Source organism: Paraburkholderia dipogonis (assembly GCF_042680985.1).
GTDB lineage: Bacteria > Pseudomonadota > Gammaproteobacteria > Burkholderiales > Burkholderiaceae > Paraburkholderia > Paraburkholderia phytofirmans.
Window position 1 is genome coordinate 229,207 of the sequence record NZ_JBHUFR010000010.1, and the last position, 218,994, is coordinate 448,200.

Consider the following 218,994-nt stretch of genomic DNA (forward strand, 5'->3'; position numbering starts at 1 on the left):
GAGCGGACAGGCCAGCACTTCTGCCGCGTTCGAAGGCAAACGGCCATGCGCCAGAGCAAAATGCGGCGCGGCGACCACCACCATCTCGTCGTCGAACAGTTTCTGTTGCGCGACGTCCGGCCAATGCCCCTGCCCCATGCGGATGCCGACGTCGCTCGCGCCCAGGCGGAAATCCTCGACCTGCAAACTCGTCTGCAAGCGAATCCGGTAGTACGGATGCGCCGCGCGAAAGCTGCCGAGACGCGGCACGAGCCAATGCTGCGCGAACGAGGGCAAGGTGGTGATGACCAGTTCTCTTTCGTGCGGGCGCGCCTGCGCGCGGCGCGTCGCATGGGTGATGTCGCGCAACGCCATGCGGATGTCGAGCGCGTAAAGCCGTCCTTCCTCGGTCAGCCTCAGCCCGCGCGCCTCGCGCATGAACAGCGCGACGCCCATCGAATCTTCCAGCACCTTGATCTGCTGGCTCACCGCCGAGTGCGTGACATGCAACTCCCGCGCGGCCTGCGTCACGCCGCCCAAACGGGCGACGGCCTCGAAGCAGCGCAGCGCGGTCAAAGGCGGGATCGGTTTCATGTAAGAAATTCTGACGTAAGTCGTCGTTATTTGTCGCTTTTTTTGCGCTGCGGAGATGCTTAATCTATCGGTTCGATGCGCCGCGACCTAAGCCGGAAGCGAAGCCGCGCGGCCACGAAGCGCTCGGGCGCGCCATGATAGATGTTCTAACGGGAATAAGATGAAACTGATCGGAATGCTGGATTCGCCCTACGTACGACGGGTCGCCATCTGCCTCAAATTGCTGAAGCTCGAATTCGAGCACGAGTCGATTTCGGTGTTCAGCACCTACGAGCAGTTCGCGCGAATCAACCCTGTCGTCAAGGCACCCACGCTGATCGCCGACAACGGCCAGACCGTGATGGACTCAACGGTGATCCTCCAGTACCTGGCTACGCTCGTCGGGCCGAACCAGCGGCTTTTTCCGACGCCTCCTGACGCCGCCTTGCGCGCCGCCCGCCTCACGGGCCTTGCGCTCGCCGCGTGCGAGAAGACCGTGCAGATCGTCTACGAACGCAATCTGCGTCCGGTGGACAAGCAACATGAGCCGTGGGTCGATCGCGTGAGTACGCAATTGTTCGCCGCTTACGCCGAGCTCGAACGCGAGCTCGCGGCGGCCGCGCCGCCGATCGAAGCCAAGCAGTTCGACGCGGCCGACGTCACCGTGGCGGTCGCCTGGCACTTCACGCAGATGATGCTGCCGGGAACGGTCAGCAAAACGGAGCATCCGGTCCTGCAGTCGTTCTCCGAACTGGCGGAAGCTCTGCCGGTTTTCCTGAGCACGCCGGCAGAGTGAGCGCCGCGGTGCGAGCGGCTCAAACCGTCGCCAGTTCGCGCCCTATGCCACCTTGCAGCAACTCGGAGATCGCGTCCGTCGATAACGGCTTCGCGAAGTAGAACCCCTGCATCTCGTCGCACGCGCGCTCTTTCAGGAAGTCGAGTTGCGCGGACGTCTCCACGCCTTCGGCGATCACCTGCAACTTCAGCGAATGCGCAAGCGCGATGATCGCCGAGGTGATCGTCTCGTCGTCGCCGGACACGCCGATGTCGGACACGAACGAGCGGTCGATCTTCAGCCGATCAACCGGGAAGCGCTTCAGATAGCTGAGACTCGAATAGCCGGTGCCGAAGTCGTCGATGGCGAGGCCGATGCCGAGCGCGTGCAGTTCGTTGAGCATCGACACCGCTTCTTCGGCGTTGCGCATGATGGTGCTTTCGGTCAGTTCGAGTTCGAGGTATTGCGGCTCGAGACCGGTCTCGGCCAGCACCTGCATGACCAGCTTGGCGATGTCGCGCTGCTGGAACACGCGCGCCGACAGATTCACCGACACGCGCGCCGGCGGCAAGCCTTCGTCCTGCCACGCCTTGTTCTGGCGGCACGCCTCGCGCAGCACCCATTCCGAAAGCGGCCCGATCAGCCCGCTTTCCTCCGCGACCGGAATGAACGACGACGGCGGCACCAGTCCGACTTCCGGATCGCGCCAGCGCACCAGCGCCTCGGTGCCGACGATCTGGCCGCTCTCGATATCCACTTGCGGCTGGTAGTGCAGCAGGAATTCGTTGTCGCGCAACGCGCGACGCAAACGCCGTTCGAGATTCAGGCGCGCGCCCGCGCTCGCGTTCATCTCCGGCTGATAGAACTGGAACGTGTTGCGGCCCATGTCCTTCGCGCGATACATCGCGAGGTCGGCCTTCTTCATCAGCGTCTCGGCGTCTTCGCCGTCTTGCGGGAACAGGCTCGCGCCCATGCTGCAACCCACGTACAGCTCGGTGCCGTCGAGCCAGACCGGCTCGGAGATCGACGCGCGCACGCGCTCCATCCACGCGATCAGCGACTGTTCATCGACGGTGTCGGTCATCACGATCACGAACTCGTCGCCGCCGTGGCGCGCCACCGTATCGCTCGTTCGCGTGCAGCGCGCGAGGCGCTCGGCGACCACGCTGAGCAGCCGGTCGCCGACGCTGTGGCCAAGGCTGTCGTTGACGTTCTTGAAGCCGTCGAGATCCATGAACACGACCGCGACGCCCTTGTGATGCCGTTGCGCCACGATCAACGCATGTTGCAGGCGATCGCGCAGCAGATTGCGGTTCGGCAGGCGCGTGAGGCTGTCGTAGTTGGCCTGGTATTCGAGCTGTTCCTGATAGCGCATCAGATCGGTCACGTCGTTGATCACGCCGATGTGATGCGTGATCATGCCGTCCTGATTCGGCACCGGCGCGATAAAGAGCTGATTCCAGAATAGCGCGCCGTCCTTGCGATAGTTGCGCACCACCGCGCTGACTTCGCGATTCGCCGCGAGCGCCTGGCGGATCAGCGCGACGCCCTCCTGGTCGCGGTCGTCGCGTTGCAGTACGCGGCAATCGTGGCCGATCACCTCGGCGGCGTCGTAACCGGTGATGCGCATGAACGCCGGATTCACATATTCGATCAGATTGCCGTTAGGCGACGGCGCGGTGATCAGAATCGCGTTGACGCTGGCGTCGAGCGCGCGGCTTTGCAGGCGCAACGCAAGATCGGCGCGCTTGCGCTCGGTAATGTCCGTGTAGGAACCGAGCACGCCGATCACGCGGCCGTCGCCGTCGGTGAACGGCAGCTTGCTCGTGACGGTGGTGCGGTGCACGCCGTCGATCACCAGATCGACTTCGAAGTTCATCTTCGGCACGCCGGTGCTCACCACTTCCTTGTCGTGGTCGTTCAGCAGCGTCGAGAAGTCGCGCCACGGCATGTCGGCGTCGCTCTTGCCCACCACCTGCTCCGGATACGCGAGCCCGGCATCGCGCGCAAACGCCATGTTGCAGCCGAGGTAGCGCGACTCCTTGTCCTTCCAGAAAATGCGCTGCGGAATATTGTCGATCACCGCTTCGAGCATCTGGTTCGAACGCTGTGCTTCGGCTTCGGCGTTGATCTGGTCGGTGACGTCGTCGGCGAGCACGAAGAACGCGGCGCGGCCCATGAAGTTCAGCGCGTGGTACGAAATGTCGGCGCTGATCGTCGAGCCGTCCTTGCGCCGGTGATGCCAGATACCCGCCATGGTGCGGCCGTGCTGGCCCGCGTCGCTGCGCTGCATGTGCGATTCGAGGCGCGAGACTTCGCCGTTCGGGCGGATCGCGCGAATCGTCATGCCGAGAAATTCGCTTTCGGTGTAACCGTATTGCTGGATCGCGGCCGCGTTGACGGCGAGAAAGCGCAACGTCTCGCGATCGAAGATATACATCGGCACCGGATGCTCGTCGAACAGGCCGCGAAAGCGTTCGTCGTGGCGGCCGAGCGCGCGCACGCTGCGCAGCTTCTCGCGCGCGCTGTTTTCGCGGGCGCCGAACGTGAAGATCAGCAGCACGCTGCCGCCCAGCATGGTCACGATCAGCAGGAACATCGCCCGCTGCGATTCGCTCGCCGACGCGGCGAGCGACGCCTGCAAGGCCTGGTTCTCCGCGCCGCGCAGTGCGGCGAGGCCCGCTTCGACGCGATCGAGACCAAGCCCGAGATGGGTGTAGGTCGAGGCCGCCCATGCGCGCGAGGCGTCCGGCCCGGCAACGGCGCTCCTGAGCAGCGCGTCGTCGATGTCGTGTTGCAACGCGTGGCTGTCCGCGCTCAGCTTCGAGAGCGCGTCGAGCATGGCGGGTTCGCCGGCCAGTTCATTGCGCAGGTCGCGCTCCAGACCCGCGAGCGTCGTCGCCATCGCAGCGGCCGCGCTGGCAGGCGCCGACTCGCCCGACGCCTCGAAGCGGCCGAGCGCGGCCAGACCGCCGTCGAGCGCCGTGTGGTAGGCGTCGAGATGCTGGCGCACGCTCGTCGAACGCAGCATGCGCGCGTCGGCGTCGCGTTGGCCGCAGATCTGCGCATAGGCGACGAACGCGTTCGCGCCGATCGCCGCGGCAACGACCGCCAGATTGATCAGCAGCCGCTTCGATAGAAAAGGAGTCATGGGTTCCGAACGTCAATCGTTCTGCGGGCGGGAGCGCGCGGTCGCGGCCGATGCGTCGGGCCGCACCGATACGAGTCTCTTTACGCGCCAACCCATGGATAACGGCAGAGTTCGGAACAGATTGAGGGTGGTGAGTGAAAAAAACCTGGCGGGCACGCCTGGCAGGCAATGTTGCCCCGGCGCGTACCTGCCGGCGGCACTAGCCGGTCACGTGCGCGGCGGCGCCCAATCGGCTAGATCTAGCCAGCCGTGCCGAACTCCTTCATGGCCGGGACGAAGTCGTGGTTCGCCTCCGGCTTGCGCGACAGCTTGGCGAGCACATAGCGCTTGAACGGCGCCAGTTCGGCCCACTGGGCGACGCCCGGCGCGGCGAGACCGGCCAGTTGGGCCTGATGCGAGATACCCTCCGGCACGCTGTCCGTGCGGCGCCAGGCCGGCGCTTCCTCGGGCGTGAACCACTCAGGCTCGATGTTCGCGTGGGTGCGCAGCATTTCGAACAGGGCATGATCGAAATTCGGCTCGATTTCCGCGTCTTCCTCGACCGGGAAACGCGCCAGCAGCTTGCGGTCTTCGAGCGGCAGCGTTTGCCATTGATCGAGCGAGATGCGCAGCCCGAACCGGTCGAGATTGAAGCGCACCGACATCGGGATGTAGGTGAAATTCTCCGAAGACTCGACCTCGAAGTTGAACAGAAGCGGTGCTTCGTTGAGTCCCATGACTATGTCCCTCCCGGATGGCGGCAACACGCAAGCCCAGCTTGGGGTATTTTAGAACCTTATTCGCGCGACGGCGGCATGGCTGGCGGCAACCCGCCGGTCCGTCAACCGCTCGCGCGCGCGGCATCGCAAAGGAGTGAACTAGCTTGAACGAACTGGAAACAGCCGGGCAGCCGGGCGCCGTGGAGCGCCAGGTGCACCGGCATCGCGGCGCGGCGGTCGAAACCGTGATCGACCACGTGGGTCAGGAATGGCCGGTCGCGCTCGTCTTCAACGGCATTTCGCATGCGGTGATGATGTGCACCCCGCGCGATCTGGAAGCGTTCGCGGTCGGATTCGCGATTTCGGAAGGGATCGTGGCGCGTGGCAGCGACATCCAGGACATCGAGGTCGAACTGCATGACGACGGCGAATTGCCGCATGCCGAAGTGCAGTTGCAGGTGGTGCAACAGGCCTTCGTCGCGCTGAAGGAGAAGCGCCGCGCGCTCGCCGGGCGCACCGGCTGCGGTGTGTGCGGCATCGAAAGCATCGATTTGCTGGATCTGCAGCCGGAGCGTGTGGCGGATACCGGCTTTCTGCAACGCCTCGCGCCGGACGCGATTGCGCGCGCCGCCCGCGATTTGCCCGAGCATCAGGCGTTGACGCGGCTGACCGGCGGTCTGCATGCCGCCGCGTGGTGCGACGCCCAAGGCGCGATCCGCTACGCGTTCGAGGACGTCGGCCGCCACAATGCGCTCGACAAGCTGATCGGTCAGCTGGTGCTCGACCGTGTGGATACCAAAGAGGGTTTCGTGTTTCTGTCGAGCCGCGCCAGCTACGAGCTGGTGCGCAAGGCCGCGCGCGTCGACGTGCCGATGGTCGCCACGATCTCGGCGCCGTCATCGCTGGCGATTACGATTGCGCGCAAGGCGGGCGTGCGGCTGGTGAGCTTCTGCCGCGAGAAAAGCTACGTCGACTACGATACCTTGCAGCCGACGCAGCCTTGAGCAGCCAACGCGCCTGAATGTTCAAGCAGGCGAACGTCCTGACGCGCTGAAACTTGAAGCTTGAAGTGGCGAGCTGTGGATTTCCCTTCGACACCAGGGCGCCCGCACTCCGGAAGTACTCGCAGTACCCCGCACGCCACTCAATCGAACTGCCGGAAGTCCGGCTTGCGCTTCTCGAAGAACGCCTTGAACGCCTCGCGCGCTTCGGGCGCGAGCAGCATCTTGCCAAAATGCACGGCTTCTTCGGACATCTGCGTTTGCAACTCCTGGTGGCTCGCGCGCTTCATCAAACTCTTCGTCACGCGCAACGACGAAGCAGGCAACGCAGCCAGCTTCGCGGCTTGCGAAGCAGCGAACGCATCGACTTCGGCGGCGGGCAGCACGCGATTCACGAAGCCCATGCGCTGCGCCTCGGCGGCGTCGAACGCTTCGCCGAGCAGCAGTTTCTCCGCCGCCGCCTGATAGCCGGCCGCGCGCTGCAACAGCAGGCTCGACGCCGCTTCCGGACACAATCCGAGTTGCGTGAACGGCAGGGAGAAGCTCGCGGTATCGGCCGCGTAGACCAGGTCGCAATGCAGCAGCAGGGTCGTGCCGATGCCGACCGCCGCGCCCGCCACCGACGCCACCACCGGCTTCTCCGCCGAGCTGATCGCGCGCAGGAACTGGAACACCGGCGCGTGTTCGCCCATGGGCGGCGTCTTCATGAAATCTTCGAGATCGTTTCCGGCGCTGAAAATGCCCGCGCTGCCGCGAATCAGAATCGCGCGCACGGCGGCGTCGCCTTGCGCTTCGACCAGCGCGTCGGCCATCGTCTGATACATGGCGGCCGTAATCGCGTTTTTCTTGTCGGGCCGGTTGAAGGCAATCGTCAGCACGCCGTCGGCGCGCTCGACCAGAATATCCATCGTCATCTCCTCGTTTCCTCTGCTTGCTGCTGAGAATGTAAAAACGGTTCGCGAGCCGGATGGCGTGCGAACCGTTCCGCGGCCCTCAACGCGTACGCGCGAGGACCGAAGCGAACCTCCGGGTGAACCTGGTCACAGGCGCTCTATGATGCCCGCCGCGCCCATACCCGTGCCGACGCACATCGTCACCATGCCGTATTTGTAGTTACGGCGGCGCAAGCCATGCACCACGGTCGACGCACGAATCGCGCCCGTCGCGCCAAGCGGATGGCCGAGGGCGATCGCGCCGCCGAGCGGGTTGATCTTCGCCGGATCGAGGCCGAGGTCCTGAATCACCGCCAGCGATTGCGCGGCGAACGCTTCGTTAAGCTCGATCCAGTCGAGATCGTCGATCTTCAGGCCGGCGGCCTTCAGCGCGGCCGGAATCGCTTCCTTCGGACCGATGCCCATGATTTCCGGCGGCACGCCGCGCACGGCGAAGCTGACGAAACGCGCGAGCGGCGTGAGGTTGAATTCCTTCAGCATCTTTTCCGACACCACGATCAGCGCGCCCGCGCCGTCCGACGTCTGCGAGCTATTGCCCGCCGTCACCGAACCCTTGTTCGCGAACACCGCGCGCAGCTTGGCGAGACCTTCGAGCGAGGTTTCCGCGCGCGGACCTTCGTCGAGCGACACTTCGCGGGTCTTCACACGGACTTCGCCAGTGGCGAGATCGGGGAAACGCTCGGTGATTGTGTACGCAGCGATTTCGTCGTTGAACTCGCCGGCTTGCTGCGCGGCGATGGCGCGGCGGTGCGATTCCACCGAGAACGCGTCCTGCGCTTCGCGGCTGATCTTCCAGCGCTCGGCGACTTTCTCCGCCGTCAGGCCCATGCCGTAGGCGATGCCGATGTCTTCATTGCGATCGAAGATATGCGGCGACATGGACGGCTTGTTGCCCATCATCGGCACCATGCTCATCGATTCGCAGCCGCCCGCGATCATCGCGTCCGACTCGCCGACGCGGATGCGGTCGGCGGCCATGGCGAGCGCGGTCAGGCCGGATGCGCAGAAGCGGTTCACCGTCACGCCGCCGACGCTATTCGGCAGGCCGGCCAGCAGCGCGCCCATGCGCGCGACGTTCAGCCCTTGTTCCGCTTCCGGAATCGCACAGCCGATGATCGCGTCTTCGATCACCTTGGTGTCGAGGCCGGGCACTTGTGCCACGGCCGACTTGATCGCGTGCACCAGCAGTTCGTCCGGGCGGGTGTTCTTGAACATCCCGCGCGGCGCCTTGCCGATCGGCGTACGGCTCGCGGCGACGATGTATGCGTCTTGCAATTGCTTTGCCATTTGAAGCTCCTTTGTCGACCCGAGTTAGCGCTTTAGCGCTTACTCGGGTCCCATGCAGTCCTATCGCGGTCGATCAGAGCTGGCGCTTCAACGCTCACTCCGATCCCATGCACGTAGTGCGGTCCGCCCGTCGCTTAGTTGCGCACCGGCTTGCCGGTTTGCAGCATGCCCATGATCCGTTCCTGCGTCTTTTGCGTGCCGAGCAGATCGACGAACGCGCGACGCTCGAGTTGCAGCAGCCATTCCTCATCGACCAGACTGCCCGCTTCCACGTCACCGCCGCACACCGCTTCCGCGATACGGCTCGCGATCAGGAAATCGTGCTCGCTGATGAAACGGCCATCGCGCATGTTGACGAGCGATGCCTTGATGGTCGCGATCGCCGAACGCCCGGCCACCGGCACTTGCGTAACCCGCAGCGGCGGACGATAACCCGCCGACGACAGCGCACGCGCTTCCTTCTTCGCAACGTCGAGCAGTTCGAACACGTTGAAGACGATCGTGTCCGACGGCTTCAGGTAGCCCATCGCGCGAGCATCGAGCGCGGAGGCCGAGACCTTCGCCATCGCCGCGTTTTCAAACGACTTCTGCACGAACTTCAGCAGATCGTTGGTCGCGCCCACTTGCGTCGCCGCTTCCGCCGCGCGCAACGCCGCTTCCTTCAGGCCGCCGCCCGCGGGCACGAGACCCACGCCGACTTCCACCAGACCGAAATAGCTTTCGATATGCGCGACGCGCTTCGCGCTGTGCAACGCCAGTTCGCAACCGCCACCAAGCGCGATGCCCGACACCGCCGAGATAACCGGCACGCTCGCGTACTTCACGCGCAGCATGCCTTGCTGGAATATCTTCACGAACGGCTCGATGCCCTTCGCACCGCCCATCATGAACGCCGGCATTGCTTCTTCGAGGTTGGCGCCCGCGGAGAACGGACCGCCCGGCGTACCGAGTTTCAGCGACGTGGGTTGCCACACCACCAGACCCTTGTAGTCCTTCTCGGCCAATTCGATCGCCTGCGTCAGACCGTCGATCACCGACGGTCCGATCGTGTTCATCTTGCTCTTGAATGACACGATCAGCACATCGTTCTCACCGGCGCGGTCGTCCACCCATGCGCGCACGGCGTCGGTTTCGAACAGCGTCTTGCCGTAAGTCTTCGGATCAGCCCTGGTTTCGCCGACCAGCGGCGCACGGAACACCTGCTTGTCATAGACCGACAGCGACGAGCGCGGCACGAACGTCTTCGAAGCCGGCGCCCACGAACCTTCGTTCGTATGCACGCCGCCTTGCTCGGCCACCGGCCCTTCCAGCACCCACGACGGCAGCGGCACGTTCGAGAGCGCCTTACCCCCCGCGATATCTTCCTGCACCCACTCGGCGACCTGCTTCCACCCGGCCGTCTGCCAGCCTTCGAACGGGCCTTCGTTCCAGCCGAAACCCCAACGGATCGCCAGATCGACGTCGCGCGCGTTGTCGGCGATGGATTCCAGATGCACGCCGATGTAGTGATACACGTCGCGGAAAATCGCCCACAGGAACTGAGCCTGCGGATGCTGCGACTCGCGAAGCAGCTTCAGACGCTCCGCCGGCGGCCGCTTCAAAATGCGGCCGACCAGTTCGTCCGCTTTCGCGCCGCCGTCGACGTACTCGCCGGTCTTCGGGTCGAGCACCTTGATCGCCTTGCCTTCCTTCTTGTAGAAGCCGCCGCCGGTCTTCTGACCCAGCGCGCCCTTCTTCACGAGTTCAGCAAGCACGGCCGGCGTTTCGTAGACCGGGAAGAACGGGTCGTCCTTCAGCGTGTCCTGCATCGTCTTAATGACGTGCGCCATCGTGTCGAGACCGACCACATCGGCGGTGCGGAACGTGGCCGACTTCGCACGGCCCAGACGCGCGCCGGTCAGGTCGTCCACTTCGTCGAAACGCAGGCCGAATTTCGCGGCTTCGGTCACGACGGCGAGAATCGAGAAAATCCCCACCCGGTTAGCGATGAAGTTCGGCGTGTCTTTCGCGCGCACGACGCCCTTGCCGACCACGCTCGTCAGGAACGACTCGAGTTGATCGAGGATTTCCGGACGCGTGGTCGCGGTCGGAATCAGTTCGACCAGATGCATGTAGCGCGGCGGATTGAAGAAGTGCACGCCGCAGAAGCGCGCCTTCAGCTCATCCGAGAAACCCTCCGACAGCGCCGTGATCGAAAGACCCGACGTGTTGGTCGCGAAAATCGCGTTCGGCGCGAGATGCGGCGCGACCTTCTTGTACAGGTCGTGCTTCCAGTCCATGCGTTCGGCAATGGCTTCGACCACGAGGTCGCATTCGGCGAGCTTCTCGATGTCGTCGTCGTAGTTCGCGGGCTGGATGTATTGCGCGTCGTCCTTCACGCCGAACGGCGCCGGCGACAGCTTCTTCAGGTTCTCGATCGCCTTCAGCGCGATCGCGTTCTTCGGGCCTTCCTTGGCGGGCAAGTCGAACAGCAGCACGGGCACCTTGGCGTTGATCAGGTGCGCGGCGATCTGCGCGCCCATCACGCCGGCGCCGAGCACGGCTACCTTGCGAATGATCAGATTGCTCACGTCGTTCCTCCGGGGAGTTATGCGATGTCGCGAAGCCTCATGGGACGCTTCGCGATGTGTGGCTGACGGCAAGCGCCGCGGGTTTCGGCACGCGCGACGCCTGCGTTGATGTTTGCCTTGGGCCTAGGCTTAGAACAGCGCTTCTTCGACTTCCATCAGCGACTTCGAACCTGCGCGTGCCTGACGGATCGTCATGGCCGTTTCCGGCAGCAGCTTCGCAAAGTAGAAGCGCGCCGTGGCGAGCTTGGCCTTGTAGAACGGATCGCCCGAAGCTTCCTTATCCAGCGCGACGCGTGCCATGCGGGCCCAGAAGTACGAGAACACCAGATGGCCGACGGTACGCAGATACGGCACGGCGGCGGCGCCGACTTCATCCGGGTTCTGCATGGCTTTCATGCCGATTTCCATCGTCAGCTTCTGCACCTTTTCGCCGATGTCGGCGAGCGGGTTGATGAACTCCTGCATTTCCGGCTTCACGCCTTCGGCTTCGACGAAATCGGACACCAGCTTGCCGAACTTCTTCATCTTCGCGCCCATGTCGCCGAGAATCTTGCGGCCGAGCAGATCGAGCGCCTGAATCGCGTTGGTGCCTTCGTAGATCATGTTGATGCGCGCATCGCGCACGTACTGCTCCATGCCCCACTCGGCGATGAAACCGTGGCCGCCGTAGATCTGCATGGCGTGGTTGGTGCTCTCGAACGCGTTGTCCGACAGGAATGCCTTCAGGATCGGCGTGAGCAATGCGACGAGGTCGGCGGCTTCCTTGCGCACCGATTCGTCCGCGTGCGACAGTTCCTTGTCGATATGCAGCGCGGACCAGTACGAGAACGCGCGCGCGGCTTCGGCGTAGGCCTTCTGCGTGAGCAGCATGCGGCGCACGTCCGGATGCACGATGATCGGGTCGGCCGCCTTTTCGGGCGCTTTCGGGCCGGTTAGCGAACGCATCTGCAGACGCTCTTTCGCGTACGTCAGCGAGTTCTGGTAACCGATTTCCGTGAGGCCCAGGCTCTGCATGCCGACACCCAGACGCGCGGCGTTCATCATCACGAACATCGCGTTCAAGCCTTTGTTCGGCTCGCCGACGAGCCAACCCTTGGCGTTGTCGAGATTGATCACGCAGGTTGCGTTGCCGTGAATGCCCATCTTGTGTTCGATGGAGCCGCACTTCACGCCGTTGCGCTCGCCCGGTTCACCCGCTTCGTTCGGTACGAACTTCGGCACGATGAAGAGCGAAATGCCCTTGGTGCCGTTCGGTGCGCCCGGCAGACGCGCGAGCACCAGGTGAACGATGTTCTCCGCGAGATCGTGTTCGCCGCTGGAGATGAAAATCTTCGTGCCGCTGATCGCGTACGAGCCGTCACTGTTCGGTTCGGCCTTGGTGCGCAGAATGCCGAGGTCGGTGCCGCAATGCGGCTCGGTCAGACACATCGTGCCGGTCCAGACACCGGCGACCAGCTTCGGCAGATAGCGCTGTTGCAACTCCGGCGTGCCGTGCGCGTGCAGACATTCGTACGCGCCGTGCGAGAGGCCTGGGTACATGGTCCACGCCTGATTCGCCGAGTTCAGCATTTCATACAGCGCGTTGTTGACGAATGCGGGCAGGCCCTGGCCGCCGTATTCCGGATCGCAGCCCAAAGCAGGCCAGCCGGCTTCGACGTATTGCGCGTAGGCTTCCTTGAAGCCTTTCGGCGTGGTCACGACGCCGTCGCCGACGTACGTGCAGCCTTCCTGGTCGCCGCTGTGATTGAGCGGGAACAGCACTTCGGAGCAGAACTTGCCGGCTTCTTCGAGTACCGCATTGATCGTGTCGGCATCGAGATCCGCGTGCTTCGGCATCTGCTTGATTTCGGCTTCGACGTTAAGCAGTTCGTGCAACACGAATTGCATGTCGCGCAGCGGCGCGGCGTACTGTCCCATGACTCTCTCCCAAGTTTGACAAGAAGCCAGGCCGTTAGCTGAGTCCGTGGATCGGAACTTTCTGCGCCGCTGAATCCGCCTGATTGGCGGCGACGCTGCTAACGGCTTTCGCTTTGATACGAAACAATCAATTTTTCCAGCGCGGCCCACGTGAGACGCACCGCATCCGGCAAGTGCAGGAAGCGCGCGTCGTGATGCAGACCGAGCGTGAAGCTGTACAGTTCGAACAGCATCAGTTGCGGATCGGTGTCGGCACGCAGATGCCCTTCTTCCATTGCCTGCGAAATCGCACGCGTGAGCGCGGCACGCCAGACCGTCACGCTTGACACTAGTTGCTCACGCACCGGGTTATCCGCGCGATCGTCGTATTCGACGGCGCCGCTGATGTAGATGCAGCCGGTGGTGACTTCCTGAATGCGTTTCTCGATCCAGCGGGAAATCATCGCGCGCAAGCGCGGCAATCCACGAGGCTCGCGCAGGCTCGGGAAAAACACCTCGTCTTCGAAACGACGGTGATATTCGCGCACGACTTCGACCTGCAAATCCTCGCGCGACCCGAAATGCGCGAACACCCCGCTTTTGCTCATTTGCATGCGCTCGGCGAGCAGCCCGATCGTCAGACCTTCCAGTCCGTCGCGGCTTGCCAGGTCAAGTGCTGCTTCGAGAATTGCGGCTCGCGTCTGTTCGCCTTTTCGCATAGCTTTTTACCGTTCTAATGTGACCGAAAGAAAATCGAACGGCCGTACTATTATTGAGTGCTGCCGTCCGCGAAACAAGGACTTTATTAGAAACCGGTTTCTAACCTAGTTTCAATTCTGCGGCATCCGTCAATCAGAGGAATGAGATTTTTTAGAGGCGTTTGCCTGAAGTTTGCCTTGGAGTGGGCCGCTCGTCTAAGTGCACGGTTTCTCTGATTTACGTAGCCGGCCGACATGATGCAGCAAGTGGGTCCGAATGCAGAAGCGTTTGGCGTATCGCGGGTATTCCGACACCACTCGCAAAGGCGCGCATTGCCGGTCGGAGCTTGTGCCGAACGTTCTTCGAGATGCAGACCTGCTGCGGCGCTGCGGCCCGTGGTGGCGCACCGCTAAGGCTTGCTCGGTCGGAGTAGGCAGGAAGAAAGAAACCCTCGCCGGACGCGTTCTCGTGCGCCGGAAAAGTTTGCGTAAGCGTCGCGGCACGGTGCGCCGGCACCTCGCTATGATCGGCACATCGCGACGGGAGGGAAAGACGCAATCCGGGATATCACGGGCTGTCGTCACGGCCACACACTTGACGCCAGCATCCCGCGCAACGGTCGAGAGTCAGGCTCGGTTTGCCGATTGCCGCCGCACGATGCGATGTCGAAGTAGCGACGGAAATCACCAGACCAGAGTTGTCGATCAATGCCGCGGTTCCGCGAAGTCGGTGATTTCGTCTGTCCAATCAATTAGTCCGCACTCGGGTGGCGGCGTCAAAAGCAAAGCGGCCCAAGCATTGCGCTTGAACCGCCTCGTGCCTGGCAGGCGTTAGCGTTGTTCGCACCCGCATCGGCGCGAGTCAGTCGTACCCACCCACCGTCAGCAGCTTCATCACGGCCCGATAGGTCGTGTAGGCGAGCCAGTTGAGTGCGCGCTCACCGGCCGGCCGGGCGTCGTAGCGCGCCTCGTCGATGCGGCGCGCGTCCTTGAAGGCGACGAGAATTGCCTCGCGCAGCGCGTCGATCGACGGGTCGTTCACCAGCACCACGTTGGCTTCGTTGTTGAGCATCAGGCTCAGCGCGTCGAGGTTCGACGAGCCGACTGTCGCCCACTTCGAATCCACCACCGCGACCTTGCCGTGCAGCAGCGTCTTCTCGTACTCGGCGATCTGCACGCCGGCCCTGAGCAACGCGCGATACAAAAATGGCACCGCGTAATCGAGCGCCCTGAATTCCTTGCGCCCGATAATCAGCTTCACCACGACGCCGCGCCGCGCCGCGAACACCAGTGCGCGCCGCAGCTTGCGCCCCGGCATGAAATACGGATTGGCGAGCAGCACTTCGTTGCGCGCCTGGCCGATCGCAGCCAGATACGCCTTCTCGATAGCGCGCCGGTTGATCAGGTTGTCGCGCGCGACGAACGCCACGCACGGCTGGCCGCCCGCCCACAACTCCTCGTTACGGCGCCGGCGGCGACGGCGCAAACTGCCGAGCGAGGCCGTGGTCTTCGGCCCGAGATCCGGCTGCATCGACTCGATCGGCCGATGCCCGAGCCGGATCCGCCGCCATTGCACCTCAAACGCCTGGCGGATATCGGCCACCACCGGTCCGTGCAATTCGACCGCGAAGTCCCAGCGCCGGAACGGCAGCTTCTCGCCATTGTTCTCGTAGTCGTCGACGATGTTGATGCCGCCGCAGTATGCGAACTGATCGTCGATCACCGCCAGTTTGCGGTGCGTGCGCGAAAAGCCAAAGCGGCCGAACAGATGCGGATTGTAGATGCGATGATCGATGCCGGCAGCGGGCCACTCGTTGAACAGCGGCAGACGCGCGGTGCCGATGCCGTCGGTAATCACGCGCACCCTCACGCCGCGCGCGGCGGCGCGCAATAGCGCCGCGCTCACCGCCTTCCCGGCGTTGTCATGGCAGAAGATGTAAGTTTCGAGCACCACGTCGCTCTGCGCGGCATCGACACGCGCGATCAGGGCGCTGAAGAACTCGTCGCCGGAACGCAGTAGCTTGACGTCGTTGCCGCTGGTGAAGCGGTAACGCTGCCAGTAGCGGCGGCCGAGCAGCGATTGCCGAAGTCGCGCGAAACGGCGCGCGCCGCCGACGCTCACCGGCCACGCTCCGTGGGATGCCCAATGTCAGCACGCCCACTGAGCCGCTTTTGCAGCCTCTTAGGCAACTGCAGGATCGCATCGGCATTCGACGACGAAAAGCAGCGCGACGCAGCCTCGTCATACGGCAGCCACAGAAACGCGGTGTGCTCGCGCGGCGCCAGCGTGACCTCGACTTGCTCGGGCACCTGCAGGCTGAACCAATGCTCGGTGTTATGGATCACGCCTTCGGCATAGCGATAGCGGAACTCCGGGTAAATCTCGTATTCGATCGAATATTGCCAGTCGAACAACGCGCTGTGCGGCACTTGCGCGCCGCCCACCACAATGCCGGTCTCTTCGGCGACTTCGCGCGTTGCCGTCTCGACGAGCGGCTCATCGAGCCGGTCTTTGGAGCCCGTGACCGATTGCCAGAAACCGGCGTGATCGGCGCGCTCGATCAGCAGCACGTCGAGCGCGGGTGTATGGATGACAACGAGTACGGATTGCGGAATCTTCGGCGGTTTCGGCATGGCGTGAAAACTGGGCGCAGCGCTTGCGCGGTACATGTCGGAATTGAGTCCAATGAGCGGTCGAAGCCGTTGCATCGACTGTAACGCAAAAAACGAAAAAGGCGCATCACACGAAGTGATCACGCCTTTTTCGGTTGCTCATGCTGTCGTTTTGCAGACAGCACTGACTGGACTCAAGCCATTACACCTTCGGTTCCGGCTGACGCAGACGGATATGCAATTCGCGCAACTGACGCTCGTCGACTTCGCTCGGTGCCTGCGTGAGCAGACACTGCGCGCGTTGGGTCTTCGGGAACGCGATCACGTCGCGGATCGAGTCGGCGCCGGCCATCATCGTGACGATGCGGTCCAGACCGAACGCGATACCGCCGTGCGGCGGCGCGCCGTATTGCAGCGCGTCGAGCAGGAAGCCGAACTTGGCTTGCGCTTCTTCCGCGTTGATCTTCAGCGCGCGGAACACCTTGCTCTGCACTTCTTCACGGTGAATCCGCACCGAACCGCCGCCGATTTCCCAGCCGTTCAGCACCATGTCGTAGGCCTTCGCGAGGCAACGCGCCGGATCCGTTTCCAGATACTCGAGGTGCTCGTCTTTCGGGCTCGTGAACGGGTGATGCGCGGCGACGTAGCGGTTATCTTCCTCGTCGTATTCGAACATCGGGAAGTCGACCACCCACAACGGCTTCCAGCCGGTCTCGACGAGACCATTGGCCTTGCCGAATTCCGAATGACCGATCTTCAGACGCAGTGCGCCGAGGCTGTCGTTCACCACCTTCGCGCGATCCGCCGCGAAGAAGATGATGTCGCCGTCTTGCGCGCCGGTGCGCTCGATGATCGCCTTGACCGCTTCGTCATGCAGGTTCTTGACGATCGGGCTTTGCAGACCGTCACGGCCCTTCGCGACTTCGTTGACCTTGATCCACGCGAGGCCCTTCGCGCCGTAGATGCGCACGAATTCCGTGTAGCTGTCGATATCGCCACGCGAAAGCTCGCCGCCCTTCGGCACGCGAATGGCCGCGACACGGCCGTCTTTCGTGTTGGCCGGCGTGCTGAACACCTTGAAGTCGACGTCGCGGACCGCGTCCGTGAGGTCGGTGAATTCGAGCTTCACGCGCAGGTCCGGCTTGTCCGAACCGAAACGGCGCATGGCTTCCGAATACAGCATGACCGGGAATTTTTCGTCCAGCGCAACGCCGATCGTTTCCTTGAAGACGTGACGGATCATGTCTTCGAACAGGTCACGAATTTCCTGTTCCGACAGGAACGAGGTTTCGCAGTCGATCTGCGTGAATTCCGGCTGACGGTCGGCGCGCAGGTCTTCGTCGCGGAAGCACTTGACGATCTGGTAGTAGCGATCGAAGTTCGCCACCATCAGCAGTTGCTTGAACAGCTGCGGCGATTGCGGCAGCGCGAAGAACTGGCCCGGGTTCGTACGCGACGGCACCAGGTAGTCGCGCGCGCCTTCCGGCGTGCTCTTGGTGAGCATCGGCGTTTCGATGTCGATGAAGCCCAGCGAGTCGAGGTACTTGCGCGCCTCGATCGCGACGCGGTAACGCAGACGCAGGTTGTGTTGCATCTGCGGACGGCGCAGGTCCAGCACGCGATGCGTGAGACGGGTGGTTTCCGACAGGTTGTCGTCGTCGAGCTGGAACGGCGGCGTGATCGACGGGTTCAGCACGATCAGTTCGTGGCACAGCACTTCGATCTTGCCGCTCTTGAGCGCGGCGTTCGTGGTGCCTTCCGGACGGCCGCGAACCACACCCTTGATCTGCAGGCAGAACTCGTTGCGCACGCCTTCGGCGGCCTTGAACATCTCCGCGCGGTCCGGGTCGCACACGACCTGGACGAGCCCTTCGCGATCGCGCAGGTCGATGAAGATGACGCCGCCATGGTCGCGGCGGCGACTCACCCAGCCGCACAGCGAGACGGATTGGCCCAGCAGTTCTTCGGTCACCAGACCGCAGTATTGAGATCTCATCGACATGATGTTTGTCTTTCGTTTTGCATTGGTTGAACGGCGCGTGGCATGAAAACGCTACGTGCCGCGTTACAGCGGAGGCTCGACTGTCGTGCGGCGCACCGGCGCCGGCGGCGCGGACGGCGCCACGACGCCCATCGAGACGATGTACTTGAGCGCGGCGTCGACCGTCATGTCGAGCTCGATCACTTCGCTCTTGGGCACCATCAGGAAGAAGCCGGAGGTTGGATTCGGCGTAGTCGGCACATACACGCTGACGTGATCTTCTTTCAGGTGGTTGATGACGTCGCCGCCCGGAATGCCGGTCAGAAACGCAATCGTATAGGAGCCGCGGCGCGGGTACTCGATCAGGAGCGCCTTGCGAAACGCGTTGCCGCTGCTCGACAGCAGGGTATCGGACACCTGCTTGACGCTGGTGTAGATCGGGCCGACCACCGGAATGTGAGCGACCACGACTTCCCACCACTTCACGAGCTTCTGCCCAATGAAGTTCTGCGTCAACAGCCCAACGACAAAGATGAAGGCGAGCGTGAGCACTGCGCCGAGGCCGGGCAGGCGAAAGCCGAACAGGCGCTCCGGCTGCCACGCGCGCGGCAGCAGAAGCAGCGTCTGGTCCATCGTGCCGATGATCAGACCGAGCACCCACAGTGTGATGGCCAGAGGCACCAGCACCAGCAGGCCAGTCGCGAACACCGATTTGAGCGTCGTTTTTTTCGTCGTCATGTGTACCGCCAGAAAGCCGCGCGGACCGAAGCCCAAGGCGCGGCGTGTGCGCCGCCCGGGAGGGCGGCAGTCCTACTAGGTGCTGCCGGAACCACTCGAACTCGCCGAAGCGGCTGGTGCGGCAGCAGGCGCGGACGGCGTCGCAGCCGTGCTGCTGGCCGGCGCCGCGTCGGATTGCGTGGCGCCGTTATTGGCGCTCGCGTTCTCGCCGGAGGCGCCATTCGAGGCGCCGTTGGCGTCGGGCTTGGCCGGCGCGCTCGCGCCGGCGTTGCCGCCGCGAAAGTCGGTCACGTACCAGCCGGAGCCCTTCAACTGGAAGCCGGCGGCCGTGACCTGCTTGCGAAATGTGTCTTTCCCGCACTCAGGACACTGCGTCAATTGCGGGTCGCTGATCTTCTGAAGCACGTCCTTCCCGAAGCCGCATGATTCGCAACGATAAGCGTAGATCGGCATGATCTTTTTCCCTACTGAAATCTAGTAAACGCTTGCAAAGCCTTGAATTATAGCCGCAAACGATATCCCGCCCCCGGATTTTGGGGACAAGCGCCCGACGCAGCCGCCGTCGCGTTAAGTGGGGGCGGCGGTAGTCGAATCAAGTGCGGCGGGCGTCGCCGTCAAGCGCTGCAGTCGCGCGGTCAAACGCGGCGACGCCAGGTTAGCCAGCGCTCACGTCCCGCGAAGACGGCAATCGAGTCGTGCACGGCTTCGTCTTCGATCAGTTCGAAGTACGGCTTGAGCAGCGCGTCGAGTTCCGCGCGCTCGATGCCGAACGGCGGCCCTTTCGGCGTCGCGCCGATAAAAAAGAAGCCTGCGAGCAACGCGCCGCCGGGCAGCAGGTCGGCCATTCGTCGCGCATAGTCCGCGCGGCGCGCGAGCGGCAGCGCGCAAAAGAACGCGCGCTCGTAAATCCAGGCGGGCGCGAAAGGCGGTTCGTATGTGAAAAAATCCGCCTGCTCCACCAGATTCGCATGCTGTGCGCCCAGTTGCTCATGCGCCGCCGCAACCGCAGCCGGCGAAAAGTCGATCGCCCGGACCGGGTAGCCCCGCCCGGCCAGCCAGACCGCTTCGTGCGCGCTGCCGCAGCCTGGAATCAGCACGGCGGCGCCGGCATGGCGCGCGGCGAACGACTCAAACGCGGACGGCACGGCCGCCTGATCCCAGGGCATGAAGCCGCGCTTGAAACGCTCGTCCCAGAACTCGGGCGAATTGGGATCGCGGCTCTCGAAGTCGGGCGCGGAAGGTTGGGTCGGGTCGCTCATCAGTTACCTCGCAGGGATCGCAGTCAACCGCCGTAAGCAAGCGCCAGAAACGCCCGCGCCAGCACCGCGCCGACGCCGACCGCCACACCGAACAGCAGCAAGCCTTGCAACAGCCGGTTGGTGCGCTTCTGCTCGAGCAGAATCTGGCGAATCATGTCGTCGTTCGCGCCGCGTTTGTTGTCGTGACGCTCGGCCAGCACGTGATGAATCAGGCGCGGCAACTGCGGCAGCGTCTTGCTCCACTGCGGCGCCTCGATTTTCAGACGCTCGTACCAGCCGCGCACGCCGATCTGTTCGTTCATCCAGCGTTCGAGGTAAGGCTTGGCCGTCTTCCACAGATCCAGTTCGGGATCGAGCGAACGGCCGAGCCCTTCAACGTTCAGCATGGTCTTTTGGAGCAGCACCAGTTGCGGCTGGATCTCGACATTGAAGCGGCGCGAGGTCGAGAACAGGCGCATCAGAACCTGGCCGAGCGAAATATCTTTCAGCGCGCGATCGAAATACGGCTCGCAGACTGCACGAATGGCGCTCTCGAGTTCCTCCACGCGGGTAGTCGGCGGCACCCAGCCCGACTCCAGATGCAGCGTGGCGACGCGATGGTAATCGCGCTTGAAGAACGCGAGGAAGTTCTGCGCGAGGTAGTTCTTATCGAAGTCCGACAGCGCGCCGATAATGCCGAAGTCGAGCGCGATATAGCGGCCGAAGTGCGCCGGATCGAGACTCACCTGAATGTTGCCCGGGTGCATGTCGGCGTGGAAAAAGCCGTCGCGGAATACCTGGGTAAAGAAGATTTCGACGCCTTCGCGCGCCAGCTTCGGAATGTCCACGCCGGCGGCGCGCAGCGTCTCCACCTGGCTGATCGGCACGCCGACCATGCGCTCCATGACGAGCACCGTGGGCGTGCAGAACTCCCAGTACATCTCCGGCACCAGCAGCAGATCGAGCCCGGCGAAGTTGCGCCGCAGCTGGCTGCCGTTGGCCGCCTCGCGCATGAGGTCGAGTTCGTCGTGCAGGTACTTGTCGAATTCGGCGACCACCTCGCGCGGCTTCAGACGCTTTCCGTCGGCCCACAGGCGCTCGGCCCACACGGCGATGTCGCGCAGCAACGCCAGGTCGGAATCGATCACGGGCAGCATGTTCGGGCGCAGCACCTTCACGGCCACCGCCTTGCCGGCGTGCTGCCCGGCCTTCACCGTGGCGAAGTGCACCTGCGCGATCGAGGCGCTCGCCACCGGCACCCGCTCGAAGTCGTCGAACAGCACGTCGACCGGCGCGCCGAGCGCATTTTCCACCAGCCTGATCGCCACCGCCGATTCGAACGGCGGCACCTGATCCTGGAGCTTGGCGAGTTCGTCGGCGATATCGACTGGCAGCAGATCGCGCCGCGTCGACAAAACCTGCCCGAACTTGACGAAGATCGGTCCGAGGCTTTCCAGCGCGAGCCGCAGGCGCACGCCCGGCGGCGCGTCAAATTTGCGGCCGATCGTGGTGATGCGCAGCAGCAGACGCACGCGCCGGTCGTTGACGCGGCTAAGCATCATCTCATCGAGACCGAAGCGGATAACCGTAAAGAAAATCTTGAGGAAACGCAGAAAACGCATAGTTGTGCCCGGTGACTAGCGCGTGCCGCGCGACGTGGCGGCGCCGCCCGGCGCATGAGCGCCGCGGGCTTCGACCTTCTGTTCAAGACGCTCGAGGCGTTTTTCCACGCGCGCCAATGCGTCGCGCGCGCGGGCCAGTTCGACGTTGAAGTCCTCCAGCGCGGCACGGCGCACCAGTTGCGGATTCTCGTCGAGCAGATATTCGGCGGCCGTGTCGAGCAGATTGCGGCCGGTCCGCTGCACGTGTTCGCCAACCGTGCGTACGACCGACGCCACCCTATAGGCCGGGCCGTCGCCGATGAACTTGGCCAGGTCTTCTTCCGGCTCCCAGCGCAGATGTTCGGCGAGCTTGGCGATCACGGTGGCGAATTCGGCGTCGCCTTCGATCTTCACATGCTTCATCACCGCCGCCTGGCCGCCTTGCACGAAAGCGGGCAGCGCGTCGGACGGCACGGAAATGGTGACGTCGAACTGCTGCGCCTCGGTGGCGGCGACCGCGCTCAGATAGCCGTCCGGCTGCACCAGCAGCATCAGCACGACCGGCGGACAGGACAGTCTCGCGGTCTTGCCCGCGTAGGGCGCGAGGCGCTCACGAGCCCACGATTCGCGGGCGAGCAGATGATTGACAGCAGCAGCGAAGGGCTTGGCGGCGAGGGTCATTGAAAGTGGCAAGAAAAAACCCGCGCGAGCGAGGTGCCCGCGCGGGTTCCTATTGTAACGTCCGTTCGCTTCGCGGCCTGCTATGCCGAACGGCCAACGTACGGTGCGAATTCAGAAGGCGCTGCTGTGTTGCGCGGCCCCTGTCGCACCGCCCGCCTCAGTGCTGCGCCACCTGCTGGATGCCGGCCAGCAGCCAGCCTTCGCCGGGACGGTTCGCCTTGGACAGGTTCCAGACTTCGACGAACGGCTCCGCCGCCGCGCCCGGCGCCTCGCGAATCAAGCCCGAGAAGCGGACGCTGGCGAAATATTCGTTCGCGCGCTCCTCCACGCCCAGCAGTTCGGCGTTGAGTTGCACCACGTCCGTCTGATTCGTCTCGGCGCCGCGCGAAGACAGATCGACCTTCACCTCGGCGAACATCTCCGGCGTGGTGAATTCGCGGATGTCTTCGGTGTTGCCGACGTCCCATGCGGCTTGCAGACGCACGAAGTAGACCTTGGCGTTGCGCAGGAACGCCTCCGAGTCGAAGCCGGCCGGCACCACGGGCGCGGCGTTGATGGTCGGCGTGTTCAGCGGGTTGCCTTGCGGTTCGAGATACGAGCCGGTGGGCGGCGCGCTATAACGCGGTTCCTGCGAGTAGCCCGTGCCGCCCGAGTTGAGCGACGGCGAACTGCCCGCGTACGCCGGTTGCGCCGAGTCACGCTTGCGGCCCATGAAGCGGCGGATCAGCCAGATGCCGATCATGGCGATGATCGCGATCACGATGATATTGGCCATGGCGCCGGCGAACGCGCCGCCCAGACCAAAGTGCGACAGCAACGCAGCGATGCCGAGACCGGCCGCCAGACCGGCGATCGGCCCGAGCCAGCGCGACCGGTTAGGCTGCGCGGCGGGCGTCGGCGCGGGCGCCGGAGCCGGTTGCGCGCGCTGCTGCATGGCCTGATTGCTTTGGGAGGGTTGCGACGGCGCGGACTGCTGCGTGACGCTATTCGCCTGACGGCCGATGCTGCGGCCACCGCCCATGCGGCGAGCTTCCGCATCGAGCGAAGCGAGCGAGCCGGCCATGATCAGACCGACCACCGCGATCAGTCCGATTCTTCTCACCAGCGACCGCCCAACCTTACGGGGAGATAACACACCTGAATCGGACATTTTCGTACTTTCCTTTAAAAATCGATGGGTTAGGGACGCTAGTATTTGGTCCCCACATGTAAAGCTACCACGCCAGCTGACAAATTGTAATATTTGACGCCGTCCAGGCCCGCTTGTTCCATCATTGTTTTCAAAGTTTCCTGGTCCGGATGCATCCGGATCGATTCCGCGAGGTATTGATAGCTCTCGGCATCTTTCGCAAAGCGTTCGCCCAACCACGGCAACACCTTAAAAGAATAGACGTCGTAGACCTTCTTGAGCGGATCCCACACCTTTGAAAATTCCAGCACCAGCAGACGCCCCGCCGGTTTCAGCACGCGCCGCATTTCCGCCAGCGCCACATCTTTGTGCGTCATGTTGCGCAAGCCGAATGCCACCGTGACCACGTCGAAGTAGTTGTCCGGAAAGGGGATTTTCTCGGCGTCGCAAAGCAGCGCCGGCGTGATCACGCCCTTGTCCAGCAGACGGTCGCGGCCCACGCGCAGCATCGATTCGTTGATGTCGGTGTGCCAGACTTCACCGGTATCGCCCGCCTGCCTGGCGAACGCCTTCGACAGATCGCCCGTGCCACCCGCAATGTCGAGCACCTTGTAGCCCGGCCGCACGTTGGCCTGGGCGATCGTGAACATCTTCCACGCGCGGTGCAACCCGCCCGACATCAGGTCGTTCATCAAGTCGTAGTTGGCGGCAACCGAGTGGAACACGCCCGCCACCTTCTGCGCCTTGTCCTGTTCGTCGACCGATTGAAAGCCGAAGTGGGTTTTGCTCATCGCGCTCGTCCTTTCGCGTATTCTGAAATGTTGCGCCGCATCAGCGCGGCGTTCGGGGCGAATCGTATCAGTGACAGTGCCCGTGCGCAGCGCCGGCTTGAACCATCGGCGTATCGCGGTCGACGCCGACCGCCTGAAGTTTGGCGAGATAGTCGCGCCAGAGTTCATCCTGGCGCACGGCCATGTCGTGCAGCAGGTCCCACGAATAAATGCCGGTGGCGTGTCCATCCGAGAAAGTCGGCTGCAGCGCGTAGTTGCCGACGCCTTCGATCATCGTGATCGTTACTTCGCGTTTGCCCGTCTGCAACGTTTCCTGGCCGGGCCCGTGGCCCATCACTTCCGCCGATGGCGAATACACGCGCAGCAGTTCGAACGGCAGTCGATAAGATTCGCCGTTTGCGTACTGCAATTCGAGCACACGCGATTTGGAATGCACGACCACGCCGGTCGGCACCGGAGTATTGGGAGTCAGTCCACTCATGTTGACCTCATAGAGAACGCCGCCTCAATTCTTCTTGCCCATCGCGGGCCTGGCGCGGATGCGCCGGGTTCGCGAGATTCAAGCTCAAGCCAGCGCCTGTTCGATTTCCTGCCGCAACGCTTCGCGCAGCAAGGTGGCTTGCGCGCGGCGCGACGACAGCATGGCTTCGGACACCGTGCGCTGGCGCGGCGCCCAGATGGGCAAAGGGAAATGAGCGTCGTTCGAAAAACGCGGAATCACATGCCAGTGCACGTGCGGTACCTGGTTGCCGAGGCTCGCCAGGTTGACCTTGGCCGGGACTAGGATGCGCCGGATCGCGCGCTCGACCGCGTACACGGCCTTCATCACGCGATCGCGGTCGTGTCCGTCGAGGTCGGAAAACTCGGCCACATGCTCGTTCCAGATGACCCGGCAGAAGCCCGGGTAATCGTGTTCATCGGCGAGGACAACACGCAAGGTGTCGTCGTGCCACAGCACATCGCCGCCATCTTCACGGCAAAAAACGCAATCCATCGTCGTCCTCAGGCAAAAATCGTCAGTCGTGCCATTAAACCAGCACGCGCTCGATTCCGCCATTGTTCGCACGCTGCACGTAGTCGACCATCCAGTCTTCACCGAGCACGTGACGTGCCATCTCGACGACGATGTAGTCCGCCTCGATGCTCGCGTCTTCGTTGTAGCGCGACAAACCTTGCAGGCAAGACGGGCAGCTCGTGAGGATCTTCACGTCGGTCGCGCCCTTCGGCTGCGGGCCGTCACCGGCCTTGAGCACCGACCCTTCAAGCGCACCCGCCGAACCGGCCGATGCGTTGGCCGGGTTGATGCCGTTCGCGCCCGCTTCGGCCACCAAAGGAATGCCACGCAGCTTCGCCGCGCCCTTGCGGATTTCCTCTTCCTTGCGGAAGCGGACTTGCGTCGAAATATCCGGACGCGTGACCGCGAGTGTGCCGGATTCGCCACAGCAGCGATCGTTCTTCTCGATCTTGTAGCCGTCTTTCTCCGAGCCCATCAACTGATTGACGAGCTTGACCGGGTCCATCGTCTTGATCGGCGTGTGGCAAGGGTCGTGGTACATGTAGCGCACGCCGTTCACGCCGTCGAGCTTCATGCCTTTCTCCAGCAGAAACTCGTGGATGTCGATGATCCGGCAGCCCGGGAAGATCTTCTCGAATTCGTAACCGGCGAGCTGGTCGTAGCACGTGCCGCACGACACCACCACGGTTTTGATGTCGAGGTAGTTCAGCGTATTGGCGACGCGATGGAACAGCACGCGGTTATCCGTGACGATCTGCTCGGCTTTGTCGAACTGGCCGGAACCGCGCTGCGGATAGCCGCAGCACAGATAGCCCGGCGGAAGCACGGTCTGCACGCCCGCTTCCCACAGCATGGCCTGCGTGGCGAGACCGACCTGCGAAAAGAGGCGCTCAGAGCCGCAGCCCGGGAAGTAGAACACCGCTTCCGTGTCGGCGGTGGTCGTCTTCGGATTGCGGATGATCGGGACGATCTTGTTGTCCTCGATATCCAGCAAAGCGCGCGCGGTTTTCTTCGGCAGATTGCCCGGCATCTTCTTGTTCATGAAGTGGATCACCTGCTGCGTGACCGGCGGTTTGCCGACGGTCGCCGGCGGGTGTGCCGTCTGCTTCTTCGTGAACTTCTTCAGCACTTCATTGCCGAGACGCTGCGCCTTGTAGCCGACGCCCATCATCGCAGTGCGCGCAAGATTGATGGTCTGCGGATTGGTGGCGTTAAGGAAGAACATGCCGGCCGCGTTGCCCGGATTGAACTTCTTCTTGCCCATCTTGCGCAACAGGTTGCGCATGTTCATGGTCACGTCGCCGAAGTCGATCTTCACCGGGCACGGCGTCACGCATTTGTGACAGACGGTGCAGTGATCCGCGACGTCGTTGAATTCGTCCCAATGCTTGATCGACACGCCGCGGCGCGTCTGCTCTTCGTACAGGAACGCCTCCACCAGCAGCGAGGTGGCGAGAATCTTGTTGCGCGGGCTGTACAGCAGGTTCGCGCGCGGCACGTGAGTCGCGCACACCGGCTTACACTTGCCGCAGCGCAAGCAATCCTTGATGGACTCGGAAATCGCGCCGATGTCGCTCTGCTGCATGATCAGCGATTCATAACCCATCAGCCCGAACGACGGCGTGTAGGCATTGCGCAGATCGGCGCCTTCGAGCAGCTTGCCCGCGTTGAAGCGGCCATGCGGATCGACGCGCTGCTTGTACGCGCGGAATTCGGCGATTTCGTCGTCGGTCAGGAATTCGAGCTTGGTGATGCCGATGCCGTGCTCGCCGGAAATCACGCCGTCGAGCGAACGCGCCAGCTTCATGATGCGCGCGACCGCCGTGTGGGCGTCCTGCAGCATCTCGTAATTGTCGGAGTTGACCGGCAGGTTGGTGTGGACGTTGCCGTCGCCCGCGTGCATGTGCAGCGCGACGAACACGCGGCCACGCAGCACCTGCTTGTGGATCGCCTGGGCTTCGTCGAGGATCGGCTTGAACTCGCCGCCGTTGAAAATCTGCCGCAGTTCGGCGCGGATTTCCTGCTTCCACGACACGCGGATCGTGCGGTCCTGCGTGACGTGAAATACGTTGGCGTCGGGCTGCGCGTCCACGCGGTCGGCGAATTTTTCCGCCATCGCTTCGTAGCCGAGGCCGACCAGATAGTGCTGCGCTTCACGCAGCGAGAGATCGAGCTTGTCGCGCAGGAATTCCCAGCGCGTGCGCACGCGCTTGAGCAGGTCGAGCGCCTGTTGCACGCGGTCTTCGAGCAACTCGGCGCTCGGGATTTCGTTGGCGTCGTCGCTCTTGCCGAGCGGCAGCTTGCCGCCCTTGAAGAACGCTTCGAGCGCGTCGACCAGTTGCAGTTTGTTCTTGATCGACAGCTCGATGTTGATGCGCTCAATCCCGTCCGTGTACTCGCCCATGCGGTCGAGCGGAATCACCACGTCTTCGTTGATCTTGAACGCGTTGGTGTGCTTGGCGATCGCCGCCGTGCGGCTGCGGTCGAGCCAGAAACGCTTGCGCGCCTCGGCATTGACCGCGACGAAGCCTTCGCCGCTCTTGCCGTTGGCCATGCGCACCACTTCGGACGTGGCTTGCGCGACTGCATCCGCGTCGTCGCCGACGATATCGCCGATCAGCACCATCTTCGGAAACGCGTTGCGCTTGCTCTTGGTCGCGTAGCCGACTGCGCGCAAATAGCGCTCGTCCAGATGCTCGAGGCCGGCGAGAATGGCGCCGCCCTGCTTCGACGTTTCGAACAGGTAATCCTTGATTTCGACGATGCTCGGAATCGCGTCGCGCGCCTGGCCGAAGAATTCTAGGCAGACGGTGCGCGTGTGCGCCGGCATCTTGTGCAGCACCCAGCGCGCCGACGTGATGAGCCCGTCGCAGCCTTCTTTCTGCACGCCCGGCAGACCGGCGAGGAATTTGTCCGTGACGTCCTTGCCGAGGCCTTCCTTGCGGAACACGCGACCCTTGATGTCGAGCGCTTCCGTGCGCATGAGCTTTTCGCCCGGCGCGTAGTTGCCGTCGAACCAGTCGAGCCGGAAACGCGCGACTTCGATGTCGTGAATCTTGCCCATGTTGTGGTCGAGACGCGTGACTTCGAGCCAGTTGCCTTCCGGATCGACCATGCGCCACCAGGCCAGATTGTCGAGCGCCGTGCCCCACAACACGGCCTTCTTGCCGCCCGCGTTCATCGCGACGTTACCGCCCACGCAGGAAGCGTCGAGCGAGGTCGGATCGACGGCGAACACGAAACCGGCCTGCTCCGCCGCTTCGGTCACGCGGCGCGTGACCACGCCCGCGCCCGAGAAAATGGTCGCGACTTTGCGATCGACGCCCGGCAATTCGGTCATTTCAACCGCGCCGAGCTGTTCGAGCTTCTCCGTGTTGATAACGGCCGAGAACGGCGTGAGCGGCACCGCGCCGCCCGTGTAGCCCGTGCCGCCTCCGCGCGGAATCACGGTCAGACCGAGCTCGAAACACGCCTTGATCATGCCGGCGATCTCGGCTTCGGTATCCGGGGTGAGCACCACGAACGGGTATTCGACGCGCCAGTCGGTCGCGTCCGTCACGTGCGAGACGCGCGACAAACCGTCGAACTTGATGTTGTCTTTTTCCGTGACCTTGCCCAGCACCTTGGTCGCGCGCTTGCGCAGATCGTAAGTTTTCTGGAACTCGCTGGCGAATTCGTCGACGGCGCGGCGCGCGGCCTGCACCAGCGTTTCGACACGCGCGGCGCGGTCGACGCCCGCTTCATCCCCGTGTTCGGTCAGATCGGCGCGACGGCGCTTCTCGATTTCGCTCAAACGGTGATGCAGCGCCTCGATCAGCATCGCCCGGCGTTTCGGGTTGTCGAGCAGGTCGTCCTGCAGATACGGATTGCGGCGTACCACCCAGATATCGCCGAGCACTTCGTACAGCATGCGTGCCGAGCGGCCGGTGCGGCGTTCCGCGCGCAACTCTGCCAGCACGGCCCAAGCTTCGTCGCCGAGCAGGCGGATGACGATTTCGCGATCGGAAAACGACGTGTAGTTGTAGGGAATTTCGCGCAAACGCGCTTCTGGATCGGCAGCCACCGTAGCGGCGGCTCCGTGCGGATCGAAAACTTGAGGTGCGTTCATGTTTGGACGACTCGGTAGGTCAACCGGGCGAGCTCATCGATGAGGCGTCGGCTGACGGCGCGCGTGGCGCGCAATGCTGGAAATCTTCTAGGGGAGCGAAGCTCGACCGACGGCCAAACCCACACCGGTCGCTTCGCGGCGCTCAGATATAGCTACACGATCGTGCGTGGCGGACGTGACGCTCTGCCGCGGGACAACACTCACGCGGGGCGGGCATCAAGTGGGCGATCCGAGGCTGCCAGTGCATCTTCCGATCCTTATTCCAAAATGGAATTCTACCGCATGATCCCGCCGCGCGTTGACGGCTGAAGTCGGAACAGCGGCGGGGATTTGGGCACTTTCGTGGCGAATCGTAAGGTGGCGCCTTCATGCCGAAATGACCAACCGAACGGTCGGGCGGCGCCGTAAGGCCCTGCTTCAGTGCTTATGCCGAGGGCCTGAGCCTCCACCGTTGGCGCTATCATTGACCCTTTCCCGTCTCATCGAGCGCTCCGCGCCACCCGCATGGCTTCCCACGACTACCTGAAAAAAACCCTCACCGCACGCGTCTACGACGTGGCCCGCGAGACCGAACTCGAACGCGCGCCGAATCTGTCGGCACGTCTGCGCAATCCGGTGTATCTGAAGCGCGAGGACAACCAGCCGGTGTTCTCGTTCAAGGTGCGCGGCGCGTACAACAAGATGGCCCATATTCCTGCTGAAGCGTTGGAACGTGGCGTGATTACGGCGTCGGCGGGTAATCATGCGCAGGGCGTGGCCTTGTCGGCGGCGCGTATGGGCGTGAAGGCCATCATCGTGGTGCCGGTCACGACTCCGCAAGTGAAGGTCGACGCGGTGCGCGCGCACGGCGGCCCGACCGTCGAAGTGGTGCAGTTCGGCGAGTCGTATAGCGATGCTTACGGTCACGCGGTAAAGCTGCAGGAAGAGCGCGGCCTGACCTTCGTGCATCCGTTCGACGATCCGTATGTGATCGCCGGCCAGGGTACGGTCGCGATGGAGATTCTCAGCCAGCACCAGGGGCCGATTCACGCGATCTTCGTGCCGATCGGCGGCGGTGGACTGGCGGCGGGCGTGGCTGCGTACGTGAAATCGGTGCGCCCCGAGATCAAGGTGATCGGCGTGCAGACCGACGATTCGTGCGCGATGGCGGCATCACTGAAAGCCGGCGAGCGGGTCACGTTGAACGAGGTCGGTCTGTTCTCGGACGGCACGGCGGTGAAGCTCGTCGGCGAAGAAACCTTCCGCCTGTGCAGCGAATATCTCGACGACGTGCTGCTCGTGAACACCGACGCGCTCTGCGCCGCGATCAAGGATGTCTTCCAGGACACCCGCAGCGTGCTGGAGCCCGCGGGCTCTCTGGCCGTGGCCGGCGCCAAGCAGTATGCCGAGCGCGAAGGCATCGAGAACCAGACGCTGATCGCGATCACGTCGGGCGCGAACATGAACTTCGACCGCATGCGCTTCGTGGCCGAGCGCGCCGAAGTCGGCGAAGCGCGCGAAGCGGTGTTCGCCGTGACGATCCCCGAAGAGCGCGGCAGTTTCCGGCGCTTCTGCGAACTGGTCGGCACACGCAGCGTCACCGAATTCAACTACCGTATTGCGGATGCGAACTCCGCCCATATTTTCGTGGGCGTGCAGATCAGGAATCGCAGCGAGTCCGCGCAGATCGCGGGCGCGTTTGAAGCGCACGGCTTCGCCGCTGTCGATCTCACGTTCGACGAACTCTCCAAGCAGCACATCCGCTACATGGTCGGCGGGCGCTCGCCGTTGGCACACGACGAACGTCTGTTCCGCTTCGAGTTTCCCGAGCGGCCGGGCGCGCTGATGAAATTCCTCTCGTCGATGGCGCCGAACTGGAATATCAGCCTGTTCCACTATCGCAACCAGGGCGCGGACTACAGCTCGATTCTGGTCGGCATCCAGGTGCCGGACAGCGAGAACGCGGCGTTCAACAAGTTTCTTGCCACGCTCGGCTATCCGAACTGGGAAGAGACGCAGAATCCGGTGTATCGACTGTTCCTCGCTTGATTAGCTTGATTAGCTTGATTACTCAGGACTGAAACGCGCAGATGGCTCTTTCGCTCGTCGACAAACTGGTGGTGGCAATCTCGTCGCGCGCGCTGTTCGACTTCGAGGAAGAGAACCGCGTGTACGAGGAAGGCGATCTGCAAGCCTATGAAGCGTTGCAGCGCGACCGCCTGACCGTGCCCGCCAAACCGGGCGTGGCGTTTCCGCTGATCCGCAAGCTGCTGGCCTTGAACACCGGCGGCCATCGCGTCGAAGTGGTGATCCTCTCGCGCAGCGATCCGATCAGCGGACTGCGCGCGTTCCATTCGTGCCGCGAGCACGGGCTCGCCATCGAGCGCGGCGTGTTCACGCGTGGACGCGCGCCGTTCGGCTATCTGAAGCCCTTGAACGCGTCGCTGTTTCTGTCCGCGAATCAGCAGGACGTGCGCGACGCGCTGGCCGCCGGATTTCCCGCCGCGCGCGTCTTGCCGGAATCGGCGAAAATGGCGAGCAAGTATCCGGACGAAATCCGCATCGCCTTCGACGGCGATGCCGTGCTGTTTTCCGACGAAGCCGAGCGCGTGTTCCAGAAGGATGGCCTGCGCGCCTTTGTCGGCCACGAGATTCACAACAAGGATCTGCCGCTCGCGGACGGTCCATTGAAGCCGTTGCTCGAAGCGCTGCACCGGCTGCAAAAACTCGCGGACGAAGCCGCGCCCATGCATATTCGTACGGCATTGGTCACGGCGCGTTCGGCGCCCGCGCACGAACGCGCGATCCGCACCTTGATGGCGTGGAACATCGAAATCGACGAAGCGATGTTCCTCGGCGGCCTCGACAAGAGCGCATTTTTGCGCGAGTTCGAGCCGGACTTTTTCTTCGACGACCAAATTGGCCACTGCGAATCGGCCCGCGTCGTGACGGCGACGGGGCACGTGCTGAGTGGCATCGTGAACGCATCATGACACCCGAACAATCACCGCTGGGTAAGGCCTCCGCTTACACCGAACAATACGACGCGTCGCTGCTGTTTCCGATCGCGCGAAAAAATGCGCGCGAGGCGATCGGCATCGGCGCGCAATTGCCGTTCTTCGGCACGGACATCTGGAATGCGTATGAGTTGTCGTGGCTGAATGCGCGCGGCAAGCCGCAGATCGCGGTGGCCACGTTCTTCGTGCCGGCGGATTCGCCGAATATCGTCGAATCGAAGTCGTTCAAGCTGTATCTCGGCTCGTTCGCGCAGACCGCGTTCGAGTCGACTGAAGCAGTTCGCGACATCATCAAACGCGATGTGTCCGCGTCGTGCGGCGCAAGCGTGTCCGTTCATCTGGCCGCGCCGTATGAGTTCGGCAAATTGCAGATGGAAGAGTTTGAAGGTTTGTCGCTGGATCGGCTGGATCTGGATACGGATGTTTATCATCCCGATGCCTCATTGCTGACGGCTGCGCTTGATGAAGCGCCCGTCGAGGAAACGTTGGTCTCCAACCTGCTGAAGTCGAATTGCCCGGTCACGGGGCAGCCGGATTGGGGCAGCGTGCAGATTCACTACGTCGGCCCGCAGATCGATCACGCAGGCTTGCTGCGCTACATCATCTCGTATCGGAATCACACCGGTTTTCACGAGCAGTGTGTCGAGAAGATTTTTCTCGATGTGCTGAAGGCATGCAAGCCGGTGAAGCTCGCCGTGTATGCGCGTTACACGCGACGCGGTGGGTTGGACATCAATCCGTTCCGCACGAATTACAACTTGCCGATGCCCGACAATATGCGGTTGGCGCGGCAATAATCAGCGGGTTGTTCGCCGCGGCAATATGATCGCGAATCTGCGGCGAACGAAACCGGCTAAATCTTCATTCAGGGTTAAGCCGTGGGCTTCTTATAAGCCACACAATCCACTTCAACCCGGCAATCGATCACCATCGAAGAAACGACACACGCGCGCGCCGGCGGATTTTCGCCGAAGTACTCGCGGAACACCTTGTTGAACGACGCGAAGTCACGCGGATCATCCAGCCACACGCCGCAGCGGACCACATGTTCCGCGCCATAGCCGGCTTCCTTCAGGATCGCGAACACGTTCTGAATCGCCTTATGCGATTGCTCGACGATGCCGCCGTTGATCACTTCGCCGTTTTCCATCGGCGTCTGTCCGGACACGAACAACCAGCCGTCCGCTTCGACTGCGCGCGCAAACGGCATGTGCTGACCGCCCGTTCCCTTCCCGCCTTCAACACCATATCGCTTCATCATCACACTCCTTAAAAAGTCCGGCGCGCGTTCAGCAGAATCGCCGAGCGCGCCGCAATCGATCACTCAATTAATCAATCGGTCGAAAAAACAATCAGAACGCGCCGTGCGCATCGCCCTTCGACGCCGCGCCGCGCGCCACGAAGTGACCCGCGCGTTCGCCCGTCACTTCACCATTGCGATACGTCAACACGCCGTTCACCCACACCGCGTCGATGCCGTCGGCGGCTTGTTGCGGGTTCTCGAACGTCGCCACGTCGCGCACCTTGGCCGGGTCGAATAAAACCAGATCGGCGTGGTAACCGATATGCACCTCGCCACGCTGCGTGAGTCCATAGCGACGCGCCGACAAACTGGTCATCTTGCGCACCGCTTCTTCGAGCGGCAGCAAGCCCGCGTCGCGCGCATAGTGGCCGAGCACGCGCGGAAACGCGCCCCACAAGCGCGGATGCGGCAGCGGATCGTTCGGCAATCCATCCGAGCCGACCATGGTCGCGGGATGCGAAAGAATGCGCCGCACGTCGTCTTCGGACATGTTGTGATACACCGCGCCCGCCGGTTGCAGGCGCTTGCCGGCTTCCTGCTGCGAAACGCCCCACTCCGCCGCAATCTCTTTCACGAGCTTGCCCGCCATCTCCGGATGCGGCTCCGACCACGTGATCGTGATGTCGATATCGCCCGTCACCTGCTTTACATCGAGCGTCGACGAACTGCGGTTGTACGGATAGCAATCGCAACCGATCGGCTGCAGGCGGCTCGCGCCTTCGAGCGACTTCAGCACTTCTTCGCTGCGTCCCCAGTTCGACGGACCCGCGCATTTCAGATGCGAAATCACCACCGGCACGTGCGCGTGACGGCCCACGCGGTACGCCTCGTCCATGGCGTCGAGAATTGCGTCGAATTCGGTGCGCATGTGCGTGGTGTACAACGCGCCGGCCGCGGCGAGCGGTTCGGCCAGCGCCATCACTTCTTCGGTCGGCGCCGAGAATGCCGAGCCGTATGCGAGACCGGAGCTCAGACCCAACGCACCGTTGGCCAACGCTTCTTCGAGTTGCGCGCGCATGCCGTCGATTTCCTGCGGCGTCGCCGCGCGGTCGAGCCGGTCCATCTGGTTGCTGCGCAACGCCGTATGGCCGATCAGCGCGCCGACATTTACCGCCGGCCGCGCCGCGTTCACCGCTTCGACATACGCGGCGAAGGTCGGATACTGGAATGCGTCGCGCTCGCCGAGCAGATTCATCGGATCAGGCGGGTCGCCTTTGAGCGCAACCGGCGACGCGCTGATGCCGCAATTGCCCACGATCACCGTCGTCACGCCTTGCGTGATCTTCGGCAGCATTTGCGGCGAGCGGATCACGTGCGTGTCGTCGTGCGTGTGAACGTCGATGAAACCCGGCGCCAACGCGCGGCCTTCGGCCTCGATCACTTCTTCGGCGAGCCAGTTCGACAGATTGCCGATCGCGACGATGCGGCCGTCGCGAACCGCGACATCGCGTTCGACGGGCGGCGCGCCCGTGCCGTCATACAGTTGCGCGCCGACGATCAGCGTATCGGCGGCTTCGGGATGCGAGTGCATGGATCAGTCTCCTAACGGTTGTCGATCACCGCCGCCGCGGTGCGTGTCGAGTGCATGCTTCATGCGGCGCAGCAATTCGCGGCTCTCGTCACCCTGACTGACGGCAAGTTCGGTGACGAGCACATCGAGCGCCATCATCATCGCGTAACGCGATGACGACGGCTTGTAAATGAAATCGGTCTCAAAGGCGACGATCGGAATCACCCAATCGGCGAGCCGCGCGAGCGGCGAAGCCGGCGCGGTCAGCGCGATCACGGTCGCTCCATAGCTGCGCGCGATCTTGCAGTTCTCGACCATCTCCGGCACGCGCCCGGTAGTAGAGAGCGCGATCACCACGCATTCGCGCGACACGGTGCTGGCCACCATGCGTTGCAGCAGGCCGTCCTGATAGGTCGCGACAGGCCGGCCGAGGCGCACGAGCCGGAAGCGCATCTCGTCGGCGAGCGCGGTCGAGCCGCCGCCCATGCCGAACACGTAGATCATGCGCGCGCCGCGCAAGGCGGCGGCCGCAACGCCCAGCGGCGCCTGACGCAGCAATTGGTGGTTATGCGCCAACGCTGTCTGCAATTCATCGAACACGCGAGTCGCGATCGGCTCGGGCGCGTCGCTCTGGCCGCCGGCCTGCAGGAAGCGCTGACCCACGGCGGCGGCCTGCGCGAGCCGCAGTTTCAACTCACGCACGTCGCGGCAGCCCACCGCCTTGGCAAAGCGCGTCACGGTCGCGACGCTCACGCCGGCCTGCTGTGCAAGCGCGCCGATGCTGGCGCGCGAGGCGCCCGTCAGGTCGTCGAGAATCAGCGCGGCGACCTTGCGTTCGGCCGAGCGCAGTTCCGGCGCGCATTCGGCAATGCGCGCGACGATGTCGAAAGCCAGCGGTTCGGCGGTTAGATTCATTGCGGACTGTGGGAGGCTACGCAAAGGCCGAGCAGGGCCTCAACCTCGCGCCTTGGCTCAAGCCGTGGTACTAAATAACATTTCTCCATGCATCGTACTTTCGGTAACATGGTAAAGTCAACTTTGATTCAATTTAACTGGACGATGGAGCAAGGAGACATGAAAGTTACAAACTATCAGGGCGCAACGATTGATCCTCATAGCAAGGGCTTGGGCATGGTTCCGGGCACCAGCATTCAACTCACGGATGCCAAGCGCCTCGAGTGGAACCTGCTGAACGAAGACGTGAGCCTGCCGGCCGCCGTGCTGTACGCGGACCGGGTGGAGCACAACCTCAAGTGGATGCAGGCATTCGTCGCGGAATACGGCGTCAAACTCGCGCCGCACGGCAAGACGACAATGGCGCCGCAACTGTTTCGCCGTCAGCTCGAAAACGGCGCGTGGGGCATCACGCTCGCCACCGCGCATCAGGTGCGCGCGGCTTATCACGGCGGCGTCTCGCGTATTCTCATGGCCAACCAGCTGGTCGGCCGTCACAACATGATGATGGTCGCCGAGTTGCTGAGCGATCCGGATTTCGAATTCTTCTGTCTCGTCGATTCGGTCGAAGGCGTCGAGCAGTTGGGCGAGTTTTTCAAGTCGGTGAACAAGCAGTTGCAGGTGCTGCTCGAACTCGGCGTGCCGGGCGGCCGCACTGGCGTGCGCGACGCAGCGCAGCGCAATGCCGTGCTCGATGCAATTGCACGTTATCCCGACACGCTGAAGCTCGCCGGCGTCGAACTGTATGAAGGCGTGCTCAAGGAGGAACACGAAGTGCGCGAGTTCCTGCAAAGCGCGGTTGCGGTTACGCGCGAACTCGTCGAGCAGGGCCGTTTTGCGCGTACGCCGGCGGTGTTGTCAGGCGCTGGCTCGGCCTGGTACGACGTGGTCGCGGAAGAATTCGTGAAGGCGTCGGAAACCGGCAAGGTCGAGGTTGTGCTGCGCCCCGGCTGCTATCTGACACACGACGTTGGCATCTATCGCAAAGCGCAGACGGACATTTTCGCGCGCAATCCGGTCGCCAAGAAAATGGGCGAAGGGCTGCTTCCCGCGCTGCAATTGTGGGCGTATGTGCAGTCGATTCCCGAGCCGGATCGCGCGATCATCGGTCTCGGCAAGCGCGATTCCGCGTTTGACGCCGGCATGCCGGAACCGGCGCGCCACCATCGTCCGGGCAACGAAGCCCCGCGCGATATCGCTGCAGGTGAAGGCTGGGAGATTTTTGGTTTGATGGATCAGCATGCGTATCTGCGGATTCCGGCAGGCGCTGACCTGAAAGTGGGCGACATGATTGCGTTCGACATCTCGCATCCGTGTCTTACGTTCGACAAGTGGCGTCAGGTGTTGGTGGTCGATCCGGCTTATCGCGTCACGGAAGTGATCGAAACGTTCTTCTGATGTGGCTGCTCGCGAAGGGCGCGTTCTCAGGCAACGAGACGCGCCTTTCGTGGTGTCGCGGAGCGCGTGATTTTTCGCGCCGCCGCGCCGAACCAATATGTTTAATCGCGCCGTCCTTCTGGTAAATCAAGGCGTACGTGGTGCTTCACTCCCCACTGTCTCGAGCGTCTGAGCGGCAGCCTCGCCTGGCCCCGCTGCATTCGCCGTCGCCGCGACTTCGACGATCCTCGCCTCGAGCATCTTCAACGCACCCGACAGCGCGTTCAGCGCCTCGTCCGGCAGCACGGCGATCGTGTCGTGCAAAAACGCATTGCGGCGCGGCAAGCTGGCTTGAGTCGCCGACTGCCCCGCTTCCGTCAGGCGCACATTGGTCACGCGGTTGTCGCGCGTGTCCATGCTGCGAGCAATCCAGCCCAAACCTTCCAGCGTTTTCAGCTGCCGGGTCAGCGCGCCCGGATCGACGCGCAGGCGCTCCACCAGCCGCTTCTGCGACGACTCGCCGCCCTGGTCGTGCAGCGCGAGCAGAATGCGCCAGCGCGGCAATGGATGGCCGACATGCGCCTCGAAAGCCGACATGAACGCCCGATATGTGCGGCCGAATTGCTGCATGACGGCGACGCGGTCCTGTTCTTCCATGATCTGTCAGTAAAACGGTAAGTCTAAAAAATCAGTCCGCGTGAATCACGGGCTCGAGCTTGCGTTGGAGCTTGATCGGCGGCACCCTGCGGCTCTGCCACACCGACACCACGGCGATGATCGCCGCCATGGCAAGCCCCAGATGAATCGCTGAGACGAGCGCTTCGCGCGCGGTCTCGAGCAGCATCGCGCCGTTATGGCCCGCGTGCGTCAGCTGACTGAGCAAAGTAGTTTGCGCGTCGCGATTGATGAGGATTTGCGGGTCGCCGAGGTCCGCGAACCATTGCGACGCGTGATCGTTGTCCAGCGCGCTGCGCACGCCGCTCGCGTACATATGGCTGACCAGCGTGCCGGTCAGCGCCGTGCCGATCATGCCGCCGATCATCCGCAACGACTGCAGCAGCGCAGTTGCAATACCGAGGTGTTCGCGGCCGGCGGTTTGCTGCGCGAAGATCGTCAGGTTCGGCATGACGAAACCGAGTCCCAATCCGCCGACGATCATGAACGACATCAAAAGCCACTGCGGCATGGCGCGCGTTGCAACGACCACGCCGAGGCACGCGAGCGCGAGCAGCGTAAAGCCGATATACAGCATCAGATTCGGATTGCGCACGCGCGAGACGATGCGCCCGTTGGCGATGCTGCCGATCGTGATGAACACGACCAGCGGCGTGATGACGAGACCCGCTTCTTTCGGCGACATGCCGAAGCCGCCCTGGAACAGCAACGGTGCATAGAACAGCAACGAGAACATCGAAAAGCCGCCCAGCACGGCGAGCGTGAAGAGCGCGGCGAGGCTGCGGTTGCGGAACATGTCGACCGGCAGGATCGCCGTCGGGCAACGCTTTTCCCATTGCCACAACGCGTAAGCCGACGCGACGCTCAGCACCAGCAACGCGGTCGCGCCCAAGGTCACGCCATGCTTCGGCAGCAACTCGACGAACAGCTGCAGCGAACCGAGCGCCACGGCGATCAGCACGGCACCGGGCCAATCGAGGCGCATCTTGCCTTCGTGTTCGACATGACGCAGATGCGGCAGGAAGCGCCACACAAAAAACAGCGACAACAGGCCGACCGGCAGATTCACATAGAAAACCGAGCGCCAGCCGTAATACTGCGTGAGGAACCCGCCGAGCGACGGCCCCACCGCGTTCGCAATGCCGAACGCCGAGCTCATCAGCACTTGCCAGCGCAGACGCACGACCGAGTCGGGAAACAGATCGGGAATGCACGCAAACGCGGTGCCGACCAGCATGCCGCCGCCGATGCCTTGCAGGCCGCGCGCGAGCACGAGAAACAGCATGTTGTTGGCCATGCCGCACAACACCGAAGCCGCGGTGAACACGACGATCGACGCAATCACGAACGGCTTGCGCCCGTAATAATCGCCGAGCCGGCCGAAAATCGGCACGGTGATCACCGAGGTCAGCAGATACGACGTGGCGACCCACGCGTACAACTCGAAACCCTTGAGTTCAGCGACGATCGTGGGCAGCGCGGTGCCGACCACGGTCTGGTCGAGTGCGACCAGCATTGTGACGAAGGAGATACCGAGCATCGCCAGCAGCGATTCGCGGAACGGTAGAACTTGCCCACTCGAGTGGTGGGCCGCGGTATGGACAGCCATTTTTGATAGCGCAACAGTTGACACGTCAAACGATTGGGAATCATACCACGCCGCGACGCTCTAAGCGGGACAAGCCGCTGCGATTAGCCGCACGGCAATCGACGGAAAAACGAAATTCACATGACGCCAGGGAGGCACATGGAGCCGAGTTCGCTCGCAACACAATCGTTATCGGACGACGACCTGAGGGCGCTACGGCGCGCCAAACACGAACTGGAAAGCCCCGCGCTGGCAATGAAGCTGGCGAGCATCGTCGGCGCGCCGCTAGAGAAACTGCTCTCGCGCATGCCGGCGTTCGCCAACGAAAAAGTCACTGACGCGACGGAGTTGGCGCTACGCAAGTGCCTGGCGATCGCGCTGCGCACGCTCGGACGGCAGGACGGCGCGACGCCGCTGGTGGTGCCCGACAAGCCGAGCAACTTGCTGCACAAGTTTGCGGTGGCGACCACCGGCGCAGCCGGCGGCGCATTCGGACTGTTCGCGCTGCCCGTCGAACTCCCCGTCACGACCACGCTGATGTTCCGTTCGATCTGCGATATCGCGCGCAGCGAGGGCGAGGATCTGACGTCGATCGACACGCAGTTGCAATGTCTGACGGTGCTCGGCATGGGCGGCACGTCGAAAGCGGACGACGACGCCGACTTCGGCTACTTCATCATGCGCGGCGCGCTCGCGCAGGCGGTGTCGAAAGCGTCATCCGAAATCGCCACCAAGGGCTTCACCGCGCATGGTTCGGCAGCCTTGCTGCGCCTGCTCAACACGATCGCCGCACGTTTCTCCGTGCAGGTCAGCGAGCAGATCGCCGCAAAGTCGATTCCAGCGATCGGCGCGGTGCTCGGCGCGATGGTCAATACGGTGTTCATCGACCACTTCCAGCAAGTCGCGCACGGTCACTTCACCGTGCGTCGGCTGGAACGGCAATACGGCCAGGCGACGGTCGAGGCCGCCTATCAGACGATCGACATCGCGCTCGACGGCTGAGCGGCGCGACTCGTCACGCGCCGCACGAAGGCGGCGGCGCGATCGAGCGCGCGATTTGCCTCGGGGATGAACGGCGCGAAGATCGGCCAGACGTGCGGCATCTTGTTCCACACTTCGAGTTCGCAGTCGACGCCGGCCGCACGCGCGTTGTCGGCCACGCGCCGCGAGTCGTCGAGCAACACTTCCGTGCTGCCTGCCATGATGAAGAGCGGCGGCAAGCCGTGCAGGTCCGCATAGACCGGCGACGCGTAGGGATGCGTGGCTGGCGTGTCGGCGAGATAGATCTTCCCCGCGCGCTCGATCGCGGAGCCGCTGAACATGGGATCGAGATTGTCGTTGGTGCGGATGCTGGCGCCGGTCGCGGCCAGATCGGTCCACGGCGAGAACAGCAGGCCGCCTGCGGGCATGGGGTCGCCCGCGTCGCGCAGCGCCACCAGCGTGGCGAGCGCAAGACCACCGCCCGCCGAATCGCCCGCGATTACGATCGACTCCGGCGCGATGCCGTTGGCGATCAACTGACGGTAGGCCGCGGTCGCGTCGTCGAGCGCCGCCGGGAAACGATGCTCGGGCGCGAGACGGTAGTCGAGGGAAAAAACCGGTGCATCGGCGCGCGCCGCCAGACCGAACACGATCGAGCGATGGCTGCGCGGTGAACAGAAGTAGTAGCCGCCGCCGTGACAATACAGCACGGTCGGTCCGGCGTTTGCCGCTGGCACGCGGTCGGCGCGCTCGATCCACTCGCCGCGCAACGGTGCATCGTTCTGACTGTAAAGCTCACGCAGCCGCCAGCCGCCCGGTACTCGCGGCGACCAGGCGCGCCTGGCGGTCAGCGCGCGCGCCCTTTCGACATCGATGCGCGGCTTGAGGGTTTCCGGTCGAAACTGCCGGCGCAGAAACCAGCACGCGAGTGCGCTTTGCCAACTCATCGGGACACGCTCCTTCGATTGTGTCCTGTCATGTTACGTGCGTTCGCGGCTGCGTCGGTGGATAGCGGCTTCTAATCTTGAAAGCGCCCGCAGCGCCGAGTAAGGCTTTCCGCTCGCCTAGTTCGCCGGCAAAACCTGCCCGCGAATTTCCCCCATCGGGTTCTGCGCGGTATGAACGTTGAAGTACCATTGACCCGCCATCAGATCCGTCACCTGCTGCTCGGTCAGCGCCGCCGAGCCTTTGATCGGGCTGGCGAGCGCGCCCTTGTCGATCGGCACCTGAACCTTGGCGTTTTGTCCCACCGGCGCGGGTCCGTGGAAATGCGCGGCGGTTGCCGGGCCGCTCAAGCCTTCATAGGTGACCGTCCATTGCAGGGATTTCGTCGACGTGTCGAAGGTGGCGTCCAACATGCCGTGCCCGTGGCTCACGCGAGGCGGCACTTCACTGGAAGGCTCGAGATCCGCCTTCAGTGCCACCGTATCCGCGAAGGCGACGCCCGACGCCAACGCCCACAACACCACTGCAAGATTCAATTTTCCAAGCGCAATCATGGTCTTCTCCGGACTTGATGCACCGCCGCACCGACACTCGGCCGCGCGCGAAGCCACCACATACTAGTGCAAATCCGTCAAATCTGTTTGTGCTGGAGCGCGCGTGGCATCGCGCGTTTTTATAGTCAGACTTCGTTTAGGCAGTCGCCTTCAGCTGCGCTGAAAAGCGCGGCGAGTTTGTAGGTGTCCGTAGTGATTCCTTGGGCGCTTTAGACACACATACGTGCACGAAATATTGATCCGAACGCGTCCGGGTGACGTTTTAAGCGATTTCCTCAAACAGTTAATTGCGGATTTTGTAATGAATGAATCGCAATATCCCGGTTATGCTTCTGCCTGCGAGAAGTGACTCCTTCATCGAGGGAAGTCTCCAAATCTTTAACGCGGCTTCGGCCGCGTTTTTTTTCGTCTGTTTGGCCTGCTTGGCGTCTTTGTCGCACCCTGATCCACAGAGGCGCTAGCGCTTCGAACCGATCACATTCGCGGGAACGGTAGCCTATACGAGCAAGGCGGCCTGCTGTTCGATTCCGTCGAGCATGGCATTGCACTTGTCGATTAACAGCATCCCGTCGTCGCGCACACGTTCCGGCGGTTCGACGGTGATTTCACGCCGATAGTCTTCAAGTGCCTCGAGCAGCGGCGGATATTGCAGGACGCTCGCCGCCCCCGCCACGCGATGGAGCCACTCGCGCACACGTTCCACCTCGATACGTTCGGACTCCACGCGCTCGAGCAACGGCGACAACGACTGCACGTCCTCGCGCACGGACGACACGAACGAGTCGAGCAAAGCCTTGACGGTCGATTCGCTGCCCCACAGTTGAGTCATGTGCGCGAGGTCGACCGGCACGAACGGTTGCGCGCCGCCACGCACATCCGGCACGGCAACCGCCGGCGTGCTGACTGCTTCCGAAGGCGCGGCTTGCCACGCGCTGTCAGTGCCGAACCAACGGCTCAGATAATCACGCAGCGTGGCGAGCCGGGTCGGCTTCACGAGGCTATCGTCCATGCCCGCGTCGCGGCACAGATTCAGGTCTTCGGGCGCGGTGTTTGCCGTGATACCCAGAATGGGCAGGCGATAAGCGGCGTCCTGCTCACTTTCACGAATACGGCGCGTGAGTTCGTAACCGGATACGTTCGGCATGTGGCAATCCGTGATCAGACAGCCGTAACTCGTCTGTTCCAGCGCGGCCAGCGCCTCGGCGCCATCGTTCGCTACGTCGCAGGCAAAACCGAGCAAGGCGAGCTGATGACGGATCAATTCCTGATTGACCGGATGATCTTCTGCGACGAGGATCAGCCGCCCACTGGCAATGGCCCGCTCCCGATCCGGAGGCGAAGCGCCAAGTTCCGGCGTGCGCGCCATGCCCGCCGATCGGAGCCCCGCCGACGGCAGCCCCGTCATCGCAGCGGCGCATGCGGCGCCGAGGCCGCGCCACGAAATGGGATTGATGCTGACGCGCACGTTGTCGTCGAGAATGCGGTAACCCGTCGGCTTCGGCTTCTCGGTCAGACAGATGAATCGAGTGCGCGGCCGGATGTCCGCCGGCAAGATCACATCTTCATTCACGAACAGTAGATCGATTTCGGCGAGTGCAGCGCGATCGTGCAATTCCGGCGCATCAGGCACAACGTGGCGCAGCTTGAGTCCAAGCGCCTCACCAAAGTGCATCAGCGCCTGCGCGATGCGCGCGTCGCCGCATGCCACGAGTCCGCGTTTGCCGCGCAAGCCGTTGACCGAATAGCGCTCGGTCTCGACAGGCATGGCGAGCCGCACGGTCATGCGCGTGCCGCTACCCGGTTCGCTGCGCAACGTGAGCGAGCCGTTCATGAGATCGATCAGCTTGCGGCAGATCGTCAAACCGAGGCCCGTGCCGCCGAAACGGCGTGTGGTGGACGATTCCGCCTGCACGAACGGCTCGAACAGCTTGGCCTGCACTTCAGGCGCGATGCCGATGCCGGTGTCCTCGACAACCATTTCGAGCGTCTGAATGCCGTCGTCTTGCGCGACGACCGACACACACACGTCAACCTCGCCCTGCGGCGTGAATTTGATGGCATTGCCTAGCAGGTTGAAGAGAATCTGCCGCAGTCGGACACTGTCGCCGCGCAGGGTGGCGGCGACGTCGGGCCCGATATCCACGCGCACTTTCAGGCCCTTTTCATGGGCGCGGCCAGCCAGCAGACCGACAGCGTTGTCCACCAGTTCACGTATGTCGATGGATTCGGCCTCGATGGTCAGCCGCCCCGCTTCGATTTTCGAATAGTCGAGCAGGTCGTCGAGAATCTGCAGCAGCGCGCCCGCCGACTCATGGATCATACCCAGCATTTCGCCCTGGTCCGCGTTGAGCGGCGTGCGCTCGAGCACTTCCACGAGCCCGAGCACGCCGTTCATCGGCGTGCGGATTTCATGGCTCATCATGGCGAAGAAATCGTCTTTGGCACGCGAGGCCGCTTCGGCCAGGTCGCGCGCTCGCGCAAGCTCGTCGGAGCGCGCGTGCTCCACGCTGGCGTCCACCCAGTAACCGCTCCAGACGACGCTTCCATCCGATTCGCGGCGCGGTACCAGTTCGGTTCGCGCCCATTTGATGTCCTGATCGCCGGCGAAACGGAACTCCATGTTGACCGGAGTTTCGCTGTGCGCCGAGCGCTCGAGCTCAGCCAGCACGAACGCCCTATCCTCCTCGCACACGCGTTGGAAATCCACCTGATCGCTGACGTTCTGCGAACTGCCTCGCCCACCTAGCAGATGACGCGCGTCGCCGCTGATATACGGAAACGAATACGCTCCATCCGCCGTGCGACGCAGTTGAAACACGACGGCCGGCAGTGAGCGCGTCACGTCGAAGAGGCGCCGCTCGGTTTCGCGCGCACGCATTTCGGCGCGCCGGATATCGGTGATATCGACCATCGTGCCGAGCACGCAAGCCGGTTGCCCGTCACTGCCGCGACAGATCTGGATCCAGAAAAGGCCATGCCGCACGTTGCCCGCGCCGCGCTCGAACTGCAACTCCACCTGCGCAGTCTCGCCGCCGCTCAGCATCTCGCGGGTGATCTCCTCCAGGATACGGCTATTGGCTTCGCCCCACGTTTGCACCTGCGAGCTGGTTCGTCCGACGATCGCCTCGCGGCTCAATCCGCAGGCTTGCTCATAGGCTTCGTTGACTGCGAGATAACGGCCGTCGAGATCCTTGGCGACGAGCGGATAGGGCACCGTCTTCATCAAGGTTTCCTGGAAGTTCAGTTGCAGTTCCAGTTCCCGCTCCGTTTTCTTGCGCAGCCGGACTTCACGCTGCAGCAGCAGATAGGCACGCAGGGTGATCAGCAGCACGACGCAGACGCCGATCAGCACCGGCAGCAGACGCACCGCGGTCACGCTCCATGTACCTGCCGCCGGTGCATTGCCCGTGACCCACTTTTGCCGGATGCGCTGCTTTTCCGCCGGCGGCATGGCCAGCAATGCACGGTCGATCAACCCAGCGAGTGGGCTCAGGTCCGGGCGTACGGCAAAGTCGAGCGCGTCGGAATCGCCAACCGTGCCAAGGATTTTGAGGACGCCGCCGTACTGTTGCTTGAGCAGGATATCGGCGGCGGCCACGTTGCCCACCAGAACGTCCGCCTCGCCGGACTCAACCATCTTGAGCGCGTCGTCGAGACTGGGCGCGACCACGACGTGGTCCGCCGGAATTCGCTGGAATGCCAGCGTGAGCGACCCGGCGACATGCGACGAAACGACAATGCGGCGCGATGCGAAATCGTTCAGCGAGCGAGCCGCCGGTTCGTCCTCGCGCCCGACGAGCACCAGTGGGTAGCTCTCGTACGCGCTGGTGTGCCGCGCCTTCGTAAGGCGTGGATCGTGACTCGAAGCAGTGGCGAGGATCGCGAGTTCACCGCGCTGAAATGATTTGATCGCGGCGGGCCAGTCAGCCGTGCTGGCGCGATTGAACACGACGCCGAGCGTGCGGCTCAGATACGTCAGATAGTCGGCGGCAATGCCCGCGGGCCGGCCGGAACCGTCGACGTAACTGAAGGGTGCCCAGCTGTTATCGAACCCAACCTGCAACGGCGGCAGCGAATGAAGCCATGCCTGCTCTTGCGGCGTCAGCGCGAGACGCGGCGTGGCGGGCACAGGCTTCGCGTCGAAGTTGCCGGATAGCCAGCGCATGCGGATCGCCGCCTCGTCGGCCGGGTTCATCGACGCGAGCGCCCGATCGAGCTGGTCTCGCAACGCATTCTGGTTCCGAGGCACAGCGAAGCGCAAATTGGAAGTTTTGGTGTTCTCCTCGAAGGCCACTCGCAAGCCACGAAACTCGTCGGTGGACAATGCATATTGCACGGCAGCCGTGAAGCCGAGATAAACGTCGGCGTCGCCCCGGATCACGGCGGCGAGTGCGTCGCGCGTTGCAGGAAACGTGATGATCTGGGCGTGCGGGAAGCGCTCCCGCGTCACACGCTCGCTCGCAAAACCTTTTTCTAGCGCGATGCGCGCTCCCGCCAACTGGGCGGAATTCCCGTAACTGTTACTGTCCCGGCGCACCACGACCGACGAGGAAGAGCGGAAATAAGGCGCGGTAAAACTCAGGCACCGCTCGCGCTCGGGAGTGCGGGCAAGGCTCGTCAGCAGATCGACTTGTCCGGCGCAGGCCGCGGCAAGCAGTTGCGACAGGTCCGGGAACGCCTTGGCTTCGATCACCACGTTCGGCCCGACAATGGCGCGCAGATAGTCGGCGCTCATACCGGTGAGTTGACCGTCTTGCAGTGCGTCGAACGGCAGCCAGCTGTTAGCGAGAACGCCGACGGTCAGTTTCGCGGGAAAATTGGCGACAGCCTGAGTGTTCGAGCGATTGTCGAACGATTGGGCAACGGCTGTTGTTTGCGCGCCGACCAAAGAGAGCCATGCGAACAGACACAGCGAGATGCGTGCAAGCACACGCCTCATTGCAACGCCCAGCACGAAATTGACAGCAGACACGATGATGGCACCGGGCAACACTCAGGCAACTTCGCCGCGCCCGTCGGCGAGCGTTGCGGCAGCGAGGTCTGCCTTGCCGTGCACAAACGAGAAGAGCGCCCCGGCCATGACACCGCCCGACAGAGGCGCGGCCCAGAACAGCCAAAGCTGGTCCAGCGCCCAGTCGCCGACGAACAGCGCCTGGGCCGTGGAGCGGGCGGGATTGACCGAGCCGTTGGTCACCGGAATCGACACCAGATACACCAGCACCAGGCAGGCGCCCACGACCAGCGGCGCGATCGGCGCCATGTCTCGCCTGTGGGCGATCAACAAGCTTGCCATGACGAAACCGAAGGCCAGCACGAACTCGACGGCCACCACCGAATGCAGTTGATAGTCCGCAGGAGAATGGTCGCCGAAGCCGTTTGCCGCGAACTCGCTCGCGGCCAGATCGAACCCTGGACGCCCGCCGGCCACGTAAAGCAGTAGCGCGGCGGCAACGATCGCACCGAGAATCTGCGACGCAATATAGGGGAGCAGATCCCTGACCGGAAAACGTTGCGCGACCGTGAAGCCTACGGTGACAGCGGGATTGAAATGACCGCCGGACACGCCGCCGAAGCAATAGGTGGCCGTAGCGTGGGCGAGGCCGAATGCCAGCGCGACTTCCAGCACACCGCCCGCCTGCTGGATCGCACCGACGTTCAACACGATGCTGCCGCAGCCGACGAACACCAACCACGCCGTTCCGATACCCTCGAACAACAACCGCTTACCTAACGCATCCATGCCGCCTCCTGGTTCTGTCCGCCAGGCAGACGGTGTCGCACGATTACCGTCACAATCTGCCTGTATTCTCACGGCCCGGGCATCGGTCAGCTTGACGAAACGACTGCTTCATCAGGTGAACACGGAATAAAGCCGCAGTGAATTGAGAACTATGAGACGGCAACGTCCCGCAACCAATCAGAACACTCCTAAATTCTTGGTTCTCCAAAATTATTTGCTAACGGCGCAATGCAATATTCCCGCCGGATATCAGATCAAATCAGGTCAATCCAATCTGCCGCGCATAATCGATCAAGTCGGCTTCCGTTTCCAGACCAAGCTTGCGCATCGCGCTACGTTTTTGCGTACTGATGGTCTTGCCGCTGCGCTGCAGTCGCACCGCGATCTCATGGACGGCAAGACCTTGCACATAAAGCTGGAATACTTCCCACTCGCGTGCGCTCAGCATGCCGGCGCGCAGCTGCGGCGGCGCGTCGGCCGCATCAATCGCGACCCGCGCGTGTTCCGACAGATAGACGCGCCCGGCAAAAGCGGCCTCGATCGCATCGATCAATGCGGTGACAGTCTCGCGTTTATCGACGATTCCGCCCACGCCGATATGCAGAAGTCCGGATAGCATGTGCGCATGGCAGATCATGGTGAGGACCACGACGCAAGGATGCGACTGGCCCCGCAGCAGGCGGCGCAAAAACGACACCGCGTTGCTGCCGCCGTGAATGCCCGGCATGCTGATATCGGAAACGACGACGTCGCACGCGCGGTCGTCGAGCAACTCCGCCAGCCCGTGCGTGTCGGCTGCTTCGCCGACACATTCGATGTGCGGCGCGGCTTGCAGCACGCGCTTGACGCCGACGCGAACGCAGTCGTGATCGTCTGCGATGATGACGCGGATCTTCTGTCTCATTTTCTGTTGTCTTATCGATTGGCACGCCCTGCACGCGGTGTGCTTCCCCGGGCGGTGCCAATACATCTTCTATTCGTCGCGCGGCGGCGCGACACGTCAGTGACTTACCGCCGGCTCATCGCCGCTTCGGGATGCGCTCCTCGGGAATCACGCCGTACTCGACCGCGAACCGAAACAGTTCCGCGTCGCTGCGCAGGGCGAGCTTGCGCATGGCAGTGCACTTCTGCGCGCTGATCGTTTTGACGCTGCGCTCCAAACGCACGGCGATCTCAGTCACGCCGTACCCCGACGCATACTGGGTAAACACTTCGAGTTCGCGGCGCGAGAGAATCTTCCGGACATAGTCGAGCCGCTGGATCGCCGTTGCGTCCGCGATCAATGCGCGAACCGCGGGCCCGACATAGTACTCGCGCGCCAACGCCGTGATGACGGCGACGTGAATCAGGTCGATCCGGTCGCGCTTGCTCACCAGTCCCTCGACGCCGAGCGAAATCACCTTTTGAAGTTCGGCCGCCTCGGTTTCCATGGTGAGCACGACGAGCGCGATGTCCGGGTACCGCGTCTTGAATTGCCTGACGGCTTCCAGTCCGCTGCCATCCGAACCGCCCGGCATGTAGAGGTCCATGAGCACAAGGTCGCATGAACGGCGATCGATTTCCGCGAAGAGTTCGGTGGCGTCGGCTGCACGACCGACGATTTGCATATTCGGATAGCCGTTCATCAGGTTTTCAATCGCCAACAGCACTAATGGGTGATCGTCCGCGATGATCGCGCGAACGGGTGTGCTTACCTCGGCGGTGTCGCGCATCTTTTATTTCTCCTCCGTCCCAAATTAACTGCCGCCTCTCTACGAACAAAACGGCTCTTCTCACGATCATTAAATACTTCCCCGAGAATAACCATAAGATCGCTCCGAAACAACCTCACTTAATTCACAAAATAAAATGCTTAGATATACGATTAAAAATTAAGAATTCCATAAGCACGCACGTAAGAGAAAAGACCGGGATCATTGGTGACGCCTAATTTTGCCATTGCCTCGCGTTTTTGCCGCGTGACCGTGCGGCGATCGCAACCGAGCGCAGCGGCAATGTCGGAGATCGACTGGCCACTGACCAGCAGCCTGACAACTTCGGCCTGCTTGCCCGTCAAACGCGGCGCCGGCGGTCGTTCGCACTCGCAATCCTGCGGATGCGCCAGTGCTTCGATGATGGAACGGCCGAGGTACGCGTGACCATCTCGAGCCGCCACGACCGCTTGTCGAAGCTCGTCCATCGACTCAGCTTTGCCGACCATGCTCACGGCGCCGTCCGACACAATGGCGCGAAGAATCGCGGGGTTTGTCAGAGTTGTCATCACCACGATGCGCAATTGCGGCCAGCCACTGCGGATGCGTCGCACGAGATTGAGACCGTCGTCGACGGCGAATGAATGGTCCGGCATCGAGAGATCGGTAACGAGCACATCGCAGGGCGTGCTCCGCAAGCATTCGATCAGCGAAACGGGATCCGTCGCCTGATCGACGACGGTGACGCCGGACTGCATTTCCAGCGCGGCGCGGACGCCAAGGATTACGAATGGATGATCGTCCGCTAGGATAATTCGAATACTCACCAGGATTTTCTCTCGTTTGTTGTAGGAGTGAATGCGCATACGCAGAAAAATCTTAATGACTCTGCGCCTGCTTTAACGGCCCCTCGGAGCGCATAGCGCGCCAAGGCGGCCATAAAATCACCGCTATAACCCCAAGAAAATCAGAGCGCTCTGAATCCCGCGGAGAAACTAATAGTCCATTGCGGATCTATCCGAAAAAAGCGAAACCTAAATACCCAAAATGAATATTTTTATCTTTTAAGTGGCGAGATTTCCGTGAAAACCTAATGACTCGATCATTCGCAGCGGAATTCCGCTGCGCCGTCTCGCCTAGCCACTTGAGAGACGTCGGCGCCCGCCATCGGCATTGCCAACGACAGGCGCTGCGGTTCATCGAGTTGCGTCGCAAGCGCGCGCCGCCCCCACTTTGGCTTCGCGCGCCGCGCGCGGGAGCACGGGCAACGCGACCAATGCGCAGACGCTGGTCACGGCCCACACCATCGGCCACGAACCGATCGACAACAGCGGCGGAATCGCCAGTGGCGTCAGGAACAGCGTAAGAAACACACAGGTGTTGCCGATCGCGAGCGCGGTGCCCGCACGGCTTGTCCCTGCCAGCGTGGCGAGTTCCGTGAAGGCCACGCCGTGCCATGCCGACGCGCTCACACCGCCCAGCACGACCATCACTGCGAATACCGCCGTCATCGCCGTGTGATGTACGCCGGCTAAGCCCGTCAGCAGTGCAAGCGAGGCGAACAGCACCGCGGTCAGCAGACTACAGGCGCGCATATAGGCCCGCCGGTTGCCGCGCCGGTCGGTCCAACCACCGCTCCAGACCCGCGCGATCGCAGCGCCCGTTTGCACCGCGGCCATCGTTACGCTGATCGACAGCACGCCGGCGCGGCTGAAATCGTGAAGAAACACCGTGCCGAACGTCACCACAGCGAGTTGCGGCACGCACAGCGCGCCGGCGCCGAGCGCCACGCGCCAGATGCCGATGTCGCGCAACGGCGAGACCCTGGCCGGCACGCCGCTCGCCGCAGCCGTGTCGCGGACTTCACGCGCGCCGTCCGCATCGGCATGAGAAGGTTCGTGCAACCAGCGCCACGCGAACGCCGCCGTGATCGCGCAGGCGAGTGCCAGCACGCTATAGGCGCTCGCGAAACCAAAGCGCGACGCGAGCACCGGCAGCAGCAATGCGCCCAAGCCGCCGCCCGCGGGCACCGCCGTCTGGCGGATACTCATGGCCAGGCCGCGCTCACCCTCGCGAAACCACGCCATCACCGCGCGGCCGCTCGAACCGTTGACGCTGCCGCCGAGCAGTCCAACCAGCAATAGGCCGAGCGCGAGCATCGTCACGCTCGGCACATGCGCACCGGAGGGCACGACGAACAGCGCCAGGCCGGCCAACGCGGCCGCGGTCGAAAGCAGTCCGAGCAGCAGGACGCGCCGGTCGCCCCAGCGGTCGGTCAGCAAGCCCCACGGCAATTCGCTGACCGCGATGCCGAGGCCGAGCATGCCGAGCACGAGGCCCAGCCCGTCATTGCCCAGGTGATACCCCGAGCGCAAGAAAACCGCCGTCGTCGGAATTCCCGAGAACGCGGCCGAAAAACTCGCGTTCGCGGCGAATCCGACGCCCAGCACTTTCCATCGATGACTTGCCGTTCGCCCGCCGGACAAACCCAGGCCCACAATTGTTTCGCTTCCCATGACACCCTCCGCAAAGAATCTGGGGGTATCCTACGGCTGAGGCTTCCATCGGAAAAGCCGGAATTTTAGATGACTTCCATCGGATATACCGAATCATGACCCAACGTGGATTCGACCTGACACAGTTGCGGACCTTTGTCGCCGTCGCCGAATCGGGCAGCGTTTCGGCGGGCGCGGAGCGGGTGTTCCTGTCGCAGTCCTCGGTCAGCGAGCAGCTGAAGAAACTCGAGGAGCGCGCCGGCCAGCCGCTGTTCGTGCGCAGCAAGCAGGGCGTGAGCGCCACGCCGGCCGGCAGCCGGCTGCTCGACCACGCGCGGCGCATCATCGCAATGAGCGAAGCCGCGTTCGAAGACCTGCAAGGCCGCTCGCTCGACGGCGAGTTGCGCATCGCCATCACGGACTACTACCGTCCGCACGACATCGCGCGCATTCTCAAAACGTTCTCGGAACAGCACCCGCGCCTGAAGCTGCACGTCACGGTGCTGCCGAGCGCGGTGATCGACAGCAACGCGGGCGACGATGCGTCGTTCGACATCGGACTCTCGTTGCGGCTCGTCACGGACAACGCGCGCGCCGCGGGCCGCCGCACCGGCGCGCAAAGCACGGTTGTGCGGCGCGAGAAACTGCTGTGGGTCAGCGCGGCTGATTTGGGCCCGCGACCGGCCACGCCGTATTCGCTCGTGTTGCTGCCGTCGAGCTGCCAGTTGCAGCGCTTCGTCGTGAAGCTGCTGGACGAGCACAAAGTGCCGTACGTGGTGTCGCACTCCGCTTCAGGCGTGGCCGGTTTGCAACTCGCGCTGAAGGCCGGGCTCGGCATGTCCTGCCTGAACGAATCGTCGATCGGCGGCGGCGTCGTGGCCTGTCCGGCGAGCGTGGGCTTGCCCGCGTTGCCCGCCGTCGAGTTTCATCTGTTGCCTGGGCGAATCGGCGAAACCGAACTCGTCAGCAATGCTCGCACCGCCTTGAAGGCACTTTTCAGTTGACTCCTCGATGACGGGCTCACGCCGTCTCGCCGACGCCCGTGGCTCATCATCAAACAATCACATTCGCGCGATAACGTCGGGCGGCGAGACGATTCACATTGGAAATGTTGAAAGCCCCTTAAGCGACGCCTATGATGATCAGGTGTCCCGTCGAATGAGCTTTTGTTTGCTATTGACGCTTCGACTGAATTCCTGCAACCTCGTACACGCTGCTGAACGTTTCAGGCGTTAATTCCCGCAGCCCGAAAGCCGCCGCCCACCGGCGCATTCAGGCAGATCGTTGTTTATATAAAGCAATCGCATCGCCGTAGCGAATCACCCTCGCCGTCCACAACAAGTCCGTTTCGATTTGCTGTTCTTGCAGTCGCTATACAAGAAGAATATCGACAAAAGTTGACATACGTCATCCGTCGGTTTCACAAGCGAATCCACGCGCGAATGCGTGAAAGATAATCGAGAACATAGAACGTTCCCTAATCGAGGCCTGGCGTGCATCGTCGAACTATCGGATCGTCGGTTCTGTTTTTGCTTTATCTCATATGGAGCGGCGTGGCGCTCGCCGCCGACGCGTCCGGCGCCATGCCCTCGGCTATGGACGAGCGCGTGCGCGCCTGCACCTCGTGCCATGGCGTGCAGGGCCAAGGCCTGAACAACGATTACTTTCCGCGCATTGCCGGCAAACCGGCCGACTATCTGTTCAATCAGTTGACCGCGTTCCGTGACGGCGGCCGCACCTATCCGCCCATGGGCTATCTGCTCGCCTTCCTGCCCGACGACTATCTGCGCAAGATCAGCCAGTATTTCGCCGATCTGCAGCCGCCCTATCCCAACGCCGATCAAAGCAACGTCGCGCCTGCCGTGCTCGTCGCCGGACAGCGCCTCGTCACGCAAGGCGACCCGTCCCGCAAGATACCCGCATGCGTTGCCTGCCATGGCGCGCGTATGACCGGCACGCAACCTGGCATTCCCGGCCTGCTCGGTCTGCACGCGAGTTATATCGCCGGACAGATGGGCACCTGGCGCTCGGGCACGCGGCACGCGCTCGCGCCGGACTGCATGCATTCGATCGCCGTCAAGCTGACCGACAAGGACATCACCGCGGTATCGAGCTGGCTTGCGCGCCAGCCGCGTCCTGCCGATCCGCGGCCCGCGCCGGCATCCGCGGAACGGCTGCCTCTCGCCTGCGGGAGCCAACCGCAATGAAGCCGACCTTTCGCTCTCCGGGCGTTCTTCGCACGTTGCGTGCCGCTTTGGTCACCATGGCAAAAAGCCTTAACGCGCCGGCGTCGCTCGTATCGAGCTTGCTGGTCGGCGGCCTGCTCGTGGCCGGCAGCGTCGCACTTTTGCGTGCCTGGCCTACGCCGGTGCTGATCGCCGAAGCACGCGCCGCCGAGACCAGCGCAGCATCCACGCCGGGCGCCGACACGCGGCCCGATATCGTCAAACGCGGCGAGTATCTGGCGCGCGCCGGCGACTGCGTCGCCTGCCACACCGCGCCGCGCGGCAAATTGTTCGCCGGCGGCCTCGCGATGGAAACGCCGTTCGGCACGCTGTATTCGCCGAACATTACGCCGGACGCGCAGTACGGCATCGGCACCTGGAGTCAGGACGCCTTCTTCAAGATGATGCGCACCGGCCGCACGCCGGAGGGCACGTTGATCTACCCGGCCATGCCGATCGCGCAATACACCAAGGTCACGCGTGAAGACTCGGACGCGATCTTCGCGTATCTGAAGACGGTCGCGCCAGTCCGCGAGCCGAATCACAAGCACACGCTGCGCTTCCCGTTCAACCAGCGCAAGCTGCTGTACGGCTGGCGCACGCTGTATTTCCGCGAGGGCGAGTTCCAGCCCGATCCGACGAAATCGGTCGAATGGAATCGCGGCGCGTATCTGGTCGAAGGACTCGGCCACTGCACCATGTGCCACACCAAGATCAACATGCTCGGCGGATCGTCGCAAAGCGAGCAGTTCGCGGGCGGTCTGATTCCGGTGCAGAACTGGTACGCGCCGTCGCTGACCTCGGACAAGGACGGCGGCCTGGGCGACTGGAGCATCAAGGACATCGTCGATCTGCTGCAAGCGGGCATTTCCGATCGCGGCGCCGTGTACGGCCCAATGGCCGAAGTCACGTACCACAGCCTTCAGTACATGACGGAGGAAGACGTCAAGGCAATGGCCGTTTATCTGAAGACCTTGCCGGACAAGAGCGGCCGCAAGTCCGGGCCGTCGGCGCCGACCAATACCAACGTGTTCGCGCTCGGCGAAAAAATCTACGCCGACAAATGCGCGCTCTGCCACGGCGCGAAGGGCGAAGGAAAGTTGCAGCATTACCCGCCGCTCGCGGGCAACCAGTCGATCGAAATGGACTCCGCGGTCAATCCGATCCGCATTGTGCTGAACGGCGGATTCCCGCCGGGCACGCGGCGTAATCCGGAACCATACGGCATGCCGCCGTTCGGTCAGGAACTGAACGACACCGACGCCGCCGCCGTGGTCACCTATATCCGCACTGCGTGGGGCAATCACGGCCAGCCCGTGACGTCTCGCGAGGTCAACGAGTTGCGCAACGCGCCGCTGCATTGAAGCGCTGCACTGGAGAAACTTTAGATGGAAGCGAACGATACCCGCGGCGCGCCGCCGACCGATGACGAAGTGGAACGCGTCGTCGCGGCCGGCCCGCATGGCGCAATCGCCGTGGCCGGTGTCGCCACGCTGATCGTGATGGCGATCTGGTTCGGCTTCTACTTCGTCGTGTTTCTGCCGCGCGGGGTCGTTCACTGATCATGTCGACCGATTCCAATCATCAACCGGGCGGCGGCCACGCGGTCGCCCTACGCGCAGAACGGCGCTGGGCCATCTTCGCCGTCGCATTGATCGTGCTGATGCTGGCCGTCATCGTGTTCTCCGGGCTGCATTGGGCGATGATGCCGCCCTCGCGCGTCGAGACGATCGATCCGTCGCGCCTGCAACTGTCCGGCGAATTCGTCGAAGACAACCTCGGCAGCGCGGTCGAGCCGGACGGCTCGGTGGTCGTGCGCTTCATCGCGCAGCAGTATTCGTTCACGCCGCAATGCCTGCTGGTGCCCGCCGACACGCCGATCACGATCCGCACGACCAGCGCCGACGTCGTGCACGGCCTGCTCGTCACCGACACCAACATCAACACGATGGTCGTGCCCGGTTATGTCGCCACGCTCAACACGCGTTTCGACGCGCCCGCCGATCACACCATGCCGTGCCACGAGTTCTGCGGGTTCGGTCACCAAACCATGTGGGCACACGTGAAAGTCATCGACAAAGCCGCCTTCTTCGAGCAGGCCCGACAATCCCGGAGGCTGAGCTGTGTTTCACGCTAAGCGACTCGTTCTCGCGCATTTCTGGCTTGCCTTCATTGCGTTTCTGATCGCGCTGCTGCTCGGCGCCTGGCAAATGCTGGTGCGCAGCCCGTTCCTGCCGTGGGTCGGCGACCCCGAACTCTACTATCGCTCAGTAACCGCGCACGGTTCGGTGATGGCCTACGTGATGCCGACACTGGTGTCGATGGGCTTCGGCTACGCGATCGTCGAGTTGGCTCTCGCGCAGCGTCTCGTCGGTCTCAAATGGGCGTGGGCCGCGTTCATCATGCTGGCCGTCGGCGCGGTGATGGCGATGGTGCCCGTGGCGCTTGGCCAGGCCTCGGTGCTCTACACCTTCTATCCGCCGATGATCGGCAGCCCGTTCTATTACCTCGGCGTGGTGCTGGTGGTGGTCGGTTCGTGGATCTGGGTCGCGCTGATGCATGTGAACCTGCGCATCTGGAAGCGCGCCAACCCCGGCAAACCCGTGCCGCTCGCGATGTTCGCCAACGTGGCGGGCGCGTATCTGTGGGCGTGGACCGCCGTGGGCGCGGCGCTGGAGATCCTGTTCCAGATCCTGCCGGTCGCGTTCGGACTCACCAACACGATCGACGCCGGCCTCTCACGCATTCTGTTCTCGTGGACGCTGCACGCGATCGTCTACTTCTGGCTGATTCCCGCTTATATCGCCTACTACACGCTGGTGCCGCGCGCGATCGGCGGACGGCTCTACAGCGATTCGATGGCGCGCGTGTCGTTCATCCTGTTCCTCGTCTTCGCGATGCCGATCGGCATCCACCATCTGTTCGCCGATCCGCAGGTCGGCTCCGGCTTCAAATTCCTGCACGCCGTGTTCACCGGCATGGTGTCGGTGCCGACGCTGCTCACGGTCTTCACGATCTGCGCGTCGGTCGAAATCGCCGGCAGACTGCGCGGCGGCAAAGGCGCGTTCGGCTGGCTGACCGCCTTGCCCTGGCAAAACCCGATGATGCTCGTGATCGCGTTTTCGTTCGTGATGCTGGGTCTCGGCGGCGCAGGCGGGCTGATCAACATGAGCTACCAGTTGAACTCGACCGTGCACAACACGCAGTGGGTGACCGGGCACTTCCATCTGATCTTCGGCGGCGCGATCGTCATCATGTACTTCGCGATTGCCTATGAGCTGTGGCCGCAACTGACCGGCCGCGCGATCGCGTCGGTGAAACTGGTGCGCACGCAACTGTGGCTGTGGTTCATCGGCATGATGGTGGTGACGCTGCCGTGGCATTACGTCGGCCTGCTCGGCGCGCCGCGCCGCATGGCCTATTACGATTACAACGCTCTCGGTTTGCAGTCTCAGGCGTTCTGGGTCGGCATGTCGGCGGTGGGCGGATTGATCCTCGTGGCATCCGGCGTGCTGTTTGTCTACATTCTCGTGAAGTCGCAGTTCGGGCCGCTGGTTCAGCAGCAAAGCTTCCGTTTTGCGAGCGCGGCGCAACCGGTGACCCGTGTGCCGGCGGCGCTCAATAGCTTCGGCTTGTGGGTGGCGCTGATGATCGGACTCACGGTCGTCAACTACAGTGTGCCGATCGTGCAGTTGCTCAGATTGCCGCAGACCTCCGTGCCGGCAGTCGTCGTCGGAGCGCAGCGATGAATCAGGAACGCGTCTTCAGCTTGCGCAACCCATGGTTCACGGTGAGCGTGGGCGGCACGATTGCGATTGCCGTCGTCGGGATACTGATCGGCTTTATCTGGCTGCCTTCGGCGAATAACGCGTTCGGCGACCGCGGCCTTTGGGCGACCATCTGCAGCGCTGCGGGGGCGCCGTCGAGCTGGTATGGCGGCGCCAATCTCGCCGGCCCGGCACCGAGCGATGTCGTGGTCTTGCCGCCGTTGCGGCGCGCGCGGGCCGACGCGAATTCGATCGGTCGCGGTGCGACGATCGCAACGCAAAATTGCTCGATGTGCCATGGCGTGCTCGGCACGGCGCAGGTGACCGCCCCGGCATTGGCCGGTCAATATGCCGACGTGGTCTACAAAGAGTTGCGCGACTACCAGAACGGCGTGCGCCAGAACGCGATCATGCAGCCGATCATCGCCGCGCGCAGCGATCAGGATCTGCACGATCTGGCGGCTTACTACGCGTCGCTGCCGAGAGCGCCTGCGGCGGAAACGCTGCCGACCGTAGGACCGGATGCGAACGCGGTCAAGCTCGCCATGCAAGGCGACCCGCAGCGCAATATCGCGCCTTGCGCCGCATGTCACGGACAGCTCGACCGCAAGGGCGCGGCGCCGTGGCTGGGCGGACAATCGTCGATCTATCTCGCCGCGCAGTTGCGCGCGTTTGCTTCCGGCGCGCGCCATAACGACATCAATGAACAGATGCGCAATGTGGCACGGCAAATGACGCCTGCCGAAATTGATAGCGTTGCGAAATACTATGCGGCTATGCAGTAGTAGCCGCTTTGTTCGCTCGACGTGGTTTGTCGCGACGGTTCAGCACGCCGTCGCGCAACACAACCGCCGAAACTAGGCCGCCGCGAATTCGCCCGCATCGGCCGTCTTCGGCGCAGCGGCCGAACCGCTGCTCCGCCCGGCAAACGAATCCAAAGACGCCGCACCGCCCCCTGTCTGAAACACCGACACAGCCGACGTCAATCGCCGCGCCTGCTCTTCGAGCGAACTCGCGGCAGCCGCAGCCTGTTCCACCAGCGCGGCATTCTGCTGCGTCACCTCGTCCATCTGCGCGACCGCGAGATTGACCTGATCGATGCCAGTACTCTGCTCGAGCGCGGCCGCGGCGATCTCGCCCATGATCGAACTCACGCGCGCGATCGCGTCGACGATCTCGGTCATCGTCGAGCCGGAACGCTGAACCAGCTGCGAGCCGGCCTGCACGCGAGCCGTCGATTCGTCGATCAAGCCCTTGATCTCCTTCGCTGCCGCCGCGCTACGCTGCGCGAGCGAGCGCACCTCGCTCGCCACCACCGCGAAGCCGCGTCCCTGCTCGCCGGCGCGCGCAGCCTCAACGGCGGCGTTCAGCGCCAGAATATTGGTCTGAAACGCGATCCCTTCGATCACGCCGACAATGTCGGCAATCCGCCGCGAATCGTCGACGATGCCATGCATCGTGCCCACCACCTCCTCCGTCAGATCGCCACCTTGCGCGGCCAGCGTGGATGCGCCCTGCGCAAGCGAACTCGCCTGCTTCGCGTTGTCCGCCGTCTGCTTGACCGTCGAGGTGAGCTGTTCGATGCTTGCCGCCGTTTCTTCGAGCGACGCGGCCTGTTCCTCGGTACGTTGCGACAGATCGGTGTTGCCCGCGGCAATCTCGCTCACGCCAGTGTCGATGGATTCCGTGCCTTGACGCACCGAGTTCACCGTCCCGATCAGCGACTCCTGCATCTTGCGCAGCGCGGCCGCGAGACGGCCCATTTCGTTATTGCTGGTCACGACGATCTGGCCGGTCAGGTCGCCGTTGGCGATGCGCTGAAACTGCGCGATGGTGGCATCGACCGGACGCACAATGGCACGCACCAGCACCGCGCGGCCGATCCACGAACCCAGCAGCGACGCGACCATGCCGATCGCCACCGCGACACAAATCGCATAGAACAGATCCTGCGCGTCCTGGTAGCGCTGCGCGCCGTGATCGAGTTGCAACTGTTCGAGCGTGAGCATCGCCTTTTCGTACGCGCTGTAGAGCGACGGCAGCTTGTGTGCCTGCACTTGCTGGAACGCCGTCTTGTCGCCCGCCTTGAGCGCGGCGAGAGCAGGCTCGACGCCTTCGCGCAGGAAGGTGTCACGCTTGTCCTGCATATCCTTGATCAGGCGCTGTTCATCGGCGTCCGTGCTCGCGCGGCTCACATAGTGGGCAAGACGGTCGTTGGAAGCTTTCTGGTACTGATCAAAACGCTTGAGCACGGCATTCGCGCCGTCTTGATCGTTCAGCTCGACGAGCGATGCGTACGTCGCCAGCGCGAGACGCAGGCGCAGCAACTGTCCGGCGCTGCCTTCGAGATCGGCGACGGCCGGCGTATCGACGGTGTACATCTGCTGCAGCGAAGCATTGCTCGAGCGCAGCGACAGCAAGCCGGCGGCGGCGCCGAACAGCAGCACGACGCCGAAGAATACGATCATGAGGGTGAGGCAGGTGCGAATCGACAGATTTTTCAACATCGGGGCTTGTCTCCGTTGGGCTGCCTGACCGAATGTTCAGTAAAAGCCTCGGCCACGCGTGCTGCGCCCAAGCCGAGTCGGCCAGGTCCGCAACTCTTGTCTAAATTTAAGCGAACGCCACATATAAGGACTACGGCTCAGTCACAAAAAACTTTATGGTGGATGGCGCATAGGCTTGCGATACATCAACATACAGGCGCATATGAAGGGCGATTCACGCTGCGCGTTGCGGGACTACCCGGGTTCTCGGCAAGCGGCGCTTGATGGAAAGTGGCGGGAATGTGTCTACGGAGCATGGCGATGTCGGAAATAGGCTCGGCACTGGTGGTTTTCGTTCTCCTGCTCGCCGTGACCGGAATCGGTGTGTGGGTGCGCCCCATCCTGCCCGAGGAGCACAAGGCGCACGAGACGGTGCAGCTGATCCAACTGGTGATCGGCATGCTGGTGACGTTCGCCGCGCTGGTACTGGGTTTGATGACCGCGTCCGCGAAATCCAGCTTCGACACCTCGTCGAATGATTTGCGCACCTACGCGGCCGATCTGATCGAGTTCGACACCACCCTGCGCGAGTACGGCACGGAGACCGGGCCGGCCCGGCAGTTGTTGGGCCAGTACACCGCGGCGGCGATCGCATCGACGTGGCCTGCCGAAACACCACCTGCCGGCGACTATCCGAAAGACATAGGATCGCCGGACAACTCGCAGAAACTGGAGAGCGTGCGGCTCGGCGACATGCTGACCGCCGTGGGCCAGGAGTTGCGAACGTTGCGCACGCGCGCCCCGCTACAACAGCGCGCGCTCGACGATGCACTGAAGCAATACCGCCGCGTCGTGGATGCCCGGTGGAAGCTCATCGAGGAAGCGCACAGTTCGATTTCCCGACCGTTCCTCACGACCTTGACGTTCTGGCTGGGCGTGATCTTTCTCAGCTTCGGCTTGATCGCGCCGCGCAATGCGCTGGCGCTGGTCACGATTTCGCTGGGCGCGGTGTCGATTGCTTCGGCGATCTATGTGATTGTGGATCTGGACACGCCGTTTACGGGGCCGATCGTTATCTCCAGTTCGCCGATGAGAGATGCGCTGGATCATTTGAGGCGGTGACGGCCGCGCGTAAGTCACGGGAGGAGCGTATCGAACTCCGCAATCCGCTGCCCGGGTCGACCGCGTCGACGCGCAGGTTCATGGAACGGAGGCGTGGTGGTGGCGAGGGCATCGATCTTTCGAATGCAGGTCGCGCAGCGCGCAATGCTGAAAACAAAAAATCCCCGTGAGTCAGAGACTCACGGGGATTTTTTTAGACAGGTGCGCTGACTGGAAATCAGAACGGAATATCGTCGTCCATCTCATCGAACCCGCCGCCAGCCGGCGCGCTCGGACGGCTTGCGCCGCCACCGCTACCACCGCTGCCGCCGCGCGCACCGCCGCCCGACACTGCGCGGCCACCACCACCGCCGCCGCTACGCTCTGACGGCTCACCACGGCTATAACCGCCTTCGTCGCCACCGCCGCCCATCGAACCGCCGCGGCCGCCCAGCATTTGCATCTGTTCCGCGACGATTTCCGTCGAGTAACGGTCGGTGCCGTCTTGCGCCTGCCACTTACGGGTACGGATGCGCCCTTCCAGGTACACCGACGAGCCCTTCTTCAGATATTCGGAGACGATTTCCGCGAGGCGGCCGAAGAACGACACGCGGTGCCATTCGGTCGCTTCCTTCATTTCGCCGGACGCCTTGTCCTTGTACCGATCCGTCGTTGCAAGGCGGATGTTCGCCACTGCGTCGCCGCTCGGAAGATAACGGACTTCCGGATCGGCTCCGAGATTGCCGACGAGAATGACCTTGTTCACGGATGCCATGAGTTTCTCCTGTTGATTCCGTTACGGGCGGCGCGGCAATACACGGTTTCGCGTTTCAGGGCCGGCAGGCCCGAGACCGGAACTGCGCCTCTGCCCGCCGCCGGGTGAGTTCTGGGTAAGTTCGGGATGCGCCGGTTTACGCTTTGCGCGGCGGCTGTTTCATCTTTGCGGCGATTATAAGCCAGCACAAGACGAGCCCCGAACAGGCGAAGAAGACTGCGCTCTGCCCATCCACTTTCAGCAGCCAACCGCCGACCACGCCACCCAGCGCAAGACCGATCGATTGCGTGGTGTTGTACACACCGGCCGCCGCGCCCTTGCGGGTTCCCGGCGCCAGTTTCGACACCAGCGAAGGCTGCGAAGCCTCAAGAATATTGAAGCCCAAAAAGTACACAAAAAGGATCGCCGCCACACTCAGAATCGTATGCGGAGCGACGCCCAATAACAACTGTCCGATCAGGATAAGAGCAATCGCTGAAAGCAGCACGATTTTCATTTTTCCGCGCTTCTCGGCGGCGATGATCGCGGGCACCATCATCACGAACGAAAGGCCCATGACCGGCAAGTACACTTTCCAGTGAGACGCAACGGGCAAGCCACCCGCTTCGAGAATGCGCGGCACGACGAGGAACAATGCAGTTTGCGTGGCGTGCAGCACGAGCACGCCGAAGTTCAGACGCAACAACTCGACGTTGTGCAGCACTTCGGCGAATGGCGCGCGCACATGCACCGGCTTCGGCGCATCGGGCACGATCCACAGCACTACGCCGATCGCCAGAATCGAGAAGATGCCGACGAGCGTAAACAGCCCGCTCATGCCGACCCACTGAAACACGATCGGCGCACCGACAATCGCCACCGCGAACGACACGCCGATACTCGCACCCACCATCGCCATCGCCTTGGTGCGATGTTCCTCGGAGGTCAGGTCCGCGATAAACGCGATCACCGCCGACGACACCGCGCCCATGCCCTGAATCACTCGCCCGACGATGATCCACGTCATGTCGTGCGCGCCCGCCGCGACGAAGCTGCCGAGCGCGAAGATCAGCAAACCGGTCGCAATGACCGGTTTGCGACCGACCTTGTCGGAGACCCAGCCGTAGAAGATGTACAGCATGGACTGCGTCACGCCGTACGCGCCGAGCGCGATCCCCACCAGCAGCACGTTGTCGCCACCGGGGATGGTCTTCGCGTAGATCGAGAACACCGGCATGATCATGAAGAGACCGAGCATGCGCAGCGCGAAGATGGCGGCAAGCGACACGGTCGCGCGCATTTCAGGCGCGCTCATGCGTGAGGATGTGGCTGACGGATTGGACATCGGGAGCGTTCGTTGATTGAGCTGGGCGGCACACCGCGGACGGGCACAGCGGCTGAGAGGCCACGACCGCGCGGCTTGCCGCAAGACAGCGGGCGGGCAGCGGCGCGGCGCTCGAGCCGACGGCCTTTCTGCATTCCCGCTGGCGCCTCGCGATGCCTCGCGGTTGCCTCGCAGTTGCCATGCAGTTGCCTTGTACTTGCGGAAAACGGCCCCAGTTAGAGCTCTTCCCGCGGCGCTGGACCGCTTGCCTTACAGCACGCCCCAACACCTCTTCAGGCTGTCAGGAAGCCGTAACGGCGGTCTTGAAAAGTCGTTATAGTAGCAGGTTTAGCCTCTTCCTCTTTCCGCCAGTTCATGGAATAAATCCGTGGAACAAATCCGTATTCGTGGGGCTCGCACCCACAACCTGAAGAACGTCAACCTCGATCTACCCCGTCACAAGCTCGTTGTCATCACGGGCCTTTCAGGCTCGGGCAAATCGTCGCTGGCGTTCGACACGCTTTATGCGGAAGGGCAACGGCGCTACGTCGAAAGTCTCTCCGCCTACGCACGCCAGTTCCTGCAATTGATGGAGAAACCGGACGTCGATCTGATTGAAGGTCTGTCGCCGGCAATCTCGATCGAACAGAAGGCGACCTCGCACAATCCGCGCTCCACGGTCGGCACCGTCACCGAGATTCACGACTATCTTCGGCTCCTGTTCGCACGGGTCGGCACGCCTTACTGTCCGGACCACGAAATTCCGCTGGAAGCGCAAAGCGTCTCGCAGATGGTCGACGCCGCGCTCGCGTTGCCGGAAGAAACGAAGCTCATGATCCTCGCGCCCGTCGTGGCGAACCGCAAAGGCGAACACGTCGAACTGTTCGAGGAAATGCAGGCGCAAGGCTTTATCCGTTTCCGCGTGCGTTCGGGCGGCGGCACCGCCAATGAAGGCGTCGCGAAGATCTACGAAGTCGATTCGCTGCCGAAGCTGAAGAAGAACGACAAGCACACCATCGACGTGGTCGTGGACCGCCTGAAAGTGCGCCCCGACATGAAGCAGCGTCTTGCCGAGTCGTTCGAAACGGCACTGCGTCTCGCCGACGGCCGCGCGATCGCGCTCGAAATGGACACGGACAAGGAGCATCTGTTCAGCTCGAAGTTCGCCTGCCCGATCTGCTCGTACTCGCTTCAGGAACTGGAGCCGCGCCTCTTCTCGTTCAACAATCCGATGGGCGCGTGCCCGGAGTGCGACGGCCTCGGCCAGATCACCTTCTTCGATCCGAAGCGGGTGGTCGCGCATCCGTCGCTGTCGCTCGCGGCCGGCGCGGTGAAGGGCTGGGACCGGCGCAACCAGTTTTACTTCCAGATGCTGCAGAGTCTCGCGGCGTTCTACGAATTCGACATCGACACAGCGGTCGAAGACTTGCCGGAGAAAGTCCGCAAAATCCTGCTGTTCGGTTCGGGCAAGCAGGAGATCCCGTTCTCGTACATCAACGAACGTGGCCGCACTTCGGTGCGCGAGCATGTATTCGAAGGGATCATCCCGAATCTGGAGCGGCGTTACCGCGAGACCGATTCGGTCGCGGTGCGCGAAGAACTCGCCAAGTATCAGAACAACCAGCCCTGCCCGGCCTGCGCCGGCACGCGTCTGCGCCGCGAAGCGCGCTTCGTGCGGATCGGCGCGGACGGCGACGCGCGCGGCATCTTCGAAATCAGCGGCTGGCCGTTGCGCGACGCGCTCGGCTATTTCCAGACGCTGCGCCTGCAAGGATCGAAGCGCGAGATCGCCGACAAGGTGGTCAAGGAGATCGTCGCGCGGCTGATGTTCCTGAATAACGTCGGGCTGGACTACTTGTCGCTCGAACGCAGCGCGGAAACGCTGTCCGGCGGCGAGGCACAGCGCATTCGCCTCGCCTCGCAAATCGGTTCGGGGCTGACCGGCGTGATGTACGTACTGGACGAGCCGTCCATCGGTCTGCATCAGCGCGATAACGACCGGTTGATCGCCACGCTCAAGCACCTGCGCGACCTCGGCAACTCGGTGATCGTGGTCGAGCATGACGAAGACATGATCCGCATGGCCGACTACGTGGTCGACATGGGACCGGGCGCGGGCGAACACGGCGGCATGGTGATCGCCGAAGGCACGCCCAAACAGGTGCAGGCGAACGCGGCGTCGATGACCGGGCAGTACATGTCCGGCGCGCGCAACATCGAGTTCCCGGACGAACGCAAGGAGCCCGACGATAAGCGTCTGCGGATCGTCGAAGCGTACGGCAACAATCTGCAACACGTGTCGCTGGATCTGCCGGTCGGCTTGCTGACCTGCGTGACCGGCGTGTCCGGTTCGGGCAAGTCCACGCTCATCAACGACACGCTGTACCACGCGGTCGCGCATCATCTGTACGGCTCGGCCACGGAGCCGGCGCCGTACGAATCGATCGAAGGCCTCGAGCATTTCGACAAGGTCATCAACGTCGACCAGTCGCCGATCGGCCGCACGCCGCGCTCGAACCCGGCCACCTACACGGGCCTCTTCACGCCGATCCGCGAACTGTTCGCGGGCGTGCCCGCGGCAAAGGAACGCGGCTACGAAGCCGGCCGCTTCTCGTTCAACGTGAAAGGCGGCCGCTGCGAATCCTGCCAGGGCGACGGCGTGCTGAAAGTCGAGATGCACTTTTTGCCGGACGTGTACGTGCCGTGCGACGTCTGTCACGGCAAGCGCTACAACCGCGAAACACTGGACGTGCAGTACAAAGGCAAGAACATCAGCGAAGTGCTCGACATGACGGTGGAGAACGCCTATGAGTTCTTCAAGCCGGTGCCGGTCGTCGCGCGCAAGCTGAAAACCTTGCTGGACGTCGGTCTGGGCTATATCCGGCTGGGCCAGTCGGCCACCACGCTGTCGGGCGGCGAGGCACAGCGCGTCAAACTATCTTTGGAACTGAGCAAGCGTGACACGGGTCGCACGCTATACATACTCGACGAGCCGACCACCGGTTTGCACTTTCATGACATCGCGTTGTTGCTTGAAGTGATTCATCGATTACGCGACCAGGGTAATACCGTCGTGATCATCGAGCATAATCTCGATGTAATAAAGACTGCGGACTGGGTCATCGATCTTGGTCCGGAAGGCGGGGCCGGCGGCGGGCAGATCATCGCTCAGGGCACGCCGGAGCAGGTGGCCAAGTCGAAGGCAAGTTTTACCGGCAAGTACCTGGCGCCTCTGCTGAAACGCGCGGCCAGTAAAAAGTAAGTAACGCGGCACAACTCGGTTGGAGACGGAATAAGCCATGGCCAAGCGGAATCAGGCGCGCGACGACGGGCAAGTGCAAGACCTACGCCCACGCCCGGTCAGGCTGACGAGCGACATGAGCCTGCCGAAGCTGTCGGCGGTCGAAATCGGCAGTTATATCGTGATGCTGTTCGGCATGTGGGCAGTGATCGAACTTCGGCTGCTCGGCGCGTTGCTCGCCGGGCTGCTGGTGTTCCAACTGGTTCATACGATCGCGCCGCGCATCGAGCGCCATATGTCGAGCAAGCGGGCCCGCTGGCTCGCGGTGGTGTTTCTGGCCACGGTGATCGTGGGCGCGCTGACGGGGCTAACGCTCGGCATCATCGAGCATTTCGAGAACGACGTGCCGAGCGTGCAGAAGCTGCTCGACCAGGCCATGCAGCTGATCGACCAGGCGCGCGGCCGGATTCCGCAGTTCGTCGCCAACTATCTGCCGGTCGATACCGAACAGATGAAGACCAAAGCGGCGGAGCTCATGCAGACGCACGCCAACATGCTCCAGCAAAGCGGCAAGACGGCGGCGCGCGCGTTCACGCATATCCTGATCGGCATGATCATCGGCGCGATCATCGCGGTCGGCGCGCAGAAGCATATGCAGCGGCTGCCGCTGTCCACGGCGTTCGTCGCACGCGTGACGCGTTTCGCCGATGCGTTCCGCCGCATCGTGTTCGCTCAGGTGAAGATTTCGGCGATCAACGCGGTCTTCACCGGCATCTTCCTGCTGGTGATTCTGCCGATCTTCCACGACACGCTGCCGTTGTCGAAAACGCTGGTGCTGGTCACCTTCATCGTCGGCTTGCTGCCGGTGATCGGCAATCTGATCTCGAACACGATCATCGTCGCGGTGGCGCTCTCGGTGAGCTTTCCGGCCGCGGTCATGTCGCTCGTGTTCCTGATCCTGATTCACAAGCTCGAGTACTTTTTGAACGCGCGCATCGTCGGCGGACAGATCGAAGCGCGCGCGTGGGAATTGCTGATCGCCATGCTCATCATGGAAGCCGCGTTCGGTCTTCCCGGCGTGATCGCGGCGCCGATTTTTTATGCGTATATCAAGCGGGAATTGATTTACTTACGGTTGGTTTGAGGCGGTGGCGAGCGGGCCATCAGAACAGAAACAGCGGCGCTTCGGCGCCGTTTTTCATGGGCCGCACGTTTACGGAGAACTTGCAGCCCAAGGCAACACTCCCGTAAGATGCGAACAATTCCCATTCGCAAAAGTCGTGTCGTGACACCCCTTTCGAAGTCCCGCTCCGTCGCGACGGCTCGCCCATGAGGCGCCAGCTCGTCCGACTGCACCGCTGGTTCGGTGTCGCCACAGCGCTGTTTCTGTTCGTCGCCGGCCTGACTGGCGCGATCATCGCGTGGGACCATGAGCTGGATGCGGCGTTGAACCCGTCCTTCTTCAAAGCCCGCACCGCCGGTTCGGCGCTGTCGGGCCTTGAACTCGCGCGCCGGGTGGAAGCCGCCGATTCGCGTCTTCAGGTGACCTATCTGCCGCTGGCCGCCGAGCCCGGTCATACGCTGCAAATGATGGTGCTGCCTCGGACCGACCCGGCCACGCAGAAGCCCTACCCGCTCGACTTCAATCAGATTGCCGTCGACCCCGCCACCGGCGAAGTCCAGGGACGCCGCGAATGGGGCGTCGTCTCGCTCGCACGGCTCAACCTGATCCCGTTCATCTACAAGCTGCATTACACGCTGCAACTGCCGTTTACGGGCGGCGTCGACATCGGCACGTGGGTGATGGGGATCGTCGGCATCATCTGGCTGTTCGACAGCATGATCGCGTTGTGGCTGTCGTTTCCGAGCGTCAAGGCGTGGCGCAAGTCGTTCGCGTTCCGCCTCGGGCGCGGCGGCTATACGTTCACTTTCGATTTGCACCGCTCAGGCGGCGTGTGGATCTGGGGCGTGCTGATGATCGTTGCGCTGACATCAGTGTCGATGAATCTCTCGGCGCCCGTGGTGCGCCCAATCGTGTCGCTGTTCTCGAAGCTCACGCCGGATCCGATTAACAACCCTGAAATCCTGCGCGCCCCGCAACCGGGCGACACCGTGTTGAGCCGCGAACGCATCGTGCAACTGGCCGAGCAGGCCGGCCGCGCGCAGAAACTCAGCGTCGCGCCGGGCGGCATCTACTACGCGGAATTCATCCATGCGTACGGCGTCGGTTTCTATGCGACCGGCAACGATCACGGCGATTTGGGCCTCGGCAATCCGTGGATGTATTGGGACGCGGCCACCGGCAAGCTGCTCGGCGCGCAGATTCCCGGCAAGGGCACGGCGGGCGATATCTTCGTGCAGGTGCAATTCCCGTTGCATTCGGGACGCATTCTGGGTCTCGGCGGACGGATTCTGATTAGCGCAGTCGGCATTGCGGTCGCTGCGCTGAGCGCGACGGGCCTGCTGATCTGGCTGAAGAAGCTGAACGCGCGCCGCCGTTCGGCGCAAAACGCCAATCTCGCGCGTGACGCGGGTCGGTCCGCGGCGCGCTCCTGATCGCGGGCAAACAAAAAGGCGGCGCCGGGAGTCATCCGGCCGCCGCCTTCTACCGCGCATGTCTGCTAACGACGGTTTTTAACGAAACACCACCGTCTTGCTGCCGTTCAACACGACGCGATGCTCAACGTGCCACTTCACCGCACGCGCCAGCGTCACGCACTCGACATCGCGGCCGATCGCCGTCAGCTGCTCCGGCGTCATGCTGTGGTCAACGCGTTCCACTTCCTGTTCGATGATCGGCCCTTCGTCGAGATCCGTCGTCACGTAATGCGCGGTCGCGCCGATCAGCTTCACGCCGCGGTCGAACGCCTGGTAATACGGCTTCGCACCCTTGAAGCTCGGCAGGAACGAGTGATGAATGTTGATCGCGCGGCCCGCCAGCGCTTCGCACAGTTTCGGCGACAGAATCTGCATGTAGCGCGCGAGCACGACCAGGTCGGCTTGATGCTCGTCGATCACTTCAAGCACGCGCGCTTCCTGCGCGGCCTTCGCGTCGGGCGTGGCGCCCAGCAGCGGGAAATGATGGAACGGAATGTCGTAGCTCGCGGCGAGCTGATAGAACTCCTTGTGGTTCGAGATGATCGCCGGAATCTCGATACCCAACTGGCCGGTGCGGTAGCGGAACAGCAGATCGTTCAGGCAATGGCCGATCTTCGACACCATGATCACCACGCGAGGTTTCACCGACGCGTCGTGCATCTCCCAACGCATACCGAACTGCTCAGCGAGCGTCGCGAACGACGTGCGCAGCGCCTCCAGACCCGGATCGCCGCCCACCTGCTGAAAATGCACGCGCATGAAGAACTCGCCGGTGCGGCTGTCGCCGAACTGCGCGGAGTCGAGAATATTGCTGCCACGCTCGAACAGAAAGCCCGACACGGCGTGGACGATGCCGGGCCGGTCGGCGCACGACAGTTTGAGGATAAAGCTGTGATCGGTCGACATGACCTGGGTGACTCCCTTCTTCAATGCGTGGTTTGTCCGGTGTGTGTGGCTCGATGCAGCGTGTTTCGGCATGGTCGTTGCGCGCGCACCGATGCGGCGCTCAGGCGACGAGCGGCGGCGAGAACAACGCCTCGATGCCGGCGCACGCGTCTTCATCGATCCAGCGGCGGCGCAGCAGGCAATCCAGCGTGGCCAGGCTCGCATCGACGGTCATCGCGCCCTCTTCGATCCAGCGCGCCGCTTCGTCGATACGCGCGAGCCGGTGTTCACCCACTTCGCCGTCCTGATTGCGCGGCGCGAAATCGGCCGGCAGCGCGAGGTCGTAGATAAAAATCTGTTCGGCCTGCGTGCCTTCCGGCAACGATTGCAGCACATGCGCGGTGCGGCCCGCCACGGCGCGCGCGGCGATCTCCTCGGGAATGCCGGCTTCTTCCCAGCATTCCTTGATGATCGTTTCCTCGACGCCGAAGCCCCACCCGATCCCGCCCGCCACGACATTGTCGAGCATGCCCGGGTCGGTCGCTTTGGTGTCGCTGCGGCGCGCGATCCACAATTGCGGCGCGCCATGGGGCGCCGCGCGATCTGCGTATTCTACGACGCCGTTCAGATGCACCGCGTAGGTCATCGTGCCGAAGAAGCGCGACGCCGCGCGTTCGATATACGCGAGCGGCGGCGCATCGAACGCATTGCGGATCGCGTAGGTCTCATTGCGCCAGCCGGGAATGCGGTCTTCGGCGGCGAGCGCGCCGATCACGGAACCGAGCGCGGCGCTGCGCAAATCCACGGTATTGAATGCGGGCGCCAGCGTCACGCGGGCGTCGTCGATGTCGAACACGTCGGGCCAGCGCGCGAGCAATGGCACATCGCCCGTGCGGATCCAGCCGACCTGTTCGGCGTCGATCCAGAACGGCACATGCGCCCGCGCGTCGAAGCGGCGCGCGGCGGTGATGCAAGGCAAAGTCATTTGAAGCTCCAGACGAACTGCCGGCGGAAGTCGGCCAATCCAATCAATCGCGCAACGCGACGCGAATCCCGATTGCGATGAACGTGGCGCCGGCGAGGCGATCCAGCCACACACCGACACGCGGACGGCGTTTCAGCCAACCGCCGATCATTCCCGCGCACACGCCGAACAGCGAAAACACCACCACCGTCTGCAGCATGAACAGCACGCCGAGTTCGAGCATCTGCAGCGTGACGCTCTGCATGCCGTGCGGCTGCACGAACTGCGGCAGGAACACCACGAAGAACAACGTCACCTTCGGATTCAGCAGATTACCGAGCACGCTCTGGCGAAACACCGCCATCAAGGGTTGCGGCGCGCGTTCGTGCGCGGTTGCGAGACCCTGGCTGCGCAGCGCCTTGATGCCGATCCAGATCAGATACGCGGCGCCGGCCAGTTTGATGACTTCGAAGGCGACCGGCGACGAGCGCAGCAACGCGGCCACGCCGAGCGCGGCGAGCGTCGTGTGAAACGTGATGCCGGCCGCAAAGCCGAGCGCCGCGACGAGCCCCGCCGCGCGGCCCTGCGAGATACCGCGCGCGAGCACTTGCAGATTGTCCGGGCCGGGCGCCATGGTGATGGCGACCGACGTGGCGAGAAACAGCAGGAAGTTAGGCATCGTTCTTACCTTCTTGTGACCAGAAAGAAGTTCGCAGCGGCTTATGGCTGCGAATGATCAGTGACCGTCGAAGCCAGTGACCGTATAGAGCGCGAGGCCGCCCTCACGGAGCAGCTTCGAGCCGCCGAGTTCCGGCAGATCGATGATCGCGGCGCCTTCCACCACGACCGCGCCGAGGCGCTCGAGCAGAATCTTGCCGGCCATCATCGTGCCGCCGGTGGCGATCAGATCGTCGATGATCACAATGCGGTCGCCTGGCTTGCAGGCGTCCTCATGAATCTCGACAGTCGCCGTGCCGTATTCGAGTTCATACGATTGCGCGACGCGCTTGTAGGGCAGCTTGCCCGCCTTGCGGATCGGAATGAAGCCGAGGTTCAGCTCATACGCGAGAATCGGCCCGATGATGAAACCGCGCGCATCCAGCCCGGCGATGTAGTCGAGCTTCGCGTCGATGTAACGCTGCACGAACAGATCGGTCAGAACGCGCAACGACTTCGGCTCCTGCAAAAGCGGCGTGATATCGCGAAACTGCACGCCCGGCTGCGGCCAGTCGGGCACCGTGCGAATGTGGCTTTTGATGTAATCGGCCGCATCGAGCGGCGCGCTGGCGAGCGCGTTGGACATGATGTCTCCGGATGGACCTCGACAGGTCCGATGAAAAACTAAACGGGCGGTGGCCCGGCAGGCTCACCTGGCCGCGCATGGAGCGCAAGTTTCAGGCCGCGGCGGCGCCCGCGCGCCGGTGTTTCGAGAGCCGTTCCTCGGCCTCCGCCAACTGTTCGGGCAGACCGCGCAGCACCACGATGTCGCTCGCGCGCAGCTTGGTGGACGGGTCCGGCTCGACGCCGCGAATGCCGTGCCGGCGAATCGCCGTCACTTCCACGCCGATCTCGAACAGCCCGAGATCGGCGAGCGTTCGGCCCACCGCGTCCGCGTTTTCGTCGACCGGCACAGATTGTAGCCGCACCTGTTCGTGACCGTCGTCGTCGTCCACGTCGTCGGCGCCGTGGAAGTAGCCGCGCAGCAGCGCGTAGCGTTCATCGCGCATCTCTTCCACGCGGCGTACCACGCGCCGCATCGGCACGCCCATCACCACCAGCGTGTGCGAGGCGAGCATCAGACTGCCTTCGACGATTTCCGGAATCACCTCGGTCGCGCCCGCGGCCAGCAGCTTCTCCAGATCGGCGTCATCCACGGTTCGAACGATCACCGGCAGCGTCGGCTCAAGTTCGTGGATGTTGTGCAGCACGCGCAATGCCGACGGCGTATTCGCATAAGTGATCGCAATGGTCGCCGCACGATGGATACCCGCTGCAAGCAGCGACTCGCGCCGTCCGGCATCGCCGAACACGACCGACTCACCCGCAGCCGCAGCCGCCGCGACACGATCGGGATCCAGGTCGAGCGCGACGTACGACAAACCTTCATGTTCCAGCATGCGCGCCAGATTCTGGCCGGCCCGGCCGTAGCCGCAAATGATCACGTGGCCGCTCTGTTTGAGGCTCTGCGTGGCGATGCGCGTCATTTGCAACGACTGCATCATCCATTCAGTCGACGACAGCCGCAGCACGATCCGGTCCGCGTTCTGGATCATGAACGGCGCGGCCAGCATCGACAGCAGCATAGCCGCGAGAATCGCCTGGAGCATGGTGGCGTCGACGAGATGCTTGTCGAGAATCAGATTCAGCAGCACGAAGCCGAACTCGCCCGCTTGCGCGAGGCCGATACCGGTGCGCATCGCGACGCCCGGCGACGCGCCGAACAGGCGCGAGAGGCCCGTCACCATGATCGCCTTCAGCAGAATCGGGCCGACCAGAAAGCCGAGCACGATCAGCGGATGCTCCCAGATCACGCGCGGATTGAGCAGCATGCCGGTGGTGATGAAGAACAACCCCAGCAGCACGTCGCGAAACGGCTTGATGTCCTCTTCCACCTGATGCCGGTACGGCGTTTCGGCGATCAGCATGCCGGCGATGAACGCGCCGAGCGCGAGCGACAAACCGAACTTGTCCGTGATGAACGCGCAACCGAGCGTCACCAGCAACAGATTGAGAATGAACAGTTCCTGCGAACGGCGCCGCGCCACCACGTTGAACCAGCGCGTCATGAAACGCTGGCCAACAATCAATAGCAGCGACAACGCCACGACGATCTTGATGGCCGCCACGCCGAGCGAGCTGACGAGATCTTCCGAGTTGCCGCCCAAAGCCGCGATGATAATGAGCAGCGGCACCACCGCCAGATCCTGAAACAGCAGCACGCCGAAGATATTGCGGCCATGCTCGGTCTCGATCTCGAGCCGCTCCGCCAGCATCTTGCTGACGATCGCCGTCGACGACATGGCGAGCGCGCCGCCCAGCGCCACACTTGCTTGCCAGCGGATATGCACCCAGCGCTCCAGCACGAAGCCGAGCGAGACCGCCACGGCGATCGTGCCGATCACCTGCAGCAGGCCGAGGCCGAACACGAGCCGGCGCATGGAGCGCAGCTTGGCGAGCGAAAACTCCAGCCCGATCGAAAACATCAGGAACACCACGCCAAACTCGGCGAGGTTCTGCGCGCCCGCCGAGTCGGGAATCAGACCGAACGCATGCGGACCGACGACGATGCCCACCGTCAGATAGCCGAGCATCGGCGGAAGATTCAGAAAGCGAAACACCACCACGCCCGCCACCGATGCCAGCAGCAGGAACAGCGTCATTTCGAGGGGGGAAATCATCGGCAAAAACGCATCGGCAAAGCGTCCTCGTTCGTCAGCGGAACCGCGCACGCAAAGCGCCGTGCGACAAGGTTGAGGGGCCGTTAAAGGCAGCGATAAAGACAGCGGCTCGGCACAGCAGGCCCGGCGCGGCGAACAGGCGCCTTTGCTATACTTCGCGAATGATAGCGAAAATCAATGGCGACCGGGCACTCGAGCTCGCTCGCGACGTGCTCGACATCGAAGCGGACGCCGTGCGCGCGCTTCGCGATCAACTCGACGATGGTTTCGTCGGGGCGGTCGACTTCATCCTGGGTTGCCGCGGGCGCGTTGTCGTTTCCGGCATCGGCAAATCCGGTCACGTGGCCCGCAAGCTCGCGGCCACGCTCGCCAGCACCGGCACGCCGGCGTTCTTCGTGCATCCCGCTGAAGCCAGCCACGGCGATCTCGGCATGGTCACCGCCGACGACGTGTTCCTCGCGCTGTCCAATTCCGGTGAAACCGAAGAACTCGTAGCGATCCTGCCGCTCATCAAGCGGCTCGGCGCGAAGCTGATTGCCATGACGGGCCGTCCGTCATCGAGTCTCGCACAACTGGCCGACGTGCACCTGAATTCCGGTGTGTCGAAAGAAGCCTGCCCGATGAATCTTGCGCCCACCGCCAGCACCACCGCCGCGCTCGCGCTCGGCGACGCACTCGCGGTCGCGGTGCTCGATGCCCGCGGCTTCGGGCGCGACGACTTCGCGCGCTCGCATCCGGGCGGCGCGCTCGGGCGGCGCCTGCTCACTTATGTGCGTGACGTGATGCGCACCGGCGATCAGGTGCCGAAGGTCACGCCCGAGGCCACCGTGCGCGACGCGCTGTTTCAATTGACCGCCAAGCGCATGGGCATGACCGCGATCGTCGATCACGAGGACCGCGTCGCCGGCATCTTCACCGACGGCGACTTGCGCCGCGTGCTCGAACGCGACGGCGATTTCCGCGAACTGTCGATCGCCTCGGTCATGACCGCCGGCCCGCGCACCATCGGTCCGGATCAACTCGCGGTCGAAGCCGTGGAACTGATGGAGCGCCACCGCATCAATCAGATGCTGGTCGTCGACGAAGCAGGCAAGCTGATCGGCGCACTCAACATGCACGACCTGTTCTCGAAGAAGGTGATCTGATGGCCATTGCTCCGCCCACCGCGACCGAACGCGCAAGCCGCGTCAAGCTGATGATTTTCGACGTCGACGGCGTGCTGACCGACGGCGGTCTGCTGTTCACGGCGGAAGGCGACACGATGAAGGGCTTCAACTCGATGGACGGCCACGGCATGAAGCTGTTGCGCGAGGCGGGCATCGAGACGGCGATTATTACCGGTCGCAAGTCGGGCATCGTCGCGGTACGGGCGAAGGAAATGAACGTCACGCACGTTTATCAAGGCGTGCAGGACAAACCTAAAGCGTTCGCAGACCTGTTGCAGCAAACCGGCCTGACGGCCGAAGAATGCGGCTACATGGGCGACGACTGGGTCGATCTCGCCGTGATGCTGAAGGTCGGCTTCGCGGCCGCGCCGGCCAACTCGCATCCTGAAGTGATCGCGCGCGCCCACTGGGTCAGCGAGGCACGCGGCGGTCACGGCGCGGCGCGCGAAGTCGTCGATACGCTGCTGCGCGCGCAGCACAAATACGAAGCGCTGCTCGCGGCCGCCTGTAGCGGCGAACAGCGGGGCCTCGTCGGATGAACCAGTTTCGCCTGACGTCGCTGATTCCGCTGGTCGCCATGGCTGCGCTCGCCGGTATCACGTGGTGGCTGCTGCAAGCCACCCTGCCCCGGCAGAACGAAGGCGTGGTGCGCCCCAAAGAGCACACGCCGGACTATTTCGCCGACAACTTCTCGGTTTCCGAACTCGATCAGTCGGGCTCCACGCAATACCGGCTGACCGCCCAGTCGCTGATCCATTACGAAGACGACGAGCTGAGCGACCTGGTCAAACCGGCCATGCGCGCGTTCCAGCCGGGCAAGCCGATCGTCACCGCAACCGGTGACACCGGCAAGGTGAACGGCGATGCGTCGATCGTCGATCTGTACGACAACGCGCGCATCGTGCGGGCGCCCGGCTACGGGGATCCGCAGATGCAAGCGGATTCGCAGCATTTTAGGGTGCTGGTCAACGACGATGTGATCGAGACTGAAAAGCCGGTTAAACTTCAGCGCGGCATGTCGGTGATGACTGCCAGCGGCATGAACTACAACAACGTCACCCGGGTGATGCAGCTGTTCGGCAACGTGAAAGGCAACATCGCCCCGTCCGAAGCAGGCGGCAGCTCGCCCAAGCAACCCGGGTAATCCATTCCAGGCGTGACTGCATGAACGAATCGTTCCCCCGTTTTGATACCGGCTGCTCGCGCACCCTGTCCGCGTGGCGCGCCGGGCTTGCTGCGCTCGTCGTCGCGTTGCCGCTCGCCGGCTTCGCGCCGCTCGCGCACGCCGACCGTGCCGACAAGGACAAGCCGCTGAACATCGAAGCGGACAACATGACTTACGACGACCTGAAGCAGGTCAACATCTTCACCGGCCATGTGGTCGCCACCAAAGGCACGATCGTGATCAAGGCCGACCGTGTCGAAGTGACGCAAGACCCGCAGGGCTATCAATACGCAACCGGCACCTCGAGCGGCGGCAATCTGTCGTATTTCCGCCAGAAGCGCGAGGGCCTCGACGAATATATCGAAGGCACGGCCGTCCGGATCGACTACGACGGCAAGCAGGATCTGACCACGCTCACCACCAACGCCACCGTAAAACGCCTGCAAGGCCTCTCCACGGTCGTGGACCAGGTGCACGGCAGCGTCATTACGTATGACGGCCAGAACGACTTCTATACCGCGAAGGCAGGCAAGGACGTCGCTGGCCCGGGCAACCCGACCGGCCGCGTGCGCGCCATGCTGTCGCCGCGCAATGGCGGCGCGGCGCCGCTGAACGGCGCGTCGGCCACGCTCGCGCCGTCCACGACGATCCAGGGAGCCCCGAACCAGTGAGCACGTCAGCGTCCCTCCCCAATCGCAAGCCGGCCGGCACCAGCAGTTCGCTAGTGGTGCGCAACCTGAAGAAGCGTTACGGCTCGCGCACGGTCGTCAAAGACGTGTCGCTCGACGTGAAAAGCGGTGAAGTGGTCGGCCTGCTCGGCCCCAACGGCGCGGGCAAGACCACTTCGTTCTATATGATCGTCGGCCTCGTGCCGCTCGACGCGGGCGAGATCGATCTGGACGGCAAGTCGATCAGCCTGCTGCCTATCCACAAGCGCGCTTCGCTGGGGCTGTCCTATCTGCCGCAGGAAGCTTCGGTGTTCCGCAAGCTCAGCGTCGAAGAAAACATTCGCGCGGTGCTGGAATTGCAGCACGAAGAGAACGGCAAGCGGCTCAGCAAAGACGCCATCACGAACCGCACGGAAGCCTTGCTCGACGAGTTGCAGATTGCGCACTTGCGCGAGAATCCGGCGCTGTCGCTGTCGGGCGGCGAGCGTCGCCGGGTTGAAATCGCCCGGGCGCTGGCTACCAATCCGAGCTTTATTCTGCTCGACGAACCGTTCGCGGGCGTCGACCCGATCGCCGTGCTGGAAATTCAGAAGATCGTTAAATTTCTGAAGCAGCGCAATATCGGCGTGCTGATCACCGACCACAACGTGCGTGAAACGCTCGGCATCTGCGATCACGCGTACATCATCAGCGACGGCAGCGTGCTGGCCGCCGGCGCGCCGAGCGACATCATCGAAAACGAAAGCGTGCGGCGCGTCTATCTGGGCGAGCACTTCCGCATGTAAGCGCATGAGGGATTACCGGCGGTGCCGGCGCGCACCCGTCGGCCCCTCCATGCGGCAACCGCACATCCGCATTTTTGGCCCGGGCCGTTCTGCGCCCGTCGCCGCCTAAAAGAGGCGCACGCGTAATTGCGAATGTCGCAAGGTATCGCGGTCGTGGCAAACTCTCTACAATGAATCTCAACTTGCCATGAAAGCCAGCCTCCAACTCCGCCTATCGCAGCATCTTGCGCTGACGCCGCAACTGCAGCAGTCCATCCGGCTGCTTCAGCTGTCTACGCTCGAATTGCAGCAAGAAGTCGCAATGGCGATCTCGCAGAATCCGCTCCTCGAAAACGAGGACGACTGGATCGCGAGCCCGTTGCGCGTCGCGGCCGACGGCTCGCTGATCGCGCAGGCGCCCAACTCTTCCGCGCCACCCGACCAGATGGGCGGCAATACGTCCTCCTCGTCCAGCAGCGAGCGCGCCGAGAACGGCGAACCGCAGGGCGTCGACGAATACAACGGCCTCGCAGGCGACGGCAATGGCGACGCGTCGCAATGGAATCTCGACGACTACGGCCGCTCCGGCAACGCCTCGGACGACGACGATCTGCCGCCGCTGCAAATCCATGAATCGAGCACCTCGCTGCGCGACCACCTGATGGCGCAATTGCGCGTCACCCAGGCGGGCCAGCGCGACCGGGCGCTGATCACCTTCCTGATCGAATCGCTCGACGACGACGGCTATCTGGCCGCCACGCTCGAAGAAGTGCTGGCCGATCTGCCCGAAGAGCTCGAAGTCGACGTCGACGAAATGAATGCCGCGCTTGCGCTGCTGCATAGCTTCGACCCGGCCGGGGTCGGTGCGCGCTCCGCGTCGGAATGTCTCAAGCTGCAATTGTTGCGGCTCGACGCCTCACCTACGCGCACGCTCGCGCTGGATATCGTCGCCCACCACCTGGAACTGCTTGCGGCGCGCGATTTCACGCGTCTGCGCAAGCATCTGAAGGCCAACGACGACGATCTGCGCGACGCGCACGTACTGATCCGCTCGCTCGAACCGTTCCCCGGCGCCGCCTATGGCAAGGCCGAAGCGGACTATGTCGTGCCGGACATCATGGTGCGCAAAACAGCACAGGGCTGGCAGGCCGAGCTGAATCCGGAAGTGGTGCCGAAGCTGCGTATTAACCATCTATACGCGAATATTCTGCGCAATAACCGGGGCGATCCGGGCAGTGGTTCGTTGCGCCAGCAACTGCAGGAAGCGCGCTGGCTGATCAAAAATATCCAGCAACGTTTCGAGACGATTCTGCGCGTGGCGCAGGCAATTGTGGAACGTCAGAAGAGCTTTTTTGTCCACGGCGAAATTGCCATGCGCCCCTTGGTTTTGCGGGAAATTGCTGATACGCTGGGCCTACACGAGTCAACTGTCTCGCGTGTGACAACCGGTAAATACATGCTGACCCCATTCGGGACGCTTGAATTTAAGTACTTCTTCGGATCACACGTTTCGACTGACACGGGCGGCGCGGCGTCTTCAACGGCGATTCGCGCGCTCATCAAGCAACTGATAGGAGCGGAAAACCCGAAATCTCCTCTTTCGGACAGTCGCATAGCCGAACTGCTGGCTGAACAGGGCTTCGTGGTCGCACGGCGTACCGTTGCGAAATACCGTGAAGCGCTCAAGATTCCGGCAGTCAACCTGCGCAAGTCTCTGTAGCCCGTCGCCTTCCGTGGCGGGCATTTACCGGCCGCTCCGCAGTTGGCGGACAGGCCGGCCGATGCGACCTGCCAGTAGTCAGTCACCGGGGGACGACTCAGGCAAGCCGACAGATCGACCGGACCTTCGTCATCGTGCGGACCAAGCGGCCATTAGCTTGGAGAAGCACTATGAATCTGCAGATCAGTGGACACCACCTCGAAGTAACGCCTGCGTTGCGCGAATACGTGATCACCAAACTGGATAGGGTGCTAAGACATTTCGATCAGGTCATCGACGGCAGTGTGGTCCTCTCGGTCGACAACCACAAGGAAAAGGAAAAGCGTCAAAAGGTTGAAATCAACCTGCATCTCAAGGGCAAGGACATATTTGTCGAGAGCTGTGACAGCGACCTGTACGCTGCGATCGATCTGATGATCGACAAGCTTGACCGGCAAGTCATTCGCCATAAGGATCGTCTGCAAGGCCATGCGCACGAGGCGATCAAGTATCAACCGGCGCCGCAGCTAGACGTGCCGCCGCAATAAGGGAAATCAGAGGACATTCTTCATCTCCCTTAACCAGCGAAACCGCCCGGAATCGGGCGGTTTTTTGTTTCCGGACGCCGCTTCCCGCGTGGCGTCGCAGCATCTGCCCACGCTTCAAAAGAACTCAATTCGCATTGATGGCGCGCCGCACCATCCGTGGCTACCCTGTTCTATAATGTTCCGGTTACCATCGGGGTCAGGTAAGCTCAAGCGGAAGTCGGTCGGCCGGAGTCCTGCGCTTTCGGACTCCAACGCATGTCGCCGCGAGCATCAAACGAATGGAACGCCACTCAAACGCCCCAGCGAGGAGAACCCAGGCCACGTTTTCGCCTGTCAACATGAATCGTTTAGCCAAATTTCTTCCCCTCGAGAACGTCGTCGTCGGACTATCGGTCACCAGCAAGAAACGTGTGTTCGAGCAAGCGGGCCTGATCTTCGAGAACCAGAACGGCATCGCCCGTAGCACGGTCACTGACAATCTGTTCGCGCGCGAGCGCCTCGGATCAACTGGCCTTGGTGAAGGCGTGGCGATTCCGCATGGCCGGATCAAAGGCTTGAAGCAGCCGCTCGCCGCGTTCGTCCGTCTTGCCGAACCCATCCCCTTCGAATCGCCCGACGGTCAGCCGGTCTCGCTGCTCATCTTCCTGCTCGTGCCCGAACAGGCCACTCAACAGCACCTCGAAATCCTTTCGGAAATCGCGCAGTTGCTGTCCGATCGCGAAGCCCGCGAGCGCCTGCATACGGAAGAAGACCGCGAATCATTGCATCGCCTGCTCACTCAGTGGCAACCTTGATGCATCGGCGGTTATCCGCACGCCGGTGATCCGCCCACGTGCGGATACCGTCTGACAAGGTAAGCGGCCCGCGCTAGCGCGGCCGTTGCTTTGTCCGGCAAGCGGCCAACACTGGAGTCACTGACTCATGGATACGTCCAGCATCAACGCCCAAAGCATTTTCGACGATAACGCCGCCATGCTGAAGCTCAGCTGGCTGACGGGGCATGAAGGCTGGGAGCGCGGCTTTTCTTCGGAATCGGTCGCCAATGCCACGTCGAGCGCCGACCTTGTCGGCCACTTGAACCTGATCCACCCGAACCGGATCCAGGTGCTCGGCGACGCCGAAATCGACTACTACAAGCGCCAAACCGACGAAGACCGCTCGCGCCACATGGCCGAGCTGATCGCGTTGGAACCACCGTTTCTGGTGGTGGCGGGCGGCGTCGCCGCGCCGCCGGAACTGGTCTTGCGCTGCACGCGTTCGTCCACGCCGCTATTCACCACGCCGATGTCCGCCGCCGCGGTGATCGACAGCCTGCGCCTCTACATGTCGCGCATTCTCGCGCCGCGCGCCACGCTGCACGGCGTGTTTCTCGACATCCTCGGCATGGGCGTGTTGCTCACCGGCGACTCGGGCCTCGGCAAGAGCGAACTCGGGCTGGAACTGATCAGCCGCGGCCACGGCCTCGTTGCCGACGACGCGGTGGATTTCGTGCGCCTCGGTCCCGACTTCGTCGAAGGTCGCTGCCCGCCGCTGCTGCAAAACCTGCTGGAAGTGCGCGGCCTCGGCCTGCTCGACATCAAGACGATTTTCGGTGAAACCGCGGTGCGCCGCAAAATGAAGCTCAAGCTGATCGTGCAACTGGTCCGCCGTCCCGATGGCGAATTCCAGCGCCTGCCGCTGGAAAGTCAGACCGTCGACGTGCTCGGCCTGCCGATCAGCAAGGTCACGATTCAGGTGGCGGCCGGCCGAAATCTCGCCGTGCTGGTCGAGGCCGCCGTGCGCAACACGATCCTGCAACTGCGTGGCATCGACACTCTGCGCGACTTCATGGATCGCCAGCGCCTTGCCATGCAAGACCCCGACAGCCAGTTTCCCGGCAAACTGATCTGAGTCCGCAAGACCATGCCGTATCCGCAGCCAGCGGCAGGCCGCGGGTACGCGCGAGGGGACCAGATGCTATGATGAACTGTACGGTTTTCACGACCCCATGCGCATAATCCTGATCACCGGTATATCCGGCTCCGGCAAATCAGTTGCCCTGAACGCGCTTGAAGACGCAGGCTATTACTGCGTCGACAACTTGCCGCCGCGCTTCCTGCCGCAACTGGCTTCCTATCTCGCCGAGGACGGGCAAGACCGCCTCGCGGTCGCGATCGACGCGCGCTCGAGCGCCTCGCTCGACGAAATGCCCGCCATGATCCGCGACCTCTCGCGTGCCCACGACGTACGCGTGCTGTTCCTCAACGCGAGCACGCAGTCGCTGATTCAACGCTTCTCCGAAACGCGCCGGCGCCATCCGCTGTCCGGTTCCACTTCGCACGACGCCGACGTCGGCCTGCTCACCTCGCTCGCCGAAGCGATCGAACGCGAACGTGAACTCGTGGCGGGCCTGGCCGAGTTCGGCCATCAGATCGACACCAGCAATCTGCGCGCGAACGTGCTGCGCGCGTGGGTCAAACGCTTCATCGAGCAGAAAGATTCGGGGCTCGTGCTGATGTTCGAGTCGTTCGGTTTCAAGCGCGGCGTGCCGCTCGACGCCGATTTCGTGTTCGACGTCCGCACCTTGCCGAACCCGTACTACGATCATGAATTGAGGCCGCTCACGGGTCTCGACAAACCGGTGATCGATTTTCTCGATGCGCTGCCGGTCGTGCATGAAATGATCGACGACATCGAGAAATTTCTCGTTAAATGGCTCCCGCATTTCCGCGACGACAATCGCAGTTACCTGACCGTCGCGATCGGTTGCACGGGCGGCCAGCACCGCTCGGTATTCATTGCTGAGACGCTCGCCGCGCGTCTCGCATCGTCGGCGAATGTCATTGTGCGGCACCGCGATGCGCCGGTCGAAGCCGGCGAATCATCGAAGTTAGTGGCTTAACCGGCCGCATCGCGCGGCCTCAACTCGAAGCGTTGCGCCATGTCTTCTACTTCTACTGTGCTTGCCGATGTGCCGCTGTTTCCGCTGCATACGGTGCTGTTTCCCGACGGACTGCTGCCGCTAAAGATTTTCGAAGCGCGCTATCTCGACATGGCGCGCGACTGTCTGCGTGAAAAAACGCCGTTCGGCGTGTGCCTGCTAAAAAGCGGCGCGGAAGTGGCGCGTGCGGAAGAGCCTTCGGTGCCCGAAGCAATCGGCTGTCTCGCTGAAATCGACGAGTGCGATGTCGAAGCCTTCGGCATGCTGCTGATTCGCGCGCGCGGCACGCGGCGTTTTCGTCTGCTGTCGCATCGCGTCGAATCGAGCGGTTTGTTGGTCGGCATGGCGGAGCCGCTCGGCGAGGACATGCCGCTCGAAGGCAACGAGCAATTGGCCAAATTCGGCGCATGCGCGGAAGTGCTCGAACGGATCATCGCGACGATCCGCGAGCGCGATCCGGACAGTCTGCCGTTCGCGGAACCCTTCAGACTCGAAGATCCGTCTTGGGTGTCGAACCGTCTTGCCGAAGTGCTGCCGATCGCGCTGCGTGCTCGCCAGAAACTGATGGAATTGCAGGACGCCGGCGCGCGGATCGACGTGGTGCATCACTACATGCAGCAGCATCAGTTGCTTTGAAGGCGGACGCCGCGCTGTTAGCGGATTGATCAGATCAGCGAGCCCTGCAACCCGTCCAGCAGTTTGCGCACCGGCGCGGGCACACCGAACGAATCGAGATCGCTGAGCGCGACCCACGCGGTGTCGGCGTCGCCCAATGCGGCCAAAGCACCGCCTCCACGATCCAGTTCCGCGAGTCGCGGCTCGATATCCAGTTTGAAATGCGTGAACACATGCGTGAGCGGCGCGAGCGGCGAGACCGCACCGTCGCCGCCGAAGGCACGCGCACGCTCGGCGAGTGCGGCTTCGTCGGCGGCTTCGGGCAGGCTCCACAAGCCGCCCCAAATGCCCGACGGCGGACGCTTCTCCAACATCACCGCGTTGCCGTCGCGCAGCACCAGCATCCATGTGCGGCGCGTCGGCACGGTCTTTTTCGGACGCGCTGTGGGCAGCACCCGCTGACGTCCGGTCACGTTGGCGACGCAGTCGGCGGCGAACGGGCAGCGCAGGCAGTCCGGCTTGCCACGCACGCACAGCGTCGCGCCGAGATCCATCAGGCCTTGCGTGTAGGCGCTGACTTCGGCATCCGATGTGTTCGACGGAAGCAGCGATTCCGCCAGCGTCCACATCGCGTTCTCGACTTTCTTTTCGCCGGGGAAACCTTCGACGCCGAACACGCGCGCCAGCACGCGCTTCACATTGCCGTCGAGAATCGTCGCGCGCGCCCCGAACGCGAAGGACGCGATCGCCGCCGCCGTCGAGCGGCCGATGCCCGGCAATTCCGCCAGTTCCGCGACCGATGCCGGAAACGCGCCGCCATGCTGCTCGATCACGACTTGCGCGCAGCGATGCAGATTGCGGGCGCGTGTGTAATAGCCAAGGCCGGCCCATAACGCCATCACATCGTCAGACGGCGCGGCGGCGAGCGCGGCAACGGTCGGAAAACGCGCGAGAAATTTCGCGTAGTACGGAATCACCGTCGACACCTGCGTCTGCTGCAGCATGATTTCCGACAACCAGATGCGATACGGATCGCGTGTGTTCTGCCACGGCAAATCATGCCGGCCATGCTGACGCTGCCACACGATCAGTCGCGCGGAAAAATCGGACATGACTGGAAAAGCTGGCGCCTGCGGCGCGGCGGACGAAGTGGAACGCGGAGTTAAGCGAGAAGGCATCGACGATTTAGCGCTGGCAGGTGGGACAGAAATACGTTGAACGCTGCCCTTGCACGATCTGTTTGATCGGCGTTCCACACACGCGGCATGGCAGTCCGGCGCGATCATAGACGAAATAGTCGAGCTGGAAGTAACCGCTTTCGCCGTCACTGCCGACGAAGTCGCGCAACGTGCTGCCGCCCTTCTCGATCGCGGCGGCGAGCGTCACGCGCACGGCGTCCGCCAACAGCTCGTAACGCACGAGCGAGACGCGCCCCGCCGCGGTGGTCGGCCGGATGCCGGCGCGAAACAGGCTCTCCGATGCGTAGATATTGCCCACGCCCACCACGATTTCACCGGCCAGCAGCGCCTGCTTCACCGAGACTTTGCGCCCGCGCGTGAGCCGGTGCATCAGGGCGCCGGAGAATGCGGGCGAAAACGGTTCGACGCCGAGACTCGCGAGCAGCGGATGCTCGAGCACGTCACCGGCTTCGCGCGGGTGCCACAGCACCGCGCCGAAGCGCCGCGGATCGCGATAGCGCAAAATGAACTCGTCGAAGATCCAGTCGATGTGATCGTGTTTCGCCGCGGCCGGCGGATGCGGCACGTGGCGCAGCACCCGCAGCGTCCCAGTCATACCAAGATGCACGATGAACCAGCCCGCGTCGATCTCGAACAACAGATACTTGCCGCGCCGCTGCACCTTTCGCACCACGTGGCCGCGCAAGGTTTTCGCAAGGTCGGCCGGAATCGGCCACCGCAATGCGGGCGTGCGCACATCCACGCGCTCAACCTTGCGCCCGGACACATACGGTTCGATTCCCCGTCGGGTAACCTCAACTTCTGGCAACTCTGGCATGTCTAACTGGTCTGCAACTTGCGTGAGTGGTTGTGCGCGTATTGTAGCGAGCGCGTTACAATCGTCCGAAACATTGAACGGATTTCCATGAACTTGTCCTTCGTGAAGCTGTTTTTAAAGCGCTCGGCTAGCGCATTCCGCGTACCGCACGCCGTGTCCGCTCGCCGGATGCTCGGTGCGGCGGCGCTCGCGGTCTGGGCGCTGGCTGCCATGCCCGCCCACGCGCAGGACCCCTCGCCGGACTCGGACGACACCTCGGTCACCATGCCGGACCCGCTCGGCCCGGCCTCGGCGGAAGACCAGAAGTCCCTGCCCGGCGTGCCGCTGACGAGCCAGATCGTATTCCAGGTGCTCGCCGCCGAAGTCGCGCTGCAGCGCGACCAGCCGGCGCCCGCCTATCAGACCTATCTCGCGCTCGCGCGCGACACGCACGATCCGCGCATGGCGCAGCGCGCCACCGAGATCGCGCTGGCCGCGCAGAGCCCTTCGGACGCTTTGGCCGCCGCGCAATTGTGGCAGCAGTATGCGCCGAACTCGGAGCGCGCCGCGCAACTCGACGCATCGCTGCTCGTGTTGTCCGGCAAACCTGACGACGCTTCGCCGATCCTCGCGCGCGAACTCGCGCGTGTGCCCGCCGACAATCGCGGCAGCGCGATTCTGGCGCTGCAGTTGCTGCTCTCGCGCGGCCCGAACCGGATCGGCGGCCTGCACGTGCTGCAGGATCTGCTCAAGAACGACATGAACCGGCCGGAAGCGCAACTGGCGATCGCACGCCAGCAACTCGTCTCGGACGACGCGCCGGGCGCGCGCAAATCGCTTGAACAGGCCCTCGCGCTCAAGCCCGACTATTTGCCGGCAGCGCTGACGTTGTCGCAAATGGGCCCCGAAGAGCGCAAGGAAGGCATCGCTTCGCTCGAAAAGTACGTGCAGCAGAATCCGAAATCGCATGACGCGCGTCTCGCGCTCGCGCAGATGTATCTGGCGAGCGACCGTCTGGACGACGCGCAGAAGCAGTTCGAGATCATGCACAAGAACAACGCGAACGAGTTGACGCCGCTCATGGCGCTCGCGCTGATCAAGATCCAGCAAAAGAATCTCAACGAGGCGCAAGCCTACCTGACCCAGTATGCGCAACAGGCTGAAAAAACGCCGGGCGCCGATCCGGGCCAGGCGTATATCTACCTTGCACAACTGTCGCTCGAACAGAAGAACGAAGCGGCCGCGAGCGACTGGCTGAACAAGATCTCGCCGTCTAGCCAGCAGTATGTGCCGGCGCAGATCACGCGCGCGCAATTGCTCGCCAAGCAGGGCAAGGTCGACGACGCACGCAAGCTGCTGGCTAACCTGCCAGCGCCGGACCCGCGCGACCAGGCGCTGCTTATGCGCACTGACGCGGCGATCCTGTTCGACGCGAAGCGCTACCCGGAGGCGGAAACACGGCTGCAGCAAGCCACGGCGCAGTTTCCCGACGACCCCGATCTGACCTACGACTACGCGATGTCCGCTGAAAAAACCGGCCATTACGACGTCATGGAAGCGCAGTTGCGCAAGCTGATCCAGACGCAGCCTGACAACCCGCAAGCGTATAACGCGCTCGGCTACTCGCTGGCCGATCGCAATCAGCGCCTCGCCGAAGCGGACAAGCTGGTCGAGAAGGCATCCTCATTGGCGCCGAACGACGCGTTCATCATGGACAGCGTCGGCTGGGTCAAATACCGGATGGGCGATACCTCGGACGCCATCAGGCTGCTGCGCAAGGCGTACGACATGCAGCCGAACGCCGAAATCGGCGCGCACCTCGGCGAAGTATTGTGGAAAACCGGCAATCAGGATCAGGCACGCGCCGCTTTCCGCGATGCGCGCAAGCTCGAACCGGACAACGACACGCTTGTCAAAACGCTCCAACGTCTCCAGGTGAACGATCTTTGATGCGTCTTTCCCGTCTGATTTCCTTTCCCCGGGCACCGCGTGGCGCGGCGCTCGCTTTCACTGCGGCAGCGGCCGTCGCCTTGGCCGGTTGTGCGTCGGTCAAACCGCAAGGGCCGTCCACGTCGAATGCTGCGACCTCCGTCACCGCGCAGACTAGCCGTGCTTACCAGGGCCGTTTCGCGGTCCAGTACAACGATCAGAACGGCCAGCAGCGCAACGCTTACGGCAACTTCACTTGGCAGGAAACCGGCGACACCGTGACCCTGCAGTTGCGCAACCCGCTCGGTCAGACGCTGGCGGTGGTGACGTCGTCGCCGGCTTCGGCAACGCTGGAGCTGCCGAATCGCCAGCCGCTCACCGCGGATAACGTCTCCACGCTGATGCAGAATGCGCTCGGCTTCGCGTTGCCGGTCGAAGGGCTGCGCTATTGGCTGCAGCCGTCGCCGGCGCCCACTTCGCGCGCCAGGACCGAGAAGGATCCCGAGCAACCGTCGCGGCTGAAGCAGATCACTCAGGACGGCTGGACGATCGACTATCTGGCTTATGCCGACGCGCCGGCCACCGGCGTGAAGCGCATCAATCTGAGCCGTTCGGAACCGCCGCTCGACATCAAGCTCGTGCTGGATCAGTAACCCGCGCTGCCCTCACGCACTTTTTCGCGTGCGACCTTGCCGCTTCTTCGGCGCCATCTGGCGCATGTAGCCTCGACTCATGATTGAAACGACCGATTCGCTGCGCGATTGCCTCGCTCCAGCGAAACTCAACCTCTTCCTGCACATTACCGGCCGCCGGCCGGATGGCTATCACACGCTGCAAACGGTTTTCCAGCTGCTCGACTGGGGCGACACGCTGCACTTCACGCGACGTGACGACGGACTCATCACGCGCAGCACCGAAATCGCCGACGTGCCGCCGGAACACGACCTGACCGTGCGCGCCGCGACACTGCTCAAAGCGCATACGGGCTCGCCTGAAGGCGTCGATATCGAAATCGACAAGCGTCTGCCGATGGGCGCTGGCCTCGGCGGCGGCAGCTCTGATGCAGCGACGACGCTGCTCGCGCTGAATCGTTTGTGGAAGCTCAATCTGCCGCGCCTCGAATTGCAGGCGCTCGCATTGAAACTTGGCGCCGATGTGCCGTTTTTTGTTTTCGGAAAAAATGCGTTCGCCCAGGGTGTCGGAGAAGCTTTAGACGTTGTACAATTGCCGCCGCGCCATTTCCTAGTAGTGACGCCGAGGGTTCATGTTCCGACTACAGCGATTTTTTCTGAAAAAGCGTTGACAAGAGATTCAAAACCCCTCACAATTACGGACTTTCCTGCAGAACTTAGCTGCAACACTGAATGGCCAGAAAGTTTCGGCCGCAATGACATGCAGCAGGTTGTCGTAGGAAAATACGCGGAAGTAGCGCAAGTGTTGCGATGGTTTGAAAACGTCGCGCCAGCGCGGATGTCTGGATCAGGTGCAAGTGTTTTTGCCGCGTTCCGCAGTAAAGCTGAAGCAGAAGCGGTGCAAGCCAAACTGCCAGCCGAATGGAACAGCGCAGTGACTGCAAGTCTCGATCAGCATCCACTCTTTGCTTTCGCGTCATAAGTTTTGCATCGTCGAACGCTCCTCGTTCGGTGAAGCTCAAAGTTAGTGTAGGGGAGTCGCCAAGTTGGTTAAGGCACCGGATTTTGATTCCGGCATTCGAAGGTTCGACTCCTTCCTCCCCTGCCAAAAATTCTCGCATTTCCCTCGCCCCCAGCCTGAAGTAGGTGCACGATGAGCAGCCATGACGGCCTGATGGTTTTTACTGGCAACGCAAATCCCGCGCTTGCACAGGAAGTCGTCAAAATCCTCGGTATTCCCCTCGGCAAAGCAATGGTTAGCCGTTTCTCGGACGGTGAAATCCAAGTCGAGATTCAGGAAAACGTGCGTGGCAAGGATGTCTTCGTCCTGCAGTCCACGTGCGCACCGGCGAACGACAATCTGATGGAACTGATGATCATGGTCGATGCGCTCAAGCGCGCATCCGCCGGCCGGATCACCGCAGCCATCCCCTACTTCGGTTATGCCCGTCAAGATCGTCGCCCGCGTTCCGCGCGCGTCGCCATCTCGGCGAAGATCGTAGCGAACATGCTGGAAATCGCCGGCGTCGAGCGGATCATCACGATGGATCTGCACGCCGACCAGATTCAAGGCTTCTTCGACATTCCGGTCGACAACATCTACGCTACGCCCGTGCTGCTCGGCGATCTGCGCAAGCAGAACTACGAGAACCTGCTGGTCGTTTCGCCGGACGTCGGCGGCGTGGTGCGTGCCCGGGCTTTGGCCAAGCAACTGAATTGCGATCTCGCGATCATCGACAAACGCCGCCCGAAGGCGAACGTTGCCGAAGTCATGAACATCATCGGTGAAGTCGAAGGCCGTACCTGCGTGATCATGGACGACATGGTCGACACCGCCGGCACGCTTTGCAAGGCAGCACAAGTTTTGAAGGAACGTGGCGCGAAGCAGGTGTTCGCGTACGCTACGCACCCGGTTCTGTCGGGTGGCGCAGGCGAGCGTATTGCCGCTTCCGCACTCGACGCACTCGTTGTCACGGACACGATCCCGCTCGGCGACGAAGCCCGCTCGTGCGCGAAGATCCGTTCGCTGACCAGCGCCGGCCTGCTCGCCGAAACGTTCTCGCGGATTCGCCGCGGCGATTCGGTGATGTCGCTGTTCGCTGAAAGTTAAGTATTTGCGAAGGCGCAGCGCGCCGCTTTACGCGGCACACTGCGCTTTTGCACAATCGGCATGAACGAACGAAGGTTCGTGCCGCAGTTCTGGGGCCTCAGCCATCTGGCTTGGAGGCCCCGTTTTTACTGCCTGGTCGCGGGCAGTGCATTGGAGATTCAAAATGAAAGTAGTCGCTTTCGAGCGTTCTTTGCAAGGTACGGGTGCGAGCCGCCGCCTGCGTAACTCGGGCAAGACCCCGGGCATCGTATATGGCGCTGGTGCTGAAACGCAATTGGTCGAACTGGACCACAACGCGCTGTGGCACGCGCTGAAGAAAGAAGTTTTCCACTCGTCGATTCTCGATCTGGAAGTGGCAGGCAAGTCGCAACAGGTTTTGCTGCGCGACGTGCAATACCACCCGTTCCGTCAGCTCGTGCTGCACGTGGACTTTCAACGTGTCGACGCGAAGAAGAAGCTGCACACCAAGGTGCCGCTGCACTTCATGAACCAGGAATCGAACCCGGCAGTGAAGCTGTCGAGCGCGGTGATCTCGCACGTCATCAACGAAATCGAAATCGAGTGCCTGCCGTCGGCACTGCCGGAATTCCTCGAAGTTGATCTGGCGACGATCGAAGCAGGTCACTCGGTCCACGCTAAAGACATCAAGCTGCCGGCAGGTGTGTCGCTGGTTGCTCACGTCGAAGCGGAAAACCCGGTGGTCGCTGCCGCAACGATCCCGGCTGGCGCAATCGCTGAAGGCGACGCCGCCGCTGCTGCAGGCGAAGGCGAAACGCCGGCTGCTTAAGGGCGCCTCAGGCAAAGAGCAAGAAATCCTCTCGATCCGTTTCAATGAAACGGTCGATGTGACCCGCCGAGGTTCGCCCCGGCGGGTTTTTTTTCGGTTTTTTTCGGCCCGGCTGCATTCAGCTTCAAGGCCAGACGGACCTACGCAAACATGATCAAACTGATCGTCGGCCTCGGCAATCCGGGCGCCGAATACACCGCGACGCGCCACAACGCCGGCTTCTGGCTGGTCGATCAACTGGCGCGCGAAGCAGGCACGACGTTGCGCGACGAGCGGCGTTTCCATGGCTTCTATGCCAAAGCGCGGCTGCACGGCGAGGAAGTGCATCTGCTGGAACCGCAGACGTATATGAACCGTTCGGGTCAATCGGTCGTGGCAGTTGCGCAGTTCTTCAAGATTCTCCCCGACGAAATCCTGGTCGCGCACGACGAGCTCGACCTGCCGCCCGGCAGCGTCAAGCTGAAACTCGGCGGCGGCAGCGGCGGCCACAACGGGCTGAAGGACATCACCGCGCATCTGTCGTCGCAGCAATACTGGCGGCTGCGGATCGGCATCGGCCATCCGCGGGACCTGATTCCAGAGAGCGCGCGCGCCGGCGCCAAACCCGACGTCGCCAACTACGTGCTGAAACCTCCGCGCCGGGAAGAGCAGGACGTGATCGATGCGTCGATCGAGCGCGGGCTCGCTGTCATGCCGCAGATCATCAAGGGCGAACTGGAACGCGCGATGATGCAACTGCATCGCAACCCGTAGACTGCCTAGCTGGAACCTTGGTTGCCGTAACGCCATCGGCAGCAACCATCTTGTTGGGAGGAGAATCGCTTGAGCCGCTATTGGAGTGACATCGTTCACCGTCTGACGCCGTATGTGCCGGGCGAGCAGCCCGTGGTCGCGCATCCGGTCAAGCTGAATACCAACGAGAATCCGTATCCGCCGTCGCCGCGAGTGCTCGAGGCGATCCGGCAGGAACTGGGCGACGCGGCCGATTCGCTGCGGCGCTATCCCGATCCGACGGCGCAAAAGCTGCGCGAAACGGTTGCCGCGTACCACGGCATTCACGCGGAACAGGTGTTTGCCGGCAACGGCTCGGACGAAGTGCTGGCACTCACGTTCCAGGCCTTGCTCAAGCACGACAAACCTCTGCTGTTCCCGGACATCACGTACAGCTTCTATCCGACGTACGCGCGACTTTTCGAGGTCGACTACCGGACCGTCCCGCTCGACGACAGCTTTGCGATCAACGTCGACGACTACAAGTCTCCGAATGGCGGCATCCTGTTCCCGAATCCGAACGCGCCGACCGGCCGTCCGCTGCCACTCGCTGATATCGAGCGCCTGGTGGCGAGCAATCCCGATTCCGTCGTGGTGATCGACGAGGCCTACGTGGATTTCGGCGCTGAATCGGCCATCGGTCTGATCGACCGCTATCCGAATCTGCTGGTCGTTCAAACCGTGTCGAAGTCGCGTTCGCTGGCAGGAATGCGCGTCGGCCTTGCGTTCGGCAACCCAGAGTTGATCGGCGCGCTGAACCGTGTGAAGGACAGCTTCAACTCGTATCCGCTGGACCGTCTCGCGCAAGTCGCCGCCGCGGCGGCGTACGAAGACGACGCGTGGTTTCGCGACACCTGCGCCAAAGTCATGGCGAGTCGCGAGCGATTGGCCGCGGGGCTGACGGCGTTGGGCTTCGAGGTGGTGCCGTCGGCGGCGAATTTGCTGTTCGCTCGCCATGAGGGCTACGACGCCGCAACGCTCGTACTGCGACTGAGGGAAAAGGAGATTTTCGTGCGCCATTTCAAGGCGCCGCGCATCGACCAGCATCTGCGAATCTCGGTCGGCACCGACGCCGAATGCGACATTCTGCTGGACGCGTTGCGCGAGATTTTCAGCGCGTACGTGGGGTAAGACCGCGCAAAAGCGTCACTGCCAAAAAAAACGGCGAGGCCAAAAGCCTCGCCGTTTTTTTAGACTTCGCACCTCAGGCGCCCTTCGCGGCCTGCAGCGCGTGGTACTTGGCCATCAAGCCATCAGGCGTCTCCAGATGGTCGGGGTCGCGCGGAATACACTCTACCGGACACACCTGAATACACTGCGGCTCGTCGAAATGCCCCACACACTCGGTACATTTCTTCGGGTCGATTACATAGATTTCCGGGCCCATCGAGATTGCGTCGTTCGGGCACTCGGGCTCGCACACGTCGCAATTAATGCACTCGTCGGTAATCATCAAGGCCATACTTCTCTCACTTCACGCCGGCCGCAGCCGGCTTTTATCCGTCGAACCGACAGTTTACGCCGGTTACGGTTGTCCCGCCGACGCGCCGCTCGCCGGATCCATCGCGGCGACCTTTTCCGTCAGCCATTTCTCGACCGACGGGAAGACGAACTTGCTGACATCGCCGCCGAGCTGGGCGATTTCACGCACGATCGTGCCCGAGATGAATTGGTACTGATCGGACGGCGTCATGAACATGGTTTCGACGTCGGGCAGCAAATAGCGATTCATGCCCGCCATCTGGAACTCATATTCGAAGTCCGACACGGCCCGCAGGCCGCGCACGATCACGCGCGCGTTATTGGTGCGCACGAAATCCTTCAATAGCCCCTTGAAGCTCATCACCTGAACGTTCGGGTAGTGCCCGAGCACTTCGTGAGCGATGTCGAGGCGCTCTTCGAGCGTGAAAAATGGCTTCTTGTTGCGGCTGTCGGCAACGCCGACCACCAGCGTGTCGAAAATACTCGACGCGCGCCGAACGAGGTCTTCGTGACCGCGCGTCAGCGGGTCGAACGTGCCCGGGTATACGGCGACTACCATGAGACTTCTCCTCTCTTCAGACAAAGGGGCACGTCAAAGCGTCCACGCGACGCATTTGGCACCGACCGCACACGTGACGGCAAACCGCCCGGCGCTTGTTTTGGAACGCGCATTATTCCTTATTTTCGCGCTGCAGCAAATGAAAGTGGACAGCGCCCGCTCTACCTTGCCGCACGATTTCCCAACCGGCGAGCGTCTCGTTCCCAGCGAGTTCGAGCGCCTCGCCCGCTTCCACATACAGAAATCCGTCAGCGGCGACGAGCGGTGCCGCCAGCGTCAGCGCCTTGCCGAGCAGATCGTCGCCGAACGGCGGATCGAGAAACACGACGTCGAACGAACCGGGCGCGAGGCTCGCGGCAAGACGCAAACCGTCTGCTTCAGCGATTTCGATCGTGCGCGCCGACAGGCGTTCCTGGTTCGCGCGCAACTGGCCGGCGGCGCGCGCATTGCGCTCCACCATCAGCACCCGGGCGGCACCGCGCGACGCCGCCTCGAAGCCGAGCGCGCCGCTGCCGGCGAACAGATCGAGGCAGCGCTGCCCTTCCAGGTTCTGGCCGAGCCAGTTGAACAGCGTCTCGCGCACGCGATCGGGCGTGGGGCGCAGGCCGTCGAGATCGAGCACGGGCAAAGGCGTGCGCTTCCAGTCGCCGCCGATGATACGGATGGCGTGCGGCTTGCCGCCTTTGGACGAAGCGCCATGGGCGCGTGAAGGTGCGGAACGGGGCATGCAGTTTCGATTACGTTATTGAAGCGCCCGCGACGACGAAATTGCGGGCCGGAGCGCCAACGTTACCACAGCGACGCCCCGCGTCCAGCCTGGCCGTTCGGCCGATACGACGGCCGGCGGCGCGCCTGATAAAATGTGCGGCTTCCAGCGCCTTGCATCCCGCATCGCAACGCTGCCTGCCGCTCCCACCGGTCTTGTGCCGGTTGCGCGCATCGGCGCGCGCTCTCACCACGCCAGATCATGTTCAGCTTTTTCAAACGATTCAAGGGTTCGAAAGAGTCCGATAACGCGCCAGAAGAGTCGCAAACCGCGCCGGAGGGTTCGACGTCCGCTGCCGCCGTGCAGGCGCCTGCGCCCGTCGCGCCGGCCGCGCCGCGCCCGGCCGCGGCTCCGGTTCGCGTCGACACGCCGCCCGTGGCCGCTCCGTCGGCAATCGATCCCGAACCCGAGCCGGAAGCATTCGCGCTCGAAGAAACCGTCGAAGTCGTCCCGCCGCCGCTGCCGGATGCGGGCGCAAAGCGTTCCTGGCTGACGCGTCTGAAGACCGGCTTGTCGAAAACGAGTTCGAACCTGACTGGCATTTTCGTCGGCACGAAGATCGACGAAGACTTGTACGAAGAACTCGAAACCGCCCTGCTGATGTCGGACGCGGGCGTCGACGCCACAGAATTCCTGCTCGAGGCGCTGCGCGAAAAAGTGCGCGCAGAACGCCTCGTCGATCCGCAGCAGGTCAAAGCCGCGCTGCGCACGTTGCTGGTCGACCTGCTCAAACCGCTGGAAAAATCGCTCATGCTCGGCCGCGCGCAGCCGCTCGTGATGATGATCGCCGGCGTCAACGGCGCGGGCAAAACCACCAGCATTGGCAAGCTCGCCAAGCATCTGCAGAGTTTCGATCAATCCGTGCTGCTGGCCGCGGGCGACACGTTCCGCGCCGCCGCGCGCGAGCAATTGGCCATCTGGGGTCAACGCAACAACGTGACCGTGGTCTCGCAGGAAAGCGGCGACCCGGCAGCGGTGATCTTCGACGCGGTCGGCGCCGCGCGTGCGCGCAAGATCGACGTGATGATGGCGGACACGGCCGGCCGCCTGCCGACCCAACTGCATCTCATGGAAGAACTGCGCAAGGTGAAGCGCGTAATCGGCAAGGCGCAAGACGGCGCGCCGCATGAGGTGCTGCTGGTGATCGACGCCAACACCGGCCAGAACGCGCTCGCGCAAGTCAAGGCTTTCGACGACGCGCTCGGTCTCACCGGCCTCATCGTCACCAAACTCGACGGCACGGCGAAGGGCGGCATTCTCGCCGCGATCGCGCGGCAGCGTCCGATTCCGGTGTATTTCATCGGCGTCGGCGAGAAAGTCGAAGATTTGCAGCCGTTCAGCGCGGAAGAGTTTTCCGACGCGTTGCTGGGCGGCTGAGCGCCACAGCGTTCGCCGCTTAAGCCTCGGGCTCAGGCAGCAAAAGGGCACTACTCGGAGTGCCCTTTTTTCATCCCGTCTACCCGACGATCACGAATTACTCAGCGTCCGGCTGCGCGCCCGGCGCCGCGCGCGCAAACGCGTCGAGTTGCATCGCATGGTCGTAGATGCGCTGAATGGTCGGAAACTTAGTCGTGTCGACCTTGAAGCGCTGCGCGTTGAATACCTGCGGAATCAGACAGGTGTCCGCAATGGTCGGCGTATCGCCGAAACACAGCTTGCCGGTGCGCGAATCGCCCGCCAGATGCGCTTCGAACGTCGCGAATCCGGCTTCCACCCAGTGCCGGTACCAGGCGTCCTTGGCATAATCGTCGACGCCCAGCGTGTGCTTCAGATACTTCAGCACGCGCAGGTTGTTCAGCGGATGAATCTCGCACGCCACCTGCAACGCCAGCGCCCGCACATACGCGCGATCGGTCGGCGCCTTCGGCAAAAGCGCCGGCTCGGGATGCATCTCTTCCAGATACTCGATGATCGCGAGCGACTGCGGCATCACGTCATTGCCGTCGACGAAGGTCGGCACGATCCCGTCCGCGTTCACCTTGCGGTATTCGGGCTTCAACTGTTCGCCGCCGTCGCGCACAAGATGCACCGGCACGTAGTCGTACGGCAGATTTTTCACGTTCAGCGCAATGCGCACGCGATAAGACGCCGAGCTACGGAAATAGCTGTACAGCTTCATGTTGTCTGTCTCCCCCAACCGACCGTCAGACGACCCGCACGCTGAGCTCGCCGAGCCCGTCCACGCCACCCTTCATCAGATCGCCCTGCACCACCGCGCCGACGCCTTCCGGCGTGCCGGTGAAGATCAGGTCGCCGGGTTGCAGTTCGAACAGCGTCGACAAATAAGCGATCGTCTCGGCCACCGACCAGATTAGTTGCGACACGTCCGAGCTTTGCTTTTCCTCGCCGTTCACGGACAGCCAGATCGCGCCCTTGTCGACATGGCCGACCGTCGCCGCCGGATGAATCGGACCGAGCGGCGCCGAGTGATCGAAGCCCTTCGCGGTATCCCAGGGACGGCCCAGCTTTTTGGCTTCGGCCTGCAGGTCGCGGCGGGTCATGTCGAGACCTAGCGCGTAACCGTACACGTGGCCGAGCGCGCTCTCGACCGGAATGTTCTTGCCGCCCTTGCCGATCGCCGCCACCATTTCCATCTCGAAGTGGACGTTTTTCGACAGCGACGGATACGGAAACTCGCCGGTGGCGCCGGGCGCGACGTACAGCACGGCATCGGCCGGCTTGGCGAAGAAGAACGGCGGTTCGCGGTCGGGATCGTGGCCCATCTCGCGCGCATGCGCCTCGTAGTTACGGCCAACACAGTAGATGCGACGCACCGCGAACTGCTCGCTGGACCCCACAACCGGCACCGCGACCACCGGTGCGGGTGCAAATACGTAACTCATCCCGTTCTCCGTTATTTCATGTGAGCCGCCCGCGCGGCGATAAAACATCGAGTGTAACGCGCGACAAAGGGCCACGCGCACCAGTTCGGCATGGACCGGCAAGGCCGGCGCCGCGGGCGCGAAGTCTCGCGGGATCGCCATAGATGCGATACTTACACTCAATAGCGTCCCTTGAACAGCTTGGCCAACCGCTTTCAAGCGGCACGCCGACACGTCCCACTGCGCCCGATGACCGACTCCGCCGACACCGCCAATCCCTTCCCCTGCGCCCGCTTCATCAAGGAAATCGGCCGCGGCCCGAACGGCGCCCGCGCGCTGACCGCCGACGATACGCGCGCACTCTACACCGCCATGCTCGACGGCCGCGTGGCCGAACTCGAACTCGGCGCGGTGCTGCTCGCGTACCGCGTGAAGGGCGAAACCGCCGACGAGCTCGCCGCGATGCTGGCCGGCGCGCACGCGTCGTTCGAGCCGGTTCATTTGCCGCACGGCACGTTCCGGCCCGTGTCCATACCGAGCTACAACGGCGCGCGCAAGCAGCCAAACCTGGTGCCGCTGCTCGCCCTGCTGCTGGCGCGCGAAGGCGTGCCGGTGCTGGTTCACGGCGTCACCGAAGATCCGGGTCGCGTGACGAGCGCGGAAATCTTCACGCATCTGCAGATTCCGCACGCGCGATCGCACGCCGATATCGAAGACGGTCTCGCTGAACACCGCCTCGCGTTCGCGCCGATCGAGGTGCTCGCGCCAAAGCTCGCACGCTTGCTTGCGTTGCGCCGGCGCATGGGCGTGCGCAACTCGACGCACACGCTGGTGAAAATTCTGCAGCCGTTCGCGCCCGCGGGTTTGCGCCTCGTCAACTATACGCACCCGCCGTATCGCGACAGCCTGACGCAACTGTTCAACACGCATCCGGACGCGGCCGCCGGCGGCGCATTGCTTGCACGCGGCACCGAAGGCGAAGCGGTGGCCGATACACGTCGCCAGGTGCAGGTCGACTGGTTGCACGACGGTGTCTGCGAAACGCGCGTGCCGCACGAGCGCTCGTCGCCCGATGCGCCGGAAGTGGACTTGCCCGAAGCCAAAGACGCGCCCACGACGGCCGCCTGGATCAGTGCCGTATTGCGCGGCGAAGCGCCCGTGCCGAGCGCGATCGAACGGCAGGTCGAACTGATCGTGGACGTCGCAAGAATGCCCGTTTAATGGCCACGGCGCAGGCGCTACGGTGCGCTTGCCGTCGCCCGCCGCGGCCCGCGCGGGTTGACACGCCGCAACGCGGCGTCATACATTAGACCCATGCGTTCCCTTCCGAACACCCTCCGAATTACCTCCGGCCGCCTGGCGCGGCCCCTATCGCTACGTCTAGTGTAAGTCAGGCGTAGCGCCGCGCGTTTGGCAGCTCAGGTTGCTCAAGCGCGGTCTCTCCGGCAGTTCCGCTGTTCCCGTTGCACCCCCAAAGCGTAGTTCTTCACAACCTGTAGTCGTTTGCATTCGTCCGTTTACCGCGCGGACGAAGCGCGAGGTTCAAATGCACGTTGCATGGGCTTTATTCACGTCCGTTTTCGCCGTCACGATGACGCCGTTCGTTCGCGCCCGTTCGTTGTTGCCGCTAGCCACCGGCTGGCGGACCGTGCATCCGTGGCAGTCCGCCAACCGCTCCCGGCCACACCCTTTCGCAGACGACACAACGAACGAGGCTCACCATGTTGCAAAACCCCGCTGAAAAATATCGCCCCTTCCCCGCCGTCCGTCTGACCGGCCGCAAATGGCCGAGCCGCACGATCGACCAGGCGCCGTTCTGGATGAGCACCGATCTGCGCGACGGCAATCAGGCGCTGATCGAGCCAATGAACGCCGCGCAAAAGCTCGAGTTCTTCGAAATGCTGGTCGCGATCGGTTTCAAGGAGATCGAGGTCGGCTATCCGTCGGCGTCGCAAACGGATTTCGATTTCGTCCGCAAGCTGATCGAGGAAAAGCGCATTCCCGACGACGTGACCATCGAGGTGTTCATGCCGTCGCGAGCGGAACTGATTGCGCGCACATTCGAGGCACTGGAAGGCGCGCCGCGCGCCATCGTGCACTTGTACAACGCGATCTGCCCGTCGTTCCGGCGGATCGTGTTCAACCAGACGAAGGCCGAGATCAAGGCGCTGGCCGTGCGGGGCACGCAAATCATCAAAGAGCATGCGCAGGCGCGGCCCGGCACGCACTGGATTTTCCAGTACTCGCCGGAAACGTTCAATACCACCGAATTGCCGTTCGCACGCGAGGTGTGCGACGCGGTCGCGCAGACGTGGCGGCCGACGCGCGATCAAAAAATGATCGTCAACCTGCCCGCGAGCGTGGAAGCGGCGACACCGAACGTGTTCGCCGATCAGATCGAATGGATGCACCGCAATCTCGGCTATCGCGACAGCATCGTGCTGTCGGTGCATCCGCATAACGATCGCGGCACCGCGGTGGCCGCCGCGGAACTCGCGCTGCTGGCGGGCGCGGACCGCGTCGAAGGCTGCCTGTTCGGCAACGGCGAGCGCACCGGCAACGTCGATCTCGTCGCGCTGGCAATGAATCTGGCTGCGCAAGGCGTCGATACTGGGCTCGATTTCTCGGATATGCAGGCGGTCCGGAGCGTGGTGGAACGGTGCAATCAGCTGCCGGTGCATCCGCGGCATCCGTATGCGGGTGAGGCGGCGATGCGGGCGAAAAACGCGGAGCGACAAGGCGCCCCGGCGCAAGAGCCTATAGCGGCCGAAACTGGCGCGGCGGATCGTCGCGAATGGAGCAGTGTGGATCAGGAGAGCGTGGCTGCCTGAGAATCAGGCCGAGATGACGAAACCGACGCAAACACGACCGACAAGCGCGCTCCCGTGCGCTTGCGTCAACCAGAGCGGCCCGCTCACAAGGCGCGGCCAGCCCGGACAGCGTGAGCTCAAAAGGCTCACTCGATTGCGCAACGCGTGGCCTGCCAGGCAATCAGGCGCCAATGGCCGTCTTCCAGCGTATGAATCGCCGTGTAGGCGATCGGAAACAGCAGCGCCCCGTTGTTCGCCTCCATTTCGATCAGCGCGCGCCCGCTCACCACGCAGGTCTCGCGCCCGACCGGCAGCACGTCCTGCGACTGGATCTCGATCTGCCGATAGCGGCGGCGCCCCGCTGTAATCCCGTCGATGAACTGCCGTTTCGTCTCCCGTTTGCCGTTCGTATGAACGTAGCTCACGTTGTCCGCGAGCAGAGCATCGAGCGAAGGCCCGTCGCCGTCGACCATCGCACGAAATCGCTCTCGCTCGAGCTCGCGAACCGCTTCGATTATCTTTGCCGCCATCGCTCAGCCCCTCGCACCGGTGAGCCAACGTGGCCACGGTTGTCAAAAGTTGTATTGCAGATATAGCTGGTGGAAATTTATACCAGGATTCGGCTCTTTGATACCGCCATTGGAAACATGCTGGAAGCGGTAGCCCGCCTGGTACTGCTGGTGGCTGCCGAACTGCATGCCCACGCCGGCCATGTCGGCGAACTGGAACGCACTGCCCAGTGTGAAGGTCGAAGAAATCCGGGGACTCGACAGCAACCGGATGCCCGCGCCCAGTTCGGCATACGGGCGGATCAAGCCCGATCCCTTGATGAAGCGGATGATCGGCGTCATGCCCACTTCGCCGATGTTGTCGTGCACGTTGCCCTCATTGGTGTGCCACCAGGCCACGTGCGCTTCGCCGATCAGCGAGAAATGCCAGTCGCCGATCTGCCACCAGGTCAGGTCCGGATCCCAGACGAATGCGAGATCCAGCTTTTTGACGTGGCGATCGCCGAGACCGCCGGCCACCTGCACGCCGAACTGGTCCGCCGAAGCCCATCCCGAAGTTCCCACCAGCACGGCGCCAGCCGTGATTTTTAGCGCGAGACCACGCAGAGTATTCTTTTTGTTGTTCATCTAACACCCGAGCTCCGTCGAACGTTGAACAATCTGCAACTGTTTTGCGTATTCTAAGGTCATTCGCCACTTGGTGGATCGTATGAAGAAAGCTGACTTCCCGCAATTAGTCACTTCAAAATTGGCAAAAGTCGGGCATTTATGATGATGAAGGCGATTTGTTAGGTAAATGCTACGCGCCTCTTGAAAATACCGAGGGAGGTGTCTAATGGCTATTGAAATGTGAATTTCAATAGGAATTTGCGGAACTCGGATGCCCCTACACCCTCTAAGTATTAGCACTCGGCAAATCAGAGTGCTAACATCCAACGCTGGAGTCGTTACCTGAATACGCTTTTGTCTGATTCCAAAGGAGTTTCCTACGTGAGCCATGCAATGACCCTTCCGAGTACTCTGAGCCCGTCGTCGGCTAAGGCCGCTTCGGCAGGTGCACTGGCGCTCTCGCATTCCTCGCTGCTGCCCGGTCAACTGGGCAATATCGACGCCTACATCCAGGCCGTTAATCGGATTCCGATGCTGACGCCGGCGGAAGAACGCCAGTTCGCCACCGAATTTCGCGAGCAGGACAACCTCGAGTCCGCGCGCCGTCTCGTGCTGTCGCACTTGCGGCTGGTCGTGTCGATCGCGCGCAACTATCTGGGTTATGGACTGCCGCACGCCGACCTCATCCAGGAAGGCAACATCGGCCTGATGAAGGCCGTGAAGCGCTTCGATCCGGAGCAGAACGTGCGCCTCGTGTCGTACGCCATGCACTGGATCAAGGCTGAGATCCACGAATACATTCTGCGCAACTGGCGGATGGTGAAGGTCGCCACCACCAAGGCGCAGCGCAAGCTGTTCTTCAATCTGCGCAGCCACAAGCAAGGGCTGGGCGCGTTCACGCCGGACCAGATCGACGATCTGGCCAAAGAGTTGAACGTGAAGCGCGAAGAAGTCTCCGAAATGGAAACGCGCCTCTCCGGTGGCGACATCGCGCTGGAAGGTCAGGTCGAAGACGGTGAAGAAGCGTACGCGCCGATCGCCTATCTGGCCGACTCGCATAGCGAACCGACCGCCGTGCTAGCTTCGCGTCAGCGCGACAAGCTGCAAAGCGACGGTATTGCGAGCGCGCTGGACGCACTTGATGCCCGCAGCCGCCGCATCATCGAGGCACGCTGGCTGAAGGTGGAAGACGACGGTTCGGGCGGCTCCACGCTGCACGAACTGGCCGACGAGTTCGGCGTGTCGGCCGAACGTATTCGCCAGATCGAGGCGAGCGCAATGAAGAAGATGCGCGGTGCGCTCACCGAATACGCGTAACACTTGAAGATTGTCGGCATGCCGGTTCGCCCGGCGCGCGGCAGCAGAGCAGCCAAAACCCGCCCTCGCAAGACGGCGGGTTTTTTTTCGCCCACGCCGCGGCGTTTTCACGCACACGCGCATTGACGCACGAACATGAGCGCGGCAAACGCGTTTCTTGACGTATCACAAACCAGATAGCAATACTGCTTGAACGGGGCAAGTCTCGCGACCCAATGCCGCAGCGCCGAGCGGTTGCGCGCGAGGATCCAGTCCTAGAATCGGGGTGCACTCGTCAGACCGCTCAGGCGGCCTGGCGCCAACCGGATTCACCGGTGTGAAGTTGCCTTCTACCGATCATGACCCTAGTCCTCAATCGCAAAACCACTCGCCGCCGGAGCCTGCGTCAACGGTTCCACGGCTGGGTGCGCGGTCCGACGCTGGCGCGGGATATCGCCATCGTCCTCGCCATCAAATTCGTACTGCTGATGGCGCTCAAATACACATTCTTCAATCATCCGCAGGCGGAGCACATGTCGCTCCCGCCTGAGCAAGTCGCGCAGGCGCTGTTGTCCGTGCCTGCCTCGCATCCGTCCCAAGGTGATCAACATGCCCGTTAGCGAAGTCGTAGAACTGTCGCGCCTCCAGTTCGCCATCACCGCGCTTTACCACTTTCTGTTCGTCCCGCTCACGCTCGGCCTGTCCTGGTTGCTCGTCATCATGGAGTCGGTCTATGTGATGACCGGCAAGCAGATCTACAAGGACATGACCCAGTTCTGGGGCAAGCTGTTCGGCATCAACTTTGCGATGGGCGTGACCACCGGCCTCACGCTGGAATTCCAGTTCGGCACCAACTGGTCGTACTACTCGCACTATGTCGGCGACATTTTCGGCGTGCCGCTCGCGGTGGAAGGCCTGATGGCGTTCTTTCTCGAGTCGACCTTCGTCGGCTTGTTCTTCTTCGGCTGGAAGCGGCTTTCGAAGGTCCAGCATGTGTTCGTCACGTTTCTCGTCGCGCTTGGCTCGAACCTGTCGGCGCTGTGGATTCTGGTGGCCAACGGCTGGATGAACAATCCGGTCGGCGCGACCTTCAACTACCAGACCATGCGCATGGAACTCGACAGCATCTTCTCCGTGCTGTTCAATCCGGTCGCACAGGTCAAGTTCGTGCATACCGTGTCGGCCGGGTATGTGACGGCGTCGATGTTCGTGCTCGGCGTGTCGTCGTGGTATTTGCTGAAGCGCCGCGACACTGAATTTGCGTTGCGCTCGTTCGCGATTGCCGCAGGTTTTGGTTTGGCATCCACGTTGTGCGTGATCGTGCTCGGCGACGAATCCGGCTACCGCACCGGCGAAGTCCAACAGGTCAAACTCGCGGCGATCGAATCCGAATGGGAAACCGCGCCCGCGCCGGCTCCGTTCACGATCATCGGGATTCCGAATCAGAAGGAAGAGCGCACCGATTACGCTATCAGGATTCCGTACGCGCTCGGCCTTATCGCTACCCGTTCACTCGATGAACCCGTGGTCGGTCTGAAGGATTTGATGGCGCACAACGAGGTGCGCATCAAGAACGGCATGCTCGCCTACGCCGCCCTGCAGAAACTGAAGCAAGGCGACATCACCGACGAAGCCAAAGCCGCCTTCGACGCGCACAAACAGGATCTTGGCTACGGCCTGATGCTCAAGCAATTCACCGCGAACGTCACCGACGCCACGCCGGATCAGATCGCCCAGGCCGCGAAGAAAACGATCCCGCCGGTGGCGCCCGTGTTCTTCTCGTTCCGTTTGATGGTGGGCCTCGGCATTCTGTTCCTCGCCACCTTCGTGCTGGCGTTCTGGTTCTGCGCGCAGCGCTCGCTGTTGCTGGAGAAGCGCCGCTGGTTCCTGCGCTGGGCCGTGTGGGCCATTCCGCTGCCTTGGCTCGCGGCGGAGTTCGGCTGGATCGTCGCTGAAGTGGGTCGTCAGCCATGGACCATCGCGGGCATTCTGCCGACCCACCTGTCGGCTTCGAGCCTAACGCCGAACGACCTGTATCTGAGTATCGCGGGCTTCGTGGTGTTCTACACGGTGCTGTTCATCATCGAAATCATGCTGATGTTCAAGTACGCGCGGCTCGGGCCTTCGTCGCTGCACACGGGCCGCTATCACCACGAACAACAGCCGCTGAGTCAGCCGCTGCCGACCAACACGGCTGCCTGATTCGCCGCCACTGAGTTTCAAGGGAAAAGATCATCATGGATTACGCAACCCTCAAACTGATCTGGTGGGTGCTGATTGGCGTGCTGCTGATCGGTTTCGCGCTCACCGACGGCTTCGACATGGGCGCGGCGATTCTGCTGCCGTTCATCGGCAAGACCGATGCCGAGCGGCGCATCGTCGTGAACACGGTGGGCGCGACGTGGGAAGGCAATCAGGTCTGGCTCATCACGGCGGGCGGCGCAATGTTCGCGGCGTGGCCGCTGGTGTACGCGGCGTCGTTCTCCGGCTTCTATTTCGCCATGCTGCTGGTGCTGTTCTCACTGTTCTTCCGGCCGGTCGGCTTCGACTACCGCAGCAAACGCGAAGACCCGCGCTGGCGTACAGCATGGGACTGGGCGCTGTTCGTCGGCGGTTTCGTACCGGCACTGGTGTTCGGCGTCGCGTTCGGCAACCTGCTGCAAGGCGTGCCGTTCTCGTTCGATACCGACCTGCGCGTCACCTATCACGGCGGCTTCTTCGAGTTGCTCAACCCGTTCGCGGTGTTGTGCGGCCTCGTCAGCGTCTCGATGCTGGCCGCGCACGGCGCCGCCTTCGTCAAGATGAAAGCGGACGACATTGTCGCCGAACGCGCTTCGCTGGCGCTTCGAATCGCCTCGTTCGCGACCGTGGTGCTGTTCCTGATCGCCGGCGCGCTGATCGCCACGATGATCGGCGGCTATCAGGTGATCGACGCCCCGCCGCTCGACACGGTCGCCAATCCGTTGATGAAGAACGTGATCGGCGCACCGGGGCTGTGGCTGACCAACTACGCGAACTATCCGTGGATGGTCGGCGCGCCGGCAGCGGGTCTCGTGGGCGGCGTGCTGGCCGCGCTGCTCGCACGCTCGCGCTTCGAGAAGAGCGCCTTTCTGTCGACCTCGCTGATGATCATCGGCGTGATCCTGACGGCGGGCTTCTCGATGTTTCCATTCATCATGCCCTCCTCGCTCGACGGCCGCAGCAGCCTCACCGTGTGGGATTCGACCTCGAGCCGCATGACGTTGCAGATCATGTTGATCGCCGTGATCATTTTCCTGCCGATCATCCTGATCTACACGAGCTGGGTGTATCGCGTGATGCGCGGCAAAGTGACCGCCGCCGCGCTCGAAGAAAACCACCATACGATGTACTGACCGGCTACAGGCTTAACAGGAGTTTGCGATGTGGTATTTCAGTTGGATTCTCGGGATCGGCGTGGCGTTGGCGTTCGGCATTATCAACGTGATGTGGCTGGAGTCGCGCCGGCCGGATGACGGTAGCAGGAAGACGCGTTGACGTATCGCGCGCCAGGTGCCCCGGCCAGGCAAAAAAAGCACCTCGAATTCGAGGTGCTTTTTTTCTGCTCGACAGCGGGCGCCCGTCACCTTACTTCATAAACAGCGCTGGCGTACCCGCTCCATCGCGCGAAGAAAACTGGATCGTCTTGCCTGTTGCATTGCGAATGCACACGCCGATTTGCGGCGCCCCGGTGGCGACCTGCGAGGCTACATACTGCGTGATGTCGTTCGTGCGCGACTGCAGCGCATTGTCCAGGTAGATGCCGCCAATCCGCTGCTTCGTATTGCAGGCCGAGGCCGTCGGGAGATTGGAGAGATCGTCCCAGTTCGTCGAAGCCGCGTAGACATCCAGCATCACCGCGTTCGCGTCCGTCATGTTCTGCGCCAGCGTCTGCAGAGCCGAGGTGGTGTACGGATAGTCCGTCAAATTATTGGGCGTCGGTAATTTGATCAACACGGTACTGCCCGCGTCAGAGATCATCGTCGGGCCGGCTGGATGCGTGGCCCCACTACTGTCCACCCACGCATCGGCGCTGGCTTTCGAATAGTACGTCGGGATATTGCTGCTGATGCACGAGGTGTCGGCATTCGAGCAGTGGTCGATCGCGTATTGCAGCGAATCGGCTTTCCACGCGTTGATAAAATCGGCGTGCGCAGTGTACAGGCTTCCCCACTGCGGGACCCAGACGCCATCCACGAGAATCGGATCCATCGACAACTGCGCGCTGGAGAGATCGGGGTCTTGCCCGAGGTCATACGCCACGTTGAGTTGCAGTTCCGGAATCTTGACGGGGAATCCCGCCGGACAAGTCCCATCGGCCCGCCGATAGGCCATATTCATGATTTTGCTGGGTATGTTCGGCACCAGCGTCCGTCCGTCCCAGCAATCCGGGAAGTGCACCGAAATATTGAACTGGGCGTATGTGCCGGTGTTGTCCGTGACAACCGGGCAGTTCGTCGGCGCGATTTGCGTATAGGCGCCACCGCGGCACAAATAATTGATTTGCGCCTTGGGCGCCGACGAATGGTGGTCGCCCGCCAGCATTTCAAGCCCTGCGGGAATGGTCTGCACCGGCATCACCGGTTGATCGTTCTTGTAGTAGGTCTTCTGATAGCCCGGCACGACGACACCAGACGCGCGCTTTAACTGCGGAGCCCAGTACGAAGAACGGTCCGCCGCGGCATCGCAAGTCGTGAGCTTGTTTTGACTCAGCGAATCATAGGTACTGTACGCATCCGCGCTCGTGTTGCCGAAAAAATCATGCACCATCGCCTTGCCGGGTTGTCCTGGGTAGAGGATCGCGTCGTCCGGCAACGTATGCGAATACTGGCACGTGACGCTGAAGTCGCCACTGGCGCTGGCGGCGCCGGCCGGCAACAGCAACATGAGACAGATGACTGAACGCATTGACATGGGCAACTCCTGAGGACGAGCGAAAATGCCTTGCCGGCATGACAAGGCACTCGGATCACATTAGTTAGCTTACCCAATTGTTTTGGCTCCAACCCGACGTTGCGCATAAGGTGTGGGGGTCGCGCTTTTACGTCGCACTGCCGGCATGCATGCCGGAGATACAAAAAAAAGCCTCCGGAATTTCCGGAGGCTTGTCGAACATCGTGGCTCGCGAGCCCGACGCCGAATCAAATCGGCTAGGCTCGGTGCGCCGATGAATTAAGCGGGCAGCGGCGTTGCACCGCCGCTTTGCGTCGTGCGCGTCGCCAGCTTTTCAGCGTAACGTTGCGCCGCATCGCCGACGACGATATGGAACGTGTCGGCGGAAATCCACGCCGTATCGAGCGTCGCCAGACGCTGACGATCGACCGCCGACGGATCGCGCACGACGATACGCAGACGCGTCGCCGCGATCGCATCCAGCGACACCACGTTGCCCGCACCCCCGAACACGGCGAGCCAGCGCAGCGGATCGGGATCGAGCGGGCCGCTACCTTGCGCGCCCGAAGCGGCAACCGGCGCAGCCGCCACAACCTGAACCGGAGCAGCAGCCGCCAGCTTCACCGCATCGCCACCACCTTGCGCGATCACCGTACGGATTTCATCCGCGATGATGTCCGCTTCCGGTCCGATGATCACCTGCACGTTGGTCGAGCCGCGCTTGAGCACGCCGCGCGCGCCGATCGTCTTCAGTTCGTTTTCCGAAACCTTATTCGAATCGACCACCGACAAACGCAGACGCGTCGTGCAAGCATCCACCACCGACAGATTCGACGCGCCGCCCAGCGCAGCGATATAACGCTGCGCACGCGGCACGGCCGCACCAGCGACCGGCGAAACAAAACCACCCGCGGCAAACGAGTCGACTTGTTCATCGGCTGCGGCGGGTTCGCGGCCCGGCGTCGCCATGTTGAACTTGCGGATGAAGAAGCGGAACAGACCGTAGTACACCACCATGTAGACGAGACCGATCGGAATCGCCCACCAGCCGCGAGTCGACAGACCGTAGTTCAACACGTAGTCGATCGCGCCCGCGGAGAAGGTGAAGCCGAGGTGAATGCCGAGCGCCGAACAGATGGCGAGCGAGAGGCCCGTCAACAGCGCGTGGATCACGTACAGCACCGGTGCGAGGAACATGAAGCTGAATTCGATCGGCTCGGTCACGCCCGTCAGGAACGAGGTCAACGCCATCGAGAAGAGCAAACCGCCCACAACCGCGCGGCGCTCCTTCGGCGCTTCATGGAACATCGCGAGACACGCAGCCGGCAGGCCGAACATCATGACCGGGAAGAAGCCCGTCATGAAGGTGCCGGCAGTCGGGTCGCCCGCGAAGAAGCGATGCAGGTCGCCCGTCACGGCAGCGCCGCCCGGCGGCGTGAACGTGCCGAACACGAACCACGTCAGCGAATTGAGGATGTGATGCAAACCCGTGACGAGCAGCAAGCGGTTCAGCACGCCGAACACGAATGCGCCGAGCGCGCCCGCGGTGGTCAGCCAGTGGCCGGCCGTATCGATCACGGCTTGCACCGGCTGCCACACGTAGCCGAACGCTATGCCGAGCACGAGACAGACCACCCCCGTGACAATCGGCACGAAGCGTTTCCCTCCGAAGAACGCGAGGTAATCGGGCAGCTTGATGTCCTTGTACCGGTTGTACAGCAAGCCCGCGACGATACCCGCCACGATCCCGGACAACACGCCCATGTTGAGCTTGTCGTTGATGTCCTTCATCACCGCGACTTCGACCAGATAACCGATCGCGCCCGCGAGACCCGCCACGCCGTTGTTGTCTTTCGCGAAGCCGACCGCCACGCCGATCGCGAACAGCAGCGGCAGGTTGTCGAAGATCGCGCCGCCGGCGTCGGCGATCATCTTGATGTTGAACACATCGGGCTGGCCGAGGCGCAGCAGCAGGCCGGCAACCGGCAGCACCGCAATCGGCAGCATCAGCGCGCGTCCCAGGCGCTGAATCTTCAGAAACGGATTCCCATCCATTGATACCTCCAATCCTTGTCTCTTTGTTGAACGCCGTTCTTGAACGGCGTCTTGAGTTTTGTAGCTATGAGTGATGATTGAGCGAAGCTGACTACGGACCGTGTGGGGTTCAGTCCAAAGGCCAGGTTTCGCGGCTTGCTGCTCTTACCGCCTGCGCCGATTCGAGCGCCAGGGCATCCTGGGCGCGTTGACGGCACAGCTGATAATCGAGGTTGCGCACCCGCGCCTTGATACCCGGCACCGAGACCGGATCCACCGAAAGTTCGGTCACGCCAAGGCCGACCAGCAACGGCATGGCGAGCGGGTCGCCCGCCAGCGCGCCGCACACGCCGACCCATTTGCCGTGCTTGTCCGCGCCTTGCACGGTGGCCGCGATCAGGCGCAGCACGGCCGGATGCAAGCCGTCCGCCTGGGCGGCGAGGTCGGCCTGGCAACGGTCCATGGCGAGCGTGTATTGCGTCAGATCGTTGGTGCCGATCGAGAGGAAATCCGCGTGTTGCGCCAGTTGATCGGCCAGCAACGCCGCCGACGGCACTTCGATCATCACGCCGACTTCGATCGGTTCCGTGCGGCCCAACTCGCGCGCGAATTCGTCGATGCGCTTGCGGATACGGATCAATTCGCCGACGTCGGTCACCATCGGCAGCAGGATGCGCACGGCACCGAGCGGCTGCACCGCCAGCAGGCCGCGCAACTGATCGTCGAGCAGATCCGGGCGCACTTGCGCGAGGCGGATGCCGCGCAAGCCGAGCGCGGGGTTCGGTTCCGGCGGCAGCGTCAGATAGTCGACTTCCTTGTCCGCGCCGACATCCAGCGTGCGGATGATCGCGGTGCGGCCGCTCAACGCATCGACGATTGCCTGGTAGCTCTGACGATGTTCGTCCGTGGTCGGTGCAGCCGAGCGGTGAATGAACAGCAGTTCGGTGCGCAACAGACCGACGGAATCGGCGCCGTTTTCGACGGCGGTTTTCGCGTCGTCGAGCGTGGCGATATTCGCGGCCACTTCGATCGCGCGGCCGTCGGACGTGACGGCCGCTTGCTGCGACGTGCGGCGGTTCGCTTCGCGCACATCGGCCAAACGCGTGCGCTCCAGACGCGCGCGTTCGACGTCGAGTTCGGTTGGTGCGAATTCGAGGCGGCCGGTCGTGGCGTTCACCACCACTTGCGTGCCTTCGGGGATCGCGTGCAACGCGTCGCCGACTGCCACGAGCGCGGGAATGCCCGCCTGACGCGCGAGAATCGCCGCATGCGAGGTCGCGCCGCCGCGTGCCATCACCAAGGCGGTGACACGCGTGCGATCCAGCGTGGACAGATCGGACGGCGTGAACTCTTCAGCCGCGAGCACGGCTTCTTCCGGCAGCGTGCGTGCCGTTGCGCTCGTATAACCGAGTGCGCGCAGCACGCGCTTCTCGATGTCGCGCAGATCGGCGGCACGTTCCGCGAGCAACGCGTCTTCGATATTCGTCAGGATGGCGATCTGTGCGCGGATCGCTTCGCGCCACGCAAAGCCGGCGCTCTTGCCGAGGCTGATCAGATCGCGCGCCGCGTCGAGCAGCGTGGGATCTTCGAGCAGCACGCGATGCACCGAGAAAATACCCGCTTCGCCGACCGCGCCGCGTTGCGACGCGTCACGCACCGTCGTGTCGAGGTCCGCATCGACGGTGGCAATCGCCTTGTCGAGCAAACGGCTTTCCGCAGCCGACGTGCCGTTCGCCTTTTCGGGCGGATCGATGTCCGCGTCGTCCCAGCGCACCAGCTTGCCGACCGCGACGCCCGGCGCCGCGCAGACGCCGGCGAGCGTATTCGGTGCAAGCGTCTCGCCCGCCGGACGGGCGACGGCTTGCGGCGCGGGTGAGCTTTGACGCGCCGGTTTTTCCTCGACTTCGCCGTGCGCTTCGCGCGTCAGTTCGTTGGCGATTGCAGCCACGGCGGCCGCGGCTTGCGGACCGACGCCGAGCAACTCGATGGTCGCGCCTTCTCCAGCGCCGAGGCCGAGCAAACCGACCACGCTTTCGATCGCTGCTTTGCGTCCTTCGTAACGCACCTCGACGCGTGCATCGAAGCCACGCGCCGCTTCGCGGGCACGCGCCGCCGGACGCGCATGCAGACCGCCTGCGTGAACCAGCGTGACTTGCTGACGCGCCTCTTCCGTCACGCTCGTGGCGCTCGCCTGGCGCGACGCTTCGGCCGCCGCGCCGTCGCGCGCGCGCAGCACCAGCAGCGGCGTTTCGCCTGCCTTCAGCAAGCCGCCCTGAACGCGTTCGACGATCTCGAACGCATCCGAATTGGCGATCGCGATCACTGATACCAGACTTGGCGCATTCAGCGCGACCTGATCCTGATCGAACTCGATCAGGACGTCGCCGGCGCGTACATGAGCGCCTTGAGCGACCATCGGCGCAAAACCCTTGCCGTTCAGTTCGACCGTATCGATACCGATATGCAGCAGAATTTCCGCGCCTTCAGCAGTAGCCAGCGTCACGGCGTGACCGGTGCGCGCGAGATGGGTGACAGTACCGTCGCACGGCGCGACGAGTCGGCCCTCGAGCGGATCGACGCCGATGCCGTCGCCGAACATGCCGCCCGAAAATACAGGGTCGGGCACGTTCGCGAGCGGCACGACCGGACCGGTCATGGGCGCGAGCAAAACAATATGGCCTTCAGAATGGCTCATCAAGCGGGACTCCTCGACACGTCGCATCTGATTTCTCGTCAGTGAGTTTCGGTGACTTTGTTGAGATGGCGCGGCGCATCGGGATTGCGCCCGCGCGCGGCGGCAAGGCCGGCGGCCATCACGTAAAAGGACAGGATTGCGGCGATCGGATCGAGCGCCGCATGAGCGGTGGTGGCGAGCGGCAGCGTGGCTTCCGGCACGTCGGCCGACGCCGCGAGCAGAACGCGGGCGCCGCGCGCCTTCATGTCGCGCGCGAGTTGCAGCAAGCCGGCCTGCTCAGGTCCGCGCGGTGCGAAGACCAGCAGCGGATAGTCGCGATCGATCAGTTCCATCGGACCGTGACGCACTTCCGCGCTCGAAAACGCTTCAGCCTGAATGCCGGAGGTTTCCTTCAGCTTGAGCGCGGCTTCCTGCGCGATGGCAAGACCCAGGCCGCGGCCGATCACGATCATGCGCTCGATGCCGCGCAATTCCTCCACGGCCGCCGACCAGTCGAGCTTGCCGGCGGCACGCAGCGCTTCAGGCAGCGTTTTCAACGCGGCAAGCAGCTCAGAGTCTTTCTGCCAATGCGCGACGAGTTGCGCGGAAATCGACAGCATCGCGATATAGCTCTTGGTGGCCGCGACGCTGAGTTCCGGGCCGGCGACGAGCGGCAACTCGAATTCGCACGCGTCGGCCAAGGGCGAGCCCGAAACGTTCACCGCGGCGACGGTCAACGCGCCTGCTTTGCGCAGCGCTTCCATCGTACCGACGAGGTCCGGGCTCTTGCCCGATTGCGAGAACGCCAGCGCGAGCTGATCGCGCACCTGCAGCGGCGCCTGTTGCAGCGTGGCGACCGACATCGGCAGCGAGGCGACCGGCACGCCGAGACGGCTCATCGTCAGGCTCGCGAAGTAACTCGCCGCGTGATCCGAGCTGCCGCGCGCGACCGTCAGCGCGACATGGCGCGGCTGCTGTGCGAGCTTCGCCGCCAATGCCTCGACGCGCGAGGTGTCCGTGAGTTGCGCGGCGACCGTTTCAGCGGACGCCAGCGCCTCTTTAAGCATATTCGACAATTGCTTCTCCTTCGACGTAAGTCGCGCTCAACGCCAGTTCACGATCGAACACGACCACGTCGGCCCATGCACCGCGCGCGATGCGGCCGCGGTCTTCAATGCCCAGGTAGTCGGCGGCGTAGCGCGACAAACGGTTCGATACATCGGCGATCGGCAAGCCGATCGACACAAGATTGCGCAGCGCCTGATCCATGGTCAGGGTGCTGCCGGCGAGTGTGCCGTCGGCGAGACGCACGCCGCCGAGGCACTTCGTCACATGCTGGCTGCCGAGGCGGTATTCGCCGTCGGGCATGCCGGTGGCCGAGGTGCTGTCCGTGACCACATAGAGACGCGGAATCGCGCGCAACGCAGCGCGGATCGCCCCCGGATGGACGTGCAGCAGATCGGGAATGATTTCGGCGAACTCGGCGTGCGCGAGCGCCGCGCCGACGAGGCCGGGGTTGCGATGGTGCAGCGGCGACATGGCGTTGAACAGATGCGTGAAGCCGCAGGCGCCATGCTTGAGCGCGGCGACGGCGTCGTCGTAAGTGCCGAGCGAATGGCCCAGCTGCACGCGCACGCCGCGCGCCGCCATCTCGGAGATGATCTCCATATGGCCGGCAATTTCAGGCGCCAGCGTGACCACGCGAATCGGCGCGATGGACAGATACTTCAGCACTTCGTCCATCACCGCCGAGACCGCTGCGTCGGGCTGCGCGCCGAGCTTGCCGGGGTTGATATACGGCCCTTCCAGATGCACGCCGAGCACACGCGCGCCGCCGGGCGTGCGGATGCGCGCGTTGTTGCCCAGCTCCGCGACGACGGCCATCAGCTCGTCGCGCGGCGCGGTCATGGTGGTGGCGAGCAGGCTGGTCGTGCCGTAACGCGCATGCGTGCGCGTGATGGTTTCGATCGCGCTGCCGCCTTCCATCACGTCGGAACCGCCGCCGCCATGCACGTGCAGATCGATGAAGCCGGGCAGGATGTACGGCGCGTCGTTGGTCGACGGATCGACGCGTTCGCCGGTGAGCGCCGTGATGCGGCCGTTTTCGTATTCGAGCGTGCCGTGAATCCACCCATCGGTGGTGAGTATGTTTCCGGTCAGCATGAGTCTCTCTGGTGAGGCGTGATACGGGGCGTGGCTGAACGGCGCTTTTTCTGCGCCGCATCTGAACTTGCCGGCTGCGCGCACGGGCTCAGCCGGTCAGCTCAGGTGCGCAATTCAGCGACAAAGTCGTAGTAGTCGTCGCGGCAATACGTATCGGTCAGTTCGATTGCGCGCTGATCGGCGCTATAGCCGATACGGGTAATGACCAGCAGCGCCGAGCGCGGTTCGATATCCATCAACGAAGCAATCTCGCTCGAAGCGTTGACCGCGCGAAAGTGCTGCAACGCACGCACGACGGCGGCGCCGCGTTGTTCCAGATAGCTGTAAAGCGAATCACCGACGGCATGCGGATCGGGCACGATCGCCACCGGCAACGCCGAATGCTCGACCGCCATGACGATGCCGTCCGCGCGCCGCAGGCGCCGCAGACTCGTCACCGCCGCGCCGGGCGACAGGCCGAGGTGCACCAGTTCGTCACGGTTGGCGGCGCGGATATCGCGCTCAAGCCACACCGAATCCGGCCGGAAGCCGCGCTGCTGCATCTTCTTCGTGAAACCGGTGAGCCGCGACAGCGGGTCTTCGACGCGCGGCGTGATAAAGCTGCCCGCGCCGCGCGCGCGCCGGATCAAACCTTGCTCGACCAGCAACTCGATCGCCTTGCGCGCCGTGATGCGCGACACGCCGATCGCGTCCGAGAGCGTGCGCTCCGAGGGCAGTGCCTCACCTGCCGACCACACGCCGCAGTGGATCGCTGTCGCAAGATTGCGCGCGAGCTGCAAATAGAGCGGCGTGACGTTGCGGGCGTCAGGCATCAGTGCGGACCAGCGAGTTTCCATGGGGCTCCGGGGGCCTTCGCGAAAAGGTAGGCCTACGAAAAACGAGAGCCCATTATATAACCAACATAATACCAGTCAACCAACTGGTTCCATGCTGATATAACCGGGCGAAAAGCCTTGCCGAATAAGGCTTTGAAGGGCACGAAGAGGCGCTGGGAAGGATTTTTTGGAGCCCAGGATTTACCCGTATTGGGCTTCAGAGTGCCTTCCAGTCAGCTCAAACAGGGTCTAAATGAGCCGGCAGCCGAGAAGCGACCTATACCTTTTTAATACCAGTGCCGATCAGGCCTTTGCCGGCGTGGCTTTTGTAAAGGGGTGCGTTCCAATATAGTGCTGAGTAGCAATCTATAAAAATCCCCTGGGAGCAGCATTTGACAGATTCCGAGGCGCTGCGGCGTGCTCAGGCCGTCCGCCATTTCAACCGCTTCTATACCCGACACATTGGCGCCCTGCATGAGCATCTGGCAAAGAGCGCGTTTTCGCTGACCGAGGTGCGCGTACTGCACGAGCTCTTTCGCGAACGCTCGCAAACGGCCTCGGTGCTCGGGCGTTCCCTCGGTCTCGACAGCGGTTATCTCAGCCGTCTGCTGACGAGCTTCGAACGACGCGACCTGATCACGCGCCGCCCGTCCGAGACGGACGCGCGCCAGTCGTTGATCGCGCTCACGGACAGCGGCCACGCCGCGTACGCTCCGCTCGATAACGCGGCGATCGAAGAAGTGTCGGTCCTGCTTTCCAGCCTCACGGCCCTCTCCCAGGATCAGCTGATCGCCGCGATGAAGCTCATCGAGCGGCTGCTCGGCGACAAACCCAGGCACGAACTCGTGGTGCTCCGTCAGCCGCGCCCGGGCGAATGCGGCTGGCTCGTGCATCGGCAGGCGCAATGGTTCGCCGCGCGCTACGACTGGGATCCGACGTTCGAGGGATTGCTCGCGCGCGTCGTCGCCGATTACACGCAACGCAACGATCCGGTGCGGGAGATGTGCTGGGTCGCCGATCAGCAAGGGATGGTGGTCGGCTCGGTGTGCATCGTCGGTGTGTCGACGACGGTGGCGGGCGTGCGGCTCCTGTGGGTCGAGCCGGATGTGCAGCGGCTGGGCATCGGCACGCAGTTGCTGAGCGAATGCGTGCGTTTCGCAAAACGCGCGGGCTATACGAAGCTCACGCTGACAACGGCCGCCTCGCTCGAACAACCGCGGCGCCTGTGCGAGCGCGCCGGGTTCAGGCTTGCCGGCACGGCGGCTGAACGCCGTTTCGGCAAGGACCTGACGGTCGAGCGGTGGGAATTAGGCTTGTAGCAAACGTCGCTGCTTAGAACGACGGCACCACCGAACCCTTGAACTGCGTCTTGATGAACTGGCGCACGTCTTCCGACTGGTAAGCAGCAACCAGCTTCTTGACCCACGGCTTGTCCTTATCTTGCGTGCGCACGGCGATCAGGTTCGCGTACGGGCTATGCACGTCTTCGAGCGCGATCGCATCTTTGGTGGGCTGCAGGCCGGCGGCCAACGCGAAGTTCGTGTTGATCGCGGCGGCGTCGACGTCCGACAGCGAGCGCGGCAGTTGCGCTGCGTCGAGTTCGACCAGCTTGATCTTCTTCGGATTGTCGGCGACATCGAGCGGCGTCGCGTTATTGCCGTTCGTGCCCGCGCCGGTCTTCAGCTTGAGCACGCCTTGCGTTTGCAGCAACAGCAACGCGCGGTTTTCGTTCGACGGATCGTTCGGCACCGCGACCTTCGCGCCTTGCGGCAGATCCTTCAGCGACTTCAGCTTCTTCGAATAGATGCCGAGCGGCGAGATGTACGTGAGGCCGGCGTTGACGATCTTGTAGCCGCGTTGCTTGATCTGGCTATCGAGGTACGGCTGGTGCTGGAAGCTGTTCGCGTCGAGGTCGCCTGCGTCGAGCGCGGCGTTCGGCTGCACGTAGTCGTTGAATTCGACGACCTTCACGTTCAGGCCTTCGCGCTTCGCCACTTTGGTGACGACTTCCCAGATTTGCGCGTCCGGGCCGCCGATCGTGCCGACCTTGATGACTTTGTCGTCGGCGTGCGCGCCGAAGCTGGTGAAGATTGCGGTAGTGGCGATGACTGCCGAGAGGGCTTTGACGATGTTTCTGCGCTGCATGTGATTCTCGCTTGTTTCTAATCGACGACTTGATCGATGACTTGATTAATCGCGCATCGATTTCTGATCGGTGTCAGATTCGGGTGGAAGCCGGCGGCAAGATGGCTTGTGGCCACGCGCCGTCAACTGGGCCAGAAATGGTCTCATAGTCCTGGCGAGATGGGAAATATCACGATCGCATATGGTTATGCGCTTTGAACGGCAGCGGGCCGCGTGCATGTGACACGCACGCGGACGGTGTCGCGGAGAATCAGAAGGTGGTCCAGTCGTCGTCTGGCGGGGTGGCTCTTACTGCCTCGGTTGATGCGCGCGGCGTGGTCGTGGCGACCGACCTGGCGCTCGCAACATGCGCGGACGAAGCCGAAACTCGCGGCGAGGCCGGGGCCGACGTGGCGGACGTTCTGGCGGGCGCCGGCAGTTTCGGCTCCGCGCGCGGCGGCGCCGAAGCAGAGCGCGATGCCGCGCCGATTTCACGCACTGCCGTTGCCGTAGCCACTGCCGTTGCCGTTGCAACTGCTTGCGACGCCGTGGCCGTCGCTAACGTCGCAGCCACTCTCCGCGCCGCGACCACCGCCGAACCAGGCGCGCCGCTTTCGGCGCCACTCTCAGCGCCATTCACGCGAAACGCGCTAACCGTCTCGCGCAAACGCCCCGCCTGATCCTGCAACGAAGCCGCCGCGGCCGCCGCCTGCTCGACAAGCGCCGCGTTCTGCTGCGTCACTTCGTCCATTTGCGTGACGGCGCGGCCGACCTGGGCAATGCCGCTGCTCTGCTCTTCGGATGCCGCCGCGATCTCGCCCATGATGTCGGTGACACGCTGCACGGCTTGCAGAATCTCGCCCATCGTCGTGCCGGCCTGCTGCACCAATGTCGAACCGTTGTGCACGCGTTCGACCGACGCGCTGATCAACTGCTTGATCTCCTTGGCCGCCGTTCCCGAGCGCTGCGCGAGGCTGCGCACCTCGCCCGCGACGACCGCGAAACCGCGGCCCTGCTCACCGGCGCGCGCCGCTTCCACGGCTGCATTCAGCGCAAGAATGTTGGTCTGAAACGCAATCCCTTCGATCACGCCGATGATGTCCGCGATCTGCCTCGAGCTATCGTTGATCTCGCCCATCGTGCCGATCACACGGCTCACTACGTCGTTGCCGCGCGTCGCGATTTCGGACGCGTTATGCGCGAGGCCGCTCGCTTGCCGCGCGTTGTCGGCGTTCTGCTTGACCGTCGCGGTGAGCTCTTCCATGCTCGCGGCGGTTTCCTGCAGCGAAGCCGCCTGCTGCTCGGTGCGCTGCGACAGATCGCCATTGCCGGCAGCGATCTGCTGCGTCGCCGACGCAATCGATTCCGCCGAGCGACGAATCTCGCCGATGGTCTGCTGCAAGCGGTTCTGCATGTCATGCATGGCCGCCATCATGCTGGTCTTGTCCTGCGGACGAACGTCGACCGCTTGCGTCAGGTCGCCTTGCGCGATACTCGCCGCGAGTCGCGCCGCCTGGTCGGGCTCGCCGCCGAGGCTCGCGCGCACGTTGCGGATGATCAGCAGCATCGCCAGCGAGATGATCGCGCCGATCACCAGCACCACCCCCAGGTGGCCGAGCAGCGTCTCGTAGTACACCGTGTCGATGTCCTTGATGAACACGCCGCTCGTGATGTTCCAGTCCCACGGCGCGAACCGCACCACGAAGCTGATTTTCGGCACGGCCGTTTCGCTGTGCGGCAGGCGTCCGCGATACTCCGCGAAACCGCGGCCGCTTGCCTTGGCCGCGTCGACGATTGCCACGTAGAGAAGCTTGCCGTCCGGGTCCTTGAAGTCGCCGACCGGCTTGCCGGTCATTTGCGGCAGGGTGGGATGCATCAGCACGACGGGCTTCGAATCCATCACGAACAGGTAACCAGATTCGCCGTAGCGCATGGTCGCGAGACGGGCGAGCGCTTCGCGCTGTGCGTCGGCCTCGCTCAGCTTGCCGCTCTGCGCGAGCGCGTAATAGCCGTTCACGACACCTTGTGCGGCATCGACCAGATTCACCATGCCCGCCTTGCGCTCGACCAGCATCGTGCTGCGCGTTTCGACCGCGCTCCACAGCCCGACGCCCAGCAGCCCCAGCCAGACGAGCGCGAGCGACAGCCATAGTTTGCGATTCAAACTCATCCTGCTCATTGTTGTGGTCTCTCTCGTGTGATTCGTGTTCCGTTCGCAGTCGCAAGCACGCGATCGCGTTTCGCGCGCAAACGATTGCTATCGATATAACGGCATGACAAACGGCCAACTTGAGAGACGCAGCGGGAGGCCGGCGGGCGCACCGCGTGGCATGCATGCGGATTGAATGCGCGCATCGAATCGGTCTCTGCACGATAATTCGAGACTGCGGCCGCATGCTCGATGCGGCTCATTCCCTTGCTCGAGAGAACAACCCATGTACGTCATCGACCTCATCTACACCGCACCGCTCGACCGCGTCGACGACGCGCTGGAGGCGCACCGCGCGTTTCTGACGCAACAGTTCGAGGCAGGCGTGTTCGTCGCGGCCGGACCGAAAGTGCCGCGCGACGGCGGCATCATTCTGGCGGTGCGCATCGAGCGCGATAAGCTGGATGAAATTCTCGCCAGCGACCCGTTCGCGCAGCAGAAGCTCGCGCGTTACGAGGTGACGGAATTCAAGGCGACGCGGCTCGCGCCGGGATTGAATCTGCCGATTCCGGCTTGAGCGTTGGAGAGAGAGGAGATGTGAACAGGACGCGTGCTGCGACACGCGCCCTTACGGCCGCGCGTATCAGTCGAGCAGCAGCTTGATGTCGTGCACCCAAGGCGTTGCGCCCTGGCCGTCACGCGCGAACAGACGCAGCTTGCCGTCCGTATCGAACACATAGCTCGCTGCCGTGTGGTCCATCGTGTAGCTGTCAGGCGTCTTGCCCGGCACCTTCGCGTAGTAGACGCGGAAGTCCTTTGTGATCTTGGTGAGTTGCGCCTGATCGGCCGGACGCAGACCGACGAATGTCGGGTTGAACGCCGGCACGTATTGCGCAAGCAGAGCCGGGGTATCGCGGTCCGGATCGACCGTGACGAACAACACTTGCACGCGCTTCGCGTCTTCCGGGCCGAGTTGCTGCAACGCTTGCGAAAGCTCGGCCATCGTGGTCGGGCAAACGTCCGGGCAATGTGTGTAGCCGAAGAACAGCACCACTACCTTGCCCTTGTAGTCCGCCAGCGTGCGGAGATGGCCGGCCGTATCGGGTAGCGAGAAGTTGCTGCCGAACTGGGTATTACCGGTGATGTCGAGGTTCTGGAACGCAGGCGGCTGCTTGCCGCAGCCTGCAATCAGCAACGCGCCACCGAGCGCGCAAGCGATCACAGCAGCACGCGCCGTGCGCGCGAAGCGGTTATTGAGCATGGTATTACGCGCCGATCAGGACGCGCGCATAGTGGTCGATCAGTAGCGCGGCGAACAGCAGCGAGAGATAGACGATCGAATAACGGAAGGTCTTGCGCGCCAGATCGTCCGAATACTCGCGATAGATCTTCCACGCATAGGCAAGAAACACGGCGCCCAGCAGCACGGCCGCCGCGAGATACACCACGCCGCTCATGCCGGAGATGAAGGGCATCATGGTGACCGCGAACAGGATCACCGTGTAGAGCAGAATATGCAGGCGCGTGTACTTCTCGCCGTGCGTGTTCGGCAGCATCGGCAGGCCGGCGTTTTCGTAGTCTTTGCGGCGATACAGCGCGAGCGCCCAGAAATGCGGCGGCGTCCACACGAAGATGATCAGCACCAGGATCCAGGCGTCGCCCGGCACGTGGCCGGTGACCGCGGCCCAGCCGAGCGCCGGCGGCATGGCGCCCGAGGCGCCGCCGATCACGATGTTCTGCGGCGTGGCAGGCTTGAGCAGCAGCGTATAGATGACGGCATAGCCCACGAACGTGGCCAGCGTGAGCCACATGGTGAGCGGATTGGCGAACGTGTAGAGCGTCCACATGCCGAGGCCGCCGAGCACGGCCGAGAACAGCAGAATCTGTGCGGTGGTGATTTCACCGCGCGCGGACGGCCGCCACGAAGTGCGGCGCATCTTGGCGTCGATTTTCTGCTCGACGAGACAATTGATGGCGAACGCCGCGCCGGCCAGCAACCAGATGCCGACAGTGCCGCCGATCAACGGAGTCCAGGGCACCATGCCAGGCGTCGACAGAAACATGCCGATGACGGCGCAGAACACGGCGAGTTGCGTGACGCGCGGCTTCGTCAGGGCGATGTACTGGGAGACCCGGCTACCGGGCGTTTGGGAAAGTGTTGTGCTGTCCATGTGGAGTCACGCTGGCGCGGCATCGCGCGCAGGGAGCACGGCGCGGCCGGGACGGCTATAAGCGATTCGAAAGTTTAACATAACGAGCAGAAGCAGCAGGATCGCGGCCCCGCCGTTATGCGCGACCGCAATGGGCAACGGCCATTGCAGAACGATGTTCGACAGCCCGGTGATGAACTGGATCAGCACCACCAGCAGCACGCCGTTTGCGGGGCGCCGCAGCGACTCGAAGCGGCGCAGTTTCAGCGCGAACCACACCAGATATGCGATCACGACGATGGCAAACGTGCGGTGTGTCCAATGAATCGCCACCAGTGCATCCTGCGTGATCATGTCGCCGTCGCCGGTCATGCCGAGCGCGCGCCACAGATGGAAGCCGTGCGCGAAGTCCATCGGCGGGACCCATTGGCCGTTGCAGGTCGGGAAATCCGTACACGCGAGCACCGCGTAGTTGGTGCTGACCCAGCCGCCCAAAGCGATCTGCGCAATCAGCAGCACCAGACCCGCGATCGCCGCCGTGCGCCAGCGCGCGGCCTCGGGCTCGTAGGCAGGCAACGGCGTTTGCCGCGCGGCCAGCCAGCCGAGCGTACCCAGTAGCGCAAGGCCCAGCAACAAATGCGTGGTCACGATGATCGGTTGCAGCTTCATCGTTACCGTCCAGGCGCCGAACGCCCCTTGCACCAGGATCAGCAGCAACAACGAGGTCGGCCACCACGGCGATACATGCAGCGGACGCCGCTTGATACGCGCCGTCCACGCGATCACCGTCTGCGCGATGATCAGCACGCCGATCGCCATCGCGAAGTAACGGTGGATCATTTCGATCCAGGCCTTCGTCATGCTGACCGGCCCGGTGGGCATCGCCTGATGCGCGGCTGTGATCGCCGCATGCGCGATGAACGGCGACGAGGTGCCGTAACAGCCCGGCCAGTCCGGACAGCCGAGCCCGGAATCGGTGAGCCGCGTGAAGCCGCCGAACATCACCAGATCGAGCGTAAGGAAGGTGGTGAGCCAGACCAGCTTGCGGAATTTGTTGTCGTCGGCCTTGACCCATACGTAGGACAGCGGCAACAACGCGATACACAAGCCGATCAGGGCCAGTTGCAGTACGAACATCTCTCTTACCTATGTTGCGGCATCAGCCGATGCTCGACCATTTGAGCAGCTTGGTCACGTCACCCTTGATCTTGCTGGGGTTCGGATCTTTCGGGAAACGCATCATCAGATTGCCGTTCGGATCGACCATGTAGATGTGGTCGGTGACCTTGGTGCCGTTGCCCGTGGGCAGCCACGCGGACACCTGCGCCGGATCGGCGATCATCATGTTGGTGTCGGGGTAGGCCTTTTGTACCACGTCCGCGACGTTGCCCGCATCCGTGCGCAGCCACACTTCCACGACGCGCTCGCGTTCCGGCCCCTGAGCTGCGCGGATTTGCCGCATGAAGTAGAGCTTGGTGACGCACGCTTTGTCGCATGCGCTGTTGTCGACGGAAATCATCAGCCAGCGGCCGCGCAGCGTGGCGAATTTGACGGGCTTGCCATCTTCGCCCGTGACGACGAGCGAGTCGGGAATCGGGCGTTGCGGTTCGACCAGCGTACCGTAGCTCGTGCTGCCGCCGGACGGCTTGATCACGTAGTACGTGAAATACGACACCGCGATCGGGGCGGCACAGATGATCGCCAACAGCAGCAGAATCCAGCGGCCGCGCTCCCACGAACCTTTACCGTTGGGTTGGCCGGGCATGGGTTTAGGCGCTGCGGGTTTGCCGGCTTGCGGCGAACGGGGAGATTGCGTCGACACTACGGACCTCTTTCAATGATTGCGCCGCCTGTGGCTCGAAACCGGGCCACAAGCGGCATGTGCTGCATTACACGCCCGGCGCGTGCTCTTTCTTCGCCGCACGCCGCGCGGCGTACAGACCGAAGACCAGCGCGGCGGCCGCCATGCCCCACCACTGGAACATGTAGCCGTAGTTGCGCTCGACGCCTTCAGTCGGCGCGGGCCAATCGCGCACCAGCTTGTCGCCGTCGTCGCTCAACTGCTGAATCACGAACGATTGCAGCGGCAGACCGGTTTCCGCGGCGTACGCGGCGACATCCAGATTCTGGCGGATCAGTTGATGCTCGGCCGAGCCGCCCTGCCCCAACTCGTATGCTCGCGAAGCATCCGCACGGGCAATGCCTTCGATTTCGACTTCGCCTTGCGGCGTCGTGTACGGCGCGATGGTTTCGCGATTGTTCATATTGCGCGGCAACCAGCCGCGATTCACCAGCACGTACCCGCCGTCGGCCAGTTTAAAAGGCATCACAACGTAAAAGCCCGGCTGATCGTTATACGGACGATTATCGAGGTAGACGACCTTGTCCGCGACGAAACTGCCACGCGCCTTCACGCGATGAAACTCGATGTCCTTCAACCGAACCGGCGCGCCGCTCACCGGCTGCGCGGGCGCATTCTCGAACTGTGTGATCTGCGCTTCGAGCGCTTCCTTCTGATGCGCGCGATCGCGCTGCCAGAAACCCAGCCGCACCGTGACCACGATCACCAGCAGAATCAGCAGCACGGGAACGAGGCGAAACTTCATCGCGCACGCTCCGACGGCTCCTGCGGCGTTACGGGGAACGCACGGCAGACGCAGGCGCGCGGTGCGATAATAAACATCTTGCCTCTGCGCTTCCTGATTTCAGCTGGTTCCATGCACATTCTCGTTCCCATCGCCTTCGTCCTGATCATCGCCAGCATGGTGTCGGCGCTGTACTTCATGATGCATGACAAGGGCAAAACCAAGCGGATGGTCTGGTCGCTCGCCACGCGGGTGGGCCTGTCGATCTCGCTGTTCCTGTTCATCCTGTTCGCTCACTGGATGGGCTGGATTCAGTCGACCGGTATTCCTTACGGGCGCTGAGCCCGGCGGAAAAATCTCCACGCCGCCAAACAAAACGCCGCCCTGACAGGGTCGAGGGCGGCGCTGCATAAAATCTTACGTACTGCTCTTGCGTTGTTGCTTGTGCGCCGCGCCCCGCGGGATGTGGCGCAAACGGCCTGCACGCATTCCGAGTTGTCGGTCGGCGCAGGCCAGACTGCGTTACAGCCAGTACACGACGACGTACAGCCCAAGCCACACGACGTCCACAAAGTGCCAATACCAGGCCGCGCCTTCGAACGCGAAGTGGTGCTCCGCCGTGAAGTGGCCGCGGATCATACGCACCAGCACGACCGCCAGCATCGTACCGCCGAGGAACACGTGGAAGCCGTGGAAGCCGGTCAGCAGGAAGAACGTCGAACCATACACGCCCGACGACAGCGTCAGATTCAGTTCGTTGTACGCGTGGAAATATTCGAAGCCTTGCAGGAACAGGAAGCAGACGCCGAGCACGAGCGTTGCGGCCAGCCAGACGATCGCCTTCTTGCGATGATCTTCACGCAGCGCATGGTGCGAGACCGTCAGCGTCGCGCCCGAGGACAGCAGCAGCGCCGTGTTGATGGTCGGCACCGGCCACGGTTGCATCGACTTGAAGGTGGAGACCAGCGCTGCCGGACCGTTGTTCGGCCACACCGCCGAGAAATCCGGCCAGATCAGCTTGTAATCGAGGCTGCCCAGTTGATGCAGCGCGATTTCACGCGCATAGAACAGCGCGCCGAAGAACGCGCCGAAGAACATCACTTCGGAGAAGATGAACCAGCTCATGCTCCAGCGGTACGACTTGTCGACGTTCTTGCCGTACATGCCGCCTTCCGACTCGGCGATCGCGTCGCCGAACCAGTGCCACAGCGTAAAGAGCAGCCACAACAAACCGGCAACGACGCCGATCGGCGCCCAGTCATGTTCGTTGATCCAGGCCGCAAGCGATCCGAGCATGACCAGCAACCCAGCAGCGGCGCTGATCGGATGCCGCGACGGATGCGGTACGAAATAGTACGGGCTCTCGTTTTGACCGCTCATTCTTGATTCTCCACTTCAGTCCAGTTGTTCCGGAAATCTCCGGCTGTATCTTCGGCGGCGCGTCGATACCGCACCGCTTCGCTCTAATTTCTGGGCGCTGCTTCGCCCGATTCTACGCGTGCGCCGGGCGCTTCAACCTACTACGGCGCGCACGATCAGAATCAGCGCCACGATAAAAATGGCCGCGCAGATCAATGCTGCCGCGATCACGTGCAGCGGGTTCAACTGCGTGGCGTCCGCCTCCAGATCGCGACGCTTGCGCACTCCGAAAAACGACCAGAGCACCGCACGCATCGACTGACCGAAACTGCTCTTGCGCGGGCTGCCGCCGTTATCGCTCATCTCGTTTCTTCTTCCTTCGCCCTGCGGCGCGAGCCGTCAGGCGGGATTGACTGCCGTGGCCGCCACACTTTTAGCCGCGCCCGTTACCGTATCGGCCGTGGGCGCTGCGCTTCCGGTCGTCGCCGCTGCCGGCGTATTCAACTCAAAGAACGTGTACGACAACGTGATCGTTTTCACGTCCTTCGGCAACTTCGGATCGACTACGAACACCACCGGCATCCGCTTCGTCTGATTCGCCGTCAAAGTTTGCTGCGTAAAGCAAAAACATTCGATCTTCTTGAAGTACTCGGTGGCCTGCTTCGGCGCGTAGCTCGGAATGGCTTGCGCCTGAATCGTGCGCGCCTGTTCGTTGCTCACCTCGTACAACACCGTTGTCACTTCGCCCGGATGCACGTCGAGACTACGTTGCTCCGGCTTGAAACCCAGCGGGCCGCGTGCGTTCGCATCGAATTCGATCGAAATCGTGCGGCTCATGTCGACCTGCGTATTCTTCGCCTCGCGCGCCGTGGCGTCACGCTGCACGAGGTTGTTGATGCCGGTGATCTGGCAGATCGCGCGGTACATCGGTATCAGCGCGAAACCGAAACCGAACATCATCAACGCGACGATGAACAGCTTGATCAGCATCGAACGGTTGAAAGAGCGGTCGGCCTGAGCCGGCGGTTGCGTCGACATCTCAATCCTCAACAAACCTGCACACAGACTCGAATCACCTGGTCAGGTAAACCACTTCTGATGAATGATGACGCTCGCGAAAAAGACCGCGGCGATCACGAACATCACCAAACCGATCCGCCGGTTGCCCGCGCGAATCTGCTCGGGAGTACGTCTTTCTTGAGGATTGCGCGTCATGCTCGACTTTCTGGATACTTTTTCGTGACTACGGATGCCGCCACGACTTTCGTGACCGCCGGCTCAGGTAGCGAACTGCTGTGCTGCCCGAGCCGGCAATCTCACCGTGCGCCGATTACTCGACGGTCGGCGGGTTTTCGAACGTGTGGAACGGAGCCGGGCTCGGCACGGTCCATTCGAGGCCCGTTGCGCCGTCCCAAGGCTTGTCGCCAGCCTTTTCGAGTTCGCCGCCGCCACGGTAGGCCGGCAGTGCAACCGCGAACAGGAAGTAGACCTGCGCCAGACCGAAGCCAAACGCGCCGATCGAGATGACCTGGTTCCAGTCCGTGAACTGTGCCGGGTAGTCGGCATAGCGACGCGGCATGCCTGCGAGACCGACGAAGTGCATCGGCAGGAACGCGAGGTTGAAGAAGAACATCGACGCCCAGAAGTGGATCTTGCCGCGCGTTTCGTTGTACATCCAGCCGGTCCACTTCGGCGCCCAGTAATACCAGCCGGAGAACAGCGCGAACAGCGAACCCGCCACCAGCACGTAGTGGAAGTGAGCCACCACGAAGTAAGTCCCGTGGTACTGGATGTCGAGCGGCGCCATGGCCAGCATCAGACCCGACAGGCCGCCGAACGTGAACACCAGCAGGAAGCCGACGGCAAACAGCATCGGCGTTTCGAAGCTCAGCGAACCGCGCCACATTGTCGCGACCCAGTTGAACACTTTCACACCCGTCGGCACGGCGATCAGCATGGTCGCGTACATGAAAAACAGCTGGCCCGTGACCGGCATGCCGGTTGCGAACATGTGGTGCGCCCAGACCATGAACGACAGAATCGCGATCGACGAGGTGGCGTAGACCATCGAGCTATAACCGAACAGCGGCTTGCGCGAGAACGCCGGAATCACCTGCGACACGATCCCGAACGCCGGCAAGATCATGATGTACACCTCTGGGTGCCCGAAGAACCAGAAGATGTGCTGGTACATGACCGGGTCGCCGCCGCCTGCCGCGTTGAAGAACGACGTGCCGAAGTGACGGTCGAACAACACCATGGTGATCGCGCCGGCCAGAACCGGCATCACGGCGATCAGCAGGTACGCGGTGATCAGCCACGTCCAGACGAACATCGGCATCTTCATCAGCGTGAGGCCGGGTGCGCGCATGTTCAGGATCGTCACGACGATGTTGATGCCGCCCATGATCGACGAAGCACCCATCAAGTGGATCGCGAAAATCGCGAAGTCCATGCCCGGGCCCATCTGCGTGGACAGCGGCGCGTAGAGCGTCCAGCCCGCGGCGGTCGCGCCGCCCGGCGAAAAGAACGAGCCGACCAGCAGAACAGCCGCCACCGGCAGAAGCCAGAAGCTGAAGTTGTTCATGCGGGCAAACGCCATGTCCGATGCGCCGATCTGCAGCGGCACCATCCAGTTCGCGAAGCCGACGAAGGCCGGCATGATCGCGCCGAACACCATGATCAGGCCGTGCATGGTGGTCAACTGGTTGAAGAACTCGGGACGCATGATCTGCAGGCCCGGTTCGAACAGCTCGGCACGGATCATCAGCGCCATCACGCCCCCGGAGAGGAACATGGTGAACGAGAAGATCAGGTACAGCGTACCGATGTCCTTGTGATTGGTTGCGAACAGCCAACGGCGCCAGCCATGCGGCGTTTCGTGGGCATGGTCGCCGTGCACGTGTTCGTGGCCTGCGACTACATCGTGTCCGATGCTAGACATGACAATCTCCTAAAGCGAATACTGCGGTGCTGACCATGAACACGTCAGGCAGCCGGGCTTGCAGCCGCGCTGATCTGAACACGACGGGCTTCTTTCGCGTCGCTGCCGCCCGTGATCGTTTCCGGCTTTTTCAAAATGATATGGTCTTCGGCGATGCCGGCTGCTTTCAACGCGTCGCGCACGGCTTCGGCGCGGCTCTTCGCGAGCTTCGCGTTGAGGTCGGCGGAGCCGGTGGCGTCGGTGAAGCCCGACAGCGCGAATTTCGCGTCCGGATGTGCTTTTGCGTAGGCCGCGGCTGCGTCGACTGCCGCTTTCGCGTCGGCCGGCAGCGTGCTCTTGCCGGTGTCGAAGTAGATGCTGGCCGGCAGTGCCGCTTGCGTTGCCGCGCTGTCCGAACCGGCTGCTGCCGGCGCCGACGCTGTTGCCGCTTCCGCGCCCGCGGCGCCGGATGCCGCCGCGCCTGCGTCGGCCAGGTGATTGCCGCCTTCCGGCAGCTTGCCGTTGCGGGCGTCGGCCACTTGCTTCGGCTGGAGAATGTCGCCGGTGTGGTTGCCCCACGAGTTACGTTCGTACGTGATCACCGAAGCGATCTCGACGTCGTTCAGCGTAGGCGCCCACGAAGGCATCGCGCCCTTGCCCTTCAACACCAGGCTGACGTGCTCGGCGATCGCGCCGTTGGCGATCTTGCTGCCGTCGAGCGCCGGAAATGCGCCCGCGCCCTTGCCGGTCGGCTGGTGGCAGACCGCGCAGTTCGACGCGTAGACCTTGCCGCCGCGCTCCATCAACTCGGCCATCGTGTAGGTCTTGTTCGGATCGTCCTGGCCGGCGGCCATTTTCTTCTTCTGCGTGTCGACCCACTTCGCGTAGTCGTCGGCGGACAGTACTTCGACCACCACCGGCATGAACGCGTGTTCCTTGCCGCACAGCTCGGTACAGAAGCCGCGGAACGTGCCGACCTTGTCAGCCTTGAACCACGTGTCGCGCACGAAACCCGGAATCGCGTCCTGCTTCACGCCGAAAGCCGGCACGTACCAGGAGTGGACCACGTCGTTCGCGGTGGTGATGATGCGGATTTTCTTGTCGACCGGGACGACCAGCGGATTGTCGACTTCCTGCAAATACGTGGTCGAAATCGGCTCGCGGCCATCGGTCTCGGCGCGCGGCGTAGCCAGTGTGGACAGGAAGTTGATGCCCTCGCCCGGGCCCTTCACATAGTCGTAGCCCCATTTCCACTGGTAGCCGGTGACCTTGATGGTGACGTCGGCGTTCGTGGTGTCTTTCATCGCGACCACCGTCTTGGTGGCGGGCAACGCCATCAGCACGACGATGATGAACGGCACGATCGTCCAGATGATTTCGACGGTAGTGCTTTCGTGGAAGTTGGAAGCTTTGTGGCCTTTCGATTTGCGGTGAGCAAAGATCGAATAGAACATCACGCCGAACACGCCGACGAAGATGACCAGGCAAAGAACCAGCATGAACATGTGGAGGCTGAAAAGCTCCTCAGCGATCTTGCTCGCAGGCGGCTGGAGATTGATCTCGTTGACGGCAGGGCCGCCCGGAACATCGCCCACTGCCAGGGCCGCACCGGCGAAAAGCAGTCCGCTCATCGCCAGCACGCCCATGAGGGCTCGCTTGATTGTTTTCATAGCTTCCTTACCCAAATTTTCCATTCAAACCCTCGACCCCGCTGGCAGGTTGCCTCGCGCTCCCCGTGAACGCCGTGCGGCTTCACACGTCTAACAACGCGTGAGCCACATGCGCAGTTCGCCTGCGAACTGCGCGCGCCGATACTGCGCGAGATGTTGCCCGATCATGATCGTCTGCCCACGTGAGACCAGTTTGATCCGGTCACGCGGTGTTGCGCCCGCCTCGATCCGCACCCAGCGCGGATTGAACTCGAACTGCGTGAGCTGCTCGGCGCTGACCTGCTCGATGACGAGCCGGTTTTGAAACAACCGGATGCGCTCGTAATCCACAGCATGACGCGCATATATGGCAAACGCGATGCCCACCGCCAGCAATTCGATACCGGTGAACGGCAACACCAGCCAGGCGCCGACCAGAACCAGCATGAAAGCAATTGCCAACGAGAACAACGCAAGCGACACGTAGAAATACACGAACTGCCGCGGCGATATCGAACAGTTGCGTTTCATCGTCCAGTCTTTCAGAACCGGTTCTGAATCCGCCAGCAGATCTGATGCTTCCATCGCTGCCTCCCGCCGATTGTCTCCAATCGCCGCCAGCGGTCAATCTTCGCGACCATTATTCCGGCCGTTCGATCACCGCCGCGCTATCTTATCTTGCTGCCCTGTGCCTCGGGCCTCTCGCCCCAAATGTGGGAACTCCGGGCGACAAACTGACGCATTATAGGCGTGATCCATAGCATCCACAAGCAAGCCTCAATTGGCCCACAAGCCAGGCGCGACAAGCCTCCGCGCCGTTTTGACGCACCTTTTGCGCGTCTTTTGAAGCGGTAATTTCAGACATAACAGATGTCGTCTTTACCGCCTCGGCAAATCCTCACCGATTCCTCGACGAACCTCTTCCGATGTCCTCGATTCGCACGATGCCGTGTCCTTCTGCCGTGGTGCGCGGCACGGCTTTCCATGCGTGCCCGTAGATGACTTCGAAGGTCAGCGCGATCGTGCCGTCGGCGCGCCGGCGGGCTTCGAGCGCCGCGAGCAAAGCCTTGTGCAGCCGGCGCGCGGCGGCGCCCGACGACGCTTCGCGCTCGAACGGATACGCGCCCCAGCGGCGCACGTCGGCGAGCAGAGACTGCGGCGACTTATAGGTAATGGTGAGGACTTCCTGGTCCATGACGGGAATCTCGAAGCCGCTTTCCACCAGCATGTCGCCGAGATCGTGCATGTCGACGAAGTCGATCACATGCTTGCACGATGCGACGCCGTGCGCGGCCTCGACTTCGGCGTAGGCGCCGCGCAATTCCTTGAGCGAGTCAGGGCCAAGCGTGCTGAACATCAGCAGGCCGTTGACTTTCAGCACGCGCTGCCATTCGGGAAACACGAGATCGGGCCGCGAGTGCCAATGGAGCGCCAGATTGGACCAGATGAATTCGAAGGCGCCGGCCGCGAACGGCAGCGCCGAAAAGTCGGCTTGCGCGAAGCGGGGACCGCGGGCGCCGAGCGCCTTGCCGAGCGATGCCGGCAGAAAGCGCCGCCAGCTCGTGTCGCCGGAATCGTGCTGCAGCGCGCGCGTGAGCATGCCGTGCGACAGGTCGGAGCCGAATACCGGCGCTTCGGGAAAGCGCTCGCGCAGAGTGGGAATGTCTTCGCCCGCGCCGCAGCCGGCGTCGAGCACACTCGCCGGCGTGACCTTGATGAAGTCGAGACGCTCGCGCATACGTTGCGCAATCTCGCGCGGCAGGAACGCGACGTCGTCGAAAGTCGCGGCGCGACGGTCGAAGATCCGCCGGAGGCGCCGGGAATCATAGGCCGGACGGCCTGTTTGAGCGGAAGTTGGAGACATGGGTGTCGTGCTGGCGTGGAGCAGGAAGTATACTCGCTCGCTTCTTTCCATTCAGCGTGAAAGGCCTTCGCGGGCGGTCCCATCGTGCCATTCCGACCCATTTCACCATTTTCCGGCGGCAGATTCGCGCGTTTCGCGAGCGGCTTGCATTCGGCCTGGCCGCGCGCGATGCACGCCGCGCTGCCTAACCTTTGCGCGTTATGCGGCAATTTGTCGCATACGACGCTGTGCGCCGGTTGCGACGCTGCCTACTGGAACGAAAGCCGCATGCGCTGCACCGTCTGCGCGGTGCCGCTGTCTAGTTCGCGCTGGGCGGCGCATGGGCAATATCGCTGCGCGGATTGCATCGGCGAGCCGCCACCATTCGACGCGACCTTCGCTCTCGCCGACTACCGGGCCCCGCTCGACACGCTCGCGGTCGGCCTGAAATTTCGCGCCCGCCTGATGCTCGCGCGCGAGTTCGCACAGCGGCTCGCGCGTCTTGCACAGGATTCCTGGCAGGACTGCGTCGAATGGCCGGACGTGATCGCGCCCGTGCCGCTTGCCGGAAAACGACTCACCGAGCGCGGTTACAACCAGGCGTGGCAGATCGCCAGGCCGCTGGCCCGCGCGCTGAAATTACGCAGCGACGCAACCCTGCTGGATCGCGTAATTCACACCGCGCCGCAGTCGCGACTCGATCTCGATGCGCGCCGCCTGAATGTAGGTCGCGCCTTCAAGGTCGCCGGATCTGTCCAAGGCTTGCACGTCGGCATCGTCGACGATGTGATGACGACCGGCGCCACGCTCGAAGCCTTGGCGCGCGCGCTGAAGGCGGCGGGTGCGCGGCGGGTCACCAACTTCGTCGCGCTGCGCACACCGAAAAACTAGTCTCCACCTGAGCTCACCATGTTCAATGTCGTCCTCGTCGAACCGGAAATCCCGCCGAACACCGGCAACGTGATTCGCCTATGCGCCAACACTGGCGCACGGCTGCATCTGATCGAACCGCTCGGCTTTCCGCTCGACGACGCCAAGTTGCGCCGCGCGGGCCTCGACTATCACGAGTACGCGCAAATGAACGTGCATGCCGATTGGGCAGCGTTCATCGCCAGGGAGTCGCCGGATCCGGCGCGCATGTTCGCCTTCACCACGCGCGGCTCGGGCCGCTTTCACGAGCACGCGTTTCAATCGGGCGACTGGTTCGTGTTCGGCGCCGAAACGCGCGGCCTGCCCGACTCGGTGCTCGACCAGTTCGACAACCAGCAACGCGTGCGCCTGCCCATGCGTCCGGGCAACCGCAGCCTGAATCTGTCGAATACCGTGGCGATCGTGGTGTTCGAAGCGTGGCGTCAGACCGGTTTCGAAGGCGGCGCCTGACGGCGTTTCAATTCGGCTTCGTAGCGCGCGAACATGGCGTCGTCGAAACAGGCGAACACCAGTTGTTCGATTTGCGGCGTGCGCGGCAATGTGTCCAGCACCGTGCCGACCGCGATTCGCACAGCCTCGTCAGCGGGAAAGTGGTAGATGCCGCAACTGATCGCGGGAAACGCAATGCTCTTGCACTGCGCTTCGCGCGCCACCTCGAGCGAGCGCTGATAGCAGGAGGCCAGCAAGTCGGCCTCGCCATGCGCCCCGCCACGCCAGACCGGGCCCACTGCGTGAATCACGTGTTTGGCCGGCAAGCGATAGCCGGCGGTCAGCTTCGCGTCGCCGGTCGCGCAGCCGCCGAGCGTCTCGCACTCGCGCACCAGCTCCTTGCCGGCCGCGCGATGAATCGCGCCGTCCACGCCGCCTCCGCCCAACAAAGACGTGTTCGCGGCGTTGACGATCGCATCCACGGCGAGCGTGGTGATGTCGACCACGCGTGCTTCCAGCGTGCAACGATTGAATCTGAGCATGAGGACCTCGCTGATCCGAAGCGTCGATAAAACGTGGACAGCGAGAGGGAGCAGCCGTTCAGCGCTTTGCGCGCCAAACGGCTGAAAGAAAAGCTTATTCAGCTTTGGAGTCGCGCCGCAGCAGGGCGCTGACGGCGTCGCGCGGGGCCACGCCGTCGAATAGCACGGCGCAGACCGCTTGTGTGATCGGCATCTCGATGGCATGCGCGCGAGCGATGGCGAGCACGGCTTGCGCGCAACGCACGCCTTCGGCCACGTGACCAAGGGCGCCGAGAATATCGTCGAGCGTGCGGCCCGCGGCGAGCTGCACGCCCACCGTGCGATTGCGCGACAGATCGCCGGTTGCGGTCAGGATCAGATCGCCCAGGCCGGTCAAACCGGTGAACGTTTCCGCGCGTCCGCCAAGCGTCACGCCGAGGCGCGACATTTCAGCGAGACCGCGCGTGATCAGCGCCGCGCGTGCATTCAGCCCGAGGCCGAGGCCGTCGGCGATGCCCGTTGCAATGGCGAGCACGTTTTTCACCGCACCGCCCACTTCCACGCCCACGACGTCGTCGCCGGTATAGATGCGCATGGCGCCGTGATGAAACGCGGCGACCGTGCGCTCGCGGCACGCCGCCGACGCGCTCGCGATCGTCAGCGCAACCGGCAAGCCCTGCCCGACTTCGCGCGCGAAGCTCGGACCCGAGAGCACACCGTTGCTCTTGTGTTCCGGCAGTTCGGCCGCGACTACCTGATGCGGCATCAACTGCGAATCGGCTTCGAAACCTTTGCACAACCACACCACATGCGCCGGCACTTTCCCCGCGTCGCGCATCGCCTGAAACAGACCGCGCAGTCCGGCCACGGGCGTCGCCACGACGCATAACGCGTTGTCGGCGAGCGCGTGGTCGAGCCCTGCGGCGAGGTCGGCTTCATAGCGAAGCGAAGCTGGCAAGGCAACGCCCGCCAGATAGCGGGCGTTTTCGTGCGAAGCGGAGAGATCGGCAACGAGCGCGCTTTCGCGCGCCCACAACAACGTGTCGTGCTTAACAGCCAGATGGCCGGCGAGGGCTGTGCCCCATGCGCCGGCGCCGAGGACAGCAACCTTCATAGCCGACACTGCCTGCGGCACTTTAGTGCGTGACGCCGTTCTGCGCCGCGCCGTCCTGGCCACCCATCTGCGCGAGACGTTGCTCGTACAGCGCCTGGAAGTTGATCTCGGCGAGGTGGATCGGCGGGAAACCGGCGCGGGTGATCGCGTCGGCGATGTTCGAGCGCAGGTACGGGAACAGGATGGTCGGGCAGGCAATGCCGACCAGCGGGTCGATCTGCTCAGCCGGGATGTTGCGGATGTCGAAAATGCCGGCTTGCTTGGCTTCGATCAGGAACGCCACCTTGTCCGACACCTTGGCCGTGACCGTGCCCGTGACGAGGATTTCGAACACGGTGTCGGCGAGGCGCTCGGCCTTCACGTCGACTTCGACTTCGACCGAGGGCATTTCCTGCTCGAGGAAGATGCCCGGCGAATTCGGCTGCTCGAGCGACATGTCCTTCAGATAGATGCGCTGGATGTTGAAGAACGGCTGGTTATTCTCGTCGGACATGATGAAGTGATTCCCTGATAGGTATGCATGGCGGCGGCCCATGCCTGCATGGCCCGCCAGATCGTTGCGGCGCGCCGCCCGACCTGATGGGGCGGGGACGCGCCGGCTTGTGGTTCACCCGCCTTCATGCGCCCGTGGGCGCGCGAATTCAGGCGGTTGCTTCGAGCAGCGGCATCAAACCGCCCGCGCGATCGAGCGCGGAAAGGTCATCGTACCCGCCCACATGCGTCTCGCCGATGAACACTTGCGGCACCGTGCGGCGACCGGTCCGGGTCATCATTTCCTCACGACGGGCCGGGTCTTTGTCGATCAGTACCTTTTCAACGTGCTCGACGCCGCGCGACTTTAAAAGACGTTCGGCCATCTGGCAATACGGGCACACCTGGGTGCTGTACATGATCACTTTGTTCACTTGGCTGCTCCTTGTTTCACAACCGGCATACCGGCTTTCTGCCAGGCGTCGACACCGCCTTCGAGAACATGGACTTCCGCGTAACCTGCATCCTGCACGATACGCGCTGCCTTGTTCGACTGCTGGCCGGTCTGGCATACCAGCAGCACCGGGTTGCTCTTGTTCTTCACCAGTTGCGCGACCTTCGCCTGCAACTCTGCAAATTCAAGGTGCCGTGCCGCGGGCAAATGCCCTTTGGCGTAGTCGGCGGACGGACGCAGATCGATGACCGCCGCATTGCGCCGGTTGATCAGTTGCGTGGCTTCAGCGGCCGACAGGCCGCCACGGCCGCGCCGGCTGATCGTCGGCCACAGCAGCAACCCACCGGAGATGAGGACGATCGCGATCAGTACAAGGTTTGTGTAATCAGTGAAAAACTTCACGGAAAATCCGCCGAAAAAGAGAGAAATCGAAAAGGGCAATCCAGCCATTATAAAATAACCGTCTGACGCGATGGCGGCGCTCCTTCAGAGGACCCCGCGCAGCGCTTGACCGCTTCCTCACTACCGACCGGCAATCTCATGTACAAACTCGTTCTCATCCGCCACGGCGAATCGACGTGGAACAAGGAAAACCGCTTCACGGGCTGGGTCGACGTCGACCTCACCGAGCAGGGCAACAACGAAGCCCAGCAAGCCGGCGTGCTGCTGAAGGAATCGGGCTACACGTTCGACATCGCCTACACGTCGGTGCTCAAGCGCGCGATCCGCACCTTGTGGCACGTGCAGGACAAAATGGATCTGATGTACCTGCCGGTGGTGCATTCGTGGCGTCTGAACGAACGCCACTACGGCGCGTTGTCGGGTCTGAACAAGGCGGAAACCGCCGCCAAGTTCGGCGACGAACAGGTGCTGGTCTGGCGCCGCAGCTACGACACGCCGCCGCCGGCGCTGGAGCCGACGGACGACCGCGCGCCCTATAACGATCCGCGTTACGCCAAGGTGCCGCGCGAGCAACTGCCGCTGACCGAGTGCCTGAAAGACACGGTCGCGCGCGTTCTGCCCCTGTGGAACGAGTCGATCGCGCCGGCCATCAAGTCGGGCCGCAAGGTCGTGATCGCCGCCCACGGCAACTCGATCCGCGCGCTGGTGAAGTACCTCGACAATATTTCGGACGACGACATCGTCGGCCTGAATATTCCGAACGGCGTGCCGCTCGTCTATGAACTCGACGAAGACCTGAAGCCCATCAAGCACTACTATCTGGGCGACCAGGAAGCGATCGCCAAGGCACAGGCCGCTGTTGCCAAGCAAGGCAAGGCTGGCTGATCTGCCATGTTGCCGCCATGCTGCCGTCAGAAATGCGACGCCATGTCGGCCCACGGGCCGCGCTGACCGGCAGGATGTACCGGTCAGCGCGGCTCGCTTCATTCGCGCGCCGTTCTGGCCGCCATCCGTCCGTTACGGCACATTACTTCGTCGCTGTGCGCGCAATCCAACGAACCAGGCCCGGCGCCTGCTGTCGAATCACGATTGCCTGCGCCGCGCCCTGACTTGGCGGGTGTGCAGTTATACTTGTCCGTCCCCATCTCTATCGACGCTGCCACGCGCTTCCGACCGCAACAGACTCTATGCGAAAGAACCTGAAAAATATCGGCCTGATTGCCGCGGGCCTTGCTACCGGCGTATTTGCCACCCTGCAACTCTCGGCTTCAGCCCAGCAACCCGCCAGCGCAGCGTCGAACGCTGTGGCTCCGCTGCCGCTGGACCAACTCAGGCTCTTTGCCGAAGTCTTCGGGCAAATCAAGCACGAATACGTCGAACCGGTCGACGATAAAAAGCTTCTCACCGCCGCCATCAAGGGCATGGTGTCGAGTCTCGACCCGCACTCGTCGTATCTCGACAAGACCGATTACGAGGAACTGCAGGAGCAGACCAAGGGTCGCTTCGCCGGCCTCGGCATCGAAATTTCTTCTGAAGACGGCCTGATCAAGGTGATTTCGCCAATCGAGGACACGCCCGCGTTCCGCGCCGGCATTCGTCCGGGCGACCTGATCACGCGTATCAACGACAAACCCGTGCGCGGCATGACGCTCGACCAGGCGGTCAAGCAGATGCGCGGCGACCCGGGCACCAAGGTCACGCTCACCATCTTCCGCAAGACCGACGACCGCACGTTCCCGCTCACGGTTACGCGCGCGATCATCAAGGTCCAGTCGGTCAAGATGAAGATCCTCGCGCCGGGCTACGCCTATGTGCGGATCACCAGCTTCCAGGAACGCACCACGCCTGATCTCGCAGCCAAGCTGCAAGACATCGCGCGTCAGCAGCCGAATCTGAAGGGCCTCGTGCTCGACTTGCGCAACAACGGCGGCGGCCTGCTGCAAAGCGCGGTCGGCGTGGCCGGCGCATTCCTGCCGCCGAATTCGGTTGTGGTCTCCACCAACGGCCAGATTCCGGATTCGAAGCAGGTCTATCGCGACACTTACGACAACTACCGCCTGCAATCCTTCGACAGCGATCCGCTGAAGGACGAAGCGCCGATCTTCAAGACCGTGCCGATGATCGTGCTGACCAACGCGTACTCCGCGTCGGCGTCGGAAATCGTCGCGGGCGCGCTGCAGGATCAGCATCGTGCGCTGATCGTCGGCAAGACCACCTTCGGCAAGGGTTCGGTGCAAACGGTTCGCCCCATGACTGCGGACACGGCACTGCGTCTGACCACGGCGTACTACTACACGCCGAGCGGCCGGTCGATCCAGAACAAGGGCATCCGTCCTGACGTTGCGGTCGATCAATACGCGGAAGGCGATCCGGACGACGCACTCGTCACCCGCGAAGTCGACTACACGAATCACCTTGCGAACACGCAAGACCCGAACGAGAAGAAGGAAGCGGAACAGCGCGAACAGGAACGCATGGACCAGTTGCGCCAGCTTGAAGAGCAGAACGATAAGAAGACGCCGGAACAGCGTCAGAAGGATCGTGAGCGCAAGCCGGTGGAATTCGGTTCGGCCGACGACTTCATGCTGCAACAGGCGTTGAACAAGCTGGAAGGCAAGCCGGTGCAGGAATCGAAGTCGCTGACCGAGCGTCGCCTCGCGCAAAACAAGCCGGCCACATCGGCGTCCGCGCCGGTCGCGGTGAAACCGACGCAACCGGTGCCGGGCGCATCGGCGCCTGCTTCGCAAAGCAACTAAGCAGCAAGCCTGACGTGTCTTCGCAGCGAAGCATGCTGCGAAGACACGCTGTCATACCCAGCATCAGCAAGAACACCCGCTCCCGGCGCGATTAAAATATCCACAACGCGCACGGCAGGCTCATCGGTCCTGCATCACATCGCGCGATACCTACACGCGCCCCGCCATGAACGACGATCAACTCCTTCGCTATTCCCGCCACATCCTCGTCGATGAAATCGGTATCGAGGCGCAGCAGCGCTTTCTCGACGCGCATGCGATCGTCGTCGGCGCGGGCGGCCTGGGTTCGCCCGCGGCGATGTATCTGGCGGCGGCGGGCGTCGGCCGTTTGACGCTGGTCGATGCGGATACGGTCGACCTGACCAATCTGCAGCGGCAAATCCTGCATGTGACCGCATCGGTCGGACGCAAGAAGGTCGAGTCCGGGCGCGACGCGATTGCGCGGATCAATCCCGAGGTCGTGGTGAACGCTGTGGCCGAGCGCGTCGACGACGCGTGGCTCGACACGCACGTGCCAGGCGCGAGCGTCGTGCTCGATTGCACCGATAACTTTGCCACGCGCCATGCGATCAACCGCGCCTGCGTGAAGCACGGCGTGCCGCTGGTGTCGGGCGCGGCGTTGCGCTTCGACGGCCAGATCAGCACCTTTGATTTCCGCGATGAAGCGTCGCCTTGCTACGCATGCGTGTTTCCCGAAGACCAGCCGTTCGAGGAAGTCGCATGTTCGACTATGGGCGTGTTCGCGCCGACGGTCGGCATCATCGGTTCGATGCAGGCTGCCGAAGCGCTCAAGGTGATCGGCGCAATCGGCACGCCGCTGCTCGGCCGCCTGATGATGCTCGATTCGCTGCGGATGGAGTGGACCACCATGCGCATCGCGCGCCAACCGGATTGCCCGGTGTGCGGGCAGACGCATCTCACCTGACGCTAGCCTCGTCAAGCGCACGCCGAAATAGAAACGCCGCCCCGTGAACCGTGGGCGGCGTTTCTTCACCTGATAACGAAGCGAACGCGGCGTTTCAGGCCAGCATCACGCGCTTCAGCGCAGCCTGCACTTCTTCCGGTTCGAACGAAGCCAGCACATCGGCCACCGGCTTTTCCAGCGTCTTCAGATGCGAGCGCAGCACTTCCTGCTTCACAACGAGCAGCTGGCTCGGATGCATCGAAAACTCGGTGAGGCCCATGCCGAGCAACAGACGCGTCATCGTCGGATCGCCCGCCATCTCACCGCACACCGAAACCGGAACGCCCGCCCGCTTCGCTTCGCGCAGCGTGAACGCGATCAGATGCAGCACCGCCGGATGCAGCGGGTCATACAGATGCGCGACCGAGTTGTCCGCGCGATCGATCGCAAGCGTGTACTGGATCAGATCGTTGGTACCGATCGACAGAAAATCGAGCCGCTTCAGAAACAGCGGCAGAGCGATTGCGGCGGCCGGAATCTCGATCATCGCGCCGACCTGCACGTTCGGATCGTAGGCCATACCCGCGTCGTCGAGCTGACGCTTGGCCTCGCGAATCAGATCGAGCGTCTGGTCGATTTCCTGCGCATGCGCGAGCATCGGAATCAGAATCTTCACCGAGCCGAACGCCGACGCGCGCAGAATCGCCCGCAATTGCGTGAGGAACATCTGCGGCTCGGAAAGGCTCCAGCGAATCGCTCTCAGCCCCAAGGCCGGGTTCGCCGCGGTTTCGTAACCGTCGCCCCCGCTCATCGAATCGAGCGGCTTGTCGGCGCCCACGTCGATCGTGCGGATGGTGACCGGCAGTCCGTTCATCAGTTCGACCGCGCGACGGTACGCGCCGAACTGCTCCTCCTCTTCCGGCAGGCGGTCCTTGTGATTCATGAACAGGAACTCGGTGCGGAACAGGCCGACGCCCGTCGCGCCGGCGTCGATCGCGGCGCGCGCGTCTTCCGGCAACTCGATGTTCGCGCACAGTTCGATGCGGGTGCCGCACAGCGTCTGTGTGGGCGAAAACTTCAGCCGCTGCAGCTTACGCTGCTCGAGCGCTTTCTCACTTTGCCGATACGAGTACTCTTCCAGCACGATCGGCGCGGGGTCGACGATCACAATGCCATGATCGCCGTCGACGATAATCAGGTCGTCCTGGCGAATCAGCGCGCTCGCGTGCTGCACGCCGACCGCCGCCGGAATGCCCAGGCTGCGCGCGACGATCGCCGTGTGCGAAGTGCGGCCGCCGAGGTCCGTGACGAAACCCTGAAACGTCTGGGTCTTGAACTGCATCATGTCGGCCGGTGCGATGTCGTGCGCGACCACGATCATTTCGTCGCACGCGCCGTGCACACCGTCGGCCAGCGCCACCGACGCCCCGGCGAGCGCCTTCAGCACGCGCTCCACCACCTGTTCGATGTCGGCTTTGCGCTCGCGCAGGTACTCGTCTTCGATATCGTCGAAATGGCGCGACAGGCGCTCGAGCTGTTCGGTCAGCGCCCACTCCACGTTGTAGCGGCGTGTGCGGATCAGGTCGAAGGTTTCCTGCACGAGCATCGCATCGTTCAGGATCATTGAATGAACGTTGATGAACGCGCCCATTTCACTGGGTGCGTCCGCGGCGAGATCGGCACGCAGCGTTTCGAGCTCGTAATGCACGTGTTGCTGGGCCGTGCGAAAGCGCTCGATCTCGCTCTCGATCTGGGCGGGTTCGATCAGATAGTGGTCTACGTCAAGTGCAGCCGGGGCGATCAGATAAGCCCGCCCGATGGCGATACCGCGTGACACGGGAATTCCATGCAGCGTGAAGGACACGCGCACCTCCTCTAGTTGTGTGATGCCGCGGCAAACCGCTGCAATGCTCTCAGACACTGTCCGTCATTATAAATTCCGCGCCCTATGCAGGTGCGCCAGGGCTGTGTGCAGTGCAGCACGAAAAACCGTAAGCATGCGTTTCGCTGCGCCTTCGTCCGTCTTGTGCTTCGCGCGGCGCGATTCTCGCATGCGCATGTCGACGCGCGCGCCCTCACGCGCGTCTGGTCTGCCCATTGTCACGCGCTAAAAAAAAACGCCGCGGACAGCCGCGGCGTTTCTGCTCATCGCACGTGGACGCGCCAGTTCACTGCCCCTCGCCGAATTTATCGGCGATGAGTTTCAACAATGCGTCCATCGCTTCTTTTTCGTCGGAGCCTTCTGTTTCGATCAGCACCGTGCTGCCAATGCCCGCGGCCAGCATCATCACGCCCATGATGCTCTTGGCATTGATACGGCGGCCATTGCGGCTCATCCAGATTTCCGCCTGATAGTTGCCCGCGAGTTGCGTCAACTTGGCCGACGCGCGCGCGTGCAGCCCCAGCTTGTTCACAATAGTCGTTTCCTGTTGCAGCATGTGATGGTCCGAAGCGCGGGTAAGTGTTGTTTTGAAAGGTGAAACTGCGAAGCGGTTGCAATCCGTTTGACACCCAGGCCGAGCCGGCCGGGCGACTTATAAGCCGGCCGAGTCGGCTTTCTGCGTCAGGTCGGCCTCGGGCGGCAACGCGGGAATACAGTCAGCCGATGCTGCCTCCGGCGGCAAAGCCGGCAAACAGTCGCCGGATTCCGCCGTGGGCGCGATGGGCGCCGGGGTCGCCGGTCCGATCGCATGCACGCCTTTGGTGGCGCCGGCGAGCGCCTTGTCGACCAGCGTGTCGAGCGGCGTGGCGCGATAACAGACCGCACGCACCAGCATCGGCAAGTTGACGCCGCACAGCACGCGCACGTCCGGCAACGAAGCAAGCCGTCCAGCGATATTCGCCGGCGTGGCGCCGAACATATCCGTGAGGACGAGCGCGCCGTTTTCTTCCTTCAAACGCTCGATTTCCGAGTTCGCAAACGCAACCTGCTGCGCGGGATCGCAATCCGGCGATACGTCGATCACGCCGATGCGAGCCGGCAAGCCACCATAGATGTGCGAAATGCAATCGCGCAACGCGGTGGCGAACGGAGCGTGCGCAATGATCAGAATGCCTGCCATGTCAGCCTTACTGCAAAAGAACGGCCCCGAACCGTGAACCAGGGACGAAGCCCGGTTCGTCAGCGCCCTCTGCCGGCCGTGGGCCATGAGGGCCGGAACGCATCGATTGACGAGCGGCGTGCCGCGCATGGCGTCGTGCCTGCGCCGGCAAAACACTGCTCGCTTACAGTCCGCTGCCCACGACACCCGTGGATGCCATCGAATCACCTCGGCGCGGAAGAGCGGGCATTGTATCAGGCTCATTTTCGCGCCAATTCCGGCGTGCTGCGTGATGCGGATTTACTACACAGTTTGGGGGATGTGGCGGGCATTCAAGTGCCGGCAGCAGGCCGCGCCGTCACCCCGCCGCGCGCTCCAACGCGTCGATGAACATGGCGGCAACGTCGAAGCCGGTTTGATCCATGATCTCGCGGAAGCACGTCGGGCTCGTCACGTTCACTTCGGTCAGCCAGTCGCCGATCGCGTCCAGCCCGACCAGCAGCAAACCGCGCGCTGCAAGCACCGGCGCCAGCGTATCGGCGATCTTGCGGTCGTGCTCGGTGAGCGGACGCGCCACGCCGAGGCCGCCGGCCGCGAGATTGCCGCGCACTTCATTACCCTGAGGAATCCGCGCGAGCGAATACGGCACGGCTTCGCCGCCGATCAGCAGAATGCGCTTGTCGCCCTCTTTGATCTCGGGGATGAATTTCTGCGCCATCACTGAACGCGCACCGTCGTGACTGAGCATTTCGATGATCGAACCGAGGTTCATGCCGTCGGCCTTCACGCGGAACACGCCCATACCGCCCATGCCGTCGAGCGGCTTCAGGATCACGTCGGCGTGCTCTTCATGGAACCCGCGCAAACGGCTCGCGTCGCGCGTGACCAGTGTGGGCGCGACGAACTGCGCGAACTCGCCGATCGCGAGCTTTTCCGAGTGGTCGCGAATCGCCTGCGGTTTGTTGAAGATGCGCGCGCCGCCGCGTTCGGCCATTTCGAGCAGCCACGTCGACGTGACGTATTCCATGTCGAACGGCGGGTCCTTGCGCATCACCACGGCGCTGAAGCTCTTGAGCGAGCGCGGCGTGGCCGCTTCGGCGTCGTACCAGACTTCGCGATGCAGATCCGTGACGTCGCCGACAATCGCAAAGCGCTGCACGTTCGCCTCGACGTCGCCGCCCGTCCACGCCAGATGCTTCGGCTCGCACGTGTACACCACGTGACCGCGGCGCGCCGCTTCGGCCATCATCGCGTAGGTCGAGTCTTTGTAGATCTTGAATTGCGTGAGCGGATCGGCGATGAAAAGAATGTCCATGAAGGTCCTGGTGCGCCCAGACGGGCTTGGCATTGATCGTAAATATAGTCGTTGAAAATGGCGATGGCGGCACGCATGCCGCCATCGACCACCCAAGGTGGCTTAGACCTGAATCGCTTCCGGATCGGTCTTTTCCAGCTCCACCGATGCGGCCAGCAGCCCGAGCCGCGCCACCACGCCGTACATATAGAAGCGGTTCGGCGGCGCCGCGCCCGGCTTGGCGTGCGCGTCGGGCAGCGCCGTGTGCTCGAAGCCGAGCGGCACGAAATGCATGCCCGGCGCGTTCAGATTCTGATCGCGCTCGCGGCTGCCGTGCACGCGGTAGAAGCCGCCCACCACGTAGCGGTCGATCATGTACACGACCGGCTCGGCCACTTCTTCGCCGATGCGTTCGAAGGTGTACACGCCTTCCTGCACGATCACATCATGCACTTCGAGGCCGTCTTTGGTCGCGGCCATCTTGGCGCGTTCGCGCTTGGTGAGCGCGGCGACTTCCGACGCGTCGTGCACGGTCATCACACCCATGCCATACGTGCCCGCGTCCGACTTGATGACGACATACGGTTTCTCGGAGATGCCGTACTCGCGATACTTCTTGGCGATCTTCTTCAGCACGCCGTCGATCGCATCCGTCAGCGCTTCCTCGCCGATGCGCTCCTGGAAGTCGACGCCTTCCACATGCGCGAAGTACGGGTTGATCATCCACGGATCGATCTCGACCATTTTCGCGAACTTTTTCGCGACATCGTCGTAGCAGGAAAAGTGCGTGGATTTGCGGCGCACGGCCCAGCCGGCATGCAGCGGCGGCAGCAAATACTGCTCGTGAAGATTTTCGAGCACGGGCGGAATGCCGCCCGACAGATCGTTATTCAGCAGAATCGAGCACGGGTCGAAATTCTTCAGGCCGAGGCGCCGCTGCGAGCGCTCGAGCGGTTCGAGCACGAGTTTCTGGCCGTCGGAGAGTGCGATCGTGACCGGCCCGTTGATGGTTTCGTCGAGCGTGCCGAAACGCACGTTCAAGCCTGCCTGACGCATGATCGCGGCCAGACGGGCAACATTCTCGAGGTAAAACGCGTTGCGCGTGTGGCGCTCCGGAATCACCAGCAGATTCTTGGCGTCCGGACAGATCTTCTCGATCGATGCCATCGCGGCCTGCACGGCCAGCGGCAACACTTCCTGCGGCAGATTGTTGAATGCGCCGGGAAACAGATTGGTGTCGACCGGCGCGAGCTTGAACCCCGCGTTGCGCAGGTCGACGGAACAGTAGAACGGCGGCGTGTGCTCCTGCCATTCGAGCCGGAACCAGCGTTCGATGGCGGGCGTGGCGTCGAGGATCTTCCGCTCAAGATCGAGCAGCGGGCCGTTTAACGCCGTAACTAGGTGCGGAACCATTGATCACTCGCAGACTGGAGAAAAAAGATTGTAGAGCAAATGCTTTGTCCATTTGGGGACGGTTTCTCCATTCGCAAGCGGACGCGAATGCATTCTCGCTATTGCCATCATAGGCGGGGAAAACTACCGTTTACAAGATAGCCCGCAAGAAAAAAGCCCGCCATAAAGGCGGGCCAAAATCGCTGCGCTTATTCGTAATCCCACGAGCCCGGAAGCGCGGGCTCGCGGTGAGTTGCTTATTCGACGTGTTCGCCGTGCAGCGTCACGTCCAGACCTTCGCGTTCCTGTTCTTCGGTCACGCGCAGGCCCATCACCATGTCGATGATCTTCAGCAGGATGTAGCTCACCACGCCGCTGTAGATCAGCGTCGTCAGCACGCCCTTGGCTTGCAGGATCACGCTGCCGTCCGCGCCGCCGATGTCCTTCACCGCGAACACGCCGGTCAGCAGCGCACCCACGATACCGCCTACGCAGTGCACGCCGAACGCGTCGAGCGAGTCGTCGTAACCGAGCTTGTGCTTGAGCCACGTTGCAGACCAGAAGCAGATCACGCCTGCCGCGATACCGATCACCAGCGAACCCGCCATGCCGACGAAGCCCGAAGCCGGCGTAATCGCCACCAGACCCGCCACGGCGCCCGACACGATGCCGAGCACCGACGGCTTACCCTTGGTTGCCCATTCGGCGAACATCCATGCGAGTGCTGCTGCTGCCGTTGCCACTTGCGTGGCGAACATCGCGAAACCGGCACGGCCGTCCGCCGCCACCGCCGAACCCGCGTTGAAACCGAACCAGCCTACCCACAGCATGGCGCCACCGATCAGCGTGAGCGTCAGGTTGTGCGGCGCCATCGCTTCCTTGCCGTAGCCGACGCGCTTGCCGAGCACCAGCGCGCAGACCAGCGCCGCGATACCGGCGTTGATGTGCACCACCGTGCCGCCCGCGAAGTCGAGGATGCCAGCGGTAGCCAGCCAGCCGGTCGGTTCCCAGACCATGTGCGCGATCGGCGAGTAGACGATGATCGACCACAGCGTCATGAACACCAGCATCGCCGAGAATTTCATACGGTCGGCAAACGCACCCGTGATCAGCGCCGGGGTGATGATCGCGAATGTCATCTGATAGACGACGTAGACCGTTTCCGGAATGGTCGGGGCGAGGTGGCTGACGGTCAGCGTCGTGGCCTTGTCGCCCTTGATGTAGTTCATGCCCGCCATGAAGAAGCGCGAGAAACCGCCGATGAACGAATTGCCCGGCGTGAAGGCGAGCGTGTAGCCCACCACGACCCAGATGATCGACACGAGACAGGTGATCGCGAAGCTTTGCATCAGGATCGCGAGCACGCTCTTCTTGCGGACCATGCCGCCGTAGAACAGCGCCAGACCCGGAATCGTCATGAACAGTACGAGCGCGGTGGAGGTCAGCATCCACGCGGTGTCGCCCGAATTGATCTTCGACGAATCGACCGAGAACGGCGCGGTCGGGGCAGCCGGCGCAGCGTCCGATGCTGCGGGTGCGGCGGCGGCCGCGCTGGCAGCCGGTGCGGCGGACGCGTCAGCGGCCGGTGCCGAAGCCGCGGCGGCTGCGGGTGCGGCCGAAGCGTCCGGTGCCGGCGCGCTCGCCGTCGTATCGGGAGCAGCGGCCGAGGCGGCTGCGGGGGCGGAAGCGTCGTCCGCGAGGGCGGCGCCGATACCGCCCGCGAGCAGCGAACCGGCCATCAGCAAGGACATCATTAATTTGCGCATCTTTCGTTTCCTCTTGTCGCTATCTGTGTCGCTGTCTTTTGGTATTACAGAGCATCCGCGCCGGTCTCCCCGGTGCGGATGCGAATCACCTGTTCGATCGGCGTGACGAAAATCTTGCCGTCGCCGATCTTGCCCGTGCGAGCCGCGCGCTCGAGCGCCTCGATCGCCTGATCGACGATGTCGTCCGAGACCGCGGCCTCGATCTTCACCTTCGGCAGAAAATCGACGACGTATTCAGCGCCGCGATACAGCTCCGTGTGGCCTTTCTGGCGACCGAAACCTTTGACTTCCGTCACCGTGATGCCCGAGACGCCGATGGCCGACAAGGCTTCGCGCGCCTCATCGAGCTTGAACGGCTTGATGATTGCGGTAATGAGTTTCATGACATCCCTCGCTTAGTTGCGTAACCCGTTTGCGTAACCTGTTTGCTAACTCTCGTTGCGAATCCTTGAACCGTTCGCATGGTCTCGTTCCGCTGCCGGTAAAAAATGCGCCGGCGGTGCGCGCGGGGCAGTAACAGCAACTCGCATGCCATGTTGTGTCAGACTCCGCCCCGTGGACGTCGCAAAAGGGGCGCAAGCCGCCTTGGCCAGACGGCCAACGTTAGCGGGGGCACGCTGGCGCGGCGTATGGATCGTTGCTAGAGTGTTTGCAGGTCTGGAACGCGTGGGCGCGCACCAAAGGGGCTCATGCGGGAACGGCACGCAGCGGGACATGCACCAACACCGCCCATTTGCCGTTACCAAGCACAGGCGTAACGAAACATGCACATTTTTTGTGCACCAAGGGGAACACCATGAAACAACCGAACGATGTTTTTAATGACTTTCAGGCCCGCATGAGCGAGCTGTTCAAGAATTCGCCGGCCAAGGACGTCGAACGGAACGTCAAGGCCATGCTGTCGCAGGGCTTTTCGAAGCTCGACCTGGTGACGCGCGAGGAATTCGATACGCAGACCCAGGTGCTGGTCCGCACGCGCGCGCGCCTGGAAGAGCTGGAGCGCCGCGTCGCCGAACTCGAACAGAAGCTGCCGGTCACGCAAACGCCGTAACGCTTTGCTCGCGGCGTAACCGCCGCGCAGTGCTGCACATCACAGGCAAGCGAGCCGTGACGTCATCAGCGTTTTAGGGGACTTGCGCGCGCCCTCGGCGCGCCGTCCGACGGGAGAAAACATGTCGCTTGCCGTGGTGCGCAGTCGCGCGCCGGCCTCTGGCCGCGCGCCGGAAGTAACCGTCGAGGTCCACCTCGCGAACGGATTACCCTCTTTTTCGATCGTCGGCCTGCCTGATCTGGAAGTGCGCGAAAGCCGCGAGCGCGTGCGCGCGGCGCTGCAGAACTGCAATTTCGACTTTCCCGTCCGGCGCATCACCGTCAACCTGGCGCCCGCCGATCTGCCGAAGGAATCTGGCCGCTTCGATCTGCCCATCGCCTTAGGCATTCTCGCCGCGAGCGGCCAGATTCCCGCCGAGTCGTTACTGCATCGTGAATTCGCGGGCGAACTGTCGCTGACCGGCGCCCTCAGGCCGATGCGCGGCGCTTTCGCCATGGCGTGCGGAACGGCGCGCAGCGGTGTCGCTCAGGGCGGCGGTGCGCCGCAATCTGCAGCGAGTGCTGGCGACGCGCGCGCGCTGTCCACGCCTCAGCTCTACTTGCCCGCTGCGAGCGCCGCCGAAGCGGCGCTCGTCCCCGGCGTCGACGTCTACGGCGCCGCAGACCTGCCTTCGTTATGCGCTCACCTCGCGCAAGCGCCGGACGGGCGGCTCTATCCCGTCGCCGCGCCGGACCTCGCGGAATGCCCGGCGGCCATCGTCCCGGATATGGGCGACGTCATCGGTCAACGCGGCGCGCGCCGGGCACTCGAAGTTGCGGCGGCCGGCGGCCATCACGTCTTGCTGGTCGGCCCGCCCGGTGCGGGCAAATCGATGCTCGCCGCCCGCCTCCCCGGCCTGCTGCCGCCCATGACCGACGACGAAGCGCTCGCCTCCGCCGCCTTGCTGTCCGCCAGCCGGGCCGGTTTCACGCCCTCGCAATGGCGGCGACGGCCGTTTCGCGCCCCACATCATTCGTCGAGTGCCGCGGCGCTGGTCGGCGGGCGCAATCCACCGCAGCCAGGCGAAATTACGCTGGCGCATCTGGGTGTGCTTTTTCTTGACGAGCTTCCCGAGTTCGACCGCCATGTCCTGGAAACGCTGCGGGAACCGCTTGAAGCCGGCCGCATCACGATTTCACGCGCCGCCTTGCAGGCGGATTTCCCGGCTGCGTGTCAATTGATCGCCGCCATGAATCCGTGCCCATGCGGCTGGCGCGGCGATCCCAACGGCCGCTGCCGTTGCACGCCGGAGATCGCCGCGCGCTATTTACGCAAGCTTTCCGGCCCCCTGCTCGACCGGATCGACATCCAACTTGAAGTGCCCGCGCTCACGCCGGCGGAACTGTCCGCCCGCTCCACGGCGGCCGGCGAGACAAGCGCCGCCATCGCGGCGCGCGTCAGCCGCGCCCGCGAGCGGCAATTGAGCCGTCAGGGCAAAACCAATCGTGAACTGGGAGGACGGGAAGTGGACGAGGTCTGCCGCCCCGACTCCGCGGGCGAAGCCTTGCTGCGCGAAGCCGGAGAACGCTTCGGCTGGTCGGCGCGGGCGTACTACCGGGTTCTGAAGGTAGCGCGCACGATCGCCGATCTCGCCGGCGTGTCCATGCCGAGCGCTGCGCAAATCGGCGAGGCGATCCAGTATCGCCGGGCTTTTGGCTCCCTATGAGGCAAAAAACATGCTGTCAAGACTTGACTTATGCACACGCACGCGTTCCAGACAAATTTTGAAACATCTGAAAGGTACGTTGTGGGCTGGATCCAAAAAGCATTGATTTGATTGAGTTTTTTTAACCACCTGAAGAGCGCGGATTCTGACAGAGTGCCCATAGAACGGGCATCTCCAGCCAGTTTTCGCGAGTTCTCAACAGAGTTATCCACAGGAAGGGCGAACATCACGAAAACCTCAACGTAAACCGGGAATTAGCGCGCGATGCTGCGAAGGAACTTTCACTGTGGGCAGCACCTCCGCTGCGCCCCATCACGCCCAGAATCGGCCAAAAATACCGCCCTCAATACAGTTGGAACGACGAAAAAAATTGGTCGACCTGTTCCGGCTGCATCGGCTTCGATGCAATGATCGCCGCCTGATAGACATGCCGGCCGCGCGCCACGAGCCGGGCGTAGACAGTGCGGGTCTCGTGCTGCGAACCGGCCTCGCCGCTCAGCTTCATTTCCAGGCCGAGCACCTGGCCGCCGGCAGCGAGCGGGATCTGCACGGCACGCGCATCAGGCGCGGCGCCCACGTTACGGGCTAGGCCGGTGCGCAGGAAATCGAGCGCTGCGCGCTGCGTGGCCTCGTCGTCGTTGGGCAGCATGATCGTGCCGACCGCGAAGACGGCGTCGCCGGCTTCGGCCGTCTGCATCGCCATCTGCATCGGCGTGCCGTTGATCTGCACGGCTCGCTGATCGTTGCCCGGTTTGGCCGGCAGGTCGACGGTGTAGCCGTTGTCGTTGTTCATGATGGTCCGCCAATCGAAGGTGGGCGAACAGGCGCTCAGCGCGACGCCGAGCGTCAGCGCGCAAGCCAGCGTGCTCAAGACTGCGCGCGCGTTCGACAATGGCTGGGCGGCGCCGGTTGACCGGTCGCCGGCCGCGATCGGGCGCGGCCCGCGGTTAAAAAAATGGCCCGCGAAGCGGCTGGCAGCAGCAAGACAGGACGGAATTCGAGCGAGAAAGCGACTGACGCGGTCACCGCGGAAAACAGTTCGAGACATGGGGGCAGAAGACAAGACTGACGAGAACGTAGAACCCGTATTATCCGCTCCCGGCCCGCGTCCTGCCGCGCCGCCGGAATGGAGCTACAATAGCGGGGCTTTCCAGCACCGGGCCGAAAACCCAAACCGACGCACTGTCCCGCGCGTTCCGCGCGACTCCTGAGGTTCCGTTCATGAGCTCCACGCCGTCCACCGCCACCCGGCGCGCGAATCCGCTTCGCTACATCATCATTGCCGCCGTGGCCGTCGCGATTGCCATCGCCGGCTATTTCGCGTTTGCCGGCCAGCAGCGCGTGCCGGATGCGACCTTCACGTTGCTGTCCGGCCAGAAAGTTTCGACCGCCGACCTGAAGGGCAAGGTCTATCTGGTCAACTTCTGGGCGACGAGCTGCGACACGTGCATGAAGGAAATGCCGCAGATGGTTCAGACCTATAACCGCTTCAAAGGCCAAGGCCTCGAATTCGTCGCTGTGGCCATGAACTACGATGCGCCCATGTACGTGGCCAACTACACGCAAACCCGCCAGTTGCCGTTCAAGGTCGCAATGGACGACGGCTCGGCCGCCAAGCAGTTCGGCAACGTTCAGCTCACGCCGACCACGTTCCTGGTCGACAAGGACGGCAAGATTCTCAAGCGCTATGTGGGCGAACCGCAATTCGCGGAACTCGACCAGTTGCTGGAAAAGGCGCTGAAACCGGCCTGAACGGGCAGCGCAGCCCGATCCGATTCAACTGAATCAAACACGCCGGCCTCGCATCGCGACGCCGGCGTTTTCATTTCCTCACCGCTCCCCTTCTCCCTTCGCGGCGAGTCCGTAGCGTTTGATCTTCTCGTAGAGCGTCGCCTTGCCGAGTTGCAGCTTGTCCGCCGCGACCGCCACAACGCCTCCGGTCTGCTCCAACGCTTCCGCGATCACCGCCCGCTCGAATTGTTCGACTCGCTCCTTCAACGGCTGCGTGGCCGCGCCGTCGTCGCCGAAAGACATCACCGGATCGTCCGCGATGCCGAGCACGAAGCGGTCGGCGGCGTTGCGCAGCTCGCGCACGTTGCCCGGCCAGTCGCGCTGCATCAGGCCGGCGCGCTGACGGTCGGTGAGGATCGGCGCGGGGCGTTGATAGCGCACCGCCGCGTCCAGCAGGAAGTGTTCGAAGAGCGGCACGATGTCCTCGCGACGTTCGCCCAACGGCGGCAGTGCGATCGTCACCACGTTCAGCCGATACAACAGATCGCGCCGGAACGAACCATCCGCGACGTGTTCGGCCATATCGCCCTTGGCTGCGGCGACCACGCGGCAATTCACGCGAATCGACTGATTCGAGCCGAGCCGTTCCAGCACGCCGTCCTGCAGCACACGCAATAGCTTGACCTGCAAGGCGAGCGGCATGCTCTCGATTTCATCCAGAAACAGCGTACCGCCCGACGCATGTTCGAGCTTGCCGACGCGGCGTTTCGCGGCGCCCGTGAAAGCACCCGGCTCGTAGCCGAACATTTCCGACTCGAACATCGGCTCCGGCAGCGCGCCGCAGTTCACCGCGATAAACGGCTTGTCACGCCGCGGCGACAACTCATGCAGACTGCGCGCGATCAACTCCTTGCCCGCGCCGGTGTCGCCGTTGATCAGCACGGAGGCGTCGGTGGGCGCGACATTGGCGATGAGCCGACGCACCTGTTCGATGGCCGGACTTCTGCCGATGATCCGCGGCGCCACCGAGTTCTGTTCCGCCAACTCACGGCGCAGCGCGAGGTTCTCCAGCACCAGCTTGCGACGCTCCAGCGCGCGCCGCACGGTTTCGATCAGACGCTCGGACGCGAAAGGCTTTTCGATGAAGTCGTACGCGCCGTCGCGCATCGCCTGAACGGCCATCGAAATATCGCCGTGCCCCGTGACCAGAATCACCGGCACGTCGGGCGCACGCTCGTGGCATTGAGCGAGCAGGTCGAGGCCGCTCGCGCCCGGCAAGCGAATGTCGCTGACGATCACGCCGGAGAAGTCCGCGCTGATCGTCTTCGCCGCGGATTCCACCGAGGCATGGCCGATCACGTCGAAGCCCGCCAGTTGGAGACTCTGCACGCTGGCGCGCCGCACCAGTTCGTCGTCTTCGATATACAGCACCTGCAGGCCGTGGTTCAGCATGGCGTTTTCCGAATGATTCAGGAGCCCGTGGTGAGCGGGTCCGTTGTGTGGCTCGTCTGCACGCGCGCGCGGCGCAGCGTCAACACGAATAATGCTCCGCCGCCCGGCGCGTTGCGCGCCACCAGCGAGCCGCCGCAATCGCGCGCGATCGACGACGATATCGCGAGCCCCAGCCCCAGCCCCTGGCCCATTTCCTTGGTGGTGAAGAACGGCTCGAACAAACGCGGCAGGACGTCGTCGGCAATGCCGGGACCGTTGTCGCTCACGGCGAACGACAGGTTCGCATCGGCGACTTCGATCTCGATCGAAATGCGCGGCGGATGCAAGTCGGCGGTCGCATCGAGCGCGTTGCCGAGCAGGTTGATCAACACCTGTTCGAGCCGCAGATCGTCGCAGTGCGCGACTAGTTCGGGATGGTCGTCGGCGAGACTGAGCGGCGTGCGCGTGCCGCTGTCCGCATCGAGCAAAGTGATGTCGACCTCGACGCCCTGCAAGCGCTTTTGCAATAGCGCAATGACGTTGCGCAACGCCCGCACGATCGGCGCCCGCGCGTTGCGTGGCCGCGCGCGTCCCACGAACAGTTTCAACTGATTGGTGATCTTTCCCATGCGCTCGGTAAGCGCGGCGATCGCTTCGAGATTCTCGCGCGCCGACGCCTGGTCGCCGCGTTCCAAGAGCACGCGCGTGTTGTCCGAGAAACCGCGCAACGCGGCGAGCGGCTGATTCAACTCATGCGTGATACCGGCGGCCATCTGACCGAGCGCGGCGAGCTTGCTCGCCTGGATCAGCTCGTCGTGCGCGGCGCGCAACTCCTGCTCGGCGCGCGTGCGTTCGGCCACTTCCTTCTGCAACTGCTCGTTCGCCTGCGAGAGATCCGCGGTGCGCTCGGCGACCCGCCGGTTCAGTTCGGCGTAGGCTTTTTGCAGCAGCGCGCGGCTGCGCATCACTTCGCGCACGCGAGCCCGGCGCATTCTCCAGTAGAACGCGAGCAACACGAGCGACACATAACCGAAGCCCGTGACGATGGTCGCCTTGCGCGCATCGGCGTCGACCGGATCGACGGGCGACATGGTGATCAGATGCCAGTCCGGCTCGCCCATGCCGCGCCGCGACGCCAGATAACGCGGCGCATAGCGGCCTCCGCCGATGCGCACGATCTGCGCGTTGCCTTCGAGCGTGCGTTCGATCGACACCGGCAACGGCGCGATCGGCTGCTGTGCGTATTGGCGCGCCTGATAGATCGAATCGGCGACCGGCCCCGACAGCGGCCGGATCGTGTGGTACTTCCAGGCCGGCAGCGACGACAGAAAGATCACGCCGTGGTCGTCGGTGACGACGAGCGGCTCGGACGCGTCCACGCCCTGGAACCATTCGAGATCGAGCTTGACCACCGCCACGCCGACGATCTTGCCCTCGCGCCGCACCGGCTGCGAGATGTAGTAGCCCGGCGCCTGTGAAATCGTGCCGATGCCGAAGAAACGGCCCACGCCGCCTTTGACCGCGTCGACGAAATACGGCCGGAACAGATAGCCCCCGCCGATGAAGCTGCCCGGTCCGCGCCAGTTGCTCGCGGCGACGCAAAAGCCGTCGAGCGGAATGATGTAGGTGACCGTCGCGCGCGCGTGGCGGTTCAGGTCATCGAGATACAAGTTGGCGCGTTGCACATTGGCGGGCGTGGGATCGACCAGCGCGTCCTGCACAATGGGATGTTCCGCCAGCAGATAAGGCAGCGATTCGTAGCGCTCGAGCGTGCTCTTCAGCGCGCTGGTCGTACGATCGACGCGCACTGCGGCGTTGCGCCGCAAATGGTCGATGCCGCTTTGCCACGCGATGCTGTAAGTGAGTCCGCACGCCACCACGAGCCCGGCGACGAGCGCGAAGAGGATCAGCAGGCGTCGCGTCACGTTGGCAATATCCGATCGGTGAGGATCGTTTATTGTGGCATAAGGCGATGCGTCGTCGGCGTCAGCTTCGTCGGCCGACGACGTGAGGGTTGGGCGCGCGGCCACCGGTTTCATGGGCTGGTGTCCGCGGCCGTGAGCGTAATGCGTTAAAGATGGCAGCCGATTGCGCGGCTCAAACGCCGGCCGGCTCTTTGATCGGCACATCGCCACGCAACGCCGCGTTCAGCTTGTTGCGGTCCAGTTCCTTTTCCCATGCCGACACCACCACCGTCGCCACGCCGTTGCCGACGATGTTCGTCAGCGCGCGGCATTCGCTCATGAAGCGGTCGATACCGAGAATCAGCACCATGCCCGAGAGCGGAATGGTCGGCACCACGGCGAGCGTCGCCGCCAGCGTGATGAAGCCCGCGCCGGTCACACCGCTCGCACCCTTCGAGGTCAGCATCGTCACCGCCAGCAGCGTGAGCTGCTGCGTCCACGTCAAGTCCGTGTTGGTGGCTTGCGCGATGAACAGCACGGCCATCGTCATGTAGATGTTGGTGCCGTCGAGATTGAACGAGTAACCGGTCGGCACCACGAGGCCCACCACCGAGCGCGAGCAGCCGAGCTTTTCGAGCTTCAGCATCAGCTGCGGCAGCGCGGCTTCCGACGAGCTCGTGCCGAGCACGATCAGCATCTCTTCCTTGATGTACGCCACGAAGCGCAGGATGTTGAAACCCACCGCGCGCGCGATGATGCCGAGCACGACCACCACGAACACGATCGAGGTCAGATAGAACGTGCCGATCAGTTTGAGCATCGGCAGGAGCGAGCCGATACCATACTTGCCGATCGTGAAGGCCATCGCGCCGAACGCGCCGATCGGCGCCAGCTTCGTGATGATCCGCACAATGCCGAACAGGACATGCGAGAGCCCGTCGATAAAGCTCGTCACAACCTTGCCTTTTTCACCAGCCGTGGCGAGCACCGCGCCGAACAGCAGCGCGATCAGCAGAATCTGCAGGATTTCACCCTGCGCAAACGCCGACACGAGCGTGTCCGGGATCAGGTGCATCAGGAAGTCGACCGTGGTCTGCCCGTGCGCTTTCGCGGCGTACGAGGCGACGGCCTTGCCGTCGAGCGTGGCCGGATCGATGTTGAAGCCGACGCCCGGTTTCAGCACGTGCGTGGCGATCAGGCCGAGCACCAGCGCAAAGGTCGAGACGATTTCAAAGTACAGCAGCGCCTTGCCGCCTACGCGCCCGACCTTCTTCATGTCCTCCATTCCGGCGATACCCGTCACCACCGTACAGAAGATGATCGGCCCGATCACCATTTTGATCAGCTTGATGAAGCCGTCGCCGAGCGGCTTCATGTCGACGGCGAGATTCGGGTAGAAATGCCCGAGCGCGATGCCGATGATGATCGCCACGATCACCTGGACGTACAGCACTTTATGGATAGGTTTCTTCACGATGGTTCCTGCGATGTGGATGAGCTCAATGGCCTGCCACGCTGCGCATCATGCGAACGAATAGTCGTCACGCCTGTGCACGGCATTAGGCCGCGACAAGGGACGAATTCAGAAATACCGGGAAGGGAAATCGGACATCGTTGTCTCCTTGCTGTAGTTGTCGGACCGTTGCGGCCGCGCACTCTATTTTGCAAGGTCGATGCCAGCTCGATGTCTGGATCGAGGCCTTGATTCTTATAGGTTTTCTGGCGATCCAGCCTACACGCCGTCCGGGATTCTGGAAATCCGGACAAAGCCTGTCGGGGAATCCGGAATCCATTGGGACGGCGGCCTCGGGATAACCCGTAGGGCTTTCTACGGCGTGCCTGGCGAGGCGGCAAGCGCGCCTTCCAGCTTACGACCTCTAAACGCTGCCCTCTTCCAGCACCAGCAGATTCTCGTGCGAGAAACCGAGCGACACCGGCTGCCCGCGTTCGGGCAAACCGCGATTCGGATCGTTGAACACGTCGAGCGAAATCACGGCGTCTTTCACGCGGGTTCTGATGCGCACCACCGCGCCGAGAAAATTTACTTCTTCGACGGTGGCGTTCAGCGTGTTGCGGCCGGGCGCGGCCGGCTCCAGCACGATCGCTTCGGGCCGCAGCGCGAGCAGGCGCTTCTTGCCCGCATCGTCCGACGGCAATTCTTGTGTCGTGGTCAGCTCCTGGCCGTCCACCACCATCCTGCCGGTCGCCGGATCGACCACATGCCCGGCCAGAATATTCAGCGTGCCGACGAACGACGCGACGAAGCGTGTGCGCGGAAAGTTGTAGATCTCCGAGGGCGAGCCGATCTGTTCGACGCGGCCCTCGTTCATCACGACGATGCGGTCGGAAATCGACAGCGCCTCTTCCTGATCGTGCGTGACGAAAATCGACGTGATGCCGAGTTCGCGCTGCAGCGCGCGAATGTCCTGGCGCAACGAGATGCGGATCTTGGCGTCGAGCGCGGAGAGCGGTTCGTCGAGCAACAGCACCTGCGGCTTGCCGGCGAGCGCGCGCGCAAGCGCCACGCGCTGCTGCTGGCCGCCCGACAATTGCCACGGATAGCGCCCGCCCAGATGCGGCAGCTTGATCAGTTGCAGCATCTCTTCGACGCGGCTGTTGATCTCCGCCTGCGGCCGATGCGTGATCTTCAGCCCGAAGCCGATGTTCTCGGCCACCGTCATGTTCGGAAACAGCGCATACGACTGGAACACCATGCCGACCTTGCGTTGCCGCGTGCGAAGGTGGGTGACGTCCTTATTGTCGAGCCGGATGATGCCGCGCGTCGGTGTTTCGAAGCCGGCGATCATGCGCAGCACCGTCGTCTTGCCGCAGCCGGAGGGCCCGAGGAACGTAATGAACTCGCCGCGTTCGATCTTCATGTCGAAGTGATGCAGCGCGATGTTCGCCCCGAAGGACTTATGCAGATTTTCGATCTCAAGGAATGCCATGATTCGCTGCCTCAGTCCGTCAAACTCGTTGGATCAAACTCGTTGGTCAAACTCATCGCTCACACTTTCTGGCCGCTCATCGCGCGGGCCGAGCCGAATACCTGAATCAGCCCCATCGACGCCCACGTGATCACGAACGCGATGATCGCGAGCGCCGACGGTTCGTACGCGCGGTTCGCGCCGATCAACTGCAGATACGGACCGAACGCCGGACGGTCGAGCAGACTCGCCAGCGTGAACTCGCCGATCACCACCGCGAAGGTGAGAAACGCGCCGGACAGAATGCCCGAGCGGATATTCGGGAAGATCACCTTGAACAGAATCGTCGGCCAGTTCGCGCCGAGACACTCGGCGGCTTCGGTGAGCGAGCGCACGTCGACCGCACGCAGACCGGCATCGACGGCGCGGTACATGTACGGCAGCGAGAGCGTCACGTAGCCGAATACCAGCAGCAGGTCGGTGGCGCGCTCGTTGCCGGTGAGCGGCAGAATCGAACTGCTGTTATAGATGCGCAGATAACCGAACACGATCACGATGGCGGGCACCACCAGCGGCAGCAGCGTGATGAATTCGACCAGCGGCCGCAGCTTCGGCAAACGCAGTTGCACCCAGTACGCGGTCGGCACCACCAGCAGCACGCCGACGACGATCGTCAGCAGCGCCATCAGGATCGAATAGCCGAACGAGGCCTGAAAGCGCGGGTCGCCGAGCACCACGCTGTACGCTTCGAAACTATACGTGCCGCGCTTCATGCGCAGGCTGAACTCGAACGTCGCGATCAACGGAATGAGGAAGTACAGCGAACCGACGATCATCGCGGTCCACGCACCCACGCGCGATTGGCTTTTCATCGACGCCCCCTTTCGGCGCGCGAGCGCAGCCAGATGTAGCCGCCGTTCGAGAGCCCGGTAACGAGCACCATGCCGAGCGCGAGCGCATAGCCGAGGTTCTGGTTGTGCATCACGTCGCCGCGAATCTGCGCGTACAACAGGATCGTGACGATGTTCAGCGAACTGCCGGTCAGCGCGTAGGCCGTGGCAACCGCGCCGAACGAATTGGCGAACAGCAGCAGCGCGGCGCCGAGCACGCTCGGCCACAACACCGGCAGCGCGACGTAGCGCCAGTATTGATATGCGGTGCCGCCGAGGCAGTCGCAGGCCTCGCGCCATTCGCGCTTCAGACCGTCGAGCGCCGGGGTGACGATCAGCACCATCAAGGGAATCTGGAAATACAGATAGGTCAGCGTCAAGCCGGAAAAGCTCAGGACGCTAAAGCCGGTCGAGTAAAGATTGAAGCCCAGGTATTTTTTCAGCAGCACGGTGACGAGCCCGACGCGCCCCAGCGTGCAGATGAAAGCGAACGCGAGCGGCACGCCGGCAAAGTTCGACGCGACGCCCGAAAACGTCATCAAGGTCGGACGAATCCAGCCGGGCAGTTTGCCCTGCACCGCCGCCCATGCGAGCAGCGAGCCGATCACCGCGCCGCCGAGCGAAGACGCCGCGCTCACCTTGAAGCTGATCCAGTACGCGTCCATGACGGTTGGCTGGAGCAGGTCGCGGAAATTGACGAGCGTGAAGTGGCCTTGCGGGTCCTGGAAGGCGCCGACCATCAGGAAGCCGGTCGGCAGAATCAGGAACAGCAGCGCGAACGTAAAGAACGGCACCACGCCGATCCAGGCGAGTAACTGCGACGCGCGACCCGGACCGTCGACGCGAGGCGTTGGAGTAGGCACAGGCGGAACCAGCAATTCCGGCTGCACCGACCCGGCATCCGATGAAGCGCTCATAGCTCACCCTTGGGCAATCTGGCAAACGCATCCGGCGCGCTGCGCTCATCACGAGCGGCGGCGCGCCGGGGCGGCAAAACTTCACGCTACGGTTGTGTTGTCGCGGCGCGCTTGCTTTGCTGCCGCCGCGACCCGCACACCGCGCCTTACTTGACGTTCGCGCCGACCGCTTCGTCCCAGTGCTTCGTGATTGTCTCCTTGTACGCGTCCTGTTGCGAGAGCGTCGGGAACACCACGTTCTTGTAAGCCGACGGCGGCGGCAGCTTGTCGAGCAGCGCTTGCGGCACTTTCTTGCCGGTCACCAGCTCGTTGTAGCGCATCGGGTGGCAATAGCCCTTCAGCCAGCCGATCTGGCCTTCGTCGGAGTACAGGTATTCCATCCACAGCTTGGCTGCGTTCGGATGCGGCGCGTAAGCGCTGATCGCCTGAACGTACACGCCGGCGACCACACCCGTTTTCGGAATCACCACATTCACCTTCGGGTTGCCCTTCAGCGTGTCGCGGTCGGCCAAAGCGTTGTAGTCCCAACGCACGACGATCGGCGTGGTGCCTTGCGCGAGCGACGCTGCCTTGCCGATCACCGGCACGAAGTTGCCGCTCTTGTTGAGGTTGGCGAAATACGTCAGGCCGGCCTGTCCAGCCTTGCTCGCGTCGCCCTTGCTTTGCGACAGACCGGCGGCGTAGACGGCCTGGATCGCCTGATTGGCCGAGCGCGGGTCGCCCGCCAGCGAGACGGCGTTCTTGTAATCGGGCTTGAGCAGATCGCTCCAGTCGGACGGCGCCTTGTCGATCATGTCGGCGTTGACTTCGAACGCTAGCACGCCGTAGTAATCGCCATACCAATAGCCGTCGGCATCCTTCGACTCTTTCGGGATCGAGTTCCAGGTGGCGACCTTGTACGGCTGCAGCAATCCTTCGGCCTTCGCCGACGGACCGAACGACAGACCCACGTCGATCACGTCGGGCGCCTGCGGGCCCTTATTGCCCTTGTTCGCCTTGATGGCTTCGACTTCGTCGCCCGAACCCGCGTCCGGATTCAGTTCGTTGATCTTGATGCCGTATTTCTTCTGGAAGCCGGCCACCAGTTCGCCGTAGTTACACCAGTCGTGCGGCAGCGCGATCACGGTGAGTTGGCCTTCCTGCTTGGCGGCGGCGATCAGTGCGTCGAGCGGCGCGGCCGAAACGCTGCTGCTGACGCCGGCGGCGGCGACACCCGCAACGGCCGACATCGAAAGTAAGCGAGCTAACGTGGTGCGGTTCATAGTCTTTCCCCATCCTCTGCCGAAATTGCTACGTTTGGAAAATTTCTGGTTCGAGCTTCAGAGCGCGCGCGTGCAGGGATGCACTTGCGCGCCCGCACCATGTTCAGGCCGGGTTGGCCGGCGCCGGGAACATGTCGTGTTGCAGTGTATCGATGCGATCTGTACAAATCATGTCGACGCCCCACTGCGCGAGCAGTTGCGCGCGCGCCAGATCGTTAACGGTGTAGGCGAGCACGCGCAGGCCGGCGCAGTGAACCTCCGCGACCAGCCGCTCGGTGAGATAGCGCTGGTTCGCGTGAAATGACACGCAGTCCAGTTCACGCACGATGCGCAGCCAGTCGTCAGGAATTTCGTCGAACAGCATGCCGCGCTGCACGGACGGTGCGGCGTCGCGCGCAGCGGCAAGCGCCTCGAACGAAAACGACGACAGCAGCGGCGGCGCCTTCTGTCCTTGCCACAAGGTCTGCGCGCCGCTTGCCACCAAAGTGCCGGTGATCTCGTCGCGGCCCGGACACGGCTTGATTTCGATGTTGGCGGCAATGCCGTCGCGCGCGCAGCGCTCGGCCGCCTCGGCGAGCGTCGGCAACCGTGTGCCGGCGAATTGCGGTCCGTACCATGAGCCGGCGTCGAGCGTCGCCAGCTGCTGCCATGTGTGCTCGGCGGCGGCCCCGTGGCCGTTGGTGGTGCGCTCGAGGGTGTCGTCGTGCAGCAGGAAGAGCTGGTTGTCGGCGGATAGCTTGGCGTCGAATTCGACCATGCGGTAGCCGTACCGCACGCAGGCGTCGAAACCCGCGAGTGTGTTTTCCGGCGCCAGCGTGCCGCCGCAGCGATGGGCGGCCAGGCGCGGATAAGGCCAGTCTGCGGATAAGGTGCGATTAATCCCGTTTCCCACGTCTCGTTACCTTTCAGATAGAGCAGGTTGACTATGCTCTCGACACGTTCCCGGCCGTCACCGCCGCCTCGGCCAACCTGAGGCCCGCGCGGCCTCAGGTTGCTTCCGGGCGCGAACCCGTGTGTAGTATCGCGCCAAGGCAAGCGACGCGAAAGCCGGGCATACACTCGATGCATCCATCGCACCGTGCGTTGCAATGTTATTGTCAGGATGACGAAGCGTGCAGTCCTCCCGCAGCGCGAAAACGTCACCGACCTATCGCCTGGACGGCAAACCGCGAGATCCATTATGGCGATGACACGGGTCAGTCAAATTGCCAAAAAACGCCGCGAAATGCTCGAAACCGGACATTTCAATTCCTTTTCGAACATTTGATGTTCGAAACAGGCTGCGCGCTTCGATCTGCGAAGGCTAAGTTGAAATACACAAACTTGCAAGCTGCCAAAAAAATACAACACAGTTCGACTAAAGTAGTAGGCTTGACATCGTCCGGACACACATTCGTGACCACGATGTCGCAGTTAAATACAAGCTGAACCAACACGCGTACGCATCCAGGGAAAAATGAATGTGGCAGGAAGACCGTCATCAGAGAATTCGCGCGTTACTGTCCACGCTGCAACGCGTGTCCACGGAACGGATCATGGCGGACCTCGGGGTATCACGCGAAACCGTGCGGCGCGACCTGCTCGATCTCGAAGCACTCGGTGAATTGCGGCGCGTGCACGGCGGCGCGATCAAGCCCGCCGACGAAGCGCCGATCGCCGAACGCGCGCACATGCGCGTCAAATCCAAAACGGCGATTGCGAAGGCGGCCACGGGTTTGATCGCGAGCGGCCAGACGCTCTTCATCGACGCCGGCACCACCACCGCCGCGCTGGCCGAAGAACTGGCGAAGCTGGCGAACCTCACCATCGTCACCAATTCGATCGATGTTGCACTCAAGATGCGCGGCGCGGTCGATCAGACCGAAGCCGCCAACGAAGTCATCCTGCTCGGCGGCTCGATCAGCGACCGCGCCATGGCAACCACCGGCGCGACCACCGTGCTCGACATCCAGCGCTATCGCGCGGACCTCGCGCTGCTGTCGCCGGTCGGCGTCGATCACCGGCATGGCGCGACCAATTACGATCACGCTGAAACCGAAGTGGCGCGCGCCATGGTCGCCAACGCGGACCGCGTGGTGATCCTCGCCGACTACAGCAAGATCGGCCAGCGCAGCCGCATCTCGTACTGTCCGGTCGATCGGATCGACGTGCTCGTCACCAATAAAAAAGCGGCCGAAGCCGCCGATTTTGCATCGCTGAAGAAGAAGCTCGAAGAGATCGTGCTTGCTTAGAAGTGAGGGCTTGGATCAGGACGCTCGAGCGTTATTCCTTCACGTGCATCGTATCGAGCGAACGCTTGCGCAAGCGCGTGTCGTGCAACGCGCCGGCTGCGTCGAGTACCGGATAGGCGGTCGAACAGAACAGTGAATTGAGCCGCTTCATGTCGCTGATCAGATCGAGATGCAGCGCACTCGTCTCGATGCTTCGCAAGGTCTGTCCGGCGAGCCGGTCCAGATGCCGGTACGAATACGCGCGCTCCAGATCGCGAAAGCGCTCCTTCTCCGCGAGCAGGCGCTCGGCGCAACGCAGATCGTTGTTCAGAAACACCGACAGCCCAAGCTGCAGATTGCTGACGAGCCGCGCCTGCAAATCGTCCAGCTCGCCCAGCCCTTCTTCCGAAAACGACAGGCGATGAGCGATCTTCTTTTCCTCGATGTCCCCCACGATCCGCTCGATGATGTCGCCCGCATGCTCCAGATTGATCGTCAATGAAATGATGTCGGTCCAGCGGCGGCTGTCGGCTTCGTCGAGCTGCTCGCGCGAGATCAGCGTCAGATAGCTTTTGACGGCGGCGTAGAGTTCGTCCACGTCGTCGTCCATGCGGACCGTTTCGCGCGCTTTGTCGAGATTGTTTTGATGGATCAGATCCGCGACATTGTCGAGCATGGATCGCACGATATCGCCGATGCGCAGCACTTCGCGTGAGGCATGCGCGAGCGCGAGCGTCGGCGTGGACAGCGCGGCGGCATCCAGATGGAGCGGCCGCAGTTCACCGCCCGGCGCCGGCCGGTTCGGCAACACGCGCTCGCAGATACGCGCCACCGGGTCGATCAGCGACAGGCACGCGCAGCAACGCAGCGTGTTGTAGATCAGGTGGAAGCCGACCGTCGCTTCACGCGGGTTCGCGATTAGCACCGGCAGACCGCGCGCGAGCAGCGAAGTGAACGGCAGGATCAGCAGTGCGCCCGCCAGTTTGAACGCAAAGCTGCCCAAAGCAAGGCGCCGCGCGGCCGCGTTTTGCGCGACGGTGCCCAGCAGCGCGACCAGGCCGCTGCCGAGATTGGCGCCGATCACGAGGCACAGCGCGACCTTCAGCGAAATCACGCCGGACGAGGCGAGCGTTGCGGTGAGCAACACGGCGGCAAGGCTCGAATAGGACAGCATGGCGAATGCGGCGCCGACCAGCGCGTCGAGCATGGTGTCGCCGGTCAATGCACCGAACATGACGCGCACGCCGGCGCCTTGCATCATCGGCTGCGCGGCTTCGACGATCAGACGCAGCGCCAGCAGAATCAAACCGAGGCCGATCAACGTGCGGCCGACCTGGCCGAGACGGGTTTGCTTGCGCGACAGAAAGAGCGGCACGCCGAGCAGAATCAGGATGGGCGACAACCAGGACAGATCGAGCGTGAGGATCCGCGCCATCAATGCGGTGCCGACGTCTGCGCCGAGCATGATCGCGAGGCCGCTGGTGAGTGGCAGCAGTCCCTGCGCCGCGAACGACGTGACGATCACCGCGGTGGCATTACTGCTCTGCACGAGACTCGTAACGCCGACGCCCGAAAGAAAAGCCCGCCAGCGGCTACTGGTGCTGCGCCCCAGCACGCTGCGCAGATCGGCGCCCAGGACTCGCAGGATGCCGGTGCGCACAATGTGCGACCCCCACACGAGGAGCGCCACACCGGCCAAGAGGTTTAGGAGAATCAACATAAGGCACTGCGCATCCAGTCCTGCTGCCATGACCCGAACCGCATGCCGCGCGAACCGGCACCCGGGGCGTATGACAGTAGTGTTGCACATTTTTGCCTTATTGTATTTTTGTGCTTTTAAATATAGGCTCGGTAGAGCTGTGGATTGCTGTGTGCCGGCTCATGGTCAGTCATGCGGTGAGTCCGGCCACTCGACCACCTAACCACGAGAACTCTGGATGAGCCGCAACCTTGCGCTGTTCGACCTGGATCACACGTTGCTACCGCTGGATAGCGATCAGGCGTGGGCCCACTTCATCGCCGGACTGGGGATAGAAGGCGCCGCGCGGCACGCGCAGGAAATCGACGATTACTATCGGCAGTACGTAGCCGGCACGCTCGACATGGCCGCTTACCTCAACTACACGCTGGCGCCGCTTGCCCGCCACTCGCGCGAGCAGCTCGACACGTGGCATGCGCAGTTCATGCAGCAGGTGATTGCGCCGGCCATCCTGCCGGCAGCGCGCGCGCTCGTGCAACGCCATCTCGATGCGGGCGACCTGTGCTGCATCGTCACCGCAACGAATGTGTTCATCACGGAGCCGATCGGCAAAGCGCTCGGTTTCGAGCATCTGCTGGGAATCGAGCTCGGCACCGAAGGCGGCGATCCGTTGGCGCGTTTCACGGGGATGGCGGTCGGCACACCCACCTTCCGCGAAGGCAAGATCACGCGCACCGAGAGCTGGCTTGCCTCGCTCGGCCATCGTCTGCAGGATTTCCCGCAGAGCTGGTTCTATAGCGATTCGATCAACGACGTGCCGTTGCTGGAGCGCGTCACGAATCCGGTCGCGACCAATCCTGATGAGCGTTTGCGTGCCATAGCCGCGGAACGCGGCTGGCCGGTGATCGAGCTGTTTGCTTGAGTGTGAACTTGTGCGGCCACTGCCGCTTTACACGCGCCCCTTCCACGGCACGAGCCGCCGCTCGAGCGCGCGCATGCCCAGATCGAACAGCCAAGCGATCAACCCGATCAATACAATACCCATCACGACCACGTCGGTACGTAGAAAGCTAGACGCGTTCAGCACCATTTGACCCAGACCCGCAGTGGCCGCGACCATTTCCGCGGCGACCAGCGTGGTCCAGCCGAAGCCGATTGCAATGCGCAGGCCGGTGAGATTCTCCGGCAACGCCGCGGGCAAAACCACGTGCCGCACGATCTGCGAGAAGCGGCCGCCGAGCGAATACGCCGCATGAATCTGCTCGATGGTCGCGCTGCGCACACCGGCGCGCGCGGCCATGGCAATCGGCGCGAAACAGGCAAGATAGATCACGACGATCTTCGCCGTTTCGTCGATGCCGAACCAGATCACCACCAGCGGCAGATACGCGAGCGGCGGCAACGGTCGATAGAACTCGAGCGGCGGATCGAGAAGGCCGCGCGCAACCCGGCTCACGCCCATCAGGATACCGGCCGGCACGGCCGTGAGCGCGGCCAGCGCAAACGCGCCGAACACGCGCAACGCGCTCCACGCCAGATGTTCAGAGAGCGGCAAGCCGCCTTGAATGCGGCCGAGCCACGCGTCGAGAAACGCGGTCCATACCGCTTCGGGCGTCGGCAGGAATAGCGGCGGCAACCAGTGCAGATGCGTGGCGAGCCACCACAATGCCGCGAGCGTCGTGACCGAGAGCGCACTCAGGGCCGCGGTCGGACCTTCGCCCGGCAAACGCCAGCCGCGCACGGGCCGCGCCGTTTGCCGCGGGCGCTTGCTGGTCTGCGCGAGCGGCACGTCACCCAATGATTCGCGCGAAGCCGTCACGACAGCACCTCGTCCTGCTTGCGCTCATGCAGCCGATGCACCAGCTGCTCGCGCCATTCGATGAAATCCGCCGACGACTTCACCGCCCGCGCATCGCGTGTCTGCAGAAAACGCCGCGCGAACGGCAGGTCGTAGCTATCCGCGATGCGGCCCGGTCCCGGCGTCATGACGACGAGACGGGTCGCGAGAAAGAGCGCTTCCTCAACGCTGTGCGTGATGAAGAACACTGTCTTGCGCGTGCGGCCCCAGACATCGAGCACGAGTTCCTGCATCGACTCGCGCGTCATGGCGTCGAGCGCGCCCATCGGTTCGTCCATCAGCAGCACTTGCGGATCGCTTGCGAGCGCGCGGGCAATGCCCACGCGCTGCTGCATGCCGCCCGACAACGCATAGACCCGCGAGCGCGCATGCTTGTCGAGTCCGACAAGCTTCAGCATGTCGAGCGCGATGCGCTCGCGCTCGGCTTTCGGCACACGCTGAAAGCGCAAGCCGAGCGCGACGTTGTCGAGCACATCGAGCCATGGCATCAACGCGTACTTCTGAAACACGACGCCGCGGTCCGCGCCTGGTCCGAGCACGGGTTCGCCGTTTAATCTCACTTCACCTTCAGTCGGCGGGATGAAGCCGGCAATGCAGTTGAGCAAGGTCGTCTTGCCGCAGCCCGACGCGCCCAGCGCGACCACGAACTCGCCGGGTTCGATGCGCAGATCGACATCGGCGAGCGCGACATGCGGCGCCGCGCCGCGCGCGCCTTCGTAGGCGACGTGCAGTCGCCGGATTTCAAGACCGCTCATTGCCGGACCTCATGATGCCAATGGGAGACCGTGCGCGACGATCAATGCGCCGCACGCTGCACGAACTGCGGATCGACGCCGGTCGAATAGTCGGTGAGCACGTTCTGGATCGTGCCTTGCGTCTTCAGAAACGCCGCAGTGGCGGCCAGCGACTTCGCCGCGCCCGATTGCGCGCCGCCGCCGAGCCATGCATTCGAAGCCTGCTGGGCCGGCGTCGGGAACGCGTACAGCGCCAGGCTCGCCGGCACTTCCTGCGCGTTCGCGCCGGACTCCCTGGCGACCGCCTCGACCTGCGGCGACGCGGCCGTCCATGCGGACGTGTGGTCGCGGTAACTCGCGTCGGTGGCGGCGAGCACCTTCACGAAGCGCGCGACGAACTCGGCGTTCTGACTGGCAAACTTGCGATCGACCACGAAGCCGTCGAACGTCGCCTTGCCGGTTTGCTGCGCGACCTGCCCCGACGTGATGAGCACCTTGCCGTTCTTCTTGACCTTGGCGAGCACGGGATCCCAGATATACGTCGCGTCGATGTCGCCACGCTCCCACGCCGCCGCGACTTCAGGCGGGCGCAGGTTGACGATCTTGACGTCGGACGGATTCACGCCGGCGCTCTGCAACGCAACCAGCGTGTGAAAGTGCGACGTCGATACGAACGGCACGCCGATCTTCTTGCCTTTGAGGCCGGCGATGCTCGTTACATTGGAGCCATCGCGCGCGACCAGCGCTTCGGCGTCGTTGATATTGTCGAGAACCCAGAACAACGAAATATCCACGCCCTGCGACAGGCCCGCCGCGATCGGGCTCGAGCCGGCTTCACCGAGTTGCACCGAACCGGAGGCCAGCGCGCGGATCACGTCGGCGCCGCTGCCCAGCTTGCGGTAGGTGACCTTGTAGCCGGTGGCTTTCTCCACTTCACCGGTGGCCTGTGCGTAACGCCAGGGCACCACCATGTCCTGATACGCGATCACGACTTCTTTGGTGTCGGCGTGCGCCACGGAAACAAACGGCGCGGACAATGCGAGCAGCGTAGCGAACGCGGCAAGCGGACGGAGAATGCGGTTCATCGGGAAGCCCCTTGAGCAGGTGTTGTTCGGGAGGCTTTCGACTATAGGCAGTTTGTTCGCGGCCGGTTCTAATTAATCCGCGATTGCTAATCAGACTGTTTGAGCATTGCTTTCCACGTTCGGTTGGTTTGCGGCGACTGCTGGGGTGGGCAGTCGGGTGGTTCCAGCGAATGATGGCGGATTGTGGCATGTGCGCGCAAGTTGGCCGTTCGGCAGATTGACCTTGTATCGGCGGCAACGGGATCATCTTTGCGTCGCTAAAACTTCGCATTCCTATGATCGATTTCGTTGGCCGCCTTAGCTGGTTGCTTTTCAACGTCGGCGTGCCGGTGTGTGCGCCCTTTGCGCTGCTGCCTCTGTTGAGCTTCTCGCGGTTCTATCGGCAGTCGTCCAACGGCATTGCGATGCGTTCCGTGCAGAACGGACAACTTCTCTGGGTCGTCATCTCGATGTGCGCCAGCGCGTGTTATGAAATCGGAGGCGCGCTGGGAGATGCATCGACAAATAGCAGGCTGGCTTTCATGTTGGCAGGATTGCTCTGGCATGTTCTCTTTCTCGTCGTGGCATCTATCCTCGTGTCGTTCGGCGCGGCTGACTCGACGCCACATCCTGACTATCGTCACGGCGACGAGGCACGTGAGCGGAAGTTGATGTGGACATCCACGATCATGACCGCGGCAGTGGCCGCCTCATTCGCTCTATCTCATTATTCGTTAAACTAACTAATTAGAAAACCTCTGAGATATACTTTTAAGCACGTCCAACAGGGAGAACTCAAATGCCCAATCTGATCGACTACGTCATGGAAAATCGCGATGTGCGCGATCGCCTGATCGAACTGGCCGCTCCATTTTCAGTTGTCGGTAGCATAATCGCCTCGATCTGCATGCTGCTCGCACGTTACTACCGGTAATGCTTTGCAGAGAAGCGTGAGAATGCGCTGCATCGGCAATCAAAAACTGACAACCCAAAAAAGAAAGCCTGCAACGCGTGCAGGCTTTTTCTCAAACTGACAGCTGACAGCTATCAGCTAAGACGCTCAGACCACGCCGGCTCCATGCGCCTGCAAATCGGCGTGGTAGCTCGAGCGAACCATTGCACCCACGGCTGCGTGCGTGAAACCCATCTTGTACGCTTCTTCCTCGTACATCTTGAACGTGTCCGGGTGCACGTAAGACCGCACCGGCAGATGGTGTTCCGACGGTTGCAGATACTGACCGATCGTCAGCATATCCACATTGTGTTCACGCAGGTCGCGCATCACCTGCAGAATCTCTTCTTCGGTTTCGCCGAGGCCGACCATCAAACCGGACTTGGTGGCCACATCAGGGTGCAGCGCCTTGAAGTCCTTCAGCAGCTTCAGCGAATGCGCGTAGTCCGAACCCGGGCGCGCTTCCTTGTACAGACGCGGCACCGTTTCGAGGTTGTGATTCATCACATCGGGCGGTGCGGCATTCAGAATGCCGATCGCGCGATCCAGACGGCCACGGAAGTCCGGCGTCAGAATTTCGATGCGCGTCTCCGGCGAAAGCTCGCGCGTCTGACGGATACATTCCACGAAGTGAGCCGCGCCGCCGTCGCGCAAATCGTCACGGTCGACGCTGGTGATCACCACGTACTTGAGCTTCAACGCGGCAATGGTGCGCGCGAGGTTGCCCGGTTCGTCCACATCGAGCGGATCCGGGCGGCCATGGCCGACGTCGCAGAACGGGCAGCGGCGCGTGCACTTGTCGCCCATGATCATGAAGGTCGCCGTGCCCTTGCCGAAGCATTCGCCGATATTCGGGCAACTCGCTTCTTCACACACCGTATGCAGGTTGTGCTCGCGCAGAATCTGCTTGATTTCGTAGAAACGCGAATTGCCGGTCGCCGCTTTGACGCGGATCCAGTCGGGTTTCTTGAGCTTTTCGATCGGGACGATCTTGATCGGAATACGGGCGGTCTTGGCTTGCGCCTTCTGCTTTGCGGTGGCGTCGTATGCGGCGGCGGAAGCCGGCACGGCGTCAGGAGCGGGGGAAGCTGCGAGGTTCGCGGTAACGTCAGTCATTCGTTCGATCCAGTCAGGCGGTGAGCACACCGGCCTGTGGTTGGGCGACGGCCGCGGGACTGCCGTCGAGGTTTGCGGTGAGGCGTTCTGCAAAGGTGCGGGCCACATCGTCCCAGCCGGCGGCCACGCCAAGCGTTGCCATATCGACTGTTTCGAGCCCCGCGTAGCCACATGGATTGATGGCCAGAAACGGCTGCAAATCCATGTTCACGTTCAGGCTCACGCCGTGATAACTGCAGCCGTTGCGGATCTTCAGACCCAGCGCCGCAATCTTGGCGCCGGCGTGCAGCCCGACGTCCGGCCCCGGCGCTACGTAGATACCGGGGGCGCCAGCCTTTCGTTCTCCGGCGAGATTATACGCCGCAAGGGTGTCGATCACGGCTTGCTCGATCCGCGTGACCAGTTCGCGCACCATCAACTTGCGGCGGCGCAAATCGAGCAGCAGGTACGCCACCACCTGGCCGGGCCCGTGATACGTGATCTGGCCGCCCCGATCGACTTTGACCAGAGGAATACCGCTGTCGGCGGCCAGCAGATGGGCGGGATTGCCCGCCTGGCCCAGCGTGAAGACGGGTGGGTGTTCGACCAGCCAGATTTCGTCGGGGGTGTCGGCCGTGCGTTCGTCGGTGAACGTTCGCATGGCTTCGAAACTGGCTTCGTAGGGTTCGCTGCCACGCCAACGCAACGTGAGCGGCGTCGTGGAGGGCAAGGGAGTCGGGGAAACCGGGGTGGCGCACATGATCCCCGCAGTTTACCGAAATCTGGGAATCCCCGCCGAAGGTGGCGGGGTCGCAGCGTCAAGTCGCTGTCGCCTGACTGCTTGGCCGTCTGGCCGCGCCTCGAAGTACCAACTGATCCTGACACGGCCACGCCGGCAGTGTCAGATGCAGTCGCCCGGCTGCGCCGCCGAGTCCCGCCGCGGCGCGCCATCCGGCTAAACCAGCGCGCCTGCGGCAGCACCATCAAACCGTGCGCCAGCCGCCTCGCATACGCGCCGTCAACCGTTCGCCGATGCGCGCAAACCAGTTCAGCGCGCGCTCGTCGCAGCGTGTGGGCACTGAAAACGCCACTCTAGCTTGCCCGCTACCCTCAGCGCTCAGCCACAGCCGTTCACCGCGCCGCAACCGCAGCGTATGACCGGGTTGCAGCCAGTAATCCTCCGTATCGTCGCTGCGCGTGACCCACACCGCACCGCCGCGAACGACCAGCTTGGTGCTGCGCGCTACCTTTAGGGGAACTGTTTCGCCAGTGCGGATTTCAAACGCGATGCTAGAGGAAATTTCTCGCATGATGCCCTCGCCAAAGTTCGTTTCACGACTACAATCCTAGGCGCAGCAAGGGTTTCCGCAAAACGATCTATTTTCACCTCTATGTGAGGAATATTGCCATGGACCTTCGGCAATTACCCGCCCTGAACGCGATCAAGGCATTCGAGGCCGCCGCCCGCCACGAAAGCTTCTCGCGCGCCGCCGACGAACTCTTCGTCACCCACGGCGCCGTCAGCCACCAGATCCGCGCGCTCGAAGCCGAACTCGGCGTCCCGCTGTTCGCGCGCGACGGCAAACGCGTGCGGCTCACCGAAACCGGCCGGCGCTATGCCTCGCACGTGCGCTCCGCTCTCATGGCGCTCGCCGACGCCACCCGCGAAATCCGCGCCGGCGACCGGGAGCGGCGCCTCGTGGTGTCCATGCTCTCGTCATTTGCGGCGCGCTGGGTGACGCCGCGCGTCGGCAGTTTTATCGAGGCGCATCCGCAGTGGGACCTCGAACTGCTGTCCACCAACGCGCTCACCGACTTCGCGCGCGACGACGTCGACGTGGCGATCCGTTTCGGCTTCGGTAAATATCCAGGTCTGCATTCGGAATTGTTGCTGGAGGAGATTTTCTTTCCCGCCTGCGCGCCGAATTTCAACGGCGGCAAGCTGCCGCAAACGCCGGCCGATCTGGCCAAAGTCACCCTGCTGCGCTCCGACGACGAACTCTGGCGCCCCTGGTTCGACGCCGCCGGCCTCACCGACTGGCCTGAGCCGAAGCGCGGCGTGCTGTACCAAGATTCGTCGAATTTGCTGCAGGCCGCCATCGACGGCCAGGGTGTCGCGCTCACGCGCCGCTCGCTGGCCATGCCCGAAATCGCGGCGGGCCGCCTCGTGCGGCTTTTCGATGTGGATGGGCCGAGCCCATGGCAGTACTACTTCATCTGCACGCCGCAGATGCTCGAAACCGCACGTGTGAAAGCGTTTCGAGACTGGGTATTCGAGGAGGTGGGACGCTTCAAGCAGCTTTTCGACCAGGCTTGCGAGCTACGACCCGCCGCAAGCGCCGATCTATCGGCGAACGCATTGCGCGTCGCGCCGTAACACGTAAACGAAGGGTTTAAAGCACCACTTTGACCATTGGATGGCCGGTGAGCGCGCGATAGATATCGTCGAGCTGCTCACGGCTCGTGGCGCGCACCATGACCGTCAGGCCCGTGTAATTGCCGCCGCTGGACGGACGCGTTTCGACGCGCGAGGCGTCGACTTCGTTGTCGAACTGCCGCACCACCGTGACGATCGTCTCGGCGAACTCGGGGTGCGATTTGCCCATGATCTTGATTGGGAAATCGCAAGGAAACTCAAACAGTGACTCGTTCACGGAACTCATTCTCTACTCCTTGCTGCGCCTCGCGCGCTTGCTGGGCCTTGGCTCGCTGATACGCCGCGTACAGCGCTGCAAAGACAGCACCCGGCTTGCCCTCGCCGACCGGCCGGCCATCGAGTTGCGTGACCGGCAGCACTTCCTTGGTTGCCGAACTGACGATGATCTCGTCAGCCGCGCGCAGTTCGGCCTCGGTGATCTCGCGTGCTTCGAAAGGAATGCCGCACTCGCTCGTCAGTTCCTCGATCAGGCCGTAGCGAATTCCTTCGAGAATCTTGTGGCTGCGCGGCGGCGCGGCCAACACGCCACCCTTCACCATCCACACATTCGACGACGATCCTTCGGTCAGCATGCCGTCGCGAAACTGGATCGTTTCGAACGCATCGTTCTCCGCGGCATATTGCGCCATCAGCACGTTGCCGAGCAGCGACACGGACTTGATATCGCAATTGAGCCAGCGGCGATCTTCGGCCGTCACGCAACGCACGCCTTCAGCGCGCTGCGCCGCGTCCGGCAGGTTCAACGGCGTGACCATCACGAACACGGTCGGCTGGATGCCGGCCGGAAACGCATGACCGCGTTTGGCGACACCGCGCGTGACCTGAACATAGGCAATCGCGTCCTGATCCGCGCGCAAACCGCCGTCCGCCTCGTTCGCCGCGACCACGCGCTCGATCAGCGCGCGCCAGCCGACATCGTCGAAAGGATTGACGATGCCGATCTTGTCGACCGAGCGCGCGAGGCGCGCCAGGTGCTGCTGGAAACGGAACGGCGTACGGCCGCCCGCATGCGCGGGATGGGCGTAGAGCGGCGCAACTTCGTAAATGCCGTCGCCGAAAATAAAGCCGCGGTCGAGAACTGGCACGCGCGCTTCGGACAACGGCACCAACTCGCCGTTCAGATAGACAATCGGATCAGGCGAAACGTCGGAGACAGCGGTCATTGCAATCAGGCTCTTACTTCTTCTTGTTGAACATGAGCATCAGCGAATCCCACACGCGGCCGACCACGCCCGCTTGCGGCACAGCCTGCAAGGCCACGATCGGGAACTGTGCGAGCACCTTGCCGTCGGCCACCAGCTTCGCGGTACCGACCTGCTGACCGTTCGCGATCGGTGCGATCAGCGGATCGATCTGCTCGATCTGCGGCTTCACCTTGTCGCCCATGCCCTTCGGCACGGTGATGTACTGGTCGCTCTTCACGCCGATCTGCACGGTGTCCTGCGCACCCTTGTAGACGCGCGGCGTGCCCACCACCTGATTCGCCTTGTACAGACGCACCGTGTCGTAGGCGCTGTAGCCGTAGTTCAGCATCTTCAGGCTATCCTGCACGCGGTCGTGTTCCTTGGTCTCGCCCATCATGACCGAGACGAGACGGCGTGACGCGTCGGTCGCGCCCGGCAGCGAACGCTTCGCGCTCGCGATCAGGCAGTAACCGGCGGCTTGCGTGTGACCGGTCTTCAGACCATCGACGGTCGGGTCGATCCACAGCAGACGGTTGCGGTTCGGCTGCTTGATCTTGTTGTACGTGAATTCCTTGACCGAGAAGATGTTGTAGTAGTCAGGGAAGTCGCGAATCAGACGCGCCGACAGCACCGCGAGGTCGCCCGCCGTGGTGTAGTGCTGCGGATCGGGCATGCCGTTCACATCGGCGAAATGCGTGTTCTTCATGCCGAGCTTCTGCGCTTCCGTGTTCATCATGTTGACGAACTGCGACTCGCTGCCGCCGACCAGTTCGGCCAGCGCGATCGCCGCGTCGTTACCCGACTGGATGATCATGCCGTACACCAGATCGTGCACGGTCACCGGCTTGTTGGCTTCGATGAACATGCGCGATTCGTCCGTGCGCACGCGGCGCACCGCTTCGCTCGGCATGACCGTCTGGTCCATGTTGATCTTCTTCGTCTGCAGTGCTTCGAAGACGAGGTACGCCGTCATCAGCTTGGTCAGCGACGCCGGTTCAACGCGCTCGTCCGGATTGCCCGAGGCGAGCACCTGGTTGCTGGTCGCGTCGACGAGCACCCACGAGCGCGCATTCACGGCCGGCGGCGGCACTTGCGCGAACGCGGTGCTGGCGACGAGCGTGGCCGGCAGCACTACGCCGAGGGTCACGGCACGGCTAAGCGTAGAAGGAACGAAGGAAGCAATGGAAGGGAATGACGTGCGGCCGGAGGTGGAGAAACGCATAAGGTCGATTCGTGCAGAAAAATACATCGCGCGCAGGGCGCAGAGTTTGGAAGAGCCGGTCGGCGAGCGTCTGGCCGTAAAAACGGCGCGGCGCCCATTGGACTTCCGGCCACGCGATCGGTTCGCGCAGCACGCCCGCATCCGCCACCGCTGCGCGCGAAAAAGACGCTACGCGTCGCGCGAACTGCCGGATGGGCGGCGCTGCGCCCAAAAAAGAGTCGCCATTATACGCGCGCTCTCCCCGTTACTTTGCGCAAAGGCCGGCGATTAATTTGCGTTTGTGCGTACCTGTACCCCGGAAAACACACATCGCGGGTCGATTAGCGCCAGGCGTCGACGATGATCCGCTTCAGCACGTGCAGCTTGCGATGCAGAAAATGCTCCGCGCCCGGAATCACGACAACCGGCAATTCCTGCGGCCGCGCCCAGTCGTAAACGGATTGAATGGGAACCGTCTCATCGGTTTCGCCGTGAATCACCAGCGTGTTCTCCGGCACCGGGGCGACTTCCCAGCGGCTCGCCGCCGTGCCGACCAGCACCATTCGCTCGATCTCCTGACCTTCTTCGCGCAGTTGCGCGGCCACGTGCGACAACACGAACGTGCCGAACGAAAAACCCGCCAGCACGAGGGGCAGATCGCTTTGCCCCGGTTCGGCGCGCATGTGATCGAGCACGGCGCACAAGTCGTCGCGCTCGCCGATGCCCGCGTCATGCTCGCCTTGCGTTTCGCCGACGCCGCGAAAATTCGAGCGATACGTCACGTAGTTCAACTGCACGAGTGTGCGCGCGAGCGTCTGCGCGACCTTGTTGTCCATCGTGCCGCCGAACAGCGGATGCGGATGCGCGACCAGCGCGATGCCGCGCGGCGCGGCGCCGTTTTCGCGCGTTTCGTCGGGCAGATCCAGCGCGACCTCGATCTTGCCGACCGGGCCGTCGATCAGAAATTTTTTGGTGTGTACGTTCATGGCGAGACTTATTGATCGATTTTCAGACGCTCCACGATCTTGCCGTTCGCGAGGTGCGAGTCCACGATTTCGTCGATGTCGCTCTCGTCGACGTACGTGTACCAGATGCCTTCCGGATACACGACGAGCGTCGGGCCGAGTTCGCAGCGGTCGAGGCAGCCGGCCTTGTTGATGCGCACCTGGCCCGGACCTGCGAGACCGAGCTTCTTTACGCGTTTTTTCGCGTACTCCTGCATCTCCTGCGCATTGCAGTTCGCGCAGCTTGGGCGCTCGGCGCCGGGGTCGCGCTGATTGAGACAGAAGAAGACGTGGTACTTGTAGAAGGAGTCCATGATGTCCGGGGGCGAGACTGTCGGTGTGGGGAATGGCGCTGGATGCACGGCGGCGCGCCTGTTGTGCGAACGATTATAACGAGCGAGGCTGGCGGTTGCCGACGCTGTCCACGCCCGCCCTGCGCGCCGCATATCTTCACGTGTGCTTCATGCGCCGCTTGAGCCACGCCTGTTCGACCACATACGCCAGCCACACGAGCGCCGCATACGGCCAGATCCACGCGAGCCAGTGGGCCAATCCGTTGAAGTGCAGATAACGCCCTTGCCGCCAGTCGGCGAGCACGGCATCGAAATACGGGTTGACCGGCAGCAGATTGACGAACACCAGCGCGATAGTCAGCGCGACGCCCGCCAGTGCCGCGCGCGACCGGCGCCGCAGACGCAAGGTGAGCAGTGCCGCGGCAGTCCCGCACGCAAGACCCGCCAACGCGCCGGGCGTCGCCCAGTCGAACGCGAGGCCGGACTGCGACTGCAGAAACGTCGCACCCGCTTTCACGCACAAGGTCATCACGATAAACAGGAGCAGCAGGCGCACGCGCGGCGCATGTCGGCGCACCGGCAACGAAGCCAGCGCGAGCGCGGCGAACAGGTTGAGCGTGGTGATCACGGCTTCCCACACGTCGTCGGGCATCCAGGCGGCGGCGAGCGCCGGCCAGGCGCCGACGTGCCAGCCAGGCGGCGTCCACGCGAGCAAGGCGTCTTGCGTGGTCGAATCGAAGCGCAGCCAGAGCGCACGCGGCCAGTTGCCGAGACCGAACAGGCGCGGCGCCGGGTACATCGTCGCGAACGGCCACGCCACGACCAGACACGCGAGCGCGGCCCGATCGCGCTCGAACCACAGAAGCCGCATGCGCCGCAGCAAGCCGCGATCGAGCAGCGCGCCCGTCGCCGGCGACATGATCGCCGCGCCCAGCAGCGCACCGAGCGCGTTGGCGGCGAGATCCAGGTTGGAGGCAACGCGCGTCGGCAGATAGGTTTGCACGGCTTCCATCACGCCGGACAGCAGGCCGCCGAGCACGAAGGCGAACGCGACCGCGAGCGTGCCGCGCCAGCGCGGATAGGCCGCGAGCACCACCAGCGCGCCGAACGGCATATAGCCGAGCACGTTCGTGACGACGTCGAACGCCGTCAGGTACTGCGGCATGGGATCGGACAAATAGGCCAACGGACCGAGGCCGAGCGAACGCCAGCCCGAAAACGGATACCACGAACCGTAGACGATCAATGCGGTATACAGCACCAGCGCCTGACGGGCGAGCACCGACGGACGGCGCACCCAGGGTTTCACGCTCATGCAGCGCTCCGCGATGTGCGCTGCGAGCCGGTCATTGCGCGGCGACCAGCGCCTGCACGCCGAGCCACGCGCCGATCTGCGAGACGAGATCGTCGCTGGCGGTGGCTAGCGCCTGCGCGCCGCCGGCGGCGTCCGCCGACCTGGACGGCGCCCGCGCGATGAAGGTGCGCTGGCTGAGCACCTTGCCGCTTTGCGTGAGCGTGGCGCGCGCGGTGACCGCGGCGTGACTTTCGGACTGGCTGTCGAAGACCTGTTCGAACTCGCTCAGATCGACCTTGAGCACCGGCGCGGCGACGCCGTCGGCGCCCGTCAGCACCGTGCCGCGCGAACTGAGCGCGCCGCGCAGACGCTGGGTCAGCAATTGCGAAGGCGTCATGGTCCAGTGGCTGTTCGCGTACGCAGCGGTCTGCTGCGCGTCGGCGTAGCTCAGGCGGTACATCAGCTTGTCCGACTCGAGCACATCGGGCGCGCTCACATCGAGCACCTTCACGGCCGGCGACGTGCCGGCTGATGCTGCCGGACTCGGCGGCCCGAAGTCATAGCGGATGTCCGACAGAGCAGCCGGTGTGCCGGCGCAGCCCGCGGCGAGCACGCCGAATGCGAGCAGCACCGCCAGCGCGGCGCTCGTTGGCAAAAATCGGTGAATCGAGCGTGACATGACAATCTTCCTTTCTTCAAACCTTCAAAATCATTGCTTCGACCTCACTGCTTCAACTCACTGAGCAGCGCGCGCGGCGGGCCATTTGAAGCCCGCTTCGCCGGGGCCGGGCGCCGCACCCGGCGCGCCGAACAGCACGCTGCGCGGGCTGGTGCTGAACGTGTCGGCGGCGCGGTCCACCGAGCGGGCGGCGGAGCGCACGTCTTCAGCGAGCGAATTGACGCGCGGCAAGGTGTCGTAGCCGACCCGCGACGACAGTTCCTGCACGGCGCCGTTGATCGACACCAGCGCGTCGCCGGCCTGTTGCGCGGCCGTGCCGACCTTGTTCAGATTGGTCTCGAACGGGCCGTTCGGCCGGTTCAGGCTGGTGATCAACTGATTGGTCGAGGCCAGCGTGCGATTCAGCTGGTCGATCGTGCCGGGCAGCATACCGGCGGCCGGCGCCATTTTCTGTGACAGCGTGGCCACGCCGTCGGCGGCCTGCTGCAGGCTCGCGGCCGTTCCTTGCAACTGCGCGGCCATTTCCGGCGACAGCAAATGATCGACGTCGTCCGCGACTTTTTCGAGTTTGCGCAGCAGCACGTCGCCGCGTTGCTGCAATTGATCGAGCAAGCCGGGGCGCATCGGCAACTGCGCCACCTGTTTGGCCGACGACGCCAGCGGCGTCGGATCGCGCCCATTGTCATCCAGCTGAATGAAGGCGATACCCGTGACGCCCTGGAAACCCAGGCTGCCGAACGTCGAATGGGTAATCGGCGCGTGCGTATCGACGAGGATGCGAATCAGAATTTGCCCCGGATGAGCGGGATCGAACTTGATGGACTGCACCTTGCCTACGTCGAGCCCGCGATAACGCACCGCGGCGTCGGTGAACAGGCCCGTCACGTTGGTGCGCGCGATCAGATCGTACGGCACCCGCACGGAACGGTCGACATTGAACAAAAACCCCGCCAGCGCGATAGCCACCAGCAAAACGATCGTGAAGAGCCCGGCCCAGAAGGCATGTGATTTGTTTTCCATTGTCAGGTTCCCTGGTTCACAGCGGCAATTCGGACGATGCCGGCTCGAGCGCCGCCCGCGGCAGCTTTGCGCGGCGCTCCGGCGGCAGCGCCTGCAACGCGCGGCGCCCGCGCAGGCCGAGGAAATATTCGCGGATGAAAGGATGATCGACGCCCGCGGCCTCTTCGACCGGCGCGGCGACCAGCACCTTGCGATCCGCCAGCACGGCGACGCGGGTGGACAACGCGATCATCGTGTCGAGATCGTGCGTGACCATCACCACCGTCAGGCCGAGCGCGCGATGCAGCGCGGAGATCAGCTCGACGAATTCATCCGACGCCTGCGGATCGAGCCCGGCGGTCGGTTCGTCGAGAAACAGCAGTTCGGGTTCGAGCGCAATCGCGCGCGCAATGCCGACGCGCTTGATCATGCCGCCCGACAGCGCCGACGGCATTTTCGACGCGTGCTTGCACGGCAGGCCGACCATCTCCAGCTTGAGCATGACGATGTCGCGCAACAGATCTTCGGGCACCTTGCCGAGTTCGCGCACCGGCTGTGCGATGTTGTCGAACACCGACAGTGACGAGAACAGCGCGCCGCGCTGAAACAGCATGCCGGAGCGGCTGCGCATCAGCAGCGCGGTTTCAGGCGAAATGGTCGCGAGATTCTCGCCGAACAGCTTGATGGTGCCCGATGAAGGACGCTCGAGCCCGAGAATCTGCCGCACCAGCGTGGTCTTGCCGGAACCCGAGCCGCCGACGATCGAGACGATCTCGCCGCGCCGCACGTCCAGATTCAGATGCTGATGCACGATGTTGCGCCCGTAGCGCTTGGTCACGTCGATCACTTCGATCACCGGCTCGGCGATCGAGGGTACGGGTTGGCCGCGCACGGCCTGAGTGAGTGGCGCGATCATCCGAGCCCCACGTTCTGGAAGAGGATCGCGAACACGGCGTCCGCGAGAATCACGATGGTAATCGAGGTCACCACCGAGGTCGTCGTGCCTTCGCCGAGACTCTGCGAATTGGCCTTGATACGGAAACCGAAATGACAGCCGACGATCGCGATCAGCATGCCGAACGCGACGCCCTTGCCCAAGCCGATCCACAGATTGGCAACCGGCACCACGCCCGGCAAAGCCCGCGCGAAGTAGCTCATGTCGATGCCGAGCGCGATCTTCGCGGCGAGCGCGCCGCCCGTCAGCGCGATGATGTTGGTCCACATGACGAGCAGCGGCATCGCCACGCCAAGCGCGACCACGCGCGGCAAGATCAGCCGCAGGCCGTGCGGGATGCCCATCACGCGCATGGCGTCGAGTTCCTCGGTCACGCGCATCACGCCGATCTGCGCGGTGATCGCCGAACCCGAGCGGCCTGCCACCAGAATCGCGGCGAGCACCGGCCCGAGTTCGCGAATCACGGAGAGCCCAAGGATATTGACGATGTACTGGTTTGCGCCAAAAAGCCGCAGTTGCTGCGCCGACAGATAGCTGAGCACGATGCCGATCAGGAACGCGACCAGCGCGGTGATCGGCAGGGCTTTGGTGCCGGCGTTATAGATGTTCGCGGAGATCTCGGTCCACGGCGTGATTTTCGGTTTGCGCGCGATCGCCAGCAGGTCGAGGACGACGCGCCCGAGCATCGCCACGCCGCCATACAGATGCTCGAAGAACGAGAAAATCGCGAGTCCGAGCCGCGTGAGCGGATCGAACCTGATCACCGGCTCGGCCTTTTCGCGCACGGTGTCGAGCAAGGCGATGCGTTCGAAAATGTCGCGTTGCGTGTCGGTCAGCGTGGTGTCCGGGGGCATCTTGTGGCCCCACACGCGCCACAGCGCCTGGCCGCCGACGTGGTCCATCCGGTCGATCCGCGACAGATCCCATTGACCGATGCCTTCGGCGCCGACCAGCGACCCCAACAGAGGGATCACATGCCCCGTGGCCTTGTCGCGCGCGAGCGCGAGCGCCGTCCACTGGCCCGAGAGCCGGACGATCTTGCCTTGGCTGCCTGCCGCGACTTCGAGGCCGGGCGGAGTGTCGTAGTTCAAGGATCGTTGAATCTGGTTATCGGATTAGCGGCCATTGTAACGAAGGCGCGGCGCGGGAACCGTGCGCGCGGGCTCAACGGGTTCGCTGTCGCTACAATATGAATCATGAACACGTCCAAGACTCCCCCCCAAGGCGACTGGCGCATCGACCGCGAGCGCGCCGTCGCGCTGTTCGGCCCGCACGCGCACGACTGGCCGATCGAAATCGTCGAGGAAACCGGCTCGACCAACGCCGACCTGATGACGCGCGTCAAAGCGCTGCCGCGCAAACCCGGCGCGCTGCCGCGGCCGATCGTGCGCGTCGCGTACTTGCAAACCGCCGGGCGCGGCCGCCGTGGCCGTCCGTGGTATGCGGAGCCGGGCAATGCGCTGCTGTTTTCGGTGGCATGCGTGCTGCCGCGCCCGCTCGAAGGGCTCGCGGGTCTGAGTCTCGCGGTGGGCGTCGCCTTGGTCGACGGGCTGCGTTCGCTGCCGGTTGCCGGTCCCGGCCAGATCGCGCTGAAGTGGCCAAACGACGTGCTGCTCGAAGGCGACAAGCTGGCCGGCATCCTGATCGAAACCGCGTGGAGCACCGACGACGCCAGCGCGGTGGTGATCGGCATCGGCACCAACGTGAAGGGCGCGGACGAACTCGCGGCCAAAGTCGGCGCGCTGAACGCCGGCGTGCCGCCGCAGGCGCGCGGCACCGCGCCGACCGCCTTGCAGCGCGCGCTGCCCAACGCCAACCTCACCGACACGCTCGCCGCCGAGCTGAACGCACTCGAACCGGCCTTGCAGCGCTTCGGCGCTGAAGGTTTCGCGCCATTCCAGGCGCGCTGGAACGCGGTGCACGCCTACGCAGGCCGCGAAGTGGTGTTGCTGGAACAAGGCCAGGAACAGATGCGCGGCGTGGCGGCGGGCGTCGACGAGCGCGGCCAGTTGCTGCTCGACACCGCCACCGGTCGCGAGACCGTCGCGACCGGCGACGTCTCGCTGCGTCTGGCCGACGGTGCCGCATGACGAGCTGCGCGCCTGATTTGCTGATCGACGCGGGCAATAGCCGTATCAAGTGGGCGCTGGTAACGGCGGACGGTTCGCAGATCGCGGCCGGCGCCCTGCCCCACGGCGGCGCGGATCAGCCGGACTGGTCGAATTTGCCGGCGCCCAGCCGCGCATGGTTGTCCAATGTCGCGGGTGAAAACGTCGCGGCGCGGATTGCCGCTTTGCTCGACGCCCGCTGGCCGCAGTTGCCGCTCACCACGATTCGCGCTTGCGCGCAGCAATGCGGTGTGACCAACAGCTACACCACGCCGCATGCGCTCGGCAGCGATCGCTGGGCCGGCATGATCGGCGCGCACGCGGCGTTCCCTGGCGAACATCTGCTGATTGCGACGTTCGGCACGGCGACCACCCTCGAAGCATTGCGCGCGGACGGCTGCTTTGTCGGCGGTCTGATCGCGCCGGGCTGGAGCTTGATGATGCGCTCGCTAGGCGAGCACACGGCGCAATTGCCGACGCTCGACGCCCACGCGGCTCGCGGTCTGCTCGACGGCAGCACCACCGATGCGGCGCGTAGCGGCCCGTTCTTCGCGACGGATACGCCGCGTTCGTTGTCTGCCGGTTGCACGCTGGCGCAAGCGGGCTTGGTCGAGCGGATGTGGCGCGATCTGCAGGATGAATGGCAGGTGCCGGTGCGGCTCGTGGTCAGCGGCGGCGCCGTGGACGAAGTGGCGAGCGCACTGAAAGTGCCGCATACTCGCCACGATTCGCTCGTGCTGTCCGGTCTTGCGCTGATTGCCGCCGAGCGCGCCTTGGAACGCGGCAACTGAATCGCGACCAACGGCATAACGGCGGCTCAACTTCTCGACGGGGAAAACCAACAATGCTGCGCTGGCTGATCGCCATACTGTTTCTTGCCAATATGCTGGCATTCGTCGCGGTGCGCGGCGTGTTCGGCCCGACGCCCACAGCCGGCGGACGCGAGCCCAACCATCTGAATCGCCAGGTTCATCAGGAATGGTTGAGGGTGCAGCCCGTCACTGCGGCCGAAGCCGCCGATCAGGCCGTGGTGGGCGGTCCGGCGCCGATGGCGCCGATCGCGGCATCCGCGCTTTCGCAGTAAGTCGCTCGCAATCTTGCGGCGTATGCGATGCAAGTCGCGAAGCCGATGAGTGACTCACGTCGCAGCCACCACTAGCTCTGCGTACGAACCTTCTTCAGTAGTGCGGTAGTCGAGCGGTCGTGCTCGAAGGGAATGGCCAAAGCCTTACCGCCCCAGCTTCGCACGATGGCCGACTCGGGCAGCACGTCCATGTCGTAGTCGCCGCCTTTTACGAGCACGTCCGGCCGCACCGCCGAAATCAATTCGACGGGCGTCTTCTCGCCAAAGCACACCACGTAGTCGACGCTCTCCAACGCCGCCAGCAAGGCCATGCGATCGGCCTCGTTGTTGATGGGCCGGTCATCGCCTTTGCCGAGCATGCGCACCGACGCATCGCTATTCACGCCGACGATCAGGCAAGCACCCAAAGCCTTGGCATCGGCGAGATACGTCACGTGCCCGCGATGCAGGATATCGAACACGCCGTTGGTAAACACAACCGGCGCGTTCAACGAGGGACGCAGCGTCACCAGCGCATCGCGCGCGAGAATCTTGCGTTCAAAAATGGCAGCCATGGAGAAATCGGAAAGGACAGGAAGGTGTCGTCACCATACACGATGGGTCGCATGAAACAAAACGGCCTGGCGCACATAAGAGCGTCAGGCCGTTCTTTTTCAAACCGGTTCGCAGCGCGCGCGGCGGCGCAAACCGAGTCACATGCTCGCGACCGTCAGGCCGGTTGTTCAGCCGACTTCTGATCGGCCTGCAGACGCAGCACCACTTCCTTGCGGTAGCGGTTCAGTTCCTGCGCCGTATTGAACGTGCGCTCGAACAGAATGGACAGGTTGTGCAGAATGCGCTCGACCACCTTCTTTTCCCAACCGTCGTCGAAGCGGATCTGTTCGTCGAGCCAGCGTTCGAGCCATTCCGGATCCGGCAGACGCGACTGAATCGTGTCGCGCGGGAACAGCGCCTGGTTCACGTGCAGGTTCGTGGGGTGCAGCGGTTTTTCCGTGCGGCGAGCCGATGCCATCAGGACACCGATCTTCGCAAACGCAGCCCGCGCGATGTCGCCGGTTTGCGCCATGGCCTTCTTCATGTAGCGCAGATACGCGCCGCCATGCCGCGCTTCGTCGCGCGAGATGGTTTCGTAGATGTGTTTGATGACCGGCTCGGTGTGCCATTCGGCTGCCCGGCGATACCAGTGATTCAGGCGGATTTCGCCGCAGAAGTGGAGCATCAGCGTTTCGAGCGGCGGCGCCGGATCGAATTCGAAGCGCACGGCGTGCAGTTCTTCTTCGGTCGGGCACATTTCCGGTTTGAAGCGGCGCAGATATTCCATCAGCACCAGCGAATGTTTCTGCTCTTCGAAGAACCACACGCTCATGAACGCGGAGAAATCGCTGTCGTGATGGTTGTCACGCAGAAACATTTCCGTGGCGGGCAACGCCGACCATTCGGTGATCGCGTTCATCTTGATCGTCGCTGCCTGCTCGTCGGTCAATAGCGATGCATCGAACTTGTCCCAGGGAATGTCTTTCTCCATGTCCCATCGAACGGATTCGAGCGATTTATAAAGTTCCGGATAAAGCATGGTGTTCATAGTCCCACCCCTGTTCTGCGCATACTGTGTGTGTCTATCACTACTACGGTGTAGTACTTTTGCTTACGACGAACGGATCGCACCTAAATGCGCACCGTTTGCCGGCCAAGCATTCAATTTTACGCGGTAATCAGCCGCCTAGATGCACCTGACGGCAAAGAAGTCCAGGCGTTTGCGCCCGCGCGTGTACCCTACGCAACGCGCTGCGCGGCCAACCGTGGGTGAGGGATACCCCGTGCCTGAGGTCGAGCCAGTTTGCGATGAAAACCGCACCGTCCAGCCCTGCGCCGGTGTTACCGGCGGCGAATGGAGCAAGGGCGGCTGGATTGGTAGTTTTCAGCGCGCGCCCAAAAGCCAAAATAAAGCTTACACAATGATAGCACGCTGACTTGACCGAACCCGCGCTGTAGCAGCCGCAATTCTGGTGCCTGACTGACCGTGCGCAAGAAATCGTGCGATTTGCGCAGTGTGGCGAACGATCGGGGTCAAAAGCATGACAGACGGCCAACTCGCCTTGCTGTGTCGCTTCAAAACCGCGCCGCGCCACGCGTTTCATTTCTGCTTTTAAACGGACTTTTTCGTGGCTTTCGGGCCGGCGCTTGCACTGGCGCCGCTCGTGCGTTTCGTGGCCGCCGGGGTCCGCTTCGCCGCCTGCCGTTTGGCCTCTGCCTCCGCGGCGTCCGCCTCTCGCGCCGATGTCTGTGGCGCGCCGCCCGCCGGCTCGCCGCCGGGTGCCGGAGCAGCCGCATGGTCCGGGGCAAAATCAGACGGCTCGGCGCCCGCACCGGCGGCCGGCGGTTGCGCCATCGCAAACTGGGCGATCTGGTTGAACTGCGATTGCAGCAGATTCCACCACGCGGAGGCGTCGAATGGTGGCGTGGCCGGCGCCTCCTCTTCCCCACCCGCCGGCTGCTCGGCCGACGAAGCGACGCTCGCCGCAGCAGCCGGCGCCGGGGCAGGCGCCGCCGGATGCGGCCAGCCTCTCGCGGGCGCGGGACTCGGCGCGGCCGACTCCGCCGCGGGCTGCGACATCGACGTCTGCGCGAACGCGCCGAACGCGCGCAAGGTCGCGAGCGTCGCGCGCTGCACTTCGAGCGCCTGAATCGCGGATTGCAGCATGCTCAGATTCAGCTTGAGCCATTGCTCGACGGCCCGCATGTCGGTGATGCGCTTGTCGAGTTCCTCGACGTTGGTAAGCGGCGCCATCATGTCGGACATCATCGAGAGCGAAGGTCCGAGGCCGCCGCCACCGGCCGGCTGCGCGCCCGAAAAAGCCGTGCCGAACGGCGACAGCCGCATCATGCCCCACATGCGTTCGAGCATTTCAGCGGGCGGGAAACCGGGAAAGCCGGGAAAGGGCGGCGTGGAGTTAGAGGAATCGGTCATGGTTGTCGACTCGCTGCGTAAATTGAAAAAGAAGCGTTAAGGAAGGAGCGCCGTTCCGCGCGCGTCTTGCTTCGATCATACCGTGCAGGAGGCAGCCTCAGGAGCGCTCGCCGCCTGTCGCGCCGCCGTTCGACGGCTGACCGCGCCACGGGTCTGCACCGCCGAAATCCGGCGCGCGCCGCTCGCGCAGCGAGTTCACGCCCTCGCGCACGTCCGGCCCGGCAAAGCCCATGAATTCCAGCGCGAGCGACGTATCGAACGCCGGTCCCGCCGAGCGCAGCCAGTTGTTCAACGCGTACTTGGTCCAGCGAATCGCCGTTTGCGAGCCGTTGGCCAGCTTCTGCGCGACTTCGAATGCTTTGGGCAGCAGATCGTTTTCGTCGACGGCGAGCGAGACGAGGCCGATGCGTTCCGCCTCTTCGCCGCTCACCGGCTCGCAGAGCATCAGGTAATACTTGGCTTTCGCCATCCCGCACAGCAGCGGCCAGACGATCGCCGCGTGATCGCCGGCGGCCACGCCCAGACGCGTATGGCCGTCGATGATCCGCGCCGTCTTGGTCGCGATCGAGATGTCGGCAAGGAGCCCCGCCACGAGCCCGGCACCGACTGCCGGTCCGTGCATCGCCGACACAACCGGCTTGCTGCAATTGATCACGTTGTAGACCAGATCGCGCGCCTCTCGCCACACTCGCGCGCGCACGTCGAAATCAGTGGCCATGTCTTCGACGAGCTGCAGGTCGCCGCCAGCCGAAAAGCCTTTGCCTTCGCCGCGAATGATCGCCACGCGCGTGTCGGGATCGCGGTCGATGTCACGCCAGATCTCCGCGAGTTCGAAGTGCATGCGCGCGTTGGCGGTGGCGAGCGCGCTCTTGTTGGCGCCCTCGCCGCTCATCACGACTTCGAGCACGCCGTGCGGATGGCGATGCAACTGGAGCGACTGGTAGTGCGCGTAAAACGCGTCGTTACGGTGTGGTGCCTGAGACATGATGAGCGATCCGTCTATCGGTGTTTCGTTTGAACCGTGCCGCGTTCGTTCAACGCGGCTGATAAACCCACTTCGCGTTCTTGATTTCCACCATCACCCGCGCCCGCTGATCGAGCCCGAGGTGATCCGTGGCGCTCATGTTGACGACGCCGTTGGTGTCCGCGAGACCGCGTGTCGCTTCGAGCGCATCGCGCAGCGCGCGGCGAAATTCCGGCGTGCCCGGCGCGCCGCTTTTCAGCGCGATCGGTACGGCATGGCCGAGCAGCATGCCCGCGTCCCACGTGTACGAGCCGAATGCCGAGACACTGCCCGCGCCGCGCACCGCTTCGAAGCGCGCGATGTAATCGAGCGCAAGCCGCTTGGCCGGATGATCCGCCGGCAATTGCGCGGCGACCAGCACCGGACTCGCGGGCAGGAAGGTGCCATTGCAATCGGCGCCGCAAACGCGCAGGAAGTCGTTATTCCCGACGCCGTGATTGTGATAGATCATCCCTTTGTAGCCACGTTCCCTCAGTGTCTTCGGCGGCAAGGCGGCGGGCGTGCCGGCCGCGCCGACCACCACCGCGTCGGGATGCGTCGCGAGAATCTTGAGGACCTGGCCCGTCACGCTCGGATCGGTGCGATTGAAGCGCTCGCTCGCCACCATCTCGATGTGATGCAACTGCGCAAACTTCGCGACCTCGGTGTAAAAGGTCTCGCCGAGCGCGTCGGCCTGGCCGATAAATGCGATGGTCTTGACGCCGTGCAGACTGGCGTGTTCGGCAATCGCCGACGCCATCATCGCGTCGGTTTGTGGCGTCTTGAAGACCCAGTGACGTTTCGCATCCACGGGCTCGATGATTTTCGCCGATGAGGCCAGAGAGATCATCGGCGTTTGACCTTCGGCAACGACATCGATCATGGCCAGCGAATTCGGCGTAATCGACGACCCGATGATCGCGTCGACGTGATTCTCGGAGATCAGTTTCTTGGTGTCCTGTACGGCCTGCGTGGTATCGGATGCATCGTCGAGCACGATGTATTCGACGCTCTGACCGCCGATCTGCTTGGGCAGCAGCGCGACCGTATCGCGCGCGGGAATGCCGAGCGACGCGGCCGGTCCGGTGAGCGACAGCACCAGGCCGATTTTCACCTGCGCCAACGCGATACCGGGCAAAACACCCGCGAACGCCGCGCATAGCGCAACGGCACGTCGCGCGAGGCGATTGCGCGAAGGTGTCTGGCGCGAATGGTTGGACGCGCGAGCGCGCCGGGTTTCGGGTTCAAGGAATTCGATTCGCGGCATGCTGTCTCCTCACGTCGGTTTTTCGTTTTGATGTACTGCCGATGTCCGGCTCATGCCCTGCTCACGTGCCGTCTCACGCAGCTTCGCGACAGTCCTGCGATGAATCCGCAGTCAGCCACCCCGGCCATGTCGGCGCGCCAGTCAGTGTAGCGGTGCACACTCGCCACGGCATCGGGCGAAACCCTTTCGAACCGGAACGAAGCGCGCGGATACCCGTGTGGCCGACATGCCGCGTTCTACACAACAGCGGTGCGTCAATCCAGCGGCGCGATGCCCTGATCGATCGAACCGAAGATCGACTTGCCCGCTTCGTCGAACATTTCGATCTTCACCGTATCGCCGTACTTCATGAACTCGGTCTGTGGCGCGCCGTGCTCGATGGTCTCGAGGCAGCGCTTCTCGGCGATACAGCAATAGCCACGCTTGGCGTCCTTGTTCGACACCGTGCCCGAGCCGACGATCGCGCCCGCGCGCAGATTGCGTGTCTTCGCCGCGTGCGCGATCAACTGGCCGAAGTGAAACACCATGTCCGTGCCGGCATCCGGCTGGCCGACCTTCCTGTTGTTCCAGTGGACGATCATCGGCCGATGCACGCGGCCTTCGCGCCAGTGTTCGCCAAGTTCGTCGGGTGTCACCGCGATAGGCGCGAACGACGTGGCCGGCTTGCTCTGGAAAAAGCCAAAGCCCTTCGCGAGCTCGGCGGGAATCAGATTGCGCAGCGACACGTCGTTGACGAGCGTGATCAGACGCACGCTTCTGAGCGCCTGCTCGGGCGTGACGCCCATTGGCACATCGCCGGTGATCACGGCGACCTCCGCCTCGAAGTCGATGCCGAATGCTTCGGACGCGCACAGCACGTCGTCTTTCGGGCCGATGAAGTCGTCGCTGCCGCCTTGGTACATCAGCGGATCGGTCCAGAATTCCGGCGGCATTTCCGCGCCGCGCGCGCGCCGCACCAGTTCGACATGGTTCACATACGACGAGCCGTCGGCCCATTGAAACGCACGCGGCAGCGGCGCCATGCACTCCTTGGCGTCGAACTGGAAGGTGTTGCGCGCGCGGCCCTGATTGAGCGCGTCGTACAGATCGTGCAATTGCGGCGCGTAGAAGGCCCAATCGTCGAGCACGCGCTGCAACGTGGGCGCGATCGCGTCGGCGACAGCCGCGGTGTGCAGGTCGCGGGACACGACGATCAGCTGGCCGTCGCGCGTGCCGTCCTTCAGCGTGGCAAGTTTCATAGAGGAATGAACCGTGTTAGTGACGATAGAAGGAATCTATTCTACGATGGTGAATCGGCCCGGCCCAAGTGCCGGCGATCCGCCTCATCCGTGTGTCACTTTTTGAATGCGCCGCGTGCGCCTCGCTCATGCCTCCAACTGCCCGCTCCGGCGCCATCCGCACCGACGCCGACTCCGCTGAACCGCTCGACCCGATCGAACCCGACGAGGAAGGCGGCGAAAGTGTCGATGGCGGCGAGGAAAAGCTGCGCTCGGGCATCCAGTCGATCGAAGTCGGCTTCAGGTTGCTCGATGTGCTCACCCACGAACCGCGCGCCATGATGCTGCGCGATCTCGCGCAGCGTGCCGGCATGAGCCCCGCGAAAGCGCATCGCTATCTGGTGAGTTTTCTGCGCCTCGGTGTGGTGTCGCAAGACCCGCTGTCGGGCCGTTACGAGCTGGGCGGATTCGCGCTGCAACTGGGACTCGCGCGGCTTGCTCGGGTCGACGGCGTCAAACTCGCGCGCATCGCGCTCTCCGAATTGCGCGACCGGCTCGATCTCACGGTCGGCATCGCGGTATGGGGCAATCAGGGGCCGACCATGGTGCATTGGATGGAATCGAGCTATCCGGCAAAAGCATCGCTCAAACTCGGCGACGTGATGCCGCTGCTCAGTTCCGCCACCGGCCTGTTGTTCGCCGCGTATCTGCCGGCGAGCAAGACCGCCTCGATGCTCGAACGCGAACTGGCCGATTCGCGCCGTTCGTCGCATATCGGCGCGCCGCGCACGCGCGATGAAGTCGAGCAGGTTCTCGCGCAGGTGCGCGAGCATCAGGCGGCGCGCGTCGAAGGCATGTTGCTGCCGACCATTCACGCGTTTTGCATGCCGGTGTTCGACTCGACCGGCGAACTGGCGCTCGGCCTCATCGCGCTCGGTCATGAAGGCGCGTTCGATATTCGCTGGGGCGGTGAAATCGATACGGCATTGCGCGAATGCGCGGAAAAGCTCTCGTATGAGCTGGGGTATAGTGCGTCGCCGCGCGACGAATAGGTGTGATGCGGCGCGTTGAGTGCGTGGCGCTTTGCAATGGTTTCACGCGAACTCAGTCGGCAAGCATGGCGGCGCCGCGCTCTGGGGACTGTTCCGGGTCTTGAACGTGCGCGTCTTTTCAACCGTGCGGAACATCGCTCGCGGCGGCGCGGTCGAATCGGTTCGCTGCCGTCATAAACGCATCAAGGCACGCAGGCCCGGCGCCTTTGTCGCATTCACCGCAGCTCGCACGCTCCGCTCGTCAATCCCAAAGCCTCGCGCCCGCGCACACTCACTGACCGATGTCCTCAGCCCCCGCCACCCGCCGTTCCGATCACACGCCGCCCAGCGGGCCGCGCACCGGTTTGCGCGTGGGGCGCTGGATCGTGGTGCTGTTCATCGTGGCCGTTTTGCACTGGATCGCCGCGCAATGGGTCGAGCGCAATCGCGCCAACCTCAACCCCTCCGACAATGAGCATGTGCCGGTGCAAGTCGCATTGCTGACGCCCGAACGTATCGAACGCAAACCGGCCGCCGCCGCGTCGCCTGCGCCTGAACCCGCACCCACTCGCCACGCTGCGGCGAGCAAGCCGCGCCAACACGTGCTGACTGCCCTGCAGCCGGCAAAGCAGGCCGCGCCGGCGGTACCTGTTACGGCATCGGACGCCGTCGCCAGCGCTCCTGGCGCGGCGTCGAGCGCCGACACAGCACCCAATGCCGCCGCGAGCGCCACCGGCACGGCCAGCGCGCCCGCTGCCGCGAGCGCGCCGCAAGCGTCGCCGGGCGTGAAGTTCTCCGTGCCGCCATCGGGCGAACTGCAGTACGACACGTTTTACAATGGCGTGCGGAACCAGCCGGGCACGATCCACTGGACCAGCAACGCGCAAAGCTACGAAATGGTCGTCTCCGTGCCGCTCCCGTTTGTCGGCACCTTCATGTATTCGAGCCATGGCCGTATCGACGCCTTCGGTCTCGCGCCGGACCAGTACATCGAAAAACGCGGCCGCCGGGCGGAAGACATCGCAATCTTTAACCGCACCGACAAGAAGATCGCTTTCACACGCACCCCGTCCACCTTACCGTTGCCCGACGGCGCGCAGGACCGTTTCAGCATGGTGATGCAGCTTGCCAGCCTCGTGCGTGGCGATCCGGGCGCCTACAAGCCCGGCGTGACGCGCCAGTTCTTCGTGGTCGATAACGATAGCGGCGAAAACTGGCCGGTCGAAACGATCGGCGATGAAACCATCCGCACGGCCCAAGGTTTCCTCGACACGCGTCATTTCAAACGCCTGCCTCGCCATGACGGCGATTTACGGCGCATCGACGTATGGCTCGCGCCGTCGCTCGGCTGGCTGCCTGCGCGCATCGTGCAGACGGAGCCGAACGGCACGCAATTCGAACTGGTGTGGCGCGGCAAGCTCAATGCGGATGCGGGTGGCAGCGCTCCCGACAGCAATGGCGACGCGGCCGTGGCTTCTCCTGACAATTCGACCAGCCCATCGGCGCCGGCTGCATCGGCAGCTATGCCCGAGGTCGCGCCCTCCACGCCGGTCGACCCGACCGCCCCCAGCAACACGTCCGGCATCATCAAGCCCTGAATCCGCAGACTTGAAGAGAGTTTCCATCGGTTCGGCGAAACTTCTGCACCGGCGCCGACTCGCACCACCTGCTGCAACCGTTCGCGCCTTTGCTGCGTATACAGATCAGCCCGTTAAACAAGCGAAACAAGCTTGGCAGCAACCCGCGCGCGAATAGACCTTCCACTGCGTTCCCCTTCCAAGGAGCCCGCATGCAAGTGAACATCAACGGTATTGAGACGCGCTATGTGCTGAGCAACGAGGGCGGCGGCCCCTGGCTGACGTTCATCCACCAACTCGGCGGCGATTTGTCGGTGTGGGACCAACTCGCCGGCTATTTCCGCGACGACTACACCGTGCTGCGCTACGACGTGCGTGGTCACGGCAGGACTGCGGCGTCCGGCGCGCCGTTTAGCATCGCCGATCTGTCACACGATCTCGCCACGCTGCTCGATGCTCTCGGCGCACCCACTACGCATCTGGTCGGCATGTCGATGGGCGGCATGATCGCGCAGCAATTCACGCTCGATCATGGCGCGCGCGTCGATAGTTTGACGATCGCCGACAGCAGCGGCGGCACGCCGCAAGAAGCCCGCGCCACGTGGGATCAACGTGCGGCGGCGGCCCGCCGCGACGGGATGGCCTCGCTTGTGCCCGCGACATTGAGTCGCTGGCTAACCCCCGATTTCCAGGCCGCGCACCCCGAAGCAGTCGAGCAGATCCGCGACGTATTGACCAACACGTTGTCAGAAGGCTACGCAATGGCATGCGAAGCCCTGCGCGATTTCGACGTACGCAGTAAGCTGGGAGCAATCCGATGCCCAACATTGACCGTGGCGGGCCGCCACGACACGGGCACGCCGCCTGCTTCTACACAGGCAATAGCAGACGCCATCGAAGGCGCACGTTTCGAACTGCTGGATGCCGCTCATCTCGCGCCCATCGAGCAATCTCACCGTTTTGCTGCCCTGCTTGAAACGTTTCTTGAAAGGCCGGTCTAACCGGTAGGTTCGGGACTTTACAAGCGTCAATCCGGACCCACCCCTTGAATTCCAAACCATACGCTCCACCTATGGCGCAGGAATGGCCAGGAGCCAACGGAAATAAGGAGTGTCGCCATGCAAATGATCTACAACAGCCCCAACTATTGTGTCGTCGAGTTTCCGCCGCAGGAAGGCCCGCTGGCCATGAAGTCGGGCGGCTACGAGATCGTCGACAAAAACATGCAGCGTGAGATCTATATCGACGGAGCAATGGCGGCGAGTTTTCGCGAGCACGTGCAGAAGCTGATCGAAGAGGAACCGTCGCTGGATGAAGTAGACGAATTCCTCGGCCAGTTCGACAGCCTGATGCATCAACCGGTGATTCTTCACTAACCGCGAGGTTCGGCTTAGCGTTTTTGGCGACATACATCGGCCGCGCCGCCCGCCCCCGTAACCGGGCAAGCAGGCGGCTTTTACAAGTCGGTCGGCAAATATGAAGTGGCCCAGCAGGCTTTTGCCTCGCTGGGCCGTTTTCTTTGTCACGCCGCTTTGCCGATCCCGATCATGCGGCGCGCCTCGCCAGCCAGAGGTGGCTGCTCATCCCGCGCCGGGCGGATCCGTCTGCCAGCGGCTACAATGACAGGTTTCCCGAAAAGTCGGCGCAAGCCCTCGTCCGCCATGAACCAGCCCGCTCAAACCGCCACGCCAGTCCGCCCCGACGACGCCTACACGCGCGGCACGGCGCTGCCCGCGCTGCTCAAGTCGCGCATCCTGATCCTGGACGGCGCAATGGGCACGATGATCCAGCGCTACAAGCTCGACGAAGCCCGCTATCGCGGCGAGCGCTTCAAAGACTACGGGCGCGACATCAAGGGCAACAACGAGTTGCTGTCGATTACGCAGCCGCGCATCATCAGCGAGATTCACGAGCAGTATCTGGCGGCGGGCGCGGACATCATCGAAACCAACACGTTCGGTGCAACCACCGTCGCGCAGGCGGACTACGGCATGGAAGACCTCGCCATCGAGATGAATCTCGAGTCGGCGAAACTGGCGCGTGCCGCCTGCGACAAGTATTCGACGCCCGACAAGCCGCGCTTCGTGGCCGGCGCGATCGGACCGACGCCGAAGACCGCGAGCATTTCCCCCGATGTGAACGACCCAGGCGCGCGCAACGTGACGTTCGACGAGTTGCGCGCGGCCTACTACGAACAAGCCAAGGCTTTGCTCGACGGCGGCGCCGATCTGTTTCTCGTCGAAACCATTTTCGACACGCTCAACGCGAAGGCCGCGTTGTTCGCGCTCGACGAACTGTTCGAAGACACCGGCGAGCGTCTGCCGATCATGATCTCGGGCACCGTCACCGATGCATCCGGCCGCATTCTGTCGGGCCAGACGGTTGAAGCATTCTGGAACTCGCTGCGTCATGCAAAGCCGCTCACGTTCGGGTTGAATTGCGCGTTGGGCGCGGCGTTGATGCGGCCGTATATCGCCGAACTGGCCAAGCTGTGCGACACGTATGTGTCGTGCTATCCGAACGCGGGCTTGCCGAATCCGATGAGCGATACGGGCTTTGATGAACTGCCCGCGGACACTTCGGGCTTGCTGAAGGAGTTCGCGCAGGCTGGACTGGTGAATATTGCCGGCGGCTGCTGCGGCACGACGCCGGAACATATTGCGGCGATCGCCCAGGCGCTGGCCGAAGTGAAGCCGCGCCAATGGCCGACGCAATACCGCGACGCAGCCTGAGTCGAGCGGCGCCTCACTGAGCAGGCGCCGCCGCACCTCCGCCATCGAACACGACGCACTTAATCGCAGCAATCGAGCACATACGCCATGACCGATCACACCATGCGCCTTTCCGGCCTCGAGCCGTTCAACGTCACGTCCGGGACGCTTTTCATCAACGTCGGTGAACGCACCAACGTGACCGGCTCGAAGGCGTTCGCGCGAATGATCCTGAACGACCAGTTCGACGACGCAATCGCAGTCGCCCGCCAGCAGGTCGAAAACGGCGCGCAGGTCATCGACGTGAACATGGACGAAGCCATGCTCGATTCAAAAGCGGCAATGGTGCGCTTCATGAATCTGATCGCGTCGGAACCGGATATCGCGCGCGTGCCGATCATGATCGACTCGTCGAAGTGGGAAGTGATCGAAGCCGGCCTGAAGTGCGTGCAGGGCAAGGCGATCGTCAACTCGATCTCGCTGAAGGAAGGCGAGGAAGCGTTCCGTCACCACGCGAACCTGATTCGCCGCTACGGCGCGGCCGCGGTGGTGATGGCCTTCGACGAACAGGGCCAGGCGGATACGTTCGAGCGCAAGACGCAGATCTGCAAGCGCTCGTACGATTTTCTCGTGAATGAAGTCGGCTTCCCGCCGGAAGACATCATCTTCGATCCGAACATCTTCGCGATCGCAACCGGTATCGAAGAGCACAACAACTACGCCGTCGACTTCATCAACGCCACGCGCTGGATCAAAGAGAATCTGCCGTACGCGAAAGTGAGCGGCGGCGTGTCGAACGTGTCGTTCTCGTTCCGCGGCAACGACCCGGTGCGCGAGGCGATTCACACCGTGTTCCTCTATCACGCGATCCAGGCCGGCATGGACATGGGCATCGTCAACGCGGGCCAGCTCGGCGTGTACGCCGACCTCGATCCGGAGTTGCGCGAACGCGTGGAAGACGTCGTGCTGAATCGTCGTGAAGACGGCACCGACCGGCTGCTCGAAATCGCCGACAAGTTCAAGACCGGCGCCGCGAAGAAGGAAGAGAACCTCGAGTGGCGCAACCAGCCGGTCGAGAAGCGTCTGTCGCACGCGCTCGTGCACGGCATCACCAACTTCATTGTCGAAGACACCGAAGAAGTGCGCGCCAGGATCGCCGCTGATGGCGGCCGCCCGATCAACGTGATCGAAGGCCCGCTGATGGACGGCATGAACATCGTCGGCGACCTGTTCGGCCAGGGCAAGATGTTCCTGCCGCAAGTGGTGAAGTCGGCGCGCGTGATGAAGCAGGCCGTCGCGCATCTGATTCCCTACATCGAAGAAGAGAAGAAGCAGCTCGCCGATGCCGGCGCCGACGTGCGCGCGAAGGGCAAGATCGTCATCGCCACGGTGAAGGGCGACGTGCACGATATCGGCAAGAACATCGTCTCGGTGGTGCTTCAGTGCAATAACTTCGAAGTGGTCAACATGGGCGTGATGGTCTCGTGCAACGACATTCTCGCCAAGGCGAAGGTCGAAGGCGCGGACATCATCGGGCTGTCCGGTCTGATTACGCCGAGCCTCGAAGAAATGGCCTACGTCGCCTCGGAAATGCAGCGCGACGACTACTTCCGCGTCAAGAAGATTCCGCTCTTGATCGGCGGCGCGACCACTTCGCGCGTGCATACCGCCGTGAAGATCGCGCCGCATTACGAAGGGCCCGTGGTCTACGTGCCGGACGCGTCGCGCTCGGTCTCCGTGGCGTCGAGCCTGCTGTCCGACGAAGGCGCGGCGAAGTACCTCGACGAACTCAAGTCCGATTACGACCGGATCCGCGATCAGCACGCCAACAAGAAAGCGCTGCCCATGGTCACGCTGGCCGAAGCCCGCGCCAACAAGACCAAGGTCGATTGGGCGAGCTATCAGCCGGTCAAGCCGAAGTTCATCGGCCGCCGCGTGTTCAAGAACTTCGACCTGAGCGAACTGGCGAACTACATCGACTGGGGTCCGTTCTTCCAGACGTGGGACCTGGCCGGCCCGTATCCGGCCATCCTGAATGACGAGATCGTCGGCGAATCGGCGCGGCGCGTGTTCTCGGACGGCAAATCGATGCTCGCGCGCCTGATCCAGGGCCGCTGGCTGCAGGCGAACGGCGTGATCGCGCTGCTGCCCGCCAACACGGTGAACGACGACGACATCGAAATCTACACGGACGAATCGCGCTCGGAAGTCGCGCTCACATGGCGCAATCTGCGCCAGCAGAGCGTGCGTCCGGTGGTGGACGGCGTGATGCGGCCGAACCGGTCGCTCGCCGACTTCATCGCGCCGAAGGACTCGGGCGTGGCCGACTACATCGGCATGTTCGCGGTGACGGCGGGTCTGGGCGTCGACGTGAAGGAAAAGCAGTTCGAAAAGGACCACGACGACTACAGCGCGATCATGCTCAAGGCCCTCGCCGACCGTTTCGCCGAAGCCTTCGCCGAAGCGCTCCATGCGCGTGTGCGGCGCGACCTGTGGGGCTACGCGAACGCCGAAACGCTTTCCAACGACGACCTGATCGCGGAAAAGTACCACAGCATCCGACCGGCGCCCGGCTATCCGGCCTGCCCGGATCACCTCGTCAAGCGCGATATGTTCGACGTGCTGCACGCCACCGAAATCGGCATGAGCGTGACCGAATCGCTCGCCATGCTGCCGGCGGCGAGCGTCTCCGGTTTCTATCTGGCGCATCCGGACAGCACTTACTTCTCCGTCGGCAAGATCGGCCAGGACCAGCTGGAAGACTACGCAAGGCGCATGTCGCTGTCGAAAACGGATGCGGAGCGGGCCTTGGCGCCTTTGCTGTAAGCGGTCGGGCGTGGCGGGAACCCCACTATATCGGGCTGGAAAGACTGAATATTTGCGGCAACGTAATTTTCGGCTTTGTAGACTGAGGCGGCTTGACCCCGCCAGACGCGGCCAAAACGCGTCGGCTTACTAATTGCAATCGTCAACGGAGAAAATCGTATGAAGAAGCTGACGCTGTTGTTGACCGCTTTGTCGCTTGCCCTCGGCGCCACCGCGGCGCTGGCCCAGCCCGCCGCACCTGGCGGTTCCAGCTCGGTCAGTTCGTATTCGCCGCCCACGGTGAAACACGTCAAGAAACCGAAGAAACAGAAAGCGAAGAAGGGTGCGTCGGCTCCCGCAGCCGCGCCGGCGGACGCCGCGAGCCAGTAAGCAGCAAGGCAGCACCGGTTGGGCTGGATCTCTGAACGACAAAGAGCCCGCATAAGCGGGCTCTTTTCATTGGTGCGCAAGGTTTCGCGCCGCTGGTTGCCACGGCTCTTTCAAACGCCGCGCACAGCGGTTCAACGTGGGATCACAGACCCCAGACGATATCCGCGTTTTCCTTCTGCGCCGCGCGCAGCATGTCGAGGAACGGATACGCGCGCTGCGCGAGCCCCGGCGGAATTTCGTGATGCTCGTGGCCGTCTTCGCCTTCGTGGAAATGGCCGTCGTGCTCGGCGCGTTCCTGCTTGTCGAAGGTAATTGCCGCCTCGAGTTTTTCGATAGCCGGGCCCGTTTCGTCGTGAGTGATGACGCCACGTTCACCCAGCCGCTTGCCGACGATACCGACGAGATACTGGGCGAGATTTTCCAGCATCATCACATCCGGGCTGGCGCGGCATTTGAAAGTAATCAACATGACTGTTCCCTTTTTCGTTATGTTGGATTGGCGCGCGAGCGGTTCAAAGGTGGCCGCCGACGCGCACTACGTTGGCTCGCCGATGAAGCGCAGCGGCCACGGCCCTTGTTGGGCATCTCATTGAACATATTAGCACCTGCTAAAATCCGTCTGGACGGAAAAGCGTGCCGCAATGCACCGCGCGGCGGACGGCGGGTAACGTGGCTGGCCGGTTGAGCACAACCCGCGTACCGCCGCGACCTGCCGCAAGCAGTCAACGCCACGGCAGGCCGCCTGCACCGCATTCAATGTGTTGCAGGCAACGTGCCCGATACCGCGCGCATTGCTCGCCGCGCTTTGGAAACTGCATGCCGCTTTCCACGCTTCTGACGAACCGGTTGCGCCTCGCGCGCGGCCGGCGCCTCTCCTGCATCACCGGATTGCCTCACTGGACTCGCAACAAGCATGCTGCCTGCACATAAACAAACTCTCGAAACCCTGCTCGCCGAAACAGTGAAGCAGGTCGCGACCGCCTCGCAAGGCGCGAGCGAAGCCGCGTTCGTGTCGCCCACCATCACGCTGGAGCGCCCCAAGGTCGCCGCGCACGGCGACGTCGCGTGCAACGTGGCGATGCAACTCGCCAAGCCGCTGCGCGCCAATCCGCGCCAGCTGGCGCAACAGATTGTCGACGCACTGCTCGCGCAGCCGCAGGCCCAAGGCCTCGTCGAAGCCGCTGAAGTGGCCGGCCCCGGCTTCATCAACCTGCGCCTCGCGGCCGCTGCGAAACAGGCGGTGATCGCCGCCGTGTTCGCCGAGAAAGAGGCTTTCGGCCGCTCGCAACGCGACGCCGGCAAGCATGTGCTGATCGAATTCGTCTCGGCCAACCCGACCGGCCCGCTGCACGTCGGCCACGGCCGGCAGGCCGCGCTCGGCGATGCGCTCTCGAACGTGCTGGCTAGCCAAGGCTATGACGTGCATCGCGAGTTCTACTACAACGACGCCGGCGTGCAGATCCAGACGCTGGCGCTGTCGACTCAGGCACGCGCACGCGGCCTCGCTCCCGGCGACGCAGGCTGGCCGGCTTCGGCGTACAACGGCGAGTACATCGCCGAGATCGCGCGAGACTATCTGAACGGCGTCACCGTGGCCGCGAGCGACGGCGAGCCGGTCACCGGCGCGCGCGATGTCGAAGACCTCGAAGCGATCCGCCGCTTCGCCGTGGCGTATCTGCGCCGCGAGCAGGACATGGACTTGCAGGCGTTCGGCGTGAAGTTCGACCAGTACTATCTGGAATCGTCGCTGTACAAGGAAGGCCGGGTCGAAAAGACCGTCGAGGCGTTGATCGCCGCCGGCAAGACCTACGAACAGGAAGGCGCGCTGTGGCTGCGCACCACCGACGACGGCGACGACAAAGACCGCGTGATGCGCAAGACCGACGGCACCTACACGTACTTCGTGCCGGACGTCGCCTATCACGTCGCCAAGTGGGAGCGCGGCTTCACCAAGGTCATCAACGTTCAGGGTTCGGACCACCACGGCACGATCGCGCGGGTGCGCGCCGGCCTGCAAGGTCTCGGCGTCGGCATTCCGAAGGGCTATCCCGACTACATCCTGCACAAGATGGTCACAGTCATGCGCAACGGCGAAGAGGTGAAAATCTCCAAGCGCGCGGGCAGCTACGTGACGGTGCGCGACCTGATCGAATGGTCGGGCGGCGCGACGCCGGGTTCGGAAGCCGCCGTCGATCTGATCGACGAGGAAACGATTCGCCGTGGCCGCGACGCCGTGCGCTTTTTCCTGATCTCGCGTAAGGCGGATACGGAATTCGTGTTCGACATCGACCTCGCGCTGAAGCAGAACGACGAGAATCCGGTGCATTACGTGCAGTACGCACACGCGCGGATCTGCTCAGTCATCGCCGAGTGCAAGGCGCGCTACAGCACGGACGAAAGCACGCTGGCGGACGTGGACGTCTCTCCGCTCACCAGCGAACGCGCCATGGCATTGCTCAACAAGCTCGCCGAATTCCCGGACATGCTGCAGCACGCCGCCGACGAACTCGCGCCGCACGCGGTCGCGTTCTATCTGCGCGACCTCGCCGGGGAATTCCACTCGTTCTACAATGACCGTGCCGAACGCGTGCTGGTCGACGATGCGGCCGAGCGCAATGCACGCGTCGCGCTGCTCGCGGCCACGCGTCAAGTGCTGGCCAACGGTCTCGCGACGATCGGCGTCTCCGCTCCCGTCAAGATGTAAGTCCTCCAGCGCAACATGCATGCGGCCGTCGTTATAATCGATGGCCGTTCCAGGATTCTTTTTGCAGGTGATTCATACGATGGCAAAACCACGCCGCACAACAAAGCAATCGAAACAAACCGGGGGGACTTTTCTCGGCATCGTGCTAGGCCTGATTGTCGGCCTTGCGATCGCGGTAGTGGTTGCGCTGTATATCACCCGTGCGCCTACGCCCTTTGTCTCGAAGGTGGCGCCGCCCGCGGCGTCGGATTCCGGCGCGACTCAGCCGCAATACGATCCGAACCGTCCGCTGCAAGGCAAGACGCCGGGTCAGCCGGTGCCGCAAGCCGCGCAACCCGCGCCGCCGAACACCGCGCCGGGCCAGACCAATTCGCAGACGCAGTCGGGCATGCTGGAAGAACCGCAGATCGTCGAAGTGCCGCCGGCTAACGGAAACAGCGGCAACAACGGCAGTGCGAACGGCACGGCGGTCGCGCCGAAGCCCGCGCAGGATAACGGCAACGGCACGGCCACCACGCCGGCGAAGAAGCCGCAAGCCTCCAGCGCGCCGACCGCTACCGCGGCAGGTTCCGCGCCGAAGAGCACGTCGTCCACGGCCGCCAACGCCAAGCCCGGTTCGGGCGCAGCGCCTGCGCCAGGCGATGCGAACACCGGCTACTTCCTGCAAGTGGGCGCGTACAAGACTTCGGCGGATGCCGAACAGCAGCGCGCGCGTCTCGCCTTCCAGGGCTTCGAATCGAAAGTCACGCAGCGCGACGCCGGCGGCGTTACGTATTACCGCGTGCGTATCGGGCCGTTCTCGAAGTTCGAAGACATGAATTCGAGCCGTCAGCGTTTGTCGGACGCAGGCGTGGATACCGCAGTGATCCGTTTCACGAAGCAATAATCCAACAATAAATATACGGTGATTTGCCGAACGCGCCGCCGCCGAACTATCGGCGTGCGGCGCGTGTCACAAGCACGATGGACGGTTCAAACCGTTCAACGCCGAATCTTGAAGACGGTGACGGGCATTTGCGTGGCGCCACCGCTTTACGCTTACTTGGGTCAACACAACATGAAGAAACTGCTGAGCATCCTGTTCCTCTCGCTGGGCCTCGTTGCCGCCTCGGCACAGGCATCGCCCACCGCGCCGGTGTCGGGCAAGGATTTCACCGTGCTACCCACCGCGCAGCCCACCGACGTGCCCGCCGGCAAGATCGAGGTCACCGAATTCTTCTGGTACGGCTGCCCGCACTGCAATGAATTCAACCCGTACCTCGAAGCGTGGGTGAAGAAGCAAGGTCCGGACGTGGTGTTCAAGCGCGTGCCGGTCGCCTTCCGCGACGACTTCATTCCGCATTCCAAGATGTATCACGCGCTCGACGCGCTCGGCCTCGCCACGCAGCTCACGCCGAAAGTCTTCAACGAAATCCACGTCAACAAGGACTACCTGCTGACGCCGGAAGATCAGGCCAAATTCCTCGCGAAGAACGGTGTCGATCCGAAGAAGTACATGGACGCGTACAACTCGTTCTCGACGCAAAGCGCGCTGCAGAAGGACAAGAAGCTGCTGGACGACTACAAGATCGACGGCGTGCCGACGCTGGCCGTGCAGGGCAAGTATGAAACCGGCCCGGCTGCCACCAACAGCCTGCCGGGCACGATCCAGGTGCTGGACTACCTGGTCGCCCAGGTCCGCGCCAAGAAGATGTAAAGCCGAGGCGCCGGAATGAGTTTACCCCTGAAGGTTTTCATTACCGGCGCCTCGAGTGGCATAGGCCTCGCGCTCGCCGCCGAATATGCGCGGCGCGGTGCGATTCTCGGCCTGGTTGCCCGCCGTGGCGACGCCCTCGCCGCCTTCCAGCAGTCTCATCCGCAGAACACCGTCTCCATCTATTCCGTCGACGTACGCGACGCCGAAGCGCTCTCCGACGCGGCCGCGCAGTTCATCGCGCGGCACGGTTTGCCGGATGTCGTGATCGCCAACGCGGGCATCAGCCGCGGCGCGGTCACCGGTCACGGCGACCTGCGCACCTTCCGCGAAGTGATGGACATCAACTACTTCGGCATGGTCGCCACCTTCGAGCCGTTCGCCGCCGCGATGGTCGCCACGAAACGCGGCACGCTGGTGGGTATTGCGAGCGTCGCCAGTGTGCGCGGTTTGCCGGGCTCCGGCGCGTACAGCGCGTCGAAATCGGCGGCGCTCAAGTATCTGGAAGCGTTGCGCGTCGAAATGCGGCCGCATGATGTCGGCGTGGTCACGATTGCGCCCGGCTACATCCGCACGCCGATGACCGAGCACAACCCGTACACCATGCCGTTCCTGATGGACGCCGACCGTTTCGCGGTCAAGGTGGCGCAGGCGATCGAACGTCAAACGGCGTTCGCGGTGTTTCCCTGGCAAATGCGCGTGGTGGCCATGCTGCTGCACGTGCTGCCGCGCTGGCTGTACGACCGCGCTTTCGAGCGCGCGCCGCGCAAGCCGCGCGCCGCCGCCGAAGCCGAGTAAGGCATGCAATCCCGTGCGGTCGATGCAGCCGGCGTCGCGCACGAACCAGCAGGCGCCACGGCGCGTATCGTTTCGCTGGTGCCGAGCATCACTGAATTGCTCTTTGTGCTTGGTCTCGAGAGGCAGATAGTCGGCCGCACCGGTTTTTGCGTGCATCCCCACGACAAGGTGCAGCAGGTCCGCAAGGTCGGCGGCACCAAGGCCGTGAATCTCGACGCCATTCGTGCGTTGCGCCCCTCTCATCTAATTGTCAATATCGACGAAAACGAGCGCGATACCGTCGAGCAATTGCGCGCGTTCGTGCCGCATATCGTCGTGACGCACCCTCAAACGCCGCGGGATAATCTGGCGCTCTATGCGCTGCTGGGCGCGATCTTCGATCGTGCACAGCAAGCGCAACGCCTGAGCGAAGCGCTCGAAGGCCGCCTGCACGAAGCGGCGGCGCACACGTTCGCTCCGCAAAACGTGCTGTATCTCATCTGGCGCGAGCCGTGGATGACCGTCGCGCGCGACACCTATATCTCGACCATGCTGCGGCTAGTGAACTGGCGCACACTGCCGGACGTGCGAGGCGGCGCGGCAGGCGCCGCGCGTTACCCAACGCTCGACTTCGACACCGCGCCGTGGCTTGCCCAGGTCGACCGGATCCTGCTCTCAAGCGAGCCGTACCGTTTCACGCAGGTCCATTGCGACGCGCTGAAACGCGATCCGCGATTGGCCGGCAAGCGCATCGAGTTGATCGATGGGGAAATGGTGTCGTGGTACGGCGTGCGCGCGATCGAAGGCATCGCTTACCTGCTGCGGCGCGCTGCAGCGCCCTGAGCGCGTGCAGGGACAGCGCACCTAAAACCTGGCCGGCACCCGCCATATGAATATGCGGATTATGTTGTTGTCGTCGCAACCACCCTTCGATAAGCTTTCGCGAAGGCCCGCGCCCGCGTCGGCGCTATTCGTCGACCCATGCGCCGGCGCCGGAAACGTATCACAATAAAGACGACGGCTACGCCGCAAGGCCGCCCGTCCTTCGTCAACGGAACATAACCACACAACCAGACGCACTGCCTGACTGCGCTTGTTATGGGAGATCCTATGCGCTTCAAACTGCTCGCAGCCGCCGTACTGTTCACGGCGCCCGCGCTCGTGCTCGCCAAACCGCTGACCGTCTGTACCGAGTCGAGCCCCGACGGTTTCGATGTCGTGCAGTTCAATTCACTCGTCACGACCAACGCGTCGGCCGACGTCATCTTCAATTCGCTGGTCTCGTACGACGAGGCCGCGAAGAAAATAGTGCCGGCGCTGGCCGACAAGTGGGACGTGAGCGCCGACGGCCTCACCTACACATTCCATCTGCGCCCGAACGTGCAGTTCCAGACCACCGACTACTTCAAGCCCACTCGCGCGCTGAATGCCGACGACGTCGTCTTCACATTCGACCGCATGCTCAACGACGGCAATCCGTGGCACAAGGTGGCGGGCGCGAGCGGCTTCCCGCATGCGCAGTCGATGGGGCTGCCGAAGCTCATCAAGTCGATCAGCAAGGTCGACGACAACACCGTCAAGTTCGAACTGAACGCCCCCGACGCGACCTTCGTGTCGATCCTGACCATGGGTTTCGCCTCGATCTATTCGGCCGAATACGCCGACCAGTTGCTCAAGGCCGGCAAGCAGGCCGATCTGAACTCGAAGCCGATCGGCACCGGTCCGTTCGAGCTGAAGAGCTATACGAAAGACGCGGTGATTCGCTACGACGTGAACCCGACCTACTGGGGCCCGAAGCCGAAGATCGACCGCCTGATCTACGCGATCACGCCGGACGCCACGGTACGGGCGCAGAAAGTGAAGGCCGGCGAATGCCAGATCGCTTTGTCGCCGAAGCCGCAGGATCTCGCCGACGCCAAGACGGACAAATCGCTCGCCATTGTGCAGACGCCCGCGTTCATGACGGCGTTCGTCGCGTTGAACACGCAGAAGAAGCCGCTCGACAACCAGAAGGTGCGCGCCGCGCTGAACATGGCGTTCGACCGCACCACCTATCTGAAGACCGTGTTCGACAACACGGCGACGCCGGCTGTGAATCCGTATCCGCCGAACACGTGGAGCTACGACAAGGCCGTGAAGGGATGGCCGTACGACCCGGCGAAGGCGAAGAAGCTGCTCGCCGACGCGGGCTATCCGAACGGTTTCGAAACGACGATCTGGGTGCGGCCGAACGGCAGCGTGCTGAATCCGAACCCGAAGGCCGGTGCCGAATTGCTGCAGGCCGACTTCGCGAAGATCGGCGTGAAGGCCGACGTGAAGGTGATCGAATGGGGCGAGTTGATCAAGCAGGCCAAGCAGGGCCAGCATGATTCGCTCTTCATGGGCTGGGCCGGCGACAACGGCGATCCGGACAACTACCTGTCGCCGCTATTCAGTTGCAACGCGGTGAAGTCGGGGATCAACTTCGCGCGGTTCTGCGATCAGGATCTGGACAAGCTCATCGCCGATGGCAAGGCAACGCCGGATCAGGCCAAGCGCGCGAAGGCGTATGAGCAGGCCCAACAGATCATTCACGATCAGGCGCTGTGGATTCCGCTCGGGTATCCGACCGCGGCGGCGATCACTCGCACGAATGTGAGCGGTTATCACGTGAGCCCGTTTGGGCGGCAGAACTTCGGGGCGGTGTCTGTGCAGTAATCGCGTTCGCGTTTGAACGTGTTGCATGCGAAAGAAAGCCCGGTTGCGAAAGCACCGGGCTTTTTTTATCGCCACACCGCCTCGATCACACCGGCGAAAATCGAATCACTCCATCCGCATCCTGCTTACGCTTCAATTCACCCGCAAGCCACAGCAGATGCAAGTGCGCCAGCGCCTCTCCCATCGCGAACGTCATCTGATGGATATCGAGCTGCCGTTTGAACATGAGCGGCACGATATCCGCGGCGCTCTGCGGCTTCTCCGCGCACGCCTCGCGCACTTCGGCAAGCCGCGCGTCATGATGCTCGCGCAATTGCCGGATCCGCGTGCGCACGCCGCGAAACGGCTTGCCATGCGACGGCAGCACGAGCGTGTCCTCAGGCATCGTCTCGTAACGGCTGAGCGACTCCAGATACAGCGCGAGCGGCGAGCCTTCCGGCTCCATATCGAACACCGACACGTTGGTCGAGATACGTGGCAGCACCATGTCGCCGGAAATCAGCACGCCGGTCTCTTCGCAGAACAACGCGCAGTGTTCCGGCGAATGGCCGAAGCCGGTCACCACATGCCACGTCTTGCCGCCGATCTTCACTTCGTCGGCTTCACGCAGACGGCGATACTGCCCCGGAATCGCCGGCACAAGGCTCGCGTAATAGCTCTTGCGATTGCGCAGTTTCTCGAGCGACTCCTCATCGGTCACGCCGTGCCGCGCAAAGTGCCGCGCCGCGCCCTCGCCGCCCGCATTCGAACCGTCGCCGGCAGCCATGACGCGGGCCTGCATGTATTCGCCGAGCGTCATCCATAGCCGCACGTCCCAGCGCTTTTTGTCGCCGCCCGCGCAAATCCAGTGCGCGAGGCCGATGTGATCGGGATGGCAATGCGTGACGATCACGCGCAGCACCGGCAGACCGTCGAGCACCGAGTCGAACACTTTCTCCCAGTTCTCCTTGATCGTGTCCGAAGTAATGCCGCAGTCGACTACCGTCCAACCCTGCTGTCCGTCGATCTCGTCGCGTAGCAGCCAGAGGTTGATGTGATCCAGCGCGAAAGGCAGCGGCATGCGCAGCCAGAACACGCCTGGCGCGACCTCCATCGCACGGCCCGCTTCCGGCAAGGTGTCGCCGAACGGGTAGTCGAGTTGATGTTCGAGTGCATTCATTGTGGGTGTCTTCCTCCGTCGGCCGTCCGGCATGGCGAGGTGTGCGATGCCGGTCGGCGTGGTTGCGGCGCGCGAGTGACGTATCGCTGCCGTACTGCGCCTGGTTGCGTTCAACTCAAGTTGACGATAACGTAAACGTCGATTCTATCGTCCAATCCGATTTTCTGCCCGGCCACGGAATGCCCCGATGAACACGCAATACACGATCACCGAGCTCGCGCGGGAATTCGACGTTACGCCGCGCGCCATCCGCTTCTACGAAGACCAGGGTTTACTCTCGCCGAGCCGCGAAGGGTCGAGTGGCTTACGGCGCGTCTATTCGGGCCGCGACCGAACGCGTCTGAAGCTCACGTTGCGCGGCAAACGGCTCGGCTTCACGCTATCGGAGATTCGCGATCTGCTGGACGTGTACGAGTCGCCGACCGACACGGTGCCGCAGCTGCACGCGTTCCTCGCCACGGTGGCACGTCACCGCGAAGTGCTCGAGCGTCAACTGGAAGACCTGAACGCGACGCTCGAAGACCTCGCGCAATACGAAACACAGGCGCGCGCGCTGCTGGAAGGCGGCACGCGCGAAGCCAAACCGGCTTGAACAAGCGCGGCGCGATGCGTCGCAGGTCCACCCGAACGATACAATCACGGGTGTCTTCACGACATGAGGCGAATGCGCGGTCGACATGAATCACTTCCCCAAACTGCTGTCGTCGCAGATCGGCTTTGACCTCGCGCAGACCATGCTCGAAGGGTTCGACCGGCATTACCGGATCTTTCGCGACGCCGCGATCCACGCCAAGACGCTCTTCGAAAAAGGCGACTGGCACGGGCTGCAGAAGCTCGCGCGCGATCGCATCACTTCGTACGACGAGCGCGTGGACGAATGCGTCGAGTTGCTCGAAGACGAATACGACGCGGAAAAAATCGACAGCGAAGTGTGGCAGCAGATCAAGCTGCATTACATCGGCCTGTTGACCACGCACCGTCAGCCGGAGTGCGCGGAAACGTTCTTCAATTCGGTCTGCTGCAAGATCCTGCACCGTTCGTACTTCAATAACGATTTCATTTTCGTACGCCCGGCCATCTCGACCGAATACATCGAGAACGACGAACCGGCCGCGAAACCGACTTACCGCGCGTACTATCCCGGCAAAGACGGACTCGCGGCCACGCTCGAACGCATCGTCACGAACTTCCAGTTGGAGCCGCAGTTCGAAGACCTGACGCGCGACGTCGGCTGCGTGATGCAAGCAATCCACGACGCGTTCGGTGCGTTCGACGAAGCGCCCAATTTCCAGATTCACGTGCTCTCGTCGCTGTTCTACCGGAACAAGTCGGCGTATATCGTCGGACGGATCATCAACGGCGATTTGCTGATGCCGTTCGCCGTCGCCGTGCGTCATGTCAAGCCGGGCGTGCTCGCGCTCGACACCGTGCTGCTCAAGCGTGAACAGCTGCTGATCATTTTCAGTTTTTCGCATTCGTACTTCCTGGTGGATATGGAAGTACCGTCCGCTTACGTCGAGTTTCTCGGTACCATCATGCCGGGCAAGCCGAAGGCGGAAATCTATACGTCGGTGGGTTTGCAGAAGCAGGGCAAGAATCTGTTCTATCGTGACCTGCTGCATCACCTCTCGCATTCGAGCGACCAGTTCATCATCGCGCCCGGCATCAAGGGGCTCGTGATGCTGGTGTTCACGCTGCCGTCGTTTCCCTACGTGTTCAAGCTGATCAAGGACAACTTCCCGCCGCCGAAGGAAACCACGCGCGCGCAGATCCAGAGCAAGTATCAGCTCGTCAAACGACACGACCGGCTGGGCCGCATGGCCGACACGCTCGAATATTCGAGCGTGGCGTTGCCCCGCTCACGTCTGGACGACGCGCTGGTGCGTGAGCTCGAAAAGGAAGTGCCGTCGCTGCTCGAATACGAGGGCGAGAACCTCGTGATTCGCCACATGTATATCGAGCGCCGCATGGTGCCGCTCAATCTCTTCCTGCAAAACGGCAACGACGAGGACGTCGAGCACGGCATCAAGGAATACGGCAACGCGGTGAAGGAACTGATGCAGGCGAACATCTTTCCAGGCGACATGCTTTACAAGAACTTCGGCGTGACGCGTCACGGCCGCGTCGTGTTCTACGACTACGACGAAATCGAATATCTGACTGACTGCAACGTGCGCGCGGTGCCGGCGCCGCGTAACGAGGAGGACGAAATGTCGGGCGAACCGTGGTACTCCGTCGGCCCGCACGACATCTTCCCGGAAACGTACGGCACATTTCTGCTCGGCGACCCACGCGTGCGCCGTTCCTTCATGCAGCATCACGCGGACTTCTTCGATCCTGCGCTATGGCAGCGGCACAAGGATCATCTATTAAAAGGCGAACTGCCCGACTTTTTCCCGTACGACGTCAGCGCGCGCTTCTGCAACTGCTATCCGGAACGCTTCGCCGATGCCGCCGGCCGCGCATCGCCCGAACCGGATGCGCCAGTCGACGCGCGCAGCGTGCGGGTGGCGTGAAGCTCACGCGCCGCTCGCATCTTCGGATGCCTCGTCCGAATCTTATGTAACGACATCGACCGGTGAATCGGTCGAGCAACCGCCAAGACGCACCATGAACACGAACGCATCAACTCCTGACAATCCGCTCTCGCATCTGTTCGACAACAACGAAGCGTGGGTCGCCCGCATGCTGTCCGAAGACCCCGAGTATTTCTCGCGCCTCGCACACCAGCAGACGCCCGAGTATCTATGGATCGGCTGCTCGGATTCGCGCGTGCCGGCCAACCAGATCATCGGCCTGCCGCCGGGCGAAGTGTTCGTGCACAGAAACATCGCCAACGTGGTCGTGCATACCGATCTGAACTGTCTCTCGGTGATCCAGTTCGCCGTCGATCTGCTGAAGGTCAAGCACATCATGGTGGTCGGCCACTACGGCTGCTCGGGCGTCGGCGCGGCGCTGCACGGCCGGCGCGTGGGTCTCGCGGACAACTGGCTGCATCACGTGCAGGACGTGCGCACCAAGCACGCGGCGCTGATCGAGGAATGGCCGATCGGCGAGGTGCGGCACCGGCGGCTGGTCGAACTGAACGCGATCGAACAGGTGATGAACGTATGCCGCACCACCATCGTCAACGATGCGTGGGCGCGCGGTCAGGAGTTGACGGTGCACGCATGGGCGTACGGCGTGCATGACGGCAAGGTGCGCAACTTGGGCATGATGGTCAGCGAGCCGGGTGCGCTCGATGCCACCTATCAGAAGTGCGTCGCGGCGGTGTCAGCTAGTGGCCCGCACAAGGCAGAGAACGACGTGGTCGCCGCCGATGCGGCTCAGCTCGGCGACGTGCCGGCTATCGTCGAAGGCGTAATCAAGGAGCTTAAACATGAGTGAGACGAGCATGAGTGAGACAAAAGGTGATCCGGTCGTCATCGTGGGCGTGGCCCGCACGCCGATGGCGGCATTTCAAGGCGACTTCGCCGCGCTGACAGCGCCGCAGTTGGGCTCGGTGGCAATCGAAGCGGCCGTGAAACGCGCGGGCCTGAAGCCCGAGCAGATCGACGAAGTGGTAATGGGCTGCGTGCTGCCCGCCGGCCTCGGTCAGGCGCCCGCGCGTCAGGCCGCGCTCGGCGCGGGCTTGCCGCTCGCCACCGGCAGCACCACGGTGAACAAGATGTGCGGCTCCGGCATGCGCGCGGCGATGTTCGCGCACGACATGCTCGCGGCGGGCTCCGTCGATGTGATCGTCGCGGGCGGCATGGAGAGCATGACGAACGCGCCCTATCTGCTGCCCAAAGCACGCAGCGGCATGCGCATGGGCCACGGTCAGGTGATCGACCACATGTTCTACGACGGCCTCGAAGACGCCTACGAAAAAGGCCGTCTGATGGGCACCTTCGCCGAGGAATGCGCGGCGTCGTTCGATTTCACGCGCGAGGCGCAGGACGCGTTCGCCGTCGAGTCGCTCAACCGTGCGAAACGCGCCAACGAAGATGGTTCGTTCAGCTGGGAAATCGCGCCGGTAAAGGTGGAAAGCCGCAAGGGCGATGTCACCATCGATCGCGATGAGCAGCCGTTCAAGGCGAACCTCGAAAAAATTCCGACGCTCAAACCCGCGTTCAGCAAAACCGGCACGGTGACGGCGGCGAACTCGTCGTCGATTTCCGACGGCGCGGCCGCGCTCGTCATGATGCGCGAATCGACGGCCAGGCGTCTCGGCGTCGAGCCGATCGCGCGCGTGGTGGGCCACTCGACCTTCGCACAGGAACCGGCGAAGTTCACCACCGCGCCGGTCGGCGCAATTCGCAAGCTGTTCGAGAAGAACGGCTGGCGCGCGGATGAAGTCGATCTGTATGAGGTCAACGAAGCATTTGCCGTCGTGACGATGGCGGCCATGAAGGAACATCATCTGCCGCACGAGAAGGTCAATGTGAATGGCGGCGCCTGTGCGCTCGGCCATCCGATCGGCGCGTCGGGCGCGCGGATTCTGGTCACGCTGATCGGCGCGCTGAAGAAACGTGGACTGAAGCGCGGCGTCGCGACGCTGTGCATCGGCGGCGGCGAAGCGACGGCGATGGGTGTCGAACTGGTTTAACCCGCGTTCTTAAAGCGCGCTGTTTTGACGGCTTGCTGAGGTATTCCAATGAAGACAGTGTTGATCATCGGTGCGTCGCGCGGCATCGGCCAGGAGTTTGCACGACAGTACAAGAAGAGCGGCTGGCGCGTGCTCGCCACCGCGCGCGACGGCGCCGCGCTCGATGCATTGAAGGCACTCGGCGCCGAAACTTTTTCACTCGATGTAAGCGCGCCGGAAGAAATCGCCGCGCTCGGCTGGAAGCTCGACGGTGAACGGCTCGATGCGGCGATCCTGGTGTCGGGCGTGTACGGCCCGCGCACGGAAGGCATCGAGACGATCACCGCCGAAGACTTCGACCACGTCATGCACACCAACGTGCGCGGACCGATGCAACTGATACCGATCCTGCTACCGCTCGTCGAAGAAGCCGGCGGCGTGTTCGCGGTGATTTCGAGCAAGATGGGCAGCATCGGCGACGCCAGCGGCACGACTGGGTGGCTGTATCGCGCGAGCAAGGCGGCGTTGAACGACGCGCTGAAACTCGCTTCGCTGGAAGCGAAGCGCGCCGCGTGCGTTTCGTTGCATCCGGGCTGGGTGCGCACCGACATGGGCGGCGCGCAGGCCGCGATCGATCCGGCACGCAGCGTCACCGGCATGCGTGAAGTGCTGGCGCAGGCCGCCGCGGCGCGCGACGAGTTCAATGGCCGCTTCTATCAATACGACGGCACGCTGCTCGACTGGTGAGCAACGTGCCGGCAAGGAGACACACTCATGGTGCTTGATCAGGATCACTTGATGGTCCGCGATGCGCTGCGCACCTTCGTGCGCGAAGCGATCACGCCGCACGCGGCAGTGTGGGACCGCGAGCGCACTTTTCCGAAGGATGTGCATCGGCAACTCGCGGAGCTCGGTGCGTACGGCGTGCTGGTACCCGAAGCGTATGGCGGTGCCGGCATGGACGCGCTGGCGCTCGCGCTGATTCTGGAAGAAATCGCTGCCGGCGACGGTGGCACCTCGACGGCTATCTCGGTCAACAACTGCCCGGTGTGCAGCATTCTGCTGACCTATGGCAACGACGCGCAGAAACGCGACTGGCTGACGCCGCTCGCGCGCGGCGAGATGCTCGGCGCGTTTTGCCTGACCGAACCGCAAGCCGGTTCCGACGCATCCGCGTTGCGCACCACCGCCACACGCGACGGCGATGCGTACGTGCTGAACGGCGTCAAACAGTTCATCACGAGCGGCAAGAACGGCAACGTCGCGATCGTGATGGCCGTGACCGACAAAGCGGCGGGCAAGCGCGGCATCAGCGCGTTCATCGTGCCCACCGACACAAAGGGCTACGTTGTCGCGCGAGTCGAGGACAAGCTCGGCCAGCATTCGTCGGATACGGCGCAGATCATTTTCGAGGACTGCCGCGTGCCGGCCGCGAATCTAATCGGCGCAGAAGGCGAAGGCTATCGGATTGCGTTGTCGGGGCTGGAAGGCGGACGTATCGGTATCGCGGCGCAAAGCGTCGGCATGGCGCGCGCCGCGTTCGAAGCGGCGTTGAGTTATGCGAAGGAGCGTGAGAGTTTTGGTGCGCCGCTCTTTTCGCACCAGGCCGTGCAATTCCGCCTCGCCGATATGGCGACGCAACTCGAAGCCGCGCGCCAACTGATCTGGCACGCCGCCTCGTTGAAAGACGCCGGCCAACCGTGCCTGACCGAAGCCGCGATGGCCAAGCTGTTCGCGTCCGAAGCCGCCGAGCGCATCTGTTCGGCCGCCTTGCAGATTCATGGCGGCTACGGCTACCTGAGCGACTTCCCCGTCGAGCGGATTTACCGCGACGTGCGTGTCTGCCAGATCTACGAAGGCACGAGCGACATCCAGAAAATTTTGATCGCGCGCGGTCTTGGCTGAAGTCCGATGAACAAGCAACTGTTGTCGATGCAACGACCATCCGACTGTCCGTGCGGCGGCGCCGCGCCTGACCAGCGCAGCGGTGCCAAAGCGCCGCGCTTCGCGCAATGCTGCGGCCGCTATATCGACGGCGGCGAAGCGGCGCCACGGGCGCTGGAACTGATGCGTTCGCGCTATAGCGCTTATGTGTTGGGCGCAACGGACTATCTGCGCGCCACGTGGGCGCCCCATACCTGCCCCGCCGATCTCGACGCAGACCCGGCCGCGCCCGACGCGCCGCGTTGGCTCGGACTGCAGATCAAGGCGTTCGCTGAAACGGGCGCCGATCATGCGACGGTCGAATTCGTCGCACGCTACAAGGTGGGCGGCCGCGCGCATCGGTTGCACGAGTTGAGCCGCTTCGTTCGCGGCGATGACGGCCGCTGGCGCTACGTCGACGGCGACGTCAGCGAATAAAGTCCCTTTCCGCCCCTTACAAACCGACGCAGCGTCCTTACACCGCGCTCACATATGGCCCTGATAGCGGGGCCAATTTTTTTGTTGGCGCGATGCCACACGAGCCGCGCCACGCCTGATTGCTTCGGTGCGCCAAACACTCGTGAAGTCTTCTTCGACCGGCCTCACGCGACCCAACAGCACGCGGCAATTTTTGCGGCGCGGGTTCTCCTTGATTGCACAAAACAAAATTGTCGTGCCAGGATGAGGCCGTAGCTTCATGACGTCACGTTGCGAGAGCCGGTCCATACCAACTCCGCAAAATGCGCAGGAGGCCCTGCCGGGCACCAGACAGTGTGGTTCCGGCGGCGGTTTCGGCAGCAGGCGTGACGCTCATCATCGGCGCGTGGGGTCGCGTCGGCCGTTTGGGTTCATCCCGTGCGATCTCGATTAGCGTGCGTGCGCCTCTGGCGCACTCCGTACGCGAGTGTGTTTTTGTTTGTCGAAAACCTGCCCGAAAGGCAAATGTCAGCAATGACTTTCGACAGATAGACACCACGGTGTTCAGGGCAGGTTTTTGAGGCAGGTGCGTGAATGGTGTTCAGCAAGGTTCTGACGAAGTGTGCGGTGATCTGTGCAGCGGCTACGTGCGCTGTCGCACTCGCGCACGCCGACCCGCTCGCGGACACCCAGGCGGGTCCGTTGACCCGCGCACACGTGCCGCGCATCGCGCTCGACGACGACGTCTATCTGCCCACCGCAGGTCTTAACGAACAGATCATCCGCGTTCCGGTCGACGCAGCCGGTACGGTCACTCTCGAAACGACGATCTACAAACCGGACGGCGCTGGCCCGTTTCCGATGATCGTTTTCAACCACGGCAAGATCCCCGGCGATCCACACACGCAGGAACGCAGCGACCCGCTGCCGCTCGCGCGCGAATTCGTGCGGCGCGGCTACGTGGTGGTCGCGCCGAACCGCCAGGGTTTCGGCCACTCGGACGGCGTGTATCAGCAGGATGGCTGCGACGTCGAAAAGAACGGCATCGGCCAGGCCGGCGACGTCGCCGCGACGATTGATTTCATGTCGAAGCAGCCTTATGTCGATGCCAAACACATTGTCGTGGCCGGCACCTCGCACGGCGGTCTTGCAACGATGGCGTACGGCACCGAAGCCGCGCCGGGCGTGCGGGCATTGATCAACTTCTCGGGTGGCTTGCGGCAGGACGCGTGCAGCGACTGGCAAGGCAATCTAACGCGTGCATTCGGTGCTTACGGCGAGAAGACCAAGGTGCCGTCGCTGTGGATGTACGGCGATAACGATTCGGTCTGGAACGCGCCGTTGGTGGCCGGCATGTACGCCGCTTATGGCGCGCACGGCGCGAGCGCGAAGATGGTGGATTTCGGCAACTACAAGAACGACGCGCATCGTCTGGTCGGGGATCGTGATGGCGTGCACGTGTGGTGGCCGGCGGTCGAAGCATTCCTCGCGCAGGTCGGCATGCCGACTGGCGTGCAGTATCGCGTAGCGGATCCGTCCATGCCGAAGGCGAGCGGGTTTGCCGCTGTCGATGCGGTCGACGCCGTGCCGTTTGTCGATGAAGCCGGGCGGAATGGCTATCGGAATTTCTTGCATCAGTTTCCTAGCCGGGCGTTTGCTGTTTCTGACTCGGGGGCCTGGTCCTGGGCTGAAGGTGGCGATGATCCGATGTCGGTCGCGGTCGCGAATTGCCAGAAGCAGAGTTCGGCGCCTTGCCGGTTGTATGCGGTGAATAATGCGGTTGTTTGGGGCGATCAGTCTTCCCAGACGGTTGATAATGGCGCGGCGGGCGGCGGTACCGATGGGCGTCGCGCTATTGCCAGCCGCGAGTAAGAGCCGGTGATCACCCGGCCGCCGTGCTAGGTCGAATCACCCACGAGCATAATTTTCAGCGCCATGCCGCGGCCTGTTCATGCGCGGCGTCTTGTGATCCAACCGCGCGACCCTCAGCCTGGCGGGCGTGCTTGAGTGCGCGCCAGACGCGTGCCGGCACGCGGTGCATCGCATTTTCAAACGATTCGGCATTGCGGCGGCGCGCGTCGAGCGCGTCGCGGATGCTCGCTTCCCGGTCGAAGCCGTCGCCGTATCGATAGGCGAAGTCGCAGTACGCCAACCGGTCCCGGGTTTCGACGAGTCCCCAGTCGAGCGCTCGTTGGTAGCGAGGTTCGAAATCGAGGAAGCGTTCACGGTAAGGGCGTGCTTCGTCGATATAGCCAAGATCGGTAAGCGACGCCATCAAGTGGTCCGGTTCCGTGTGCGCCGTGAGCGCGTCGATATCCTGCTGGTCGAACCGGACGACGACAGACCTGCTCACGCGCCGCGCTTCTTCCGACCGGTTCGAGACAGTGAGCCACTCTTCGCTGCGTCCGCGATATTTGAGCTGCTCGATCGGCGCCATGAACATATTGCGTAGTTGCTCGCCCCAGACGCGGAATACGGCACCCGTGTTGCGGGGATCGAAATAGCGGACCATTGCGGTCATTCCGTCACCGATATCCGCGAACAGAAATGCGCGCAGGTGCGCGGCGAGATCGGACAGTTCGACATCGCTCCAGATGAGGACGAGGCACGGCGAGTGCAGATCGATCTGATCCAGTTCATGCGCCCACGGCGCCATGGGATTGTCGATTCGCACGAGAAAGAGCGAAGCCGCTCCTGCCTGCTCTTCGGGAAGACCTTCATATACCGAGACGAATGCGCTCTTCGACTGTTCGAGCAAAGGTTGAATCTTGCCGGGCGACGCGGCTCCATCGACGAGTCCGAACATCTGCGGTGCCATTTTTCCAGAAACTCTCTGCATCACTTTCTTCTCGCGACTACGTTACGCCCATGCGGCCTGCTGGATACTGCCCACCTTCAGCGGTTCCGATTCGGACGC

At 63.1% G+C, this 218,994-nt stretch carries 203 protein-coding genes, 1 tRNA gene and 1 pseudogene (1 of these 205 only partly in view); 86 read left to right on the plus strand and 119 right to left on the minus strand.

Features of this window, described 5'->3' with window-relative positions:
- A protein-coding gene (locus ACFSNN_RS13530) for a LysR substrate-binding domain-containing protein (RefSeq protein WP_134457139.1) crosses the window boundary here: on the minus strand, nt 1–573 show its 5' portion. Its footprint begins 354 nt before the window's first position; 573 of the gene's 927 nt are visible here — the first part of the coding sequence; the start codon lies at nt 571–573; its stop codon lies off the left edge, out of view.
- A 160-nt stretch (nt 574–733) separates the two neighbouring features.
- Between ACFSNN_RS13530 and ACFSNN_RS13535 the strand changes: the two genes are divergently transcribed.
- Nucleotides 734–1,348, plus strand: coding sequence for a glutathione S-transferase (locus tag ACFSNN_RS13535; protein ID WP_134457140.1), 615 nt, complete (start codon nt 734–736; stop codon nt 1,346–1,348).
- A 19-nt stretch (nt 1,349–1,367) separates the two neighbouring features.
- Here ACFSNN_RS13535 and ACFSNN_RS13540 read toward each other — a convergent pair whose 3' ends face one another.
- Both ACFSNN_RS13540 and ACFSNN_RS13545 read right to left on the minus strand, forming a co-directional pair.
- Nucleotides 1,368–4,478, minus strand: coding sequence for a sensor domain-containing protein (locus ACFSNN_RS13540; RefSeq protein WP_134457141.1), 3,111 nt, complete (start codon nt 4,476–4,478; stop codon nt 1,368–1,370).
- Nucleotides 4,479–4,717: 239 nt separating this feature from the next.
- Nucleotides 4,718–5,194, minus strand: a complete 477-nt coding sequence (locus ACFSNN_RS13545; RefSeq protein WP_134457142.1) for a nitrate reductase associated protein — start codon at nt 5,192–5,194, stop codon at nt 4,718–4,720.
- Nucleotides 5,195–5,340: 146 nt separating this feature from the next.
- Here ACFSNN_RS13545 and fdhD point away from each other — a divergent pair, with 146 nt between their 5' ends.
- Nucleotides 5,341–6,180: a formate dehydrogenase accessory sulfurtransferase FdhD gene (gene fdhD / locus ACFSNN_RS13550; protein ID WP_134457143.1), complete on the plus strand. Its 840-nt coding sequence runs from the start codon at nt 5,341–5,343 to the stop codon at nt 6,178–6,180.
- A 140-nt stretch (nt 6,181–6,320) separates the two neighbouring features.
- Here the strand turns inward: fdhD and ACFSNN_RS13555 are convergent, their stop codons facing one another.
- The 18 genes from ACFSNN_RS13555 to ACFSNN_RS13640 form a co-directional block, all read right to left on the minus strand.
- A complete protein-coding gene (locus ACFSNN_RS13555) occupies nt 6,321–7,091 on the minus strand; it encodes an enoyl-CoA hydratase (RefSeq protein WP_106310621.1) in 771 nt (256 codons plus the stop codon).
- Between the two features lie 126 nt (nt 7,092–7,217).
- Nucleotides 7,218–8,417 (minus strand): acetyl-CoA C-acyltransferase, encoded by a 1,200-nt coding sequence (locus tag ACFSNN_RS13560; RefSeq protein WP_132376063.1) that lies wholly within the window; start codon nt 8,415–8,417, stop codon nt 7,218–7,220.
- A 134-nt stretch (nt 8,418–8,551) separates the two neighbouring features.
- Nucleotides 8,552–10,987 (minus strand): 3-hydroxyacyl-CoA dehydrogenase/enoyl-CoA hydratase family protein, encoded by a 2,436-nt coding sequence (locus ACFSNN_RS13565; RefSeq protein WP_134457144.1) that lies wholly within the window; start codon nt 10,985–10,987, stop codon nt 8,552–8,554.
- A gap of 129 nt (nt 10,988–11,116) precedes the next feature.
- The gene (locus ACFSNN_RS13570) at nt 11,117–12,904 is read right to left on the minus strand and encodes an acyl-CoA dehydrogenase C-terminal domain-containing protein (protein WP_134457145.1); all 1,788 of its coding nucleotides are present in this window, start codon (nt 12,902–12,904) and stop codon (nt 11,117–11,119) included.
- A gap of 98 nt (nt 12,905–13,002) precedes the next feature.
- Complete coding sequence (locus ACFSNN_RS13575) at nt 13,003–13,602, minus strand: TetR/AcrR family transcriptional regulator (RefSeq protein WP_012431721.1); 600 nt, start codon at nt 13,600–13,602, stop codon at nt 13,003–13,005.
- Between the two features lie 841 nt (nt 13,603–14,443).
- The gene (clsB, locus tag ACFSNN_RS13580; protein WP_134457146.1) at nt 14,444–15,703 is read right to left on the minus strand and encodes a cardiolipin synthase ClsB; all 1,260 of its coding nucleotides are present in this window, start codon (nt 15,701–15,703) and stop codon (nt 14,444–14,446) included.
- Nucleotides 15,700–16,215, minus strand: a complete 516-nt coding sequence (gene nudB / locus ACFSNN_RS13585) for a dihydroneopterin triphosphate diphosphatase (protein WP_134459018.1) — start codon at nt 16,213–16,215, stop codon at nt 15,700–15,702. Before nudB ends, clsB begins: the two co-directional genes overlap by 4 nt.
- A gap of 181 nt (nt 16,216–16,396) precedes the next feature.
- Nucleotides 16,397–18,196 carry an aspartate--tRNA ligase gene (gene aspS, locus ACFSNN_RS13590; protein WP_134457147.1) on the minus strand — a complete coding sequence of 600 codons (1,800 nt, stop codon included), beginning with the start codon at nt 18,194–18,196 and terminating at the stop codon, nt 16,397–16,399.
- Nucleotides 18,197–18,259: 63 nt separating this feature from the next.
- Nucleotides 18,260–18,913, minus strand: a complete 654-nt coding sequence (locus ACFSNN_RS13595; RefSeq protein ID WP_116148682.1) for a DUF502 domain-containing protein — start codon at nt 18,911–18,913, stop codon at nt 18,260–18,262.
- Between the two features lie 75 nt (nt 18,914–18,988).
- Nucleotides 18,989–19,366 (minus strand): FmdB family zinc ribbon protein, encoded by a 378-nt coding sequence (locus ACFSNN_RS13600; protein ID WP_134457148.1) that lies wholly within the window; start codon nt 19,364–19,366, stop codon nt 18,989–18,991.
- A gap of 182 nt (nt 19,367–19,548) precedes the next feature.
- Nucleotides 19,549–20,172, minus strand: coding sequence for a class I SAM-dependent methyltransferase (locus ACFSNN_RS13605; protein WP_134457149.1), 624 nt, complete (start codon nt 20,170–20,172; stop codon nt 19,549–19,551).
- A 23-nt stretch (nt 20,173–20,195) separates the two neighbouring features.
- The gene (gene ubiB, locus ACFSNN_RS13610) at nt 20,196–21,773 is read right to left on the minus strand and encodes a ubiquinone biosynthesis regulatory protein kinase UbiB (RefSeq protein WP_134457150.1); all 1,578 of its coding nucleotides are present in this window, start codon (nt 21,771–21,773) and stop codon (nt 20,196–20,198) included.
- A 15-nt stretch (nt 21,774–21,788) separates the two neighbouring features.
- Nucleotides 21,789–22,433 carry a ubiquinone biosynthesis accessory factor UbiJ gene (locus ACFSNN_RS13615; RefSeq protein WP_134457151.1) on the minus strand — a complete coding sequence of 215 codons (645 nt, stop codon included), beginning with the start codon at nt 22,431–22,433 and terminating at the stop codon, nt 21,789–21,791.
- Nucleotides 22,434–22,590: 157 nt separating this feature from the next.
- On the minus strand, nt 22,591–23,583 hold the full coding sequence (locus ACFSNN_RS13620; protein WP_134457152.1) for a Tim44 domain-containing protein: 993 nt from the start codon (nt 23,581–23,583) through the stop codon (nt 22,591–22,593).
- A gap of 38 nt (nt 23,584–23,621) precedes the next feature.
- Entirely contained in the window at nt 23,622–24,353 is a 732-nt protein-coding gene (gene ubiE / locus ACFSNN_RS13625) for a bifunctional demethylmenaquinone methyltransferase/2-methoxy-6-polyprenyl-1,4-benzoquinol methylase UbiE (protein WP_134457153.1), read from the minus strand.
- 67 nt (nt 24,354–24,420) lie between these two features.
- Nucleotides 24,421–24,834 (minus strand): gamma-butyrobetaine hydroxylase family protein, encoded by a 414-nt coding sequence (locus ACFSNN_RS13630; protein WP_134457154.1) that lies wholly within the window; start codon nt 24,832–24,834, stop codon nt 24,421–24,423.
- 84 nt (nt 24,835–24,918) lie between these two features.
- Nucleotides 24,919–25,347, minus strand: coding sequence for an HIT family protein (locus tag ACFSNN_RS13635; RefSeq protein WP_134457155.1), 429 nt, complete (start codon nt 25,345–25,347; stop codon nt 24,919–24,921).
- A gap of 34 nt (nt 25,348–25,381) precedes the next feature.
- Entirely contained in the window at nt 25,382–29,476 is a 4,095-nt protein-coding gene (locus ACFSNN_RS13640) for a DUF3683 domain-containing protein (protein ID WP_134457156.1), read from the minus strand.
- A gap of 462 nt (nt 29,477–29,938) precedes the next feature.
- Here ACFSNN_RS13640 and ilvA point away from each other — a divergent pair, with 462 nt between their 5' ends.
- From ilvA to queF, 3 genes are read left to right on the plus strand one after another with little or no spacing between them, the layout of a single operon-like run.
- Nucleotides 29,939–31,504 carry a threonine ammonia-lyase, biosynthetic gene (ilvA, locus tag ACFSNN_RS13645; RefSeq protein WP_279631150.1) on the plus strand — a complete coding sequence of 522 codons (1,566 nt, stop codon included), beginning with the start codon at nt 29,939–29,941 and terminating at the stop codon, nt 31,502–31,504.
- 41 nt (nt 31,505–31,545) lie between these two features.
- Complete coding sequence (locus tag ACFSNN_RS13650) at nt 31,546–32,448, plus strand: 5'-nucleotidase (RefSeq protein WP_012431706.1); 903 nt, start codon at nt 31,546–31,548, stop codon at nt 32,446–32,448.
- Nucleotides 32,445–33,269 (plus strand): NADPH-dependent 7-cyano-7-deazaguanine reductase QueF, encoded by an 825-nt coding sequence (gene queF / locus ACFSNN_RS13655; RefSeq protein ID WP_134457158.1) that lies wholly within the window; start codon nt 32,445–32,447, stop codon nt 33,267–33,269. Before ACFSNN_RS13650 ends, queF begins: the two co-directional genes overlap by 4 nt.
- 74 nt (nt 33,270–33,343) lie before the next feature.
- Here queF and ACFSNN_RS13660 read toward each other — a convergent pair whose 3' ends face one another.
- The 3 genes from ACFSNN_RS13660 to ACFSNN_RS13670 all read right to left on the minus strand — a co-directional run bounded on the left by ACFSNN_RS13660 (nt 33,344) and on the right by ACFSNN_RS13670 (nt 36,200).
- Entirely contained in the window at nt 33,344–33,730 is a 387-nt protein-coding gene (locus ACFSNN_RS13660; RefSeq protein WP_007179354.1) for a RidA family protein, read from the minus strand.
- 94 nt (nt 33,731–33,824) lie between these two features.
- The gene (locus tag ACFSNN_RS13665) at nt 33,825–35,306 is read right to left on the minus strand and encodes an N-acyl-D-amino-acid deacylase family protein (protein ID WP_134457159.1); all 1,482 of its coding nucleotides are present in this window, start codon (nt 35,304–35,306) and stop codon (nt 33,825–33,827) included.
- Between the two features lie 3 nt (nt 35,307–35,309).
- Nucleotides 35,310–36,200, minus strand: a complete 891-nt coding sequence (locus ACFSNN_RS13670; protein ID WP_134457160.1) for a MurR/RpiR family transcriptional regulator — start codon at nt 36,198–36,200, stop codon at nt 35,310–35,312.
- 159 nt (nt 36,201–36,359) lie between these two features.
- Between ACFSNN_RS13670 and ACFSNN_RS13675 the strand changes: the two genes are divergently transcribed.
- Complete coding sequence (locus ACFSNN_RS13675; protein WP_134457161.1) at nt 36,360–37,637, plus strand: amino acid deaminase; 1,278 nt, start codon at nt 36,360–36,362, stop codon at nt 37,635–37,637.
- A gap of 126 nt (nt 37,638–37,763) precedes the next feature.
- Here ACFSNN_RS13675 and ACFSNN_RS13680 read toward each other — a convergent pair whose 3' ends face one another.
- Together ACFSNN_RS13680 and ACFSNN_RS13685 are read right to left on the minus strand one after the other, a co-directional pair.
- Nucleotides 37,764–38,273 (minus strand): MarR family winged helix-turn-helix transcriptional regulator, encoded by a 510-nt coding sequence (locus ACFSNN_RS13680; RefSeq protein WP_134457162.1) that lies wholly within the window; start codon nt 38,271–38,273, stop codon nt 37,764–37,766.
- Between the two features lie 31 nt (nt 38,274–38,304).
- Complete coding sequence (locus ACFSNN_RS13685; RefSeq protein ID WP_134457163.1) at nt 38,305–39,900, minus strand: MDR family MFS transporter; 1,596 nt, start codon at nt 39,898–39,900, stop codon at nt 38,305–38,307.
- Nucleotides 39,901–40,038: 138 nt separating this feature from the next.
- On the opposite strand from ACFSNN_RS13685, the gene ACFSNN_RS13690 reads away from it, so the two are divergent.
- Nucleotides 40,039–40,881: an EcsC family protein gene (locus ACFSNN_RS13690; RefSeq protein ID WP_134459020.1), complete on the plus strand. Its 843-nt coding sequence runs from the start codon at nt 40,039–40,041 to the stop codon at nt 40,879–40,881.
- On the opposite strand, the gene ACFSNN_RS13695 is transcribed toward ACFSNN_RS13690, so the two are convergent.
- From ACFSNN_RS13695 to ACFSNN_RS13730, 8 genes are all read right to left on the minus strand, one after another.
- Nucleotides 40,851–41,807, minus strand: a complete 957-nt coding sequence (locus tag ACFSNN_RS13695) for an alpha/beta hydrolase (protein WP_134457164.1) — start codon at nt 41,805–41,807, stop codon at nt 40,851–40,853. The two genes, ACFSNN_RS13690 and ACFSNN_RS13695, sit on opposite strands and share 31 nt — an antisense overlap.
- A 117-nt stretch (nt 41,808–41,924) precedes the next feature.
- Nucleotides 41,925–42,359, minus strand: a complete 435-nt coding sequence (locus tag ACFSNN_RS13700; protein WP_134457165.1) for a CHRD domain-containing protein — start codon at nt 42,357–42,359, stop codon at nt 41,925–41,927.
- Nucleotides 42,360–42,855: 496 nt separating this feature from the next.
- Entirely contained in the window at nt 42,856–47,298 is a 4,443-nt protein-coding gene (locus tag ACFSNN_RS13705; RefSeq protein WP_244322852.1) for an ATP-binding protein, read from the minus strand.
- 54 nt (nt 47,299–47,352) lie between these two features.
- Nucleotides 47,353–48,099 carry an aquaporin Z gene (aqpZ, locus tag ACFSNN_RS13710; RefSeq protein ID WP_134457167.1) on the minus strand — a complete coding sequence of 249 codons (747 nt, stop codon included), beginning with the start codon at nt 48,097–48,099 and terminating at the stop codon, nt 47,353–47,355.
- 259 nt (nt 48,100–48,358) lie between these two features.
- The gene (locus ACFSNN_RS13715) at nt 48,359–49,003 is read right to left on the minus strand and encodes a response regulator (protein WP_134457168.1); all 645 of its coding nucleotides are present in this window, start codon (nt 49,001–49,003) and stop codon (nt 48,359–48,361) included.
- A gap of 115 nt (nt 49,004–49,118) precedes the next feature.
- Complete coding sequence (locus tag ACFSNN_RS13720; protein ID WP_134457169.1) at nt 49,119–49,811, minus strand: response regulator; 693 nt, start codon at nt 49,809–49,811, stop codon at nt 49,119–49,121.
- A 152-nt stretch (nt 49,812–49,963) separates the two neighbouring features.
- Nucleotides 49,964–50,656 (minus strand): response regulator, encoded by a 693-nt coding sequence (locus ACFSNN_RS13725; protein ID WP_166799258.1) that lies wholly within the window; start codon nt 50,654–50,656, stop codon nt 49,964–49,966.
- Nucleotides 50,657–50,986: 330 nt separating this feature from the next.
- The gene (locus tag ACFSNN_RS13730; protein WP_134457170.1) at nt 50,987–52,306 is read right to left on the minus strand and encodes an MFS transporter; all 1,320 of its coding nucleotides are present in this window, start codon (nt 52,304–52,306) and stop codon (nt 50,987–50,989) included.
- Between the two features lie 95 nt (nt 52,307–52,401).
- Here ACFSNN_RS13730 and ACFSNN_RS13735 point away from each other — a divergent pair, with 95 nt between their 5' ends.
- The 7 genes from ACFSNN_RS13735 to ACFSNN_RS13765 all read left to right on the plus strand — a co-directional run bounded on the left by ACFSNN_RS13735 (nt 52,402) and on the right by ACFSNN_RS13765 (nt 59,062).
- Nucleotides 52,402–53,289 carry a LysR family transcriptional regulator gene (locus tag ACFSNN_RS13735; RefSeq protein ID WP_134457171.1) on the plus strand — a complete coding sequence of 296 codons (888 nt, stop codon included), beginning with the start codon at nt 52,402–52,404 and terminating at the stop codon, nt 53,287–53,289.
- A gap of 489 nt (nt 53,290–53,778) precedes the next feature.
- Nucleotides 53,779–54,492, plus strand: a complete 714-nt coding sequence (locus ACFSNN_RS13740; RefSeq protein WP_134457172.1) for a c-type cytochrome — start codon at nt 53,779–53,781, stop codon at nt 54,490–54,492.
- Nucleotides 54,489–55,874 carry a c-type cytochrome gene (locus ACFSNN_RS13745; RefSeq protein WP_134457173.1) on the plus strand — a complete coding sequence of 462 codons (1,386 nt, stop codon included), beginning with the start codon at nt 54,489–54,491 and terminating at the stop codon, nt 55,872–55,874. Before ACFSNN_RS13740 ends, ACFSNN_RS13745 begins: the two co-directional genes overlap by 4 nt.
- A 24-nt stretch (nt 55,875–55,898) precedes the next feature.
- A complete protein-coding gene (locus tag ACFSNN_RS13750; protein ID WP_166799259.1) occupies nt 55,899–56,072 on the plus strand; it encodes a hypothetical protein in 174 nt (57 codons plus the stop codon).
- Between the two features lie 2 nt (nt 56,073–56,074).
- Nucleotides 56,075–56,647, plus strand: a complete 573-nt coding sequence (locus tag ACFSNN_RS13755) for a cupredoxin domain-containing protein (RefSeq protein WP_134457174.1) — start codon at nt 56,075–56,077, stop codon at nt 56,645–56,647.
- The gene (locus tag ACFSNN_RS13760) at nt 56,634–58,259 is read left to right on the plus strand and encodes a b(o/a)3-type cytochrome-c oxidase subunit 1 (protein ID WP_134457175.1); all 1,626 of its coding nucleotides are present in this window, start codon (nt 56,634–56,636) and stop codon (nt 58,257–58,259) included. Before ACFSNN_RS13755 ends, ACFSNN_RS13760 begins: the two co-directional genes overlap by 14 nt.
- Nucleotides 58,256–59,062, plus strand: coding sequence for a c-type cytochrome (locus tag ACFSNN_RS13765; protein ID WP_134457176.1), 807 nt, complete (start codon nt 58,256–58,258; stop codon nt 59,060–59,062). Before ACFSNN_RS13760 ends, ACFSNN_RS13765 begins: the two co-directional genes overlap by 4 nt.
- A 72-nt stretch (nt 59,063–59,134) precedes the next feature.
- Here the strand turns inward: ACFSNN_RS13765 and ACFSNN_RS13770 are convergent, their stop codons facing one another.
- Complete coding sequence (locus ACFSNN_RS13770; RefSeq protein ID WP_134457177.1) at nt 59,135–60,784, minus strand: methyl-accepting chemotaxis protein; 1,650 nt, start codon at nt 60,782–60,784, stop codon at nt 59,135–59,137.
- A 300-nt stretch (nt 60,785–61,084) separates the two neighbouring features.
- Here ACFSNN_RS13770 and ACFSNN_RS13775 point away from each other — a divergent pair, with 300 nt between their 5' ends.
- The gene (locus ACFSNN_RS13775; protein WP_134457178.1) at nt 61,085–61,885 is read left to right on the plus strand and encodes a bestrophin-like domain; all 801 of its coding nucleotides are present in this window, start codon (nt 61,085–61,087) and stop codon (nt 61,883–61,885) included.
- A gap of 217 nt (nt 61,886–62,102) precedes the next feature.
- On the opposite strand, the gene ACFSNN_RS13780 is transcribed toward ACFSNN_RS13775, so the two are convergent.
- Nucleotides 62,103–62,639, minus strand: a complete 537-nt coding sequence (locus ACFSNN_RS13780; RefSeq protein ID WP_134457179.1) for a single-stranded DNA-binding protein — start codon at nt 62,637–62,639, stop codon at nt 62,103–62,105.
- 136 nt (nt 62,640–62,775) lie between these two features.
- Nucleotides 62,776–63,963: an MFS transporter gene (locus tag ACFSNN_RS13785; RefSeq protein WP_134457180.1), complete on the minus strand. Its 1,188-nt coding sequence runs from the start codon at nt 63,961–63,963 to the stop codon at nt 62,776–62,778.
- Between the two features lie 367 nt (nt 63,964–64,330).
- Between ACFSNN_RS13785 and uvrA the strand changes: the two genes are divergently transcribed.
- From uvrA to ACFSNN_RS13800, 3 genes are all read left to right on the plus strand, one after another.
- Complete coding sequence (gene uvrA, locus ACFSNN_RS13790) at nt 64,331–67,204, plus strand: excinuclease ABC subunit UvrA (protein WP_134457181.1); 2,874 nt, start codon at nt 64,331–64,333, stop codon at nt 67,202–67,204.
- Between the two features lie 37 nt (nt 67,205–67,241).
- Nucleotides 67,242–68,327 carry an AI-2E family transporter gene (locus ACFSNN_RS13795; protein ID WP_134457182.1) on the plus strand — a complete coding sequence of 362 codons (1,086 nt, stop codon included), beginning with the start codon at nt 67,242–67,244 and terminating at the stop codon, nt 68,325–68,327.
- 185 nt (nt 68,328–68,512) lie between these two features.
- Nucleotides 68,513–69,739, plus strand: a complete 1,227-nt coding sequence (locus ACFSNN_RS13800; protein WP_134457183.1) for a PepSY-associated TM helix domain-containing protein — start codon at nt 68,513–68,515, stop codon at nt 69,737–69,739.
- 78 nt (nt 69,740–69,817) lie between these two features.
- Here the strand turns inward: ACFSNN_RS13800 and purU are convergent, their stop codons facing one another.
- The 5 genes from purU to ACFSNN_RS13825 all read right to left on the minus strand — a co-directional run bounded on the left by purU (nt 69,818) and on the right by ACFSNN_RS13825 (nt 75,028).
- Entirely contained in the window at nt 69,818–70,687 is an 870-nt protein-coding gene (gene purU / locus ACFSNN_RS13805) for a formyltetrahydrofolate deformylase (RefSeq protein WP_012431669.1), read from the minus strand.
- A 100-nt stretch (nt 70,688–70,787) separates the two neighbouring features.
- Nucleotides 70,788–71,651, minus strand: a complete 864-nt coding sequence (locus ACFSNN_RS13810) for an NUDIX hydrolase (RefSeq protein WP_134457184.1) — start codon at nt 71,649–71,651, stop codon at nt 70,788–70,790.
- Between the two features lie 43 nt (nt 71,652–71,694).
- Nucleotides 71,695–72,309, minus strand: coding sequence for a LysE family translocator (locus ACFSNN_RS13815; protein ID WP_134457185.1), 615 nt, complete (start codon nt 72,307–72,309; stop codon nt 71,695–71,697).
- Between the two features lie 57 nt (nt 72,310–72,366).
- Nucleotides 72,367–72,933, minus strand: coding sequence for an adenine phosphoribosyltransferase (locus ACFSNN_RS13820; protein WP_134457186.1), 567 nt, complete (start codon nt 72,931–72,933; stop codon nt 72,367–72,369).
- Nucleotides 72,934–73,024: 91 nt separating this feature from the next.
- On the minus strand, nt 73,025–75,028 hold the full coding sequence (locus tag ACFSNN_RS13825; RefSeq protein ID WP_012431665.1) for a monovalent cation:proton antiporter family protein: 2,004 nt from the start codon (nt 75,026–75,028) through the stop codon (nt 73,025–73,027).
- Nucleotides 75,029–75,189: 161 nt separating this feature from the next.
- Here ACFSNN_RS13825 and kdsD point away from each other — a divergent pair, with 161 nt between their 5' ends.
- The 11 genes from kdsD to ACFSNN_RS13880 all read left to right on the plus strand — a co-directional run bounded on the left by kdsD (nt 75,190) and on the right by ACFSNN_RS13880 (nt 84,594).
- On the plus strand, nt 75,190–76,173 hold the full coding sequence (kdsD, locus tag ACFSNN_RS13830; RefSeq protein ID WP_134457187.1) for an arabinose 5-phosphate isomerase KdsD: 984 nt from the start codon (nt 75,190–75,192) through the stop codon (nt 76,171–76,173).
- Nucleotides 76,173–76,733: a KdsC family phosphatase gene (locus ACFSNN_RS13835; protein ID WP_012431663.1), complete on the plus strand. Its 561-nt coding sequence runs from the start codon at nt 76,173–76,175 to the stop codon at nt 76,731–76,733. Before kdsD ends, ACFSNN_RS13835 begins: the two co-directional genes overlap by 1 nt.
- Nucleotides 76,730–77,338, plus strand: a complete 609-nt coding sequence (lptC, locus tag ACFSNN_RS13840; protein ID WP_012431662.1) for an LPS export ABC transporter periplasmic protein LptC — start codon at nt 76,730–76,732, stop codon at nt 77,336–77,338. Before ACFSNN_RS13835 ends, lptC begins: the two co-directional genes overlap by 4 nt.
- Nucleotides 77,339–77,358: 20 nt before the next feature.
- On the plus strand, nt 77,359–78,030 hold the full coding sequence (gene lptA, locus ACFSNN_RS13845; protein WP_134457188.1) for a lipopolysaccharide transport periplasmic protein LptA: 672 nt from the start codon (nt 77,359–77,361) through the stop codon (nt 78,028–78,030).
- The gene (lptB, locus tag ACFSNN_RS13850) at nt 78,027–78,812 is read left to right on the plus strand and encodes an LPS export ABC transporter ATP-binding protein (protein WP_012431660.1); all 786 of its coding nucleotides are present in this window, start codon (nt 78,027–78,029) and stop codon (nt 78,810–78,812) included. The genes lptA and lptB overlap by 4 nt, the downstream gene beginning before the upstream one ends.
- A 187-nt stretch (nt 78,813–78,999) precedes the next feature.
- Nucleotides 79,000–80,511, plus strand: a complete 1,512-nt coding sequence (locus ACFSNN_RS13855; protein ID WP_134457189.1) for an RNA polymerase factor sigma-54 — start codon at nt 79,000–79,002, stop codon at nt 80,509–80,511.
- 170 nt (nt 80,512–80,681) lie between these two features.
- Nucleotides 80,682–81,038 (plus strand): ribosome hibernation-promoting factor, HPF/YfiA family, encoded by a 357-nt coding sequence (gene hpf, locus ACFSNN_RS13860; RefSeq protein ID WP_106282113.1) that lies wholly within the window; start codon nt 80,682–80,684, stop codon nt 81,036–81,038.
- Between the two features lie 278 nt (nt 81,039–81,316).
- Nucleotides 81,317–81,832 carry a PTS sugar transporter subunit IIA gene (locus ACFSNN_RS13865; RefSeq protein ID WP_012431657.1) on the plus strand — a complete coding sequence of 172 codons (516 nt, stop codon included), beginning with the start codon at nt 81,317–81,319 and terminating at the stop codon, nt 81,830–81,832.
- 127 nt (nt 81,833–81,959) lie between these two features.
- Nucleotides 81,960–82,928 carry an HPr(Ser) kinase/phosphatase gene (hprK, locus tag ACFSNN_RS13870; protein ID WP_012431656.1) on the plus strand — a complete coding sequence of 323 codons (969 nt, stop codon included), beginning with the start codon at nt 81,960–81,962 and terminating at the stop codon, nt 82,926–82,928.
- 97 nt (nt 82,929–83,025) lie between these two features.
- On the plus strand, nt 83,026–83,919 hold the full coding sequence (gene rapZ / locus ACFSNN_RS13875) for an RNase adapter RapZ (RefSeq protein ID WP_134457190.1): 894 nt from the start codon (nt 83,026–83,028) through the stop codon (nt 83,917–83,919).
- Between the two features lie 39 nt (nt 83,920–83,958).
- Nucleotides 83,959–84,594, plus strand: a complete 636-nt coding sequence (locus ACFSNN_RS13880) for an LON peptidase substrate-binding domain-containing protein (RefSeq protein WP_012431654.1) — start codon at nt 83,959–83,961, stop codon at nt 84,592–84,594.
- A gap of 29 nt (nt 84,595–84,623) precedes the next feature.
- Here the strand turns inward: ACFSNN_RS13880 and mutY are convergent, their stop codons facing one another.
- Both mutY and mutM read right to left on the minus strand, forming a co-directional pair.
- Nucleotides 84,624–85,751, minus strand: a complete 1,128-nt coding sequence (mutY, locus tag ACFSNN_RS13885) for an A/G-specific adenine glycosylase (RefSeq protein WP_208949486.1) — start codon at nt 85,749–85,751, stop codon at nt 84,624–84,626.
- Between the two features lie 7 nt (nt 85,752–85,758).
- Nucleotides 85,759–86,589: a bifunctional DNA-formamidopyrimidine glycosylase/DNA-(apurinic or apyrimidinic site) lyase gene (gene mutM / locus ACFSNN_RS13890; RefSeq protein ID WP_134457192.1), complete on the minus strand. Its 831-nt coding sequence runs from the start codon at nt 86,587–86,589 to the stop codon at nt 85,759–85,761.
- 87 nt (nt 86,590–86,676) lie between these two features.
- Here mutM and ACFSNN_RS13895 point away from each other — a divergent pair, with 87 nt between their 5' ends.
- The 8 genes from ACFSNN_RS13895 (at nt 86,677) to hisC (ending at nt 93,928) form a co-directional block, all read left to right on the plus strand.
- Nucleotides 86,677–88,518, plus strand: coding sequence for a tetratricopeptide repeat protein (locus tag ACFSNN_RS13895; RefSeq protein ID WP_134457193.1), 1,842 nt, complete (start codon nt 86,677–86,679; stop codon nt 88,516–88,518).
- Complete coding sequence (gene lolB, locus ACFSNN_RS13900) at nt 88,518–89,150, plus strand: lipoprotein insertase outer membrane protein LolB (protein ID WP_134457194.1); 633 nt, start codon at nt 88,518–88,520, stop codon at nt 89,148–89,150. The genes ACFSNN_RS13895 and lolB overlap by 1 nt, the downstream gene beginning before the upstream one ends.
- A 79-nt stretch (nt 89,151–89,229) precedes the next feature.
- Nucleotides 89,230–90,111, plus strand: a complete 882-nt coding sequence (gene ispE / locus ACFSNN_RS13905) for a 4-(cytidine 5'-diphospho)-2-C-methyl-D-erythritol kinase (RefSeq protein ID WP_134457195.1) — start codon at nt 89,230–89,232, stop codon at nt 90,109–90,111.
- Nucleotides 90,112–90,160: 49 nt separating this feature from the next.
- Nucleotides 90,161–90,237 (plus strand) — tRNA-Gln (locus ACFSNN_RS13910).
- Nucleotides 90,238–90,282: 45 nt separating this feature from the next.
- Entirely contained in the window at nt 90,283–91,239 is a 957-nt protein-coding gene (locus ACFSNN_RS13915; RefSeq protein WP_012431648.1) for a ribose-phosphate pyrophosphokinase, read from the plus strand.
- 163 nt (nt 91,240–91,402) lie between these two features.
- Nucleotides 91,403–92,026: a 50S ribosomal protein L25/general stress protein Ctc gene (locus ACFSNN_RS13920; RefSeq protein WP_106302100.1), complete on the plus strand. Its 624-nt coding sequence runs from the start codon at nt 91,403–91,405 to the stop codon at nt 92,024–92,026.
- A gap of 150 nt (nt 92,027–92,176) precedes the next feature.
- Entirely contained in the window at nt 92,177–92,779 is a 603-nt protein-coding gene (gene pth, locus ACFSNN_RS13925; RefSeq protein ID WP_134457196.1) for an aminoacyl-tRNA hydrolase, read from the plus strand.
- Nucleotides 92,780–92,848: 69 nt separating this feature from the next.
- Nucleotides 92,849–93,928, plus strand: a complete 1,080-nt coding sequence (gene hisC / locus ACFSNN_RS13930; RefSeq protein ID WP_134457197.1) for a histidinol-phosphate transaminase — start codon at nt 92,849–92,851, stop codon at nt 93,926–93,928.
- Nucleotides 93,929–94,001: 73 nt separating this feature from the next.
- On the opposite strand, the gene ACFSNN_RS13935 is transcribed toward hisC, so the two are convergent.
- The 3 genes from ACFSNN_RS13935 to rsmD all read right to left on the minus strand — a co-directional run bounded on the left by ACFSNN_RS13935 (nt 94,002) and on the right by rsmD (nt 95,565).
- The gene (locus ACFSNN_RS13935; RefSeq protein ID WP_012431644.1) at nt 94,002–94,259 is read right to left on the minus strand and encodes a YfhL family 4Fe-4S dicluster ferredoxin; all 258 of its coding nucleotides are present in this window, start codon (nt 94,257–94,259) and stop codon (nt 94,002–94,004) included.
- Between the two features lie 63 nt (nt 94,260–94,322).
- Nucleotides 94,323–94,838, minus strand: coding sequence for a pantetheine-phosphate adenylyltransferase (gene coaD / locus ACFSNN_RS13940; RefSeq protein WP_012431643.1), 516 nt, complete (start codon nt 94,836–94,838; stop codon nt 94,323–94,325).
- 112 nt (nt 94,839–94,950) lie between these two features.
- Nucleotides 94,951–95,565: a 16S rRNA (guanine(966)-N(2))-methyltransferase RsmD gene (gene rsmD, locus ACFSNN_RS13945; protein ID WP_134457198.1), complete on the minus strand. Its 615-nt coding sequence runs from the start codon at nt 95,563–95,565 to the stop codon at nt 94,951–94,953.
- A 240-nt stretch (nt 95,566–95,805) separates the two neighbouring features.
- Here rsmD and ftsY point away from each other — a divergent pair, with 240 nt between their 5' ends.
- Nucleotides 95,806–96,981 carry a signal recognition particle-docking protein FtsY gene (gene ftsY / locus ACFSNN_RS13950; protein ID WP_134457199.1) on the plus strand — a complete coding sequence of 392 codons (1,176 nt, stop codon included), beginning with the start codon at nt 95,806–95,808 and terminating at the stop codon, nt 96,979–96,981.
- A gap of 97 nt (nt 96,982–97,078) precedes the next feature.
- Here the strand turns inward: ftsY and maiA are convergent, their stop codons facing one another.
- Nucleotides 97,079–97,723: a maleylacetoacetate isomerase gene (gene maiA, locus ACFSNN_RS13955; protein ID WP_134457200.1), complete on the minus strand. Its 645-nt coding sequence runs from the start codon at nt 97,721–97,723 to the stop codon at nt 97,079–97,081.
- A gap of 25 nt (nt 97,724–97,748) precedes the next feature.
- Complete coding sequence (locus ACFSNN_RS13960; RefSeq protein WP_134457201.1) at nt 97,749–98,447, minus strand: fumarylacetoacetate hydrolase family protein; 699 nt, start codon at nt 98,445–98,447, stop codon at nt 97,749–97,751.
- A gap of 228 nt (nt 98,448–98,675) precedes the next feature.
- Here ACFSNN_RS13960 and ybiB point away from each other — a divergent pair, with 228 nt between their 5' ends.
- Both ybiB and ACFSNN_RS13970 read left to right on the plus strand, forming a co-directional pair.
- Nucleotides 98,676–99,647 carry a DNA-binding protein YbiB gene (ybiB, locus tag ACFSNN_RS13965; RefSeq protein ID WP_134457202.1) on the plus strand — a complete coding sequence of 324 codons (972 nt, stop codon included), beginning with the start codon at nt 98,676–98,678 and terminating at the stop codon, nt 99,645–99,647.
- 500 nt (nt 99,648–100,147) lie between these two features.
- A pseudogene (locus tag ACFSNN_RS13970) lies at nt 100,148–101,191 on the plus strand (2-isopropylmalate synthase); the annotation flags it as partial.
- A gap of 191 nt (nt 101,192–101,382) precedes the next feature.
- On the opposite strand, the gene ACFSNN_RS13975 reads toward ACFSNN_RS13970, so the two are convergent.
- Together ACFSNN_RS13975 and ACFSNN_RS13980 are read right to left on the minus strand one after the other, a co-directional pair.
- A complete protein-coding gene (locus ACFSNN_RS13975) occupies nt 101,383–101,766 on the minus strand; it encodes a nuclear transport factor 2 family protein (protein WP_134457204.1) in 384 nt (127 codons plus the stop codon).
- Nucleotides 101,767–101,808: 42 nt separating this feature from the next.
- The gene (locus ACFSNN_RS13980) at nt 101,809–102,372 is read right to left on the minus strand and encodes an acyloxyacyl hydrolase (protein WP_134457205.1); all 564 of its coding nucleotides are present in this window, start codon (nt 102,370–102,372) and stop codon (nt 101,809–101,811) included.
- Nucleotides 102,373–102,735: 363 nt separating this feature from the next.
- On the opposite strand from ACFSNN_RS13980, the gene rpoH reads away from it, so the two are divergent.
- The 5 genes from rpoH to cydX all read left to right on the plus strand — a co-directional run bounded on the left by rpoH (nt 102,736) and on the right by cydX (nt 107,166).
- The gene (rpoH, locus tag ACFSNN_RS13985) at nt 102,736–103,671 is read left to right on the plus strand and encodes an RNA polymerase sigma factor RpoH (protein WP_106282149.1); all 936 of its coding nucleotides are present in this window, start codon (nt 102,736–102,738) and stop codon (nt 103,669–103,671) included.
- A 338-nt stretch (nt 103,672–104,009) separates the two neighbouring features.
- The gene (gene cydP, locus ACFSNN_RS13990) at nt 104,010–104,270 is read left to right on the plus strand and encodes a cytochrome oxidase putative small subunit CydP (protein ID WP_012431632.1); all 261 of its coding nucleotides are present in this window, start codon (nt 104,010–104,012) and stop codon (nt 104,268–104,270) included.
- Nucleotides 104,260–105,852, plus strand: a complete 1,593-nt coding sequence (locus ACFSNN_RS13995) for a cytochrome ubiquinol oxidase subunit I (RefSeq protein ID WP_134457206.1) — start codon at nt 104,260–104,262, stop codon at nt 105,850–105,852. The genes cydP and ACFSNN_RS13995 overlap by 11 nt, the downstream gene beginning before the upstream one ends.
- 35 nt (nt 105,853–105,887) lie before the next feature.
- The gene (gene cydB / locus ACFSNN_RS14000; RefSeq protein ID WP_134457207.1) at nt 105,888–107,024 is read left to right on the plus strand and encodes a cytochrome d ubiquinol oxidase subunit II; all 1,137 of its coding nucleotides are present in this window, start codon (nt 105,888–105,890) and stop codon (nt 107,022–107,024) included.
- 28 nt (nt 107,025–107,052) lie between these two features.
- Nucleotides 107,053–107,166 carry a cytochrome bd-I oxidase subunit CydX gene (gene cydX / locus ACFSNN_RS14005; protein WP_134457208.1) on the plus strand — a complete coding sequence of 38 codons (114 nt, stop codon included), beginning with the start codon at nt 107,053–107,055 and terminating at the stop codon, nt 107,164–107,166.
- A 90-nt stretch (nt 107,167–107,256) separates the two neighbouring features.
- Here cydX and ACFSNN_RS14010 read toward each other — a convergent pair whose 3' ends face one another.
- From ACFSNN_RS14010 to ACFSNN_RS14035, 6 genes are all read right to left on the minus strand, one after another.
- Nucleotides 107,257–108,582, minus strand: coding sequence for a DUF1996 domain-containing protein (locus tag ACFSNN_RS14010; RefSeq protein WP_134457209.1), 1,326 nt, complete (start codon nt 108,580–108,582; stop codon nt 107,257–107,259).
- A gap of 258 nt (nt 108,583–108,840) precedes the next feature.
- On the minus strand, nt 108,841–110,616 hold the full coding sequence (gene nagE, locus ACFSNN_RS14015; protein WP_134457210.1) for an N-acetylglucosamine-specific PTS transporter subunit IIBC: 1,776 nt from the start codon (nt 110,614–110,616) through the stop codon (nt 108,841–108,843).
- Between the two features lie 109 nt (nt 110,617–110,725).
- Nucleotides 110,726–113,290: a phosphoenolpyruvate--protein phosphotransferase gene (gene ptsP / locus ACFSNN_RS14020; protein WP_208949487.1), complete on the minus strand. Its 2,565-nt coding sequence runs from the start codon at nt 113,288–113,290 to the stop codon at nt 110,726–110,728.
- 38 nt (nt 113,291–113,328) lie between these two features.
- Entirely contained in the window at nt 113,329–114,336 is a 1,008-nt protein-coding gene (locus ACFSNN_RS14025) for an SIS domain-containing protein (RefSeq protein ID WP_134459024.1), read from the minus strand.
- Nucleotides 114,329–115,432, minus strand: coding sequence for an N-acetylglucosamine-6-phosphate deacetylase (gene nagA / locus ACFSNN_RS14030; protein ID WP_106302154.1), 1,104 nt, complete (start codon nt 115,430–115,432; stop codon nt 114,329–114,331). Before nagA ends, ACFSNN_RS14025 begins: the two co-directional genes overlap by 8 nt.
- A gap of 101 nt (nt 115,433–115,533) precedes the next feature.
- Complete coding sequence (locus tag ACFSNN_RS14035) at nt 115,534–116,268, minus strand: GntR family transcriptional regulator (protein ID WP_134457212.1); 735 nt, start codon at nt 116,266–116,268, stop codon at nt 115,534–115,536.
- A gap of 371 nt (nt 116,269–116,639) precedes the next feature.
- On the opposite strand from ACFSNN_RS14035, the gene ACFSNN_RS14040 reads away from it, so the two are divergent.
- Nucleotides 116,640–117,566 carry a bifunctional helix-turn-helix transcriptional regulator/GNAT family N-acetyltransferase gene (locus ACFSNN_RS14040; protein WP_134457213.1) on the plus strand — a complete coding sequence of 309 codons (927 nt, stop codon included), beginning with the start codon at nt 116,640–116,642 and terminating at the stop codon, nt 117,564–117,566.
- A 13-nt stretch (nt 117,567–117,579) separates the two neighbouring features.
- Here ACFSNN_RS14040 and ACFSNN_RS14045 read toward each other — a convergent pair whose 3' ends face one another.
- Nucleotides 117,580–118,392 (minus strand): MetQ/NlpA family ABC transporter substrate-binding protein, encoded by an 813-nt coding sequence (locus ACFSNN_RS14045; RefSeq protein ID WP_134457214.1) that lies wholly within the window; start codon nt 118,390–118,392, stop codon nt 117,580–117,582.
- A 250-nt stretch (nt 118,393–118,642) separates the two neighbouring features.
- The gene (locus ACFSNN_RS14050) at nt 118,643–120,550 is read right to left on the minus strand and encodes a methyl-accepting chemotaxis protein (RefSeq protein WP_134457215.1); all 1,908 of its coding nucleotides are present in this window, start codon (nt 120,548–120,550) and stop codon (nt 118,643–118,645) included.
- 256 nt (nt 120,551–120,806) lie between these two features.
- Between ACFSNN_RS14050 and ACFSNN_RS14055 the strand changes: the two genes are divergently transcribed.
- Nucleotides 120,807–121,097 (plus strand): YciI family protein, encoded by a 291-nt coding sequence (locus ACFSNN_RS14055; protein WP_134457216.1) that lies wholly within the window; start codon nt 120,807–120,809, stop codon nt 121,095–121,097.
- 66 nt (nt 121,098–121,163) lie between these two features.
- On the opposite strand, the gene ACFSNN_RS14060 is transcribed toward ACFSNN_RS14055, so the two are convergent.
- The 5 genes from ACFSNN_RS14060 to ACFSNN_RS14080 all read right to left on the minus strand — a co-directional run bounded on the left by ACFSNN_RS14060 (nt 121,164) and on the right by ACFSNN_RS14080 (nt 125,276).
- A complete protein-coding gene (locus ACFSNN_RS14060) occupies nt 121,164–121,781 on the minus strand; it encodes an SCO family protein (RefSeq protein ID WP_134457217.1) in 618 nt (205 codons plus the stop codon).
- Between the two features lie 4 nt (nt 121,782–121,785).
- On the minus strand, nt 121,786–122,691 hold the full coding sequence (gene cyoE, locus ACFSNN_RS14065; RefSeq protein ID WP_007179448.1) for a heme o synthase: 906 nt from the start codon (nt 122,689–122,691) through the stop codon (nt 121,786–121,788).
- A 6-nt stretch (nt 122,692–122,697) separates the two neighbouring features.
- On the minus strand, nt 122,698–123,807 hold the full coding sequence (locus ACFSNN_RS14070; protein WP_134457218.1) for a COX15/CtaA family protein: 1,110 nt from the start codon (nt 123,805–123,807) through the stop codon (nt 122,698–122,700).
- A 22-nt stretch (nt 123,808–123,829) separates the two neighbouring features.
- Nucleotides 123,830–124,492: an SCO family protein gene (locus tag ACFSNN_RS14075; protein WP_134457219.1), complete on the minus strand. Its 663-nt coding sequence runs from the start codon at nt 124,490–124,492 to the stop codon at nt 123,830–123,832.
- A 67-nt stretch (nt 124,493–124,559) separates the two neighbouring features.
- Complete coding sequence (locus ACFSNN_RS14080; protein WP_134457220.1) at nt 124,560–125,276, minus strand: SURF1 family protein; 717 nt, start codon at nt 125,274–125,276, stop codon at nt 124,560–124,562.
- Between the two features lie 111 nt (nt 125,277–125,387).
- Between ACFSNN_RS14080 and ACFSNN_RS14085 the strand changes: the two genes are divergently transcribed.
- Nucleotides 125,388–125,597 carry a twin transmembrane helix small protein gene (locus ACFSNN_RS14085; RefSeq protein WP_007179452.1) on the plus strand — a complete coding sequence of 70 codons (210 nt, stop codon included), beginning with the start codon at nt 125,388–125,390 and terminating at the stop codon, nt 125,595–125,597.
- A 180-nt stretch (nt 125,598–125,777) separates the two neighbouring features.
- Here the strand turns inward: ACFSNN_RS14085 and ACFSNN_RS14090 are convergent, their stop codons facing one another.
- The 8 genes from ACFSNN_RS14090 to ACFSNN_RS14125 form a co-directional block, all read right to left on the minus strand.
- Entirely contained in the window at nt 125,778–126,635 is an 858-nt protein-coding gene (locus ACFSNN_RS14090; protein WP_134457221.1) for a cytochrome c oxidase subunit 3, read from the minus strand.
- Between the two features lie 132 nt (nt 126,636–126,767).
- Nucleotides 126,768–126,977 carry a DUF2970 domain-containing protein gene (locus tag ACFSNN_RS14095; RefSeq protein WP_012431612.1) on the minus strand — a complete coding sequence of 70 codons (210 nt, stop codon included), beginning with the start codon at nt 126,975–126,977 and terminating at the stop codon, nt 126,768–126,770.
- 36 nt (nt 126,978–127,013) lie between these two features.
- The gene (locus ACFSNN_RS14100; RefSeq protein ID WP_134457222.1) at nt 127,014–127,652 is read right to left on the minus strand and encodes a cytochrome c oxidase assembly protein; all 639 of its coding nucleotides are present in this window, start codon (nt 127,650–127,652) and stop codon (nt 127,014–127,016) included.
- A 42-nt stretch (nt 127,653–127,694) separates the two neighbouring features.
- Entirely contained in the window at nt 127,695–127,829 is a 135-nt protein-coding gene (locus ACFSNN_RS14105; RefSeq protein WP_012431610.1) for a cytochrome oxidase small assembly protein, read from the minus strand.
- Nucleotides 127,830–127,944: 115 nt separating this feature from the next.
- Nucleotides 127,945–129,558 (minus strand): cytochrome c oxidase subunit I, encoded by a 1,614-nt coding sequence (gene ctaD, locus ACFSNN_RS14110; protein WP_012431609.1) that lies wholly within the window; start codon nt 129,556–129,558, stop codon nt 127,945–127,947.
- A gap of 44 nt (nt 129,559–129,602) precedes the next feature.
- Nucleotides 129,603–131,231, minus strand: a complete 1,629-nt coding sequence (gene coxB / locus ACFSNN_RS14115) for a cytochrome c oxidase subunit II (protein ID WP_134457223.1) — start codon at nt 131,229–131,231, stop codon at nt 129,603–129,605.
- Between the two features lie 66 nt (nt 131,232–131,297).
- Nucleotides 131,298–131,771 (minus strand): DUF2244 domain-containing protein, encoded by a 474-nt coding sequence (locus ACFSNN_RS14120; RefSeq protein ID WP_012431607.1) that lies wholly within the window; start codon nt 131,769–131,771, stop codon nt 131,298–131,300.
- 313 nt (nt 131,772–132,084) lie between these two features.
- A complete protein-coding gene (locus ACFSNN_RS14125; protein WP_134457224.1) occupies nt 132,085–133,050 on the minus strand; it encodes a methyltransferase domain-containing protein in 966 nt (321 codons plus the stop codon).
- Between the two features lie 168 nt (nt 133,051–133,218).
- Here ACFSNN_RS14125 and ACFSNN_RS14130 point away from each other — a divergent pair, with 168 nt between their 5' ends.
- Both ACFSNN_RS14130 and trmL read left to right on the plus strand, forming a co-directional pair.
- A complete protein-coding gene (locus ACFSNN_RS14130) occupies nt 133,219–133,920 on the plus strand; it encodes a ComF family protein (RefSeq protein ID WP_134459026.1) in 702 nt (233 codons plus the stop codon).
- Nucleotides 133,921–133,938: 18 nt separating this feature from the next.
- Nucleotides 133,939–134,409: a tRNA (uridine(34)/cytosine(34)/5-carboxymethylaminomethyluridine(34)-2'-O)-methyltransferase TrmL gene (gene trmL, locus ACFSNN_RS14135; protein ID WP_134457225.1), complete on the plus strand. Its 471-nt coding sequence runs from the start codon at nt 133,939–133,941 to the stop codon at nt 134,407–134,409.
- Here trmL and ACFSNN_RS14140 read toward each other — a convergent pair.
- From ACFSNN_RS14140 to ACFSNN_RS14160, 5 genes are all read right to left on the minus strand, one after another.
- The gene (locus ACFSNN_RS14140) at nt 134,382–134,930 is read right to left on the minus strand and encodes an O-acetyl-ADP-ribose deacetylase (RefSeq protein WP_134457226.1); all 549 of its coding nucleotides are present in this window, start codon (nt 134,928–134,930) and stop codon (nt 134,382–134,384) included. The two genes, trmL and ACFSNN_RS14140, sit on opposite strands and share 28 nt — an antisense overlap.
- Nucleotides 134,931–135,024: 94 nt before the next feature.
- Nucleotides 135,025–136,023 carry an NAD(P)H-dependent glycerol-3-phosphate dehydrogenase gene (locus ACFSNN_RS14145; RefSeq protein ID WP_134457227.1) on the minus strand — a complete coding sequence of 333 codons (999 nt, stop codon included), beginning with the start codon at nt 136,021–136,023 and terminating at the stop codon, nt 135,025–135,027.
- Nucleotides 136,024–136,045: 22 nt separating this feature from the next.
- Nucleotides 136,046–136,516, minus strand: a complete 471-nt coding sequence (gene secB / locus ACFSNN_RS14150; protein WP_007179465.1) for a protein-export chaperone SecB — start codon at nt 136,514–136,516, stop codon at nt 136,046–136,048.
- A 148-nt stretch (nt 136,517–136,664) separates the two neighbouring features.
- Nucleotides 136,665–136,928, minus strand: coding sequence for a glutaredoxin 3 (gene grxC / locus ACFSNN_RS14155; RefSeq protein ID WP_007179466.1), 264 nt, complete (start codon nt 136,926–136,928; stop codon nt 136,665–136,667).
- A complete protein-coding gene (locus tag ACFSNN_RS14160; protein WP_012431601.1) occupies nt 136,925–137,350 on the minus strand; it encodes a rhodanese-like domain-containing protein in 426 nt (141 codons plus the stop codon). Before ACFSNN_RS14160 ends, grxC begins: the two co-directional genes overlap by 4 nt.
- Nucleotides 137,351–137,488: 138 nt before the next feature.
- On the opposite strand from ACFSNN_RS14160, the gene gpmA reads away from it, so the two are divergent.
- From gpmA to ACFSNN_RS14175, 3 genes are all read left to right on the plus strand, one after another.
- Nucleotides 137,489–138,235, plus strand: coding sequence for a 2,3-diphosphoglycerate-dependent phosphoglycerate mutase (gene gpmA, locus ACFSNN_RS14165; protein ID WP_012431600.1), 747 nt, complete (start codon nt 137,489–137,491; stop codon nt 138,233–138,235).
- A gap of 302 nt (nt 138,236–138,537) precedes the next feature.
- A complete protein-coding gene (locus ACFSNN_RS14170; protein WP_134457228.1) occupies nt 138,538–140,106 on the plus strand; it encodes a S41 family peptidase in 1,569 nt (522 codons plus the stop codon).
- Between the two features lie 166 nt (nt 140,107–140,272).
- Nucleotides 140,273–141,031, plus strand: coding sequence for a HesA/MoeB/ThiF family protein (locus ACFSNN_RS14175; RefSeq protein WP_134457229.1), 759 nt, complete (start codon nt 140,273–140,275; stop codon nt 141,029–141,031).
- A 94-nt stretch (nt 141,032–141,125) separates the two neighbouring features.
- Here ACFSNN_RS14175 and ptsP (ACFSNN_RS14180) read toward each other — a convergent pair whose 3' ends face one another.
- The 7 genes from ptsP (ACFSNN_RS14180) to ACFSNN_RS14210 form a co-directional block, all read right to left on the minus strand.
- Nucleotides 141,126–142,874: a phosphoenolpyruvate--protein phosphotransferase gene (gene ptsP / locus ACFSNN_RS14180; protein ID WP_134457230.1), complete on the minus strand. Its 1,749-nt coding sequence runs from the start codon at nt 142,872–142,874 to the stop codon at nt 141,126–141,128.
- A gap of 304 nt (nt 142,875–143,178) precedes the next feature.
- Entirely contained in the window at nt 143,179–143,448 is a 270-nt protein-coding gene (locus tag ACFSNN_RS14185; protein ID WP_012431596.1) for an HPr family phosphocarrier protein, read from the minus strand.
- A 96-nt stretch (nt 143,449–143,544) separates the two neighbouring features.
- Complete coding sequence (locus tag ACFSNN_RS14190; RefSeq protein ID WP_134457231.1) at nt 143,545–144,072, minus strand: PTS sugar transporter subunit IIA; 528 nt, start codon at nt 144,070–144,072, stop codon at nt 143,545–143,547.
- A gap of 337 nt (nt 144,073–144,409) precedes the next feature.
- A complete protein-coding gene (gshB, locus tag ACFSNN_RS14195; RefSeq protein WP_134457232.1) occupies nt 144,410–145,366 on the minus strand; it encodes a glutathione synthase in 957 nt (318 codons plus the stop codon).
- Between the two features lie 102 nt (nt 145,367–145,468).
- The gene (gshA, locus tag ACFSNN_RS14200; protein WP_134457233.1) at nt 145,469–146,758 is read right to left on the minus strand and encodes a glutamate--cysteine ligase; all 1,290 of its coding nucleotides are present in this window, start codon (nt 146,756–146,758) and stop codon (nt 145,469–145,471) included.
- 236 nt (nt 146,759–146,994) lie between these two features.
- On the minus strand, nt 146,995–148,503 hold the full coding sequence (locus ACFSNN_RS14205; protein WP_134457234.1) for an ammonium transporter: 1,509 nt from the start codon (nt 148,501–148,503) through the stop codon (nt 146,995–146,997).
- A 44-nt stretch (nt 148,504–148,547) separates the two neighbouring features.
- Nucleotides 148,548–148,886, minus strand: coding sequence for a P-II family nitrogen regulator (locus ACFSNN_RS14210; protein ID WP_006048089.1), 339 nt, complete (start codon nt 148,884–148,886; stop codon nt 148,548–148,550).
- A 413-nt stretch (nt 148,887–149,299) separates the two neighbouring features.
- On the opposite strand from ACFSNN_RS14210, the gene ACFSNN_RS14215 reads away from it, so the two are divergent.
- Nucleotides 149,300–149,554, plus strand: a complete 255-nt coding sequence (locus ACFSNN_RS14215; protein WP_012431591.1) for an accessory factor UbiK family protein — start codon at nt 149,300–149,302, stop codon at nt 149,552–149,554.
- A gap of 121 nt (nt 149,555–149,675) precedes the next feature.
- The gene (locus tag ACFSNN_RS14220; protein WP_134457235.1) at nt 149,676–151,259 is read left to right on the plus strand and encodes a YifB family Mg chelatase-like AAA ATPase; all 1,584 of its coding nucleotides are present in this window, start codon (nt 149,676–149,678) and stop codon (nt 151,257–151,259) included.
- A 343-nt stretch (nt 151,260–151,602) separates the two neighbouring features.
- Here ACFSNN_RS14220 and ACFSNN_RS14225 read toward each other — a convergent pair whose 3' ends face one another.
- Complete coding sequence (locus ACFSNN_RS14225) at nt 151,603–152,151, minus strand: hypothetical protein (protein ID WP_377689419.1); 549 nt, start codon at nt 152,149–152,151, stop codon at nt 151,603–151,605.
- Nucleotides 152,152–152,480: 329 nt separating this feature from the next.
- On the opposite strand from ACFSNN_RS14225, the gene ACFSNN_RS14230 reads away from it, so the two are divergent.
- Nucleotides 152,481–153,011: a TlpA disulfide reductase family protein gene (locus ACFSNN_RS14230; RefSeq protein WP_012431588.1), complete on the plus strand. Its 531-nt coding sequence runs from the start codon at nt 152,481–152,483 to the stop codon at nt 153,009–153,011.
- 78 nt (nt 153,012–153,089) lie between these two features.
- On the opposite strand, the gene ACFSNN_RS14235 is transcribed toward ACFSNN_RS14230, so the two are convergent.
- The 8 genes from ACFSNN_RS14235 to ugpQ form a co-directional block, all read right to left on the minus strand.
- Entirely contained in the window at nt 153,090–154,442 is a 1,353-nt protein-coding gene (locus ACFSNN_RS14235; protein WP_208949488.1) for a sigma-54-dependent transcriptional regulator, read from the minus strand.
- Nucleotides 154,443–154,459: 17 nt separating this feature from the next.
- On the minus strand, nt 154,460–156,460 hold the full coding sequence (locus ACFSNN_RS14240) for a sensor histidine kinase (RefSeq protein WP_134457236.1): 2,001 nt from the start codon (nt 156,458–156,460) through the stop codon (nt 154,460–154,462).
- A gap of 58 nt (nt 156,461–156,518) precedes the next feature.
- Nucleotides 156,519–157,799: a dicarboxylate/amino acid:cation symporter gene (locus ACFSNN_RS14245; protein WP_012431585.1), complete on the minus strand. Its 1,281-nt coding sequence runs from the start codon at nt 157,797–157,799 to the stop codon at nt 156,519–156,521.
- Between the two features lie 403 nt (nt 157,800–158,202).
- Nucleotides 158,203–159,273 (minus strand): ABC transporter ATP-binding protein, encoded by a 1,071-nt coding sequence (locus ACFSNN_RS14250; protein WP_116143105.1) that lies wholly within the window; start codon nt 159,271–159,273, stop codon nt 158,203–158,205.
- Between the two features lie 59 nt (nt 159,274–159,332).
- A complete protein-coding gene (locus ACFSNN_RS14255; RefSeq protein WP_095417604.1) occupies nt 159,333–160,124 on the minus strand; it encodes an ABC transporter permease in 792 nt (263 codons plus the stop codon).
- On the minus strand, nt 160,121–161,059 hold the full coding sequence (locus tag ACFSNN_RS14260) for an ABC transporter permease (RefSeq protein WP_134457237.1): 939 nt from the start codon (nt 161,057–161,059) through the stop codon (nt 160,121–160,123). Before ACFSNN_RS14260 ends, ACFSNN_RS14255 begins: the two co-directional genes overlap by 4 nt.
- 146 nt (nt 161,060–161,205) lie before the next feature.
- Complete coding sequence (locus tag ACFSNN_RS14265; protein ID WP_134457238.1) at nt 161,206–162,321, minus strand: ABC transporter substrate-binding protein; 1,116 nt, start codon at nt 162,319–162,321, stop codon at nt 161,206–161,208.
- 103 nt (nt 162,322–162,424) lie between these two features.
- Nucleotides 162,425–163,213, minus strand: coding sequence for a glycerophosphodiester phosphodiesterase (gene ugpQ, locus ACFSNN_RS14270; RefSeq protein WP_134457239.1), 789 nt, complete (start codon nt 163,211–163,213; stop codon nt 162,425–162,427).
- Between the two features lie 568 nt (nt 163,214–163,781).
- On the opposite strand from ugpQ, the gene ACFSNN_RS14275 reads away from it, so the two are divergent.
- Nucleotides 163,782–164,552, plus strand: coding sequence for a DeoR/GlpR family DNA-binding transcription regulator (locus ACFSNN_RS14275; protein ID WP_012431579.1), 771 nt, complete (start codon nt 163,782–163,784; stop codon nt 164,550–164,552).
- A 31-nt stretch (nt 164,553–164,583) separates the two neighbouring features.
- On the opposite strand, the gene ACFSNN_RS14280 is transcribed toward ACFSNN_RS14275, so the two are convergent.
- Nucleotides 164,584–166,251, minus strand: coding sequence for a Na/Pi cotransporter family protein (locus ACFSNN_RS14280; protein ID WP_134457240.1), 1,668 nt, complete (start codon nt 166,249–166,251; stop codon nt 164,584–164,586).
- 217 nt (nt 166,252–166,468) lie between these two features.
- On the opposite strand from ACFSNN_RS14280, the gene ACFSNN_RS14285 reads away from it, so the two are divergent.
- The gene (locus ACFSNN_RS14285; RefSeq protein ID WP_134457241.1) at nt 166,469–167,152 is read left to right on the plus strand and encodes a histidinol-phosphatase; all 684 of its coding nucleotides are present in this window, start codon (nt 166,469–166,471) and stop codon (nt 167,150–167,152) included.
- 27 nt (nt 167,153–167,179) lie between these two features.
- Here the strand turns inward: ACFSNN_RS14285 and ACFSNN_RS14290 are convergent, their stop codons facing one another.
- Genes ACFSNN_RS14290 through tauA form a run of 3 tightly spaced genes read right to left on the minus strand, consistent with a single transcriptional unit; the run spans nt 167,180 to nt 169,907 of the window.
- The gene (locus ACFSNN_RS14290) at nt 167,180–168,049 is read right to left on the minus strand and encodes an ABC transporter permease subunit (RefSeq protein WP_134457242.1); all 870 of its coding nucleotides are present in this window, start codon (nt 168,047–168,049) and stop codon (nt 167,180–167,182) included.
- Nucleotides 168,046–168,843 carry a taurine ABC transporter ATP-binding protein gene (locus ACFSNN_RS14295; RefSeq protein ID WP_134457243.1) on the minus strand — a complete coding sequence of 266 codons (798 nt, stop codon included), beginning with the start codon at nt 168,841–168,843 and terminating at the stop codon, nt 168,046–168,048. The genes ACFSNN_RS14290 and ACFSNN_RS14295 overlap by 4 nt, the downstream gene beginning before the upstream one ends.
- Nucleotides 168,844–168,884: 41 nt before the next feature.
- Complete coding sequence (gene tauA / locus ACFSNN_RS14300; protein ID WP_134457244.1) at nt 168,885–169,907, minus strand: taurine ABC transporter substrate-binding protein; 1,023 nt, start codon at nt 169,905–169,907, stop codon at nt 168,885–168,887.
- A gap of 275 nt (nt 169,908–170,182) precedes the next feature.
- Between tauA and ACFSNN_RS14305 the strand changes: the two genes are divergently transcribed.
- Both ACFSNN_RS14305 and ACFSNN_RS14310 read left to right on the plus strand, forming a co-directional pair.
- A complete protein-coding gene (locus ACFSNN_RS14305; RefSeq protein ID WP_134457245.1) occupies nt 170,183–170,629 on the plus strand; it encodes a hypothetical protein in 447 nt (148 codons plus the stop codon).
- Between the two features lie 56 nt (nt 170,630–170,685).
- On the plus strand, nt 170,686–170,820 hold the full coding sequence (locus ACFSNN_RS14310; protein WP_279631125.1) for a hypothetical protein: 135 nt from the start codon (nt 170,686–170,688) through the stop codon (nt 170,818–170,820).
- 126 nt (nt 170,821–170,946) lie between these two features.
- Here the strand turns inward: ACFSNN_RS14310 and lipA are convergent, their stop codons facing one another.
- The 3 genes from lipA to ACFSNN_RS14325 all read right to left on the minus strand — a co-directional run bounded on the left by lipA (nt 170,947) and on the right by ACFSNN_RS14325 (nt 173,243).
- Nucleotides 170,947–171,954, minus strand: coding sequence for a lipoyl synthase (gene lipA, locus ACFSNN_RS14315; RefSeq protein ID WP_012431571.1), 1,008 nt, complete (start codon nt 171,952–171,954; stop codon nt 170,947–170,949).
- A gap of 13 nt (nt 171,955–171,967) precedes the next feature.
- Complete coding sequence (gene lipB / locus ACFSNN_RS14320) at nt 171,968–172,693, minus strand: lipoyl(octanoyl) transferase LipB (RefSeq protein WP_134457246.1); 726 nt, start codon at nt 172,691–172,693, stop codon at nt 171,968–171,970.
- A 223-nt stretch (nt 172,694–172,916) separates the two neighbouring features.
- Entirely contained in the window at nt 172,917–173,243 is a 327-nt protein-coding gene (locus ACFSNN_RS14325) for a DUF2917 domain-containing protein (protein ID WP_134457247.1), read from the minus strand.
- A 98-nt stretch (nt 173,244–173,341) separates the two neighbouring features.
- On the opposite strand from ACFSNN_RS14325, the gene ACFSNN_RS14330 reads away from it, so the two are divergent.
- A complete protein-coding gene (locus tag ACFSNN_RS14330; RefSeq protein WP_134457248.1) occupies nt 173,342–174,310 on the plus strand; it encodes a transcriptional regulator GcvA in 969 nt (322 codons plus the stop codon).
- Nucleotides 174,311–174,326: 16 nt separating this feature from the next.
- Here the strand turns inward: ACFSNN_RS14330 and ACFSNN_RS14335 are convergent, their stop codons facing one another.
- The 3 genes from ACFSNN_RS14335 to ACFSNN_RS14345 are packed head-to-tail and all read right to left on the minus strand — an operon-like array spanning nt 174,327 to nt 176,776.
- Nucleotides 174,327–174,596, minus strand: coding sequence for a DUF493 family protein (locus tag ACFSNN_RS14335; RefSeq protein WP_134457249.1), 270 nt, complete (start codon nt 174,594–174,596; stop codon nt 174,327–174,329).
- Nucleotides 174,568–175,533, minus strand: coding sequence for a D-amino acid aminotransferase (locus ACFSNN_RS14340; RefSeq protein ID WP_134457250.1), 966 nt, complete (start codon nt 175,531–175,533; stop codon nt 174,568–174,570). Before ACFSNN_RS14340 ends, ACFSNN_RS14335 begins: the two co-directional genes overlap by 29 nt.
- 13 nt (nt 175,534–175,546) lie before the next feature.
- Nucleotides 175,547–176,776 (minus strand): D-alanyl-D-alanine carboxypeptidase family protein, encoded by a 1,230-nt coding sequence (locus tag ACFSNN_RS14345; protein ID WP_134457251.1) that lies wholly within the window; start codon nt 176,774–176,776, stop codon nt 175,547–175,549.
- Here ACFSNN_RS14345 and ACFSNN_RS14350 point away from each other — a divergent pair.
- Complete coding sequence (locus ACFSNN_RS14350; RefSeq protein ID WP_166799202.1) at nt 176,736–177,047, plus strand: hypothetical protein; 312 nt, start codon at nt 176,736–176,738, stop codon at nt 177,045–177,047. The genes ACFSNN_RS14345 and ACFSNN_RS14350 overlap by 41 nt on opposite strands.
- Nucleotides 177,048–177,096: 49 nt before the next feature.
- On the opposite strand, the gene ACFSNN_RS14355 is transcribed toward ACFSNN_RS14350, so the two are convergent.
- The 7 genes from ACFSNN_RS14355 to ACFSNN_RS14385 form a co-directional block, all read right to left on the minus strand.
- Nucleotides 177,097–177,741, minus strand: coding sequence for an alpha/beta hydrolase (locus ACFSNN_RS14355; protein ID WP_134457252.1), 645 nt, complete (start codon nt 177,739–177,741; stop codon nt 177,097–177,099).
- 8 nt (nt 177,742–177,749) lie between these two features.
- Complete coding sequence (locus tag ACFSNN_RS14360; protein ID WP_012431563.1) at nt 177,750–178,073, minus strand: (2Fe-2S) ferredoxin domain-containing protein; 324 nt, start codon at nt 178,071–178,073, stop codon at nt 177,750–177,752.
- Between the two features lie 136 nt (nt 178,074–178,209).
- On the minus strand, nt 178,210–179,367 hold the full coding sequence (locus tag ACFSNN_RS14365; protein ID WP_134457253.1) for a VanZ family protein: 1,158 nt from the start codon (nt 179,365–179,367) through the stop codon (nt 178,210–178,212).
- Nucleotides 179,368–179,398: 31 nt separating this feature from the next.
- Entirely contained in the window at nt 179,399–180,025 is a 627-nt protein-coding gene (locus ACFSNN_RS14370) for an ABC-type transport auxiliary lipoprotein family protein (protein WP_012431561.1), read from the minus strand.
- A gap of 57 nt (nt 180,026–180,082) precedes the next feature.
- A complete protein-coding gene (locus tag ACFSNN_RS14375) occupies nt 180,083–181,045 on the minus strand; it encodes an MlaD family protein (protein ID WP_134457254.1) in 963 nt (320 codons plus the stop codon).
- Nucleotides 181,046–181,061: 16 nt separating this feature from the next.
- Nucleotides 181,062–181,940: an ABC transporter ATP-binding protein gene (locus ACFSNN_RS14380; RefSeq protein ID WP_106302291.1), complete on the minus strand. Its 879-nt coding sequence runs from the start codon at nt 181,938–181,940 to the stop codon at nt 181,062–181,064.
- Nucleotides 181,937–183,070, minus strand: coding sequence for an MlaE family ABC transporter permease (locus tag ACFSNN_RS14385; protein ID WP_134457255.1), 1,134 nt, complete (start codon nt 183,068–183,070; stop codon nt 181,937–181,939). The genes ACFSNN_RS14380 and ACFSNN_RS14385 overlap by 4 nt, the downstream gene beginning before the upstream one ends.
- A 105-nt stretch (nt 183,071–183,175) precedes the next feature.
- Here ACFSNN_RS14385 and ACFSNN_RS14390 point away from each other — a divergent pair, with 105 nt between their 5' ends.
- The 3 genes from ACFSNN_RS14390 to ACFSNN_RS14400 are packed head-to-tail and all read left to right on the plus strand — an operon-like array spanning nt 183,176 to nt 185,171.
- Complete coding sequence (locus ACFSNN_RS14390; protein WP_134457256.1) at nt 183,176–184,069, plus strand: biotin--[acetyl-CoA-carboxylase] ligase; 894 nt, start codon at nt 183,176–183,178, stop codon at nt 184,067–184,069.
- On the plus strand, nt 184,066–184,878 hold the full coding sequence (locus tag ACFSNN_RS14395) for a type III pantothenate kinase (protein ID WP_134457257.1): 813 nt from the start codon (nt 184,066–184,068) through the stop codon (nt 184,876–184,878). Before ACFSNN_RS14390 ends, ACFSNN_RS14395 begins: the two co-directional genes overlap by 4 nt.
- 53 nt (nt 184,879–184,931) lie before the next feature.
- Entirely contained in the window at nt 184,932–185,171 is a 240-nt protein-coding gene (locus ACFSNN_RS14400; RefSeq protein ID WP_012431555.1) for a hypothetical protein, read from the plus strand.
- 71 nt (nt 185,172–185,242) lie between these two features.
- Here the strand turns inward: ACFSNN_RS14400 and rfaE2 are convergent, their stop codons facing one another.
- From rfaE2 to ACFSNN_RS14430, 6 genes are all read right to left on the minus strand, one after another.
- Entirely contained in the window at nt 185,243–185,725 is a 483-nt protein-coding gene (rfaE2, locus tag ACFSNN_RS14405; protein WP_134457258.1) for a D-glycero-beta-D-manno-heptose 1-phosphate adenylyltransferase, read from the minus strand.
- Between the two features lie 155 nt (nt 185,726–185,880).
- The gene (locus tag ACFSNN_RS14410; protein WP_012431553.1) at nt 185,881–186,753 is read right to left on the minus strand and encodes a ferritin family protein; all 873 of its coding nucleotides are present in this window, start codon (nt 186,751–186,753) and stop codon (nt 185,881–185,883) included.
- 564 nt (nt 186,754–187,317) lie between these two features.
- Nucleotides 187,318–188,139, minus strand: a complete 822-nt coding sequence (locus ACFSNN_RS14415; RefSeq protein ID WP_134457259.1) for a PhaM family polyhydroxyalkanoate granule multifunctional regulatory protein — start codon at nt 188,137–188,139, stop codon at nt 187,318–187,320.
- Between the two features lie 97 nt (nt 188,140–188,236).
- Nucleotides 188,237–189,124, minus strand: coding sequence for an enoyl-CoA hydratase/isomerase family protein (locus ACFSNN_RS14420; RefSeq protein ID WP_106282313.1), 888 nt, complete (start codon nt 189,122–189,124; stop codon nt 188,237–188,239).
- Nucleotides 189,125–189,173: 49 nt separating this feature from the next.
- The gene (locus tag ACFSNN_RS14425) at nt 189,174–190,409 is read right to left on the minus strand and encodes an ABC transporter substrate-binding protein (protein ID WP_134457260.1); all 1,236 of its coding nucleotides are present in this window, start codon (nt 190,407–190,409) and stop codon (nt 189,174–189,176) included.
- A 254-nt stretch (nt 190,410–190,663) separates the two neighbouring features.
- Nucleotides 190,664–191,647 (minus strand): fumarylacetoacetate hydrolase family protein, encoded by a 984-nt coding sequence (locus tag ACFSNN_RS14430; protein WP_134457261.1) that lies wholly within the window; start codon nt 191,645–191,647, stop codon nt 190,664–190,666.
- Between the two features lie 128 nt (nt 191,648–191,775).
- On the opposite strand from ACFSNN_RS14430, the gene ACFSNN_RS14435 reads away from it, so the two are divergent.
- From ACFSNN_RS14435 to ACFSNN_RS14465, 7 genes are all read left to right on the plus strand, one after another.
- Complete coding sequence (locus ACFSNN_RS14435) at nt 191,776–192,678, plus strand: IclR family transcriptional regulator (protein ID WP_134457262.1); 903 nt, start codon at nt 191,776–191,778, stop codon at nt 192,676–192,678.
- Between the two features lie 281 nt (nt 192,679–192,959).
- Nucleotides 192,960–194,255, plus strand: a complete 1,296-nt coding sequence (locus tag ACFSNN_RS14440; RefSeq protein ID WP_134457263.1) for a DUF3108 domain-containing protein — start codon at nt 192,960–192,962, stop codon at nt 194,253–194,255.
- A gap of 191 nt (nt 194,256–194,446) precedes the next feature.
- On the plus strand, nt 194,447–195,235 hold the full coding sequence (locus ACFSNN_RS14445) for an alpha/beta fold hydrolase (protein WP_134457264.1): 789 nt from the start codon (nt 194,447–194,449) through the stop codon (nt 195,233–195,235).
- Nucleotides 195,236–195,352: 117 nt separating this feature from the next.
- On the plus strand, nt 195,353–195,610 hold the full coding sequence (locus tag ACFSNN_RS14450; RefSeq protein WP_120344435.1) for a BTH_I0359 family protein: 258 nt from the start codon (nt 195,353–195,355) through the stop codon (nt 195,608–195,610).
- A 285-nt stretch (nt 195,611–195,895) separates the two neighbouring features.
- The gene (locus tag ACFSNN_RS14455; protein ID WP_134457265.1) at nt 195,896–196,966 is read left to right on the plus strand and encodes a homocysteine S-methyltransferase family protein; all 1,071 of its coding nucleotides are present in this window, start codon (nt 195,896–195,898) and stop codon (nt 196,964–196,966) included.
- A gap of 87 nt (nt 196,967–197,053) precedes the next feature.
- The gene (gene metH, locus ACFSNN_RS14460) at nt 197,054–199,771 is read left to right on the plus strand and encodes a methionine synthase (RefSeq protein WP_166799261.1); all 2,718 of its coding nucleotides are present in this window, start codon (nt 197,054–197,056) and stop codon (nt 199,769–199,771) included.
- 159 nt (nt 199,772–199,930) lie between these two features.
- Complete coding sequence (locus ACFSNN_RS14465; protein WP_134457266.1) at nt 199,931–200,140, plus strand: acid-shock protein; 210 nt, start codon at nt 199,931–199,933, stop codon at nt 200,138–200,140.
- 142 nt (nt 200,141–200,282) lie between these two features.
- On the opposite strand, the gene ACFSNN_RS14470 is transcribed toward ACFSNN_RS14465, so the two are convergent.
- Nucleotides 200,283–200,609 carry a DUF1840 domain-containing protein gene (locus ACFSNN_RS14470; protein WP_134457267.1) on the minus strand — a complete coding sequence of 109 codons (327 nt, stop codon included), beginning with the start codon at nt 200,607–200,609 and terminating at the stop codon, nt 200,283–200,285.
- Nucleotides 200,610–201,053: 444 nt separating this feature from the next.
- On the opposite strand from ACFSNN_RS14470, the gene argS reads away from it, so the two are divergent.
- The 6 genes from argS (at nt 201,054) to ACFSNN_RS14500 (ending at nt 208,011) form a co-directional block, all read left to right on the plus strand.
- Nucleotides 201,054–202,844, plus strand: a complete 1,791-nt coding sequence (argS, locus tag ACFSNN_RS14475) for an arginine--tRNA ligase (RefSeq protein ID WP_134457268.1) — start codon at nt 201,054–201,056, stop codon at nt 202,842–202,844.
- Nucleotides 202,845–202,905: 61 nt separating this feature from the next.
- Nucleotides 202,906–203,730: an SPOR domain-containing protein gene (locus ACFSNN_RS14480; RefSeq protein ID WP_134459034.1), complete on the plus strand. Its 825-nt coding sequence runs from the start codon at nt 202,906–202,908 to the stop codon at nt 203,728–203,730.
- Nucleotides 203,731–203,901: 171 nt separating this feature from the next.
- On the plus strand, nt 203,902–204,540 hold the full coding sequence (locus ACFSNN_RS14485) for a thiol:disulfide interchange protein DsbA/DsbL (protein ID WP_012431539.1): 639 nt from the start codon (nt 203,902–203,904) through the stop codon (nt 204,538–204,540).
- Between the two features lie 15 nt (nt 204,541–204,555).
- Nucleotides 204,556–205,335: an SDR family oxidoreductase gene (locus tag ACFSNN_RS14490; protein WP_134457269.1), complete on the plus strand. Its 780-nt coding sequence runs from the start codon at nt 204,556–204,558 to the stop codon at nt 205,333–205,335.
- A 3-nt stretch (nt 205,336–205,338) separates the two neighbouring features.
- Nucleotides 205,339–206,157, plus strand: coding sequence for a cobalamin-binding protein (locus ACFSNN_RS14495; protein ID WP_134457270.1), 819 nt, complete (start codon nt 205,339–205,341; stop codon nt 206,155–206,157).
- Between the two features lie 267 nt (nt 206,158–206,424).
- Nucleotides 206,425–208,011 (plus strand): ABC transporter substrate-binding protein, encoded by a 1,587-nt coding sequence (locus tag ACFSNN_RS14500; RefSeq protein WP_134457271.1) that lies wholly within the window; start codon nt 206,425–206,427, stop codon nt 208,009–208,011.
- An 85-nt stretch (nt 208,012–208,096) separates the two neighbouring features.
- Here the strand turns inward: ACFSNN_RS14500 and ACFSNN_RS14505 are convergent, their stop codons facing one another.
- Entirely contained in the window at nt 208,097–209,170 is a 1,074-nt protein-coding gene (locus ACFSNN_RS14505) for an MBL fold metallo-hydrolase (RefSeq protein ID WP_134457272.1), read from the minus strand.
- Nucleotides 209,171–209,357: 187 nt separating this feature from the next.
- On the opposite strand from ACFSNN_RS14505, the gene ACFSNN_RS14510 reads away from it, so the two are divergent.
- From ACFSNN_RS14510 to ACFSNN_RS14545, 8 genes are all read left to right on the plus strand, one after another.
- On the plus strand, nt 209,358–209,762 hold the full coding sequence (locus tag ACFSNN_RS14510) for a MerR family transcriptional regulator (protein WP_012431532.1): 405 nt from the start codon (nt 209,358–209,360) through the stop codon (nt 209,760–209,762).
- Between the two features lie 85 nt (nt 209,763–209,847).
- Nucleotides 209,848–211,686 carry a bifunctional isocitrate dehydrogenase kinase/phosphatase gene (gene aceK, locus ACFSNN_RS14515; RefSeq protein ID WP_134457273.1) on the plus strand — a complete coding sequence of 613 codons (1,839 nt, stop codon included), beginning with the start codon at nt 209,848–209,850 and terminating at the stop codon, nt 211,684–211,686.
- Between the two features lie 94 nt (nt 211,687–211,780).
- Nucleotides 211,781–212,557, plus strand: a complete 777-nt coding sequence (gene can, locus ACFSNN_RS14520; RefSeq protein ID WP_134457274.1) for a carbonate dehydratase — start codon at nt 211,781–211,783, stop codon at nt 212,555–212,557.
- Nucleotides 212,550–213,758, plus strand: a complete 1,209-nt coding sequence (locus ACFSNN_RS14525; RefSeq protein WP_208949489.1) for an acetyl-CoA C-acetyltransferase — start codon at nt 212,550–212,552, stop codon at nt 213,756–213,758. The genes can and ACFSNN_RS14525 overlap by 8 nt, the downstream gene beginning before the upstream one ends.
- 48 nt (nt 213,759–213,806) lie before the next feature.
- Complete coding sequence (locus tag ACFSNN_RS14530; RefSeq protein WP_134457276.1) at nt 213,807–214,484, plus strand: SDR family oxidoreductase; 678 nt, start codon at nt 213,807–213,809, stop codon at nt 214,482–214,484.
- 27 nt (nt 214,485–214,511) lie between these two features.
- Nucleotides 214,512–215,642, plus strand: coding sequence for an acyl-CoA dehydrogenase family protein (locus ACFSNN_RS14535; protein WP_012431527.1), 1,131 nt, complete (start codon nt 214,512–214,514; stop codon nt 215,640–215,642).
- Between the two features lie 6 nt (nt 215,643–215,648).
- On the plus strand, nt 215,649–216,098 hold the full coding sequence (locus ACFSNN_RS14540; RefSeq protein ID WP_134457277.1) for a YchJ family protein: 450 nt from the start codon (nt 215,649–215,651) through the stop codon (nt 216,096–216,098).
- A 573-nt stretch (nt 216,099–216,671) separates the two neighbouring features.
- Entirely contained in the window at nt 216,672–217,949 is a 1,278-nt protein-coding gene (locus tag ACFSNN_RS14545; protein ID WP_134457278.1) for a dienelactone hydrolase family protein, read from the plus strand.
- A 55-nt stretch (nt 217,950–218,004) separates the two neighbouring features.
- Here ACFSNN_RS14545 and ACFSNN_RS14550 read toward each other — a convergent pair whose 3' ends face one another.
- Entirely contained in the window at nt 218,005–218,916 is a 912-nt protein-coding gene (locus tag ACFSNN_RS14550; RefSeq protein WP_244322791.1) for a DUF4123 domain-containing protein, read from the minus strand.
- Nucleotides 218,917–218,994: the final 78 nt, after the last annotated feature.

Bases quoted from the DNA above. Each gene is read 5' to 3' on its own strand.
- ACFSNN_RS14205 (WP_134457234.1), bottom strand. From the start codon at position 148,503: ATGCGCAAATTAATGATGTCCTTGCTGATGGCCGGTTCGCTGCTCGCG.
- queF (WP_134457158.1), top strand. From the start codon at position 32,445: ATGACACCCGAACAATCACCGCTGGGTAAGGCCTCCGCTTACACCGAA.
- ACFSNN_RS14535 (WP_012431527.1), top strand. From the start codon at position 214,512: ATGGTGCTTGATCAGGATCACTTGATGGTCCGCGATGCGCTGCGCACC.
- argS (WP_134457268.1), top strand. From the start codon at position 201,054: ATGCTGCCTGCACATAAACAAACTCTCGAAACCCTGCTCGCCGAAACA.
- ACFSNN_RS13720 (WP_134457169.1), bottom strand. From the start codon at position 49,811: ATGCGCGACACCGCCGAGGTAAGCACACCCGTTCGCGCGATCATCGCG.
- mutM (WP_134457192.1), bottom strand. From the start codon at position 86,589: ATGCCAGAGTTGCCAGAAGTTGAGGTTACCCGACGGGGAATCGAACCG.
- coxB (WP_134457223.1), bottom strand. From the start codon at position 131,231: ATGGAAAATTTGGGTAAGGAAGCTATGAAAACAATCAAGCGAGCCCTC.
- ACFSNN_RS14310 (WP_279631125.1), top strand. From the start codon at position 170,686: ATGCCCAATCTGATCGACTACGTCATGGAAAATCGCGATGTGCGCGAT.
- ACFSNN_RS13560 (WP_132376063.1), bottom strand. From the start codon at position 8,417: ATGGCAAAGCAATTGCAAGACGCATACATCGTCGCCGCGAGCCGTACG.
- ybiB (WP_134457202.1), top strand. From the start codon at position 98,676: ATGACCGACTCCGCCGACACCGCCAATCCCTTCCCCTGCGCCCGCTTC.
- ACFSNN_RS13555 (WP_106310621.1), bottom strand. From the start codon at position 7,091: ATGACGATGGATATTCTGGTCGAGCGCGCCGACGGCGTGCTGACGATT.
- ACFSNN_RS13665 (WP_134457159.1), bottom strand. From the start codon at position 35,306: ATGCACTCGCATCCCGAAGCCGCCGATACGCTGATCGTCGGCGCGCAA.
- gshB (WP_134457232.1), bottom strand. From the start codon at position 145,366: ATGGACATTCTTTTCATCGCCGATCCGCTCACGCAATTCAAGATCTAC.
- ACFSNN_RS13695 (WP_134457164.1), bottom strand. From the start codon at position 41,807: ATGAGTTGGCAAAGCGCACTCGCGTGCTGGTTTCTGCGCCGGCAGTTT.
- ACFSNN_RS14215 (WP_012431591.1), top strand. From the start codon at position 149,300: ATGAAACAACCGAACGATGTTTTTAATGACTTTCAGGCCCGCATGAGC.
- ACFSNN_RS14240 (WP_134457236.1), bottom strand. From the start codon at position 156,460: ATGAAACCGGTGGCCGCGCGCCCAACCCTCACGTCGTCGGCCGACGAA.
- ACFSNN_RS13880 (WP_012431654.1), top strand. From the start codon at position 83,959: ATGTCTTCTACTTCTACTGTGCTTGCCGATGTGCCGCTGTTTCCGCTG.
- ACFSNN_RS14350 (WP_166799202.1), top strand. From the start codon at position 176,736: ATGGAAGGGAATGACGTGCGGCCGGAGGTGGAGAAACGCATAAGGTCG.
- ACFSNN_RS14495 (WP_134457270.1), top strand. From the start codon at position 205,339: ATGCAATCCCGTGCGGTCGATGCAGCCGGCGTCGCGCACGAACCAGCA.
- ACFSNN_RS14545 (WP_134457278.1), top strand. From the start codon at position 216,672: ATGGTGTTCAGCAAGGTTCTGACGAAGTGTGCGGTGATCTGTGCAGCG.
- gpmA (WP_012431600.1), top strand. From the start codon at position 137,489: ATGTACAAACTCGTTCTCATCCGCCACGGCGAATCGACGTGGAACAAG.
- pth (WP_134457196.1), top strand. From the start codon at position 92,177: ATGATCAAACTGATCGTCGGCCTCGGCAATCCGGGCGCCGAATACACC.
- ACFSNN_RS14280 (WP_134457240.1), bottom strand. From the start codon at position 166,251: ATGTTGATTCTCCTAAACCTCTTGGCCGGTGTGGCGCTCCTCGTGTGG.
- ACFSNN_RS13575 (WP_012431721.1), bottom strand. From the start codon at position 13,602: ATGCGAAAAGGCGAACAGACGCGAGCCGCAATTCTCGAAGCAGCACTT.
- coaD (WP_012431643.1), bottom strand. From the start codon at position 94,838: ATGGTAGTCGCCGTATACCCGGGCACGTTCGACCCGCTGACGCGCGGT.
- ACFSNN_RS14230 (WP_012431588.1), top strand. From the start codon at position 152,481: ATGAGCTCCACGCCGTCCACCGCCACCCGGCGCGCGAATCCGCTTCGC.
- ubiE (WP_134457153.1), bottom strand. From the start codon at position 24,353: ATGAGCAAAACCCACTTCGGCTTTCAATCGGTCGACGAACAGGACAAG.
- ACFSNN_RS13780 (WP_134457179.1), bottom strand. From the start codon at position 62,639: ATGGCATCCGTGAACAAGGTCATTCTCGTCGGCAATCTCGGAGCCGAT.
- lptA (WP_134457188.1), top strand. From the start codon at position 77,359: ATGAACGAATCGTTCCCCCGTTTTGATACCGGCTGCTCGCGCACCCTG.
- ACFSNN_RS14190 (WP_134457231.1), bottom strand. From the start codon at position 144,072: ATGGCAGGCATTCTGATCATTGCGCACGCTCCGTTCGCCACCGCGTTG.
- ACFSNN_RS14415 (WP_134457259.1), bottom strand. From the start codon at position 188,139: ATGACCGATTCCTCTAACTCCACGCCGCCCTTTCCCGGCTTTCCCGGT.
- ACFSNN_RS13815 (WP_134457185.1), bottom strand. From the start codon at position 72,309: ATGCCTAACTTCCTGCTGTTTCTCGCCACGTCGGTCGCCATCACCATG.
- ACFSNN_RS14035 (WP_134457212.1), bottom strand. From the start codon at position 116,268: ATGGAAACTCGCTGGTCCGCACTGATGCCTGACGCCCGCAACGTCACG.
- ACFSNN_RS13540 (WP_134457141.1), bottom strand. From the start codon at position 4,478: ATGACTCCTTTTCTATCGAAGCGGCTGCTGATCAATCTGGCGGTCGTT.
- ACFSNN_RS13825 (WP_012431665.1), bottom strand. From the start codon at position 75,028: ATGATTTCCCCCCTCGAAATGACGCTGTTCCTGCTGCTGGCATCGGTG.
- lptC (WP_012431662.1), top strand. From the start codon at position 76,730: ATGAACCAGTTTCGCCTGACGTCGCTGATTCCGCTGGTCGCCATGGCT.
- ACFSNN_RS13605 (WP_134457149.1), bottom strand. From the start codon at position 20,172: ATGAGCGACCCGACCCAACCTTCCGCGCCCGACTTCGAGAGCCGCGAT.
- ACFSNN_RS13635 (WP_134457155.1), bottom strand. From the start codon at position 25,347: ATGGATTGCGTTTTTTGCCGTGAAGATGGCGGCGATGTGCTGTGGCAC.
- ACFSNN_RS14375 (WP_134457254.1), bottom strand. From the start codon at position 181,045: ATGGAAAACAAATCACATGCCTTCTGGGCCGGGCTCTTCACGATCGTT.
- ACFSNN_RS14090 (WP_134457221.1), bottom strand. From the start codon at position 126,635: ATGAGCGGTCAAAACGAGAGCCCGTACTATTTCGTACCGCATCCGTCG.
- nagA (WP_106302154.1), bottom strand. From the start codon at position 115,432: ATGCTGACCGGAAACATACTCACCACCGATGGGTGGATTCACGGCACG.
- metH (WP_166799261.1), top strand. From the start codon at position 197,054: ATGACCGATCACACCATGCGCCTTTCCGGCCTCGAGCCGTTCAACGTC.
- aqpZ (WP_134457167.1), bottom strand. From the start codon at position 48,099: ATGGATGCGTTAGGTAAGCGGTTGTTGTTCGAGGGTATCGGAACGGCG.
- ACFSNN_RS13775 (WP_134457178.1), top strand. From the start codon at position 61,085: ATGTCGGAAATAGGCTCGGCACTGGTGGTTTTCGTTCTCCTGCTCGCC.
- ACFSNN_RS14390 (WP_134457256.1), top strand. From the start codon at position 183,176: ATGAACACGTCCAAGACTCCCCCCCAAGGCGACTGGCGCATCGACCGC.
- hpf (WP_106282113.1), top strand. From the start codon at position 80,682: ATGAATCTGCAGATCAGTGGACACCACCTCGAAGTAACGCCTGCGTTG.
- ACFSNN_RS13995 (WP_134457206.1), top strand. From the start codon at position 104,260: ATGCCCGTTAGCGAAGTCGTAGAACTGTCGCGCCTCCAGTTCGCCATC.
- ACFSNN_RS13620 (WP_134457152.1), bottom strand. From the start codon at position 23,583: ATGTCCGATTCAGGTGTGTTATCTCCCCGTAAGGTTGGGCGGTCGCTG.
- ACFSNN_RS14510 (WP_012431532.1), top strand. From the start codon at position 209,358: ATGAACACGCAATACACGATCACCGAGCTCGCGCGGGAATTCGACGTT.
- ftsY (WP_134457199.1), top strand. From the start codon at position 95,806: ATGTTCAGCTTTTTCAAACGATTCAAGGGTTCGAAAGAGTCCGATAAC.
- cyoE (WP_007179448.1), bottom strand. From the start codon at position 122,691: ATGGACAGCACAACACTTTCCCAAACGCCCGGTAGCCGGGTCTCCCAG.
- ACFSNN_RS14170 (WP_134457228.1), top strand. From the start codon at position 138,538: ATGCGAAAGAACCTGAAAAATATCGGCCTGATTGCCGCGGGCCTTGCT.
- ACFSNN_RS14085 (WP_007179452.1), top strand. From the start codon at position 125,388: ATGCACATTCTCGTTCCCATCGCCTTCGTCCTGATCATCGCCAGCATG.
- rfaE2 (WP_134457258.1), bottom strand. From the start codon at position 185,725: ATGGCTGCCATTTTTGAACGCAAGATTCTCGCGCGCGATGCGCTGGTG.
- cydB (WP_134457207.1), top strand. From the start codon at position 105,888: ATGGATTACGCAACCCTCAAACTGATCTGGTGGGTGCTGATTGGCGTG.
- secB (WP_007179465.1), bottom strand. From the start codon at position 136,516: ATGTCCGACGAGAATAACCAGCCGTTCTTCAACATCCAGCGCATCTAT.
- ACFSNN_RS14450 (WP_120344435.1), top strand. From the start codon at position 195,353: ATGCAAATGATCTACAACAGCCCCAACTATTGTGTCGTCGAGTTTCCG.
- ACFSNN_RS13725 (WP_166799258.1), bottom strand. From the start codon at position 50,656: ATGCGCATTCACTCCTACAACAAACGAGAGAAAATCCTGGTGAGTATT.
- aspS (WP_134457147.1), bottom strand. From the start codon at position 18,196: ATGTCGATGAGATCTCAATACTGCGGTCTGGTGACCGAAGAACTGCTG.
- ACFSNN_RS13745 (WP_134457173.1), top strand. From the start codon at position 54,489: ATGAAGCCGACCTTTCGCTCTCCGGGCGTTCTTCGCACGTTGCGTGCC.
- ACFSNN_RS14430 (WP_134457261.1), bottom strand. From the start codon at position 191,647: ATGAAACTTGCCACGCTGAAGGACGGCACGCGCGACGGCCAGCTGATC.
- ACFSNN_RS14080 (WP_134457220.1), bottom strand. From the start codon at position 125,276: ATGAAGTTTCGCCTCGTTCCCGTGCTGCTGATTCTGCTGGTGATCGTG.
- ACFSNN_RS14360 (WP_012431563.1), bottom strand. From the start codon at position 178,073: ATGGACTCCTTCTACAAGTACCACGTCTTCTTCTGTCTCAATCAGCGC.
- ACFSNN_RS14345 (WP_134457251.1), bottom strand. From the start codon at position 176,776: ATGCGTTTCTCCACCTCCGGCCGCACGTCATTCCCTTCCATTGCTTCC.
- ptsP (WP_208949487.1), bottom strand. From the start codon at position 113,290: ATGAGCCATTCTGAAGGCCATATTGTTTTGCTCGCGCCCATGACCGGT.
- ACFSNN_RS13820 (WP_134457186.1), bottom strand. From the start codon at position 72,933: ATGTCCAACGCGCTCGCCAGCGCGCCGCTCGATGCGGCCGATTACATC.
- ACFSNN_RS13915 (WP_012431648.1), top strand. From the start codon at position 90,283: ATGAGCAGCCATGACGGCCTGATGGTTTTTACTGGCAACGCAAATCCC.
- ACFSNN_RS14010 (WP_134457209.1), bottom strand. From the start codon at position 108,582: ATGTCAATGCGTTCAGTCATCTGTCTCATGTTGCTGTTGCCGGCCGGC.
- ACFSNN_RS13855 (WP_134457189.1), top strand. From the start codon at position 79,000: ATGAAAGCCAGCCTCCAACTCCGCCTATCGCAGCATCTTGCGCTGACG.
- cydX (WP_134457208.1), top strand. From the start codon at position 107,053: ATGTGGTATTTCAGTTGGATTCTCGGGATCGGCGTGGCGTTGGCGTTC.
- ACFSNN_RS13755 (WP_134457174.1), top strand. From the start codon at position 56,075: ATGTCGACCGATTCCAATCATCAACCGGGCGGCGGCCACGCGGTCGCC.
- ACFSNN_RS13705 (WP_244322852.1), bottom strand. From the start codon at position 47,298: ATGAGGCGTGTGCTTGCACGCATCTCGCTGTGTCTGTTCGCATGGCTC.
- ACFSNN_RS13715 (WP_134457168.1), bottom strand. From the start codon at position 49,003: ATGAGACAGAAGATCCGCGTCATCATCGCAGACGATCACGACTGCGTT.
- ACFSNN_RS14285 (WP_134457241.1), top strand. From the start codon at position 166,469: ATGAGCCGCAACCTTGCGCTGTTCGACCTGGATCACACGTTGCTACCG.
- ACFSNN_RS14445 (WP_134457264.1), top strand. From the start codon at position 194,447: ATGCAAGTGAACATCAACGGTATTGAGACGCGCTATGTGCTGAGCAAC.
- ACFSNN_RS14395 (WP_134457257.1), top strand. From the start codon at position 184,066: ATGACGAGCTGCGCGCCTGATTTGCTGATCGACGCGGGCAATAGCCGT.
- ACFSNN_RS14275 (WP_012431579.1), top strand. From the start codon at position 163,782: ATGTGGCAGGAAGACCGTCATCAGAGAATTCGCGCGTTACTGTCCACG.
- ACFSNN_RS14220 (WP_134457235.1), top strand. From the start codon at position 149,676: ATGTCGCTTGCCGTGGTGCGCAGTCGCGCGCCGGCCTCTGGCCGCGCG.
- trmL (WP_134457225.1), top strand. From the start codon at position 133,939: ATGTTCAATGTCGTCCTCGTCGAACCGGAAATCCCGCCGAACACCGGC.
- ACFSNN_RS13730 (WP_134457170.1), bottom strand. From the start codon at position 52,306: ATGGGAAGCGAAACAATTGTGGGCCTGGGTTTGTCCGGCGGGCGAACG.
- kdsD (WP_134457187.1), top strand. From the start codon at position 75,190: ATGATAGCGAAAATCAATGGCGACCGGGCACTCGAGCTCGCTCGCGAC.
- ACFSNN_RS13735 (WP_134457171.1), top strand. From the start codon at position 52,402: ATGACCCAACGTGGATTCGACCTGACACAGTTGCGGACCTTTGTCGCC.
- ACFSNN_RS14505 (WP_134457272.1), bottom strand. From the start codon at position 209,170: ATGAATGCACTCGAACATCAACTCGACTACCCGTTCGGCGACACCTTG.
- ACFSNN_RS13785 (WP_134457180.1), bottom strand. From the start codon at position 63,963: ATGTCCAATCCGTCAGCCACATCCTCACGCATGAGCGCGCCTGAAATG.
- ACFSNN_RS13690 (WP_134459020.1), top strand. From the start codon at position 40,039: ATGGAGCCGAGTTCGCTCGCAACACAATCGTTATCGGACGACGACCTG.
- hprK (WP_012431656.1), top strand. From the start codon at position 81,960: ATGGATACGTCCAGCATCAACGCCCAAAGCATTTTCGACGATAACGCC.
- ACFSNN_RS14105 (WP_012431610.1), bottom strand. From the start codon at position 127,829: ATGACGCGCAATCCTCAAGAAAGACGTACTCCCGAGCAGATTCGCGCG.
- maiA (WP_134457200.1), bottom strand. From the start codon at position 97,723: ATGAAGCTGTACAGCTATTTCCGTAGCTCGGCGTCTTATCGCGTGCGC.
- ACFSNN_RS14425 (WP_134457260.1), bottom strand. From the start codon at position 190,409: ATGCCGCGAATCGAATTCCTTGAACCCGAAACCCGGCGCGCTCGCGCG.
- ACFSNN_RS14420 (WP_106282313.1), bottom strand. From the start codon at position 189,124: ATGTCTCAGGCACCACACCGTAACGACGCGTTTTACGCGCACTACCAG.
- ACFSNN_RS14335 (WP_134457249.1), bottom strand. From the start codon at position 174,596: ATGAGTTCCGTGAACGAGTCACTGTTTGAGTTTCCTTGCGATTTCCCA.
- ACFSNN_RS14100 (WP_134457222.1), bottom strand. From the start codon at position 127,652: ATGTCGACGCAACCGCCGGCTCAGGCCGACCGCTCTTTCAACCGTTCG.
- ACFSNN_RS14400 (WP_012431555.1), top strand. From the start codon at position 184,932: ATGCTGCGCTGGCTGATCGCCATACTGTTTCTTGCCAATATGCTGGCA.
- ACFSNN_RS14145 (WP_134457227.1), bottom strand. From the start codon at position 136,023: ATGAAGGTTGCTGTCCTCGGCGCCGGCGCATGGGGCACAGCCCTCGCC.
- ACFSNN_RS13570 (WP_134457145.1), bottom strand. From the start codon at position 12,904: ATGGGACAGTACGCCGCGCCGCTGCGCGACATGCAATTCGTGTTGCAC.
- ACFSNN_RS14435 (WP_134457262.1), top strand. From the start codon at position 191,776: ATGCCTCCAACTGCCCGCTCCGGCGCCATCCGCACCGACGCCGACTCC.
- ACFSNN_RS14500 (WP_134457271.1), top strand. From the start codon at position 206,425: ATGCGCTTCAAACTGCTCGCAGCCGCCGTACTGTTCACGGCGCCCGCG.
- ACFSNN_RS14485 (WP_012431539.1), top strand. From the start codon at position 203,902: ATGAAGAAACTGCTGAGCATCCTGTTCCTCTCGCTGGGCCTCGTTGCC.
- ACFSNN_RS14530 (WP_134457276.1), top strand. From the start codon at position 213,807: ATGAAGACAGTGTTGATCATCGGTGCGTCGCGCGGCATCGGCCAGGAG.
- ACFSNN_RS14305 (WP_134457245.1), top strand. From the start codon at position 170,183: ATGATCGATTTCGTTGGCCGCCTTAGCTGGTTGCTTTTCAACGTCGGC.
- ACFSNN_RS13800 (WP_134457183.1), top strand. From the start codon at position 68,513: ATGAGGCGCCAGCTCGTCCGACTGCACCGCTGGTTCGGTGTCGCCACA.
- ACFSNN_RS14050 (WP_134457215.1), bottom strand. From the start codon at position 120,550: ATGAGCAGGATGAGTTTGAATCGCAAACTATGGCTGTCGCTCGCGCTC.
- ACFSNN_RS14130 (WP_134459026.1), top strand. From the start codon at position 133,219: ATGCACGCCGCGCTGCCTAACCTTTGCGCGTTATGCGGCAATTTGTCG.
- ACFSNN_RS14060 (WP_134457217.1), bottom strand. From the start codon at position 121,781: ATGCTCAATAACCGCTTCGCGCGCACGGCGCGTGCTGCTGTGATCGCT.
- ACFSNN_RS13630 (WP_134457154.1), bottom strand. From the start codon at position 24,834: ATGAGTGGACTGACTCCCAATACTCCGGTGCCGACCGGCGTGGTCGTG.
- rsmD (WP_134457198.1), bottom strand. From the start codon at position 95,565: ATGCCCCGTTCCGCACCTTCACGCGCCCATGGCGCTTCGTCCAAAGGC.
- ACFSNN_RS14540 (WP_134457277.1), top strand. From the start codon at position 215,649: ATGAACAAGCAACTGTTGTCGATGCAACGACCATCCGACTGTCCGTGC.
- ACFSNN_RS13535 (WP_134457140.1), top strand. From the start codon at position 734: ATGAAACTGATCGGAATGCTGGATTCGCCCTACGTACGACGGGTCGCC.
- ACFSNN_RS14120 (WP_012431607.1), bottom strand. From the start codon at position 131,771: ATGGAAGCATCAGATCTGCTGGCGGATTCAGAACCGGTTCTGAAAGAC.
- ACFSNN_RS14210 (WP_006048089.1), bottom strand. From the start codon at position 148,886: ATGAAACTCATTACCGCAATCATCAAGCCGTTCAAGCTCGATGAGGCG.
- ACFSNN_RS13640 (WP_134457156.1), bottom strand. From the start codon at position 29,476: ATGAACGCACCTCAAGTTTTCGATCCGCACGGAGCCGCCGCTACGGTG.
- ACFSNN_RS14455 (WP_134457265.1), top strand. From the start codon at position 195,896: ATGAACCAGCCCGCTCAAACCGCCACGCCAGTCCGCCCCGACGACGCC.
- ACFSNN_RS13595 (WP_116148682.1), bottom strand. From the start codon at position 18,913: ATGACGACGAAAAAAACGACGCTCAAATCGGTGTTCGCGACTGGCCTG.
- ACFSNN_RS13960 (WP_134457201.1), bottom strand. From the start codon at position 98,447: ATGAGTTACGTATTTGCACCCGCACCGGTGGTCGCGGTGCCGGTTGTG.
- ACFSNN_RS14140 (WP_134457226.1), bottom strand. From the start codon at position 134,930: ATGCTCAGATTCAATCGTTGCACGCTGGAAGCACGCGTGGTCGACATC.
- ACFSNN_RS14330 (WP_134457248.1), top strand. From the start codon at position 173,342: ATGGACCTTCGGCAATTACCCGCCCTGAACGCGATCAAGGCATTCGAG.
- ACFSNN_RS13650 (WP_012431706.1), top strand. From the start codon at position 31,546: ATGGCTCTTTCGCTCGTCGACAAACTGGTGGTGGCAATCTCGTCGCGC.
- ACFSNN_RS14095 (WP_012431612.1), bottom strand. From the start codon at position 126,977: ATGAGCGATAACGGCGGCAGCCCGCGCAAGAGCAGTTTCGGTCAGTCG.
- ACFSNN_RS14235 (WP_208949488.1), bottom strand. From the start codon at position 154,442: ATGCTGAACCACGGCCTGCAGGTGCTGTATATCGAAGACGACGAACTG.
- ACFSNN_RS13975 (WP_134457204.1), bottom strand. From the start codon at position 101,766: ATGGCGGCAAAGATAATCGAAGCGGTTCGCGAGCTCGAGCGAGAGCGA.
- ACFSNN_RS14410 (WP_012431553.1), bottom strand. From the start codon at position 186,753: ATGAACACCATGCTTTATCCGGAACTTTATAAATCGCTCGAATCCGTT.
- ACFSNN_RS13920 (WP_106302100.1), top strand. From the start codon at position 91,403: ATGAAAGTAGTCGCTTTCGAGCGTTCTTTGCAAGGTACGGGTGCGAGC.
- ACFSNN_RS14370 (WP_012431561.1), bottom strand. From the start codon at position 180,025: ATGTCACGCTCGATTCACCGATTTTTGCCAACGAGCGCCGCGCTGGCG.
- aceK (WP_134457273.1), top strand. From the start codon at position 209,848: ATGAATCACTTCCCCAAACTGCTGTCGTCGCAGATCGGCTTTGACCTC.
- ACFSNN_RS14440 (WP_134457263.1), top strand. From the start codon at position 192,960: ATGTCCTCAGCCCCCGCCACCCGCCGTTCCGATCACACGCCGCCCAGC.
- ACFSNN_RS14255 (WP_095417604.1), bottom strand. From the start codon at position 160,124: ATGAAAAGCCAATCGCGCGTGGGTGCGTGGACCGCGATGATCGTCGGT.
- ACFSNN_RS14250 (WP_116143105.1), bottom strand. From the start codon at position 159,273: ATGGCATTCCTTGAGATCGAAAATCTGCATAAGTCCTTCGGGGCGAAC.
- ACFSNN_RS14465 (WP_134457266.1), top strand. From the start codon at position 199,931: ATGAAGAAGCTGACGCTGTTGTTGACCGCTTTGTCGCTTGCCCTCGGC.
- ACFSNN_RS13980 (WP_134457205.1), bottom strand. From the start codon at position 102,372: ATGAACAACAAAAAGAATACTCTGCGTGGTCTCGCGCTAAAAATCACG.
- ACFSNN_RS14470 (WP_134457267.1), bottom strand. From the start codon at position 200,609: ATGTTGATTACTTTCAAATGCCGCGCCAGCCCGGATGTGATGATGCTG.
- ACFSNN_RS13765 (WP_134457176.1), top strand. From the start codon at position 58,256: ATGAATCAGGAACGCGTCTTCAGCTTGCGCAACCCATGGTTCACGGTG.
- ispE (WP_134457195.1), top strand. From the start codon at position 89,230: ATGATTGAAACGACCGATTCGCTGCGCGATTGCCTCGCTCCAGCGAAA.
- ACFSNN_RS13680 (WP_134457162.1), bottom strand. From the start codon at position 38,273: ATGGAAGAACAGGACCGCGTCGCCGTCATGCAGCAATTCGGCCGCACA.
- ACFSNN_RS13685 (WP_134457163.1), bottom strand. From the start codon at position 39,900: ATGGCTGTCCATACCGCGGCCCACCACTCGAGTGGGCAAGTTCTACCG.
- ACFSNN_RS14325 (WP_134457247.1), bottom strand. From the start codon at position 173,243: ATGCGAGAAATTTCCTCTAGCATCGCGTTTGAAATCCGCACTGGCGAA.
- ACFSNN_RS13660 (WP_007179354.1), bottom strand. From the start codon at position 33,730: ATGAAGCGATATGGTGTTGAAGGCGGGAAGGGAACGGGCGGTCAGCAC.
- nudB (WP_134459018.1), bottom strand. From the start codon at position 16,215: ATGCCGAAACCGCCGAAGATTCCGCAATCCGTACTCGTTGTCATCCAT.
- ACFSNN_RS14025 (WP_134459024.1), bottom strand. From the start codon at position 114,336: ATGCTTAAAGAGGCGCTGGCGTCCGCTGAAACGGTCGCCGCGCAACTC.
- ACFSNN_RS13675 (WP_134457161.1), top strand. From the start codon at position 36,360: ATGAAAGTTACAAACTATCAGGGCGCAACGATTGATCCTCATAGCAAG.
- ACFSNN_RS14185 (WP_012431596.1), bottom strand. From the start codon at position 143,448: ATGCTGCAACAGGAAACGACTATTGTGAACAAGCTGGGGCTGCACGCG.
- ACFSNN_RS13670 (WP_134457160.1), bottom strand. From the start codon at position 36,200: ATGAATCTAACCGCCGAACCGCTGGCTTTCGACATCGTCGCGCGCATT.
- lipB (WP_134457246.1), bottom strand. From the start codon at position 172,693: ATGTGCGCCACCCCGGTTTCCCCGACTCCCTTGCCCTCCACGACGCCG.
- ACFSNN_RS14355 (WP_134457252.1), bottom strand. From the start codon at position 177,741: ATGAACGTACACACCAAAAAATTTCTGATCGACGGCCCGGTCGGCAAG.
- purU (WP_012431669.1), bottom strand. From the start codon at position 70,687: ATGTCGACCGATCACAGCTTTATCCTCAAACTGTCGTGCGCCGACCGG.
- ACFSNN_RS13865 (WP_012431657.1), top strand. From the start codon at position 81,317: ATGGAACGCCACTCAAACGCCCCAGCGAGGAGAACCCAGGCCACGTTT.
- ACFSNN_RS14380 (WP_106302291.1), bottom strand. From the start codon at position 181,940: ATGATCGCGCCACTCACTCAGGCCGTGCGCGGCCAACCCGTACCCTCG.
- ubiB (WP_134457150.1), bottom strand. From the start codon at position 21,773: ATGCGTTTTCTGCGTTTCCTCAAGATTTTCTTTACGGTTATCCGCTTC.
- tauA (WP_134457244.1), bottom strand. From the start codon at position 169,907: ATGAACCGCATTCTCCGTCCGCTTGCCGCGTTCGCTACGCTGCTCGCA.
- ACFSNN_RS13750 (WP_166799259.1), top strand. From the start codon at position 55,899: ATGGAAGCGAACGATACCCGCGGCGCGCCGCCGACCGATGACGAAGTG.
- ACFSNN_RS13600 (WP_134457148.1), bottom strand. From the start codon at position 19,366: ATGCCGATCTACGCTTATCGTTGCGAATCATGCGGCTTCGGGAAGGAC.
- lolB (WP_134457194.1), top strand. From the start codon at position 88,518: ATGCGTCTTTCCCGTCTGATTTCCTTTCCCCGGGCACCGCGTGGCGCG.
- ACFSNN_RS14045 (WP_134457214.1), bottom strand. From the start codon at position 118,392: ATGCAGCGCAGAAACATCGTCAAAGCCCTCTCGGCAGTCATCGCCACT.
- ctaD (WP_012431609.1), bottom strand. From the start codon at position 129,558: ATGTCTAGCATCGGACACGATGTAGTCGCAGGCCACGAACACGTGCAC.
- mutY (WP_208949486.1), bottom strand. From the start codon at position 85,751: ATGCCTTCTCGCTTAACTCCGCGTTCCACTTCGTCCGCCGCGCCGCAG.
- can (WP_134457274.1), top strand. From the start codon at position 211,781: ATGAACACGAACGCATCAACTCCTGACAATCCGCTCTCGCATCTGTTC.
- ACFSNN_RS13795 (WP_134457182.1), top strand. From the start codon at position 67,242: ATGGCCAAGCGGAATCAGGCGCGCGACGACGGGCAAGTGCAAGACCTA.
- ACFSNN_RS13615 (WP_134457151.1), bottom strand. From the start codon at position 22,433: ATGACCCTCGCCGCCAAGCCCTTCGCTGCTGCTGTCAATCATCTGCTC.
- ACFSNN_RS14365 (WP_134457253.1), bottom strand. From the start codon at position 179,367: ATGAGCGTGAAACCCTGGGTGCGCCGTCCGTCGGTGCTCGCCCGTCAG.
- ACFSNN_RS13770 (WP_134457177.1), bottom strand. From the start codon at position 60,784: ATGTTGAAAAATCTGTCGATTCGCACCTGCCTCACCCTCATGATCGTA.
- ACFSNN_RS14340 (WP_134457250.1), bottom strand. From the start codon at position 175,533: ATGACCGCTGTCTCCGACGTTTCGCCTGATCCGATTGTCTATCTGAAC.
- ACFSNN_RS14070 (WP_134457218.1), bottom strand. From the start codon at position 123,807: ATGTTCGTACTGCAACTGGCCCTGATCGGCTTGTGTATCGCGTTGTTG.
- ACFSNN_RS13835 (WP_012431663.1), top strand. From the start codon at position 76,173: ATGGCCATTGCTCCGCCCACCGCGACCGAACGCGCAAGCCGCGTCAAG.
- ACFSNN_RS14490 (WP_134457269.1), top strand. From the start codon at position 204,556: ATGAGTTTACCCCTGAAGGTTTTCATTACCGGCGCCTCGAGTGGCATA.
- ACFSNN_RS13700 (WP_134457165.1), bottom strand. From the start codon at position 42,359: ATGATTGCGCTTGGAAAATTGAATCTTGCAGTGGTGTTGTGGGCGTTG.
- rapZ (WP_134457190.1), top strand. From the start codon at position 83,026: ATGCGCATAATCCTGATCACCGGTATATCCGGCTCCGGCAAATCAGTT.
- ACFSNN_RS13810 (WP_134457184.1), bottom strand. From the start codon at position 71,651: ATGACTTTGCCTTGCATCACCGCCGCGCGCCGCTTCGACGCGCGGGCG.
- gshA (WP_134457233.1), bottom strand. From the start codon at position 146,758: ATGGTTCCGCACCTAGTTACGGCGTTAAACGGCCCGCTGCTCGATCTT.
- cydP (WP_012431632.1), top strand. From the start codon at position 104,010: ATGACCCTAGTCCTCAATCGCAAAACCACTCGCCGCCGGAGCCTGCGT.
- ACFSNN_RS14175 (WP_134457229.1), top strand. From the start codon at position 140,273: ATGAACGACGATCAACTCCTTCGCTATTCCCGCCACATCCTCGTCGAT.
- ACFSNN_RS14550 (WP_244322791.1), bottom strand. From the start codon at position 218,916: ATGCAGAGAGTTTCTGGAAAAATGGCACCGCAGATGTTCGGACTCGTC.
- ACFSNN_RS13935 (WP_012431644.1), bottom strand. From the start codon at position 94,259: ATGGCCTTGATGATTACCGACGAGTGCATTAATTGCGACGTGTGCGAG.
- ACFSNN_RS14265 (WP_134457238.1), bottom strand. From the start codon at position 162,321: ATGAACCGCACCACGTTAGCTCGCTTACTTTCGATGTCGGCCGTTGCG.
- lipA (WP_012431571.1), bottom strand. From the start codon at position 171,954: ATGACTGACGTTACCGCGAACCTCGCAGCTTCCCCCGCTCCTGACGCC.
- ACFSNN_RS14295 (WP_134457243.1), bottom strand. From the start codon at position 168,843: ATGAGCGGTCTTGAAATCCGGCGACTGCACGTCGCCTACGAAGGCGCG.
- ACFSNN_RS13545 (WP_134457142.1), bottom strand. From the start codon at position 5,194: ATGGGACTCAACGAAGCACCGCTTCTGTTCAACTTCGAGGTCGAGTCT.
- ACFSNN_RS14125 (WP_134457224.1), bottom strand. From the start codon at position 133,050: ATGTCTCCAACTTCCGCTCAAACAGGCCGTCCGGCCTATGATTCCCGG.
- ACFSNN_RS13895 (WP_134457193.1), top strand. From the start codon at position 86,677: ATGAACTTGTCCTTCGTGAAGCTGTTTTTAAAGCGCTCGGCTAGCGCA.
- ACFSNN_RS14260 (WP_134457237.1), bottom strand. From the start codon at position 161,059: ATGAGCGCTTCATCGGATGCCGGGTCGGTGCAGCCGGAATTGCTGGTT.
- nagE (WP_134457210.1), bottom strand. From the start codon at position 110,616: ATGGATGGGAATCCGTTTCTGAAGATTCAGCGCCTGGGACGCGCGCTG.
- ACFSNN_RS14055 (WP_134457216.1), top strand. From the start codon at position 120,807: ATGTACGTCATCGACCTCATCTACACCGCACCGCTCGACCGCGTCGAC.
- ACFSNN_RS14525 (WP_208949489.1), top strand. From the start codon at position 212,550: ATGAGTGAGACGAGCATGAGTGAGACAAAAGGTGATCCGGTCGTCATC.